The sequence below is a fragment of the Gelidibacter salicanalis genome, assembly GCF_007997285.1.
GTDB classification, from domain to species: Bacteria; Bacteroidota; Bacteroidia; order Flavobacteriales; family Flavobacteriaceae; genus Gelidibacter; species Gelidibacter salicanalis.
Genome location: NZ_VORX01000001.1, coordinates 1 through 230,686, shown reverse-complemented (window position 1 = coordinate 230,686; position 230,686 = coordinate 1). Strand labels below are relative to the sequence as shown.

196 protein-coding genes, 1 other RNA gene and 3 pseudogenes (1 of these 200 cut by a window edge) are annotated in these 230,686 nt (G+C 37.9%); 94 read left to right on the top strand and 106 right to left on the bottom strand.

The features are described 5' to 3' along the window. The 4 genes from ES711_RS00975 to ES711_RS00960 form a co-directional block, all read left to right on the top strand. Nucleotides 1-166: the final stretch of a hypothetical protein gene (locus tag ES711_RS00975; RefSeq protein ID WP_246139097.1), read on the top strand. The gene continues 698 nt to the left of window position 1, outside the view; only the last 166 of its 864 coding nucleotides appear in the window; its start codon lies off the left edge, out of view; its stop codon occupies nt 164-166. A 2-nt stretch (nt 167-168) separates the two neighbouring features. Then, complete coding sequence (locus ES711_RS00970) at nt 169-633, top strand: GNAT family N-acetyltransferase (RefSeq protein WP_146888652.1); 465 nt, start codon at nt 169-171, stop codon at nt 631-633. A 107-nt stretch (nt 634-740) separates the two neighbouring features. Beyond that, a complete protein-coding gene (locus ES711_RS00965; protein ID WP_211363038.1) occupies nt 741-1,376 on the top strand; it encodes a SanA/YdcF family protein in 636 nt (211 codons plus the stop codon). 246 nt (nt 1,377-1,622) lie between these two features. Beyond that, a complete protein-coding gene (locus tag ES711_RS00960) occupies nt 1,623-3,527 on the top strand; it encodes a TlpA family protein disulfide reductase (protein WP_146888649.1) in 1,905 nt (634 codons plus the stop codon). Between the two features lie 54 nt (nt 3,528-3,581). On the opposite strand, the gene ES711_RS00955 is transcribed toward ES711_RS00960, so the two are convergent. Further along, on the bottom strand, nt 3,582-4,784 hold the full coding sequence (locus ES711_RS00955) for an NAD(P)-dependent oxidoreductase (RefSeq protein WP_146888646.1): 1,203 nt from the start codon (nt 4,782-4,784) through the stop codon (nt 3,582-3,584). Nucleotides 4,785-5,038: 254 nt separating this feature from the next. After that, nucleotides 5,039-5,935 (bottom strand): DMT family transporter, encoded by an 897-nt coding sequence (locus tag ES711_RS00950; RefSeq protein WP_146888643.1) that lies wholly within the window; start codon nt 5,933-5,935, stop codon nt 5,039-5,041. Nucleotides 5,936-6,246: 311 nt separating this feature from the next. On the opposite strand from ES711_RS00950, the gene ssrA reads away from it, so the two are divergent. Further along, nucleotides 6,247-6,642, top strand: a transfer-messenger RNA (tmRNA) gene (gene ssrA, locus ES711_RS00945). A gap of 247 nt (nt 6,643-6,889) precedes the next feature. Here the strand turns inward: ssrA and ES711_RS00940 are convergent. The 8 genes from ES711_RS00940 to ES711_RS00905 form a co-directional block, all read right to left on the bottom strand. Beyond that, nucleotides 6,890-7,162, bottom strand: coding sequence for a hypothetical protein (locus tag ES711_RS00940; RefSeq protein ID WP_146888640.1), 273 nt, complete (start codon nt 7,160-7,162; stop codon nt 6,890-6,892). Between the two features lie 15 nt (nt 7,163-7,177). Beyond that, complete coding sequence (locus ES711_RS00935) at nt 7,178-7,798, bottom strand: hypothetical protein (RefSeq protein WP_146888637.1); 621 nt, start codon at nt 7,796-7,798, stop codon at nt 7,178-7,180. Nucleotides 7,799-7,807: 9 nt separating this feature from the next. Beyond that, nucleotides 7,808-8,140: a DUF5681 domain-containing protein gene (locus ES711_RS00930; RefSeq protein WP_146888634.1), complete on the bottom strand. Its 333-nt coding sequence runs from the start codon at nt 8,138-8,140 to the stop codon at nt 7,808-7,810. Nucleotides 8,141-8,608: 468 nt separating this feature from the next. Continuing rightward, a complete protein-coding gene (locus tag ES711_RS00925; RefSeq protein ID WP_146888631.1) occupies nt 8,609-11,665 on the bottom strand; it encodes a DEAD/DEAH box helicase family protein in 3,057 nt (1,018 codons plus the stop codon). Continuing rightward, on the bottom strand, nt 11,662-12,042 hold the full coding sequence (locus ES711_RS00920; protein WP_146888628.1) for a hypothetical protein: 381 nt from the start codon (nt 12,040-12,042) through the stop codon (nt 11,662-11,664). The genes ES711_RS00925 and ES711_RS00920 overlap by 4 nt, the downstream gene beginning before the upstream one ends. A gap of 4 nt (nt 12,043-12,046) precedes the next feature. Next, the gene (locus tag ES711_RS00915; RefSeq protein ID WP_146888625.1) at nt 12,047-12,328 is read right to left on the bottom strand and encodes a helix-turn-helix domain-containing protein; all 282 of its coding nucleotides are present in this window, start codon (nt 12,326-12,328) and stop codon (nt 12,047-12,049) included. Nucleotides 12,329-12,416: 88 nt separating this feature from the next. Continuing rightward, a complete protein-coding gene (locus ES711_RS00910; protein ID WP_146888622.1) occupies nt 12,417-13,142 on the bottom strand; it encodes a hypothetical protein in 726 nt (241 codons plus the stop codon). 14 nt (nt 13,143-13,156) lie between these two features. Continuing rightward, complete coding sequence (locus ES711_RS00905; protein WP_146888619.1) at nt 13,157-14,437, bottom strand: tyrosine-type recombinase/integrase; 1,281 nt, start codon at nt 14,435-14,437, stop codon at nt 13,157-13,159. 1,233 nt (nt 14,438-15,670) lie between these two features. Between ES711_RS00905 and ES711_RS00900 the strand changes: the two genes are divergently transcribed. The 17 genes from ES711_RS00900 (at nt 15,671) to ES711_RS00845 (ending at nt 28,125) form a co-directional block, all read left to right on the top strand. Then, nucleotides 15,671-16,183 carry a hypothetical protein gene (locus tag ES711_RS00900; RefSeq protein ID WP_146888616.1) on the top strand — a complete coding sequence of 171 codons (513 nt, stop codon included), beginning with the start codon at nt 15,671-15,673 and terminating at the stop codon, nt 16,181-16,183. A gap of 697 nt (nt 16,184-16,880) precedes the next feature. After that, nucleotides 16,881-17,915, top strand: a complete 1,035-nt coding sequence (locus ES711_RS00895) for a DMT family transporter (protein ID WP_146888613.1) — start codon at nt 16,881-16,883, stop codon at nt 17,913-17,915. 158 nt (nt 17,916-18,073) lie between these two features. Beyond that, complete coding sequence (gene ureA / locus ES711_RS00890) at nt 18,074-18,376, top strand: urease subunit gamma (protein ID WP_146888610.1); 303 nt, start codon at nt 18,074-18,076, stop codon at nt 18,374-18,376. Nucleotides 18,377-18,392: 16 nt separating this feature from the next. Next, nucleotides 18,393-18,767 carry an urease subunit beta gene (locus ES711_RS00885; protein WP_146888607.1) on the top strand — a complete coding sequence of 125 codons (375 nt, stop codon included), beginning with the start codon at nt 18,393-18,395 and terminating at the stop codon, nt 18,765-18,767. Further along, nucleotides 18,764-20,491 carry an urease subunit alpha gene (ureC, locus tag ES711_RS00880; RefSeq protein WP_146888604.1) on the top strand — a complete coding sequence of 576 codons (1,728 nt, stop codon included), beginning with the start codon at nt 18,764-18,766 and terminating at the stop codon, nt 20,489-20,491. Before ES711_RS00885 ends, ureC begins: the two co-directional genes overlap by 4 nt. A gap of 25 nt (nt 20,492-20,516) precedes the next feature. Continuing rightward, nucleotides 20,517-21,023, top strand: a complete 507-nt coding sequence (gene ureE / locus ES711_RS00875; RefSeq protein WP_146888602.1) for an urease accessory protein UreE — start codon at nt 20,517-20,519, stop codon at nt 21,021-21,023. A gap of 73 nt (nt 21,024-21,096) precedes the next feature. Further along, nucleotides 21,097-21,810 carry an urease accessory protein UreF gene (locus ES711_RS00870; RefSeq protein WP_146888599.1) on the top strand — a complete coding sequence of 238 codons (714 nt, stop codon included), beginning with the start codon at nt 21,097-21,099 and terminating at the stop codon, nt 21,808-21,810. Nucleotides 21,811-22,033: 223 nt separating this feature from the next. Further along, nucleotides 22,034-22,675 (top strand): urease accessory protein UreG, encoded by a 642-nt coding sequence (ureG, locus tag ES711_RS00865; protein ID WP_146888596.1) that lies wholly within the window; start codon nt 22,034-22,036, stop codon nt 22,673-22,675. Next, on the top strand, nt 22,675-23,475 hold the full coding sequence (locus ES711_RS00860; protein ID WP_146888593.1) for an urease accessory protein UreD: 801 nt from the start codon (nt 22,675-22,677) through the stop codon (nt 23,473-23,475). The genes ureG and ES711_RS00860 overlap by 1 nt, the downstream gene beginning before the upstream one ends. A gap of 4 nt (nt 23,476-23,479) precedes the next feature. Beyond that, nucleotides 23,480-24,181, top strand: a complete 702-nt coding sequence (locus ES711_RS00855) for a hypothetical protein (RefSeq protein WP_146888590.1) — start codon at nt 23,480-23,482, stop codon at nt 24,179-24,181. Nucleotides 24,182-24,475: 294 nt separating this feature from the next. Beyond that, nucleotides 24,476-24,841 (top strand): hypothetical protein, encoded by a 366-nt coding sequence (locus ES711_RS16455; RefSeq protein ID WP_246139096.1) that lies wholly within the window; start codon nt 24,476-24,478, stop codon nt 24,839-24,841. 27 nt (nt 24,842-24,868) lie between these two features. After that, nucleotides 24,869-25,102, top strand: a complete 234-nt coding sequence (locus ES711_RS16450; RefSeq protein ID WP_246139095.1) for a hypothetical protein — start codon at nt 24,869-24,871, stop codon at nt 25,100-25,102. Nucleotides 25,103-25,204: 102 nt separating this feature from the next. Beyond that, nucleotides 25,205-25,567: a hypothetical protein gene (locus ES711_RS16445; protein ID WP_246139094.1), complete on the top strand. Its 363-nt coding sequence runs from the start codon at nt 25,205-25,207 to the stop codon at nt 25,565-25,567. A gap of 72 nt (nt 25,568-25,639) precedes the next feature. Then, the gene (locus tag ES711_RS16440) at nt 25,640-25,873 is read left to right on the top strand and encodes a hypothetical protein (RefSeq protein ID WP_246139093.1); all 234 of its coding nucleotides are present in this window, start codon (nt 25,640-25,642) and stop codon (nt 25,871-25,873) included. 20 nt (nt 25,874-25,893) lie between these two features. Further along, a complete protein-coding gene (locus ES711_RS16435; protein ID WP_246139092.1) occupies nt 25,894-26,214 on the top strand; it encodes a hypothetical protein in 321 nt (106 codons plus the stop codon). Beyond that, complete coding sequence (locus tag ES711_RS16430) at nt 26,174-26,563, top strand: TonB-dependent receptor (RefSeq protein ID WP_246139091.1); 390 nt, start codon at nt 26,174-26,176, stop codon at nt 26,561-26,563. Before ES711_RS16435 ends, ES711_RS16430 begins: the two co-directional genes overlap by 41 nt. 332 nt (nt 26,564-26,895) lie before the next feature. Continuing rightward, nucleotides 26,896-28,125: a RidA family protein gene (locus ES711_RS00845; RefSeq protein ID WP_146888587.1), complete on the top strand. Its 1,230-nt coding sequence runs from the start codon at nt 26,896-26,898 to the stop codon at nt 28,123-28,125. Nucleotides 28,126-28,604: 479 nt separating this feature from the next. On the opposite strand, the gene ES711_RS00840 is transcribed toward ES711_RS00845, so the two are convergent. Beyond that, nucleotides 28,605-28,808, bottom strand: coding sequence for a hypothetical protein (locus ES711_RS00840; RefSeq protein WP_146888584.1), 204 nt, complete (start codon nt 28,806-28,808; stop codon nt 28,605-28,607). A gap of 257 nt (nt 28,809-29,065) precedes the next feature. Between ES711_RS00840 and ES711_RS00835 the strand changes: the two genes are divergently transcribed. Beyond that, nucleotides 29,066-29,698, top strand: coding sequence for a DUF4403 family protein (locus tag ES711_RS00835; protein WP_170245215.1), 633 nt, complete (start codon nt 29,066-29,068; stop codon nt 29,696-29,698). Between the two features lie 76 nt (nt 29,699-29,774). Here the strand turns inward: ES711_RS00835 and ES711_RS00830 are convergent, their stop codons facing one another. The 11 genes from ES711_RS00830 to ES711_RS00780 all read right to left on the bottom strand — a co-directional run bounded on the left by ES711_RS00830 (nt 29,775) and on the right by ES711_RS00780 (nt 43,229). Continuing rightward, a complete protein-coding gene (locus tag ES711_RS00830; protein WP_146888580.1) occupies nt 29,775-31,973 on the bottom strand; it encodes an alpha-N-acetylglucosaminidase in 2,199 nt (732 codons plus the stop codon). 26 nt (nt 31,974-31,999) lie between these two features. Then, the gene (locus ES711_RS00825) at nt 32,000-34,351 is read right to left on the bottom strand and encodes a glycoside hydrolase family 95 protein (protein ID WP_211363037.1); all 2,352 of its coding nucleotides are present in this window, start codon (nt 34,349-34,351) and stop codon (nt 32,000-32,002) included. A gap of 320 nt (nt 34,352-34,671) precedes the next feature. Beyond that, a complete protein-coding gene (locus ES711_RS00820; RefSeq protein ID WP_146888577.1) occupies nt 34,672-35,820 on the bottom strand; it encodes an alpha-hydroxy acid oxidase in 1,149 nt (382 codons plus the stop codon). Between the two features lie 6 nt (nt 35,821-35,826). After that, a complete protein-coding gene (locus ES711_RS00815) occupies nt 35,827-36,168 on the bottom strand; it encodes an L-rhamnose mutarotase (RefSeq protein WP_146888574.1) in 342 nt (113 codons plus the stop codon). Next, entirely contained in the window at nt 36,155-37,483 is a 1,329-nt protein-coding gene (gene fucP, locus ES711_RS00810; RefSeq protein WP_146889860.1) for an L-fucose:H+ symporter permease, read from the bottom strand. Before fucP ends, ES711_RS00815 begins: the two co-directional genes overlap by 14 nt. 2 nt (nt 37,484-37,485) lie before the next feature. Continuing rightward, nucleotides 37,486-38,265 carry an L-fucose dehydrogenase gene (locus ES711_RS00805; protein WP_146888571.1) on the bottom strand — a complete coding sequence of 260 codons (780 nt, stop codon included), beginning with the start codon at nt 38,263-38,265 and terminating at the stop codon, nt 37,486-37,488. Nucleotides 38,266-38,269: 4 nt separating this feature from the next. Beyond that, nucleotides 38,270-39,100, bottom strand: coding sequence for an amidohydrolase family protein (locus tag ES711_RS00800; RefSeq protein WP_146888568.1), 831 nt, complete (start codon nt 39,098-39,100; stop codon nt 38,270-38,272). Nucleotides 39,101-39,182: 82 nt separating this feature from the next. Then, complete coding sequence (locus ES711_RS00795; RefSeq protein WP_146888565.1) at nt 39,183-40,034, bottom strand: fumarylacetoacetate hydrolase family protein; 852 nt, start codon at nt 40,032-40,034, stop codon at nt 39,183-39,185. Between the two features lie 67 nt (nt 40,035-40,101). Next, nucleotides 40,102-40,878 (bottom strand): SDR family NAD(P)-dependent oxidoreductase, encoded by a 777-nt coding sequence (locus ES711_RS00790; RefSeq protein ID WP_170245214.1) that lies wholly within the window; start codon nt 40,876-40,878, stop codon nt 40,102-40,104. Between the two features lie 2 nt (nt 40,879-40,880). After that, nucleotides 40,881-42,200 (bottom strand): L-fuconate dehydratase, encoded by a 1,320-nt coding sequence (locus ES711_RS00785; protein WP_146888562.1) that lies wholly within the window; start codon nt 42,198-42,200, stop codon nt 40,881-40,883. Between the two features lie 150 nt (nt 42,201-42,350). Further along, on the bottom strand, nt 42,351-43,229 hold the full coding sequence (locus ES711_RS00780; protein ID WP_146888559.1) for an AraC family transcriptional regulator: 879 nt from the start codon (nt 43,227-43,229) through the stop codon (nt 42,351-42,353). A gap of 172 nt (nt 43,230-43,401) precedes the next feature. Between ES711_RS00780 and ES711_RS00775 the strand changes: the two genes are divergently transcribed. Further along, nucleotides 43,402-44,970: a serine hydrolase gene (locus tag ES711_RS00775; protein ID WP_146888556.1), complete on the top strand. Its 1,569-nt coding sequence runs from the start codon at nt 43,402-43,404 to the stop codon at nt 44,968-44,970. A gap of 122 nt (nt 44,971-45,092) precedes the next feature. Continuing rightward, nucleotides 45,093-46,424 (top strand): D-serine ammonia-lyase, encoded by a 1,332-nt coding sequence (locus ES711_RS00770; RefSeq protein WP_146888553.1) that lies wholly within the window; start codon nt 45,093-45,095, stop codon nt 46,422-46,424. A gap of 117 nt (nt 46,425-46,541) precedes the next feature. Here ES711_RS00770 and ES711_RS00765 read toward each other — a convergent pair whose 3' ends face one another. The 7 genes from ES711_RS00765 to ES711_RS00735 form a co-directional block, all read right to left on the bottom strand. Continuing rightward, on the bottom strand, nt 46,542-46,865 hold the full coding sequence (locus tag ES711_RS00765; protein ID WP_146888551.1) for a hypothetical protein: 324 nt from the start codon (nt 46,863-46,865) through the stop codon (nt 46,542-46,544). Nucleotides 46,866-46,934: 69 nt separating this feature from the next. Then, entirely contained in the window at nt 46,935-47,495 is a 561-nt protein-coding gene (locus tag ES711_RS00760) for a LacI family DNA-binding transcriptional regulator (protein WP_146888548.1), read from the bottom strand. Between the two features lie 18 nt (nt 47,496-47,513). After that, entirely contained in the window at nt 47,514-49,442 is a 1,929-nt protein-coding gene (nagB, locus tag ES711_RS00755; RefSeq protein ID WP_146889854.1) for a glucosamine-6-phosphate deaminase, read from the bottom strand. Between the two features lie 10 nt (nt 49,443-49,452). Then, a complete protein-coding gene (locus ES711_RS00750; RefSeq protein WP_146888545.1) occupies nt 49,453-50,451 on the bottom strand; it encodes a Gfo/Idh/MocA family protein in 999 nt (332 codons plus the stop codon). 22 nt (nt 50,452-50,473) lie between these two features. Continuing rightward, nucleotides 50,474-51,784, bottom strand: coding sequence for a sugar MFS transporter (locus tag ES711_RS00745; RefSeq protein WP_146888542.1), 1,311 nt, complete (start codon nt 51,782-51,784; stop codon nt 50,474-50,476). Between the two features lie 59 nt (nt 51,785-51,843). Next, nucleotides 51,844-52,908 carry a phosphotransferase enzyme family protein gene (locus ES711_RS00740; protein ID WP_146888539.1) on the bottom strand — a complete coding sequence of 355 codons (1,065 nt, stop codon included), beginning with the start codon at nt 52,906-52,908 and terminating at the stop codon, nt 51,844-51,846. A gap of 1 nt (nt 52,909) precedes the next feature. Further along, a complete protein-coding gene (locus tag ES711_RS00735) occupies nt 52,910-53,821 on the bottom strand; it encodes a nucleotidyltransferase family protein (RefSeq protein WP_146888536.1) in 912 nt (303 codons plus the stop codon). Nucleotides 53,822-54,015: 194 nt separating this feature from the next. On the opposite strand from ES711_RS00735, the gene ES711_RS00730 reads away from it, so the two are divergent. Next, complete coding sequence (locus tag ES711_RS00730; RefSeq protein WP_246139090.1) at nt 54,016-55,053, top strand: LacI family DNA-binding transcriptional regulator; 1,038 nt, start codon at nt 54,016-54,018, stop codon at nt 55,051-55,053. On the opposite strand, the gene ES711_RS00725 is transcribed toward ES711_RS00730, so the two are convergent. Together ES711_RS00725 and ES711_RS00720 are read right to left on the bottom strand one after the other, a co-directional pair. Next, the gene (locus tag ES711_RS00725; RefSeq protein WP_146888533.1) at nt 55,050-55,694 is read right to left on the bottom strand and encodes a carbohydrate-binding family 9-like protein; all 645 of its coding nucleotides are present in this window, start codon (nt 55,692-55,694) and stop codon (nt 55,050-55,052) included. The genes ES711_RS00730 and ES711_RS00725 overlap by 4 nt on opposite strands. Nucleotides 55,695-55,862: 168 nt before the next feature. Continuing rightward, nucleotides 55,863-56,660 (bottom strand): patatin-like phospholipase family protein, encoded by a 798-nt coding sequence (locus ES711_RS00720; RefSeq protein ID WP_146888530.1) that lies wholly within the window; start codon nt 56,658-56,660, stop codon nt 55,863-55,865. Nucleotides 56,661-57,185: 525 nt separating this feature from the next. On the opposite strand from ES711_RS00720, the gene ES711_RS00715 reads away from it, so the two are divergent. The 10 genes from ES711_RS00715 (at nt 57,186) to ES711_RS00670 (ending at nt 66,700) form a co-directional block, all read left to right on the top strand. Then, a complete protein-coding gene (locus ES711_RS00715; RefSeq protein WP_146888527.1) occupies nt 57,186-58,427 on the top strand; it encodes a PAS domain-containing sensor histidine kinase in 1,242 nt (413 codons plus the stop codon). Nucleotides 58,428-58,430: 3 nt separating this feature from the next. Beyond that, nucleotides 58,431-59,480, top strand: a complete 1,050-nt coding sequence (locus ES711_RS00710; RefSeq protein WP_146888524.1) for a response regulator — start codon at nt 58,431-58,433, stop codon at nt 59,478-59,480. Nucleotides 59,481-59,561: 81 nt separating this feature from the next. Further along, a complete protein-coding gene (locus ES711_RS00705) occupies nt 59,562-60,398 on the top strand; it encodes a universal stress protein (RefSeq protein WP_146888521.1) in 837 nt (278 codons plus the stop codon). 98 nt (nt 60,399-60,496) lie between these two features. After that, on the top strand, nt 60,497-61,348 hold the full coding sequence (locus tag ES711_RS00700) for a universal stress protein (RefSeq protein ID WP_146888518.1): 852 nt from the start codon (nt 60,497-60,499) through the stop codon (nt 61,346-61,348). A gap of 18 nt (nt 61,349-61,366) precedes the next feature. Beyond that, nucleotides 61,367-62,221: a universal stress protein gene (locus ES711_RS00695; RefSeq protein ID WP_146888515.1), complete on the top strand. Its 855-nt coding sequence runs from the start codon at nt 61,367-61,369 to the stop codon at nt 62,219-62,221. 6 nt (nt 62,222-62,227) lie between these two features. Then, nucleotides 62,228-63,067, top strand: coding sequence for a universal stress protein (locus tag ES711_RS00690; protein ID WP_146888513.1), 840 nt, complete (start codon nt 62,228-62,230; stop codon nt 63,065-63,067). A 47-nt stretch (nt 63,068-63,114) separates the two neighbouring features. Beyond that, nucleotides 63,115-63,969 (top strand): universal stress protein, encoded by an 855-nt coding sequence (locus tag ES711_RS00685; protein WP_146888510.1) that lies wholly within the window; start codon nt 63,115-63,117, stop codon nt 63,967-63,969. A gap of 91 nt (nt 63,970-64,060) precedes the next feature. Further along, a complete protein-coding gene (locus ES711_RS00680; RefSeq protein ID WP_146888507.1) occupies nt 64,061-64,897 on the top strand; it encodes an ATP cone domain-containing protein in 837 nt (278 codons plus the stop codon). Nucleotides 64,898-64,901: 4 nt separating this feature from the next. Then, entirely contained in the window at nt 64,902-66,275 is a 1,374-nt protein-coding gene (locus ES711_RS00675; protein WP_146888504.1) for an MBL fold metallo-hydrolase RNA specificity domain-containing protein, read from the top strand. A gap of 11 nt (nt 66,276-66,286) precedes the next feature. Beyond that, on the top strand, nt 66,287-66,700 hold the full coding sequence (locus tag ES711_RS00670; protein ID WP_146888501.1) for a hypothetical protein: 414 nt from the start codon (nt 66,287-66,289) through the stop codon (nt 66,698-66,700). A gap of 38 nt (nt 66,701-66,738) precedes the next feature. Here ES711_RS00670 and ES711_RS00665 read toward each other — a convergent pair whose 3' ends face one another. The 5 genes from ES711_RS00665 to ES711_RS00645 form a co-directional block, all read right to left on the bottom strand. Next, a complete protein-coding gene (locus ES711_RS00665) occupies nt 66,739-67,572 on the bottom strand; it encodes a universal stress protein (RefSeq protein ID WP_146888498.1) in 834 nt (277 codons plus the stop codon). Nucleotides 67,573-67,750: 178 nt separating this feature from the next. After that, on the bottom strand, nt 67,751-68,149 hold the full coding sequence (locus ES711_RS00660; protein ID WP_146888495.1) for a rhodanese-like domain-containing protein: 399 nt from the start codon (nt 68,147-68,149) through the stop codon (nt 67,751-67,753). 41 nt (nt 68,150-68,190) lie between these two features. Beyond that, nucleotides 68,191-68,502 (bottom strand): rhodanese-like domain-containing protein, encoded by a 312-nt coding sequence (locus tag ES711_RS00655; protein WP_146888492.1) that lies wholly within the window; start codon nt 68,500-68,502, stop codon nt 68,191-68,193. 137 nt (nt 68,503-68,639) lie between these two features. Continuing rightward, entirely contained in the window at nt 68,640-69,245 is a 606-nt protein-coding gene (locus ES711_RS00650) for a thioredoxin family protein (RefSeq protein WP_146888489.1), read from the bottom strand. Nucleotides 69,246-69,315: 70 nt separating this feature from the next. Next, nucleotides 69,316-69,843, bottom strand: a complete 528-nt coding sequence (locus ES711_RS00645; RefSeq protein WP_146888486.1) for a TlpA family protein disulfide reductase — start codon at nt 69,841-69,843, stop codon at nt 69,316-69,318. Between the two features lie 113 nt (nt 69,844-69,956). Between ES711_RS00645 and ES711_RS00640 the strand changes: the two genes are divergently transcribed. The 16 genes from ES711_RS00640 to ES711_RS00570 all read left to right on the top strand — a co-directional run bounded on the left by ES711_RS00640 (nt 69,957) and on the right by ES711_RS00570 (nt 83,865). Continuing rightward, nucleotides 69,957-70,412 carry a MarR family winged helix-turn-helix transcriptional regulator gene (locus ES711_RS00640; protein ID WP_146888484.1) on the top strand — a complete coding sequence of 152 codons (456 nt, stop codon included), beginning with the start codon at nt 69,957-69,959 and terminating at the stop codon, nt 70,410-70,412. Nucleotides 70,413-70,518: 106 nt separating this feature from the next. Beyond that, entirely contained in the window at nt 70,519-71,073 is a 555-nt protein-coding gene (locus ES711_RS00635) for a YceI family protein (protein ID WP_146888481.1), read from the top strand. Between the two features lie 255 nt (nt 71,074-71,328). After that, nucleotides 71,329-72,732: an anthranilate synthase component I family protein gene (locus ES711_RS00630; protein WP_146888478.1), complete on the top strand. Its 1,404-nt coding sequence runs from the start codon at nt 71,329-71,331 to the stop codon at nt 72,730-72,732. A 2-nt stretch (nt 72,733-72,734) separates the two neighbouring features. After that, a complete protein-coding gene (locus ES711_RS00625; protein ID WP_146888475.1) occupies nt 72,735-73,301 on the top strand; it encodes an anthranilate synthase component II in 567 nt (188 codons plus the stop codon). A gap of 203 nt (nt 73,302-73,504) precedes the next feature. Continuing rightward, on the top strand, nt 73,505-74,500 hold the full coding sequence (gene trpD, locus ES711_RS00620; RefSeq protein ID WP_146888473.1) for an anthranilate phosphoribosyltransferase: 996 nt from the start codon (nt 73,505-73,507) through the stop codon (nt 74,498-74,500). A 142-nt stretch (nt 74,501-74,642) separates the two neighbouring features. Beyond that, nucleotides 74,643-75,428 carry an indole-3-glycerol phosphate synthase TrpC gene (gene trpC, locus ES711_RS00615; RefSeq protein ID WP_146888470.1) on the top strand — a complete coding sequence of 262 codons (786 nt, stop codon included), beginning with the start codon at nt 74,643-74,645 and terminating at the stop codon, nt 75,426-75,428. Between the two features lies 1 nt (nt 75,429). Next, complete coding sequence (locus ES711_RS00610) at nt 75,430-76,095, top strand: phosphoribosylanthranilate isomerase (RefSeq protein WP_146888467.1); 666 nt, start codon at nt 75,430-75,432, stop codon at nt 76,093-76,095. Between the two features lie 125 nt (nt 76,096-76,220). Further along, nucleotides 76,221-77,402 carry a tryptophan synthase subunit beta gene (trpB, locus tag ES711_RS00605; protein ID WP_146888464.1) on the top strand — a complete coding sequence of 394 codons (1,182 nt, stop codon included), beginning with the start codon at nt 76,221-76,223 and terminating at the stop codon, nt 77,400-77,402. Between the two features lie 42 nt (nt 77,403-77,444). Further along, nucleotides 77,445-77,735: a GIY-YIG nuclease family protein gene (locus ES711_RS00600; RefSeq protein ID WP_146888462.1), complete on the top strand. Its 291-nt coding sequence runs from the start codon at nt 77,445-77,447 to the stop codon at nt 77,733-77,735. Nucleotides 77,736-77,802: 67 nt separating this feature from the next. Beyond that, a complete protein-coding gene (trpA, locus tag ES711_RS00595; protein WP_146888459.1) occupies nt 77,803-78,576 on the top strand; it encodes a tryptophan synthase subunit alpha in 774 nt (257 codons plus the stop codon). A gap of 93 nt (nt 78,577-78,669) precedes the next feature. Then, nucleotides 78,670-78,813: a hypothetical protein gene (locus ES711_RS16205; RefSeq protein WP_170245213.1), complete on the top strand. Its 144-nt coding sequence runs from the start codon at nt 78,670-78,672 to the stop codon at nt 78,811-78,813. 93 nt (nt 78,814-78,906) lie between these two features. After that, nucleotides 78,907-79,389, top strand: a complete 483-nt coding sequence (locus ES711_RS00590) for a hypothetical protein (protein ID WP_146888456.1) — start codon at nt 78,907-78,909, stop codon at nt 79,387-79,389. A gap of 1 nt (nt 79,390) precedes the next feature. Further along, complete coding sequence (locus tag ES711_RS00585; protein WP_146888453.1) at nt 79,391-79,843, top strand: tRNA (cytidine(34)-2'-O)-methyltransferase; 453 nt, start codon at nt 79,391-79,393, stop codon at nt 79,841-79,843. 73 nt (nt 79,844-79,916) lie between these two features. Then, nucleotides 79,917-81,437, top strand: coding sequence for a carbon-nitrogen hydrolase family protein (locus ES711_RS00580; RefSeq protein WP_146888450.1), 1,521 nt, complete (start codon nt 79,917-79,919; stop codon nt 81,435-81,437). Nucleotides 81,438-81,439: 2 nt separating this feature from the next. Then, nucleotides 81,440-82,099 (top strand): hypothetical protein, encoded by a 660-nt coding sequence (locus ES711_RS00575; protein ID WP_146888447.1) that lies wholly within the window; start codon nt 81,440-81,442, stop codon nt 82,097-82,099. 926 nt (nt 82,100-83,025) lie between these two features. Continuing rightward, nucleotides 83,026-83,865 carry an alpha/beta hydrolase gene (locus ES711_RS00570; protein ID WP_146888444.1) on the top strand — a complete coding sequence of 280 codons (840 nt, stop codon included), beginning with the start codon at nt 83,026-83,028 and terminating at the stop codon, nt 83,863-83,865. A gap of 408 nt (nt 83,866-84,273) precedes the next feature. On the opposite strand, the gene ES711_RS00565 is transcribed toward ES711_RS00570, so the two are convergent. The 4 genes from ES711_RS00565 to ES711_RS00550 form a co-directional block, all read right to left on the bottom strand. After that, complete coding sequence (locus tag ES711_RS00565) at nt 84,274-84,501, bottom strand: VF530 family protein (protein ID WP_146888441.1); 228 nt, start codon at nt 84,499-84,501, stop codon at nt 84,274-84,276. Between the two features lie 294 nt (nt 84,502-84,795). Then, a complete protein-coding gene (locus ES711_RS00560) occupies nt 84,796-84,990 on the bottom strand; it encodes a DUF6500 family protein (RefSeq protein ID WP_317129839.1) in 195 nt (64 codons plus the stop codon). Nucleotides 84,991-85,654: 664 nt separating this feature from the next. Further along, the gene (locus ES711_RS00555; RefSeq protein WP_146888438.1) at nt 85,655-86,923 is read right to left on the bottom strand and encodes a DEAD/DEAH box helicase; all 1,269 of its coding nucleotides are present in this window, start codon (nt 86,921-86,923) and stop codon (nt 85,655-85,657) included. Nucleotides 86,924-87,162: 239 nt separating this feature from the next. Beyond that, nucleotides 87,163-87,912: a DeoR/GlpR family DNA-binding transcription regulator gene (locus ES711_RS00550; RefSeq protein ID WP_146888435.1), complete on the bottom strand. Its 750-nt coding sequence runs from the start codon at nt 87,910-87,912 to the stop codon at nt 87,163-87,165. 216 nt (nt 87,913-88,128) lie between these two features. Here ES711_RS00550 and ES711_RS00545 point away from each other — a divergent pair, with 216 nt between their 5' ends. The 7 genes from ES711_RS00545 (at nt 88,129) to ES711_RS00520 (ending at nt 96,967) form a co-directional block, all read left to right on the top strand. Beyond that, a complete protein-coding gene (locus ES711_RS00545; RefSeq protein ID WP_146888432.1) occupies nt 88,129-91,185 on the top strand; it encodes a SusC/RagA family TonB-linked outer membrane protein in 3,057 nt (1,018 codons plus the stop codon). 12 nt (nt 91,186-91,197) lie between these two features. Further along, nucleotides 91,198-92,694, top strand: coding sequence for a SusD/RagB family nutrient-binding outer membrane lipoprotein (locus ES711_RS00540; protein WP_146888429.1), 1,497 nt, complete (start codon nt 91,198-91,200; stop codon nt 92,692-92,694). A gap of 223 nt (nt 92,695-92,917) precedes the next feature. Further along, nucleotides 92,918-93,364, top strand: coding sequence for an endonuclease/exonuclease/phosphatase family protein (locus tag ES711_RS16340; RefSeq protein ID WP_211363036.1), 447 nt, complete (start codon nt 92,918-92,920; stop codon nt 93,362-93,364). Nucleotides 93,365-93,429: 65 nt separating this feature from the next. Beyond that, on the top strand, nt 93,430-93,900 hold the full coding sequence (locus tag ES711_RS16335; RefSeq protein WP_211363035.1) for an exonuclease/endonuclease/phosphatase family protein: 471 nt from the start codon (nt 93,430-93,432) through the stop codon (nt 93,898-93,900). A 444-nt stretch (nt 93,901-94,344) separates the two neighbouring features. Continuing rightward, nucleotides 94,345-95,211, top strand: coding sequence for a BKACE family enzyme (locus tag ES711_RS00530; RefSeq protein WP_146888426.1), 867 nt, complete (start codon nt 94,345-94,347; stop codon nt 95,209-95,211). A gap of 8 nt (nt 95,212-95,219) precedes the next feature. Then, a complete protein-coding gene (locus ES711_RS00525) occupies nt 95,220-95,864 on the top strand; it encodes a GNAT family N-acetyltransferase (RefSeq protein WP_146888423.1) in 645 nt (214 codons plus the stop codon). Further along, the gene (locus tag ES711_RS00520) at nt 95,861-96,967 is read left to right on the top strand and encodes a sugar-transfer associated ATP-grasp domain-containing protein (RefSeq protein WP_146888420.1); all 1,107 of its coding nucleotides are present in this window, start codon (nt 95,861-95,863) and stop codon (nt 96,965-96,967) included. The genes ES711_RS00525 and ES711_RS00520 overlap by 4 nt, the downstream gene beginning before the upstream one ends. Here ES711_RS00520 and ES711_RS00515 read toward each other — a convergent pair. Continuing rightward, on the bottom strand, nt 96,964-98,277 hold the full coding sequence (locus ES711_RS00515; protein WP_146888417.1) for a phenylacetate--CoA ligase family protein: 1,314 nt from the start codon (nt 98,275-98,277) through the stop codon (nt 96,964-96,966). The two genes, ES711_RS00520 and ES711_RS00515, sit on opposite strands and share 4 nt — an antisense overlap. A gap of 1,403 nt (nt 98,278-99,680) precedes the next feature. Here ES711_RS00515 and ggt point away from each other — a divergent pair. Beyond that, nucleotides 99,681-101,372: a gamma-glutamyltransferase gene (gene ggt / locus ES711_RS00505; protein ID WP_146888411.1), complete on the top strand. Its 1,692-nt coding sequence runs from the start codon at nt 99,681-99,683 to the stop codon at nt 101,370-101,372. A gap of 273 nt (nt 101,373-101,645) precedes the next feature. After that, entirely contained in the window at nt 101,646-103,442 is a 1,797-nt protein-coding gene (locus ES711_RS00500) for a serine hydrolase (RefSeq protein WP_146888408.1), read from the top strand. 52 nt (nt 103,443-103,494) lie between these two features. Here ES711_RS00500 and ES711_RS00495 read toward each other — a convergent pair whose 3' ends face one another. The 3 genes from ES711_RS00495 to ES711_RS00485 form a co-directional block, all read right to left on the bottom strand. After that, nucleotides 103,495-104,289, bottom strand: coding sequence for a tryptophan-rich sensory protein (locus tag ES711_RS00495; RefSeq protein WP_146888405.1), 795 nt, complete (start codon nt 104,287-104,289; stop codon nt 103,495-103,497). Nucleotides 104,290-104,402: 113 nt separating this feature from the next. After that, a complete protein-coding gene (locus ES711_RS00490; protein WP_146888402.1) occupies nt 104,403-105,101 on the bottom strand; it encodes a uracil-DNA glycosylase family protein in 699 nt (232 codons plus the stop codon). A 1-nt stretch (nt 105,102) separates the two neighbouring features. After that, a complete protein-coding gene (locus ES711_RS00485) occupies nt 105,103-105,825 on the bottom strand; it encodes a hypothetical protein (protein ID WP_146888399.1) in 723 nt (240 codons plus the stop codon). A gap of 98 nt (nt 105,826-105,923) precedes the next feature. On the opposite strand from ES711_RS00485, the gene ES711_RS00480 reads away from it, so the two are divergent. Continuing rightward, nucleotides 105,924-106,055 (top strand): 30S ribosomal protein THX, encoded by a 132-nt coding sequence (locus tag ES711_RS00480; RefSeq protein WP_146888396.1) that lies wholly within the window; start codon nt 105,924-105,926, stop codon nt 106,053-106,055. A gap of 91 nt (nt 106,056-106,146) precedes the next feature. Here ES711_RS00480 and yaaA read toward each other — a convergent pair whose 3' ends face one another. From yaaA to ES711_RS00465, 3 genes are all read right to left on the bottom strand, one after another. Then, nucleotides 106,147-106,905, bottom strand: a complete 759-nt coding sequence (gene yaaA / locus ES711_RS00475) for a peroxide stress protein YaaA (protein ID WP_146888393.1) — start codon at nt 106,903-106,905, stop codon at nt 106,147-106,149. Between the two features lie 179 nt (nt 106,906-107,084). Continuing rightward, nucleotides 107,085-108,137 carry an RluA family pseudouridine synthase gene (locus ES711_RS00470; protein WP_146888390.1) on the bottom strand — a complete coding sequence of 351 codons (1,053 nt, stop codon included), beginning with the start codon at nt 108,135-108,137 and terminating at the stop codon, nt 107,085-107,087. Continuing rightward, nucleotides 108,137-108,661, bottom strand: coding sequence for a PASTA domain-containing protein (locus ES711_RS00465; RefSeq protein WP_317129838.1), 525 nt, complete (start codon nt 108,659-108,661; stop codon nt 108,137-108,139). The genes ES711_RS00470 and ES711_RS00465 overlap by 1 nt, the downstream gene beginning before the upstream one ends. 253 nt (nt 108,662-108,914) lie before the next feature. Between ES711_RS00465 and ES711_RS00460 the strand changes: the two genes are divergently transcribed. Then, nucleotides 108,915-109,886, top strand: a complete 972-nt coding sequence (locus tag ES711_RS00460; RefSeq protein ID WP_146888384.1) for a D-alanine--D-alanine ligase — start codon at nt 108,915-108,917, stop codon at nt 109,884-109,886. Nucleotides 109,887-109,970: 84 nt separating this feature from the next. Then, complete coding sequence (gene coaD / locus ES711_RS00455) at nt 109,971-110,435, top strand: pantetheine-phosphate adenylyltransferase (protein ID WP_146888381.1); 465 nt, start codon at nt 109,971-109,973, stop codon at nt 110,433-110,435. Between the two features lie 596 nt (nt 110,436-111,031). Here the strand turns inward: coaD and ES711_RS00450 are convergent. The 4 genes from ES711_RS00450 to alaS form a co-directional block, all read right to left on the bottom strand. Then, nucleotides 111,032-111,859: a ferritin-like domain-containing protein gene (locus ES711_RS00450; RefSeq protein WP_146888378.1), complete on the bottom strand. Its 828-nt coding sequence runs from the start codon at nt 111,857-111,859 to the stop codon at nt 111,032-111,034. Between the two features lie 21 nt (nt 111,860-111,880). Continuing rightward, complete coding sequence (locus ES711_RS00445; protein ID WP_146888375.1) at nt 111,881-112,657, bottom strand: ferritin-like domain-containing protein; 777 nt, start codon at nt 112,655-112,657, stop codon at nt 111,881-111,883. Between the two features lie 191 nt (nt 112,658-112,848). Next, nucleotides 112,849-113,814 (bottom strand): GSCFA domain-containing protein, encoded by a 966-nt coding sequence (locus ES711_RS00440; RefSeq protein WP_146888373.1) that lies wholly within the window; start codon nt 113,812-113,814, stop codon nt 112,849-112,851. A gap of 537 nt (nt 113,815-114,351) precedes the next feature. Then, nucleotides 114,352-116,964 carry an alanine--tRNA ligase gene (alaS, locus tag ES711_RS00435; RefSeq protein ID WP_146888371.1) on the bottom strand — a complete coding sequence of 871 codons (2,613 nt, stop codon included), beginning with the start codon at nt 116,962-116,964 and terminating at the stop codon, nt 114,352-114,354. A 217-nt stretch (nt 116,965-117,181) separates the two neighbouring features. Between alaS and ES711_RS00430 the strand changes: the two genes are divergently transcribed. From ES711_RS00430 to ES711_RS00405, 6 genes are all read left to right on the top strand, one after another. Next, on the top strand, nt 117,182-118,153 hold the full coding sequence (locus ES711_RS00430; RefSeq protein WP_146888369.1) for a M23 family metallopeptidase: 972 nt from the start codon (nt 117,182-117,184) through the stop codon (nt 118,151-118,153). Between the two features lies 1 nt (nt 118,154). Next, on the top strand, nt 118,155-118,484 hold the full coding sequence (locus tag ES711_RS00425) for a MerR family transcriptional regulator (RefSeq protein ID WP_146888367.1): 330 nt from the start codon (nt 118,155-118,157) through the stop codon (nt 118,482-118,484). Between the two features lie 12 nt (nt 118,485-118,496). Next, nucleotides 118,497-119,096 (top strand): LemA family protein, encoded by a 600-nt coding sequence (locus ES711_RS00420; RefSeq protein ID WP_146888365.1) that lies wholly within the window; start codon nt 118,497-118,499, stop codon nt 119,094-119,096. 60 nt (nt 119,097-119,156) lie between these two features. Further along, the gene (locus tag ES711_RS00415) at nt 119,157-119,594 is read left to right on the top strand and encodes a TPM domain-containing protein (protein WP_146888363.1); all 438 of its coding nucleotides are present in this window, start codon (nt 119,157-119,159) and stop codon (nt 119,592-119,594) included. 166 nt (nt 119,595-119,760) lie between these two features. Continuing rightward, entirely contained in the window at nt 119,761-120,555 is a 795-nt protein-coding gene (locus ES711_RS00410) for a TPM domain-containing protein (RefSeq protein ID WP_146889845.1), read from the top strand. A 256-nt stretch (nt 120,556-120,811) separates the two neighbouring features. Then, nucleotides 120,812-121,204, top strand: coding sequence for a VOC family protein (locus ES711_RS00405; protein WP_146888361.1), 393 nt, complete (start codon nt 120,812-120,814; stop codon nt 121,202-121,204). A gap of 98 nt (nt 121,205-121,302) precedes the next feature. On the opposite strand, the gene ES711_RS00400 is transcribed toward ES711_RS00405, so the two are convergent. Continuing rightward, complete coding sequence (locus ES711_RS00400) at nt 121,303-124,080, bottom strand: outer membrane beta-barrel protein (RefSeq protein WP_146888359.1); 2,778 nt, start codon at nt 124,078-124,080, stop codon at nt 121,303-121,305. Between the two features lie 336 nt (nt 124,081-124,416). Continuing rightward, complete coding sequence (gene der / locus ES711_RS00395; protein WP_146888357.1) at nt 124,417-125,721, bottom strand: ribosome biogenesis GTPase Der; 1,305 nt, start codon at nt 125,719-125,721, stop codon at nt 124,417-124,419. A gap of 77 nt (nt 125,722-125,798) precedes the next feature. On the opposite strand from der, the gene ES711_RS00390 reads away from it, so the two are divergent. Next, nucleotides 125,799-126,305: a GTP-binding protein gene (locus tag ES711_RS00390; protein ID WP_146888354.1), complete on the top strand. Its 507-nt coding sequence runs from the start codon at nt 125,799-125,801 to the stop codon at nt 126,303-126,305. A 250-nt stretch (nt 126,306-126,555) separates the two neighbouring features. Here ES711_RS00390 and era read toward each other — a convergent pair whose 3' ends face one another. From era to bshC, 8 genes are all read right to left on the bottom strand, one after another. Beyond that, complete coding sequence (era, locus tag ES711_RS00385) at nt 126,556-127,437, bottom strand: GTPase Era (protein WP_146888352.1); 882 nt, start codon at nt 127,435-127,437, stop codon at nt 126,556-126,558. A gap of 36 nt (nt 127,438-127,473) precedes the next feature. Further along, entirely contained in the window at nt 127,474-128,415 is a 942-nt protein-coding gene (locus ES711_RS00380; RefSeq protein ID WP_146888350.1) for a YihY/virulence factor BrkB family protein, read from the bottom strand. Between the two features lie 32 nt (nt 128,416-128,447). Beyond that, nucleotides 128,448-128,675, bottom strand: a complete 228-nt coding sequence (locus ES711_RS00375; protein ID WP_146888347.1) for a DUF3820 family protein — start codon at nt 128,673-128,675, stop codon at nt 128,448-128,450. 142 nt (nt 128,676-128,817) lie between these two features. Further along, nucleotides 128,818-129,219, bottom strand: a complete 402-nt coding sequence (locus tag ES711_RS00370; RefSeq protein WP_146888344.1) for an OsmC family protein — start codon at nt 129,217-129,219, stop codon at nt 128,818-128,820. Continuing rightward, a complete protein-coding gene (locus ES711_RS00365) occupies nt 129,216-131,123 on the bottom strand; it encodes a PBP1 and LysM peptidoglycan-binding domain-containing protein (protein WP_146888341.1) in 1,908 nt (635 codons plus the stop codon). The genes ES711_RS00370 and ES711_RS00365 overlap by 4 nt, the downstream gene beginning before the upstream one ends. A 60-nt stretch (nt 131,124-131,183) precedes the next feature. Next, nucleotides 131,184-132,719: a glutamine-hydrolyzing GMP synthase gene (gene guaA, locus ES711_RS00360; RefSeq protein ID WP_146888338.1), complete on the bottom strand. Its 1,536-nt coding sequence runs from the start codon at nt 132,717-132,719 to the stop codon at nt 131,184-131,186. Between the two features lie 159 nt (nt 132,720-132,878). Further along, on the bottom strand, nt 132,879-134,249 hold the full coding sequence (locus tag ES711_RS00355; protein WP_146889842.1) for a pyridoxal phosphate-dependent decarboxylase family protein: 1,371 nt from the start codon (nt 134,247-134,249) through the stop codon (nt 132,879-132,881). Nucleotides 134,250-134,282: 33 nt separating this feature from the next. After that, entirely contained in the window at nt 134,283-135,884 is a 1,602-nt protein-coding gene (gene bshC, locus ES711_RS00350; protein WP_146888335.1) for a bacillithiol biosynthesis cysteine-adding enzyme BshC, read from the bottom strand. A 125-nt stretch (nt 135,885-136,009) separates the two neighbouring features. On the opposite strand from bshC, the gene ES711_RS00345 reads away from it, so the two are divergent. From ES711_RS00345 to mgtE, 3 genes are all read left to right on the top strand, one after another. After that, on the top strand, nt 136,010-138,496 hold the full coding sequence (locus ES711_RS00345; protein ID WP_146888332.1) for a M14 metallopeptidase family protein: 2,487 nt from the start codon (nt 136,010-136,012) through the stop codon (nt 138,494-138,496). Between the two features lie 79 nt (nt 138,497-138,575). Next, nucleotides 138,576-139,886 (top strand): carboxypeptidase-like regulatory domain-containing protein, encoded by a 1,311-nt coding sequence (locus tag ES711_RS00340; protein ID WP_146888329.1) that lies wholly within the window; start codon nt 138,576-138,578, stop codon nt 139,884-139,886. A gap of 191 nt (nt 139,887-140,077) precedes the next feature. Continuing rightward, nucleotides 140,078-141,418, top strand: a complete 1,341-nt coding sequence (mgtE, locus tag ES711_RS00335; RefSeq protein WP_146888326.1) for a magnesium transporter — start codon at nt 140,078-140,080, stop codon at nt 141,416-141,418. A 466-nt stretch (nt 141,419-141,884) separates the two neighbouring features. Here mgtE and rimO read toward each other — a convergent pair whose 3' ends face one another. The 13 genes from rimO to recR form a co-directional block, all read right to left on the bottom strand. After that, on the bottom strand, nt 141,885-143,192 hold the full coding sequence (gene rimO / locus ES711_RS00330; RefSeq protein WP_146888323.1) for a 30S ribosomal protein S12 methylthiotransferase RimO: 1,308 nt from the start codon (nt 143,190-143,192) through the stop codon (nt 141,885-141,887). A gap of 94 nt (nt 143,193-143,286) precedes the next feature. Next, the gene (locus tag ES711_RS00325; protein WP_146888320.1) at nt 143,287-144,924 is read right to left on the bottom strand and encodes an amidase family protein; all 1,638 of its coding nucleotides are present in this window, start codon (nt 144,922-144,924) and stop codon (nt 143,287-143,289) included. Nucleotides 144,925-145,099: 175 nt separating this feature from the next. Then, nucleotides 145,100-146,053: a signal recognition particle-docking protein FtsY gene (ftsY, locus tag ES711_RS00320; protein WP_146888317.1), complete on the bottom strand. Its 954-nt coding sequence runs from the start codon at nt 146,051-146,053 to the stop codon at nt 145,100-145,102. Nucleotides 146,054-146,269: 216 nt separating this feature from the next. Further along, nucleotides 146,270-146,422 (bottom strand): DUF4295 domain-containing protein, encoded by a 153-nt coding sequence (locus tag ES711_RS00315; protein ID WP_146888314.1) that lies wholly within the window; start codon nt 146,420-146,422, stop codon nt 146,270-146,272. A gap of 7 nt (nt 146,423-146,429) precedes the next feature. Then, a complete protein-coding gene (gene rpmG / locus ES711_RS00310) occupies nt 146,430-146,612 on the bottom strand; it encodes a 50S ribosomal protein L33 (RefSeq protein ID WP_007648529.1) in 183 nt (60 codons plus the stop codon). A 26-nt stretch (nt 146,613-146,638) separates the two neighbouring features. Beyond that, nucleotides 146,639-146,875 (bottom strand): 50S ribosomal protein L28, encoded by a 237-nt coding sequence (rpmB, locus tag ES711_RS00305; RefSeq protein WP_146888311.1) that lies wholly within the window; start codon nt 146,873-146,875, stop codon nt 146,639-146,641. A gap of 78 nt (nt 146,876-146,953) precedes the next feature. Then, on the bottom strand, nt 146,954-148,201 hold the full coding sequence (locus ES711_RS00300; RefSeq protein ID WP_146888308.1) for a CinA family nicotinamide mononucleotide deamidase-related protein: 1,248 nt from the start codon (nt 148,199-148,201) through the stop codon (nt 146,954-146,956). Beyond that, entirely contained in the window at nt 148,201-148,542 is a 342-nt protein-coding gene (locus tag ES711_RS00295) for an Hpt domain-containing protein (RefSeq protein ID WP_146888305.1), read from the bottom strand. Before ES711_RS00295 ends, ES711_RS00300 begins: the two co-directional genes overlap by 1 nt. A 1-nt stretch (nt 148,543) precedes the next feature. After that, nucleotides 148,544-149,155, bottom strand: coding sequence for a fumarylacetoacetate hydrolase family protein (locus ES711_RS00290; RefSeq protein WP_146888302.1), 612 nt, complete (start codon nt 149,153-149,155; stop codon nt 148,544-148,546). A gap of 147 nt (nt 149,156-149,302) precedes the next feature. Next, nucleotides 149,303-150,079 (bottom strand): 3'-5' exonuclease, encoded by a 777-nt coding sequence (locus tag ES711_RS00285; protein ID WP_146888299.1) that lies wholly within the window; start codon nt 150,077-150,079, stop codon nt 149,303-149,305. A 152-nt stretch (nt 150,080-150,231) separates the two neighbouring features. After that, nucleotides 150,232-151,587: a dihydrolipoamide acetyltransferase family protein gene (locus tag ES711_RS00280; RefSeq protein ID WP_146888296.1), complete on the bottom strand. Its 1,356-nt coding sequence runs from the start codon at nt 151,585-151,587 to the stop codon at nt 150,232-150,234. 116 nt (nt 151,588-151,703) lie between these two features. Then, nucleotides 151,704-152,798 carry a glycosyltransferase family 2 protein gene (locus tag ES711_RS00275; protein ID WP_146888293.1) on the bottom strand — a complete coding sequence of 365 codons (1,095 nt, stop codon included), beginning with the start codon at nt 152,796-152,798 and terminating at the stop codon, nt 151,704-151,706. A gap of 7 nt (nt 152,799-152,805) precedes the next feature. Next, the gene (recR, locus tag ES711_RS00270; RefSeq protein WP_146888290.1) at nt 152,806-153,423 is read right to left on the bottom strand and encodes a recombination mediator RecR; all 618 of its coding nucleotides are present in this window, start codon (nt 153,421-153,423) and stop codon (nt 152,806-152,808) included. A 122-nt stretch (nt 153,424-153,545) separates the two neighbouring features. On the opposite strand from recR, the gene ES711_RS00265 reads away from it, so the two are divergent. Further along, nucleotides 153,546-154,988: a sodium:solute symporter gene (locus ES711_RS00265; RefSeq protein WP_146888287.1), complete on the top strand. Its 1,443-nt coding sequence runs from the start codon at nt 153,546-153,548 to the stop codon at nt 154,986-154,988. On the opposite strand, the gene ES711_RS00260 is transcribed toward ES711_RS00265, so the two are convergent. Further along, on the bottom strand, nt 154,959-155,327 hold the full coding sequence (locus ES711_RS00260) for a CoA-binding protein (RefSeq protein ID WP_146888284.1): 369 nt from the start codon (nt 155,325-155,327) through the stop codon (nt 154,959-154,961). The two genes, ES711_RS00265 and ES711_RS00260, sit on opposite strands and share 30 nt — an antisense overlap. A gap of 121 nt (nt 155,328-155,448) precedes the next feature. On the opposite strand from ES711_RS00260, the gene ES711_RS00255 reads away from it, so the two are divergent. After that, on the top strand, nt 155,449-157,905 hold the full coding sequence (locus ES711_RS00255; RefSeq protein WP_146888281.1) for an outer membrane beta-barrel family protein: 2,457 nt from the start codon (nt 155,449-155,451) through the stop codon (nt 157,903-157,905). A gap of 327 nt (nt 157,906-158,232) precedes the next feature. Here the strand turns inward: ES711_RS00255 and ES711_RS00250 are convergent, their stop codons facing one another. Then, nucleotides 158,233-159,243 (bottom strand): 3-oxoacyl-ACP synthase III family protein, encoded by a 1,011-nt coding sequence (locus tag ES711_RS00250; RefSeq protein ID WP_146888278.1) that lies wholly within the window; start codon nt 159,241-159,243, stop codon nt 158,233-158,235. Nucleotides 159,244-159,420: 177 nt separating this feature from the next. Here ES711_RS00250 and ES711_RS00245 point away from each other — a divergent pair, with 177 nt between their 5' ends. From ES711_RS00245 to ES711_RS00215, 6 genes are all read left to right on the top strand, one after another. After that, nucleotides 159,421-161,871 (top strand): alpha/beta hydrolase family protein, encoded by a 2,451-nt coding sequence (locus tag ES711_RS00245; protein ID WP_146888275.1) that lies wholly within the window; start codon nt 159,421-159,423, stop codon nt 161,869-161,871. Between the two features lie 261 nt (nt 161,872-162,132). Beyond that, a complete protein-coding gene (htpG, locus tag ES711_RS00240; protein WP_146888272.1) occupies nt 162,133-164,046 on the top strand; it encodes a molecular chaperone HtpG in 1,914 nt (637 codons plus the stop codon). A 397-nt stretch (nt 164,047-164,443) separates the two neighbouring features. Then, nucleotides 164,444-167,896, top strand: coding sequence for a pyruvate carboxylase (locus ES711_RS00235; protein WP_146888269.1), 3,453 nt, complete (start codon nt 164,444-164,446; stop codon nt 167,894-167,896). A gap of 125 nt (nt 167,897-168,021) precedes the next feature. Next, nucleotides 168,022-168,711: a transposase gene (locus tag ES711_RS16200; protein ID WP_170245212.1), complete on the top strand. Its 690-nt coding sequence runs from the start codon at nt 168,022-168,024 to the stop codon at nt 168,709-168,711. 17 nt (nt 168,712-168,728) lie between these two features. Beyond that, on the top strand, nt 168,729-169,295 hold the full coding sequence (locus ES711_RS00220) for a hypothetical protein (protein ID WP_146888260.1): 567 nt from the start codon (nt 168,729-168,731) through the stop codon (nt 169,293-169,295). Nucleotides 169,296-169,455: 160 nt separating this feature from the next. Further along, a complete protein-coding gene (locus tag ES711_RS00215) occupies nt 169,456-171,696 on the top strand; it encodes an FUSC family protein (RefSeq protein ID WP_146888257.1) in 2,241 nt (746 codons plus the stop codon). A gap of 73 nt (nt 171,697-171,769) precedes the next feature. On the opposite strand, the gene ES711_RS00210 is transcribed toward ES711_RS00215, so the two are convergent. The 10 genes from ES711_RS00210 to ES711_RS00165 form a co-directional block, all read right to left on the bottom strand. Then, the gene (locus ES711_RS00210) at nt 171,770-173,791 is read right to left on the bottom strand and encodes a protein-disulfide reductase DsbD family protein (protein WP_146888255.1); all 2,022 of its coding nucleotides are present in this window, start codon (nt 173,789-173,791) and stop codon (nt 171,770-171,772) included. A 258-nt stretch (nt 173,792-174,049) separates the two neighbouring features. Continuing rightward, entirely contained in the window at nt 174,050-175,369 is a 1,320-nt protein-coding gene (locus ES711_RS00205) for a TolC family protein (RefSeq protein ID WP_146888252.1), read from the bottom strand. After that, nucleotides 175,356-178,445 (bottom strand): efflux RND transporter permease subunit, encoded by a 3,090-nt coding sequence (locus ES711_RS00200; RefSeq protein ID WP_146888249.1) that lies wholly within the window; start codon nt 178,443-178,445, stop codon nt 175,356-175,358. The genes ES711_RS00205 and ES711_RS00200 overlap by 14 nt, the downstream gene beginning before the upstream one ends. A gap of 8 nt (nt 178,446-178,453) precedes the next feature. Next, nucleotides 178,454-179,512 carry an efflux RND transporter periplasmic adaptor subunit gene (locus ES711_RS00195; protein ID WP_146888246.1) on the bottom strand — a complete coding sequence of 353 codons (1,059 nt, stop codon included), beginning with the start codon at nt 179,510-179,512 and terminating at the stop codon, nt 178,454-178,456. Nucleotides 179,513-180,082: 570 nt separating this feature from the next. Continuing rightward, the gene (locus ES711_RS00190; protein WP_146888243.1) at nt 180,083-180,904 is read right to left on the bottom strand and encodes an SDR family oxidoreductase; all 822 of its coding nucleotides are present in this window, start codon (nt 180,902-180,904) and stop codon (nt 180,083-180,085) included. Between the two features lie 299 nt (nt 180,905-181,203). Then, nucleotides 181,204-182,076 (bottom strand): AraC family transcriptional regulator, encoded by an 873-nt coding sequence (locus ES711_RS00185; protein WP_146888240.1) that lies wholly within the window; start codon nt 182,074-182,076, stop codon nt 181,204-181,206. 107 nt (nt 182,077-182,183) lie between these two features. Beyond that, nucleotides 182,184-182,936, bottom strand: a complete 753-nt coding sequence (locus ES711_RS00180) for an SDR family oxidoreductase (RefSeq protein WP_146888238.1) — start codon at nt 182,934-182,936, stop codon at nt 182,184-182,186. Between the two features lie 651 nt (nt 182,937-183,587). Next, nucleotides 183,588-186,722 carry a glycoside hydrolase family 2 TIM barrel-domain containing protein gene (locus tag ES711_RS00175; protein ID WP_146888236.1) on the bottom strand — a complete coding sequence of 1,045 codons (3,135 nt, stop codon included), beginning with the start codon at nt 186,720-186,722 and terminating at the stop codon, nt 183,588-183,590. Between the two features lie 69 nt (nt 186,723-186,791). Continuing rightward, entirely contained in the window at nt 186,792-189,818 is a 3,027-nt protein-coding gene (locus ES711_RS00170) for an aminotransferase class III-fold pyridoxal phosphate-dependent enzyme (protein ID WP_146888233.1), read from the bottom strand. Beyond that, the gene (locus ES711_RS00165) at nt 189,819-191,837 is read right to left on the bottom strand and encodes an MGH1-like glycoside hydrolase domain-containing protein (protein ID WP_146888230.1); all 2,019 of its coding nucleotides are present in this window, start codon (nt 191,835-191,837) and stop codon (nt 189,819-189,821) included. 199 nt (nt 191,838-192,036) lie between these two features. Between ES711_RS00165 and ES711_RS00160 the strand changes: the two genes are divergently transcribed. The 3 genes from ES711_RS00160 to ES711_RS00150 all read left to right on the top strand — a co-directional run bounded on the left by ES711_RS00160 (nt 192,037) and on the right by ES711_RS00150 (nt 198,650). Next, nucleotides 192,037-193,731 (top strand): tetratricopeptide repeat protein, encoded by a 1,695-nt coding sequence (locus ES711_RS00160; protein ID WP_146888227.1) that lies wholly within the window; start codon nt 192,037-192,039, stop codon nt 193,729-193,731. Nucleotides 193,732-193,989: 258 nt separating this feature from the next. Continuing rightward, on the top strand, nt 193,990-197,085 hold the full coding sequence (locus ES711_RS00155; RefSeq protein WP_146888225.1) for a SusC/RagA family TonB-linked outer membrane protein: 3,096 nt from the start codon (nt 193,990-193,992) through the stop codon (nt 197,083-197,085). A gap of 20 nt (nt 197,086-197,105) precedes the next feature. After that, nucleotides 197,106-198,650, top strand: a complete 1,545-nt coding sequence (locus ES711_RS00150; RefSeq protein ID WP_146888222.1) for a RagB/SusD family nutrient uptake outer membrane protein — start codon at nt 197,106-197,108, stop codon at nt 198,648-198,650. A gap of 524 nt (nt 198,651-199,174) precedes the next feature. On the opposite strand, the gene ES711_RS00145 is transcribed toward ES711_RS00150, so the two are convergent. Both ES711_RS00145 and ES711_RS00140 read right to left on the bottom strand, forming a co-directional pair. Further along, on the bottom strand, nt 199,175-199,969 hold the full coding sequence (locus ES711_RS00145) for a hypothetical protein (protein ID WP_146888220.1): 795 nt from the start codon (nt 199,967-199,969) through the stop codon (nt 199,175-199,177). Nucleotides 199,970-200,778: 809 nt separating this feature from the next. Then, complete coding sequence (locus ES711_RS00140; protein WP_146888217.1) at nt 200,779-201,735, bottom strand: ornithine cyclodeaminase family protein; 957 nt, start codon at nt 201,733-201,735, stop codon at nt 200,779-200,781. A gap of 540 nt (nt 201,736-202,275) precedes the next feature. Between ES711_RS00140 and ES711_RS00135 the strand changes: the two genes are divergently transcribed. The 6 genes and pseudogenes from ES711_RS00135 to ES711_RS00110 all read left to right on the top strand — a co-directional run bounded on the left by ES711_RS00135 (nt 202,276) and on the right by ES711_RS00110 (nt 212,180). Continuing rightward, a complete protein-coding gene (locus ES711_RS00135; protein WP_146888215.1) occupies nt 202,276-203,121 on the top strand; it encodes an AraC family transcriptional regulator in 846 nt (281 codons plus the stop codon). 512 nt (nt 203,122-203,633) lie between these two features. Continuing rightward, nucleotides 203,634-206,684: a SusC/RagA family TonB-linked outer membrane protein gene (locus ES711_RS00130; RefSeq protein ID WP_146888212.1), complete on the top strand. Its 3,051-nt coding sequence runs from the start codon at nt 203,634-203,636 to the stop codon at nt 206,682-206,684. A gap of 6 nt (nt 206,685-206,690) precedes the next feature. Next, the gene (locus tag ES711_RS00125) at nt 206,691-208,082 is read left to right on the top strand and encodes a RagB/SusD family nutrient uptake outer membrane protein (protein WP_146888209.1); all 1,392 of its coding nucleotides are present in this window, start codon (nt 206,691-206,693) and stop codon (nt 208,080-208,082) included. 364 nt (nt 208,083-208,446) lie between these two features. Next, nucleotides 208,447-209,508 (top strand): annotated as a pseudogene (locus tag ES711_RS00120) (2,3-butanediol dehydrogenase). A 149-nt stretch (nt 209,509-209,657) separates the two neighbouring features. After that, the gene (locus ES711_RS00115) at nt 209,658-210,905 is read left to right on the top strand and encodes an amidohydrolase family protein (protein WP_146888206.1); all 1,248 of its coding nucleotides are present in this window, start codon (nt 209,658-209,660) and stop codon (nt 210,903-210,905) included. A gap of 102 nt (nt 210,906-211,007) precedes the next feature. Further along, nucleotides 211,008-212,180 carry an MFS transporter gene (locus ES711_RS00110; RefSeq protein ID WP_146888203.1) on the top strand — a complete coding sequence of 391 codons (1,173 nt, stop codon included), beginning with the start codon at nt 211,008-211,010 and terminating at the stop codon, nt 212,178-212,180. 363 nt (nt 212,181-212,543) lie between these two features. On the opposite strand, the pseudogene ES711_RS00105 reads toward ES711_RS00110, so the two are convergent. The 13 genes and pseudogenes from ES711_RS00105 to ES711_RS00045 all read right to left on the bottom strand — a co-directional run. Next, nucleotides 212,544-212,717: pseudogene (locus ES711_RS00105) on the bottom strand (BfmA/BtgA family mobilization protein); the annotation flags it as partial. Between the two features lie 1,561 nt (nt 212,718-214,278). Further along, on the bottom strand, nt 214,279-214,635 hold the full coding sequence (locus ES711_RS00100; RefSeq protein ID WP_262713407.1) for an aldehyde dehydrogenase family protein: 357 nt from the start codon (nt 214,633-214,635) through the stop codon (nt 214,279-214,281). Further along, nucleotides 214,619-214,759, bottom strand: a pseudogene (locus ES711_RS16595) (aldehyde dehydrogenase family protein); the annotation flags it as partial. The pseudogene ES711_RS16595 and the gene ES711_RS00100, both read right to left, overlap by 17 nt. Before the next feature lie 137 nt (nt 214,760-214,896). Beyond that, the gene (locus ES711_RS00090) at nt 214,897-215,475 is read right to left on the bottom strand and encodes an NADPH-dependent FMN reductase (protein WP_146888199.1); all 579 of its coding nucleotides are present in this window, start codon (nt 215,473-215,475) and stop codon (nt 214,897-214,899) included. Between the two features lie 170 nt (nt 215,476-215,645). Beyond that, the gene (locus tag ES711_RS00085) at nt 215,646-215,963 is read right to left on the bottom strand and encodes a GNAT family N-acetyltransferase (protein ID WP_146888196.1); all 318 of its coding nucleotides are present in this window, start codon (nt 215,961-215,963) and stop codon (nt 215,646-215,648) included. Nucleotides 215,964-216,038: 75 nt separating this feature from the next. Next, nucleotides 216,039-217,409 (bottom strand): alginate export family protein, encoded by a 1,371-nt coding sequence (locus tag ES711_RS00080; RefSeq protein ID WP_146888194.1) that lies wholly within the window; start codon nt 217,407-217,409, stop codon nt 216,039-216,041. Nucleotides 217,410-217,411: 2 nt separating this feature from the next. Beyond that, complete coding sequence (locus ES711_RS00075; RefSeq protein ID WP_146888191.1) at nt 217,412-217,861, bottom strand: DMT family transporter; 450 nt, start codon at nt 217,859-217,861, stop codon at nt 217,412-217,414. A gap of 12 nt (nt 217,862-217,873) precedes the next feature. Further along, entirely contained in the window at nt 217,874-218,290 is a 417-nt protein-coding gene (locus ES711_RS00070; RefSeq protein WP_146888189.1) for a DoxX family protein, read from the bottom strand. Nucleotides 218,291-218,377: 87 nt separating this feature from the next. Beyond that, on the bottom strand, nt 218,378-218,902 hold the full coding sequence (locus tag ES711_RS00065; protein WP_146888186.1) for a YceI family protein: 525 nt from the start codon (nt 218,900-218,902) through the stop codon (nt 218,378-218,380). A gap of 94 nt (nt 218,903-218,996) precedes the next feature. After that, nucleotides 218,997-219,425 (bottom strand): DoxX family protein, encoded by a 429-nt coding sequence (locus ES711_RS00060; RefSeq protein ID WP_146888183.1) that lies wholly within the window; start codon nt 219,423-219,425, stop codon nt 218,997-218,999. A 14-nt stretch (nt 219,426-219,439) separates the two neighbouring features. Next, entirely contained in the window at nt 219,440-221,239 is a 1,800-nt protein-coding gene (locus tag ES711_RS00055) for an amidohydrolase (RefSeq protein ID WP_146888181.1), read from the bottom strand. A gap of 58 nt (nt 221,240-221,297) precedes the next feature. Further along, complete coding sequence (locus tag ES711_RS00050; protein WP_146888178.1) at nt 221,298-221,987, bottom strand: hydrolase; 690 nt, start codon at nt 221,985-221,987, stop codon at nt 221,298-221,300. Nucleotides 221,988-222,055: 68 nt separating this feature from the next. Continuing rightward, nucleotides 222,056-222,772 carry a pirin family protein gene (locus tag ES711_RS00045; RefSeq protein ID WP_146889839.1) on the bottom strand — a complete coding sequence of 239 codons (717 nt, stop codon included), beginning with the start codon at nt 222,770-222,772 and terminating at the stop codon, nt 222,056-222,058. A gap of 331 nt (nt 222,773-223,103) precedes the next feature. Between ES711_RS00045 and ES711_RS00040 the strand changes: the two genes are divergently transcribed. Beyond that, the gene (locus ES711_RS00040) at nt 223,104-225,221 is read left to right on the top strand and encodes a sigma 54-interacting transcriptional regulator (protein WP_170245211.1); all 2,118 of its coding nucleotides are present in this window, start codon (nt 223,104-223,106) and stop codon (nt 225,219-225,221) included. A gap of 500 nt (nt 225,222-225,721) precedes the next feature. Further along, on the top strand, nt 225,722-226,849 hold the full coding sequence (locus ES711_RS00035; RefSeq protein ID WP_146888173.1) for an oxygenase MpaB family protein: 1,128 nt from the start codon (nt 225,722-225,724) through the stop codon (nt 226,847-226,849). Between the two features lie 19 nt (nt 226,850-226,868). Here the strand turns inward: ES711_RS00035 and ES711_RS00030 are convergent, their stop codons facing one another. Beyond that, nucleotides 226,869-226,997 (bottom strand): (4Fe-4S)-binding protein, encoded by a 129-nt coding sequence (locus ES711_RS00030; RefSeq protein WP_394344878.1) that lies wholly within the window; start codon nt 226,995-226,997, stop codon nt 226,869-226,871. Between the two features lie 238 nt (nt 226,998-227,235). On the opposite strand from ES711_RS00030, the gene ES711_RS00025 reads away from it, so the two are divergent. Further along, on the top strand, nt 227,236-227,637 hold the full coding sequence (locus ES711_RS00025) for a hypothetical protein (RefSeq protein ID WP_146888171.1): 402 nt from the start codon (nt 227,236-227,238) through the stop codon (nt 227,635-227,637). A 447-nt stretch (nt 227,638-228,084) separates the two neighbouring features. Here ES711_RS00025 and ES711_RS00020 read toward each other — a convergent pair whose 3' ends face one another. From ES711_RS00020 to ES711_RS00005, 4 genes are all read right to left on the bottom strand, one after another. Further along, the gene (locus ES711_RS00020) at nt 228,085-228,543 is read right to left on the bottom strand and encodes a hypothetical protein (protein ID WP_146888168.1); all 459 of its coding nucleotides are present in this window, start codon (nt 228,541-228,543) and stop codon (nt 228,085-228,087) included. Next, nucleotides 228,543-229,019: a helix-turn-helix domain-containing protein gene (locus ES711_RS00015; RefSeq protein ID WP_146888165.1), complete on the bottom strand. Its 477-nt coding sequence runs from the start codon at nt 229,017-229,019 to the stop codon at nt 228,543-228,545. Before ES711_RS00015 ends, ES711_RS00020 begins: the two co-directional genes overlap by 1 nt. 20 nt (nt 229,020-229,039) lie before the next feature. Further along, nucleotides 229,040-229,591 (bottom strand): hypothetical protein, encoded by a 552-nt coding sequence (locus tag ES711_RS00010; RefSeq protein WP_146888162.1) that lies wholly within the window; start codon nt 229,589-229,591, stop codon nt 229,040-229,042. 220 nt (nt 229,592-229,811) lie between these two features. Continuing rightward, on the bottom strand, nt 229,812-230,045 hold the full coding sequence (locus tag ES711_RS00005; protein ID WP_146888160.1) for a helix-turn-helix domain-containing protein: 234 nt from the start codon (nt 230,043-230,045) through the stop codon (nt 229,812-229,814). Nucleotides 230,046-230,686: the final 641 nt, after the last annotated feature.

Genomic DNA, 230,686 nt, shown 5'->3' with positions numbered 1-230,686 from the left:
ATTAAACTTGACCTTCTTTAAACACCTTTTTATTCAAGGCGATCTTAAAGGAGGCTTTATTAATATGGGTGATATTAGAACTACACCAAACACTAGCGATAGTGCATCACAACATTTTTTCTTCGCCGAAAGCATTTTTAGCATTGGTGGCATATTTAGAGTATAACTATGATACAAATTAGACAAGCAACACTAGAAGATTTAGCAGAAATTACCTCACTTTTTAGAGACACGGTACGCCATATCAACACTAAATTTTACACTGAGAAACAGATTGAGGTTTGGGCTTCGGGTGCTGATGACTTAGATGTTTGGAAAGAACGCATTGAACAGCTGTACTTTATTGTGGCCGAGGTCAAAAATCAAATTGTAGGATTTTCGTATTTAAACAACGGCTACGAATTGGAAGGTCTTTATGTTAGCAAAACCTATCTGAGACGCACCGTGGGTTCCAAATTGCTGCGTATTATGGAATCTCGAGTGTCGATTAATGGTTTTGATGTGATCAAAGCACACATCAGCATCAATGCCCTCGATTTTTTTGACTCCCATTACTACGAAGTCGATAAAAAGCAGAAAAAGAACATTAAAGGACTGGCATTTCAAAACTATGTCGTATCTCGCGAATTGTAATCTAAAACCGTTAGTTTGTTGGAGCGTATTTTAAGCTATTGAAAATACGACTTACTCACATCCCCTGAGATAAACTTACTTATAACACTTTACCTGTAATAAATGCGATGGTTAAGAAACTGATTAAAGCCCTGCTCCTACTGTTAACACTGCTCATTATTGGAGTTGTGGCTACCAACTATTGGATGGTCTCTAAAGCGCAGGATCAGATGTATAACGATACCTCCTCCATTCCTAAAAACAAGGTAGGCTTGCTACTGGGCACCAGCAAATATGTGAGCTCGGGAACCATTAATCACTATTACGCCTACCGTATTGATGCGGCCGTAGCGCTTTTTAAAGCGGGAAAAATAGATTACATTTTGGTTAGTGGTGATAATGGCAGCAGCAATTACAACGAGCCTTCAACCTTTAAAGACGACCTCGTGGCCAGAGGTATTCCTGGAAACCGAATTTTCTTAGACTTTGCTGGCTTTAGGACTTTAGATTCTGTGGTCCGGGCAAAAGAAGTCTTTGGCCTCTCTACATTCACCATTATTTCGCAACAATTCCATAACGAGCGTGCCATTTATTTGGCCAAACATTTTAACATTAATGCGATTGCATTTAATGCCAAGGATGTGAGCAACCGCTACGGCTTTAAGACACGATTTAGGGAATATTTAGCCCGAAGTAAAGCTGCCGCGGATGTGGTATTTAATGTGCAACCTAAATATTTGGGTGAAAAAATACACATCGAATAGCAGGCTTTCTTTTGATAACGAAGCGGGAGAGCAACAAGCTAATTGTTACGCTCATCTTATAGAAGTGACCCTATTTTAAATCTATATTCAGGTCTCAAGGTATTCATCTTATTGAGTCATAGGCTACAGTGCGTATCTAACAAAAAACCACTATTTTTTTGTAGACCTTAAGAATACATCAATCATCACTACACATATTGCGCGTAATTTCTTTATTTTAGGTCTTTATTAATTTAATAAGACCACATGAAAAAAATTTATACCTATCCATTTTTGATGTTTATGGTGCTATGTTCCTGTAAACAGGAAGCTAAAAAAGAAGCCGCGCTTCTCACCATGGGCCCACTCACCATTTCTAAAGCACAACCCGTGCCCGGAGATGAGATTGACCTCACGTATAGGACTGATCAAGAGCTTGAAGGCTTCTACAGTTATATGGTAGGAGACACCTATTATCCTGTAGACATTGACTTTTCAGAAGCAAATGGGGAGCAGAAAAGTTCAATAAAGATTCCGGATTCGGCCGTTGCGCTCTCATTTATAATACAAGTTGATGGCTCGTATGACCACAATGAGGCGAAAGGCTATTTTCTACCACTCTACACGAAAGATGGGTCAGTCTTACCAGGTAGCAAGGCTGCCACCGCCAAATATGCACTTCAAAATGGCAGCAATTATGGCATTAAAACGGACGCCAAGGTCGCTTTTGAGAATATAAAATCAGATATCACGGCCCATCCAGAACTTCAAAGTGATTGGAATACGGCTTATTTTGAAATGGCCTATAAAAATGATAAAGCCGAAGGTGAAAAGTTAATTGATGCCTACACGACTTCCATTCTTAAAAAATCAGATCTCACTGAAAAAGAATACACCTCAGTCGTAAATTCCTATTCGTTAATGGGAGAAGAATCTAAAATTGATTCCTTAAAAACAGTGATTATTAAAAAATATCCAAATGGCTCTACTGCCAGATTTGACATTTTTGACCAATTTCAGAAAGAAACTGATTTAGCAAAAAAAACAGAACTCTTTAAAAAATATGAAACGGTACTATCCAAGTTAGACAATATAGGGAACTATATGGCGGAAATTTTAGCGAATGAGTATTTTAAAAATAAGGATATGGAACACTTTGAAACTTACCTATCCAAAATTCAGGACGATAGTCGCAAAGCGGCAACCTACAATAGTTTGGCTTGGCCAATGGCTGAAAAAGGCGAAACACTCACACAAGCGGAAACCATGTCTAAGAAATCATTAGATCTGATTGCCGGCCTACAAAAAGATCCAAAAGACAAACCCAACTATCTGACTAAAAAGCAACATATTCAAGGGCTAGACAACCAGTACCGCATGTATGCTGACACGTATGCATTAATACTATTTAAACAGGGCAAGGTCGCTGATGCCATTGCCTATCAAGAAAAAGCACAGCATCCAAAATTACAGGATGTTGATGGGAATGCACGTTATGTAGAATTTTTAATGGCCGACCAACAATACGAGAAGGTGGTGACTAAAGCGGAAACCTACTTAAAGTTAGGACACGGCAACGCTAAAATTAAAGAAGCTTACAAAACGGCCTATCTGAAAATCAACCCTGAGGCTAAAGATGTGAATGAGCAGCTTAACGCTTTTGAAAAAGAAGCTTACAATACACAATTTGCCGCCATTAAAAAATCCATGCTCGATGAAGAAGCCCCAGCATTCAGCTTAAAAGATATGCAAGGCAAGACGGTGTCTTTGGCAGAACAAAAAGGGAAAACTGTTATTTTAGACTTCTGGGCGACCTGGTGCGGCCCGTGTAAGGCGTCCTTTCCAGGAATGCAGGAAGTGGTGACTAAATATAAAGACGATGATAACGTGATCCTTTTATTTGTAGATACCTTTGAAAAAGGTGTAAACCGAGAAAAAATGGTGGAAGACTTTATTAAAAGCAACAATTATGATTTTCACGTGATCTATGATCCTGCCATTGAAAACAGTAGAGATTTTGAAGTGGCGAGCAAATATGATATTTCAGGAATACCAACCAAAGTGATTATTGGTCCTGATGGACGCATGAAATTTAAATCGGTAGGCTATAGCGGTTCCAACGAAAAGCTAGTCAATGAAATGGATATTATGATTGCCATTTTAAAATCATAATACGCCGAATGATTCATAAAAAAGCCTGAACATTGAATTCGGGCTTTTTGTGTTTTATTGACCTTTTACATACTCCTCCAAATAACTGAACCTTTCAGTAAGGCGCCGTTTAGAGGTGACCTTAGCACGTTTAAGAATGCCCCGTTCATCATCATTAAAAAACGCTGGAAGTACATTTTCGAGAAACATATCTCCAAACCCTTCACTGGCATCTTTAGGGAGTTCACAAGGTAAATTATCTACCGCCATCACACTAATGGAATTTTCGGCTCCAAAAGCCACTTCTTTTTCCTGTTGCGCGTCATAACCATAAAAAGGTTCTGCAATGGTCGACGGCCGGATGGTTGACGCCACGGGCCCGTCAATATCGCAACTGATGTCGGCGATGAAATTAATTCTGAATTCGGCCGATTTTGCATCCTCACGTGTAAACAAATAAGGTGCGTTATTTCCGTAAAAATGGCCCGCTATAAACAAGTCCGACGTTTTGGCATAAGCCATAAAATTACTTTCATACCCGGTTGGGTCCTTGTAAAACTGCTGCTTATTCCCCACCTTTCCGTCTTTACGCTTGTTGTACTCCATGACATCTACCATGCAATACACGGGTTCTGAAAACTCGGAAGTAAGATAAAGTGCATCACTCACCTCTTTAATTTGAAGATGGTCTAAAATTTCCTTGGCACCATACGCCACTTTTCCGGTTCCGGAAAGAAGAATCTTAATATTGGGAATTGTAATTTTATCCAGTTCCTCTTTGACCGCCTGCAAATCCGAAAGTGTTTCTACTTTGGGCAATTCAAAAAGATTATCCCGTAAACCCAGACCCCTAAAACCATTATAGGCCCCCACCAAGCCTGCATAACGCCCAAAGCCAATGAGTCGGGCTCCGCTCTTTTTTACTATGGTTTCGTGGTCATAAAGTTCAATATTATGTTCAAGAACAGCTTGAAGCAATCCTCTGTTGTAGGGTTGCTTTTTTATGGTATGCGAAAAGAAAAAGTATTTTTTATTGGGAATCAGCCCCGCAATGGGAACTTCCTTTACTCCAAGCATCACATCAGCAGCAGACACATCTTCTGTGACTTCAAATCCAAGGGCGCGATAGGCAGCGTCAGGGAATATCCTCAATTCACTAGCTTCCACAATAAACTCCGCTTCGGGAAATTGCATTCTAGCTTCCGCTAATTTTTCTGGGGAAAATACGACACGTCTGTCGGGTGGATTCTTACGTTCTTTGATGATGGCAAATTTCATTGACAATGCAGGTTATAAATAGGTTGTAAGTGCTAGATGTTCCTTTTTAGAATGGAATCAAACGCATCCATAGAATTTCTAAAAAAAACAAGCGCCACGAAAATAAGTGGATTTGCAAGCTTTAGCAAAATTTTACTTACTAAAATATTTATAAGATGTCCTAAGAGACTGTTTTACTCTACCCAATAATCATCCGCAGTACAAAAATTTTCAACTATTAACACTGTATTTCCTTGGGAATAGCTGACGGCACCTTAAACTTCCTCAATATTTTTCGGGGATTTTGGGGTGGATTTTAAGAATGCTTTTTCATAAAATGTGAGGCGAATGCCTAACAGTAAAACAAAGCCACCAATAACCATTTGTAGCGAAATTTGCTCATCGAGCAACCACCAAGCCAAAATAGAGGCCAATACCGCTTGCCCCAATAAACTCACTGACACCCGTGTGGCACGCATGTGTTTGGTTGCAAAACTGATGAGCAACCAAGCCAAGAGTTGGCAGACGATGCCCTGAATGGCCAGCACCAACCATCCATTGGTCGAAAATCCGCCAAAAGGTTCTCCTAAGAGATAACTTAAAATTCCAAGCGCCACTACTGAGGAGACTAAACTAATGGTCATAAAAGTCAGGACCTGCAATTCTCCCAAAATCCGTTTGCTGGTCAGCATATAAATAGCGTATAACATCCCGGATAAAATGCCAAAGATGAAAGCCAAGTTAAAGTCGAAATTCAAAAAAAGATCAAAGCCCACTAAGAGCACCATCCCGATAATGGCTACAACGGTGCCAATCCAGAAATTCTGCTTGGGTTTATCCTTGAGAAATAAAAACGCACCGATCCCCACCCAAACTGGCGACAGATTGGTCAGTAAAGTGGCTTGTGTGGCGGTAGACTGTTGAATGGCGATATTCCAAACTCCTACGTCTAGGCCAAAAACGACCCCACAAATAACCGCCAACCAAAATGCTTTAGTTGAGGTGACTTTAAATTGTTTTGTAATGATGACATAAGGCACCAATATCACCGAAGCAATGGCCATCCTATAAAAGGCAGAAATCAACCCTGGAGTCAAATTCAACTTTACCAAAATTGGAAAAATAGAAATACAGATGATCCCAACAGCAAGGGCAATTCGAGGTTTAGTCATGAAGATTGTAAATTGATAATTGAAGACGGCAAAATTAGTTGATCTGGCCTAGATTACCTTGTATTAAATTAGCTATTTATAATACTATACTATCCCAAAAAAGTTTTAACTTAGAAATAATTGAGGAAAATTTTATTACCTTCGAAACTAGTCTTTCCGTGGGTAGCAACTTCCTATAATGGCATACTTTTTGAAATAAAATGGGCAGGTTACAAGATTAAAAGAAACTTTTTGATAACTTTGCAACCGCCTTTGTGTTTTGGGCTTTTTATTATGCCTAACACAAAAGAAATAGTACACTTTTAATAAATGGGGTCGACTGGTTTTGACAGCGAGATTTATTGAACGGTAAGCACGTCGTGTAATGAAATTGAAACACGTAAAAGACTATTTCAAACTTTTAAACGGCGAGAATAACTACGCTTTAGCTGCATAATCCGAATTACAGTAGGATGTGCTAATCTCTACTAGGTAGGGAAGCTAAATGTCTCTTGAAAGCCCTGGTCAGCGGCGGTCAGCTCAGAGACATCGTAAATGTTGACATAGAGAGTGAAGCGCTTTGATTTGCTCTTGAAACTAAAGAAGATAAGTTGTAAGTGGGTTGTCTTTAACCAGCTTGCAATCGAAAACCCAAGAAAAGAATAAGCGTGTAGAAGGCCCTTTAGTAACTTGTTTGGACGAGAGTTCGATTCTCTCCGACTCCACTAAGGCAAACCGTAAACACTTATAAATTAGATGTTTACGGTTTTTTTATGTACAAATTTGTACGGTTTATGTACGGTAAATTATTTTTAACCTCTTTTTTGCATTATTTCCACTTTATAAAAGTTGATCACAAAATCATTTTTTTTTATCTATTGCAAACAAAAAACCCGCCTACATCAATGTCAAGAATGTAAACGGGTTCGCCCAAAAAAAACTACTTATTTTATAGATAAATTAAAGTTTTAAAAACTAAATTATCTTTTTAGGTTCATCAACTATTGTTCTAGTTATAGATGTTATAATGTTTTCGCCAGTTGCGTTTAAATCCATAGTCTTTAAAGTTGGAAGTACAAATTTAGCCATTTGAATAATTATCGTTAAACGTTCGATTGGTTGTAAACTGTCAAGATCGTCCTGTAACGTAGAAAGGTTACATTCTACTAATTCCCTAAACCGTTCCCGAATTTCTGCGGTCGCTTTATTTTTACTGTTTTTAGGTCTGCCTTTAGGTGTTATTTCCATTATATTACTATTTGTTTATGCAGTTTTCTTAAGTTTATCGGCTTTTATCTTGATTGCTTCGGCTCGTTGTCCTGCCTGCTGTAATCTACCAACTTGTATAGTATAACTGTCATCTTCATTTAAATAAAGAAATTGCATAACTTTATTAATTCCGCCTTTAATCTCTTTTGAAATGTATCCTTTTTTTATTCCATTTTGTAAAAGTTCGGCTAATTGAATAGAATATTCATACGCTTCAATCTCATTTTCATTTTTTGTATAGGTTGTGAATCGTTCTATATTGGCATCATACCATAAAGGAGAAATTTCAACTTTACCGTTTTTTATTAGATAATCTTCATTAATAAATTTAAGGATTAAAGAAGCATCCTTTAAACCGTTTATTTCTTTTCCCAATAGTTGAAAGTTAACGTCATCCTTTGCGCTTGGGTGTGGAAATTGAGGTCTTAATTTATCAACTATACTATTATAGTCTTTCAATTCTCTTATTTCTTGATCGCTTAATTCATTATCAAAGAATCTTAAAACTGTTGGAAGCCCCGAATTAATCTTTTTTAGTTCTTGTTCTTTGCTGCGAACGGCTGAATTTGCACTATGTTCATCAATCCAAAGTTTATACTTTTTTATTGTCTTCATTATTGTATTTTAATTAGGGTTAATTTTTTCTGTTAATTCTAAAAACTTATGCAGTTCGTCATCTGATAATTGACTGAAATCATATTTCACGTTCTGTGTATGGGTAGCATTTAAATCCATTTGCAACTGTTTAGGTACTAAATAAGGTAACATTTTAATCATGGCGTTGATCTTATCCTTTGGCTCTAACTGATCGTAAACCTCATCCAGTTCATCAATCTTGCTTTCAAGAAAAGACTGCATCAAATCTTTAATTTCTTGCGTGGTCTTGTTGGATTTTCCCTTTGGTCTGCCTTTAGGGTTACCCGATTGACCTTTTTTAAATTGTGTTTCTGTTTTCATTCGTTCCTGTTTTTATCCTGTTGTTTGCAGGTTTCAATCATGTTTAAACAATTCTACTTTTTGCCCAATCATTAACGCTGAATTTGTTAAGGCTGGAAATATCTGTTTTGACATTACTTTGAACAAATCAATTCTTTGGGCTATGTCAGCATCGAGTAATAACTCGTTAAATGAATGTTCGATATTTTCGTATTTATCCATACTTAAAGATAATGATAACCAATGTTTTAACCCCTGTTTTTGATCGCGTATTACAAAAACTTATCAACAATTTTAAAACGATAGATTTTAACTATAGTAAGATGAAAAACACAAGCCAAAAACTTAAAAATAATGGTGCTAAACTCTTTTACTCTTACTAAGGGATTATAAAGAGTACTTTAGCACCTTGTAACCCTTATAAACATTAGTATTTTAGGCATTTCTATACAAAGTTAAAACACGTGCAAAAAGTTTGTAAAAAGTGCGTTAAAAGTTGTATTCAAAACTGAATGTTTTATCTTTTTTATTTTCGATTATTTTCAAGGAATCGTCAATATTATCTTCTAACAAATCCAGCAAATAAAAGTTCTTATAACCTCTCACACTTGAAACTCTTTGTTTCTGCCAAATCTTTAATAAATCTCGCATCTGAAAATGTTTTAATTTGATAGCTTCATTTACAAAGTTCAAGACCTTTTGCCTGTTCTTATAATCGTACTTTGTTTTCGGGCTTACCATAAGGCTTTGATTTTCTAATCTCTGGATCCAACGATTATAAGTTTGCTTATTTCTTAGTTTTTCATCTTCAAATAAAATTTCGTCTGCAGGTTGTTCCGTTAATAAATTCAGCTTTTCAGTTTCCAAAATTAACCGTTCAAAATCCGATAGGTAGAAACACACATCTTTAGTTAATGGGTTTTCGTCATCAACGATAAAGAAAGAATCGGTTTGAATGCTTCTTTTTAACTTTGGCTTACTAGTATGTTTTTTAACTATCTTTTTAATCGCTTCCTTTTCATCTTCAATAATCCATCTTTTATAAATTATTCCGTGTTTTTTATTGTTGCTTACTTTTGTTCGGTCTGTTGAAATACTACTTTCAAATTCTATGTTATCAACTTCAATATCTAAATTATAGTTTAGTCTTAAATACTCATTGTTTTCACTTACTGTAAGCCGTTCAAAAAATTGTTCCGTAACTGAAAAGCCTAAATAATATTTATTGACTGTATGGTCTTTGTAATAAAAATCACTATCATTTGCGAGGTCATTAAATGAATTAAAATCGTCCATTCCGTTAACCTCATCAATCAAGTTTTTTAATCGCTTGTTATAATTCCATTGCCAATTCCATTTATTGACTGTCTGGTCTTTCTTAAACTTTCTGTAATGGTAGTTAATCCTGTTTTCGTCATCATTCCTAAAACGTGCGTAAAATTGCTTTAAACTTTCTGTACGTGGTGTGAATTGGTCATCTATAAAAACTACATCACTAAAATCGTTTTGATAGATATTTAAACCCTCATCTATTATCGCAGTCGTTAAAATGACCTTTGCATCTGCGGGAAATTGTTGATCGTTAACCATTCCTTTAAACCTGCGTGAATCTTTTATGTGCTTTTCTGAATAGATTAAAAAAATATCACTTTCATTTAATCCGTTTGCTATTAATTCGGCTTTTATGTCTTCCAAAGTACTTTTTGAGTTCAAGCGATAAACAGTCTTTTGCTTTACGGTCTTTTCATGTTCTAAAATAATCCTAAAAGCGGGTAAATTACTGGACCTCTGAATTACTTTAGTGCGCTTTTGAGCGTGTTTTTCTACTGATAAGAGTCTGTAACCGATGTTTTTAAAAACCTCGTTAGGTGTTGCCGTTAAGCCTATGACTTTTTTGTCTTTGATTAAAAAGGTTAATTCTGCCAAAAGTTCACGTTTGTAACTGTTTGCAGTTAAAAAGTTGTGCATTTCATCAATAACAATGTAGTCAAATGTATTGCCATTACTTAGGTGCTTTATTGCCTGTTCCTGTGTAGCTATTACAATATTTGCCGTTAAGGCTTCCATGTGTTCTAATGGTCGGCTTTGTCCTGTAAGCCCTGTTATATTATGTTCTTTTTTAGTTTGGTCAACTATTACGGTCAAAGGTGCTATTATCAAACATCTGTGGTCTGGTCGCTGTTTGGTAAATTCCGTTATAACAGAAAATGTTTTGCCTGTTCCTGTTTCTGCTCTAACAATTACTTTTTTGTGTTGGTCTGTGTATTTCAGAATCTCGCTAAACGCTTCACTTACATACTTTTCAATCTTTATAGTTTTATCATAAGAAATTAATAAGCTTTTAATTTTCAGATACTCAAAAAACAAGGGGCGTTCCGCTTCACTTTTGCAGTTCTTATTAATGAAATCTAACTTTTCACAGTATGGCAAATTCTGTAAGTTGTCACAGATTGAAAAAATATCTTTATCGCTTCGCTTTGTTCTTTTGCTTAGTGCCATTTCAGCAGTTTTAACGGCTTCTTTAGTTGGCTCAATAACTTTGTAGCCTTGCGCTGTTAAAGTCTTTTCAAACACTTGTTTATTGTCATTATGAAGATAGTAACAAGCTAAACGGAACGGACTAAAACCACCCTTGCCCGAAAAACTACCACTAAAGTTTAAGAAGATATTTTTAACCTCATCAACAAAACCCGAATTTCCGCTTGTGGTGCGTGGGTGCTTCCATCTGTTGCCGTTTACATTCTCAAAATGACAATCCCGCAAAACATCTTGTATTTTGTTTCTTTGGTTGTATTGGTGTTCTATACTTCCATCAATAGGGCTAAAATCTGCATTTCTGTACGCTTTAACGCCATTATGATAAATGCGAGGTGTTTCTGTTATGCTGTATTCAAATAATGCGGGTAAAGGGTTAAAACTGCGTTGTTCTTTTTGTTCGGCTAAAAACCTTATTTGCCTAAACTTACTTTGTGCTTCATCAAAAGAAACAATTATATTTTGCGTTTTTAATTCGTTAGCTAAAGCATCCGTTATGGCTTTTCCAATGTTTAAATGTAGCTTTGAATTACTGTGATCAACGTCTTTTAATTGCGGAACGTATAACAAACCCGCAATACCTAAACCCGAATTTGACCGCCATATTAAAAGAGAATATTTTTTTATAATCTCAAAAGCTTGTGCATTTTTTAAACCACATTTTAAGTGTGCGTTTTCGTTGTCTTTTACATCAATATCAAAAAACAAAAAACCCGCAGGAATAACACAATTTACGCCACTTGTACCACCGTTATAAATTCCTTTCAGAAATGCGGGTGCGTTGTCTTTTTTACCGTTAGACTTATAACCGTTAAGCCTATCCAATTTTTGATTTAAGGAATGTATTTGTAGAATGCCAAAATGACCGTTTGGTCGTTTGTCCGTATAGTATGGCTCCACCTCTGAAAAGTAAGGCTTATCAAAATCTATATTAAATTTTGAAAAACTATGTTTAACATCTACACTTAAATCAATGATCTGGACGGCTTTTGTAGTGCCGTCCGTTGTCATCTCTTAAAATTACAAAGTATCTCGTTAAACTTGCTTTTGTCGGTCGTTAGGTAGTGAGCGGGTTCGCCTGTAAATTTACATTTATGACGTTTTAAAGTCTGGACTAACTGACCACTTTTTTCAAAATCTCGTTTGTTTCTGCATTGTCTTTCAACCTCTAAATCAAAAGCGGTGCAAATAGCCTTTTTTGTTGCCGTTACGTGTTGTAATGCTAAAAAGAAAATGCGGTCTTGTGAGTGGGTTCTTTTTAACTCTGAATAGGAAACATTAAGCTTTGTTAGTACTGTTTTTCTAACAAAGTCAATGTAAATTTTCTTATCTTGTGCCTTTGTACTATTATTCAAAAAGCTTTTAGCGTTATGTTTTCTCCTTGACATAACGCTATTTTTTTAAAGGAATTAAACTCTCTAAAAGTTCAGCTCTTTTGTAGTATCTACGTGATCCGATACCGTACGCCTTAACTTTGCCTTTATTAGTCCACGCCCATAAAGTACTGCTGTCAATAGATAGGAATTTACACGTTTCTTCACGTGTTAAAAGATCGTCATTAGCTTGCTCGCTGTTGAGGTTCCTTTTAAACTCTTGAAGTTGGATTTTTACGCCCTGTGTAATTAGATCAACTAATTGTTCGGGTGTTGTTTGAAAAAATTGTACTGTGTTCATCTTAACTTATGTTTTTAAATTCATAAGCAATTTGAGTAGTACTCTTTGGTACTTTTTTGCAGTACGGTACTGTCTTTAGTACTGTTTTTTAAATGTTTGTTTCCGTTTGCACCTTGTCTATAAAGGATTGTGCAATTTCAATACTGTGTTCTTTTAAGTGATCTATAATTAAATTGACTTTTTTTGAATCGTTAAATATATTTTTATCTCCATTTTTACCGTCATTACTATAACCGTTAAAAGTTCCTGTAATGTATTTTAACCCCCCCTTAACTCCTACTTCTTTTGTGATCTTAGGATTTGTAAACTCGTCTTTTATACCTGTTTTATTGTCATTCCAATACTTATCCATTGTACCATTCGCAAACAAAACCCCAACTTTAAACCATACGTTATCTTTTTTACTTTTTATGGGTTTATCGGCTTGTTTAACCTCAACGGCTTCAATTTCTTTTTTTGGCGGTTCGCTTGTAGTATTCATACGCAATACTAAATAATCTTTGTAAAAGTTTAATAATGCTTTATGCTGTTGCTTTAATCCCTTTAAATCAACTTTATCAACAGAATTTAATTGGTGTTTTATAAAGTCATTTTCAGGTATTGAAACGCCTGTTTTATAGATTTTGTCAAATTCAGCATTTATAATGTTTCCTTGTGTGTCATATTCCAAAATAAAGATACCGTCAGCATCGGGCTTAAATTTTACCTCTTTACTATGGTCAAAATAATATTTCTGCAGTCGCTTATTATAAATCGTATCGACATTATCTGGGCTTAAACCTCCAAATATTATTGCTATGTATGACGTATTCATTACTCTTTATGGTGTTAATTAAAATAGTTACTTATTTCCATTGCTAAATCTTTATTGCTTTTTCCAATATAATTAAGAAAGGAAACCTCTGTACTATGGCCTGTTATGTATATTAAATAAGTGGTTGGAATAGTTCCATAAAAATTACTGGCTAGTGAGCGTCTACCAATATGCGAAGTAACCAAATCAAACTTTTCATACTTTGCCGATACTTTACGATAGCCGTTTTCTGTTTCCACTAACTTACTACCCTGTATTAATTCCGTTAGACTGGGCGTGTCGTTTAAGCCTGTAATCTTGCAAACCTCCTTAATATAATCGTTATACTTTTGATCTGAGATTGAGCGGGGAAAATTGCCGTTTCTCTTTTTAAGTATCTGCATTACTTTCTTATGAATTGGTAATGTCATTAACTTATTGGTTTTCGTTTGCCTAAACTCTAATAAGCTTTTCCCGTTTTCAATACGTACCATGTCTTTGGTAAAGCGTAAAAAGTCAGAAACTCTTTGGCCTGTATAACAACTAATAATTAACCAATCCCGCGCATTATCTAAATAGTCGTGTTCAAAGCCTTGTTTTTCTATGGCTTCCAATTCGTCAAATGTAAGATAGATTTTTTCTGCCTTTGCTTTGTCAACTCTCAAACTGTCTAACTGCGGGTCTGTTTCTAAACCTAAAAAACGGGCGTGTTTACAAAACGTTTTTACAAATACTAACTCTCTTTGTATTGTATTTTGTGCGTAACCTTTAGATTTTTGATAGGCTACAAATTCATTCTTAAAATTATCGTTAATATCCTGTATTAAAATTGGTCGTTTGCGTTCGGTCTGCATACGATCTAACTTGCTTTTTATAACATTATATTTTTTTGTTGAGGTGGGTTTTATTTCGTGTTTACGATACTCAATATAAAAATCAATGTAGTCGATTAGATTTGTAGGTATTTCAGCGTTCTTTTTGGGTGGGTTGTAAAACAAATCAACTTGAAGTTTTAACCAATCTTTTGTAACCTCGTTTATGTCGGCTTCATCAAACGCCTTTAAAATGTGGTTTTCAATCTTATTGAGTTCGGTGTTCACTTCCTGTTGCCTGTTGCTTATTTCAAGGTTTTTTGATCCTTTAATCTTTTTAGTGATCTTATCTGGTACATGATAATTATGCCAATGCGTTTTTGAAACCTCGAAATTTGTCTTTGTGCCTAAAACGTGGTCTTTGTCATTGTGACGAAATAACAATCTTAAATTAAGAGGTGCGTTTTCTTTAGTGGATCGGAATAAAAAATTAACTGTTGCCATTGTATGAAGTATTTGAACAATACAAATATAATGAATTTGTACGGTGTTTGTACGGCTGTATTCAAACTAAATCAAATACTTACTAACACATCCAAAAACAAAGACAAGCTTTAAACCCTTGTTGTTATTGGAATTAAACTATATTTGTCCTGTTTATGCGTGTTGAGGCAAAATGCTGTTTTTGACAAAAGTGCTCTCTCCGACTCCACAAAAAAATCCCCGGAAACTTGACGTTTACGGGGATTTTTGCTTTAAAATAACTTAAATTAAACCTGCTTAGCCAAGCTATTGTAGTAGAGCTAAAGTGCTCCTTGGTGTTTTGCTACACTGCTATAAGGCACTAAAATCATTTGGTTTAACCGTGTATATGAAATAGATGATTTCTGTTCTATGTAAAACAGTATTAACCTCCACCACCTCTTCCGATTATCTTCTAGAAAACTCATTATAGACATAATCTGATTTAAAAACCAAAATAAGTCTCTAAATGACATAATGAAAATTTTTATTTCCCAAATGTTGAATTCCAATGAACTCATTTGAAATGAAAAACAGCTCATCGTCATTACCCTTTTTAATGGGTTTGAGCATAACCAGAAAAACATTTAAAAACACGCTCTTCCAAAAACATATTCAACTTTTCGAGATGTAATTCATATGAGAATTTGCTGGAGATATAAAACGGATCACGGGAAGAGAAGAATTTGTAATTGTCATTAAAATTATCGGTAAAGATTGATACACGAGTTGAAAAAACTTAATTTAAAAACTATTTTCAATAGTATTCATGCGCACTATGGTTGTGCGACTTATAAAAAATGAGAATGAATGTATTTCCATATACCAATCAAACCGTTTTAGAGGTTTCTAATGTTATCATTCCTAAAAAAATCAGTATAGAATGTGCAAAATTGTAAACCCATTTGCTAGACCTAAAAACTTAAGATAAGTATTGAACCTGTGCAATTAAGATGATAGGGCAGTACACAAATGGAATCTAAAAGATTCAATTTTCTCATAATTAAACGGTTACCAATCCCGGTATCATAATAACAGTTCCATAAAACACACTCGATTTGTAAAACCAAACCGGATTCCACTTATCTTTACTATAACCCCATGTCATCATATACGTATGAAGACGATTTAAAAAAAATTTGAACACATCTTCTTATTCGAAGACAGAACAGTAAAAGATTAGTATAATTTTATTAAATTTCAAATACCATGCATATGAGATTAAGTAATTTACTTCTAATATTATTTTGCTTTACATTAGGCCATACCCAAAGTTATGCTCAGCTAAATGATAAAATAAATGAACCACTGTCTCAAACTCGCTCAGGCCAACATCATATTGCGCTGTTTAATGGTGCTACATCAAATTTTACGCACAACACTACAGCATATACCGTTGGATTAGATTACGAATACAGGCTTTCCAAACTCATTGGGTTGGGTGTATTAGGAGAACTTATTCTAACGGAATCCGAAGAAATTTTAGCTGGCATAGCGGTAATTGTTCATCCTTTTAAAGGACTAAAATTTAGTGCTGCTCCCCTAGTTGCCTTTGCAGAAGAACATGCTATGGGGCATGAAGCTAAAAAGAAGGCTAGTTTTTTATTTCGAGTAGGTGTGGGTTATGACTTTCATGTTTGGAAATTATCCTATGGACCAGCGGTCAATTTTGATTTTGGTAAAACTGAGTCTCTTAATTATGGTTTAGCAATGGGTTATAGTTTTTAGAATGTTGAAGTAAACATCTTATTTAAACAGCGATGACCGCCAAGCTTGGATCATGATTTATCATAAATAGACCAATTCATTCCTCCCATGTCTAGATAGTTTTACCATTGGTAACTCCTGATAGTAGATTATAAATTTATATAGGTATGACATAGACCATATTTCATTGGTTATCAAACATTTAGTTTTGTGATGAGATTTTTAAATAAATAGATCATGTCAAAAATAAAGCTAGAGAATGTCATAATAGCGAAAGTGTCTTATTGTTCAGATATATAGCAGTTAAGCTATTTTACGCCTACTATAATTATTAATTAAATTGGTATATACAATACGGGGCAAGAACCTAGTTAAATGATTTTATTAAAAAACAGGATCAAGGTCCGGTAAAACAGGTTAAAAGTTTGCAACCCCCTTAGAGCATGATCTGGATCGAGAATTTAAATTTGACACCTTGATTTTGAAACCAATTTCACTTTAGAGTAATTAAGCAAATTTAATTTAGAGTAACTACTTTTTATCGTTCAGTTACAATCAAAACGTTGTTCATTTCCCATTAGTTATCGGGACTATAAACCCAGCGCCTGCCTGCCGGCGAGGCAGGATCTTAATTCTTTATCGGACACTAATGAAAAATAGGATTAAATTTTACCATCTACATTTTATTCACAGTTAATTTTAACAAATAAACACACTTATGTCAAAAACAATTAAACCCATCAGTAAATCCATAGCATACACTATCATAATGATTGGCATATTAGCCTTGGCCTTTTCTGCCATTATGGTTAAAGAAGCTAATTTTGAGCCTGTAACCAATGCATTCCTGCGTTGTTTGATAGGTTTTATTACTTTAGTCCCCTTTGCCTATTGGGAGATAAAAAAGAAAGGAAAACTCAATAAAAACGGGATTCTATTGGCAATTTTAGCAGGTATCTTTCTGGGTATAGATATGACGGCGTGGAATTATGCCATATTCTTTGTTGGTGCTGGCATATCTTCAGTATTACTGAACTTACAAATTATTGTGATGCCGCTATTGGCAATGAGCTTTGATAAATTTAAGCCTAAGAAAAGTTTTTGGGTTTTAGTTCCCATAATGATTTTTGGAATTGTATTAACAGGAGGTGTTTTTGATGGTGATCCTATAGAAGGACCAGCTTCAATATGGGGCAGCCCTATTGCTGTTGTAGGCACATTATTAGGCACACTATCCGGTCTTTGTTATGGCATTTATCTTTATACAAGTAGAAAGTCTGGCACGCTCAACCCTGGTGTGTACATCCAACCCTTAATGTGGGTGTTTTTAGCACAGCTGATCCCTCAAGCTTTTACAATGATTTTTCTTTCACCTGACGGTTGGAATGTCACCCAAGGGGTGTTAGCTGATGGTAAATTACCAATGAATCCAGAGGTGTTATCTGGTGATATGATTACCGCTGCTAACTGGTGGTGGATGATTGCTTTGGCCGTAATTGGTCACGCATTGGCATGGGTGTTTGTTCAGATAGGTTCTGTCAATTTAGATCCTACTATTGTTGCGGGATTGCTGCTTTTAAGCCCTATCACCACTGTTCTTGTGGCGCCTTATACTAGTGGAGAGACCATTTCTTTACTGCAGGCCATAGGCATCGTTATTGTTTTGGCCGCCGTAGCCTACCAAAATGGCCTGCATACAAGTTTTCTGAATAAGCTGCGTGGCGTGAAAACCGAACCAAAAAGCTTGGAATAAACGGATGGATTGACAGAGGGCTTTACAATGATCTTATGTAAATCTATTGATTTTTGAAGATAGAGTCCATCTTAACTTAACAATGAAAAAAATATCTTAAGAATATAAATCAACATATTACAGATAAGTTTTAATACATTTAAGAAAACTAAACAATTATGAAACTAACCTCAAGAGAAACAGAAAAACTCATGCTCTTTTTGGCTGGCGAACTAGCCGAAAAACGACTAGCAAGAGGTGTTAAACTAAATTATCCAGAATCTATTGCACTGATTAGCGCAAGACTGCATGAGTTAGCACGTGATGGCAAGCGCGTAGCTGAACTGATGCAAATAGGCGCTACCTTTCTTTCAAGGGAAGACGTTATGGAAGGTGTACCTGAAATGATTTCCGATGTACAAATAGAAGCCACTTTCCCAGATGGAACAAAGCTGGTAACCGTTACCAACCCTATTCGTTAATTTATCTCAATAGACTATGATACCAGGAGAATATATTTTAAAAGAAGAACAAATAGTTTGTAATGCCAATCACGAAAGTATTAGCATAAAAGTGACCAATACGGGGGACCGACCTGTACAGGTAGGTTCTCACTATCATTTTTTTGAAGTTAATAGAATGATTTCTTTTGACCGTGAAAAAGCCTTTGGAAAGCGATTGGATATCTTGGCAGGGACCGCTATGCGTTTTGAACCAGGCGAATCAACCGAGGTGCAACTAATCGATCTGAGCGGTAGTAGAAAGGCTTATGGAGGTAGTGACTTGACTCAAGGAGACACCACTTCAAAAGGGAGTCTAGAAAAAGCCATGAAAAAAATGGAATCTGAAAATTTTAAAAACAAAAAGTCATGAGTTTCAAAGTAGATAGAATAAAATACGCGAATATTTATGGACCTACGTTAGGCGATAAAATACGCTTGGGCGATACCGAATTGTTTATCCAAATAGAAAAGGATTATAATAGTGGGCAGTACGGCGAAGAAAGCATGTTCGGCGGGGGTAAAACCGTAAGAGATGGGATGTCACAATCATCCACCAGAACAAGGGATGAAGGTGTTCTCGACTTTGTAATCCTAAACGTCATAGTCCTTGATCATTGGGGTATTGTAAAAGGTGATGTGGGTATTAAGGATGGAAAAATTGTGGGCGTTGGTAAGGCTGGAAATCCAGACACTATGGACGGAGTTTCAGAAAATATGATTATTGGCGCATCTACAGAGGCTCATTCGGGTGCAGGCCATATTTTAACCGCTGGAGGAGTTGATGCCCATATCCATTACATATGTCCCCAGCAAATAGATCATGCCCTGTTTAGTGGTTTAACCACCTTGATAGGCGGAGGTACTGGCCCTGCAGATGGTAGTAATGCTACCACAGTAACTCCCGGTTCTTGGTTTTTGGAGAAACTGATTCAATCTACAGATAATTTTCCAATGAACTTTGGGTTTTTCGGTAAAGGAAACTGTAGTTCCTTAGAACCTTTGAAAGAACAAATTGAAGCAGGTGCCCTTGGCCTTAAACTTCATGAAGATTGGGGATCCACGCCTTCCACAATAGACAAAGCACTTACCGTTGCTGATGAATATGATGTTCAGATTGCTATACATTCTGACACCTTAAACGAATCTGGCTTTTTGGAAGATACCGTTCGAGCCATAGATGGAAGAACAATTCACTCTTTTCATACAGAAGGAGCCGGGGGTGGACACGCGCCAGATATCATGAAAATTGCATCATATCCAAATGTTTTGCCGAGTTCTACCAACCCAACAAGGCCTTTCACGATCAACACTATTGACGAGCATTTAGATATGCTCATGGTAGCGCACCACTTAAGTAAATCCATCCCTGAGGATGTTGCTTTTGCCGATTCTAGAATTCGAAAAGAAACCATGGCTGCAGAGGATATTCTGCACGATTTAGGGGTGTTTAGTATGATGAGTTCAGATTCCCAAGCAATGGGAAGAATTGGTGAAGTTGTTACCAGAACATGGCAAACCGCCCATAAAAACAAGTTACAACGTGGTTTCTTAGAAGAAGACAAAGAAATTGAAGCAGACAACTTTAGAGCAAAAAGATATGTTGCTAAGTACACAATTAATCCAGCACTTTCTCATGGTATTGCACAACACGTAGGTTCTATTGAACCTGGAAAAATGGCCGATTTGGTATTGTGGAAACCTGCATTTTTTGGTGCAAAACCAGAAATGGTGATTAAGGGAGGTATGATTGTAGCCAGTAAAATGGGAGATCCTAACGCAGCCATCCCTACACCGCAACCCGTTATCATGCGAAACATGTTTGGCGCCTATGGTAGAGCGGTTCACAAAACCTCTGTAACTTTTGTTTCTCAAGCAGGAATCGACAACAATATCGCAGAAAAATACGGTGTTAATAAGGAGATGTTAGCGGTTAAAGGTTGTAGAACAGTGGGAAAAAAAGATATGATTCACAACGATGCAACGCCAAATATAGAGGTCAACCCTGAAAATTATGAAGTGACCATAGACGGCAAAGTTATTACCTGCGATCCGCTTGAGGTAGTTCCTTTAGGGCAGCTATACTTTCTTTTTTAACAGTATCTATTTTTAAAATTAATCTATGATTTGTAAAGAAGTTATTGGTAATGTAAAAACACGTCCTATTGGTACCAAAACTAAAGATGCACTTAACTTGCAATGGTTTGAGACTACTAAGCGCATTATGCGCAAGCGGTCTGAAGGAAACCAAGAGGTTGTTATCAAGTTTTTAAAGGAAGGCACACGGCTTAAAGAAGGTGACATTGTCTATGAAGATGCTGATAAGGTTGTAGTCGTGAATATTTTACCCTGTGATGCCATCCAAGTCACGCCGCGCTCTATTTACGAAATGGGAACGGTCTGTTATGAAATAGGCAACAAACACTTGCCACTTTTTATTCAGGGCGATCACGTGCTTATTCCTTACGAAAAACCATTGGAACGCCTACTCATAGCCACTGGCTATGAGGTCACAAAAACTAATTGCAAATTGCTCAATATGCTAAAGGCCAACGTAGAACCTCATCAACACGGGAAATCGGGAAGTTCACTCTTTTCAAAAATTCTTGAATTAACAACCAAAGAGTAGCATACATATAAATCACTGCTGTCTGAAAAATTAATTTTTTAGACAGCAGTAACTATATAAATGAAAATTGAAAATGAATAAGATCACAGTCCAACCCACAGCATTAGGATCACTAATAAAAATACTTCACATTACAGATCCTACGCTGCCTATTGGCGGGTTTTCGCACTCCAACGGTTTAGAAACCTATGTGCAGCAAAATTTAGTCAAAAACGCTTCATCTACTCAAGATTTTGTAGAAAGCATGTTGAAAAATAACTATAAATTCAACGATGGTTTGGCGGTTAAACTGGCTTACGACTTCACGCTGAAAAAAAACTTAAATGAAATTCTAAAACTGGACAATGAATGTAATGCCTTAAAAGCGCCGCTGGAAATCCGTGAAGGCAGTCAGAAATTGGGCATCCGCCTCATAAAAATATATGCTGCCTTACTGGATGATCCATTTTTAAATGAAATTAATAAACGTATTGAACAAAAGAAAATGCAAGGTCATTATTCCGTTATTTTCGGAATTGTGACGTCAATTTTAAAAATTGATGCCGAGAAAGCGGTTTGTGCATTTCTGTACAACGCAGCCGTAGGGATGGTTACAAATGCCGTAAAGCTTGTGCCTCTGGGACAGACAGATGGGCAACACATAATTCATAATGTAGAAGGACTTATCGAAACGCTTACTTTAGAAATTTTAGAACTCAACCGAGATATGCTAGGTGTTTGCAATACCGCTTTAGACATAAAGTGTATGCAACACGAGTACCTCTATTCAAGATTATACATGTCCTAAAAAATAAACCACTATGGATTGGGAAACCATAGTTTTAAATTTGCAGACTGAACGTCTGTTTCGTGAAATAGCCGATAAAAAATAAAAACAATACATCATTATTGGTGTACCCGCCTGAACGGATGGGCAGGTTCGTGGCTAAAATATTTACAGAAACTAGAGTTAGTGCAATGGAATTGCAGGGCTTTAAGCTTTAATTGGATAATAAACAATAAAAATACTGATGGAAGAAAGAAAATATATAAAAATTGGAGTCGCAGGCCCAGTAGGTACTGGAAAAACAGCTCTGATAGAAAAGATTACAAGACGCATTGCAAAAGAGTATAGCATTGGGGTGGTAACCAATGATATTTACACAAAAGAAGACGCTAAATATCTCGAGAAAAACTCCACTTTAGACGCCAATAGAATTATAGGTGTTGAAACGGGTGGCTGCCCACATACCGCTATTCGAGAAGATGCAAGTATGAATCTGGAAGCGGTTGACGAAATCGTGAACAGACATCCAGAGGTAGAAATTATCTTTATTGAAAGTGGCGGAGATAATTTATCTGCCACCTTCAGTCCTGACCTTGCCGACGTTACAATTTTTGTTATTTCCGTTGCCGCAGGATCTGATATTCCTCGCAAAGGAGGTCCTGGAATTACCCGTTCCGATTTGTTAGTAATCAACAAAATGGATTTAGCACCTTATGTAAATGCTGATTTAAAGCTAATGGAAGATGATGCACGCAGAATGCGAAACGGAGAACCTTTTGTGTTTACCAACCTCATGACCGATGAAGGATTGGACAATGTGATCCAGTGGATAAAGCGTTACGCCTTGGTGGAAGAAAAAACTGAAGAACCTCAACTACTTAGATAATGGAGAAATACAGTCTTAAAACGGGATTAAGGGAGCAGACGATCCTGAAAGACGTATATTTTACCCCGCCTTTTAATTTGGTGGAAGTAAGGGAAAACAAAAAGAATCCATTGTTAGAGATGATGGTGATGTCATCCTCACCCGGTATCCTTAACGATGATTTTTACGATATCAATATTGAAGTTATAGATGGATCTTCTTTAAATTTGCAAACCCAATCTTATCAGCGTATTTATATTTCTGAAAAGGGCACTAATCAACATATGAATATTTCAGTGGGTGTTAATGCTTATTTTAGTCACGTCCCCCACCCTGTGGTGCCTCATAAAGGCGCTCGGTACACTGCAAAAAACACCATTCACATTAAAAATAGCAGCACCTTATTGTGGGCCGAAATACTGACTTGTGGTCGTAAACATATGGGAGAAGGCGAGTTGTTTCAGTTTAAAAAACACCACGCTATTACAGAGATTATTCAGGAGGAGGTTTTAATTTTTAAGGACAATCTCTATATCGTTCCAGAAGAGATAAACCTGAAGGAATTCGGTCAATACGAAGAGTTTACCCATCAAGGAAGTTTATTCTTTATTACTCCGGAAACTGATGTTATAGAAAGAATGGAAAACATAGCCCAGAGACTTTCTAAAGAAGAAGGCATTAGTTACGGCATATCTAAAGTATTGGATAACGCATATGTGCTCAGAATTTTAGGAAATGAAGGCGAACAGCTTTATAAACTCTTCACCCAAATACGCAAGGAAGAAGACTATTTAATTAACCAGCGACTTAGATTAAATTAATACCATGGAGACTGAATTAAGTATATTATTAGTTACGGCCATTTCGGTAAGTGTTTTGCACACCGTATCTGGTCCTGATCACTACATACCTTTTATAGCCATCGGAAAATCAAAAGGATGGAAATTACCAAGAATTGTGATGTGGACCGCCATTTGCGGATCTGCACACGTTATGGCGTCAGTATTATTAGCTTTAGGGGGAGCTGCAATAGGGTTTTCATTGAGTAAAATTGATGGATTAAACGAGGTAAGAGGTGGATTGGCCAGTTGGGCTATTTTTATCTTTGGGATCCTGTATTTATTGTATGGTCTTTACGGCGTATATAAAGAAAAAAGACACAAACATTTTGATGTCTATGACGATGGTTCTGTATATGTATTTGAGCACGACCACAATCAAATGACCTATCCGTCAAATCGAAAAAAAGTGACGCCTTGGGTTCTTTTATTAATCTTTTTATTAGGTCCCTGTGAAGTTTTATTCCCATTGTTAACCTATCCAGCAGTAGAACAATCTACTTCCAATATGCTCATTTTAATCGGAGTCTTTCTTACAACAACTGTTTCTACAATGATTCTTGTAGTGTCCTTAATGTATTATGGTTTCAATTTTATAAAAACCGAATGGTTGGAAAAATACGTTGTGCCAATTTCCGGATTCTCCATTGCAATATGTGGTGTTGGGATGGTCTTTTTAGGATGGTAAACCTCCACCTGAAAGCGTAATATTTAACTCATTTTCATTAAATTCTATTTCAAATTAATTTTATACGTCATTACCAAATTGGTAAATGGTTGGGATAATTATATCCCGTTATTTCAAAAAATAATCGACAGTGCCTCTAGCTTTAAATCTTAATTAAAAACAATATTAAAAAACCTTCACTACAAATGCGCATCAACTTTACACTCCTTACCCTTACTCATCACACAAGTATTAATTGCCCAAAACGTCACAGATGTCTTTACGACGAACGTCAACATCCTATTGATAGTGTCTATGTTTAGTACTGCACATGCCCACACCAAGACAAACGGCTCGTTTACTTTAGAAAAGACTAAGGCTGGAGACGTAATAGAAATTTGGGTATTAGGGTATGATGAACAAGTTATTTTGCTGACTCAATCCCATATAGATAGCGTAATTACGATACAGTTAGAAAGTAGAACCATGCTGTTAGACCAGATTGTCATCACCAAAAAACTAAATGCCATCCGGCATATTGCAAAGCTAGATTTGCACACAAGCCCAGTAAATTCTTCACAAGAAGTGTTGCGAAAAATTCCAGGCTTGATTATTGGTCAACATGCCGGCGGTGGTAAAGCAGAACAATTATTTTTAAGAGGTTTTGATATCGATCACTGAACCGACATCAACCTTTCCGTAGACGGGATGCCGGTTAATATGGTTTCTCACGCGCATGGGCAAGGTTATAGCAATTTTCATTTTGTGATTCCTGAAACCATTGCGCTCATCGATTTTGGTAAAGAACCTTATAATGCTGATCGTGGCGATTTTGCCACAGCCGGGTATGCAGCATTTAAAACCAAAGACCGATTGGAAACACGGTTTCCTGAATGTGGAAGTTGGCAAATTTTACTCACTGAGAACCTTAGGCATGTTTAACCTCTTGCATAAAAACACCGACCAAAACGCAGATGTAGCTTTAAATATATTGCTTCCGATGGACCTTTCGAATCGTCACAAAATTTTAATAGAATTAATGTGATGGCAAAATATTCGACCTTTCTAAAAGGCAGTGATAAATTGGCCATTACCGCCACTCATTTTGACGGTAGATGGGATGCTTCCGGACAAATTCCTCTGCGCAAAGTTGCAAATGGCAATATTTCCCGATTTGGTGCAATTGACGATACGGAAGGCGGTACAACTTCAAATATAAATTTGGAATACAGCGGGTTTATTGACGAGAATACCAGTTTTAAATCGAATGTGTTTTATAGCCGCTACGCCTTTGAGCTATATTCCAATTTCACTTTCTTTTTAGAAGATCCTATCAATGGCGATCAAATCAAACAAAAAGAAGTTAGAGACATCTTTGGCTGTAATGCTTCCTTAAAAAACAATTAACAATGGAATTCTGTCGAAACTACTATAACCTCAGGCATAGGCTTAAGGCATGACATCATTGATGATGTCGAATTGTCTCATACTTTAAACCGAAAAACAACGCTGGATTATCTAAAATTAGGCGACATCAACCAATCCAATCTGTTTGCTTATGTCAATGTCGTTTTTGAATTGGGAAATTTCACCATTGCCCCTGCCCTGCGTTTAGATTATTTTAAATTTATGTACGAAGACCAATTGGCCGAAAACTACACCTTGCAAGCAGAGCAAAAAGCCGTTGTGAGTCCTAAATTAAATTTTCTCTAAAACCCAAACCAAAATTCACAATGGTTCTTAAAGACCGGAATTGGATTGGATTCCATTCCAATGACACACGCGTTGTGGTAAAGCAAGAAGGTGAGAAAATCTTACCTAGGGCATACGGAGCCGCTATCGGTTTTATTTATAAACCTATTCCGAAATTAGCGGTCAATTCTGCGTTGTGGTATTTGTTTTCTGAACAGGAATTTGTGTATGTAGGTGATGCTGGTATTGTAGAACCTAGCGGAAAATCTCAGCGCTTTGGAGCAGATTTAGGATTGCGCTATCAACTCAATAAATGGTTTTATGCCGATATTGAAGCTACGTACACACGCCCGTTCCATTGACGAAATAAAAGGCCAAGATTATATTACTTTGGCACCAGCTTTTACCTTGGCAGGTAAATTTACCTTTAATGAATATAAAGGGTTTTCGGGCGGACTGAGATATCGTTATATAGATGATAGACCGGCCAATGAGGATAACTCCATTAATGCAGAAGGGTGTTTTGTTGCCGATTTCAATTTAAATTATAGAATTAAAAACATCACCTTGGGTATGACCATTGAGAACCTTTTTGACACAGAGTGGAACGAAACTCAATTTGCAACAGAAACACGATTATTCAATGAACCACAACCCGTCGATGAAATTCATCCCATCCCGGGAATCTCTTTAAACCTAAAAGAAGTATAAATTATCGATTTTAAACATAAACGGTCAGACGAGGTCTAGATTTGAAGAATTTGAAATGCAAACAATCCTCTGGTCAGATCCTAATTAAATATCAAATAAGCGATTAAAAGTTCAGAAGTAATTGGTAACATGAACAACTTACTACACTTTAAATCCGTAACTTATGTCAGGAATATTGTGGCGTAATCGGGATGCAAGCCCTAGGAATTTGTGAAACCGATCAATCGGTTCAGCAAGCTGCGCTAATATGTTTACCTCGCAACATTGTTAAAAACCAAGAGTTATGGTTTATCTACAGATCACATATTAATACTAAAAAACCACCACCACCCATGAGTCACGATATTATAAAAGTTTCAAGAAACACAGAAAAAGCACCACAACATTCAAGCTCCACGCAAACGGTAGCCTTTTCCCATTACAACAATATTTCAGCTCAATTACCCATCGATCCAAAAACAAATAAACTAGTTGATGGCGGAATAAAAGAGCAAGCAACGCAATGCTTGACAAATATTAGAGCCATTGTAGAAAGTATTGACCACGAGATGGACGATATGGTAAAAATCACCCTATACCTTAAAAATATTGCTGATCTTGAGGCGGTAGACACAGTGTATAAAACTTTCTTCAAGAGCGATCTCCCTACAAGAACTACGGTAGCGGTGGCGGCTTTGCCCCTGAGTGGTGCTCTAGTGCAGATGGATGCCCTGATTTCCAACGGCGAAGGCACAGCGCCACAAGATCCTTTAGACCTGGTAAAAGTATCAGGAAATCCGGATAACCCATCAAAAGACCTCTTCTCACAAACGGTAGCGTTCTCTCATTATAACAATCTTTCAGGGCAAATACCGCGCGATCCTAAATCTGGTAAACTAGTTGCGGGTGGCGTTAAAGAGCAGACTGAACAATGTCTAAAAAACATTAAATCCATTTTAAAAAGTATGGACCATGTTATGGATGATGTTGTTAAAACAACTATATTCTTGACCAACCTTTCAGATATGGAGGCGGTAGACAAGGTTTGTGCAACCTTCTTCACTAACTATGTCCCGGCACGCGCCATAATTAAGGCATCGGCCCTACCTATGGATGCTTTAGTGCAAATTGATACAGTGGTATCACATGGCGATGGCACTCCACCACAACGTGCTGAAGATGCTCGCCTACTTGTTATAGAAGCGAACAATACAGAAAACGCACCCCAAACTTCTTACACCCAAACGGTCGCCTATTCCCATTACAATCATATTTCAGGACAGTTACCAGGAGATCCAAAAACCGGAAAACTGATCGTGGGAGGTATCAAAGAGCAAGCTACCCAGTGTTTAAATAACATCAGCGCAATTTTAGAAAGCATTGACCACGTGATGGATGATATTGTAAAAATAAACATCCAGCTTAAAAACATAGCGGATATTGAAACGGTGGACGCAGTTTACAAAACATTCTTTAATAGTGCTCTTCCGGCACGAACGGTCATTGGAGTCTCAGACATTCCGATGAATGCCTTAGTGCAAATTGACGCGGTTGTCTCCAATAGTGAGGGCACTCCCGCGTAAGCTTCTTTATGTTTATATGAAGTGAAATTTGGTTATTACTAACACAGTTCAGTTTTTTTTAAGGTGTTGTTTATTCCTAATAATTTCTTGAAGTAAGGTCTTAAACTCTTAAGTCACTCTAGTTTATTTAGTAAAAGTCATTCGGTTATTAAGAAGTTAACTGTTTGGGATGTATTATTGAATTGGAAAGTTGAGAGTATAGTCGTGGTTTCCGACTGCACCACAAAATCCCCGTAAACTTCGTATTTACGGGGGCTTTATTTTTTAATCAACAAGTAGCAGACAAATAAAATAGTACTGCTATAGTATTTGTTATTAGCTATGTATCATAAAAAAGGATACTAAAATATAGCAATCGAAATCTTTTTGAATCGATTTAAAGGTACTGAAATTTAAAATAAAAACGCCGAAAAAGATCTGCAATAGTATTTGTGCGCACAATGATTGTTACTTTTGCTGAAGTAATCAAAATAGATATATTAAGCCCTCTTACCACCCAAAAAACTAGCCCCTAATGCGATAATTCCTAACCCTATAGTGATATAAGAATTGGTGTTGTCTTGTGCTTCAACCGTTAGCGGCCCAACACTTACTGAAGCCTCTGGAGCAATCATCGTGTAAATGCCATTAATTAATAATACGATTCCGGCGATCATTAAAATGGTTTTGATTGTGTTATTCATTATCATCAAATTTAGTTTGTGGTAAAAGATAATGAATATATGGAAAAGCGAACAGAAATTGACAGATCCAAATTCAGATTAAATTTATAGAAATAGTTGCAAAAGTCTATTTTCGACTTTCCCATAACATCAAATATTTCCAGTGAAACACCACCACGTTTTGTACATATTGTTCATTTGAGATAAGATATCATCGCAAGAAGACCATCGACTTTCAAAAATTTATCTTAATTTTCAACTTCACAATTCAAATGTATATGAACACCAACCAAACCTCTTCTGATCAAGACATTTCATTAACTTTGCCCGTTAAAATGGACTTTGAAGTCTTAGATGCCTTTTTAAAGAAAGAATATAATGATACCAACATCAGTCATAAAGACGATAAGGGCAACACTTCCAACTACTTTAAAATCCTCGATTTGAACTTGGAAGAAAGTGATCACCCAGACTATAATCTCAGCCTAAAGCTACACCTACAACCGCTCACGCTGTTATTTAACAATAATACGGTTGATGTATCGGTCCTGGCCGAATTAAGATTGGATGTGGCCACCCAAAAATTATACGTGGAAGCCTACGACATGGACAGCAACGGAAAAAACTGGGTGACCAACACCCTGCTGAAAACTGTTTTGAACACCTTTATCTATAAAAAAGTCATCAACACGTTGAGTTTTGATTTGATGCCCATGATCACCGAAAAATTAGCCCTGATCAATGCCCAATTGGCCTCGAAATTCAAAACCACCAATGGCATTTCCATCATGGGGAATGTGGCCAGTTTCTCTGTTAGCCATTTTGAAATCAAAAATGATGTGATTTGGGTGCTCATACATAGCCAAGGTTGGGGCGTGATCAGCATTGATGATTTGGAACTTTTGGGATAGCAAGAAACTAGAACTTTATCTTTAGTGCAGCGCCACTAAACCTGAGAATTTTTACGAGCTTTTCATATAACGCCTTTTATCTATAAGATGCTTTTATGTCTTGAATATAGATGGCATATAAGGTTTTTGCTATGGCCACGCCGTCACCTTGTTCTGTGGTGGGAAATAGTTTGTGCTCTTTATTCCAAGCCTCTTCAAAAGCATAATAGTCGATGTCTTCGGGGTGTTCGCCTTTCAATTCCGCGCGGAGTTTGGCAATGAACAATTCCCATCGTGGTAAATAGAAATCAGACAGCATCCGGCCCCACTCCCGGTGGGCATAATCGTGTAAATTGGAATCTTGAAAACTCCACGTGGTAATTTGAGTCCGTGCGTTGTATTCAAATAAATCCTTTTCAGAAGGATTAGTGGCACTAGATTTTGCCGCTTCTAACCAAAACCCTAACATGAATTCTTTTCTGGAATTTAATAAGCGGTCTTGATCTTTTAATAAGGTGGTGAATGTTTCGCTGGCCATTTTAAAGCCGCTTAAGTCGCCATATTTGTAGTGGCGCATCATATCTGCATACACTACCTGAGCGTAATTTGCCAACACTTGGCGGGTCAAGTCCACCAAATCATATTGAAAATTGGTGCGCTCTGTTAAACCTTCCGATTCTTGAATAAACAATTGCCAAGCTTCCAGTAATTCTGACGGATTGTAATGTAACTCGGTGGTTGCCCAACTGGAAACACCAGTGATATTTAACGAGGGTCGGGCACAAAAAATGGATTCATTGGTGCCTTGCTGGTACGGCGGGCCCATAGTTTTACCATAAACGGTGTTATTTAGAATTTGCCATGCCTTGCTTAAGTTTTGATTTGAAACACCATAACGTCTGTGCGCATAATCTGTTAACCATGTATCCATATTTACAGCCGCATCTCTCCATCTCAACTCGTACAACAGCTCATAAACCACGGGATTATTTTCAATCCCTTCCGGCATCACGCCAATGCCTTTTAAACTCTGCGGATGCTTTTCCAGAGCTTTGAATAGTTCATTATTAATGACCTCCAGTCTCCCAAACATCCCCACATTACCCCCGTAATTTGTAATCGTGGACCAGATCCAGTTTTTATTGTCCCACGCGTTGTTTTGGGACCACTGCGGATTGTTATCAGCGTCCAAATCTAGAATTAAGATATCCTCCGCTTTAATTCGGGATAACAATTCCAACCTCGGATTGGCATGCCAAGCTTGAAACACCCATTTCGCATTAGGATACACTTGTTTGACACTGCCAATTAAGTTTTCTCCAGCGGCAGGCAAATCAATGCCATCAATACTGCCGCCTTCGTGAAAAGGGTCTCCAGAGAAATACTCGGTTTCGCCAAATAGCTTTTTTTGTTCTTCATAAAATATGTTGGCGATTTTCAAAAACAGCGGATCGGTAGGCAACAAAAATGCCGGTCTTTTAAATCCGCCAGCCCAAAGTCCTTGATCGCGAATTTCGGAATCAGGATATTTTTCTTTGAGATTATTCGGGACCATACCGTAAAATCCTGGGAGTACAGGCTTCATTCCGTACTCGCGCATGCGTTTAAGAATCTTTTTTTGCAAGGCAACTTGCTGGTCGATATATTCTTTTGAAACAGGCCCGCCCCAGCCTTCTAAATTGGTCATTAACCACCAACTGGTAAATGCAGGTCCGGGAATAAATTCGAGTATTTCCGTTTCGGAATAGTTTAATCTTTTAAGCACATTATACCAAACAGCTTCAGTACCGGTAATGGCCAGCGGGAGGTTAACGCCATTTAAGGCCATCCAATCAATTTCCTGTTCCCATCGTTCCCAATCCCAAAAAGACATGGTATAATTAAAGGTGCAATAGTTGAGATAGTAGGCGTGCTCAAACGCCGATTCTTTGGTTAATGTACCTTCAATTTGGGGTAACGACTGAGGCAGGTCAATTTGATTGCCACTCCACGACACACTGCTATTCGTGTAATATTTCAAATACCAATTCAGCCCCGAAGCCATGGCTACGGGAGTGTTTCCTTTAATCAACACTTTGCCATTTTTAGTACGCAACTTAAATTTATCAAGCCCAATACCCTCGAGTTTTTCAAAAGTAAATTGCTTTGAAGTTGCTGCAGGCAGTATCCGTTCTGCCAAATTTTCCATCACGAAGGTGGAATTGCGTTGGGCAGCGCAACTCAACAGCATTGTGCTGAAGAGTGCACCAACCATAATTGATCGCACCGTTAATGTGAGTGGAAGTTTTTTAATCACGAAAATACGCTGTTTTAAAGATGGGATTAGTACGCTTTATAAGTGTAGATACCGTCAGCATTTAAGTTGAATGTTCTGACCTCATCATTAACTTTAACTTCGCCTGATTGGTTTGGTTTTCCTGCGATTTTGGCTTCTTTGACACGGCCATTTTCCCAAAGCATATCGATTTCAAATCCACCACGAGCCTTTAGTCCCGTCACTTCACCTGAGCTCCACGCGTCCGGTAAAGCTGGTAAGAGTTCGATGATCCCGGACTGCGATTGCAATAGCATTTCTGCCATCCCAGAAGCACCACCCATATTTCCGTCCAATTGAAATGGCGGATGTGCGCACAGTAGATTTGAATAAGTACCTCCAGCCGTAGAGGTCCCAGTAATGTTATCGCCTACAGGTTTTAGCAAGCTTTTTAACATTTTATGGGTACGGTTTCCGTCATTAAGACGCGCCCAAAAATTCATTTTCCAACCACGAGACCAGCCCGTTCCACTATCACCACGAGCGTTTAATGTAACACGAGATGCTTCCGCCAATTTTGGAGTTTTCGCGGTGGAAATCTGATTTCCTGGGTGTAAGGCGAATAAATGAGAGACGTGACGGTGATCGCTTTTTGGATCATCAACATCTTCAGTCCACTCTTGCAATTGTCCCCAAGAGCCAATTTTTGGAAGTAAAATAGCATCTCTAGTCACTTTCGCTGTATTGGTGAACTCATCATTAATTCCTAATACTTCAGCCGCTTTAATAGAGTTATTTAAAATGTCCCAAGCAATTTGATGATCCATAGATGCCCCTTGCGAAATCCCACCGTGTTCTGGCGAATACGACGGTTTAGACACTAACTTGCCATTTTCATCCTTGGTCAAATAATCGATCCAAAAAAGTGCCGATTCCTTCATGACTGGATACGCCTTTTCTTTCAAATAAGTTTTGTCTTGGGTAAAATCATAATGATCCCATAAATGTTGCGAAAACCACGATGCCCCCGTTGGAAAGAATCCCCAGTCCACACCCCATCCTGGTGATGTATATCCAAAAGCATTGATCATGGTATTAGCCATCCAGCCACGGGTATTAAAAAATTCTTTAGCGGCCAATTTCCCTGGTTCTACCAAACTTTCAATAAAATCTAAAAACGGCACGTGGCATTCAGAAAGATTGGTCATTTCAGCAGGCCAATAAATCATTTCTAAATTAATATTACTATGGTAGTCAGCAGCCCAGGTCGGATTGGTAGAATTGTTCCACTTGCCTTGTAAGTGCATGGACATGGTGTTTGGTCGGCTGCCTGCGATCATCAAATAGCGGGCATATTGAAAGTACAGACTTTCCAGAGCATTATCATTAGCCCCTTCAGCATAGGCCTGTAAACGTTTATTAGTAGGACTATTTTGGGTTGGACGCTCGCCTAAATTCAAACTGACACGATCAAACAAATGAGTGTAATCTGCAATATGTTCTTGCTTTAATTGCTTAAAGGTTGTGGTGTCCCATTTCTGAGCAATAGCGTTATTAGCTGCTTTATAATCGTTGCCTTTATATGTAGGAAATTTTAAGGCATATCCTGTTGCCGACGTATTTAAAATAACAAGATCTTTCGCCTTCTTGATATAAATGACCCCATCCTTGAAACTGATTTTACCATCGGACATTTTTAAGGATAACTTCGTTTCAAATGGCATTCCGTTGTCGGCAACCTTACCTTCAAAAGTATAGACGCCGTCCTTAAAATTCTGAGACACGAGCACATGCGGTGTTTCAAATCGGATTTCATAATCCGTCTTTTTGGAACTCTCAAAACGATACACCATGGTATTGGTTGGGTAATTTCCAAAATACGTACGGTTATAAGTCGTTTTGCCAATAGTGTATTCTACTTTTCCTAGGGCATTGCTGATATCAAGACTGCGCTTATAATTAACAACGTTTCCAGAATGGCCTACTTTTACAAAAATATCGCCCATGGTTTGTTGGGCACCATAATCGCCAAATTCAGCATTGTATTGTTTCCCCGTATCAATAATACCAGTAAATTTTGACTGCGCTAATTTATGAGCTTCGGCTTTTTTGCCATCTTCTAACAAGGCTCTTACCTCAGGCAAATATTTATGGGCACCCTCGCGAATCCCGAAGTTGTATTCAGGATTTGAATCGGGACCACCAGACCAAAGTGTACCCTCTGAAAATTGAATTTGTTCTTCCTGAATCCCTCCAAAAAACATGGCACCTACATAACCGTTTCCAATAGGCAGGGCTTGGGTCATCCATACCGTAGCGGGTTCTTCATACCACAATTCTAAAGGATTACTTTTTTGGGCAACAGATACCATCGTCAGTAAAACACAGCACGCACTAAAGGCTAATCTTAAATTTTTCAATGTCTTTTCAATTTTATATTAATCTAATCTGAGAAGTCTTGGTTCTTGAGTCTTGGCTCTTGGTTCTTGATTCCTTGTTCGTTATTCGATATTCTCTTCTCTCTTCTCAACATGTAATCCCACTCATAATCTACCAAAACCACCTCGTCTTCTGCTTCTCTCCGGAAGCAGAATCCACTCCTCTTTTACAAGGAGGAGAATTTAAAAGTGTGATTTAATTTGAAAATCGCGAATTAAAAATCGCAATTCTCTCTTCTCTTTATTCTTGGTTCTTTGTTCTATTTTCTCTTCTCCATTTTCCGCTATCTCAACTCCCCAAATCATTTCACCAAAAACCTAGGTAAATCCTCAACTTTTTCACAACACACCTGCTCCATCACCTGCTGAAATTCACGTTTCATCAACGAGATGGTATGAGTGCCGCCTTCTTTTCCTAAAGCGCCAACACCATACATAAAACTGCGGCCCATAAAGGTAAATTCGGCACCACTTGCCATGGCTCTTGCAATATCCGGGCCACCACGTAATCCTGAGTCGACCATAATTTTGACTTGGCCTTTAAATTTTTCTGCCAGATGTGTCATCGGTACAATGGTAGATTGCCCCGCATCCAATTGACGTCCGCCGTGATTGGAAACAATTAATCCATCGACACCTAAATTGATCGCTTTTTGTGCATCTTCTTCACTCACCACGCCTTTTATCACTAGTTTTCCTTTCCACTGGTCTCTTATTGATGCTATGCGATCTTCATTTAAACGTCCAGAAAACGTCGTATCCATAAACTCCCCCAAGCCTTTCAAGTTTAAGCCTTTTGGCATGTAGGCTTCCATGGTTTTGAATGCCGGTTGCCCGTGAATTAAGGTTTGAAGCGCCCAATCAGGCTTTGTAAATACTTCAAGAATATTTTTGAGGTTCATGGTTGGCGGCATGGCCAAGCCATTTCTAATATCTCGCGGTCGGTACCCAAAGGTGGGTACATCGGCTAAAATTACTAGCACATCAGTCCCAGCATTGGCCGCTCTATCCAATAAATCGCGTTTCACCTTTTCATCCGAGGGGTGATAGAGTTGAAACCAAGAGGTTCCTTCTGTTAGTTCCGCAATTCGCTCAATACTGGAGGTCGTCACGGTACTTAGAATAAACGGAATATTATGTGCAAATGCGGCTTTAGCCAGAATTTCTGGAGCGTTAGGCCACATCAAACCTTGTAGTCCTACGGGTGCAATTCCGAAAGGCGAATCGTAGGTATGCCCAAACAATTTCGTTCGGGTATCTGATTTCTCAAACTTGGACAAATACTGTGGCATTAATTCCACTTTTTGCAAGTCAGTGCGATTTTTATCTAAGTTGATATCTTCATTGCAGCCACCATCTAGATATTCAAAAGCAAACTTTGGCATTTTCACCATGGCTCGGTTTCGTAAATCGGTGACGGATGGATATTTCGGATTTATTGTCAATTCCATGTCCCGCTAGGCTTTTAAATGATAAATCTTTTCCATCAACAACCATTTTTCGTCTTCTTTGGCGGTAGGAAGTGCTTGTTGATACTTCCACATCAGGCTTTCCCATTCTTGAACTGTCGGATTGTTGGCATCATTTTCATTCTTTTTATCAAACGAAAAAGAGTAATTCACATCCATAATCATGAATAAGCGATTCTCGACCAAATAAATCTCTAGATTGAGAATGCCACTATCGGTAATACTTTCAACAATTTCCGGCCACACGTTTTCATGGTGTTTTTTATAGGCTGAAATCAATTCGTCATCATTGATCAAATCGAGTGCAAAACAGTGTCTATGCGTTTTCATGTTTCATCGTTTTATATCCAAATAATGCCACCACGGCCATACAAATTAAAGGCAGGATGAACGAAAAATTCACCTCAGGAATATAACCTAAGATTTTTGCATCGCTAAAACCAGAACCTCCAATATCCAATATACTTCCTTGTAATACTGGCAACAAGGCGCCGCCTACAATGGCCATCACTAAACCGGCGGAACCAATTTTAGCTTCATCGCCCATGTTGTTGAGTGAAATTCCGTAAATAGTTGGGAACATGATACTCATAAACAAGGATGTTGCCACCAAGCTATACAAACCTAAATGCCCGCCAACAAATACCGTAATCATGGTAGTAATGACGCCACCAATTCCGAAAACGAACAACAATTTGGCTGGACTAATTCGTTTCATGGAGAGGGTTCCAAGCCATCTTCCGGCAAGAAATAATAGCATGGCGCCCACATTATACCAGGTGGCGGTGAGTTGATCGTTAGCAGGTAATGCTGCATTTAAATTATCTACATATTGAAAAATGAAGGTCCAGCACATAATTTGCGCGCCCACATAAAACATTTGCGCGATGACTCCAGTAATGTAAGTTTTATTTTTAGCTAAGATTTTAAAGGTTTTTGAAAGGGCAATTTTTGAATGCGATTCCACCTTCGGAAATTTAACCACCATAATTGCTGCCATAATGATCAACACCAACAGCCCTAAAGCAATGTATGGTACGCTAATAACGCTTAAATCGTTTTCTCTAATGGCTGCCATTTCTAAACTGGACAAGGCTTGGTACGCGTCTTCCGTAAAATCTACGGACCGAAGGGCATCAATGATAAACACCTGGGCGATAATCATTCCCGTTAAAGAACCTATCGGATTAAAGGCCTGCGCTAAATTGAGGCGCTGCGTGGCTGTTTCTTTTGGGCCTAAGGCTAAAATCAACGGATTAGAAGTGGTTTCTAAAAATGCCAATCCGCAGGTCATCACCCAAAGTGAAATTAGAAAGTAATTAAAAGTTTCAAATTTGGCCGCTGGATAAAACAAGAAGGCACCAATGGCATACAAGGTCAATCCAACAAGGATTCCTGATTTGTAACTGTATTTTCTGATGAATAATGCTGCGGGCAAGGCCATAAAGAAGTAGCCAAAATAAAACGCAAACTGTACCAAAGACGCTTGGGTATTGGAGAGTTCTGGCATTACTTTTTTAAACGCCGACACCATCGGATTGGTTAAGTCATTCGCGATTCCCCAAAGTGCAAATAAGGAGGTAATCAACATGAATGGCAGGAGAATATTTCTGGAAACGATTGGTTGTTTAGTAAGGTTTTTCATCATTATAAAGCGCGGTCTAAATGGGTGTAGCCACCATCAACAAACACCAATTGCCCGGTAGTATGGCTTGATACTTCTGACAATAAAAATGCGACCGTATTGGCGATTTCTGTAGTGGTAGTCATTCGGTTTTCTAAAGGAATATTTTTGGTGATTTCCGCCAAACGTTCTTCAGGATTTGGAAAAGTTTTTAACCAACTGGCATATTGTGGTGTATCACATTCCGCAACAATTACGGCGTTGACACGGATGCTATAAGGTAATAATTCTAGAGCCCATTCTCTGGTCAATGCGTTTCTTGCGCCATTAGCCGCAGCGTAACCTGAGGTGCCTCCTTGACCGGTAACAGATGTTTTGGATCCAATATTAACAATCGCACCTTTAGATTTTTTAAGCTCAGGCAACGCGTATTGCGCCATCGCATAATAATGTGCCACATTGCGCTGAATGGATCTCATAAAGTGGTCGTAATTCCCAGATTCGAGTCCGACACCATCATTAAGCCCAGCGTTATTCACCAAGCAATCAATACGCCCGAATTTTTTAATCACACTTTCAACCGCTTGTTTGCATTCTTCCTTATTGGTCAATTCCGCGATAGCGTGAAACACCTTTCCTCCGTTATCTTTTATGGACTTTACAGCTTCTAAAACATCCGATTCCGTGCGTCCTACAATCACAGGAATTGCGCCTTCTTTGGCCAATAGATTACAAATACCGTTGCCGATACCTTTTGATCCTCCCGTGACGATGATCACTTTATCCTTTAGTTTTAAATCCATAGTTTCAATCTTTTAAATGGTACCACGTTTTTGCGTTGAGGCCCATAATGTGTTGTTGTTCGGTTTCTGAAAATTGGGCAATATAACTTTGAACAAGGCCAACCGTTTCGGCATAAGTTCCTGCCAATATACTCACGGGCCAATCGCTTCCAAAAAGAGTTCTCTTGGTTCCAAAGGCATTAAAAATCACATCTAAATACGGTTGCATGATCATATTGTCCCAATGCTTCCAATCGGCTTCCGTAGTTAATCCGGACACTTTACAGTCGACGTTTTCAAAGCCTGAAAGGGTTTCGATATGACGTTTCCAAGTCTTAATTCTTCCGTCTTTAATGTAAGGTTTTGCACAATGATCGAGTATAAATTTCTGGTTAGGAAATGTGTTGACCAGTGCAATAGCTTCTTCCAATTGATGAGGAAAAATCAAAATATCATAGGTGAGATTATAGTTTTCCATCACAGAAATGCCGCGTTGAAAATCCTTTCGCAGCATATAACCATTAGATTCTGCTTGAACGATATGCCGCAGACCTTTAAGGTTTTTATTTGTTGAAAAATGTGCTAATCGCTCATCGATGGCGTCACTGCACAAATCTAACCAGCCCACAACACCTTTAATAAATGGGTGTTGGTCCGCTAAATTCAATAAAAATTCGGTTTCCTTTTCTGAAGTATCCGCTTGCACGGCCACACAACCATCAAACTGATGTTGCTGCAACAAGGGTTGTAAATCTTCAGGTAAAAAGTCACGTTTAAGCACACGCATGTCATCAGTAATCCACGAATCTCTTTGCGGATCAAATTGCCAAAAATGTTGATGTGCGTCTATTTTCATGAGTATTTTGCTATTGTTCTAATGGACGCTTGCTGTTCGCTATTTCCGTTGCGATAGAAAATTCCGAACCTGCTCGTTTCATTTATTTGTAAGCTACTGCAGTTTGTTCTTGAACGCCTAAACCATCAATTCCTAAACGCATCACGTCTCCTGGTTTTAAATAGCGTTGCGGATTAAATCCTAAACCAACCCCAAATGGCGTTCCTGTTGAAATCACATCGCCAGGCAATAAGGTCATAAACTGACTGATGTAAGACACCACATGCTGAACATTAAAAATAAAATCGGAGGTTGACGAATCTTGCAAACGTTCACCGTTCACCTCTAACCACAATTTCAAATTATTTGGATCTTTTACTTCATCCTTAGTAGCCATAAACGGTCCTAACGGTGCGAATGTATCACAACCTTTCCCTTTACACCATTGGCCTTCTTTTTCAATTTGAAAAGCACGTTCAGACACATCGTTGTGCAACACATAGCCTGCGATATAATCGTCAGCATCTTCTAACGCTACATACGATGCTTTTTTACCAATGACGATGGCTAATTCCACTTCCCAATCTGTTTTTTCACTGTTTTTTGGAATGATAACATTATCATTTGGGCCAACGATTGCGGTGGTCGATTTGAAAAACAATACTGGTTCTGATGGCACTTTCATCCCAGCTTCAGCAGCGTGTTGTGCGTAATTCAATCCGACACAAACCAATTTTGACGGTCTGCCAATTGGCGATCCTAATCGAACAGCATCATCAATTGTTGGGCAATTTTCGGCATTAGTTTTCAACCACTCTACTAAACGCTCCAATCCGTTGGTTTCGAAGAATTTTTCGTTAAAATCTTCACCAAAAGCGCTGACATCGATACGTTTATCTTCTAATTGCAATCCTGGTTTTTCTTGACCTTCTGATCCGAATCTTATGAGTTTCATTTTTGAGGTATTTTTATATGTTGTTATTATTTATCGGCACAATTTGTATTCTTCGTGATGTGAAGGCTTACCCATTCAATTTAATAAATCCGCCATCAATTGGAAAATCAGTTCCTGTGATAAACGAAGCTTCATCACTACATAAATACAATGCCAAATGTGCTATTTCTTCAGGTTTCCCCATGCGTCCGATGGGTTGGGTTTTTGAAAGTTTCTCAAACATTTCAGCCTGATTATCTGGGTAATTTTTTTCTATAAATCCATCGACAAACGGCGTATGCACACGTGCTGGAGAAATACAGTTACATCTGATGCCATCCGCCACGTAATCTTTTGCTACGGAATAGGTCATGGTTAACACCGCTCCTTTAGTCATGGAATAGGCAAAACGGTCAGAAATTCCAACCGATGAGGCAATGGACGCCATATTGACAATCACCCCTTTGTTTTGCTTTTTAAAATATGGGATGGCCGCTTTCATGCCGTTATAAACCCCTTTAATGTTCACGTTATACAAACGGTCTAAATCATCAGGATTAGTATTTTCAATATTTCCAACATGCGCGATTCCGGCATTGTTTATTAAAATATCAATGGTATTAGTCTTCGCTATTTCAATAAATATGTCGCCAACTTGCTCTTGATTGGACACATCACATTGATAAAAACGTGCTGACCCCTTCTCTTTCTCAATTTCTGAAACGGTGTTAGTGCCATTATCTGTATTGAAATCTAAAATACAAACGTGTGCGCCTTGTTTTGCGAATGTGGTCGCAATAGCTTTCCCAATACCGCTTCCGCCACCGGTGATGATGGCTGTTTTTCCTTTTAAACTAAATACCATAATTATGCGTTTTGTCTTTTTTTCGTCCAAACGTCTCCGTTAGGAAAACTGTAAGTTTCTAATGATTCTGGTTTCATGGTGATGCTATATCCTGGTTGTTGCGGTGGCATGTAAGCGCCATTTTTAATAACCACAGGATCGAAGAAATGTTCATGCAAATGGTCTACATATTCAATAATACGATCTTCCATAGTGCCGCTGACACAAATATAATCGATCATAGATAAGTGCTGCACATACTCGCACAACCCGACACCGCCCGCATGAGGACACACAGGAACTTTATATTTTGCAGCCATTAATAAAATGGCTAGAATTTCGTTGACGCCACCAACACGACAGCTATCTATTTGACATATTTGCAAAGCGTCTGCCATAATCAACTGTTTAAACATGACGCGATTTTGACAATGTTCTCCCGTCGCCACTTTTATAGGTGCTACCGCTCTGGCAATTTTAGCGTGACCTAAAATATCATCCGGACTTGTAGGCTCTTCAATCCAATACGGATTAAATTTTTTGAGCGATGCCATATTTTCTATTGCTTCATCTACATCCCATTTTTGGTTGGCATCCATCATCAATTGCAAATCGTCACCAATTTCCTCACGGATAATTTGGGCACGGCGCATATCATCCTGCAAATCAGAACCAACTTTAATTTTCATGTGTTTAAAGCCCTCTGCTTTGGCTTCTTGGCATAAGCGGCGCATTTTATCATCACTATAGCCTAACCAACCTGCAGACGTTGTGTATGCAGGATAACCGTTTTTAAGTAATATATCAATACGTTCTTGCTTGGTAGCCGCATTGTCTTTAAGCAACTCCAAAGCTTCCTCAGGAGTAATCGCATCAGTAATATAGGTAAAGTCCACACATTTTACGAATTCCTCTGGGGACATGTCGGATATCAATTTCCACAGTGGCTTGCCTTCTACTTTAGCGTATAAATCCCACACCGCATTTACTATAGCACCTGTCGCTAAGTGGATGACGCCCTTCTCTGGACCCAACCAACGCAATTGACTGTCTCCCGTGATCATCTTATAAAAGTCACCCATATTTTGAGTAAAGGACTCTAAGGTTTTACCAATTATTAAGTGCGAAAGCGACTCAATAGCGGCCACACATAATTCGTTGCCACGACCAATAGTAAAGGTTAGTCCGTGACCTTCAAATTCAGGATGATCCGTTTTCAAAATGACATAGGCCGCGGAATAATCCGGATCCGTGTTCATAGCATCTGAACCGTCCAGTTCATCACTTGTTGGGAAACGTACATCTTTTGTTAAGACTTCGGTAATGGTGATTGTTTGCTTCATCTTTTAATAAATAATGTTTAAGAGGCTGAATGAATTTGGCGCATCGCATAATGCCGACTCAGTTCATAACCTTACAAATCTATAGTATGAATTGCAGATAGTCAACTCATTATTCAACCCAAACTGATACTTTTTTTGCACTTAGTGTATTTAAAGAGTATCGGCAGTGAAATTACTATGCTTTTTCAAATATGCAGAAGGCGACATGTTTTTTATGATTTTAAACTGGCGATTAAAATTTGACAGATTATTAAATCCTGATTCGTAAGCGATTCCTGCCACATTGAGCTCATTCTCCATCAGTAGTTTGCATGCGTATCCAATCCTGATTTCATTCACATATTTTGAAAATGTTTTGCGATGGACGCGCTTGAATGACCGACTGAACGCGGAAGGATTCATGTTGACGAGTTCCGCCACAGTCGCCAAATCCATATCGGTATTAAAATTCTTAAAAATATAAGCGATAACTTTGTTGGACAGTTTTGGTTCCTCAAGTTTTAAGGAGGCCACATAACCAGTACTTGCCAAGAGCTTCATATCCTCATGCAATGCCAATTGATGTAAAATGCCAATAAATTGATAGGTTTTATTAAAATCAGTTTCATCATTTAAATTGATGATGGATCGCCTCAGGGCTTTGGGAAGATTTTTAAATAGAATGCCTTGCTCCGCTTTTTTAAATAACTCCACAATAGGCTTCATTTCTGTTAACTGCAGAAACCTTTTCCCTAAAAAATCTTCCTTAAAATGAATAGAAATGGCTTCGGCAACTAAAGTTTTGTCTTCTTGAAAATATTTGGGATCATTCAACCACATGTGCGGCAGATTTTTCCCAATCAGCACCACATCTTTAGGTTGAAATTTTTTAATGCTATCGCCGATAAATCGGGTGCCTTTACTTTTGAGCACGGTGACCAATTCGAGTTCTGGATGGTAATGCCAAATTTTCAAAAAGTTAGCATAACTATTCTTCCGTACGGAAATGGTAGCGGTAGTAGTACTTCGATCTATTAAATGTAATTTCATCGCGATGAAAATAACACATTTGACTTAAATTGAATGTTAACGTGCAAAAAAAGTATTGATTAAAGGGTTTACAATCCAACACATATCATTTATAAGGGATGAAGGCACTGTAATTTCAATAGAAGAACTAAAAAAATTAATATCTTTCAAATTCTATTTTAAAACACTTTTCATGACCTCAACAACTTTAAAATCGCTTCTTTTTGGAGCCTTCTTCGTTTCAATAAATGTATCTATAAATGCCCAGGCATTAAGTGGGACACAAATTGACAGTGTAGTTCAAAAAACAATGCAGACGTTTGACGTTCCCGGGATAGCTGTCGCCGTCTTGAAAGATGGCAAAATTTATCATAAAAACACTTATGGCGTGCGTTCGGTAAAAACAAAAGCCCCAGTAAATGAGCACACGCTTTTTGGAGTTGCTTCCAATACGAAAGCATTTACAACCTCAGCCTTAGCGCAACTTATTGATCGTGGTGAACTGACTTGGGATACCAAAGTGATAGACGTTATTCCTGAATTTCAACTTTACGATGCCTACGTGACCCGAGAATTTACGGTGCGTGATCTTGTAACTCACCGTAGCGGCTTAGGTCTTGGTGCGGGCGACTTGATGGTGTTTCCTGCTTCCAATACGACCACTAAAGACGAGATGATTCACAATCTTCGCTATTTAAAACCGGTATCCTCCTTCCGCAGTCAATTTGATTATGACAACTTATTATATATCGTAGCTGGAGACATAGTTTCAAGAATTTCAGGACAATCCTTTGATGATTATATTTCCGATCACTTCTTTAAGCCTTTAAAAATGGAACGTTCCTTATTGTCGATTCCTGAAATAAATGCGGATCCTAACAGAATTGACGGTCATGCGCCAGTTAATGGTACTTTGGAATTGACCACCGATACGTTTACGCAAATCTCTACGCCTGCCGCCGGAATTTACGCCTCCATCAACGACATGAGTACGTGGGTACAAGCGCAATTGAATGATGGGAAATATGGCGAAAAATTGACCGACAGTCTTTTTAGCACTAAAGCTCATAAAGAAATGTGGACGCCACAAACCTTGATTAGAAGTGGCAAAGGCCCTTACAATACTCATTTTTCAGCCTATGGATTAGGATGGTTTTTGAGCGATGTGAATGGCTATTTTCAAGTGACACATACGGGGGGATTATTAGGCATCGTCAGCCAAGTTACTATGATACCTGAATTGGATTTAGGAATAATCGTCCTGACCAACCAACAAAGTGGTGCGGCATTCAATGCGATCACCAATTCCATTAAGGATGGTTATTTCGGCATCAAAAACCAAGATCGCATCAAACAATACAATGAACGTCGCTTGGCGGGAGAAAAAGATGAAGAACGTATTGTCTCTGAATTAGAAAAAGATATTGCCGCACAACTTAAAAGTAAAACTCCAAAACCGAACCTTTCAAATTATGTGGGCACCTATAAGGACAATTGGTTTGGCAATGTTGTCATAACGAACCAAAACGGTACGCTTCATTTTAAGTCTGAAAAATCGTCAGATTTAACTGGAACGATGACCTTTTATAAAGGAACAACCTTTGTGGTCCGTTGGAATGACGCCGCATTAAAAGCGGATGCCTTTGTGAATTTCAATCTAGACACTCAAGGCAAAGCGGTCGGATTTATGATGAGTCCGATTTCGCCATTGACGGATTTCAGTTATGATTTCCAAGATTTGGAATTTCATAGAGCCGAATAATCATATTAGCTTTAAAACTGTTGGAATTGGAATTCTCAGATAGAATTAACCTTAGATCTTCTTATGCTTATCGAAGGATAAAATTGCCATTAAAAAGTGATATAATTTAAATAATTGATCCTATGTATTCCGATAAAGAAATAACTGCTTTTATCAAAAGTGCTCCCATCCTACAGGATATTATAGATGCAAAGGTGGTGACTTGGATAAACCCTGAGTTAACACCTTTTGATGATGCACCTAAATTCTCCCTAGGCCTGAAAGACATGGAAGAAGCGGAACAGTTATGGATCCGTTTTGCACCTTTCTTTATGAAAGCTTTTCCAGAGACTATAGAGAGCCACGGTATTTTAGAATCGCCTCTCAGAGAGATTCCGAATATGAAAGCTGTTTTAGAAAGCAGTCATGGAAACTTTGAAGGGCGATTGTTTTTAAAATGTGATAACGAATTGCCGATTGCCGGTTCTATTAAAGCGCGGGGTGGATTTTTTGAGATTATCAAATATGCGGAGACATTAGCGCTTGACGCAGGGCTTTTGAAACATGACGATGATTACAGCAAGTTGTTGTCTCCTGTGTTCCGCGAGTTTTTTAGTAGGCATAAAATTGGCGTGGCATCTACGGGGAATCTCGGACTCGGAATTGGCATCATGAGTGCAACCCTAGGCTTTAAAATTACGGTCTATGTTTCAGCCGATGCCAAACAGTGGAAAAAAGAATTGTTGCGAGAAAAAGGCGTTATTGTTGTTGAATTTGAAGGCGATTTTAGTGAAGCTATTTTAGCTGGACGCCAACAAACATTGATGGATCCGAACGCCCATTTTGTTGATGATGAAGATTCAGAAGATTTATTTATTGGCTACACCAGTGGTGCGCTCAGGATTGCTGAGCAATTAAAAGCCCAGCATATTACGGTGGATGCTGATCACCCGTTGCTTGTCTACTCCCCATGTGGTGTTGGCGGCTCTCCTGGAGGCATCGCTTTTGGATTAAAGCAACTCTATGGCGATCATGTCCATTGTTTTTTTATTGAGCCCACACATAGTCCTGGCGTTTTAACTGGATTGGTTACAGGTGAGATGAGCAAGATTAGCGTACAAGATATAGGCTTAGACAATCAGACAGAAGCTGATGGATTAGCGGTAGGACGACCTTCTAATTTCGCCACAAAAATCAGCAAGCATTTAATAAGTGGAATTTTGACCGTTGAAGATGATGAACTATTCAAACTGTTAGCACAATTAAAAGATTCCGAGAATATCTTTTTAGAGCCTTCAGCCACGGCAGGCCTCATCGGACCACAACGCATTCAAGCATCAGAATACGCCAAAACACATCACCTGAACATGGAAAATGCCACTCATATAGTTTGGGCAACAGGTGGTTTATTGGTTCCAGAATATCAAAGGGAGGCTTTTTATGACAAAGGGAGCCGACTATTGAAATCAGTATAATTTAAAGATAACCTCTATAGTTACAACCTATTTAAAGCGCTAAATGCCAAAAAAACAAAAACCCCATAAACATGATGTTTACAGGGTTTTCCACTTTGCGGATTAACAAAATGCACTCTAAATTTGGCTGAGTTTATGGTATCTCTCAATATGATTCAAAAATGCTGAGAGTTTTTTTTCAATTTTTGATCCAAAAATTTTACACTTGCTTTCAATGGTTAATTTTGAAAGTAGCGTACTGTCGTTTCCAACCACCCGCTTTTCCCATAATTTTCCATTTGGAAAGTAAATAGTTAATGCAGGATCATGGTCTTGTTGAAAGAAATAAAATTCGTCGCACAGCCAGTTGACAAATTGATCGTACTTTTCTGAACACGAAAACGACATTTGAAAAACCGAATGGTGACTGTGTTGGTCACATAAATTTTGATCGTGTTTCATTTTAATACCATCTTTCATTAGTGTAGCATGGGGTCTCAGACAAACTGAGACACTACTTCTCAATTCAACTTATACCATGTGTAATTTAATTCCGGCGCTATACGAGTCAATTTTTGACAACAACGACAGAATATTTTTCCTTCCAGAATATTTATAATCGTCTGTATGTAAGCCTGTATCTTCAATTTTATTCACAACCGTTGGTAGAAAATGATCTGCAGCGTCTTTTTTAATGGCATCCAATTCATTTGAAACTCCAATAAGTATAATGCCATCAATGCCACCATTTCTTAAGCTTTTCAGACTATCAAATGCACCATTTTCTCCATTATAGTACTGTTGCACCACTACACGATAGCCACGTTCAAAAGCGATATGTTGTATGCTGTTTAGCATACTTCCATAAATTTTTGAATCAATTTGTGGCACAATCACCGCAATGGTATTGCTCTTTTGAGACCGGAGTGCAATGGCCGAATTGTTCGGCACAAAATCAATACTCTCTGCTAATTCCTTAATTATTCGTCTTGTTTTTAAACTGATATCCTTTTTGTCACGTAACGCCTTAGATACCGTAGAAACGGAATAGCCGCTCATTTTCGACAAGGTTTTCATTGTTACTTCCATCATAATTCAATTTCATTAAAGTTAAAAATGCCATCTTACAAAGGCCTCCATTGCTGCATAGTGGGATAAGCCTAAACGGTCATAAGTTTCAGCGGTTTCTTTATTTCTGTCTTCTGCACGTTGCCAGAATTCTCTCGAATCTGATCCTTGAAAAACCACACCATCCTTTTGTGATTGATGTTTAAATATTCCGTGACGTTTCTCCAATACCTGTTCAGGGCTCATTGGTACCGCCATTTCTATCTCGTCAACACCCCATTCTTGCCATGCACCTCTGTAAAGCCAGACGCGGCAATCTTTCATAAAAGGTTTATCTTTTAATCGTCTGACGGCTTCAAATACCGCATCTAAACACACCTTGTGTGTACCGTGCGGATCCGCTAAATCTCCAGCGGCATAAATTTGATGAGGTTTGATGCTTTCAATTAAATCTACAGTCAGTTGAATATCTTCTTCACCCAACGGTTTTTTATCAATAGTTCCGGTTTCGTAAAATGGCATTTCCATAAAATGGATATTCTTGTCAGTTAGGCCCACAAAATGACTCGTGGCTCGTGCTTCCCCTTTACGAATTAAACCTTTGATGTAGCGTGTTTCAGGAATATCAATTTCACTCGCTTTTTTCTCTTTAAGCGCCTTCACCATTTTGCCGTAGATTTTCTCAGTGGCATCACTGTTGATTCCAAATTTATCGTTATAATCAATCACAAAATTTGCAAATCGCAGGGCTTCTTCATCGGCGACAGCAATGTTACCTGAAGTTTGATACGCCACATGTACATCGTGACCTTGCTCGTGAAGTCTCTTAAACGTCCCGCCCATACTGATGATGTCATCATCTGGGTGCGGACTGAATATAATGACACGTTTTTTAGCTGGTTCCGCACGTTCAGGGCGTTTGGTATCGTCAGCATTAGGTTTGCCTCCTGGCCATCCGGTAATAGTATGTTGTAAATCGTTAAAAATTTTAATGTTGATATCGTAGCCATTACCATAATCAGCCAACAGATCACTCATTCCATTTTCAATATAATCAGCCTCAGTTAGCATAAGGATTGGCTTATTTAGATGAAGTGCTAATCCGGTTACTGCCTTTCTGATCAGTTTATCGGTCCAAGTTACTTTTTCAACCAACCATGGCGTATTGATTCTGGTTAATTTTGATGCGGCACCTTTATCTAACACAAAAGTGGCGTTGTTATGCTCTTGTAAAAAGGACGCTGGCACCTGGTTGGTAACCTGGCCCTCTACGGAAGTTCTAATGATAGTTGATTTTGCTTCACCCCAAGCCAAAAGAATGACGCGCTTAGCTTCCATAATTTTTTTCACACCCAAGGTTATAGCCGTTTTAGGTGTGTTGGATAATCCTGCAAAATCTTTACTGGCGGCCACTCTGGTAATATGATCTAAGGCTACCAATCGGGTTTTAGAGTTCTGTAGGGATCCTGATTCGTTAAAACCAATATGACCGTTGCCTCCAATTCCTAAAATTTGTAAGTCAATCCCACCCAACGATTCAATTTTAGATTCGTAACGGCTACAGTAATCGGCAATCTCCGCTTTTTCCAAGGTGCCGTCAGGAATATGACAGTTTTCTGGTAAAATATCGATCTGATCAAATAGCAAGGTTTTCATAAAACGCACATAACTATTCACCGAGTCTGGTTGCATGGGATAGTATTCATCCAAGTTGAAAGTCACCACATTCTTAAAACTTAAGTCTTCTTCCTGATGCAAACGCACCAATTCCGAATATAGACCTTTTGGAGAAGAGCCCGTAGCCAAGCCCAACACACAGGGTTGTTTTTGAGACTGTTTTACTTTTATAAGTTTCGCTATTTCTTTAGCGACAGCTCTGGAGGCTGCTTGAGAATCTTCAAACACTTTCGTATTGATGTTTTCAAATCGTTTTTCGAAACCAGTTGCTTTATCGATGGTGCTTTTTAACATGGCTATATAATTAATTATTAATGACTTCAATTTTATTTTGTAAAATACACTCCATAACCCAAGAGGTATGGGCTGCAGATGCGCCTTTGGAAGGATGCTCACCTTCACCGTTGAGGTGGGCTTTCATGTTTTCAACATGATACGCTTGGATATGTTTGGGATGCTCAATGGTTAATTCAATCCGCTCCTCATCATTCTCCAAAACGATGGGCTGCTCTCCAAATACCGAGAAGGTAATATTCCCTTCGTTGCCATAAATTTTCACGACATCCTGACGCTGCTCTGCGCCAAAATCCCAACTTCCAAATCCGCTGACTCCAGATTCATGGACCCATTTTCCGGTAATACTATCTTTTGCGGAGTACAATCCGAGTCTGTTCTCGGCAATTCCTTCCGCGCGCGCTATTCGCCCCAGTAAAAAGGTGAACAAATTCAGTCCGTGTGAGGCTAAATCATCAAAATAGCCGCCTGGCGCTATACTGGCATCGGTACGCCAATTGTACGCTCGGGATTTATCGAGGTCATTGGTTGGCTTTTCAAACTGCCAATGCAGATGACGAATGGTACCAATTTTGTTCTGATCTAGCCATTCCTTTATTTTTAAGAATCTTGGCAACGACCTTCTATAATAAGATACAAATAGTGGTAAGTTTCTAGCTTCAAAAGCCGCCGTGATGTTTTGACAGGCTTCATAGGTAGGTGCCAAAGGTTTTTCAATACAGCATATCTTGCCTGCCGCAGCCACTTTGAGTGCATAATATTCATGCGAATCTGGTGGCGTTGCAATATAAACGGCGTCGATTTCCGGATGATTGATGAGGGTATCCGCATCATCATAAACATTAGGAACGTGATGCCGCTGAGCATAATCTTTTGCTTTGGATAAGTCTCTACCCATCACTGCAAAAAGCTCGAAGCCGTCAGTTTGTTGGTATGCAGGCGCACTTTTGACCTCAGTCACGCTTCCACATCCAATCATGCCCCATTTATATGTTGTCTTCTCCTTCATCGTTATAATTCAAGCTTTCGAACTACTTGCTCCAGCTCTTAATTTTATGACCCCACAATGCAAAAAACAGTATGATGATGTAACACGGAATTAAAATCCAATAACTACTGGTTGAAGCCGTTGACAAAGCGTCTGCCTCCTGAATTCCACTAGCAATCAATTCATGTTTATTGGCATCAACCATACGCCCGTATAATGGTGGAATGATTGCCCCACCCGATATGGCCATAATCAATAATGCCGATGCTGTTTTGGTGTGTTTGCCCAATCCATCTAAAGTTAATGGCCAAATTGCCGGCCAAACTAAAGCGTTTGAGATTCCTAACGCTGCCACAAATAGTACAGACGTGAATCCTGAGGTAGACAGAATCAGGAAACTAAATATGATTCCTAAAACCGCACTTCCGATGAGCGCTGTTTTTTGAGAAAGGTATTTTGGAATTAAGAACACACCTAAAGCGTACGTAGCCACCATGGCCATTAGCGTATAGGTTGTAAAAAATTTAGCCTCGGTAGCAGGGATTCCTAGGGATATTCCGTAGGCAATAATGGTATCACCAGCAATAACTTCCGCCCCTACATATACAAATAAGGCAATGACTCCCAACCACAATTGCGGGTATTGAAATATACTTTTTGATGTAGCACCTCCAGTGGCAACTTCATCTTCAACAGTCGCTTCCACATTTGGCAAGTTGGCCTTTCTAATTAAGAAGGCAAAAATGAATAGTACAACCGCCATCACAATATATGGTGTGTGCACACTGTCTGCCATCGCGTCTAGCAACACCGATTTCTCATCAGCTGAAACACTTCCCAATTTTTCGTTAACCTCATCAATTCCTGATAACAGTAGCGCTCCAAAAATAACTGAACCCAAGGCTCCTGCCACTTTATTAGCGATACCCATCATTGCCATACGTTTAGCACCACTTTCAATAGGTCCCAATATGGTGATGTACGGATTTGCCGCAGTTTGACAGATGGTCATCCCAATACCTTGAATAAAAATTGCCACTAAAAACAACCAATAGGTGCGAGCATCAGCAGCCGGTATAAAGACCAAAGCGCCTACTGCCATGATAGCCAAGCCCAATGAAATTCCATTTTTATAGCCTACTTTATTGATGATGTAAGATGCAGGCAATGCCATGACCACAAATGATATATAAGACGCCGTAGCCACCAAATATGATTGGGCTTCCGTAAGCTCATTAATGGTTTTCATGAAGGGAATTAGCGCTCCATTGATCCATGTTACAAAACCGAAAATGGCAAAGAGTCCTCCAATAATAACGATTGGGACAATATTGTTTTTAGTGGTCGTACTCATAATTACAGGATTTTGGTTAGTGACATGTTTAGTATCGGTTTTGTATAATCTTAAAAGGCTTAAACACCTAGTTTTTCACTCAAGCTTTGTAATAATTTAAATTGGTTTTTGGCGCGATCCAGATTGTGTTCAGGATATTTGGTTTTAAAATACACGTCGCCATTAAGATAATCGGTCAGAAAACGCAAACCGATAATAAAAATCATCGTTTTAGCACCTAATGGCAGATATTTTAATTCTATTGGAGATAAGGAAGCTTCCATTTTCTTTAGAAATCCTTCTTTAAATGCATTGTAATAGGTCAAGTTAAATTCTACTAAATCTAGATTCTTTTCGTCTTCAGCGGCAGTGTTGCAAATGGTGCGGATGGCATCCCCAAAATCATAATGCACAATACCGGGCATCACCGTATCTGTATCAATCAGACATAAGCCTTTATCATGCTTGTTAAAAAGCACATTTGATATTTTTGTATCGTTATGGGTAACCCGCACTTTAATGTCGCCAGATTCTTTCAGATTTTGTAGAATGTGCATTTCTTCTTTAGCCTGTTCTACGAGATCTATATAAGGTTTTGCCAATGCAAGACGCTCTGGAGACGCTAATCTTTTGGCTTCTTCAAATTCCCAATATCTAAACGACATGTCGTGAAATTTTGGAATCACTTCAATAAGTTGGGAAGCATCAAAATCGCTGGTCAAGGTTAAAAATTGACCTAGCAATCGGCCACCCTCATACGCTATTTCCTCACTAGGCACCGATATGTGCGTGATGCTTTTATCAATAAAATGCATGAGATTCCAATAATTCCCTTCTTCACCTCTGTAATAGGAATCGCCAGTTTTTGTAGTATAAAACCTGAGAATACGTCTGTTTTGCTTTTTAGGCGACAAGTGACTCAATTTTTCTTTGATGTGGTTGCTGATCAGCATTTTATTTTCAATCAACCCAGGCACGTCCTTAAACACACCGTGGTTGATGCACTGTAAAACGTAGAAAGGTTTAGTTTTGGTTTTTATCAAATAGGTATCATTGATATGACCAGAAGCCAATTCTTTGTAAGATTCAAATTCTCCATCGTGCTCAAACTGTCCAAAAATAAATTGTAATCGCTCTGTCATCATCTTACCATAATTTTGTTGGGTATACGCCTTGCGCCTTAAGTTTCCCTATGGCAGCTTCTACAATTTCTTTATCTTCTTTATAAGTCACTCCAAACCATTGCGCATCCGATTTAAGGACTTCTACACTAGCAATGTCTGACCTTAAAATTTCATTGACCACATACGGAATAAAAAATTCGGCTTTTGGATTGTTCTTGTTGACTTTTAAAAATGCATCAAACAACTCGCCTCCAAATTCAAAACATTTAGGGGTAAATCCCCAAAAATTCATAGAGACAATCGTGTCACCATCAATAGGAATAAACTTGCCGTTGGCATCCTTTCGCATGAGTTGCCCATCAATTTTCTCAATATGGGTACGCTCGGTAACGTCCTTTAAATAGCCATTAGCATCCACTTCACATTCGCCACGCGCCACATGGCCATGGTCTGAAACCGTGTTTTTAAGCAGATAGGCCATCATATTAAAATCGTAAGACGTTTTATCTTTTTCTGACAATGATTTTGCCATCACCATAAAGGCTTCCCGTCCGTAAAAATCATCGGCATTGATAATGGCGAAATTCTCGTTTACCACATCTTTGGCCATGAGTAAGGCATGTCCCGTACCCCAAGGTTTCGTCCTTTCCGGATCGATATATTTTTTAGGTACACTATCAAATTCTTGATACACATAAGCCACTTCAGCTTTTCCTTCTAATTTATGATCAATTTTTGCTCTAAATTCTTTTTCAAAACTTTTTCTGATGATAAAGACAAATTTGCCAAACCCAGCTTGAAGGGCATCAAATATTGAAAAATCGATGATGGTGTCACCCTCTGGAGTGAATACATCTATTTGTTTTAAACCACCGTACCGACTCCCCATTCCTGCAGCCAAAATGACCAATGTCGGTTTGTTTGTTTCTACCATGTATTTATTTTTATAAGTCTTGGAATAATTGGTTGAGCCTCAACTCAGAAACCTTGAAATTCTGATCAATAAAATTGTTTCTTAAACACAAACCTAAGGTTTGAATTTGAAATAACCAAGGATTTTTCATAAATTGTGCTCGAACACAGTTATGCGAATATAAACATCTATTGCATGCGAAACAAATGTCGATCATGAAAAAATATACCATTAAAGATATTGCCCAATTGGCAGGAGTTTCCAAAGGGACCGTAGACCGTGTGATACACAATAGAGGGAATGTGGCAAAAGACGTAGAGCAAAAGGTAAGAGCCTTACTCACGGAGATTAATTACCAGCCCAATTTGATTGCCCGTAACCTGAAGAACAACAAAGTCTTTACGATTGGGGTGCTCATTCCTGATCCGAGCTTAGACCCCTACTGGGCAGTGTGTATGGACGGCATAAACAGTGCTTTGGCTGAGTTTAGTGCCTTTGATGTGCGAATCAACACTTTTCTTTATGACCCCACAGATACTGCGGATTTTTTAGACCACAATGAAGCGCTGTTACAATCAGAACCAGACGTCATATTAATGGTGCCTTTGTTTTACAAGGAAGCGACCAGTGTGTTACAGCACTACCAATCCTTAAACATAAAAGTAGGGACGTTTAATAACCAAATCACCTCTTCAACCGCAAGTTTTATTGGTCAGGATCTTTACCAGAGCGGCAGAATAGCGGCCAAATTACTTCATAGTATAAGCAGTACAGGCGATATGGCCATCATCCATATTGATGAAAAATACAAGAATGCCGTGCACATGCAGGAAAAAGAAAAAGGTTTTAAAAGTTATTATGACGATTTAAAAGGTTTTGATAATACGATTTTAACCTGTAAAGTGAAGTATGTTGAAACGGAAGATAAACTGCGCGACTTTCTTAATGATCATCCCCAATTAGAAGGAATATTTGTTACCAACTCTAAGGCATTTCATGTGGCGCGCCTTTTAGAATCTGAAAACAAAACGCAGATTAAATTAGTCGGCTACGATTTACTGTCTGACAACGTCAATTACCTTAACAACGGGACAATCGACTTCTTAATTCACCAAAATCCCAGGCAGCAGGCCTATTTAGGCTTAAAATATCTTATTGAGCATTTGGTTTTTGACAAACAGATCCCTGAAAAATTTCTACTTCCTATAGACATTATCAATTCAGAAAATGTAACCCCATTTTTAAGACCTTAATAGTTCTCCAATTTCAATTTCCCAAAAGACGATGCTGTATGGAATTCTGGCGTTTCAGTTTGAGGATCAACCCAAGTGATCCAAGTAGGTTCGAATTCGCCATTTTGTTGTTGATTGTATTTTGCCCGAAAAATCCCCGCTTCGATTGTACCGTCTTTTTGGATCAAATTAAATTCTTGTAGTGTTGTCATACGCAATGCCAACTCCACAAAGAAATGGGTCTCTGTAAAGTGCGATTTAATTTCGATGGCCTCTTTGGGCCAATTCCAAGAAAAATCGAATTGCCGATTAGGACGCGCCGTAAAATCTTGCACGCGCGCTAACGGATCAATTTCCAAACAGTAGTAAGGATCAAGATGTTTGTCTGATCTTAAAAACAACTCTACCCTATCTGAATTATCCACACTTTTTTTGGAATCGTCCGTACTGTCTATATGCAAATGTGAGTCGCTAACTTTAAATGAAACGAACAAGGTGTCTTCATCATAGAGCGCCCGAAACTCGATATCTTCTACCGATTCAAAATGCCACGGTGAAGAGAAATCATTCAACACTACGGCATTTTCCCATAAGGGATGATCTACTCTTCCGTTGATAGTCATATGGTTGACATCAATCTTATTGACTTTATAGGTTTTCATACGTAATGCTAAGCTCCCCTACTTCTAAAAATAGCGGTGTTTAGAGCGAAAAATAAACTTTTCTCAGCATTCTACAAAACTAAAAATCTTAGGATTCGAAATTTTTAGTTGAGAAAAGCGATTTCCCCAATAATTAAAAACGCCCTTAATGACTAGACGTGATTTGATTTAAGATTTAGCTCTTGCTCTAAAACTATCGAGATCAACACCTTGTAGAGCCGTTGTGGCTGCTTTGTACCCAATTTCAAAAATTTGATCGATGTTTTTCCTATCGAACGTTCCAAAGACATCCAGTTTCTCCGGAGAAATCATCAGGTCGCAGTCCTTAAATTTATGCTGGTTCTCTAAAACAGCCTTTATTTTAAAAACCCGCTCCACTACGTTGTGCGAATGTTTTAAGGCTTTCATTGTTACCACATCCACACCATCTACGTAAACCCCAATAAGACGGTCACATTTGCCCTTTAAAGGTTCAATTGGAAAGTTATTTAAGGCGCCACCATCTGTATAATAAGAAGTTTTAATTTTTACGGGCGCAAACAAGCCAGGGAAGGCAGCAGAAGCCAAAACAGGTTTGATCAGTTCTCCTTTTTCGAAAATCTTTAACTTCCCGGTCAATATATTAGTACCGGTGATGTACAGTTTTTTATTCAAAAATGAAAAGTCATCTTCTTTAAGATAGACTTTAAATTCATCGTAAAACTTCTCCGCATCAATAAATCCGGGTTTATTAATGGCATATTTTGTAAATCCCAACAGTTGGACTTGCTTAAAGAAGGTAAGCATAGCATCACAAGAAAGACCGGAGGCATAAAGCGCCCCTACAATCGCGCCGGCACTCGACCCCGAGATATGGGTAGGATAAATATGATGTTCTTCCAAAGCTTTAATAACCCCTATATGGGCAGCACCGCGCATCCCGCCGCCAGATAGCACCAAACCGATTTTTAGGTCATTTTTTTGCATAGTTTACGTTTAAAGTTAACATAATTGACCTGCTCATCCGCAATTGAACATAAAGGAACTAAAGTAGTGTTCAGATAAGAAACCGCAGAACAGCGCAGAATTGAGTTATAAAATCATAGCATCTCGATCAAAATTAAAACAATTGAAACTAAATGTAGCTCAATTATTGTCAACGGTATTTTTAATGGTTAAAATTCTGACATAAAACTAGCGATATCTGCATGAGCAGCAAATGACATCGCTCATTTAACCACAAAAGTTTCCATAGAAGGGATACGCTAACTTCAAAACATACTAAATGATGCATATTTTAATAATTACCCAAATCAGAATTTGCCACGGGATCATTGCCTTTATAAATTCCTAAGAATTTTATCTAAAAAATTTAAATAGGTCTGATAGCGCACTGATTATGAATTTTATGCTCTAATGTTTAGAAGACGCCTTACCGAAACAGTGTCTAATCATGGTTAATAAGGTCAAAATTTCGTATTTTTATCCCTTCTATTTTTTTGCCCCAAGTCCATGTTTAAAGAAGATCAAAGAAAAGTATTTAAAATTCTCTTAGGAGCCGTTTCAGAAGGTGTCATCATCGTTGATGAAACTCAAACCATTATGGAAGTCAATACCTCTGCCGAACAAATTTTTGGATACACCCGGGAAGGTCTTGTAGGACAGCCTTTAAACACCTTAATTCCTAAAAACTACCATGCAAACCACGGTGGACATTTTAATCGGTTTATGGCCAAGCATGAACGACGACAAATGGGCAAAGGCCGCGATATTTACGGCAAAAGAAAGGATGGTTCCATTTTTCCGGTTGAAGCAGGTTTAAATCCGTTTGAAATAAACGGCAAAACGTTTGTCATGGCGCTCATTATCGATATCAGCGATAGAAAAAGACAGGAACATCAAATTATAGAACTTAACAATCAACTGGAGAAAAAAGTTGAAGATCGGACCCAATCATTACATAATATTGTAGAAGAACTCAAATTTGCCAATGTAGAATTAGACAATGAGAATAAGCGTCGGATTAAAGCGGAAGAAAAAACTAAAATCGCTCTGAAACGGGAAATAGAACTGAATGAACTTAAAACGAAATTTCTTTCGTTGGTGTCTCACGAATTCAAGACGCCTTTAAGTGGCATCCTGACCTCTACCGTTTTATTAGGGAAATATAAATTAACAGAAGATCAGGAAAAGCGAGACAAGCATCTGAAGACCATTACCAGTAAAGTGCACTACCTCAACAACATTCTAAATGATTTTTTATCCGTAGAACGCTTGGAAACCGGTAAAGTGAACTATACGTTTAAGACTTTTAAATTGAGCAAAGTGCTTAATGAAGTCATATATAATGCAAACATGCTTTTAAAGGACGGACAGAATATTAATTATCCGGATAATATTGATGATATGTCTTTACATCAGGACGAAAAGATTTTAGAATTATCCTTGTCCAATATTGTCCATAATGCGATTAAATACTCACCAGAACACACCAATATTGATATAAAAATTTCGCAAAACGAACATAATACCGTGTTCAGAATCAAGGATAACGGCATTGGAATTCCGGAAGTGGAACAGAAAAATATTTTTAATCGGTATTTTAGAGCGGAAAATGTATTGAATATTCAGGGTACGGGCATCGGATTGAATATTGTAAAAGGACATCTTGAGAATTTAGGAGGAACTATTTCATTTACAAGTGAAGAACACGAAGGGAGTGTTTTTAAAATTACATTACCAAACAAAGCATAACACATGAGAAGATTATTATTGATTGAGGATGACACCGTTTTAAGAGAGAATACTGCAGAGTTATTAGAACTTTCAGATTATCAGGTCATGACCGCACCCAATGGAAAAATAGGGATGCAATTGGCAAAAAAACATCTTCCTGATTTGATCGTCTGCGATATCATGATGCCAGAAATGGACGGTTATGCGGTTTTGGAAGCCCTTTCTAACGACGAAAGCACAAAATACATCCCTTTTATTTACCTCTCCGCAAAAACCGAACGACAAGATGTGAGACGAGGCATGAACTTGGGGGCTGATGATTACATCACGAAACCGTTTAGTGAAGAAGAATTGATCAGCGCTATAGAAAGTAGGTTGGCTAAAATTTCTATTCTCAAGGAAATTCAGGAAAAAGTTGAACCAGTTTCTGAAAACCATGGAGAACTGCGAACGCTGAACGACCTCAAAAACTTTTTCGATGACAACGGAGCGATTGTAAAATTTGCGGAAGGGCAACATATTTATGTAGAAGGAGATCATGCCAACACCATTTACCTCATTTTAAAAGGCTTGGTAAAATGTCATAAATTAGATGAACAAGGCAAGGAATTAACCACGGCTTTGCACAAAGAAGATGATTTATTTGGCTACACCTCATTTACTGAAAACACCCCTTATCAAGAAACTGCCACAGCCATACAGCCTACAGAATTGGTAGGCGTTTCCAATAATGTATTAAAGGGAATTCTGAACACCAATCATCAGGTGACTATGGAATTGATCAACTTGTTGACCGAAGATTTAAAAGGCACTAAGGATCAACTCCTGCAAATGGCCTATAGTTCCGTCCATAAAAAAACAGCTACAACCATTCTTAAATTCGCCGAAAAGCTCAACAAAAGACCAGATGAAGCCATCCGCATTTCACGTAATGATTTGGCAAGTGTGGCCGGTATTGCTACGGAAACACTGATTAGAACCATGTCATCTTTCAGAAAGGAAGGCATCTTGGAAATTGAAGGTCGGAATATCAGAATCATTGATATTGAGAAACTTAAAAGTATAAGTTAATACGCTCCCAAAATTAGATATGATTTTTATCATTTTTTAAGGCCTTAATGGCATTTACATTTGTTCATGAAGATTTAACAAATGAAAAATATATTATTGCCCACAGATTTTTCAGATAACGCATTGAATGCGATGACGTATGCTTTGCATCTGTTTGAAGAATCGGCATGCAATTTTTATTTACTGCACGTCATAAAACCGAGTGATATAGCTCTCTGCGATTCACCTTACCTGGTCTCTAGCGTACCAGTGACGGATGTGTATACCCAAACTGCAAAAGCAAGGTTACGGGATTTAGTACATCAAATTTCAACGCTAACCACCAACAAAAAACACAAATTCTACACGGTAACGGATCATAATTTCTTGGTGGACGCCATCAGACAGCAGGTCAGCGAGAAAAAAATACATATGATTATCATGGGCACTAAAGGGGCTTCGGGACTCAAAAAATTGATTATTGGAAGCAATACGGGGGATGTGATTACCAAAGTACATTGCAACTCCTTAGTGGTTCCTGAAAACGCCAAATACACTGAATTAAAGGAAGTGGCCTTTCCTACTGATTTTTCGATGCTTTATAACATCAACATCCTTGAGCCAGCAGTGAACATTATCGAAAAACACGATGCGGCCATCCGGATTTTGAACATCAGCAAAAAAGATACGTCTCTCAACAGCGATCAAATTAAAAACAAAGAACTTCTAGAAGATTATTTCAGTAACTTGGACCATAGCTTTCATTTTCTGACCAACACCAAAGTTGCAGATGCCGTACAATGCTTTGTAGAAAGCCGAAATATTGACATGATTACCATGGTGGCCAAAAACCTAAACTATTTTCAACACATCTTATTCCATTCCAAAATTGAAAAAATAAGTTACCACACTGATGTTCCATTTCTTGTATTGCATTAAAAATCTCCATCTTCTCCTTTCACCCTAAGGATCTGATATTTATCATAGGTTTTGTCTCGTTTACTTTCTAAATTTATAAAATAAACACTTAGGAAACCATGAGAAATATACTAATACCGACAGATTTTTCAGAAAATGCCATGAATGCTGTGAGCTATGCACTCGAACTTTTTAAATATGAAAAGTGCAATTTCTACCTCATGCATGCTTACCAAGACGCGATCTATCAGGAGACTATAGATGTCACGCGAGACAATTTGCACGACGTGACTACCCAGGTTGCACAGAGATCAGCGGAACAACTGGAGCTTATTTTAAAAGAGATCAATGACATTTCTCCAAATCCGCAGCACACGTATATCACGGTGTCTTCCAATAATATTCTTATTGATGAATCTGATAAAATTGTAGATGAGAAAAACATCGACCTTATTGTGATGGGAACAAAAGGAAAAAGCAACGACAAAAAAATCACTTTTGGAAGCCAGACCTTGCAAGTTTTAAAATATGTGAAATGTCCTGTATTGGCAATACCCGAGAATCAGACCTACTCACAACCCAAACACGTGCTCTTCCCTACCAACTACCTCATCCCTTACAAAAGGAGAGAGCTTAAATTATTTTGCGACATGATAGCTCCATACCGTTCAGTGGTTGATGTGGTTTATATTTCTAAAAGCTCAAAACTATCCATTAGACAAGAAGACAACCAACGTTTTATGAAGGAAGCGCTCTGTAAAAATGAGGTTAATTTTAAAACGATAGACAGCAAAGATGTGGTAACGGCTATTGAAGCGTATGTGGCAAACCATCCTATCGATATGCTGGTGATGGTGAATACCAGAGAATCATTTTTAGAATCGTTCTTATACCCTTCTCGTGTGGATCAATTGAGCTTAAAACTCAACGTGCCATTTTTTGCCATGCAAAACATAAAGAGAGACGCCTAACACTTTAAAATACAACCAATGAAAAACATACTCCTACCCACTGATTTCTCGGAAAATTCATGGAATGCCATTGTTTATGCCATGGAATTGTTTCATGACGAGGTGTGTACATTTTATCTCCTGAACACCTATACGCCGGTAATTTATCATGTAGAATATGTGCTGGGCTATCCTGCGCAATTTGGTTTGGAGGACACCATCAGAAACAGTGCGCAACAACAATTAAAGGGTTTGAGAGCGCGTATTTTTGAAAAGTTTGGACATAATCCCAAACACGATATCCAGGAGATGGCTAGGTTTGACAACCTCATCTCCGGAATAACCGGATTTATGGAAACGCATACCATTCATATGATTGTGATGGGCACAAAAGGAGCCACGGGCGCAAAAGAAGTACTTTTTGGATCGAATACTGTGCACGTCTTTAAAAATGTGAAATGTCCGGTACTGGCAATCCCTGAAGGATTTGCATATAAAAAACCGAGCGCCATTTTATTCCCTACTGATTATGGAATTTCGTACCAAATAAATCCATTTACAGCACTACTGACTCTTGCCCAAAAGCAGGAGGCCACTATACACGTGCTACACGTACTAACTACCGTATGCACTGAGGCACAATTCAATAATAAAGCACGCTTAGAGCACTTATTGTTACCGGCAACGTATCAAATTCATGAAGTTCAAGGCAACGATGTGATGCAGGCCATTCTTAATGTTCAGGAACACTTTGCCATTGACCTGTTGGTCATGATCAACAATAAAAAATCATTTTTTGAGAATATATTTTTTAAATCGACCGTCAACCAAATAGGGTTTCATTTAACCATACCTTTTTTGGTAGTCCCGTCTGAAATTAACAATCCAAACTAAAACACTATGAAAAAGTCTATTTTAATACCTACTGATTTTTCAGAAAACGCATGGACCGCTTTAGACTATGCTACAAAATTATACGCTAAGGAAGAATGCACCTTTTATTTTCTGAACTCTTATTATTTTTCGAATGCACAGTCAAGAACGTTTATTACCAGTCATTTTATCGCGTCCCTTAAAGAAGCATCTCAGCGTGATTTAGCTGCTTTAAAAACCAGAGCAGATAAGGATTACAGCAATCCGGGACACACTTTTAACATAATTATTAGTGGTGACGAATTGTTATATGCCATCAAGAATAGCATTGAAAAATATCATATTGACATGGTTATTATGGGCACCAAAGGGGCTACCGGCGTAGACAAGTTTTTCTTTGGAAGCAATACCGTAAAAACCATACAAAGTATAAAAAGCTGTCCTGTAATGGTCGTGCCTGATAACAACTCATTTAAGGCGCCTAAACATATTGCATTTCCGACAGATTTTAACCGTCCGTACGATCTTGCCATGCTGAAGGTTTTGGAGGATTTTGCCGCACTTCATGATGCCCATATCAACATTTTACACATTAATGTTGAAAAATCCCTAAGTGACAAACAACAAAAAAACGTCGACATTTTAAAAGATGTTTTTAAAGATCAAAAACACAGTTTCCATTGGATGCCCGCCTACTCTACCAAAGCTGAAATTATCAACGATTTTATAAAAGAACTCCATGTTGACGTTTTAGCCATGTTCAATTACAAACACAGCATTATAGAGAATATGACCAAAGAGCCTATAATTAAAAATATCGGGTACCAACCCATCATTCCATTCTTAATTATTCATGTTGATAACTAAACTATTTAGCCACCATCACCAATAGATTAACCCTCAAAAAAAAACTCATGAAACGTAGAATATTGTTACCCACAGACTTTTCGCTCAATGCCAAACAAGCTATTGACTATGCTATTGAACTTTATAAAGATGAGCTTTGCATTTTCTACCTTCTAAATGTGTTTTTTATCGACTCCAACAACATTGAAAGCCTCATGAATATGGAGCCCGGCAATGCATTTTACAAAACTTCAAAAGCGGAATCCAAAAGCGGATTGGACAAGGTCATGAGCACGTATGTATTTGGAGAAAAAGGAAACCCAAAACACAGTTTCCAGACCATTTCCATCTGCAGCCATCCTTTAGACGCCATTACTAAGGTGGTAGAAGAAAAAGACATTGAGCTAATTGTTATGGGGACGCGAGGCGAAACAAATTCCCGCAGCAAAATTTACGGCAGTACTGCCTTAAGTGTTATGGAAAAGGTTAGAACCTGCCCTGTTCTGGTAGTGCCCCAGTTAGCAAAACTAGATCTTCCCAAAGAAATTGTTTTTCCTACAAGCTACAAATCACACTTTAAAGGCACTAACTTAAAATACATAATTGACATTGCAAAACGGTGTGATGCCTCCATAAAAGTCTTGCATATTTTAGAGGAAGACGCACTGAATACACAGCAATTGGCCAAGAAAAAACAATTGAAAGACTATTTATATGACGTCAACTATTCGTTTCATTTTTTAAGAAATATCTCGGTTCCTGCAGCCATTAATTGTTTTGTAGAAAGTAGGGAAAGTGACATGGTGGCCTTCATCAATAAGAAACATTCGTTCTTTGCCAGCATCATCAACCAACCATTGGTTAAAGGGATTGCCTACGATTCTCGCGTCCCTATTTTGGTGATGCATGACGCGAGACATTAGTGTTTAAATGCCGCTAGAGGATGAATAGACTAAGAGGGTTTAGCCTTCCCCGATTATCAATTTAGTAATCAATAGTAATGCAATGCAAGCTATGAATACCAATTATGAAATTACGAAATCCTCGGGCGAAAAGGTTAAATTCTCAATGCGTAAACTCCAGAATTCTTTAAAAAAATCAGGAGCAGATGACGCTACCATTAACGACATTATTGAAAAAGTACAAGACGAATTATACAATGGCATCTCAACCAAAGAGATTTATAACCGGGCCTACGCCCTATTGAAAAAGAGAGCGAGTTACCTTGCTTCAAAATACAAACTTAAAAAAGCAATTTATGAGCTGGGACCTACGGGATATCCTTTTGAACGTTTTATAAGTGAAATCCTAAAGTATTCTGGTTATGATACCCGTGTCAGTGAAATTATTAAAGGGTTTTGCGTACCCCATGAAATTGATGTGGTCGCTACAAAAAATGGCACTTCAACACTAATAGAGTGTAAATTTCATAGTGAAGAAGGCAGGAATTGTAATGTTAAAGTTCCCTTGTATATCGCCTCCCGATTTGCGGATGTCAAGAGGCACTGGGAATCTAAACCCCATGACACCACTTTAGATATGGGTTGGGTGGTGACCAATACACGATTTACTAAAGATGCTTTGCAATATGGTAACTGTAGTGGTCTTTATCTCCTAAGCTGGGATTACCCTCACCATGATGGTTTAAAAGACCGCATAGACCGGTTGGGTTTATACCCTATAACCGCCTCCACTTTACTGAGCAATCGGGAAAAACAATTTTTACTGAGTAGAGATGTCGTCCTCTGTAGAGATCTGATAGACGATGTATTCTTCCTGGATCATCTGGGTATTTCTGAAACTCGTCAATCGAATATAAAGAAGGAAATCAAACTCCTCTGTAAACTATAAACCTATGGATCCACATGTAAAAGTTACTTTTTTGGGCGCCTCGAGCGTTGTCACTGGTTCAAAATTTTTTATTGAAACCTCTGAAAAAAATATTTTGATCGATTGTGGAATGTTTCAAGGACTAAAGGAATTGCGCAAACTCAATTGGACGCCCCTACCTATTGACGTATCAAGTATTGATGTTGTCCTAATTACCCACGGTCATTTAGACCATGTGGGCTATCTGCCACGCTTATTAAAAGAAGGCTTTAAAGGGAAAATAATCGGAACAGCACCAACCTTGGCTATCGCAGAGATTATCTTAAGAGACAGCGCAAAGATTCATGAGGAAGATGCCGGTAGAGCTAATGATGAGAAATTTACAAAGCATACTCCTGCGCTCCCATTTTATACTTTGGAAGAGGCGGAACGAACAATTTTGCTTTTTCAATCCGAAAAGGAAGATCTGTGGATCAATTTATCAGAACATATCTCCTATCGGTTTCAGTATAACGGACATATTTTAGGGGCGACGTTTATAGAGTTGGACATAAACGCTAAGCGCTTTGTCTTTTCTGGTGACATTGGTAGAAGTGACGATTATCTATTGGAAAACCCTAAACGCCCTGAATGGGCTGATTATTTATTTATAGAAAGCACCTACGGCAATAAACTTCATCCTGAAGAAGATGTTGAGCAATTGCTAACTGATATTATTTTGGAAACCTTGCTTAAAAAAGGTAACCTCATCATCCCAAGTTTTGCCGTAGAACGCCTTCAGGTGCTCATGTTTATCCTTTATAAATTATATCAAAAGAACAAAATCCCCAACATTCCTGTTTTTGTAGATAGCCCCATGGGAAATAACGTATTGGATGTTTTTGCAAAGTTTCCAAATTGGCACAAGCTAACGGATTCTGAATACAATGCCATGTATAACCACGCCAACATCATTGAATCTTATAAAGAAACCTTGGGAACAATTGATGATAAACGCTCTAAAATCATTATTGCCGGAAGCGGCATGGTTACTGGCGGGAGAGTCCTAACTTATTTACAACAGCTCATTGATAAGAAGTCGACGACTGTATTATTGGTGGGATATCAGGCGGAAGGCACGCGTGGCCGACAGTTATTTGACGGCGCCCACGAAATTAAATTTGGTGGCAAGTATTATCCGGTAAAAGCGAGCGTTAAGCATTTGCAAAGTCTATCTGCCCATGCTGATCAGGAGGAATTATTAAATTGGATGCGTAAGATTGTGAATATTCCCGAAAAAGTTTATCTTATCCATGGTGAACCTTCCGCATCTGACGCTTTACGAGTAAAAATTAAGGATGTCTTTAATTGGAATGTGACTATTCCGAAACTTTATGATGTAGAAACATTTACCGTTTAAAAACGATAGCCATGAAAAAATTTGAAATACACAAATACGCTTATTCCGATAAAAACACTGAAGAACTTCAATTCAATTTAGCCTTTTACAACTCCCGCCTGGTGCTATTAATGGAAGAATTGGACTTTTTTAGACACCTGTTAGGCTCCAATATTTTTGACCCTAAAACACCTAATCTCTTTGAAGACATTGAATTGTTTAAAAAGCGTATAGATGCGCATGAGAAACAGACCGCGAGCCTAACTACTGCAGTTGAAAAACAGTATAAGGAAGTCCAACTTAAAGTAGAATGCGACGAATTATCTTGTGATAATTATTTTCTCAAGCAATATCATGATACCGAATTGGAGTTGGTGACGTTCTTAAATAACACCTCAGAATTAAAATCGGATATGATGGAATACACCAAAGGGCTCATTCGCTAAAAGTGTACAAAAAGCCTAGTTTCACTTTAAACCTTAGTTTAAGTGTGAAAAATAAGCAGGGGAAATTCAGCGTGTTTGCACATCTCAGTGGTGGCGGACCCCAAAAATAAACGTTCTAAAAATGTTTCACGATGAGCAAACAGTCCTATCATATCAATGGCGTGGGTTTGCAAATAAGTCCCAACAGCATACACCATAGGCACCTGCGCAATTTGATGGTATTGATAAGACGTACTATGCATCTGTGTATTCAGTACATCCGTATCTTGATCATGGACATCCTGTCGTTCAGTATCCTCAGTAAATCGCAATACATGCAATTTCAGTGTATGAGCTTGCAAGAATTGAAAAAAATCGGTGGCAGTTCTTCCAGACAGTAAATCTGGCGGATTTAAAGCCAATAAAAGTGCTTTGGGGTGTTGGTACTCATAATCCTTAGGAACGATTAATGTGTTGCACTGAATGTTTCGCACTATTTGTAATGTGTTACTTCCAAATATCACCTCCTTGGCGCCTGTAGCACCGCTAGTACCCATTACAATCAGCTCGATATCATTAGAAGTGACATTCTGCTGGACCGCATCAATCAGGGAATCATAATCTACAATAACTTTAAAACTGATGCTTTTAGTATCAAATTCCGATTCCAACTCGGCGACATAATCAATTAGTTTTAGTCGGTTTTTATTAACAAGCGAATCGTACAAACTTGTGGTCGCTTGAGATACAACGTCATCCGTTATGTAGGCGGATGAATCTTGGACACAAAGGACATGAAAGGTGCATTCTGTGTTAGAAAACAGCTGTAACGCATAGGCTATAGCGTTTTTGGAAGGATCGGAAAAATCAGTTAATAACAGAATATTTTTCATGACAGGCGTTTTAATTTTATAAATGTAATAAAATCAGCAGCCTCATCATATGATATAAATCAGACAGCTAAGCACTTATAACCAAAAAAACCTCGTTTGATAAATCATCATACAAGGTTTTTGTGATGTGGTGTGCCGTTAAAGTAAGCGTACTTATTTAACCAACAACCTTATCATATTAATTGGGCATTTCAATAAAATAATCCTTAAATCGCCACTGGGTAATGCCGCCTTTCAGATCGTAAATCATTACGAAGCCAGCATCTTTCAACTTTTCAGCGCACTTTTTACTGCGCCCGCCAGATTGGCAATATAAAATAACTGGTTTGGTTTTATCCAATTTTTCAATATCTTTTTCAAAAGTAGGCGAATTGAAATCGATGTTTTGAGAATTTTTAATAAATCCATCAACACGTTCTTGTTCCGTTCTTACGTCAACCAATTGCACATCTTCCAATTCCATTAAATCTTGCATTTCCTCAGGGGTAACAAGTTTTATTTCGCCTTCAAGATCATTTTTGCAACTCGTCAAAAACGAAGCCGTAACCACAAAAAATATTAGTAAAAGGCTTTTCATAGGGTATAGTTTAGTTTCCTTATAAAGAAAAAAATCGAGTTTTATTGTGTTGATTCACCTTTCCAATTACTGAATCCACCCATTAAATTATAGGCTTTATCGATGCCGAGTTGGTTCATTATAGAACAGGCTTGACTACTCCTACCGCCAGATCTGCAGTAAACGTAGTAGTTTTTATCCGCATCCAATTCTTTAAGTGCATCTACAAATTCCTGCCCTTGATGGATGTCTAAGTTGATAGCACCAGGAATATATCCTTCACTCACTTCTTCCGCTGTGCGTACATCCAAAATTACTGCATTATCGTCCTGCTCTAATTGCGAGGCCCAATCTTCTTGTGTTAAATCTGCCATAAGTATTCGTTTTGCTTGATGCAAAATTAACGTTTCTTTAGGATAAAGACAAAAAAATCCGAAGCGTTACGCTTCGGACAAATTATTTAACGGTTGATGAACTTCCTTCCTCAATTCTGCTTCCACCAATTGAATATCTAATATTTTATAGAACAACCAATAGCTCGAGTTTGCGTTTCTTTAATAGGTTGGCCCGCCAGGAGCGATTCGACAGCGTTCTCGACATATTTGTGCTGCACTGCGCTTGCATCCTGATAGTTCTCATCAATGGCGCCAATGTATTTTACCTGATTCCCGTTAGTGGTTTTCTGTAACACATATACCTGTGGCGTTTTGGTGGCACCATATTGGGAGGCTGTTTTTTGCCCCTCATCCATGACGTAAGGAAAAGTAAATCCTTTTTGCTGAGCACGCCTTTGCATGGCTTCCATAGTATCCCCAGTTTGCAAGGTTGGATTATTGGGCATAATGGCAATTACTGGGTATCCTTTACTGGCGTATGTTTTGTCTAGAGCAAGAATACGATCCTCATAGGCCACCGAATACGGGCAGGTGTTAGATGTAAAAATGACGATAAAACCTTTTGCATTACTATAGTTGGACAAGGACACCATGTTGCCATCCACATTTTTTAGACTAAAATCAGAAGCAATGTCACCTATTTTATAACCAGTATTTACGGTGGCAAAGCTTGAGAGCAGCACTACGGCCGCAATGGCGATAATTCCTTTTATTTTTTTCATAAGATGTATATTGTATGTATGCCCTACACTTCAATAAACGTTCCATTATTGAAGGGAGTACCGCTTAGCTTTAATTTAAAAACTTTTGAAGCTCCGTTTCCAATTCTTCATAGGTAAAGGGTTGCTCGTAAAAAGCGCGTTTGCTTTTATTATAAATGAGTGTCGCTGGGATGGCTCCCGACCAATCGGGGTCGATGGCAGGAATCCAAGTATTAGAGTCGGAATCGTTTAAGACCACTACTCTCGATTTGATCTCATTATCTCTAATATACGGCTTTAAATGGGATTCGTATTTCTTAGGAAAATCTAGACTCACTAAAGTAACACTAACATTTCTGTCCTTATAGTTTTTATTGATGGCTTCAAAATAAGGCAATTCTTTAATACAGGGTGCACACCAAGTCGCCCAAAAATTCACAATATACGTACTATCCGATCTCGTTTTCAGCAATGGTTTTAAACCTTCATAATCATAAACTTCTAGCGTTGGCAATGCGATAATTTCTTTAGAAACTTCCACATCCTGTTGCTCTTGCTGACTCGCATCATGCTTACATGACGCCAGTAAAATGACCAATACTATACCAATTATTCTCATGCTATAAAAATATACATCCGTTGATCAGCAAATTTAAATTTAACAAAAAATTATATACTTGAAGCTTGTCAGTTTTACAAAATACTTTACATTTGTACATACAATTGTTGTACATGAAAGAGTTAGAAGACATCATTAAAACGAAATCAGAAATTACACTGGCAAAAAAAACGGTTTTAAACGTTTCTTTGACCAGCGTCAATTTTAAGGATGCCATCTCTAATGTCTTGAAACCTTTTGATATTTCTATAGAACAGTTTAATGTACTTAGAATCTTAAGAGGACAACATGGGAAGCCTACGAACCTTCAGGATATTCAAGACCGGATGGTGAGCAAAATGAGTAACACCACGCGATTGGTGGATAAACTGATTATAAAAGGTTTTGTAGAACGTTTTATTTGTGAAGATAACCGACGTAAAGTTGAAATTTTCATCACTAAACAAGGTTTAGAAGCCCTAAACATTATCGACCCTAAAGTGCTTTCGACAGAAACCGAACTCACTGAGATTTTGACAACAGAAGAACTGAACACCTTAAACACCTTATTGACCAAACTTAGAAAGTAATCGTATTGGGCCCAATAAATGCATGGTGATCAATTGAAAGCATTTAAATGTTACAAACAGAATTATTAATAACCACTATAAACTTTAACAATAAAAATTAAACATTATGAAGAGTACACTAATTTTAGTAATGGCTTTCGCCGCATTTTCTTTTACGACAGTAAAAAACGTCGACGTCATCAATGGTGACATTACATGGGTTGGCAAAAAAGTGACAGGTCAACACGATGGTAAGATTACACTTAAAGAAGGCAGCCTAAAATTTAATGATAACGACCAGTTGATTGGTGGGTCATTCATTATGGACATGACTACTTTAACGGTTGAGGATCTTGAAGGTGAATCTAAAGAAAAACTTGAAGGTCACTTAAAATCTGACGACTTTTTCAGTATCGCCAAACACAACACTTCAAAATTTGTCATCACTAAGGTTGAAGGCAAAAATGGCAAATACAAAGTTACTGGCGATTTAACCATCAAAGGAATCAGTTTTCCTAATACCTTTGACATGACGGTAACGGATAACAATACAGCTTCTGCTCAGTTGAAAGTGGACAGAACAAAATATGATATCAAATTTAGATCAACTAGTTTCTTTGAAGGATTAGCAGATAAAGCAATCTATGATGATTTCGATTTGAACGTAAAGTTGAAGTTTTAAGTTTAACTTATAATTAAAATGAATCCTGTTTCGGCAGGATTTTTTTATATTTTGTTGCCAAATTGTTTGAAACTAAAATTTTCATTTCTATATTTGACAAAATAATAATTATGTACACAATTTTAAATCATACTTGGTGGTGGAACTTTTCGAAACAACATTCGTGAGGTAACGCTATTGTATATTTAAATTTAATATAAAAAAGGCTTGTCATTCACGACAAGCCTTTTTCATTTTTAATACTCAAATAAACTTATGAAGACCTTTAGTCTATACACACATCATAAAAAAATACTTGCCGACACCATTACACCGGTAAGCATCTATCTAAAAATTAGGGACAAATTCCCCAACAGTATGCTCTTGGAAAGTAGTGACTATCACGCCAACGATAATAGTTTCTCCTATATCTGTTGCAATCCCATAGCCTCAATAAAAGTTCAGGATGAAGTGATTACGGAAACCTTTCCAGACAAGAGTCAATTGACCCAATCCATTACTGCAGAGACTGATGTGGCTAACGTAATCCATAAGTTTACCAAACGATTTAAAACCCATACTGAAGACCAATTTAAATTCATCAACAATGGGGTGTTTGGCTATATTGCTTATGATGCGGTCCGTTATTTTGAAGATGTAGAAATCACAAAAAAAGAAGGCCATCAAAATATTCCTGATATTTATTATGCCGTGTATCAAAATATCATCGCCATCAATCATTTCAAAAATGAGGCGTATGTATTTGCACATTGTTATGACACTGATAATAATATTGATGAAATATTACAGCTAATCAAATCGAAGAACTTTGCGGCGTTTAATTTTTCTACTGATGGAGCCACGACTTCTAATCTGACAGATGATGAGTATAAAGAGAATGTGGTGCTTGCCAAAAAACATTGTGCTAGAGGTGATGTCTTTCAATTGGTACTCTCTAAAAAATTCTCGCAACAATTTAAAGGTGATGAATTTAATGTATACCGCGCCCTAAGAAGCATCAACCCATCCCCTTACCTCTTCTATTTTGATTACGGCGATTTTAAGATTTTTGGAAGTTCGCCAGAAGCGCAATTGGTCATCAATAAAGATAAAGCAGAAATCCACCCTATTGCTGGCACCTTTAAACGAACAGGGAATGATGAAAAAGATGCAGAGTTGGCCAAACAATTAGCGGTAGATGACAAAGAGAATGCCGAACATGTGATGTTGGTCGATTTGGCGCGGAACGATTTAAGTCGCCACGGGAGCCAAGTCACCGTTGAAAATTACAGAGAAGTCCAGTTTTTTTCTCACGTGATCCATCTTGTGAGTAAAGTGACAGGGCAAAAACATAAAGACACAACAACCATGCAAATGGTAGCAGACACTTTTCCGGCCGGAACTTTAAGTGGGGCTCCGAAACACAAAGCCATGCAACTCATTGAAAAGTACGAGAAAACAAGTCGCGATTTTTACGGTGGCGCCATCGGGTTTATGGATTTTGAGGGCAATTTTAACCATGCCATAATGATCCGAACGTTTTTGAGCAAAAACCATCAACTGCATTGGCAAGCGGGTGCCGGAATTGTTTCAAAATCGAACCCTGAGGATGAATTACAGGAAGTGTACAACAAACTAGGAGCCTTAACGAAAGCCATCGATATGGCCAAAGAGATATAATTATGAAAAAAGTATTAGTTATAGATAATTACGACAGTTTTACCTACAATTTGGTGCATTATTTGGAAGATTTAGGCTGTGAAGTTACGGTTAAACGAAATGACCAACTGACTTTAGACGAGGTGGATGCTTTTGAAAAAATCGTACTCTCACCTGGCCCAGGAATTCCTGATGAGGCTGGATTGTTAAAAGACATTATAAAAACCTATGCCCCTACAAAAAGTATTCTTGGAGTTTGCCTAGGTCAACAAGCTATTGGCGAAGTTTATGGTAGCACCCTAATCAACTTAGACACTGTCTATCATGGCGTATCCACCAATATAACGCAATCAGTTACTGACGAAAGCCTATTTGATGGATTGGATAACACCTTTGAAGTTGGGCGTTACCACTCATGGGTCGTCGATCCCAATTTACCCGAGGTCTTGGAAGCGACATCTTTTGATGAAAACGGTCAAGTAATGTCCTTACGTCATAAAGAGTATGACTTGAAAGGCGTGCAATTTCATCCGGAATCGGTGTTGACGCCACATGGAAAGAAGATTTTGGAAAATTGGGTTAACCAGTAGACAGTATGCAGTTGGCAGTGTGCAGTAAGCAGTAAGCAGTAAGCAGTAGGCAGCGGCAGAAAGTCTGCAGATTACTGAGGACTGAGAACTGAAGACTGAAGACTGAGGACTGAGGACTGAGGACTGAGGACCAAAAAAGGCAGAAAATTTTTCTTAAAACAAAGTTTAATAAATAAAAATCTCCACTCTTGTGGGGAATACATATGAAACATATACTCAACAGACTCATCAATCAAGAAAGCATCTCTAGCGACGAAGCCAAACACGTGTTGGTGAACATCTCTAAAGGTGCATATAATCAAAGTCAAATTGCGTCATTCCTGACAGTATATATGATGCGAAGCGTTACCATTGAAGAACTACAAGGGTTTAGAGATGCACTTTTAGAACTTTGCTTACACGTCGATTTAGCCGATTATAATGGTATTGATTTATGTGGCACTGGCGGCGATGGCAAGGACACCTTTAATATTTCAACTTTAGCGTCATTTGTGACTGCTGGAGCAGGGGTTAATGTAACCAAACATGGTAATTACGGCGTATCATCCGCATGTGGATCCTCTAACGTTATGGAATTTCTAGGAATTAAGTTTACCAAAGACATCGATTTTTTAAAGCGCTCTCTAGATGAAGCGAATATCTGTATATTGCACGCACCACTCTTCCATCCTGCCATGAAAAATGTCGCGCCCATTCGAAAAGATTTGGCGGTTAAAACCTTTTTCAATATGTTAGGTCCTATGGTAAATCCAGCCTTCCCTAAACATCAAATGGTAGGCGTTTTTAATTTGGAATTATTGCGGATGTACGGCTATCTTTATCAAAATACAGATATCAATTACACCATTCTGCACGCTTTAGATGGTTATGATGAAATCTCATTGACAGGTCCCGCTAAAGTGATCCGAAATGCTTCAGAAACGATCATCACTCCTCAATTTTTTGGTGTCGAAACCTTAAATCAAGCTGAAATATATGGAGGTGATTCGGTAGCATCCGCTGCTAAAATATTTGTAGACATCTTAAACGGACAAGGTACCTATGCACAAAACAACGTGGTGTGTGCCAATGCCGCCATGGCTATCGCAACAGTGACAAAGAAATCGGTAGAAGATAGTTTCGGCTTAGCAAAAGAAGCTTTGCTGGACGGAAAAGCAAAAGCGAAATTTGAACGATTAGTAGGAATTAGTAGGCAGTGATCAGTATGCAGTTGGCAGTGGACAGTTTGCAGTCTAGACTGTGAAAACTGAAGACTGAAGACTGAAGACTGGAGACTGGAGACTGAAGACTGGAGACTGGAGACTGGAGACTGGAGACTAAAAAAAAAGAACCTTGAAAAAAATGAACATTTTAGACCATATTATCGCTGATAAACGTAAGGAAGTTGACCTTAAGAAATCCGTAATTCCAGTTTCGCAATTGGAGCAATCGGTGTTATTTGAACGTTCTACTTTTTCTCTTGCTGAGCGATTGAAAAAAAGTACTTCTGGAATTATTGCCGAGCACAAGCGCCGATCACCTTCCAAATCTGTCATCAATCAAAATCTGAATGTTTTTGACGTCGCTAATGGGTATGAAGCTGCCGGGGTGTGTGGGATGTCGGTTTTAACCGATGGTAAATATTTTGGAGGCTCATTAGACGATTTAATCCTAGCTAGAGCAAGTTGTCAATTGCCATTGCTCCGGAAAGAATTTATTATTGATCCGTACCAAATCATTGAAGCCAAGGCGTATGGTGCCGATGTCATTCTCCTTATAGCCGCTGTATTGTCTCATCAAGAAATCAAACAACTGTCAGAACTTGCACAAAGCTTAAATTTAGAAGTGCTTTTAGAAATTCATAATGAAGAAGAATTGCATAAATCGGTCATGCCAAGTTTGGATATGATGGGTGTGAACAATCGCAACTTAAAAACATTTGAGGTGAGCCTAGAAACCAGCAAAAAGTTGAGCACGCTAATTCCTGATGATTTTGTAAAAATATCTGAAAGTGGCATTAGCAACATTGAGGCGATTAAAACCCTGCAACCTTATGGTTACAAAGGATTTTTAATTGGTGAAAATTTTATGAAAACGGATAATGCAGGCGACAGTGCCACACAATTTATCAAAGATTTAAACAGGTAACATGAAACTAAAAATTTGCGGCATGACATATCAAGAGAATATCGCTGAAGTGGCCACTCTTCAATCGGATTATCTTGGCTTTATATTTTATGAAAAATCAAGCCGCTATTTTAATGGCACTATCCCAGAACTCCCAAAAGACATCAAAAAAGTGGGCGTTTTTGTGAATGCTTCGGACAAATATATTTTAGAAAAGGTAGCACAACACAATTTGGATCTCATTCAATTGCATGGAGAAGAATCGCCAGAATTTTGCGAAAATTTAAAATTAAGTTTAAGTGAGATCCATCAAAAACAAAAACACATCAAAATCATTAAAGTGTTTTCCATCAAAGATCATTTTAATTTTGATGTTTTAACACCTTATGAATCCGTTTGTGATTACTTCCTGTTCGACACAAAAGGTCAGCTTCCAGGAGGAAATGGCTATACCTTTAATTGGGACGTTTTACAACAGTATCCATCTACCAAACCATATTTTTTAAGTGGCGGTATTGGCTTGGAAGAAACGGAAAATATTAAAAATTTCAGGCAAGGTGAAGCTTCACAATACTGCTATGCAATTGATGTGAATAGCAAATTTGAAAGCGCCCCAGGATTGAAAGACTATAACAAATTAAAAGAATTTAAAAACCAGGTCAATTCGAGTGATTTTACAGCGCAGTAGCGCTATAAATTAGTATCGAGAAGCAGACGCAACGTCGCATAAAGTATTTAAAAGGAAATTAATCGGTTCAAAAGACATCTTTGAACATTAAATCATGAGGTTCCCACCAGGTGGGACTATAAATTATGACATACAATATTAACAATAAAGGTTATTACGGCGAATTTGGAGGCGCTTACATTCCTGAGATGCTCTACCCAAATGTGGAAGAATTACGGCAAAACTATCTTAAGGTTATGGCAGAGCCAGAATTCCAAGAAGAATTCAATGCCTTGCTCAAAGATTATGTAGGTCGTCCGTCGCCACTCTATTTCGCCAAGCGATTGAGTGTCAAATACAACACCAAGATTTACTTAAAACGCGAAGACCTGAACCACACGGGTGCGCACAAAATCAATAACACCGTTGGACAAATTCTGATGGCGAAACGCCTCGGAAAAAACCGGATCATTGCGGAAACAGGCGCTGGACAACACGGCGTAGCCACAGCGACTGTTTGTGCGCTTATGGGATTGGAATGCATCGTATATATGGGTGAAATTGACATCGCGCGTCAGGCTCCCAATGTGGCGCGTATGAAAATGTTGGGTGCTACCGTAATTCCCGCCCTTTCTGGGAGCCGCACGTTAAAGGATGCCACCAATGAGGCCATTCGCGATTGGATTAACAATCCAGTAGACACCCATTACATCATCGGGAGTGTGGTTGGCCCACATCCCTATCCGGACATGGTGGCGCGATTTCAGGCCATTGTTTCTGAAGAAATTCAATGGCAACTTAAAGAAAAAGAAGGCACTACCAAACCTGATTATGTAGTGGCCTGCGTTGGTGGCGGCAGCAATGCAGCCGGTGCTTTTTATCACTTTTTAGAAGATACTGAGGTCAAACTTATTGCTGTAGAAGCCGCTGGCAAAGGGGTGCATTCTGGAGAAAGTGCCGCAACTTCAATTCTTGGAAAAGAAGGCATCATCCACGGCAGTAAAACGCTCTTAATGCAAACCCCAGACGGGCAAATCACAGAACCCTACAGTATCTCAGCAGGCTTGGATTATCCTGGCGTTGGCCCAATGCATGCCCATTTATACAAAAGTGGACGCGCTGAGTTCGTCGCTATAACGGATGACGATGCCATGACTGCTGGCTTAGAATTGTGCAAAATGGAAGGCATCATTCCGGCTATTGAAAGCTCTCATGCCTTGGCTGTATTTGAACACAAAAAATTTAAATCTAGCGATATTGTGGTGGTGAGTTTATCGGGACGTGGCGATAAGGATTTGGAGACTTATATACAACATTTTGGATTATAACTTTTTTAATTTCCGCGTAGGCGGAAATCTTTCAAATAAACTATGGATGTTTTTTATGTCTACATATTAACCAATAAAAATCATTGCGTTCTATATGTGGGCCGCACAAAACAATTAAAAAAACGTTTGTACCAACATGCACATAATACCAAGAAATCGTTTACAGGAAGATACAATGTGCACAAACTCGTTTATTTCGAAACCACTAGATATGTTAATAATGCCATCCAGCGAGAACGACAGATTAAGAAATGGAATCGTGAATGGAAAATAAGCTTAATAAATAGCCTAAATCCAGATTGGAAAGATCTTTCAGAATATATAAGCGATTAACAATATTAAAATTGGAACATAAAAAATAAGATTTCCGCATTCGCGGAAATGAAAAATATAAATTCCCATGAACAGAATCAACAAGAAATTAAAAGAAGACAAAAAGTTACTTTCCATATACTTTACAGCAGGCTATCCAGATATCAACGACACTGTTGGTATCATTGAAAGCTTGGAAAAAAACGGTGTAGACATGATTGAAATTGGCTTGCCCTTTAGCGATCCTTTAGCCGACGGTCCCACAATACAAGCAAGTTCTACAAAAGCTTTAAAAAACGGCATGACTACTGAAGTTTTGTTTGATCAACTTAAGGATGTTAGAAAAACCGTAAGCATCCCATTACTTATTATGGGCTATTTCAATCCCATCCTCCAATACGGTGTGGAAGCTTTCTGTAAGAAATGTGCCGAGGTGGGCATCGACGGACTCATCATTCCTGATCTTCCGGTCGATGTGTACAATGAGCAATACAAATCTATTTTTGAAAGGCACGGCATCATCAACGTTTTTCTCATCACTCCGCAAACCTCAGAAGAACGCATTCGTTTTATCGATTCCATATCCAAAGGGTTCATTTACATGGTGAGTAGCGCCAGTGTTACAGGAAGTAATTCGGGATTTGGGGATGTTCAAACCGATTATTTTGAACGCATTTATCAAATGAAACTTAAAAATCCGCAAGTCATTGGCTTTGGTATTTCAGACTACAAGTCATTTTCTCAAGCCACCCAATATGCGAAAGGCGCTATTATTGGAAGTGCATTCGTCAAACATTTAACAACGAAAGGTAGTGATGACACACAACATTTCATAAGCTCCTTATTACAGCCACAAGAATAGTAGAATGCAGATTAAACCTAAACTTTAAGACAATCTTAATATTATTTTGACCATATTTTCTTAACTTATCAAAGAATTTAAAAACAAATAATCATGGGAATTATAGAAGATAATAAAAAATTTAAGACGACTAAAGAACAGACAAATCCGACGAATCCTACGGGAATTAAGAATAACAATGTCAATAAATATGACATTAATGATAAGACCATAAAAGATCAGCAATCAAAAAAATAATTGTCTGAGTAAAAAAAGCCGAAGAGACCTATTCTACATAAATTGAATAGGTTTCTTTTTAGTTACCAAAGTAGTATAAATACCACAACCAAGATGAATATACACTTAAAAGCAATCGTCATGATCTTTGCTCTAATGAGTTTCTCCTGCAAAGAAAATTCTACCGAAAAGCCGTTGCCATCAAGTTCAGAGACTGAATCTAAAACTTTAAAGGCTAATGAGCAGTGTTATTTGTACGCGAATAATAGGGACACCATTAAATTAATCTTGAAGGAAAACAAAACCTTGGTCACGGGGACATTACTCTTTAATTTTTATGAAAAAGACGGGAGTCATGGGGTATTTGAAGGCATTATGAAAGGTGACACTATATATGCCGATTATAATTTTGAAGCTGAAGGCACCAAGTCTAAGCGAGAACTCATTCTTCTCAAGAAAGATAATGTGGTACTTCAAGGTTATGGCGAATTAGAGGTAGACGCACAAAACACCACTGTATTTAAAGAAAATGCTACAATTACTTTTGACGATAAATTTCCATTAACTGCAGTAGCATGCGATACTCTAGATTATTAATATGCCTTTAAATATTGTTTTAATTGAACCTGAAATCCCTAATAATACAGGCAACATTGGCAGATTAGCCTTGGCCTCAGGTTCGCATTTACATTTGGTTAAACCTTTCGGATTTGAAATAACCGATGCTCGCCTCAAACGTGCAGGGTTAGACTATTGGCCGCACGTTCACATCACTTATTATGACAGTGCTGCTGACTTTTTTGAGCAACATCAAGATAAAAAAATGGCCTTTTTATCTAGCCACGGCCAAAAAAACTTTTGGGACATTCCATTTCAGGATAATTTATTTCTCGTTTTTGGTAAAGAATCCGTAGGACTTTCAAAAGATATTCTTGCAAAACATCCGGAGCAACTGTACAAAATCCCTTTATTCAGTGATCACATCCGAAGTCTAAATTTAGCGAATGCCGTAGCCATAGTCACTTATGAAGGCATTAGGGCATTGAAATAATATTTTTAAAAGTAGTCTTCCTGAGAACTATATTTGCAACTTATAACAAACACATTTATCATTACATCACTTTATGAATGACATTGAAAATATCGAATTAAAATACTTGAATCTTGACGATTATCAAGAACTGAAACAAGCCATGATCGAATCCTACACGACCATGCCAGATGCGTTTTGGAGAGAAAATCAAATAAAAAAATTAATTGAAAAATTCCCCGAAGGTCAGGTCGTGATTAAAATAAACGATCAGATTGCCGGATGTGCATTGAGCATTATTGTCGATTATAATCAATTTGAAGACAATCATACCTATAAGGATATCACAGGAAATTACACCTTCAGTACACATACCAATGAAGGCGATGTTATTTATGGCGTCGATGTATTTATAAAACCAGAATTTAGAGGATTAAGACTTGGGCGTCGTTTATATGATTACCGTAAGGAATTGTGTGAACGCCTGAACCTTCGTGGTCTAGCTTTTGGCGGCCGCATCCCAAATTATCACAAATTTTCAGACACACTTTCCCCTAAAGAATATATCGATAAAGTAAAGCGGAAGGAAATTCATGATCCCGTTCTGAATTTTCAAATTTCCAATGATTTTCACCCTACCCGAATTTTAAAAAATTATTTAGAAGGCGACGCATCTTCTCAGGATTATGCGGTATTATTGGAATGGAGCAATATTTACTACGAGAAAAAGTCTAAAAAAGCCACTACCATTAAAAAAATAGTACGTTTAGGACTTGTACAATGGCAAATGCGTTTGTATAAAGATATGGATGAAATGATGCAGCAAGCAGAGTTTTTTATCGACTCCGTTTCTGGGTACCGCAGTGACTTTGCCTTGTTCCCTGAGTTTTTTAATGCGCCGTTAATGGCGGGAAATAACCATTTGTCTACGCCAGAAGCCATCCGAGAATTAGCCAAACACACGCCAGAAATGGTACAACGTTTTTCCAAACTTGCCATTTCCTATAATATCAATATCATCACTGGAAGTATGCCAGAAGTGGTGAATGGTCAGCTATTTAATGTTGGATATCTATGCCGACGGGATGGTAGTACAGAACGTTTTGAAAAATTGCATATCACACCGGACGAAGCAAGAGTTTGGGGAATGGTTGGCGGTACCAAACTTAAAGCGTTTGACACCGACTGTGGTAAAATTGGGATTCTTATTTGTTATGATGTGGAGTTCCCTGAACTAAGCCGTATCTTAGCAGATGAAGGTATGGATATCCTATTCGTACCGTTCTTAACTGATACTCAAAACGGATTCTCACGGGTGCGCCATTGTGCCCAAGCACGAGCTATTGAAAACGAATGTTACGTTGCGATTGCTGGAAGTGTGGGGAATTTACCAAATGTTCAAAATATGGACATACAGTACGCCCAATCTATGGTATTTACGCCTTGCGATTTTGCATTCCCAACCAACGGTGTTAAAGCGGAAGCCACTCAAAATGCGGAAATGATCCTCATTGCCGACGTGGATATTGACCTTTTAAGAGAACTCAACCAATTTGGTAGTGTGAGAAACTTAAAAGACAGAAGAACAGATTTATTTGAACTTAAAAAGAAATAATTATGACCTATCATATGATTATCAATAGTGTTAAAACTGTTGAAGAATTCGAAGACGCATGGACCAATGCGGATTATATTAAACTTTTGGAATTGTTCGGATTTCCGGATGCCAAAGACTCTAAACCTACAGAGCTGAAAGACCTGCTTTTTATGGCCATTTCAGATTTTGATGGCCCAGAAGCGGCTGCCATTTTATTGGATTACAAACTTTCTGAACACCTTAACGAAGGCCAAATTGGACAAATGTCCCATGACATGCTTTTGGATAAAATTTCAGAAGAATACAGTGACATTAGCTTACACCATGAGCTTTTTAACATCAATCAATTATTGCACAAAGCCTACAATGGGACCTTTCCAAGCGCTAAGGCAACAGTAATTGAATTTGAAATTACACCAAATAAGGAGGTCAACAAAGAAGTGGTTTTAAAAGTATTGGACCAAACCTTAGCAAACAATAGCGTAATTAAACGTCTTTACGCTGACCAATTGGCCGGTAAAGAGGCTTTCATAGAAGCCGATGATATTGTGTGGGAATTGAAAGCTAAGGGCGACAACTCATACATTCTAAAAACATCAGAGTATTGGATCAGTCGTGACGAATTTAAAGACGCCGAATTTGACGCCACCATCGAGCTATTTGACGAGGAGGAAGATTAGTTTTTTTATTATAGAATTAAGACCGCTGCGCTGTTAGAATTAAGAATCAAGATTGTTTGTGCAATGTATATTTTATGTACTGTTAAAATTCGTGTCAAAAAAGAATCAAGACCGCTGCGCTGCTAGAATCAAGAACCAAGACTGTCTGTGGGAAATGAAGGTTTTATGGACAGTTTAAAATTCGTATAATTCGTGAAATTCGTGAAATTTGTGTCAAAAAAGAGCCAAGACCGCTGCGCTGTTAGAATCAGGAATCAAGACTGTTTGTAGAATACGTATATTTTATAGACAGTTTAAAATTAGTGTGATTCGTGAAATTCGTATCAAAAAAGAATCAAGACCGCTGCGCTGCTAGAATCAAGAACCAAGATTGTCTGTGGGAAATGTAGGTTTTATGGACAGTTTAAAATTCGTATAATTCGTGAAATTCGTATCAAAAAAAAATTAAGACCGCTGCGCTGTTAGAATCAAGAATCAAGACTTTTTTAATGGAGTACTTATGTTTTAAAGACAGTTTAAAATTAGTGGGATTCGTGAAATTCGTGTCAAAAAAGAATCAAGACCGCCGCGCTGCTAGAAACAAGAATCAAGACTGTCTGTGGGAAATGCAGGTTTTATGGACAGTTTAAAATTCGTATAATTCGTGAAATTCGTGTCAAAAAAGAATTAAGACCGCTGCGCTGTTAGAATCAAGAATCAAGACTGTTTGAGGAATATTTATGTTTTATAGAGAGTTTAAAATTCGTGGGATTCGTAAAATTCGTGTCAAAAAAGAACCAAGACCGCTGCGCTGTTAGAATCAAGAATCAAGACTGTTTGAGGAATATTTATGTTTTATAGAGAGTTTAAAATTCGTGGGATTCGTGAAATTCGTGTCAAAAAAACATCATCCATGTAAATCATATCAAAAAAATTAAAATCAATAAATGAAATACCTTTTCTTTAGTATATTTTTTATCAGCATCTACTTTACTCCTGCAGAAGCGCAGACTGCTCTAAAAGAAAGCTCAAAATCACCTTTAATGATTGGTGAGATTGTGACCATTGATTCTAACATTTTATCGGAATCGAGAACCTTAAATATATACTTACCTGAGAATTATAAAGTTTCTGATACTTTAAAATACCCAGTCATATATGTGTTAGATGGCTCTTTGAATGAAGATTTTCTGCATGTAGTTGGATTGGTTCAATTTTTTAATTTGCAGATGAATATGCCCAATACCATAGTGGTTGGCATTGCCAATATTGATAGGAAACGTGATTTCACTTTTCCAACAATTGATAAGAAATTAAAGAAAGATTTTCCAACCACCGGCGGTTCGAGAAAGTTTATCGACTTCTTACAAAAAGAAGTGCAACCTTACATCCATGCGAATTACAAGACGAATACTCAAAAAATGCTAATCGGCCAATCACTTGGTGGATTGTTGGCAACGGAGATTTTATTCAAAAAGCCAACACTGTTTACAGATTATATTATCGTGAGTCCGAGTTTGTGGTGGGATAATGAAACCTTACTTAAAGATGCTAAAATGTTTCTGGGAGCGCATCCTAAAATGCCTGTCAATGTGTATGTGTCTGTTGGTAATGAAGGAGAGATTATGGAACGTGAGGCAAAAACGTTAGCTGAATTATTAAAGAATTCCGGCAAGCCAAATTTGAAGGTCGAATTATTGTTTTTACCCAAAGAGAACCACGCCACCATTTTACATCAAAGTGTAAATGATACGTTCAAACTTATGTTTCCGTATACCGAAAAGTAAAGCTTCACACACTGCCTTGTCAGTTCGAGTTTTTTTTAAGCTGACGCGGAAGCGGCAGATTAAAAAATGTTTCGAGAACCGAGTACTTAGATATCTAGTTTCAGCGTAAACTCAAAGATATTTTAAAGCCGCACCTCTCTAATTCCAATAAAGAAACAATATATTAAAAAATGTATCGAGAACCGAGCAATAATTTTACAAGGGTAATGAAAACTCTAAAAATTATAAAGGACCGCCGCTCAATAATTCTATCTAAAAAGCAACAACTTTGAAAAATGTATCGAGAAACGCATATTTATTTTTGTTGAAAGCGGTAAATAAAAACAGATGAAAAAGTTCTTCTAGAATGAAGTACTATTCTTTAAAAACTCGTAAATAGAGAACATAATAATGTTTTGCGATCCAGCTTTAAATCAGATTTTTATTCTTCAACATCTTCAAATACATATACTCCACTTTTGTACGCGCCCAAGGCGTACGTCTTAAAAATTTAAGGCTAGATTTCACAGACGGATTGTCGTTAAAGCACTTAATATTTATAATTGTGCCCATATATTCCCAACCATAATGCGCTTCAAGATCTGTGAGAATTTGTTCGAGCTTTATGCCGTGTAAGGGATTATTGGGTTGTTCCATTTTTAATAGGTTTATAGTTGGGCTTTAATCTCAGAAGTCTGCTGGTTCGTTAGATCAAGAATTATTATTTAAAGTAGTTCAATTTTAGTTTCAACTTCAACTTCATCCGTCACACTGAGCGCAGTCGAAGTGCTTTCATAGATCAATAGAACGCGGATCACACTGATAAAGCTGATAGCACTGACTTTAATAAATTGAACTGATCTGAACTAGTTGCTAAAATAATAAAATCTACTTGGAAATGAAATACGGCAATGAAGTATCAATGCTAATGTTAAGCATCATCTCAAAACCTTAGTCTTCAGCCTCCACCAACGCTTTAATCTTAACCGCTTTCTCAAAATGATCCAACTGATGCGTCTCGATCCACCAGATGGCAGCTTCCATTAACAATTTAGGCGCATCATTCTTATTTGCAAAAAATGCATAAAATGATAATCCCACATCGGGTCCTTTAGAAGCAATCTTTGCCTCACAAACTGAAATCATTTTCTCTTTTAAATTCGTACTCAGCATAGGGAGGTATGAGGTGTGAGGTCTAGGGTTTACGGTAATTCGACAAAATTTTTCGTATTCGATTTCAAATTCAAATTCAAATTCAAATTCAATTTCAACTTCACCTGTCACACTGAGCGCAGACGAAGTGCGAACTCTTTATAAAAAGAACGCAGATAACGCTGAATAAACAGATTTTAAGGTGATTAAAAAGCACTAATCCGGTATTCTAATCAACCAAAATTTTAATGTGAAATCTACCTCAACTTCAATTTCAATTTCAACTTCAATTTCACCTGTCACTCTGAGCGCAGTCGAAGTGCGAACTCTTTATAAAAAGAACGCTGATAACGCTGAATAAATAGATTTTAAGGTGATTAAAAAGCACTAATCCGGTATTCTAATCAACCAAAATTATAATGTAACTTCTAACTCTACTTCAATTTCAAATTCAACTTCATTTTCAATTTCACCTGTCACACTGAGCGCAGTCGAAGCGCGAACTCTTTATAAAAAGAACGCTGATAACGCTGAAAAAAAGGTTTAAAGGTGATTAAAAAGCGCTAATCCGGCATTCAAATCAACCAAAATTTTAATGTGAAACTACCGCAAATTCAAATTCAACTTCAACTTCAATTTCAATTTCAATTTCAACTCTCTAATTCCGTCTCCTATTTCTGTTCCTATTAGCGCTACTCCCTGAAGATTGGTTATTTCCTGAAGATTTTCGAGCTTGAGGTCGGCTATTTCTGCCTTGACCTTGTCCTTGCTTGATAGGTTCTGTAGACGCGTTAGGATCTGGTTCAAAACCTTCTACAATTTCCATAGGAATACGTTCACCAATTAATTTTTCGATATCACGAAGAAATGAAGTCTCATCAGCACTTACTAAGGAGATCGCCAATCCGCTAGCTCCTGCCCTTCCCGTTCTACCAATTCTATGCACATAATCTTCTGCAATATTAGGAAGTTCAAAATTAATCACGTGTGGCAATAACGGGATGTCCAATCCACGGGCTGCAATATCAGTGGCAACCAAAACCCTGACTGTTCCTTTTTTGAAACCGTCCAACGCTTTCGTTCTAGCGCCTTGGCTTTTATTTCCGTGAATGGCCATAGCGGTAATATCACTACTGATCAATTTCTTGGTCAGTTTATTGGCGCCATGTTTGGTACGTGTAAATACCAGAACCTGTTCCCAATTGCCGTCAGAAATCAATTTGACCAATAAATCAGGTTTTAAACCTTTGGCCACGCGGTAGACTTGTTGGTCTATTGCATCAACCGTCGTGTTTTCAGGAGTGGCCTCCACTAATACTGGGTGATTTAAAATTTCATTTGCCAAGGCTTTGATCTCTTTAGAGAAAGTTGCCGAAAACAATAAGTTTTGACGTTTGGACGGCATGACTGCCATAATTTTCTTAATGTCGCGTAAAAAGCCCATATCCAACATACGATCTGCCTCATCCAAGACGAGAATTTCGACATTGGCAAGAGATATCAAACGTTGGTTATGTAAATCTAACAAACGGCCTGGTGTTGCTACAAGCACATCCACCCCATTGCGAAGTGTTGCCACTTGGGGATTCTGGTTCACTCCGCCAAAAATAACGGTGCTTCTAATATCTAAATAAGTACTGTATTGTTTGACGTTTTGGTACACCTGAGCTGCTAATTCGCGCGTAGGCGTTAATACCAATGCTCTAACAGGGCGCTGGCGCAAAGGTTGCCCTTGCGATAATAATTGCAGTAATGGCAATGTAAATCCTGCAGTCTTTCCGGTACCGGTTTGTGCCGATGCTAAGACATCTTTACCTTCTAATATTAACGGAATTGCTTTTTGTTGAATTGGTGATGGCGTTGTATAGCCTTGTTTGCTGACAGCTTTAAGTAAAGCATCAGATAATCCTAATGAGTTAAATGACATAAAATGTGTTTACGAAGCAAACACTATTAATTTAGGTCACTCCTTTAATTTTGGCAAAGGTACGTCTATTTTATTAAGCATCGCTTTACAGAATGCAAGTTTGTGCTAACCAGCTGACCCAGTAAAAGGTAACCATCTTTATTAATGAAAAAATCTATCTACATCTGAACCCTTAAACTTTTATATTCAGAATGTCTCCACAGATTGTTTCATGAAGTAGTGTTATCAAAAGTGATTTTTCATAAAATTAAAATGTTTTTATCTGCATATCCTTCTAAAAGATGGTGCTCTGGCTGTAGATCTGTAACCATCACATCAATTGCCGACAATGGACATACTGAATAATTATGTCTCACACAGAGTTTGTTGCTGGTTATGAGGGAAACCACTTTGTCTGAAGCATCAACCATCGCTCTTTTTATTAAAGCAATTTCGTAACCTTCATCAGTGATTCCTTCATTTAAAGTGATGCCACTTGCCCCCACAAAACATAGGTCGGCGTGTATTTTGGATAAGGTTTGAAACACTTCAATCCCGGTTGTAACTACGGATTTCTTTTGAATCTTTCCGCCAATAAATATAGTTTCTATATGCGGATGATCTGTCAGTTGAAGTGCAATTTCTAAACTATAGGTGTAAATAGTGGCTTTCAAAGTTTTAGGTAAGTTATTGACGAAAACAAGATTGGTCGTACCACCACTTACTATGGCAACCATACCATCTTCCAAAAGATGTATTGCTTTAGTGGCGATACTATTTTTGTGCTCCCTATTAAAGACTGCATTCTCATTATAATGAAACAATTTTTGAATAGATGATACTGCTCCACCGTGAACTTTTGTGAGCATTCCCTTTTCATCCAAATCATTTAAATCCCTACGGATGGTATCGGACGAAACATTCAAATCTAACGCTAGCTGATCTGTGTCAACTTTTCTATGTAACATGACCAGATCAATAATTAAACGCTGTCGGTGATTTTTTTTCATAATATTAAAAAATATATTAATTGTAAAAGGATAAAGATCCGAATTCAGATCTAAAAAAGTTGCCCGTCGCCAAAAGCATAATTATCCGTACCCTTTATTGATTTCCTAAATATACTGCATTTTATTTGCATATTTAACAGGGTAATATTGCTTATTTTATGCATTATTTCAAATTTTAAATTATATTTGATTCTAATTTATCCAAAACCAAATATTATGAAAGGCAAACTAATAGTGCATTTCCTATTTATTTTTTGCTTTGCGCATTTTACCTATGCACAAAGTTCAAAAATTACCGGAACTGTGACATCAAGTGATGACAACTTACCTTTACTAGGCGCCACAGTACTTGTTAAAGGAACTTCAGTGGGCACAACAACAGATTTTGATGGAAATTATGTTGTTGAAGCACCACTAAATTCAACCCTAGTATTTTCTTACGTTGGGTATCAAACCAAAGAGGTTAAGGTGACTTCTATTGCTCCGCTTAACGTCTCTCTACAAGCTGGAGATGAGTTAGACGAAGTTATAATTACCGCCTTAGGTATTAAGAGGGAAAAGAAAGCCTTGGGATATGCCGTACAAGCGGTAGAATCTGATGCGTTAATGGAAGGCAATCAAAATAATATGGTGAATGGTTTACAAGGTAAAGTTTCGGGCGTTACTGTTGTAAACTCAGGTGGAGCTCCAGGTTCATCTGCGGTGATACTAATTCGCGGGGGATCTTCTATCACAGGAAGTAACCAACCTTTATTTGTGGTTGACGGGATTCCGATCGATAATTCTACTAGTTCTAGTTTAGAAGTGGCTAGTACCAACAGAGCGTCAGACATTAACCCTGCCGATATTGAAAGTGTATCTGTATTAAAAGGACCTGCCGCTGCCGCATTATACGGAATTCAGGCCGCTGGTGGTGCAGTAATTATTACCACTAAGAGAGGAAAGGCTGGTGTGAGCACAGTAAGTTATTCTGGTTCTGTGTCATCTGACCAAGTCATTGGAACTCCAGATGTGCAAACAACCTTTGGAAAAGGAGCTCAAATCAGAACTCAGGACGGCATTACTTATGATCCAGAATCGCCTTTCTCTTTTGGCCAAACTTTAAATTCAGGTACGCCAATTTTTAATAACATTGAAGATTTCTATCAGGCTGCAACCACACAGAATCATAACGTGAGTTATTCTTCTGGTTCAGAAAAGAGCAATATCTACATGTCTATAGGAGATCTTTCTCAAAATGGGGTGATTGAAGGAACTAGTTATGATAAAACGTCTTTTAAGATCAACGCTAATTCTAATGTGTCGGATAACTTTACTGTCGGGATTTCAGCAAACTATATTACAACGGATATTTTAAGCAGTAAGCAAGGAAATGCCGCAGGTAGTAGTTTTGGAAGTTTATTAGCCTACCCTGGTGATGTGAATGCCAAAGAGTATCTCAATGCCGATGGGTCTCAAAAAACTTTCTTTTTAGACCAACAATTTGACAATCCTTACTGGAGCACAAACAACAGTCCAAATTCTGACGAGACAAAACGACTTATTGGAATCATCAGCTTCAATTACAATTTCTTAAATGATTTTAACTTATCCTATAAAATAGGTACTGATAACTATACCCAATTCAACAAAAAAATTACGGGTAACGGATCATTAATCGACACAAGAGAAGATGGTTATATCAGTCAATTTGAAAAAGACCACAGCAGGTTAACCTCAAATATCTTTTTGAGTTATCAAAAAGACATTACTGAAGACCTATCGTTTGATGGAATGATTGGTAATTCAGTCGAAGAATTAGATATCAGAACCACCTTCACCTCTGGAACTTCATTCCTAGCTCCGGGCATTTATAGTGTTGGAAATATTTTAAAAGAAAATCAATTAATTTCCGAGTTGATAACCAGAAAGCGCATCGTAGGTGTATTTGGGGAATTTAAGTTTGGCTGGAAAAACGCCTTATTCCTTAACTTAACCGGACGTAATGACTGGTCTTCTACCCTGCCTAAAGATAAACGCTCTTTTTTTTACCCTTCAGTAGGTATGTCAGCTGTAGTTAGTGATTTATTCAAAGTTTACGGCAATGATATTACATCTGATAAAGGCTTGTCTTATTTCAAATTGAGAGCTACTTGGGCTCAAGTTGGTAAAGATGCGCCTATTGGTGCTTTAGAAAGTTCATTGGGCACCAACATTAATGGTTTAGCAAGTTCAGCGTATACCTGGAATGGAGTGAATGTAGGAAATCCTAATTTAGAACCTGAATTCACTAACAGTTTTGAGATAGGAACTGATATCCGCTTTTTCCAAAACCGTCTTGGTTTCGATTTTACGTACTATACAAGCACCTCTGACAATCAAATTTTGAGAGACATCAGGGTACCGCCTACAACAGGAACGTTTTATGCTACTCTAAACGGAGGTTCAATTAAAAATAGTGGTGTAGAAGCCATGTTAAGATTACAAATGTTGCCACAAACTTCAAAAGTAAGTTGGAATTTGGACTTTAATTTTGGAGCCAACAAGAGTGAAGTTAAAGAATTGCCAGGATTCTTAAATGAAGTTTACTTATCTGACTCGTGGACCTTTAGAAATTCTGCGGCCGGCGCTGCTATTCTTGATGGTTCCTTATTTGGATTACGCGGAAAACGACCAGTTAAAAATGAAAATGGCGACGTGATCATCAATTCTAACGGATTACCAACCCTTACTGACCAAACTTACACGGATGTGAATAGAACACCGGATTGGACCCTAGGCATTTCTAACTCTGTAGGCTATAAAAACCTGAACTTATCTTTCTTATTGGATATTGTTCAAGGAGGAGAAGTTTACAACGCTACCGAATCAGCACTAGCCTACTACGGACTTAGCACCAATACTGTTGCGGATAGAAATCAGTCAGTGGTATTACCTGGTGTAGACGCCACTGGAAATCCAAACACAGTAGCGGTGAGCAAGGACCAAAACTATTATCAAAATTACTATTCTCAAAACTCTGAAAATTTTATAGAAGATGGTTCTTTCGCAAGATTAAGATATGTGACGCTCTCGTATAAATTCCCTGAAGCCACTTTAGAGAAATTATCGTTATCGGGTCTGGAAATTTATGCAACAGGACGTAATTTATTTACAATTACTGACTACAGTGGTGTAGATCCTGAAGTAAACACATTTGGTGCTGGCATCTCTGGTGCAGGTTCTATGAACATTGACAACCTAGGAACTCCTAACGTTAAAGGATTTGATTTAGGATTAAGATTTAGATTTTAAAAAATTATAATTATGAAAATTTTAAAATATACAGTAATAGCATTAGCAGTAATGGCAACATCCTGTAGTGATGACTACTTTGATGTAAACAGTTCAGAAACGGCTCCTACAACGAGTTCGCTACCGCCCCAATTCAGGATTCAAGGAGCTATTGAAAACACCACAGGGACTGCTCAATATAGAGGTGCAAGAGAAGTGATTGGTGTCACACAATATGCTGCGCATCATACCTCCGCCTACGATTCTAATTCTTGGACGAATACATTTACAACCGGACGTTATTTCTTATGGCAGAATTCTTACGTGTATGCGCTCCCTAACACGGCAGACCTTATCGTTTTGGGCGAAAGATACGATGCGCCAAATTATACGGCGGTAGGCAAAATACTAAGAGCCTACATCTTTGGCATGACCACCGATCAATACGGCGATATTGTTACGGAAGACACCTATGATGGTGAATCAAATATGAATATCACCCCAAAATTTGTGACCCAAAAACAAGCTTACCAAACCATCTTCACATTGCTTGATGAAGCAATTATTGAACTGCAACAAGCAAGTACTATTGGATTGAATGCTGAGGGCGGCGATGTGCTTTACAATGGCGATCAAGATAAATGGATTCGTTTTGCACACTCTCTTAAAGCACGCTACTTAAACCATTTAAGCAAGAAGTCTTCAGGAGATATGGCGTATAATGCTGATGCAATTATTACTGCTGTAGAAGCCGGTATCAATTCTAACGCTCTCAATGCACAACAAAATTTTGTAGGTGGCGAGGCAGAAAACCAAAGACAGCCATTTGCTGAAGGTGGTTATGGGTCTTCAAGATTTAGATACTTTTCTACGTTTTTCGTGAATTTATTGAAAAATCCATTAAACTTAGCTGCACCGGTTGAAGATCCTCGATTGTCAATCATTGTTCCTGAAGCTGTTAATGGTGGCTATGTTGGCTTAGATGTTGGACGTGGTTTGGCCGGTGATTCAGGCGATAATTATTCTGCTGGAAATGGCGGTTTTTACACGAGCCCCACAGCACCAACCTATATGATGACTTATAGTGAAGTGAAATTTATTGAAGCAGAGGCCCGCTTCCGTAAAAACGATTTACCAGGTGCATACGCTGCATTTAAAGAAGGTGTTCGTGCCGATTTAGAAAAACTGAACGTTCCAAACGATCAAATGACATCTTATTTAGAGATGTTAGACGCTGAGATAGGCGCTACCAAAATTGATCTGTCAGCAATCATGACCCAAAAATATATCGCGAATGTTTTAAATCCAGAAACTTGGGTAGACATGCGAAGAATGGATTATAGTGCAGACATTTACCCAGGCCTTAAACGTCCCGTTAATGTTAACCTTGACATTTTTCCTGGTAACGACGAATGGATTCAAGCCATGATGTATGAGTATAATGAAGAAGATCGTAATTATGTAAATATGCCTACAAATGATCCGCTTATTCGTTTAAAAACACCATTATGGTGGAATACGCCTGAATAATTGCAGTGTCATTTTTATAGTCTAAAAGCCAACGTTTAATGCGTTGGCTTTTTTATTGGTGAGATGCTGAGCTCATCTACATGATCCCTATAAAAAACTCTGAAATACTCAAGAATCAAAAAATCTTATTACCTTTCTAGCATCCATCAAATTATAACCAAAGATGTTTTTAAGACTCCCTTTTTTAAGTATTTATCTGTTTCTGGCGGTCACATGTTCCTGTATGGCGCAGAAAGAGCAGTCGTTAAAAGTCCTACAGTTTAATATCTGGCAAGAAGGCACCATTGTTCCTGGCGGATTTGACGCCATTATTGATGAAGTCATTCGTACGGACACCGATTTAATAGCATTGAGTGAAGTCAGAAATTATAATGATAAAAGCCTAGCCGAACGTTTGGTAAAAGCTCTAGCAAAAAAACGGCATACCTATTATTCAGAACAAAGTGAAGATTCTGGCATTTTTTCCCGCTATCCGATACTTTCACAACAAGCCCTATATCCTCTACATAATGACCAAGGATCTATTACAAAAGCCATCATAAAAGTCAAAAACACTGAAATCGCATTTTACAGCGCCCATCTTGATTACTTAAATTGTAGCCTTTATTTACCTCGGGGTTATGACAGTTCTACTTGGAACAAACTCAATAATCGCGTTACCGATTCCTAACCATTGCAATCGACAATTTAGCGTCCAAACGTGATGAAGCCATTACTGCCTTTACAAAAGATGCGATGGCAGAAAAATCTCTTGGCAGACTGGTCATTTTGGGTGGCGACCTTAACGAAGCTTCCTTTTTGGACTGGACAGAAAGCACTAAAAACGTATACGATCATAACGGTGTGGTAATGCCTTGGCATAACACATTACAACTGGACAAAGCAGGTTTTATTGATGCCTATCGTAAAGCATATCCAAACCCCGTAACCCATCCCGGATTCACCTTTCCGGCAGATACGCCTCTCGTGCCACTTGAAAAATTAGCTTGGGCACCTGACGCAGATGATAGGGACCGAATTGATTATATTTTTTACCTACCCTCTGATCAATTAGAGCTTAAGGAAGTTAAGATTATTGGACCAAAAGGTTCGATTGTTCGTAACCAACGGGTATTGGAAACTTCAGAAGATCCTATAGAAACACACGATGGGGTTTGGCCTACGGATCATAAGAATCTTTTAGCTGTTTTTGAACTGAAGGATTAATTTTGAAATTATATCATGTTGTTCCCAAACAGGTTCTATAAAACCCTTTACCGCATTTCATGTTTTAAGGTTATGTGTTTATAATATTAACTAAGTTTGATCGATGCAAAGGGTGTCCTTATACAATTGACCAAACACGTTCAAGGATGCATAAAAGTGAACTGATTTTTGAATTCGCCTGAACTCGGTTTTCTTCCATTATACACCGTAAACCTAGACTTCTCCGTAATCTGTTATAGTAATTTCAAAATGCACGCAAATCCTAATTTTATTTCTGATAGCACAACATGTATTTTTAGAGGAGACTTAATAAACACTACGGATTTTTAAATGTACAGCATTAAAAACAGGCATCTTATAGTGAAGATTTCCTGTTGAACGATTTATTTACCTCTAATTCAAAATATTAGATTAAATTTTAACTTCAACCAACCTTCAACCCTTATGCAGAAGTTAATTATTAATTTTACGCCTACAGGAATGATTCCCACAAAAGAGATGACACCTCACGTTCCTGTAACTATCAATGAAATTGTAGAGGATGTCCATCGTGCCTATGAATTAGGAATTACTCTGGCGCATATTCATGCCAGAGATGAAATTACAGGCGTTCCTACTTATAAAAAAGAAGTATATGCTGAATTAATATCTGGGATTCGAAAATATGCACCTGATCTCGTGATATGTGCTTCGCTAAGTGGACGCAACTTCAATACATTGGAAAAAAGAGCCGATGTCCTTTCTTTAAAGGGTGATCTGAAACCCGATATGGGAAGTTTAACTTTAAGTTCTTTAAACTTTAATAATGTGGCCAGTATGAATGCCCCGAACATGATTGAAGATTTGGCAAAAACCATGAAAATTAAAGGTATTGTACCAGAATTAGAAGTATTTGATGTTGGCATGATAAATTTTGGAAATTATTTAATGAAAAAAGAACATATAAAACCTCCTTTATATTATAATCTTCTTTTTGGTAACATTGCCTGCGCACAAACCAATTTGCTTCATGTAGGTGTGATGTTAAATGACCTTCCAAAAGATGCGCTGATTGCAATGGCTGGTGTTGGAACTGGACAGATGCTCATGAATTTCTTGGCCATAGCCATCGGTAAAGGCGTGCGTGTGGGATTAGAGGATAATATTTGGTATGATACAGAGCGAACCAAACTAGCAACCAATAGTGACCTCTTAAAACGGATCCATGTTGTTGCAGAGGCAAATAATAGAGAAATTATGACCCCTTCAGAATTTAGGACCATCATGAATATGGAACCTGGATATGGACGTTATGGTCGTGTTTATAATTGATCAATACTATGGAAGGAGATAAAACAGGGCTTTCATATCGTATTAAATGGCTCTCTAATATTATAAAGCACGGTTTGTTTTGGCATGGGGTACGGAACAATTTGGCAAAAATCGGCTTAGATTTTATGCCCTATTATTGGGTTGAGGAAGCTACCAGCCCAATTACGCCTCCACAGTTGCGTGGTGAAGACACCAATTTTCAAATTTCAATTTTTGGTGAAACTGAGATCAATCATATTAAGAATACTATTATTGGAATAGAGCAAAAGGATTTATTGGCAGATCTTAAAAATGGTGAAATCTGTATTGGGTTAAAAAACAATGGCCATATAGCCGCTTATATGTTTATAAAATGTAAACCCTTCACCTTTAGAAAACATCACTTCAACTTAAAACCAACAGAAAGCTATTTACATAGTATGTACACTTTTGAAGCTTATAGAGGTAAAAATATCGCACCATACTTGCGTTATCACAGTTATGACTATTTAGAAAAAGAGAACATAAAAACTTTTTACAGTGTTAGTGAATATTTTAATAAGTCCACAATTAAGTTTAAAGAGAAACTCAACTCAAAACCTATTAAATTATATTTAAGTGTCCGGTTATTTAAAAGATGGAGTTCTAATTTTACATTAAAAAGCTATAAATGAGCGTTTATTTTGTATTGAAACGATTATTGACTACTCATGTTTTAAATTCTAGAAAGCGGTTTTTTGAATATAATTCAAAAATGAATTCCAGAAGCAAAATCCAACGGTTTAATCATACAAACAAGACTCCACAACTAAAGTCCAGTCAAGTTGAAGCGGCTAAGTCTTATTTTAAATCTCAAGGCTATAATTTAAACAATACTTATTGGCACAGCTATTATACAGGCTTGAATAATGAATTTCATGTGGACTATATTCCTGAGGATCTTTTTAGATCCATACTATCTCCGAGGTTTAACGAAATGCGACAATGGCCATTTTTATTAGATAAGAATCTATCCTATATTTTATTTAAAGATGTTAACCAACCCAGTCGTGTTATACAGAATATTAATGGGTTTTATTATAGAAATAATCAAATTGTTCCTGAGCAAATTGCTATTGAAGCCTGCAACATAATTAATAAACCTTTAGTAATTAAACCAACAATAGATTCGGGTCGTGGAAAACAGGTCAATACCTTTACTATAAAAGCAGGGGTAACTTCTTATAAGAATCTTACCATCTCCCAGGTATTTAAATTGTATAAAAAAGATTTTATTATTCAGGAATTTGTTGAACAAAACAGTGCATTAAAGGCTTTAAATCCGTCATCTCTTAATACAATAAGAATAATGACCTATCTGAGACCTAATGGTGTTTATGTTTTATCATCGGTACTGAGAATAGGACAGCCAGGTAGCCAAACCGATAATTATTCTGGTGGTGGAATCATCATTGGAATAGATAAAAAAGGCTATTTAAAAAACATAGGATATACCAAAAAGGGAACGCTTCTGAAGAAAACCCATACAAATGTCCTTTTTGAAGGTTTTCAAATCCCCAACTATTCGAGTGTCATAAAAATGATCTATGCCATGCATCCAATTGTTCCTTATTTCAAATTTGTGTCCTGGGACATTGGAATTGATAAGACTGATGCGCCCATTTTTATTGAATTTAACACCTATAATCAAAATATTGATATACATCAAATTACTAATGGTCCTTTATTCGGAAAATTTACCAATGAAATCTTGGAACTAGGCTTAAAAACTTACTAATTCTTTTTATAATTGTTAATCACCTTTCTTCGCTTTCCAGAATTTAAAGCAGGAATTTCATCTACATAAGTAACAGCAACTTGAGCATCCTCTCCAAAGTCTGATTCAATATCCATGATCAATTGCTTTTCAAATGGAAAATTATCGCCTTGAAGGTTCAATTTAACTTCGTATTCTTTTTCACCTTGTTGAATAAATTGATATTGTTTTAATAAATGATAATAGTTGTAAAATTTTGTATAAATCACAAACGAAGAAATCAGCTTACCCTTTGAATCATAAATAAGATCCATCTGACGACCTTCAACATGCACGAACTCCATAGCACCTTCTTTATTCAATCCAAATTGTGCAATATCACCGGTATCATATCTAATTATAGGCATGGCATAGTTAAACAAATCGGTGACCACAATTCTGCCAAGCTCCCCAAGTTTAGCAGGAGCGTCACGTTCCAAATTTAATAATTCAACATGGTAACTTGCATGATTAACAACAAACCGATCAGGAGAATCTAGTGTTTGTTGTGCAATAATTCCAATTTCCTCACTTGAATACCTAGAAAGCACGACGGTATTAAGATGTTTTCCTAGTGTATATTTTGTGTAAGGATTTAGATATTCTGCATTGGCAATCGCAGAAGTAATACCTAAACCATTTAAAACAAGACTATTATTCTCCAAATATTGTGCAATCATTTCATAGGCAGACGCGAAGCCTAGTAATGTTTTTGTAGATTGTTGGTCAGATTTTAATAATCCTAAAAAAGTTTCAATGCTTTCATCAGTTAATCTGGAAATGTCAAATTGTAAAACATTCTGAAGAAAAGACTTCAATCTTCCCTTCTTGTTATGTCCACGCCAAACTTCAAGCTCGTATAACCGATTTCCAACATTAAAATTGGCTTTCCTGAAAAAATAAATCACATCTGCACGGTTTCTATGACGTTTATCTTGATTTTGAAATAAGAAAAAAGGCACTCCTGTAGAACCACTTGTTGAGACTTTAAAATTGGATTTGTCTTTAAACTCACTCGATTCAAACAGTTCAAAGTTATTTTGAATAGTGGTTTTTCTAATCACAGGAAAACCAGAAATTGTAGTCGCGGAAGACAGGCAATTGTAATACTGGGTCGTTTTGACCGCATGATCAAGTAAACGTCTTAAATGCGTATCTTTAATTTGAATGGCTTTATCAGAATTTGGATGCGCAACACAAAGTTCAATTTCATTTAAATTATTTTTTATTTTACCTTTTTTTAAGCTATCAAGTAACCAAAAGAACTTATTTCGTGCAACATTTAGAATCATGATTCGATGTATTTTACCTAAATAATTAGAACTGGAGCATCTGTCATTGTGGTTTGTATGGGCAACCCAAAAGCTACGTGTTAGTTCCTATGGATTCTGCAACTTTTGATGCTGTGCCTATATCAGAATGATTACCAATTGCTGTTTCCTGAATTAGAGTGTCTCCAAGCTGTCAGGCATACAAAACCCGCCCACTTTAGCTAGGACATTAACAACCGCATTTACCATAAATAAAGAATTTTTTGAAACCAACTATCCTCGAGGCAGAGCCTCGAGGAATTCTTTACGATTAAAATAGGTAATGATCGATGTCGTGCTTATCACCTGAATATACTAGGATTTATGGTTTTTAAAATAATATATCGTCAAACTACATATTTTCATCTACAAGACGATGAAACATTATTTATTTGATTCTTGTCTATTATTGAACAAAATGAGCAGCACTTCTAAAGAGGTGTGATGGTCTGCCGTTGTTGGTATTTTCCACCAACAACTCATCTCCATAAATCCTACGATTAATTGAAACTAAATATGCATTAATGATGTTGTTTATAGAGTGTATCAGGCAAAAAAACAGTGTTGTTCAAAAACACACCATTGACCAATATGTGTGTAAAAAACCCTCCATTTGCTACATACATTTTGCTGTTTCTGCCGTTGTTGGTGTTTTCCACCAACAACTCATCTCCATAAATCCTACGATTAATTGAAACAAAATATGCCCTAACGATGTTGTTTTCTGCCGTTGTTGGTGTTTTACACCAATAACTCACCTCCATAAATCCTACGATAAATTGAAACTAAATATGCATTAACGATGTTGTTTTCCGCCGTTGTTGGTGTTTTCCACCCTCAACCCATCTCCATACATTCTATTTCAATTGAAACTACATATGCCCTAACATATTGTTTATAGAGTATACCAAACATGAAAACAGTGTTGTTCAAAAGCACACCATTGACCTATACCTGTGTGAAAAAAACCTCCATTTGCTACATCCATTTTGCCGTTTCTGCCGTTGTTGGTGTTTTCCACCAATAACTCACCTCCATAAATCCTACGATTAATTGAAACTAAATATGCATTAATGATGTTGTTTTCTGCCGTTGTTGGTGTTTTCCACCAATAACTCACCTCCATAAATCCTACGATAAATTGAAACTAAATATGCATTAACGATGTTGTTTATAGAGTGTATCAGGCAAAAAAACAGTGTTGTTCAAAAACACACCATTGACCAATATGTGTGTAAAAAACCCTCCATTTGCTACATACATTTTGCTGTTTAGCAATTTAACCTTGGGTGTGTTTCATAACAGTCGCATCCGTATCCAAAATCAACTTTTATTCACTAAATTAGAAGCTGATTACAAATTATTCCACAATCCTAGTTAATACCATGAGAAACATTAAATCTTCTTTCGTCATCGCTCTTATTCTAGCGACCTCTCTTTTTTACCATACAAGTTTCGCACAGACCTACGGTCAAAACGGTATGGTAGTTTCTGACAATACGGTAGCCTCGCAAGTGGGTACCAATATTCTTAAAAAAGGCGGCAATGCCATTGATGCCTCCATTGCGACGGCTTTTGCATTGGCGGTCACCCATCCGCAGGCTGGCAATATAGGCGGCGGCGGATTCTTAGTCTATATGGACGCCAATGGAATGTCGACGACCATCGATTTTCGAGAAAAAGCACCATTATTGGCTACTCCAGACATGTTTTTAGACAGCGACGGTCAGCTTATAAAAGGCAGTAATCATGAAGGTTTAAAGTCGGTAGGTGTACCGGGGACCGTTGCGGGCTTGTATATGGCGCATCAGAAATACGGGAAGTTACCTTGGAAAGACTTAGTTCAGCCTTCTGTAGATTTAGCAGCAAATGGTGTAGAATTTTCGTACACCTTGGCCGAGCACGCCAAAAATTTTAATAAAGGTACGTATCCACAATTTCTAAAAGATTATTACCACAACTCCAAGGGAGAATTGACCAAACACGGTGAACTTTGGATTCAGAAAAATTTAGCGGAAACCTTAAAATTGATTAGAGACCACGGGAGAGACGGTTTTTATAAAGGAGCGGTCGCTCAAGAAATCGCTACGTATATGAAGGAGAATGGAGGCATCATCACGATGGAAGACCTCAACAAATATGAAGCTGTAGAACGCCAAGCCATCACTGGCACTTATAAAGATTACGGAATAGTATCCATGCCGCCACCAAGTTCAGGTGGTGTAGCGATTATAGAGATGCTTAACATCATGGAGCAAGCAAATTTAGATTCTATTGCATTTAACTCTACCGCTTATGTACACTTGGTTGCGGAAGCTATGCGTCGCGCCTTTGCCGACAGAGCCGAACATTTGGGCGATCCAGATTTCAATTTGGAAATGCCATTAGACCGATTAACCTCCAAAGCATTCGCCAAAATGCGCTATGATAATATTGATATGAATAAAGCTTCGGTTAGCGACACCCTAAAATTCGGACAACTCTATGACGGTAAAAATACCACACATTTATCAGTGGTTGACAAAGTTGGAAACGCAGTGTCGCTCACGTATACTTTAGAACAATCCTACGGTTCTGGATTAGGTTCTCCCAAATTAGGTTTTATTTTCAACAATGAAATGGGCGATTTCAATCCGCAGCCAGGCTATACGGACAGTGGTTGGTTAATTGGTACCGATCCCAACATTATTCAACCAGAAAAACGCATGCTCAGCAGTATGAGTCCAACCATCGTTACCAAAAACGGAAAACCATATTTGGTTATTGGAAGCCCGGGTGGACGTACCATTATCAATACTGTTTTTCAAACTATTTTAAATGTGATTGCCTATGATATGCCCATCAAAAAAGCGATTGAAACCATGAAAATCCATCACCAATGGTTTCCTGATGAATTGATCTTTGAAAACGATTTGATGTCTCCTGACACGAAAAAGACATTGGAAGCGATGGGCCATGTGGTTAAAGGCAGAGATAACCTAGGCCGTTTAATGGGCATCCTAATTCCCACAGATGGTACTGCATATATTGGTGCCTCTGATTCTTCCAGTCCAGATGGTGGCGCCGTGGGATATTAAATAGATTTTTAGCAAAGGATAACATCCGTGGGTGTTGGTAATTATTTGCTAACACCCATTTTTTTCTATGGTTATATGGGAGGTTTAGAAGGCTTTTACCTCAAATTTTGATATCTTTCCAAAATTATATTTTTTACAATGGACATTCCCTACTTCATCTTCACATCCTCTTATAAATTAAAAATTTGGCCAGATAGGTAAGAATTTCAGTGAAAATCGTAACTTTTACATACCAACGGCTACTCATAAAGTAACCGTTCAAAACCAACCCATATGAAAAAAGTCATCTGTCTTCTCTTTTGCTTTGCCATTTTTTCCACCACCTATTCACAAACCGATAAGCGCCTGAAAGGTCTTGAAAAAGATTTGAATGCCATTTTAGACGCCACTAAGGCTGCGGGATTTGCTGTTGCCGTGGTTAATGGTAATACCGTAATTTATGCCAAAGGATTTGGGTATGGCGATTATGATAATAAGGTGCCGGCAGATGCCAACACCTTATTCGCCATCGGGTCTTCTACCAAAGCATTCACCTCAGCCCTTCTAGGCCAATTGCGAGCGGAAGACAAATTATCTTTTGAGGACAGCCCGTTAAAATACATCCCCGAATTAAAATTCAATAACGACAATCTTAATAACAATGTCATCATAAAAGATTTGATGCGTCATAGTACGGGGCTACCCCGTCATGATTTAAGCTGGTATTTATTTCCTTCGACGGATAAGGATAGTTTGATTCAGCGTATCGCCCACCAAGAACCATTTACAGGTTTGAGAACACAATGGCATTACAACAACTTTATGTTTTTAGCGCAGGGTGTGATTGCTGAAAAAATTACAGGACAATCTTGGGAAGCGAATATCAAGAATCGCTTTTTTGAACCTCTTGGGATGTCACGTTCCCAAACCTTATTAAGCGAATTATTAAAAATGGACAATGCAGCATTGGGATATGAGTTTAAGAACAACAACATTAGTAAAATGGATTTCTATGACATTTCAGGGATGAGTCCCGCGGGTAGTATTTATAGTAGTGTTAATGACATTGCCAAATGGTTACAACTATGGGTCAACAAAGGGAAATTTAATGGAAAAGAGATTTTACCCGAAACTTATGTTACTGAAGCTACGAGTTCTCAAATGGTGATGTCGGGTGGTTTGCCTGAAGAAAAACTCCCAGACATGCATTTCGCTAATTACGGATACGGCTGGATTCTCAGCTCCTATAGAGGACATTACCGTGTAGAACATGGCGGAAATATCAATGGTTTTTCAGCGAGTGTTGCTTTTTACCCAAGTGACAGTTTAGGGATTGTAGTTTTAACAAATCAGGATGCCTCTGCCCTTCCAGGAATTGTAAGAAACACCATTGCCGACCGACTTTTTGAAGGCGAAAGAACCGACTGGACCAAGCGTTTTATTGAAGCTAAACAGAAAGCTGAAAAAATGAAAGACGAATTGAAGTTGGAAGAAACGGCTTCTACTCAAGTTAAAAACACGAGACCTTCACATATTAAGTATGACTATACAGGCACTTATGAAAATGAAGGCTACGGCAAACTAACTGTTACACTCGAAAACGATTCGTTATTTGCAAACTTTAAACGTGTCAAAATGTTTCTAAAACATTACCATTACGATGTCTTTAAACCTTATGAAGTGTCAAATAAAAAAATTGACACTACGGAAGCGAATCCCATGCATTTAAATTTTGCTACTGGAGATGGTGGGGACATCGTAAAAATGACCATGAAAGTAGAGGCCGCCCTAGAGCCCATCGCCTTTAAACGCACGCCAAATTCCATAGAGGTGAATAACTCTGACTTAGAACTCTATGTGGGGGATTATAGTTTGATGGGCGCCACCATAAAAATTTACATTAAGAATGATTCAGTCTTATATCTATTTGTCCCAGGACAGCCAGAATATGAATTGATGCCCACTGAAAAACACAAGTTCACCTTAAAAGCGGCAGATGGTTTTAAAGTCGAATTTTTAGAATCGGTAGATGGTATTAAAGAAATGAACCTCATTCAACCCAACGGCACCTTTAAAGCCAAGAAAGATTAAGCACCGCAAAAACTACAGTGATGTTATAAAATCTTCAAGAATGAAAAACAATCTATTTTAGATATTGTTTCAACTTTTCTATAGGGCTACTTTCTTTGTTTTTATAAGCATGAAGTGAGCTGCTTACCACTAAAATAAGTGCCGCCACTCCAGCAACATACGTTATACTAAGGGTCTCCTGATAATTGGCATATGCAATAGCGGCAAGCGCCCATGCGCCTACCAATGCAAACTCGCGCATATTACGCGACCAAGTCACCACAAGATTAATGATTAATGCTACAATGATCATAAAAATAGTCCACGCTACAGCTGACATTCCGAAGCCTCCCCATCCTATTTTTACAAGGTATGCCGCCACATTTACTATACTCGCTACGGTTACCCATCCACTATAAACCACAAAAGGCCACCATAAAAAGGCAATGACGGATATGGGCGCATCCCAAAGTTCCATCGCATTATTCACGACAATTTTTAATAACGAGAATAATAGTAGGAAAATGAAAATACAAGATATTCCGGTATAGCCATAAATCCATAAGAATACCCACGCCGAATTGGCTAAACAAGACACTACAAACCACCAGCCAATTTTTAATATAAAATCGTCATTTCTAACCTTTACAAACAAACTTCTACCCTGATAGACGATAAAACCAAGTAATAGTAAATAGATAAAACCCCAAATGGAAAAGGCATATCCGGCGGGTGTAAATAAAGTGTTAAGCTCTTTTGAAACGCCACCAATAGTGCTGTCATTTATGAGTCCTGTGTTAGAGAGGTAATTAATAATGATAGTGGACACAAGTGCAATACCATTGCTTATTTGCAGAACTTTTTTCATAGAGGATAATCCCAATATTGGGAAAGTTAGTGGTTAGTTGAGCCTAGTAAATAGTCCATATAAATGTACGAATTACATTGTAGTAAATTAACACTTTTAAATGACCTATTGACTCAAATAAACTCGAGGTACTGCAGCACTCTAAAATCGAAGGTATTGAAATTGGGGTTTTTAGCCTTGAGATGTTGGTATAAAGGCATTCTGCTGATGGAGATATTTGCAGCCCCCGATCCTGAGGTTAAAGAAACGGTTTTTATGATTCTGCTGTTCAACTGTTCTACTGATGTTGTACGAGATGATGTTAATTGCTGAGGAAGTACAAACTCATGTATTCGAGGCACCTCATTGGAAACCACTCTTAGGTGTAGCCCATACGTTTTCAGATGTCGTCTAAAAAAATATTCTGGACCATTTTTACTGTTTCCACCTGTAAAAAGTAGTGTTTTAATATTAGGATAATCCCGCAAATAGCCTACCAAATCTCGTAAACGGATGTTAGTCATGCCCAAATCTGAAGCATCAATTTTTTGGCGTTCCGCACTTGCAACTATGTCACATATTCCAATTTTATGAGCGATTAAAAATGCTTTGCGTTGGTCTACTGCTTCTTTGGAATTATCAAACCTTAAATTCAACTTGTGAATTTTATCAATAAATAACCAAAGCGAGTTAAAATAACTTCCATAGCAAAAATCAACATCTTTCTCTAAAAGTTCCCCAACTGAAAACCGCGGCGGTGGTAAGGTGCCTACAATAAGCGTTGTGGTATCTTCTTTAATAAATGGTGGATATGGATGTTGGTGTAAAAACATTTCAGACTTTAGCTCTCAATCTCTCTACTTCAAGACTGGTCGATTTATAAATCCGTTGATTCATTTTGGTCATGTTTTGCATTTCTTCATGGAGTTCCTCTAACAGTGCTTTTCCCTTTGTGGTTTTGTCAATGCGCAACAGAAATTTGGCAAAGGCCAATCGTTCATTATAATTTGAATATGGTCTATCAATCGCGCTTAATTGTGTTTCTGCTTCTGCCGTGCGATTCTTTTCCGCCAAAGCCATTCCAAAATAAAAAGGCACATCAGATTTTGAGTAGTCCTTATGATGCTCGAGCATCTCCCCCAACCTGATAACCTCATCAAAATTTTTCGAGTTATAATACGCTTTGACCATTTGGGTTTTGACATAAAATCCATTTTGGGTTTTGTCCTCTAAAGCTATTTTGTAATGCTCGATGGCTTTCGCATCGTTATGAGAGGCCAAATAGGCATCTGCAAGATTCACTCTATTTTCATAAGTATCTGTAAATTCAAGTTTTTTCTCAAGATCCCGTACGCTTTTAGAGGGATCAATGATGGTGGTCAAATTATCCTGAATTTTCTCTGTGTCGCGTTTTGTAATCACTTGTGTTACCAAGTACACGATGCAGCCAATAAGCGGCAAAAAGATGATGGCAAAAATCCAGTAAAATGAATTCTTGTTTTTGAAAAGATGGTAAATACAAAATGCTTGAAAAGCAATAATAAAATAATAGTACATCTGTTAAATTCTGATTAAAGTCTAAATATAGTGGTTTGAAGTTGTAAAAAGTATGTATCTTAAAATCTACAGTATTAACAACAGTAAATTTACAAAAAATGGGAAAAGGTGATAAAAAATCGAGACGAGGAAAGATACAACGTGGCAGCTACGGAGTAAGACGTCCTCGAATTAAAAAGAGACCAACAACACTGGAAAAAATTAGTGTTGACAAGAAGGCGAAGCCTTAAAAATTACAAAGTAATCTCCTTATACAGGTTCGCATTACAGTAGATTATTAAATCATAATCTACTGTAATGCGAGCTTTTTTTTTTGAATTCTTATCTGGTAAACACTAAAGTATGCGTTTCAGAAAGCTTTTCATGAAACCTGTAATTCTCTAGGTCGAAACCCTTTATATCATCAATGCTATCAGCATTCTTGTCAATTATATAACGCGCTATAAGCCCACGAGCTACTTTCGCATAAATGCCTATGGTTTTATACTCGCAGTTTTTCAACTCTTTAAAATCAACATCAATCACCGGCACTTTTAAAGCTTTTTTATCGATAGCTTTAAAATATTCTACACTGGCTAAATTAAGAAACACTTCATCATCCTCTAATTCGTTATTTAAAGTCTTCGTAATAGAATCCTTCCAAAATTCATAGAGATTTTTATCCTTGCCTACAGCAATTTTCGTTCCCATTTCCAAACGGTAAGGCTGAATTAAATCCAACGGTTTTAGAAGGCCGTACAATCCTGAAAGAATCCGAACGGTATCCTGAACTTTAGTGAGCTTGGAATTTGGAATGGTGTACGCGTCTAAACCTCTATACACATCGCCATTAAAGGCATACATTGCAGGTCGGGCGTTGTCTGTAGTGAAGGGTACTTCCCAATCCTGATTTCGCTCGTAATTGAGTTGGCTCAAATCTTTACTAATGCTCATTAATTCTGACAAGCCATTAACAGATTTCTTTTTGAGCAGTTTATTTAAGCGTGCTGATTGTTTTAAAAATTCAGGCTGGGTATGTTTTTCTGTAGGTAATTTCGTTTCAAAATCTAATGATTTTGCTGGAGATAATACAAGTTTCATAGTAACGCCCGCCAGAGCAGGTTTCTTATTAAATGGTTATAACTTCTGGACCGTCAAAGTTACGACAACTTAATAGAAAACTCAAGGGAGAAACCTTAATTATAAGCTAAAACTCCACCCTTCAATCCGCTATCAAAACCCAATACGCTTCTTATTTTAGTAAAGAATGAGCTTTTAATTTATTCCAATTCCATATCCTTATGTTTTGCATAATGTTGCCATTTCGCAATACAATCTTGAATATCTTGGGGCACTTCAGAATCAAAACTCATAAACTTACCGGTGGTAGGATGTTCAAACCCTAAAGTTTTAGCATGCAGCGCCTGTCGCGGTAGAATTTTAAAACAATTATCTACAAATTGTTTGTACTTGGTAAAGGTGGTACCCTTTAAAATTTTGTCGCCACCATAACGGGCATCGTTAAAGAGGGTGTGCCCAATATGTTTCATATGCACCCGAATTTGGTGCGTCCGACCAGTTTCTAACTTACAAGACACTAAAGTAACGTACCCCAAGCGTTCCAACACCTTAAAATGGGTAACGGCTGGCTTTCCTTTATCGGCTTCATCATCAAAATAAACGGTATTCTGAAGTCTATTCTTTGGGTGACGGCCAATATTGCCCTCAATGGTCCCTTCATCAGCATCTACATTTCCCCAGACAATGGCAATGTATTCACGCTCACTAGTTTTATTAAAGAATTGCTTACTCAAGTGCGCCATAGCCGCCTCCGTTTTAGCAACTACTAAAAGTCCGCTGGTATCCTTATCAATACGATGCACCAAACCAGGTCTGTTGCTCGAATTGTTAGGTAAGTTTTCAAAATGATAGGTTAAGGCATTAATTAAGGTGCCAGAATAATTTCCGTGACCGGGATGCACCACCATGCCTGCTTCTTTATTGACCACGAGCAAATCATCATCTTCATACACAATGTTGATGGGGATATCTTCTGGGGTAAGTAAAAACTCGTATGGCGGATGCTCAAATAGGACGCGGATCTTATCAAAAGGCTTCACCTTATAATTCGATTTTACCGGAAGGTCATTCACATAAATACTCCCGTTTTTGGCAGCAGCTTGAATTTTATTACGCGTTGCGTTTTCAATAAAATTCATTAAATATTTATCAATACGCAATGGCGTTTGCCCCTTTACGGCTGTAAAAGCGTAATGCTCATACAAATCGTCATCATACTGATCTTCTACATTGGGATTGGTATCTTCTGTCATTATTCGTCTAAACCTCTATTACCATTACCCAAAACCACATCAATTTTAGATGTCATTGGAAGTAAATCGCCCGCGCTGACCGATTTACCTTGAAAAGAAATGGATTGTACTTCATCTTTTCCTATATCATCGATATAAGATATTTTACCAACTTCAAACCCGATAGCCTCTAGTGTTGGCTTTGCTTGACGGAATGTGCGCCCAACTATTTTAGGCACCTCAACTTTGCGGTAGCCTGACGGATTTAAAATTAAATATATTTTGCGATCTTCCTTTACTTGACTTCCCGCCACTGGGTATTGTTCAATGACCGAAAATTTTGGAAAACTTGGATTAAAATTGGCGGAATCCTGAATTTCCATTGTCAAATCATGATCATTGATTTCCATTTGAGCGATTTCAATGGTTTTACCGGCCAAGTCTGGGACGGTCACAAAACTCCCGTGATTGGTACGATAGTCAAGCCATTTTAACATTAAAAAACTAAGCACTACAATAGCTACAACGGCTAGTAGAATTTGCATTAAAAAAACTTTACTCGTTAAAAATTTTATGAAACTCATGAACGTTAGTTATAAGTGGCAAATATATAAAAACACAACCGTTTTTTCTTTTGCTTTTAATGTGATATTTTTGTTTGTGAAGATACGGCTTCAAATCATGACTATCAAACGGCATACTTTGCCAATTATTTCATGATGGATCATCAGCTACGTTCCTCATCACACTGAACCTAACCACTAATTAACACCATTCCTGACCTTGCAGGAATTTAAGATGAAAAAAAATATTGCCATCATCATGGGAGGCTATTCGAGCGAGTTCGAGATTTCCCTTAAAAGCGGACAAGTTGTTTATGAAACGCTTGATCCTTCCAAATATAACGCGCACCGCATTCACATTTTTAAAGACAAATGGGTGTATGTAGATGCGGATAACGCTGAACATCTTGTAGATAAAAATGATTTTTCCGTGACTGTAAATGGTCATAAAATAAAATTTGACTGTGTTTTTAATGCGATTCACGGGACGCCTGGTGAAGATGGATTTATGCAGGCTTATTTAAGTTTGGTTAATATCCCACAAACCAGTTGTAACATGTACCAAGCCGCCTTGACGTTCAATAAGCGTGATTGTTTGAGCACTCTAAAACCTTATGGCATTAAAACGGCTGAATCTTTTTATGTCAATCTAGGGGATGCAGTTGATGCCGATGCCATCATCGCCAAGGTAGGTTTACCCTGTTTTGTAAAGGCAAATAAAGCGGGAAGTAGTTTTGGTATTAGTAAAGTGTATCAAAAAGAGGATTTCAAAAAAGCACTGGAGATTGCATTTAAAGAAGATGATGAAGTGATTATAGAATCCTTTTTAGACGGCGTTGAAGTCTCTGTAGGGGTCATTACTTATAAGGGTGAGGTCACTGTTCTTCCCATTACGGAAATTGTAAGCAATAATGACTTTTTTGACTATCAAGCAAAATACTTGGGACAATCTCAGGAAATTACACCGGCACGCTTAACTGCCGAGCAAGAGGAACAAGTGCGAAGCGTCGCTAAAAGAGTTCACGAGGTTTTAAAAATGAAAGGTTTTAGTAGAAGTGAATTTATTTTTAAGGATGGAGAGCCGCACTTATTAGAAGTAAATACTGTACCAGGAATGACCAAAGCCAGTATTCTGCCACAACAGGCTGCCGTTGCGGGAATAAGCTTGTCTGATTTATTTGGAAACGCTATTGAAGAGTGCTTTTAAGCTCAGACGTAGGGATTGTACAAAATCATTTTTGAAAAAGTATTGTATATTTGATTAACTAACACAACCAACAAAAGCCTGCCAATGAAACGCGCACTTTTCCCGGGATCTTTCGACCCCCTAACTTTAGGTCATTTCGACATTATTAAACGCGGATTAAAATTGTTTGATGAGGTAGTCGTTGCCATTGGTATCAATGCTGATAAAAAATACATGTTCTCCTTAGAAGAGCGCCAACACTTTATTAACGAAGCTTTTAAAGATGAACCACGGGTTAAAGTGGCCACTTATAAAGGCTTGACTATCGATTTCTGCAAAGATATTGATGCGCAATTTATCTTAAGAGGCTTGCGCAATCCTGCCGATTTTGAATTTGAGAAAGCCATTGCCCATACCAACAGAAAATTATCCCAGATTGAAACCGTCTTTTTATTAACAGCGGCAAGTACGTCTTATATTTCGTCTTCCATTGTTAGAGATGTGATTAGAAATGATGGTGATTATACGGTATTAGTTCCGGAGAGTGTACGGGTTTCAAGACAGGCCTAACTATAAAGTGCTTCCGAACCTTTTAAAAAAAAGTATCAAATATTGACAAAAAATTACACTTATGTCGATAATTGATACTTTCTCAAAGTTGATTAATAGCACTACTAATATAGCTATAATTTATTATTTATCAGTATATTATCCTGAAATCATAATGATTAGAGGTCAAAGTTTTCATAATAGAAAGAATTATATTACAAATAGATTTGACGCTATGATGAAAGTGTAAAATCTGAATTAATCATGTATTGATAGTCTCATTTGAAAAATCTTTCTTGAAGATGTCAGTTTTTAAGTATAACTGCCAAAATAAACACTTCTTTCTTTCGATTTTAAGAGCATACGGATCATTTATCACCGAAGTTACAGTGATTTTTTAACTCGAAAAAGTATTCTAACTTATGTATGCCAATTATAAACTATTCACACAGAAATGTATTGCTAAAAAATTATACGCAATGTTTTGTATAAATTTTACACAAAAAAAAGAGAGATTGTCAATCGAACAATCTCCCCCTAGAACTTTTACCTTAAATATTATCAAAATCAATAAAATTATCAAGCAAAAAAGCGTAATTTAATTAATTTTTGATCTTTTATGCAAAAAATGGCGTTGCAATAGCAACGGCTTCTTCTCCAGTAATCGGCTCGTCAAATGATTGAGAAGCAGACTCTGCTGAATATCCATTTCCTAAGCTAGTTAGGTTAACACCCGCCTGCACCGTCAACTCCTCACCCGCATAAACCGCCGCAGGGACCATCGGCCTAACATTAAGTTGTTTGTTTAAAGTGATCCATCCAAGACCATTATCATTAAGCTCCATATTATAATATGCAGATCTAAGTCTTCTAACTTCAGCTGCATGTCGGGCCTCAACGGAATGGATTCGTAAAGCTGGTGCTAGATAAGGAGTACCAGCAAGATTTCCTGCTTGGCCCTTATAAGCTCTCACGCCTGTATCTTCAAAGGCTTGCGCCAATGTTAATAGTTGTGCATAAGCTTGTGGATTGGTAGCATTAAACGGATCAAATGCGCCACCAAGAGTAAAATCGAAGATTGGTTTATCTACCGCATCACTTCCGAGTACACTTTCTAATAATGCAACGTGGGCATTCTCGTGTTTTGCTATTTGTTCATAAACATCTAGAGGCCTTCCAGATGGAACTACATTAGAAAGTAATGCCCTATTATAGAAATCAGATTCTAAATATTCTAAAGTTAAAGCAAGATTTAAAGGTCCAACATGGCCAAAGAATGCCATTGTTGCTGCGTTCGATTTAGTTACCCCTAGCCCAAATGGAATTGCAGCAAAAGCTGCTTTTTTACCATAAGATCCTAATTGGCTAAACATTTCTCTCCTAGATGCCGAAGCATTTTTTAAATCAATGTTGGAGAACTGGTCTAAAAATTTTATAATATTCATAATATATTTTTTAGTGATTAATTAATAAGTTGGCAATTGCTGTGCATTTATCTTCGTAACTATAAATCCCGAAGCGGCTGCTAACACTTCTTGTGGGGTGCTAAACAGATCCAGGCCCTGCTCATTAACGACATCATCACCTGCAAAATATTTAGTATTGCCGTACAGTGATCTAAGTGTAGAGGCATGTCTTGCCTCTACGGACACAATTTTACCTGCTAATAGTAAATAATCGGTGTTCATAAGTAAAGGTCCTGCGCCATTATATGCAGAAACTCCTGTATCTTCAAGTAATATGGAGTTTCTCATAACTGAGTCTCTATCATTGAAGTTTATGGAACTAAAATCAAATTCTAGTTTCGGTAGAACTCTTTCTGATTTTCCATTTTCGAAAGGCATCAAAACCTTTTCAAACCAATCTCTGTGGATTTTTTCATGTTGATAAATGTCTTCAAATACTAATTTTTCTTCAGCATTTGCACTATTCATCCAATAGCCACCGTCGACCACATTTTGATAGAACGCCGCTTCAAGCTGCTCAAGAACGTAAGCATATCTCAGAATTCCTAAGTCACCCTTCCCAAGATTATAAACTTGTCTTCCCTTGTTTTCTTTTCTGAACATTTCATCAGAATCACTGAGATCTGTTTCGGTTAATGCTTCACTTTCACAGGAATACAACATTAACGATGTGCCCGCAACCGCTAGTCCACCAATTTTTAGAAATTTTCTTCTATCAACAGCGCTCTTTGACCGCTCTTGAATGGTTTTTTGATCATTTTCGAGATTTTTTTTCATAATATATTTAGATTAATGCTTAATAGCCTTACTAAATTAATTACAAATAGTTAATAACTAGCATTTTGAACCATAAATTATTATCGAAACCACAAAATAAATAACAAGTAAATACATATTACCTAATTTCTATCTAAAAATTTTGCATTTAATGCAACCCTGAGCCGTGTGAATAATTAGATTATCCAGTGTTATGCGTCTGATTTCTTAAAAAAAATATGTTGAAATCGCGCTTCTAAAATGTCTATTCGGAGTTGTAAGTGTCGAAGAAAATTAAGATGCCTTTCAGAATCTGGATTGAAAGGACGATGTTCGAGTCCTTTTTGAATACTTTCCACCTCCAACATGATTGTTAAGGTCGCTTCAGACATCCAAACATTTTGAAACTTCTCCCAGATATACTTTATAGCTGTAGTGTTTGGATGCAGCATATCTTCAGCGTAAAAGCGGTAATCCCGTAGTTCATCCATCATAATTTCATAGGACGGGAAATACCACATGTTAGATGCATCTTCAACGATGTCATGAACTGCGGCGATTAAATGCGCTTTACTACGCATATTTTCTACATACCCATCTTTGATGTGACGAATGGGAGAGACTGTAAAAATAATAGTTGCCGTAGGATTTATAGCTGTAATAGCTCTACATGTCGTCTGAAGACTTACAATAATATCCGCCACAGATAATAATGATTTTTGAAAATTGGCTTGCGGTACTTTATGACAATTGGCTACCGGCATATCAGTAGCTTTCTGAGTATAAACCCAAGCAGTCCCCAGAGTAATCACCACATGACTTGCGGTGGCTAGTTTTTGCTTTGCGAGTTTTAGTTGTGTATGTAATTGACGGAGTATCTCTGTTTTTGAACTGTTACTCAGTTGGGAATGGGCATCGTAACAATGCCATTGCTCATTATGAAAAAAAACGTCGTCTTCTAAATACTTTTTCTCTTGAAGAGCACTCACTACTAACTTTTCTATTGCCTTTGGATGAAACAGTACGCCAAATGGATTTTGCGTACTCTGAAATTTATAGTAGGCTAATTTATCCCCTATATTTTCTACAAAACACGAGCCCAACAATAGCACTTTAGACTGATAATCGATCTGATTATCTGATCTTTTCTGGAGCGGGATTTGAGTTTGTAGTTTCATTTGTTTTTTGAAAATGGCGCTATGTGTTATGATTAAATGATGTTAGCAGGAAGTTACAAATATTTGGGGATTTCATTATTCTTTTGACGAACACGGTTTTATGGGATTAATCGTTCCTCGGAATGACAACTGAAGACTGGGTACTGTAGACTGTCTACTGAAGACTGCCCACAAAGGTCTGCCAACTGAAGACTGCAATACTAATGATCGTTTCCTGTTAATATGAAAACCTTCCCTCTCGTTAGAAACATATGGTTTTGTGATTCCTCGTTCCTAGGAATGACAAATAAACTACATTCCTCGGAATGACAAAAAGACCATGCACCTCGAAATGCCAATTCAAGACTACCCACTGTAGATTTCCTACTGAGAACTATCTACTGAAGACTGCATACTGCAAACTTCCCACTGAGGACTGCTTACTTAGGACTGCTCACTTAGGACTGTCTACTGAAGACTGCCAACTGTAAACTGCCAACTGAGAACTGCCTCGGAATGACAATCATCAACATTACCATTCCGAAATACCAAAACCAATTATTTCAAATACGCTTTGGCTGCTTCTAAAGCTTCGTCAATACCTCCAGGGTTTTTACCACCTGCAGTTGCAAAGAAAGGTTGGCCGCCACCGCCACCTTGGATGTATTTACCCAATTCGCGCACAATCGTACCTGCATTAAGACCTTTACTTGCGACCAATTCTTTAGAGATATAACACGACAACAGCGCTTTCCCATCATTTTCTGCCGCAAATAATAAAAATAAATTCTCGTACTGTTGTCCTAATTCGAACGACAAATCTTTGATACCTGAAGCATCTAAGTCGATTTTTTTGGCTAAAAACTGAATGCCGTTTACTTCAGTCAATTCAGTTTTAAGATCGCCTTTTAAGTTTTTGGCTTTGTCTTTTAACAAGCCTTCTATCTGTTTCTTTAAATCAGCATTCTCTGATTGTAAACTTTGAATGGCTTTTATCGGCTCTTGCGCATTGTTCAATAGACCTTTAATTTCAAAGTAAACGCGGTCGTGATCTTGGTAGTAATCCTTAACCGCATCATTGGTGATGGCCTCAATCCGACGAATTCCTGAAGCTACCGCGCCTTCTGAAATGATTTTAAAATACCAAATATCAGCTGTGTTCTTGACGTGTGTGCCACCACACAACTCGAACGATTGCCCGTATCGGACTGTTCTAACCGTATCACCGTATTTCTCACCAAAAAGCGCAATTGCGCCTTCCTCAATAGCCATTTGCATTGGAATGTTACGCTGCTCTTGTAATTGCAATTTACCCTCAATACGCGCGTTGACAAAATCTTCAACATCACTCAACTCTTCTGCAGTCATTTTTGAAAAATGTGAGAAGTCAAAACGTAAATATTTTGAATGCACCGCACTTCCTTTCTGCTCAACATGTTCGCCTAAAACTTCACGTAAAGCTTGATGCAATAAATGGGTGGCTGTATGATTGGCTTCGGTACGTCGGCGTTGTTTTTCATCAACAGACGCTTTAAAAGAAGCTTTCAGATCTTTAGGTAAATTTTTAGTCACATGAATGCTGACGTTATTCTCTTTTTTGGTATCCAAAATGTAAACCACGTCACCATGGCTATCTTCCAAGTAGCCCTTATCGCCTACCTGACCGCCACCTTCCGCATAAAACGGCGTTAAATTAAAAACTAGTTGATACAATTCGCCATCTTTTTTAGAAATGACTTTTCTGTACTTAGTGATTTTTACATTTGTTTCCAATACATCGTACCCGATAAATTCCTGCTGATTATCCTCCAACAGAGTTACCCAGTCTTCCGTTGACATTTCGCCAGCAGCTCGGGAACGGTCTTTCTGTTTTTTCATTTCGGCTTTAAACCCAGTTTCATCTAATTCCAAGCCTTTTTCGCGCAGAATCAAAGCGGTCAAATCGATTGGAAATCCGAAGGTATCGTAAAGTTCGAAAGCCTTTTCACCAGAAATAGTTTTCGATGTCGATTCTTCCACAATTCTATTTAACAAGACTAAACCTTGATCTAAAGTTCTTAAAAACGATTGCTCTTCTTCCTTGATCACATTTTCAATCAACTGTTTTTGTGATTTCAATTCTGGGAACGCGTCGCCCATTTTTTTGCTCAACACATCTACCAATCTGTAAATAAATGGTTCCTTCTGATCTAAAAAGGTAAAACTATAACGAATAGCTCGTCTCAAAATTCGGCGAATAACGTAACCTGCCCCTGTGTTGCTTGGTAATTGCCCATCGGCAATAGAGAAAGCAACGGCACGCACGTGATCTGAAATTACCCGTATGGCAACATCTACCTCTTCATCTTTTCCGTAGGTTTTATTGGCAATTGTTTCAATTTCGCGAATGATTGGGGTGAATACGTCCGTATCATAATTAGACTGCACGCCTTGCAACACCATACACAAGCGCTCAAAGCCCATCCCCGTATCTATATGTTTCTGTGGCAGATTCTCTAAAGAACCATTCGCCTTTCTATTGTATTGCATAAAAACAAGGTTCCATATTTCTACCACTTGTGGGTGGTCCATATTCACCAAGGTTTTACCATCTACTTTCGCTTTTTCTTCAGCCGATCGGATATCGACGTGGATTTCACTACACGGACCACACGGCCCTTGATCGCCCATTTCCCAGAAGTTGTCCTTTTTATTGCCCATCAAAATACGGTCTTCAGAAATAAAGGATTTCCACAGATCATAGGCTTCCTGATCCATTGGTAATTTATCGTCCTTATCCCCTTCAAAAACCGTAACGTATAAGATGTCCTTATCAATACCAAATTCTTCGGTCAATAATTCCCAAGCCCAAGCAATCGCCTCTTTTTTAAAGTAATCCCCAAAACTCCAGTTGCCCAGCATTTCAAACAACGTATGGTGGTAGGTATCATACCCCACTTCTTCCAAATCATTGTGCTTCCCTGAAACCCGCAAACATTTTTGACTATCGGCAATTCTGGTGTGTCTAGGCTGTGCATTTCCTAAGAAATATTCCTTAAATGGCGCCATCCCAGAGTTCACAAACATCAAGGTTGGATCATCCTTTAACACCATGGGCGCAGACGGGACAATATCATGCTGTTTATTCTTAAAAAAGGTTAAATATTTTGAACGTATGTCTTGAGATTTCATGCTTATGTTGGTGTCTTGCTAATCTTCAAAATGGCCAGAGCCTCCGCTATATCACAAATTTGTTTTAAAGTTTGCATATCGCGCGGCTGCATTAATCGATTATCGTTTTAGTTTTACTAAATTTACAATTGAAATATTTTGTAGTTTTGTCCGTTTGGTTAATGTTTAAAGACATTTTAGTGTCCATTAACTGTGCAAAAATAGTATAAATTAGGTAATGAGTAAGGTAAAATTTTATTACGATTCCGAAACCCTCTCTTATAAAAAAATAGAGCGAAAAAAGAGAAATACACTCAAGTATGCGTCTGTCTTTATTTTAGCTTCAGCCCTCTTCGCTTTTCTGTTTGTATTTATCGCAAGCCAATTTGTCAAATCTCCAAAAGAACGTGCTTTGGTAAGGGAACTGCAGCATATGGAACTCCAATACCGATTGTTAAACAAAAAAATGGACGAAGCCCAATCTGTACTTTCAAATGTAGAAGAACGGGACAACTCGATTTACCGCTTGTATTTTGAAGCGAATCCTATTCCTGAAGAACAACGTAAAGCGGGTTTTGGTGGGATCAATCGCTATAAAAGCTTAGAAGGTTTTGACAATTCAAAAATTATTATTGAGACCAATAAACGGATGGACATTTTGCAGAAGCAGATTGTTGTGCAATCGAAATCATTAGATGAAATTGCGGTATTAGCTGCGGATAAGGAAAAATTTCTTGCTTCAATTCCTGCCATACAACCGGTGAACAATGAAGACTTGACCAGAATGGCTTCAGGCTACGGGTATCGTACCGATCCATTTACTAAAATTAGAAAATTTCATTACGGCATGGATTTTACTGCTCCTCGTGGGAGTCCTATTTATGCTTCAGGAGATGGCGTCGTAACCAGGGCGGATAATACCGCTACAGGATACGGTAACCACATCAGAATTGATCATGGCTATGGGTATGAATCTTTATATGCTCATCTTTATAAATATAACGTCAGGGCTAATCAGAAGGTGAAACGTGGCGATTTGATAGGATTTGTAGGAAGTACTGGACGCTCGGAAGCGCCGCATTTACATTATGAGGTGTGGAAAGACAACGACCGTATCAATCCGATCAATTTCTATTACGGTAACTTATCCGCCGAAGAATATAGCCACCTCTTAGAACGTGCTGCCTTAGAAAATCAATCCCTGGATTAATATGTATATCGACCTTCCTGAAAAAAGATATTATGGTATTGGCGAAGTTGCCAAAGCCTTTAAGGTTAACACCTCGCTCATCCGATTTTGGGAAAAGGAATTCGACATTCTAAAACCTAAAAAAAACGCGAAAGGCAATCGGAAGTTTACACCGGAAGACATTCAAAATCTGAAGTTTATTTACCATTTGGTAAAAGAACGTGGCTTTACCTTAGAAGGTGCTAAAACCCATCTTAAGGAAGACCGGCAAAAAGCGCTCAATACGTTTGAAATTATTACTAAATTAGAGGACATTAAATCGCAACTTTTAAAAATTAAATCTCAACTTTAAAACCAACTAATTATGAAAAAATGGCTCATTCCTGTTATAATCATCGGCCTAATTATTGTCGCATTATACTCTTGGGGTAAAAACTTTAACAATACAGCTGTAGAACTGAGAGAAACCGCTACCAGAAGCTGGGGCGATGTAGAAAGTAGCTACCAACGCCGTAATGATCTTATTGGCAATCTTGTAAAAACCGTACAAGGTGCAGCTGATTTTGAGCGTGGTACTTTGACTGACGTTATTGAAGCACGAGCAAAAGCAACGTCAACAACTATTGATGCTAGCAATTTAAATGAAGCAAACATGGCGCAATTTCAAGAAGCTCAAAGTGGCTTGAGTGGTGCCTTATCTCGCTTGTTAGTTTCTGTAGAACGTTATCCTGAATTGAAAGCCAATCAGAACTTCTTAGAGCTACAATCGCAATTGGAAGGCACTGAAAACAGAATTAACGTGGCGAGAGATCGTTTTAACGAATCTGTAGAGCCTTACAACAAGCACATCAAAACGTTCCCAAACAGCGTATTGGCTGGACTCTTCAATTTTGACGATATGAGCTATTACAGAGCTGATGCTGGCGCAGAAAAAGCACCAGACGTAGATTTCGATTTTAAATAACACCCACTTCCTCTTCTCTCGTTTTTCTAGCGAGAGAAGAGTTATAAAAACTAATTAAGCATGTCTAAAACAGAAGATTTTCTAACGGCCGAAGAAGAGCGTCAAGTTGTGGAAGCCATAAGAACTGCTGAAAAGAATACCTCAGGAGAAATTCGTGTGCACTTAGAGAAAACCTCTAAAATTGATGTTTACGAACGTGCCTTGGAAGTGTTTCATATGCTCAAAATGGACAACACCAAACTTCAAAACGGGGTGTTGATTTACGTGGCCGTTGAAGATAAAACCTTTGTTATTTTTGGTGACGAAGGCATCAATAATGTGGTAGAGGATGATTTTTGGGAAAGCACCAAAAACATCATGCAAGGCCACTTTAAAAGGGGCCATTTTAAACAGGGTTTAGTCGATGGCATTTTAAAGGCCGGTAAACAATTGGAGGTTCATTTCCCTTGGGAGGTGGATGATAAGAATGAAATCTCAGATGATATTTCTGTCGGATAACCGGTAAAATTCTTGAAATTATAATACTTATAACATTTCTGCGCTCCTGTAGAGGAGTTTTTAGCAACACAAAAAGAAGTCAGCCCGTATGCAGTCAATAATCAAAAGTCAAGGTCTAAATATCTTAAGAAATAGCGTTTTTCAACGCTTTCTTTTTAGTGCACTGATGATGTTATGGGGCATACAATCTGGATATTCTCAATTTACAATTCCTGAGAAACCGGCGACTATGACAGAGCAAACGAGCGTTTATCAATTTACGCCGCTCTTGTCAGAAAGTCAAAAAAATAGCTTAGAACAAAAATTAATTAAATATTCCGATACGACATCTACCCAAATTGTTGTCGCCATCATCAGCTCAACCAATGGCGAAAACATCAATTACCTTGGTGCGCAGTGGGGGCAAAAATGGGGTATCGGACAAGCCAAAGAAGACAACGGTATTTTAATCTTACTGGCTAAAGATGATCGGAAGATTGCCATCAACACAGGCTATGGCGTAGAGCACTTGCTCACGGATGCCATGTCTAAACGAATCATCGAACAAGACATCATTCCCTATTTTAAACAAAACGATTACAACGGCGGACTAAACCGTGGTGCGGATGCTATTTTTGAAGTCATGACTGGCGAATATCAAGGCACCCGACAGGTTAATAATAACGTGGAAGGTATTCCCGTGGGCTTTATGTTCATGCTATTTGTGGTATTTATGATCATCATGATCTCCATATCTAAAAATAAAAGAGGCGGTGGCGGTAATGGTCCAGGAAACAATAAAGGAAACGGGTTTAGTATTTGGGATGCCATTATCTTAAGCAGTTTAGGACGTGGTGGCCTCGGCGGCGGCTCTTCAGGAGGTGGCTTCGGTGGCGGCGGTGGCTTCGGTGGAGGCGGCGGTTTTGGAGGCGGTTTCGGAGGTGGTGGCTTTGGAGGCGGTGGCGCTTCTGGAGGGTGGTAGGTTTTTAGTAAGCAGTATGCAGTATTCAGTAGGCAGTAGGCAGTATTCAGTATGCAGTATTCAGTAGGCAGTATTCAGTTTTCAGTAGGCGGTATTCAGTAGGCGGTATTCAGTAGGCGGTATTCAGTAGGCGGTTAACTGTAAACCGTTCACAGTACAAGGCTTGTGCTGACTAAATACTTTTAAAATTAGTTTATGCGCAAACTCTTGGTCGACAATTACAGCAATTTTCAAAACTCCTTAAAAACTACAATTTATGGCTTCTTATAAACCAGACAATTACAATTCTCTCTCACCTTATCTTATTGTTGATGATGCTGAAAAATTAGTCAGTCTTTTAAAAATTGTATTTGCTGCTACTGAATTGCGACGCTACCATCGTGAAGACGGCTCCATCATGCATTTAGAGCTTCAAATAGATGATTCTGTATTGATGATTAGCGACAGTACTGAAGATTACACTGCAAGCCCCACAATGTTGCATATCTATGTTGAAGATGTCTTTAAAACATTTGATGTGGCCATTGCTAATGACTGTCACCTTTTAGAACGCCCTACCGCTATAGAAAGCGGGCCTGACATTAGAGGCGCTTTTATGGATTACGCTGGAAACTATTGGGCCGTAAGCACTCAGAAAGCTGAAGTATAATCGATCTTTTAAAATTCCTTAATACAGTCGCTTTTCCTAGTAGGATCTATGTATAAATCCATTCTAATGCAAACGTTATAAAGAATAGGTCGCTGCTACTACATCATAAAATGCATATCTCCACCTCTACTTTCACCTTTTGAACCTAAACTGTTGAATTTCCAACTAAAACTCAACATAAAGTACTGTTCCAACACTGTACTCTGAGAATCCTGAATGTAATTTTCCGTGGTAGTACGTTGGGCATTGGTATTCTGGTTTAAGAGATCGTACACCTTTAAAGTCACAGTTCCATTATCCTTTAGCACAGAATACGCTAAGGTCGCGTTCCAAAACCAGGCACTCTTCTGGAATCCTTGCGCCACATTAGGATTGTACATGTAATTTATATCATTACGCCATTCGAGTTTTTCTGGGAAGAATGTGGCTGTACGAATTCCCAAATTATGACTAATGAAATTACGGTTGTCAAAATCGTCCAGATCATAACGGGTCTCGGTAAAGGATAAGCGGTAATTTGGCATAATTTCAAACAGCTTTTTCCAAGTATAAGTGATGCCCAAACTAGGATTTAAACGTGTACTGGTTGCGGCATATTCAACATCATTATTAAAGTTAACCTGCTTATTTACATTGCCAGAAAGGCCAAAACGAAATTTAACTGTTTGCACGGAATCAATTTTAAAATCCTTACTATAACTAGAGCCTACATACATCCAATAATTACCATTAACATTAGTGTACGTCGTATTCCTGACAAAATTCTCGTCTACTGTAGTTTTTGACACCACTTTATTTTCTATAAGATTTGCGTTGGCATAAACATAGAATCCAGTTCTTTTTTGGAAATCATAGTTATTGTAGCCAAAATTTAAACCGTGTGTTTGGGAAGGTTTTAAGTCAGGATTTCCCGTCACTGTATTTAAAGGATCTGAAACATCCTGAAACGGTTGCAACTGCGAAATTGAAGGGGCATCATTATCAAAATCGTAATTAAAATTCACAGACGATTTTGGACTAAAACGATAATTCATATAGGCATCCAAATCTAAGAAATTATAGGTTTGCTTTAAACTTAATTCCGGACGTAATCGATCTGCATTTTCAATGGTTCTATTGGTAAAACCAGATCCTACTCTAAAGGACATTTTATCATCATTATAAACCAAGCGAATATTCGGGCTGTGACGTAAATTTTTATTTGTAAAGTCAGTACTCAATTCGGTATTAAAATCTTCATAAGCTTGGGAATCCTCATCAAAATCGAAAGTGCTTCTGACATTTTTACGATTGGAAGATCCGAACCCATATTTAAAATCAACGAAGAATTTTTTGGCCGTTAAAGGCAATCGGTAGGTTATGCCTGTATCAAAATTCTTCGATTTGCTATCGCCGTCCGTAAATTGATTTCTACTGATATTCTCTGAGGTATCATCGTAAATAATGGTTTCAGAATTTAAAAAGTCATCCGAACTCGCATCGTTCACGTCCATATTCGCATTCACCCTTACAAACGCGCCCTTATTACCAAATCGTTTTGTAATGTCTAGGTCGTTCCCAAAATTCTTACCTAAAGATTCTACAAATGATGCGGTTTCAGATTGGTTGGTCAACACATCATTTTCATCACGAGAGGCTTCTTGTCGTTCATATGTCGTACTTGAATTTGACAATCTGAAAGATGGCCGAAAATTTACCATGAAGGTCGAGTCAATTTTAATATTAAAACTCATGTTGGCACTATGATTATCTGTCGTATTATCAGATGTAGATTCTGAATCCGTAAAATAGCGCGAGGTTGGCAAAATATTTTCGCGTTGTGTTTTTGAAGCATCTTTAGAGCGGCTGCCAGAATGAAAATAATCTCCAGAAAAATCGTTGCCTTTCCCTAATTCGTCCGCATAGTTTGCTCCTGCAGTATTTGATGTGGTAATCCCTTGTCCTCCCCCAAAAGATCGGCCGTCGATGGTAAAACCACCAGAGCCACTCATAGACATGCTTCTTGCGCCACCAAACATTTTACGAATTTCGCCAAAACTAAATCCAGACGAATTGATATTATTACCTCCCGCTAAGACACTAATTCGCTGTTCGTTATCAAAAATATTCACCATCCCGGCATATTCATAGCGCTCATCAGTACCTCCTCCAGCCGAGACACGGCCAAAGACACCTTTGTTATTCTCTTCTTTTATGGTAAGGTTTATGGTTTTACTTTCGCCATCTCCTTTTTCGCCACTAAACGCTTCTGCTTTAGACTTTGTATCGGTAATCTGAACTTTCTCAATCAATTCTTTGGTCAAATTTCGGGTCGTAATGGTAGGATCGTTTCCGAAAAACGGTTTCCCGTTGACGTAAATTTGATTTACGGACTTGCCATTCACCTTTATGCTTCCATCTTCTTCCACTTCTACTCCGGGAAGTTCTTTGAGTAAATCCTCCACGTTTGCATCTTTTTTGGTTTTAAAAGATGAGACATTAAATTCTAAAGTATCTTTTTTTATGGTGATGGGTGCCCGAGATCGGATGATCACTTCTTCCAATAAATTAGCCGTCTGCATTTGGATAGGTTCCAACCTAATGGGTTCCTTGCCAATCGTGATGGTTTTTGAATAGGTTTGAAATCCGATATAAGAAATGGTAAGATTTAAAGTCGATTCATAGGTGGTATCCTCCAAAACAAATTCTCCGTTTTTATCAGATATAGTATAGGTTACCAAGGTAGAATCCTTGACGGTTTCCAAATAAATGGTGGCCGATTCTAGAGGGGTTTGATCGTCTTCAATAATTATTTTTCCAGAGATTTTGAATGGTGTGCTTTGGGAAAACATCATGCAGGTGCAAAAGCAGGCCAGAATGCATAGGAATTTAGTCATAACTTTAGTAGAGGCTACATTAGTAGCTGCCAAAGAAACAAATATATACGAGAAATCCCACGTAAATTCTTAACAAAAAGTATAAAAAATTATTGTTGTCCGATAATGAATCAAGATCGCTGCGCTGTTAGAATCAAGAATACAGACTTGCTTGGAACTAACTGACAAACAACGAGATCATTTAAATTCGAATCATCCAATCACTCTTGGTAGAGAAAGATTTAAAAATCGAGATGTCATTTCGGAAGTATCCTAATGTCTCTTGATCTAAAAGAGTATGTTAATTAAAGCATTATTTTTTAAAGGACACTAATAATAGAAAATTAGGAGTTTGCCCTATTTTTTACGCATATAGATACTGATAGGCACCCCATGAAAGTCAAATTCTTCGCGAAGTTTATTTTCTAAGAAGCGCTTGTACGGTTCTTTGACGTATTGTGGCAGATTACAGAAAAATGCAAATTGCGGTTGCGGAGTTGGCAACTGCATGATGTATTTAATCTTCACAAACTTACCTTTTAAAGCTGGCGGTGGATAGTTTTCTATAATAGGCAACATAATCTCATTAAGTTTGCTGGTCTTAATTTTCTTGGTGCGATTATTATAAACCTCAACAGCCGTTTCAATAGCCTTAAAGATACGTTGTTTGTTAAGCACAGAAATAAAGACAATTGGAACATCAGTAAATGGCTCCATTTCCTTACGGATTTGTTTCTCGTAATCTCTAGCAGAATTGGTTTCCTTGTCCACCAAATCCCATTTATTTACCAAAACAACAATTCCCTTTCTATTACGCTCAGCTAACCAGAAAATATTCTGCACCTGTCCGTCAAAACCACGGGTGGCGTCATGTATTAAAATACAAACATCACAATGTTCAATGGCTCTCACACTACGCATTACGGAGTAAAACTCAAGATCTTCCTTAACTTTAGATTTACGACGGATTCCCGCAGTATCCACCAAGTTAAATTCAAATCCGAATTGGTTGTATTTCGTATCTATAGAATCTCTCGTAGTGCCGGCAATATCAGTTACGATATACCGATCTTTCCCAATAAGCGCATTTATAAACGATGATTTTCCTGCATTAGGGCGTCCTACTACAGCGAATCTCGGTAAATCACTTTCTTCAATTTCAACATGTTCTGGCAAGGCTTTTACTACGGCATCCAACAAATCTCCAGTACCACTACCATTAATACTGGCAATAGTAAAATATTCGCCTAAACCTAAGGCATAAAACTCTACGGCATCTTCTGCACGTTTATTGTTATCCACTTTGTTAACCGCCAATAATACCGGTTTGTCCACTCTTCTCAATAGTTCAGCAACATCCTCATCCATGCCGGTCACCCCGCTTTCTACATCTACCAAAAAGATGATCACATCGGCCTCGTCAATAGCAAGTTCTACTTGCTTATCAATCTCAGCTTCAAAAATATCATCACTACCGATTATATAGCCGCCCGTATCAATCACAGAAAATTCCCGTCCGTTCCATTCTGATTTCCCGTAATGCCGATCTCTTGTCACACCACTTACGGCATCAACAATGGCTTCGCGACGCTGAATTAAACGATTAAATAAAGTTGACTTCCCTACGTTGGGACGCCCTACTATGGCTACTATATTACTCATGTCTATTAAATTGTTTGCAAAGGTAGTGTTTCCTTTCTAAAAAAAAAGAGTATTTTTCGGCGCATTAAATTAAAACTATGCCAATTACGAACGACATTGTATTGCGACCACGATTTAAAATGAATTTAAATCATGATCATTCGACGGTTTTAAAAGTCTTTGAAGATACCAAGGCTACCAATAAGATGTATAAGATTGTTAGGGTCGATGATCATGTATTCATTAGGCTGCCTACGCATGAGCAACAATTTTGGTCGCCACAGCTGCATTTGGAGATTAATGAAGTGGGCGCGAACAACTCAATCCTTCACGGCTTGTTTGGTCCTAATCCTACCGTTTGGACCATGTTTATGTTTCTACATTTTGTTGTGGCAGGACTTTTTATTGTGTTTGGGATTTGGACCTATAGCAATTGGTCATTAGATACTTCGTGCCATATTCAACTGGGCGTGACGGTAATGATGGTAGTACTATGGTTTGTGCTGTATTTAGCTGGGCGTCACGGAAGATCTAGAGGTAAAGCAGAAATGCACCGCCTTTATGATTTTATGAATACGACGTTGCGTAGTAATGGGCTGGATTAGTTAGGGGGATTGAGGTGTGAGGATTGAGGCGTTAGGTTTGTGGGGTGAGGTATGAGGTTGGTGTGCCTGGGTGGGTTGTGACACAAAGAAGCACAGAGAAGCACAAAGTTCCACAAAGCTTTTAAAACATATCACACTGAAGACTGTCTACTTTTGACTGCCTACTGAGGACTGCCTACTGAAGACTGCCTACTGAAGACTGAAAACTGTTTACTGAAAACTGCCTACTGAAGACTGCCTACTGAAAAAACTACTTCTGATTATATCCAAAACGCTTTAACTGCCGCTGGTCGCTTCTCCAATTTTTATTCACTTTCACGTAAAGTTCTAAATGGACTTGCTTGCCAAAAAACAGTTCTAGGTCTTTTCTAGCCTCTACTCCTACACGTTTTAATGCAGCGCCTTTATGCCCAATAATGATGCCCTTTTGGGTTTCGCGTTCTACCATAATTACAGCACGCATTCTGATGATATGTTCTTCTTCAAAAAATTCTTCCGTATCGATCTCTACGGCATATGGAATCTCTTTTTTGTAGTGGATTAGGATTTTCTCGCGAATGGTTTCGTTTACGAAGAAACGTTCAGGCCTATCAGTTAATTGATCTTTTGGATAAAATGCCGGCGATTCTGGTAACAGTTCAATAATACGGTTAAAAATTTCTCTAACATTAAAGCCTTCCAAAGCAGAAACCGGGTAGATTTCAGCGTTGGGCACTTTTTCAGACCATAATTGCACTTGGGATTCCAATTGCTGCTGATCAGATTTATCAATCTTATTCAATAACAACAATACAGGAATTTTTGAATTGGTGATTTTTCTAAAGAACGCTTCGTCTTTCAGTTCTTGTTCGCCAATCTCCACCATGTACAACAACACGTCAGCATCGTCAAAAGCAGACTTGACGAAATCCATCATAGATTCCTGAAGTTCATAAGCGGGTTTGATAATACCTGGAGTGTCCGATAGGATCATTTGAAAATCTTCACCATTGACAATTCCCAAAATACGGTGTCTTGTCGTTTGCGCTTTGGAGGTGATAATAGATAATTTCTCACCTACAAAGGCATTCATTAATGTCGATTTTCCAACGTTAGGATTTCCGATAATATTTACAAAACCAGCTTTATGCATATTCTAATAATTTATACAAAGATAAGTTTTAAAAATTTAACCCTCTTGATTATTTGACCGCCCTTTTTCATTATGGATGTCCGTCAGTATTTCAGATAAGGTATGGCTATCATGGCCATACTGTAATGAGAACACTCGGGTAAACGCTGCGCCGTAAAAGAAAATGAGACAGGAATAGGATACCCACAATAAAATCAGCACTATAGTACCCGCAGCGCCGTAAGTTGATCCGGGATTGGCGGTCCCAAAATAAAGTCCCAATAAATATTTTCCGAGGGTAAAGAGTACAGCCGTCACGAAAGCGCCAATCCAAACCGTTTTCCATCGGATTTTGGTATCTGGCATATATTTAAACATCAGCGCAAATAATGTGGTAACAACACTTAAGGATAAGACAAGATCCAAAAGATAGGCAACGTAAAGAACAATATCAGGGAATACTTGTTTGATGTAACCGTTCAACGCCCCAAGCACTGCGGTTACGATAAAGCTGATCAGGAGCAAGAATCCTATGACTAGAATAAACGCAAAGCTTCGGGCGCGATCCGTGAGCAAACGTTTAAAACTAAATTTTCCTGAATCTTCAATCTTCCAGATTTTATTGAGTGATATCTGAAGTTGATAAAAGACACCAGTTGCCCCAAAAATAATACTGGCAATACCAATCAGTGTCGTTATAATGTTTTTTTCGGTGTTTAAGGTTTCACTGATCATCACCTTAATTGTTTCAGCCGCTTCCTCTCCTAAAACAACCGTAATCTCTTTAGTTAGATGTCCCTGTACAATATCAGTCCCCCAGATGCTGCCCACTACATTAATTAAAATAACGATAAGTCCTGGTAAAGAAAGCACTGCATAATAAGCCACCACTGCACTAAGGCGCCACGGATCATCATCATTCCAAGCTTTAAACGCTTTAGCGAACAAGGATGGCAAATGTTTTATCTTAAAATTTTTTTCAATATGTGCTTCAGCCATAGGAGGAATAATTTAATTTTAAAGCTAAAAAATTACTTTGGATACCGCAATTTTATATTCCTGATTAGTTCCTCTAAACCATTTAATTTTAGCTCATACACAGTTTCGAGCATTAGTCCTAATTGTCCCTTAGGAAACCCTTTATTATGATACCATACTACATAATATTCTGGAAGATCAATAAGAAATTTACCTTCATATTTACCAAAAGGCATTTTAGTATGGGCTAATTTGATGAGAAAATTTTTGTCGGGTTCCAACACAATTCAGGGAAAGTTAGGTGGTTTTAATAAGCACAAATAATACTGTCATCTAAAAAAATAATACGCGAATTTGCCATTACCTATTTCGATCCATATATTCGAGATGCTCATGGAAATCGTCATAAAAGCGTCGTTGTACTTATGCCCAAATAAAGCTAATTTCCTTTTCGATATCTGGATGCAAACTGTTGAGAACAGGACAGGTTCTACCCGTGTTTTCTAAGATAGTTTTAGTCTTTTGGTCAGCTTGAAATGGCAGTGTCATCAGGACTTCAATTTTTGAAATCCGACGTGGATTGCTTGCCATAGTTTTCGTAACCTCAGCAGAAGTTCCAGTCATGTCTACAGCCAAATCGCGCGCTTTGATTCCCATGACAGTAATCATGCAACTCGCCAAGCCTGTAGCCACTGTATCTGTTGGTGAGAAAGCAAGGCCTTTACCATTGTTGTCAGTGGGTGCGTCCGTAATAAAAGAATCGCCAGATTGCTCATGGGTACATTCTGTTCTTAAATCGCCTAGATAAACTACTTTTGAGGTCATAATTTTGCTTCTTCTATAGTGAGGTCACTCGTGTATTTTACAATATATACAGCGTCATTATAATAGCCGCCGGAAAGTTTTTTAGAGTATCTGAATTTATTTTCAGTGTATTGTGTTTCAATGCCATTGGTGGAGGCCTTATAAAGGTCCTCATCTGATGCCAAACGCAACAACACATCTAAAGTCAAGTCAAAACCTCTAACTGCAAATTTATTTGGCTCTATACCATACTTCTGTTTATACGCTCTTACAAAACTATTGGGCTGATCTACATTTAAGCTTTTATTTACAGAAGGGTAATGGAATTGTAATTTCGCTAAATGAAAATTAGAAACGTTAGCACCTTCAAAAGCTTCAGTTTTATTGGTACTTACAATAATAATTTCTTGATTTTTATTACTCATCCCGTTAAGCATGCTGGTCACGTTAGAGACTAAAGCTTCATTGGCCGTTTCTAAAAAGACGTAATTTTTTCCCGGGCCAAAAGCGCCACTAACATCTGCCGCCATGATATAATAGGCATCATTTCCGCTTTTACCTTTTCTAGAAAACACTTGTCTCGCGCTAGCAAATTCAGACTTTAAACGGTTGCTTATTGCCGTATGTTTATGGTCAGCAATTATAAGAACATTGCGTTTTAATGCGTCGTTTTGGACAAAACTGATGATGGCGCGTTCTAATACATCCGTATCCGCAACGGTTTGAAACACGTTTTCAAACAACTGATCTGGTTTAGTAATAGGCGAAATTACCGGTACCCCATAATTCTGGACTGCACGCGCTACGCGATCTAAATTATTAGGCATCAATGGGCCAATAATGGCATCATAACTAGAAAAATCATTGCTACTTAAAATTTTAGAGACTTCAGCCAACTGGTCTTGGGTATCAAAAACTCTTAATTTAGTTGAAACTCCCAAACGTTTTGCGGAATCGATGGCCATTAGCACGCCTGAATGAAAATCTAAGGACACCGCCAAACGACGGTCAGTTCTGATCAACGCCTTTGCTTCCTGAACCGAATCTGTATCTACCCTATTTAAACGGAAAGGCAACATCACAGCAATCTGTTTTGTTTTTAAATTCTTTAAGCCTTTGGTCAAATTGGTTTGTTCAACACTTCCTACCACTTCACCAACACTGGTCGTTTTAGGAACTTTGATAACCATTCCTTCTTTAAGACCATCAGTTTTCAATTCAGGATTCAGTTTTTCCAATTCCTCTTGGCTCAATCCTAATTTAACTTTTAGTCGGAAATACCCTTCACTTTTTTGTACCGTGTAATAATTAAAATTATCATCGATAGGTTTTTCATCTGAACTGCCAGGTACATTCACAACATCTCCGGGCTGTAAAACGTCCTTCATTCCTGGGTTTAAGGTTTCCAATTCAGCAACCGTAATTCCAAATTTGTAAGCAACCCGCCATTTTCCTTCTTTAGGCTGTACGGTATATTTTTTAAACGATGTTCCAGGGGTTACTTTAGAAACTACCGTTTTATAACGCGGAATTCGAATTTCATCACCCTTTTTTAAATTTTCAGCGTAAAGCCTTTTATTGTGTTTTTTAATATCTTCAATTGCAACATTATATTCCTTGGAAAGGCTGTATAAGGTTTCTTTACGTTTCACTTTATGGTCTTCATAACCAATTAGCTCTTTAGTAACTTCTTGTTCGTTTGACGAAAGATTTGTAGCATTGGGAATGATCAAAACTGAATTAGGATTCAATTTGCGCTTGGCATCCGGATTTAGAGCATAGATATCGGCAACAGAAACCTGATATTTCTTTGCAATGGATTCTACGGTTTCCTCCGCCAGAACGGTATGTGCCTTGAACTTTTGAGCCTGGGCAAACAAGCTACAGGACAAGGTAATGATACAAATTAATATAAGTTTTTTCATGTTCTTTTTAGATCTAATTGAGCGCTAACTTATGACCGGTATCTGAATACTTTATGCGTTCTATTCCCATTCAATGGTAGCCGGCGGTTTTGAGCTAATGTCATACACTACTCTATTAACGCCTTTTACTTTATTTATTATTTCATTTGAGGTTTTTTGCAAAAATTCATACGGCAAATTCACCCAATCTGCGGTCATCCCGTCCGTACTTTCTACGGCTCTTAAGGCCACACACTTTTCATAGGTGCGTTCATCGCCCATAACTCCTACGCTATTCACCGGAAGAAGGATTGCTCCTGCTTGCCAAACTTTATCATAGAGATTCCATGATTTCAGATTATCGATAAATACAGCATCCACTTCCTGTAAGATGCGAACTTTTTCCGCGGTGATATCACCCAAAATACGAATCGCCAAACCAGGTCCTGGAAACGGGTGACGTCCTAAAATTGCAGCGTCCATATCCATAGAAGCGCCTACACGCCTCACTTCGTCCTTAAACAAAGCTTTTAAAGGCTCCACCACTTTTAATTTCATAAAATCTGGCAAACCACCAACATTATGATGACTTTTTATTGTTGCACTTGGCCCACCTGTTGCAGAAACACTCTCAATCACATCTGGATAAATCGTTCCCTGCGCTAACCATTTAACATCTTTAATTTGATGAGCCTCATCATCAAAAACCTCAATGAATACTCGGCCTATGGCTTTACGTTTCATTTCCGGATCACTTAATCCTGCTAGGGCATCCAAAAAACGTGCCGAAGCATCAACACCTTTTACATTGAGTCCCATGCCTTCATACTGGGCAAGAACGCTTTCATATTCATTCTTTCGCAGCAAACCATTATTCACAAAAATGCAATATAAATTTGTGCCGATGGCTTTATGCAATAAGATGGCAGCTACGGAAGAATCAACGCCTCCTGAAAGACCTAAAACCACTTTATCATTACCTATTTTTTCCTGAAGCGCTTCTACGGTTTCTTCCACGAAAGATTGCGGTGTCCAGTCTTGTTCTACGCGCGCGATATGGACCAAAAAGTTTTCCAACAACTGTTTCCCGTCTGTTGAATGGTATACTTCAGGATGGAATTGTATCCCATAAGTCTGTTCCCCCTCAATCACATACGCTGCATTTTCTACATCAGTCGTGCTGGCAATCAAGGTTCCGTTGGTTGGTAAATTTTTGATGGTATCACTATGGCTCATCCATACTTGACTGCCTGCATCAATATGATTAAATAAGGGTTCTTGTACTTTAACATAGGTCAGGTTTGCTCTACCATATTCGCGTGTATTAGACGGTTCTACCAATCCGCCAGAAAAATGAGACAAATACTGCGCCCCGTAACATACGGCGAGCAATGGCATATGACCTCTAATTTTTGACAAATCAGGATGCGGTGCATTTTCTGCTCTTACAGAAGATGGACTGCCAGATAAAATGACCGCTTTAAAACTGTCAATGTCAGTTGGAATTTTATTGAATGGATGGATCTCGCAATAAATGTTGAGCTCTCTAACCCGTCTCGCAATCAGTTGTGTGTATTGCGATCCGAAATCTAAAATAAGGACTTTGTTGTGTTGCATGCGCAAAAATAAGGATAGATTTTTAGATTTACCACGTAGCGCTGATGAAAATTATAAAAAAGCACTCGGTTTTAGCAAGGACTGAATTCTAATTTTTTTTAGCCATGTTATTGTCTAAATTTTAAATAAATGGCAACGCTACTAATAGATTATTTTGAATTACATCATCGTGTCCAAGATCATTTCAATATCTTTTTGAGTGGTATCAGGATTTATAAAGCAAAATCGAGAAACAGTTTCAAACGTGTCGCCATTTTTCCATTTAGTTGGCGTCACCAAAGCAAAACCTTTCCGATGGTTTTCATAGGTCCAATGGGTGTAGTCTTCAGGCTCCCATCCTATTCTTCTGTACAACACACAAGATAAACTTGGGTCTCGCACCAATTCTAATTGCGGATGGGCCTCAATTAATCTCCCGGCAATTTGCGCCAACTCAATGCCGCGCTCTACCGCTTCCTTATACCGATCAGTACCATGGGTGGCCAATGAAAACCACAATGGTAAACCGCGAACCCGTCTGGTTAATTGGATCTGGTAATCTGTAGGATTAAAGCCGTGTGCGCCTTCATCTTTAAAGATGTCCAAATAGGACCCTTGTTGAGAGTGCGCATTTTTGGCCAATTCCGGTTCTTTATAAATGACGGCACCGCAATCATAAGGTGAAAACATCCATTTATGCGGATCAATGGTAATGCTATCGGCTTTTTCAATTCCGTTAAACAAATGACGCACGGAGTCAGCCACCAAGGCGCCACCTCCATAAGCGGCATCTATATGAAACCACAATTGTTCTTGTTCACACACTTGGGCAACGCCCTCTAAATCATCAATTATTCCGGCATTTGTGGTGCCTCCTGTCGCCACCACAGCAAACAATCGTTTGCGTTGGTGTGTAGTTAATTTTTTTATGGTGTCCATTAGATCTTCACCGGTCAGTTTTTCCTCTGAATCGACCAAAAGAATGTCAACATCGGCTACTTTAGCCATCGCTTTAATGGACGAATGGGCACCTATGGAGGTAATGATCAAACCTTTTTCGCCCTGGAATTCCGGATTTTCACGCCAATGCTCTCTGGCGGTTACAATTGCCGATAAATTGGCGGCTGTTCCGCCACTGGTAAACACTCCAAAAGCACCTTTTGGCAATCCTGTTAAGGAAACCATCCATTTCATGGCTTCATTTTCGCAAAAGATGCCACCAGCACCTTCCATCCAATACGCACCGTGAATACTAGAAGCGGAGGTCACTAAATCGAACATGATCGCGGCCTTGGTTGGTGACGCTGGGACAAATGCTAAATTACGAGGATGATCTACCGGAACATTGGCCTTGGCCAAATGGTCTTTCCATAAATTAAAAGCATACTCTCCACCAATACCTTTTGAAGTGATGGTTTCTCCTACCAACGCTTTGAGTTCTTCTTCCTTTTTAGGTTTCCCAATGGGATGTTCAGTTGCTGAAATACGTCCGATGGAATATTTCATGACATCTAAAGTCATCTCGATTAAGTCCATGTCAATTTTATGCATACTCGTCATAAGCTCACTACTGATTTTTGAGATTTATACTTCTAAGATTAGAAATTCTGAATGTAAAGGATCAAGATGTTGCACTAGGGATTGGATAATGTCTTCACCATATTCCAGATAGAATTCTGAAATATTCATATGGCGCTCTTGTAGACTCTGTCTGGGAAAAAGTTCATCTTGCAGCATTCTCACGCGCTCCAAAACATCATCAAATTTCCTTTTTTGCGCTTTTAATAATCGTTTTTCTAGATTCTCAAGCCCCTTTATTTGTTTCACTTCTTGAGCAGCAACAGCGCCCTTAAAGGATTTATCAGTCTGATCTGCCAATTGGTACAGGCCTTCAAATTGTTTTTGAAGCTGCGCTTTTTGCGAGCTGAAATCAATATTGATATCTGAAATTGATTTGGTCACCTTGGTCAATAAATCGTCTTGTTTTAAGAACAAATCAGGTACAGAAACCTTCATTTTTTCAAGTTTCTCCTTTTGCTTTGCAGTGATCAGTAATACTGAATTACGCAAAAGAAGCATCGGAAACGTTACGTTTTGTGCTTCAAAATTTGATTTTAACTGGAGCCAATAAGCCAATTCGCCGCCGCCGCCAATATAACAGAGATTAGGCAAAATGATTTCTTGGTAAAGTGGACGCAAAATAACATTTGGGCTGAAGCGCTCCGGATGCTCATTGACCTCTGCCAATAATTCCTCTTTGGTCCAGCGAATATCCGTATCTAATACGCCAAAAACGCCATCCGTTTCCAGAATCCGTTCTCTTATATGCTTATGTAAGTAGAATAAATTAATCTCTCTAGGATTAACTTGTATTTTATAATTGGAAGGCAATGCGTTGAGTGCTTCATTGGTGTTTGATACCTTTTTAAATGAAGACTGATGGATTAACTCATCTTCAATAAAAGGTTTGTAGAGTTTTTTTAAGATGGGATCATTCCCATCCAAAATTACCAACCCGTAAATAGAAAATAGTTTATTGACTAAAAACCGCGTGGCTTTTGTTAAAGTATCGTGTTCTAAATAGGCCTGCTGAAAAAGCTTTTTTAAAGATTTAGCGTTGATGCTACTATCTAATTGTGCAGAAAAAACCTCATATACTTGGTCTAGACCTTGCAAATCAAATTCGCCCACTCCACCGGAACCATCCCTGTTCCACTGTACTTTTTTGCCCTTAAAATTAAAAAAATTGATTTCTTCAAAGTCATGATCTTCCGTAGCCATCCAATAGACCGGCACAAAATTATAGTGTGGATAGCGGTCTTTAAGGGTTTTACATAAGTTTATGGTTGATATAATCTTATAAAAGAAATACAGGGGGCCCGTAAATAAATTGAGCTGATGCCCTGTGGTTACCGTAAACGTGGTCCCGTGTTTTAAAAGATCAATATTGGTAAGCGTCATAGAAGAAATACTCAAATCTTCGTACTGCATCATCAAAGCTTTTACAACATCTGACCGATTGCTTTTATTGTAGGATAGCTGCTTTTCTTCAATTTGCGCTTCAAAATTCTCAAGCGATGGAAAACGATTATAAAATGGTTTTAAGTCTGCCTTTTCATCCAAATAATCGGTAATCAATGACGAAAAGTAGTTGGTCTCTTTAAATGGGATACAATCGGTTGGCATATTTGACTTTAAAAAATGAATTGTAAAGATAGCGCTCTTAACTTTTTTTGAGTACTAAATTTTAGTTAATTCACTTTGACTAGCTATCTTTACTTTACTAATAATTACACCACAACTTTTTCATCATGCAAAAAATAGCCATTGTCATTTTTTTTCTTCTGAGTAGCTTTTTTGCTTCAAAAGCACAATCCCTTCAATCACCATCGGATTTTCTGGGCTATACTTTAGGAACAGAGTTTACTAGACACCATCAGGTGATTGATTATTTTAAAATGGTAGCGGCACAACGTCCCCATCAGGTAAAACTTGAAAACTATGGCGAAACTTACGAAAGACGCCCCTTATATACCGCAATAATTTCGTCAGAAGCCAACATTAAAAACCTGGAAAACATTAGGATCAACCATCTAAAAAATGCAGGAATTGGCGACGGAAATGCCGCGGTCTCTGATATTGCGATCGTATGGTTAAGTTACAATGTGCACGGTAACGAAGCCTCGAGTACAGAAGCGGCCATGAAGACCCTTCACAGCTTATTGACGGAAAAACAAGATTGGCTGCAAAACACGGTGGTAATTATTGATCCTTGCCTTAATCCGGATGGGCGAGACCGCTACGTTAATTGGTATAACCAAACCAAAAGCACACCCTATGATACTGATCAGCAAGCCAACGAGCAAAATGAACCTTGGCCAAGAGGAAGGGCCAACCATTATCTGTTCGACTTGAATAGAGATTGGGTGTGGGCGAGCCAAATAGAAACACAGGCACGCTTAAAATTGTACAATAAATGGTTGCCACAAATTCACGTCGATTTTCATGAACAAGGCATCAATGACCCTTATTATTTTGCACCGGCAGCAGAACCTTTTCACGAGATTATCACCGATTGGCAACGCGATTTCCAAAATCAAATTGGCGAAAATCACGCTTCCTACTTTGACGCCAAGGGCTGGTTGTATTTTACCCGCGAACGTTTTGATTTGTTATACCCAAGCTACGGCGACACCTACCCTACCTATCTCGGTGCGATTGGAATGACTTATGAGCAAGGCGGACAATCAGGATTAGGCGTTCTGAATGATGAAGGCGATGTCCTGACCTTGGTCGACCGTGTAGAACATCACCATACCACCGGCTTATCTACTGTAGAAATAGCTTCAAAAAATGCTAAAAAACTGAACAATGAGTTTCAAAACTATTTTGCTAATACAAATTATAAGCATAAAAGTTATGTGATGCGAGGCAGCGCTGATCAACTGGACGGACTTAAAACATTATTAGACAAACACGATATTAGGTATGCTCCCGCAGCTAACGGCAAAGTTTCTGGCTACAATTACCAAGACAACAAGAATGGTAATTTTAGCGGCACGTCAGAAGATATGGTAATCAGCACCAACCAGCCCAAAGGAAAATTGGTGCAAGTCTTGTTTGAACCCAACACAACCTTAGCGGATTCCATTACCTACGACATTACGGCGTGGAGCTTACCTCATGCTTACGGACTGAATGCCATTGCCAGCACCAACTTGGCTGCTACCACTACAGGTTCTAAAACATTTCAGCCCAATAAAGAAAACAAAAGTGCAACGGGGTACATTGCTAAGTGGGACCATATGAAAGACGCTGAATTTTTGGCTGAATTGTTAAAACAAAATGTAAAAGTCCGATTTACTGAAAAGCCACTAATCACAAAAAATCCTGAAGAATCTTTTGATCGTGGCGCTTTAATTATTGTCCGAGGCGATAACAAGAATTTAGACAATTTTGATGCTCTAGTAATAGTAGCAGCCAATACGTTTAAACGCAAAGTAGTAGCCATTTCTAGCGGCTTTTCAAAATCGGGGCCAGATTTTGGTTCGCCAGATGTCAAATTGGTCAATAAACAGAAGATTGCCTTGCTCTCAGGAACCTATACATCGTCTCTAGGCTACGGGGAAGTGTGGCACTTTTTTGAACAACAATTAAAGTATCCCGTCACCTCCATAAGTACTGATAATTTTGCTCGAACCAATCTTGATGCCTACACGGTATTAGTGATTCCCAACGGAAATTACAAGCGATTTTTCAACGATTCGAATTTGGAGAAACTCCAAAACTGGGTAAAGAATGGTGGAAAGGTCATCGCTATAGACGGTGCACTAAATAGTTTTGCTGATCATAAAGATTTTGGGTTAAAGCACAACATTACTGAAGATTCGACTGCCACTAAACCAAACCTAACGCCGTATGCCGAGCGCGAACGCGAAAGCACCAATGACATGATTACAGGCGCCATCTTTAAGACCGAAGTTGACGCGACACACCCTTTAGCATTTGGGTATTCTAAAAATTATTTTACTTTAAAGTCGGGGTCTAGCGCCTACAGCCTTTTAGATGACGGATATAATGTGGCCTATTTAGGCGAGCATCCCAAAAATGTTTCAGGGTTTGCCGGAAAAAACACGCTAAAAAATTTAGAAAACTCCTTAATCTTTGGCGAAGAGCGCATTGGTAATGGGAGCATTATTTATTTGGCAGATAATATCCTATTCCGAAATTTCTGGGAAAATGGAAAATTATTTTTCGTAAATGCCATTTTCTTTGTCAATAACTCCGCCTTCAAATAATCACATCTTAATATTAACAGTAAAAACCCTTCGTAACCTGCATATTTTTAGTAATTTAATCATTAAAAATTAGCGCGTTATGAAGGGTCTTATAAAATTAAACCGTACAGAATTTCTGAGTTTAGGAATAAGTGTATTTCTCTTCGTATTCATAAGTGTTCCGCTCGCTGCTGGCACTTCGGTTCCCTTCCGCGAAACGATACAAGAATTTACCGAGTTTAAGGGCACCATCATTGACAGCAAAACCAAAGAACCTCTCGCTTTTGCCACCCTAAATGTCTTGGAAACCAATATTAGCACCATTACCAATTCTGATGGCGCATTCTTGCTCAAGGTTCCTAATTCCTATCTTTCTAATAGCATTCACATTTCATTTTTAGGATATCAAACAAAAACCATCCCCCTTTCCAGTCTGAATGGTGAGGACATCCATATATTATTGGAAGAGTCCGTCATGCAGTTGTCAGAAATAAAAATCAACGCTCCCAAAGACGCCAAGTCCTTGGTAAAAGCAGCTTTAGATAAAAAAGGCGCGTACAATTTTACTGAAGAAACGATTATGACGGCATTTTACAGGGAAACCATTAAAAAGAGACGTCGGGACGCTTCACTTTCTGAAGCAATAGTAGAAATTTACAGACAACCTTCCAACTCCTCTAAAGCGGATAAAATAAAACTTATCAAAGCGCGTAAAAGCACAGATTATAGCCGATTGGACACCTTGGCCGTGAAATTGCAAGGCGGTCCTTTTAGTGCCATTTATGCTGATATTATCAAATATCCACAGTTCATCTTTAACGACAACACCTTTTCTGAGTATGAGTTTTCCTTTGACAAACCCACTGAAATCAACAACAGGTCAGTATATGTAGTTAAGTTTAAACCGCGCCCAAACATTACTGAACCGATGCATTATGGAAAACTCTATATAGATGCCGAAACCTTTTCCCTCATTAGTGCCATTTATAATTTGAATGTTGAAAACCGAGAACGCGCTGCTGAACTTTTCGTGAAAAAGAAACCAAACCGAGTTACGGTTTATCCCACTGAGGCTGCGTATCGGGTAGACTATAGACTGAAGGATAACACTTGGCATTACGGTTATAGCAACATTCAACTGACCTTTAAAGTCAATTGGAAAGGCCGATTATTTAACAGTGTGTACACTTTAAGTAGTGAAATGGCCGTCACGGATTGGGCCAAGGCTCTAGATGATGACCCCACAAGAAGGGAGACACTACGCCCAACAGTCATTTTAAGTGATGAAGCTTCAGGATTTTCTGACCCGTTATTTTGGGGCGAATACAATATTATAGAACCTGAAAAATCGATTGAATCGGCTATTGAAAAAATCAACAAGCATTTGGAAAAACGCGGAGGTCTGGAATAAACTTCAGTTAATTTCCCAAATTAATTGTCTCATTTCACTACTAAAACTTTAAAAAGCAAGCTTCCTCTCACGGTTACTTTGTGCGGTTAAATTATGCAAGATATAAGGATTATATTTATACTCCGAAATTAAGATACGCTTCTAAATGAAGCCACAATAGCGATGATTTCAAGGTATAAGATTCTATTTGTATGCGCACTATAAAACCCAATGTCCTAAAATTAGTTTCCACCAAAAACTGGAGAAAACTCAGGTTGTTTTTAGAACATAAAGATGCATTAACTATTGCCGTTTTGATAGCGGAGGTTTCAAAAATCAATAAAATCATCGTCATTCGTTCATTATCTCGAAAACGAGCGAAAACGGTTTTTAAAATGTTATCGCGATCTGATCAACAGGATGTTATTGAAGGGTTATCCCAAAATTCACAAAAATTATCCCGACTGCTCAATGATATTGAACCCGATGACCGGACGGCGTTTTTTGAAGATTTAGCACCAGACATTGTCAGTCAATTGTTGCAAAAATTATCTCCTGAAGAACGTAAAATTACCGTGCAGCTGTTGGGGTATCCAAAGGATAGTATTGGGCGACTTATGACTCCGGAATTTGTAGCAATTAAGGAGGATTTCAGTGTGGCCCAAGCCTTTGAACATATTCGAAAATTCGGGCAAGATTCTGAAACTTTGAACATAATTTATGTGATCGATCAAGATTGGAAATTAATTGACGATCTCTCCATTAAAGATTTGATTCTGGCCGGACCGGAGGAACGTGTGGTCGACTTGATAGACCATCGGTTTGTGTTTTTAAATGCCTTGGACGATCAGGAAAAAGCCATTCAGGTGTTTAAAGATTATGATCGGGAAGCTTTACCCGTGCTGAACGAAGAAGGCGTACTCATAGGAATCGTTACTTTTGATGACATTTTAGATGTTATAGAAGAGGAATCTACTGAAGATTTCCACAAATTCGGCTCTATTCAAAACGCCAGCAAAAACCCTTTAAAAGAGCGTATTCTTATTTTATATAAAAACAGAATTGTGTGGTTGGTATTGTTGGTTTTTATGAACGTTTTTTCAGGAGCGGCATTGGCTAGCTTTGAAGATGTCATTCAACAGGTGGTGTCCTTGGTCTTCTTTTTACCCTTACTCATTGATAGTGGCGGTAATGCGGGTTCTCAATCTGCAACTTTAATGATTCGGTATTTGGCCTTGGGAGAAATTCAACTGACAGATTGGTACAAACTGATTGGTCGGGAGCTTATGATATCGCTTTTATTAGGGTTAACTATGGCCGCAAGTGTGGCAGCAGTAGCGAGTTTTAGGGCGCCAGAAGTTATTGTGGTAGTCTGTACTGCGATGGTGCTTAATGTGATGTTGGGTAGTTTGATAGGGATGTTATTGCCTTTTATCTTTACCAAATTGAAAATTGATCCTGCCACGGCTAGTGCACCATTGGTTACCTCACTTTCTGACATTTGCGGAGTGCTGATTTATTTTTCAATCGCCTCAAAGTATTTCGGGTTTTAATACAGGTAAAAAAAACCAAATCGAAGTTTTTCTTAAAACTCAGATTTGGTTTTTCAATATAAAATCGATCATTTTCGATTTTAGAAGTAAATATTATTTATCATTAGTGTCCGATAAAGAATCAAGACCGCTGCGCTGCTAGAATAAAGAATAAAGACTTGTTTGCAACTAACTGACAAACAACGATCATTTAAATTAAAATCGAACATGCGCTTTCGGTAGAAACAGTTTCTAAAATGCAAGGTCTCATTTCGGAAATCTTCTAATGTCCCTTGCTTTAAATGAGTTTGTTAATTTATTATTTATTTTTATCGGACAACAATGATTATTTATAAGACTTTTCAAAAATCTTAAATAATTTTCAATTAAGATGATAGGTAGAAAATTGAATTAGTGTATTGATTGCTCATAATTAAGTAATAATGAGTCTTAATTCTATATTCTATTCTCTATTTTCTTATTTTATTTATGACACCACAACTTCAGCATACAAATCAAAATCTTCCGCTTCAGTGACTTTTACCGTTGCAAACTCACCTGTTTTCAAGTAACATTTTGAGGCATCAATACGGACTTCATTATCAACGTCTGGCGAATCAAACTCCGTACGGCCTACAAAATAGTTGCCTTCCTTACGGTCTATGACCACTTTAAATTCTTGTCCGATTTTGGATTGATTCAACTCCCATGAAATCTGGGATTGAATTTCCATAATCTCATTAGCGCGTTGCATCTTCACTTCCTGCGGCACGTCATCAATTAAATTGAAGGCATGTGTGTTTTCTTCGTGAGAATAGGTAAAACAGCCTAAACGCTCAAAACGCATATCAGAAACCCACTGCTTTAATTCCTGAAAATTCTCTTCAGTTTCACCAGGATATCCCACAATTAAGGTCGTTCTGATGGTCATCTCTGGAACCGCTTTTCTGAATTCCTTTAAAAGTTTGGTAGTTTTTTCTTTAGTCGTACCACGTCTCATGCTTTTAAGAATGGAATCAGAGATATGCTGTAAGGGAATATCGAGATAATTGCAGATTTTTGCTTCTCTGTTCATCACGTCCAAAACATCCATCGGGAAACCCGTAGGAAACGCATAATGTAATCGTATCCATTCAATACCTTCCACTTTAACCAAGGCTTCTAATAATTCTGCGAGGTTACGTTTTTTATAAATATCGAGTCCGTAGTAGGTCAAATCTTGGGCAATCAAGATCAGTTCCTTAACGCCATTAGCCGCTAGTTTCTCGGCCTCAATAACGAGGTTTTCAATAGGTGTACTTTTATGTTTGCCGCGCATTAACGGAATGGCACAAAAACTACAAGGTCTGTCACAACCTTCGGCAATTTTTAAATACGCATAGTTTTTAGGTGTCGTAGTCAAACGTTCACCAATCAGTTCGTGTCTGTAATCCGCACCTAAAGCTTTTAATAAACCTGGTAACTCCGTGGTTCCAAAATATTGATCCACATTCGGAATCTCCTTTTGTAAATCTGGTTTGTAACGTTCACTTAAGCATCCGGTAACAAAGACCTTATCGACTTCACCATCTTCCTTTTTCTGCATAAATTCGAGAATGGTATTGATGCTTTCCTCTTTGGCATTATTGATAAAACCACAGGTATTAATCACCACAATGTTGCCCTCCTCTTCGTGCACCACATCTTTTCCACTCGCTTTAAGTTGCCCCATAAGGACTTCACTGTCGTACACATTCTTGCTACATCCAAGTGTGACCACGTTTATGCGATTCTTTTTAAGCGATTTCGTTCTCATATTCAAAAAAAATTAAGTGTGCAAAGATACGGAATGATTTACGATTAAAAGGCTTGGATTTATTTTTCTGTAAAGGGGCAAAAACGATTTAAAGTCAGTTATAATTTTTGGGAGCTAGGCGTCTTTGCGAAGCCTGTTCATAAGCATATGCCCAAGTTAATAGCAGTTTTTCTGATAGAGGCTTGGCGATAAAAGTTAAGCCTTTTGGTTCGCCATTAGATGTGTAGCCCATAGGCACAGTTATAACAGGGTATTCCGCCACGGCGGCAGCACCAGCGTGATAATTGTTTATAGAGAGTATTCCGTCCAAATTATTTTCATCCATTGGAGCGTCAAAAAAACTGCGACCGTTCGATTTTAGAGTCGTTTTAATCTCCGTAAATTCTGCTTCTGAGGCTTGATCTTCCACCACGCCCACAAATAGTTTCTGACCATAAGGCATCATAGCTAAGGAATCTTTCTCATTAAAAGCGATAACATCTTCAATCGATTTTAATTGGAGCGATGGATCTCCCGAAACGGTCACATAATTGGAAAAGTCGTTTTGCATGTCTAAATTCAATAACCTTATAAAGCCTGGAAGCTTTACTTTTTCTGGATCGATTTCTAGAATTATAGCACCTTTCAATTTTAAATCTGCAAGTGCCTTTTGGTATAAGGTATCTGCCATAAGTTCTTTAAAGGCTCCAAAGCGTTTCCCTTTTAGCGCCTCCGCATCTAACTCGTCATGCACTGCAGTATTCCAATGAGTCTCCATCGATTTTGCATCAGCAGCATCATATCCCAACATGGCATTAAATATAATGGCATTATCCGTCACATTTCGGGTTATTGGTCCAGGGGTATCCAAAGTGGAAGAGATTGGGATGATACCACTTCTGCTCAGCACCCCTATAGTCGGTTTTAAACCTACTACCGAATTCTGACTGGAGGGCGAAATGATTGATCCTGAAGTTTCACTGCCAATGGCCGCGACACAAAAATTTGCGGCTACTGCCACCCCACTTCCTGAACTAGATCCCCCAGTATCCATGACTTTGCGACCATACGGATTTAAGGTTTGTCCGCCCATGGCACTATAACCGCTAGGACAATCGCCACAAAAGAAATAAGCCCACTCACTTAAATTTGCTTTTCCCAAGATTAAGGCGCCGTTTTCTTTTAACCGCTCCACAATAAAAGCGTCAGCAGTATGATTATTTTGAAAAGCCACCGCACCGCCTGTCGTAGCCATGTTTTCTGTATTGATATTGTCCTTTAAAAGTATGGGCATCCCGAAAACAGGATGTTGGCGCATTTTGTTTTTCAGAGCAGCATCCTTTTCTCTAGCTTGGGAAACAACCTGAGGATTTAAAGCAATAACAGAATTTAAGGACAACTCATTCTCACGATCATATTTTCGGATGCGATAGAGGTAGAATTTTGTGAGATTCTCGTAAGACAGGTTCCCATTTTGAATATGGTTCTGTAGCGTGGGAATATCCTGATCTAAAATAAAAGGTTTCAAAGTATTATAGAACTCAACCGTAAAGCTTTTTAAATCCTCATTAAAGGGTTTCCAAAGATCTTCATTACTGATGTATTTTGAATCCAAAATCTTAAATTCGGTAAAATTCTTGGTACTAATAGCACTGGTATCGTCAGAATTTTTTTCAGGAATAGACTCGGTATTGTTGAGGCTTTTACAGGAACACATAAGAAATAGAGCGATCAGAATGAGGAAGTGTTTCATGGATGGTATTTTTTATTAAAAATAACGAAACGTCGTCAAGTTTAATAATTTAAACCCCGGAAACATAATATATTTTATGAGGAGGATTCGCCTACATCTAGCGAGAGCACAAACCGTGTTTATCATTGCCGCGTTACTGAGGGTACTTTATAAAAAGATAACTTTTGGCTACGTGCTATTTAAAGAAAGAATCTACAAATTCTATTTTATTAAAAACTTGAAGATCATCGATACCTTCACCGACACCAATATATTTAACAGGAATTTTAAATTGATCAGAAATCCCGATCACCACACCACCTTTTGCGGTGCCGTCCAATTTAGTTACCGCCAAAGAAGTGACTTCAGTAGCGTTGGTAAACTGCTTGGCTTGCTCAAAAGCGTTTTGTCCGGTAGAGCCGTCCAATACCAACAACACCTCATGAGGCGCATCAACAATTACTTTTTGCATGACACGTTTAATTTTTGTCAACTCGTTCATTAAGTTGATTTTATTATGCAAACGGCCTGCAGTATCAATGATAATGACATCAGCATTTTTATTGACGCCACTTTTAAGCGTATCAAAAGCTACAGACGCCGGGTCACTACCAAAATCCTGTCGTACCATAGGCACATCTACACGATCTGCCCAAATTTGAAGTTGATCAATGGCTGCTGCCCTAAAAGTATCTGCAGCACCTAGCACAACGCTTAAGCCTTGTTTCTTAAATTGCGATGCCAATTTACCAATGGTAGTGGTCTTGCCCACTCCATTTACCCCAACCACCATAATAACGTAGGGCTTTTTATCCTTTGGTACGGAAAATTCTGTGGCATTACCACTATCGACCTCGGATAATAATCCCGCGATTTCCTCACGAAGAATTTGATTAAGCTCAGAAGTACCCAAATATTTATCGCGCGCTACACGTTCTTCGATTCGGCTAATAATCTTAAGGGTGGTATTGACCCCAACGTCACTTGCTACTAGAATTTCTTCCAGATTATCGAGTACGTCATCATCAACTTTGGCTTTTCCGGCAACGGCCTTATTGAGCTTTGTAAAGAAGGTGGTTTTAGATTTTTCTAATCCTTTGTCTAAGGTTTCTTTTTTTTCTGAAGAGAATATTTTTTTAAAAAAGCTCATGGTCTTTACGTTATATGTAGTTGGTTGTGGCGCCTGCTATTACCTTAGACGCTTAAAATGCGGCAACCTGCATGTACACAAGCCATCGCACAAAAAACTGATAACAAATTTCTTGCCCCAAAGTTCAATCTGCTAATTTGTCATATTCGGCTCAAATATAGACATAAAAAAACTGCTTTCATATGAAAGCAGTTTTAAAAAATATAGGGTATATATCTATTTTTTCTTCAAAAATTCGTCCACAAACTCAGGGGCCATGACTTGTTCAACGAACTGGTAAGCTCCTGTTTTAGGTGATTTAACCATTTTAATAGCTTTGGTTAATCTCTTAGATCCTGTTTGTAACGATGCTACTGATTTCTTTGCCATGACTTACTTATTTTATCTCTTTATGAACTGTCATACGCTTAAGGATAGGATTAAATTTCTTAATCTCCATTCTGTCTGGCGTATTCTTTTTATTTTTCGTAGTAATGTAACGAGAAGTTCCTGGTTGTCCAGACTCTTTGTGCTCAGTACACTCTAATATAACTTGAATTCTATTACCTTTTTTTGCCATTATCTTAACTTTTTAGCTTGTGGCTATTATTTTAAAAATCCTTTAGATTTTGCTTCTTTGATCGCAGCAGAAATTCCAATTTTATTGATGGTTTTCAGCGCAGATGTAGCAACTTTTAAAGTTACCCATTTATCCTCCTCAGGAATATAGAAACGTTTTTTGATCAAATTTGCATCAAATTTACGCTTCGTTTTATTCATCGCATGAGATACGTTGTTTCCAACCATCGCTTTTTTTCCAGTAAGTTCACAAACTCTTGACATTCTTTCTAACTTTAATGATGTTATTTAAAACAGTTTGCAAATTTAGTAAAACTTTACAATACCAACAAACTAAAATTGTTACTTTTTTAAAATTTCTTTTTGAAGCATTTCTAAGGCTTTATTTGAAGCCCTATTAATAACCTTAAGTCGGTGATTTCCAAATTTAAATTGTTCAGAAAAGACCTTTTCTTTTGTAGCGATCGCTATAAAAACTTTTCCAATTTCAGTATCCGCATCACCCTTTTCTGGTCCTGCATTTCCCGTAGTTGCAATCGCATAGTCTGAACCAAATAGTTTAAGGGCCGAGGCCGCCATGGCTTCCGCCACTTCAGCACTCACTACAGAAAACTCTTCAATTAGTTGAGCATCAATGTTCAGAACCTCTATTTTAGCTTGTGTAGCGTAACTGACTACACTGCCTTTAAAGTATTTTGAGGCACCTGCATTTGCCGTAAATGATTCAGCAATTTTACCGCCGGTACAACTCTCTGCTGTGGCTACGGTTTTCCCCAAAGCGGTCAATTCTTGTCCAATAACGGCTTCAATAGATTCATCGCGTTCAAAGCCCACAAAAATATCTTCAATTTGTGGCAATACCAACGCAATTTGATGTTTTATTTCTTTTTTAATTAATTGCTTGTCCATAGACTTACCTGAAAGACGTAATCTTACCCGACCTAAACTCGGTAAATAAGCGAGTTTAATGTAGGGCGGCAATTGGTCTTCCCAGGCTTCAATACGTTCAGCCAAGGCGCTCTCACCCAGTCCATAAGTTAATATGGTCTCGTGCTGTATATAAGGGAATTTGTACTGTTTTCTTAGTTTAGGAATGACCACATCTTCAATCAAGCCTCGCATTTCAAACGGAACCCCCGGTAATGAAATAAACACTTTCCCCTCCTTTTCCAACCACATTCCTGGGGCACTCCCGTGCAAATTCATCAAAACCTGAGCTTTTGAAGGCACTAAAGCTTGGTCTAAATTGACCTGCGTAGGCTCATTATTAAGGTAATCTTTCCAAATTCGGTAAATATTTTTTGTCACCGCTTCGTTTCTGACCAGCGAATCGTTAAAATATTCGGCAAGTGTGTTTTTGGTAATATCGTCTTTAGTAGGGCCCAATCCACCCGTCAAAATGATGATATTGGCATTGTCCTCTGCTTCCCTTAAGGATTTTATAATATGCTCCTTATCATCTTGTACCGACGTGATCTGATAAACAGAAACCCCAATTTTATTAAGTTGTTTGGCGATAAACGCAGAATTGGTGTCTATAACCTGACCTATAAGTATTTCGTCCCCTATGGTGATGATTTCTGCTAACATTAGAGATTGAAATCGGTCTTAATTTCTTCAACCGTCTTTTTAATGGCCTCTAATACAATGTGTAATTGAGCAGTTACATCCTCGTTATCTTTTTCCAATTTACCCCAATCTTGAACGGTAATCAACTCTTCTAAAACCCCCAGTTCAAACAAATCAATAGTAGGCTTCATTTTATGCGCCGCTTGGTAAGTGGTGTAATAATCCCTTTCTGCTACCGCTTTTTTTAAGCGTTCCGCATCTTCAGGAACTTCTTCTAAAAATGCAGCGGCGATTGCCATCACAAAATCCTCATCCCCATCTGCGAGTTCGCGAACACGGTAAAGTTTATAATTCTTTTCCATTTTACTTGATTGTTAGTTTAAACATTTCATCGTTTTCAATCAATCCCCTAAGTTCATCATTAGCTTTTACTTTAGCTACGCCCGCAGGGGTTCCTGTAAAGATAATATCTCCAATCTTTAAAGTGAAATATTTTGAAACATATTCTATCAGCTCATCAATTTTCCAGAGCATATGGCTGGTATTGCCCTGTTGCACCACGCTGCCATTTTTCTCCAGAGAAAAATTGATAGCATCAACCGATGCAAATTTCGATTTTGGCACCCATTTCCCAATGACCGCCGCGCCATCAAAGGCTTTGGCTTTTTCCCAAGGCAAGCCTTTATCTTTCAATTGCTGTTGCAGATCGCGCGCTGTAAAATCGATTCCCAGACCAATGTCGTCATAATATTTATGTGCAAACTTTCTATTGATGTATTTTCCAACCTTATTAATTTTTACTAAAATTTCTACTTCATGGTGCACATCATTAGAAAAATCAGGAATAAAAAACGGTTGTTTTTTTAATAAAATGGCGGTATCAGGCTTTAAGAACACCACTGGGTCCGTTGGCCTTTCATTGGCTAACTCCTTGATATGTTCCGTGTAATTACGTCCTATGCAAATGATTTTCACGTGGATGCTGTATTAGTTATTCCTATTGGAAATTGGCTTTGTTTGTCGATAAATTAACTGGAAAATGTACAGTTATGTTGCTCCATTAGGAAGGGTTAGTAACTGCAAATCTATTAAGCTAGTTGATGGTTACTCCCGACAACTGAACTACGCTAATTTATTATTAAATGCTCGCAATTTAATGGCGGTTAAGACTTTTTTAGTGTACAATGGAAAATCGGCGTTGAGTAACCAGCCAAAATACCCTGGTTCTTCATTTAAGACATCCTCTACCCTTTTGGTTTTATGTTTGCCGAAAGAAAAACATTCTTCATTATATTTATTATAGACGATAAACCCCGCAAAATCCGCAAACTTCTTCCGAGAACTGAATTCGGCCAAAAATTTGGTATCGTTTTCCAGTTCATCGTAGCGTGCTATTTGCGCTTTTAACACCTCATAGGTAGCTTCAGTATCTGCTGCAGCACTATGTGCATCTTCAAGATTTTTATTACAATAAAATTTGTAGGCCGCAGAGAGTGTACGCTGTTCCATTTTGTGAAAAATGGTTTGTACATCAACTGCAACCCGTCCTTTCATATCAAAATCGACACCCGCCCGTAACATTTCTTCTGCTAGTAAGGGAATATCGAAACGGTTGGAATTAAACCCGGCCAAATCTGAATCTTTAACCATCATATGAATGTCTTTTGCCAATTCTTTAAAGATAGGTTTGTCCGAAACATCAGCATCGGAAATTCCGTGAATTGCCGTGACCTCAGCCGGAATTGGCATTTCTGGATTGACCAACCAGGTTTTTCGCTCTTCTTTACCATCAGGAAAAATTTTTAATATGGCAATTTCCACGATCCTGTCTGAAGTAATATTGATGCCTGTAGTTTCTAGGTCGAAAAAGCAGATGGGTTTGGTGAGGTTTAGCGTCATGATACTTTAAAATTAACTGTTAATGTTGCTCTGATAAAAATCAGTTGTAAAAATAAAAAAACCCAACTAGTTTAAGGTTGGGTTTATGATTTGTTTAGCCTTTGTTTTTATAACCTCCCAGATCTAATCAACCTGAGAGGGTTATAAAGATTTTAAATCTCTCTATTCACCTCCCAAGCTTCCAAATAATCTTTGACAGCTTTTACGAATTGTCCTCCGAGAGCACCATTAACCACTCGGTGATCATAGGAATGTGATAAGAACATTCTGTAACGGATGCCGATAAAATCGCCTTGTGGCGTCTCTACGACCGCTGGCACCTTTCTTATTGCGCCTAAAGCCAAGATCCCTACTTGTGGCTGATTAATAATTGGTGTCCCCATAATACTTCCAAAGGTACCAACGTTGGTTACTGTGTACGTGCCACCTTGAATATCATCTGGTTTCAATTGGTTGAGACGTGCTCTGTTGGCCAAATCGTTAACACGCTTGGTCATTCCTAATAAATTTAACTGGTCCGCGTCTTTAATTACGGGTACAATTAAATTCCCATCTGGAAGTGCCGCAGCCATTCCTAAATTGATATGTTTCTTTTTGATGATTTTATCGTCCTGAAGTGAAATATTCATCATCGGGAAATCGCGAAGTGCTTTGGCTATAGCTTCCATAAAAATAGGAGTAAACGTCAAACTTTCGTTTTCGCGTTTAGCGAAATCATTTTTGACCTTATTACGCCAATTCCAAATGTTAGTCACATCCGCTTCAATAAAACTTTGAACGTGCGCCGATTTTTGTACCGATTCTACCATATGATGTGCAATCAATTTGCCCATTCTGGTCATTTCAATAATCTCATCGCCATTGTCTAAAACACTAGAAGCCGGTTTTGGCTTTTCCGCAGCTTTTTCTGTTTTGGCCAACGGAGTCTTTGCTGTTTCTGCTTGTGGCGCTGTTGCTTGCACAGAATCTGTAGTAGCCTGTGCCGTTGGTGCACTTGTTCTGGATGCGATATAGGCAAGCATGTCACTTTTTGTAACACGTCCTTCTTTTCCTGTACCAGACATCTGATCCAATTCTGACTGGGAAATGCCTTCCTGCTTGGCAATATTTTTAACTAAAGGCGAGTAAAATCGGTCTTCAGTAGACGTTACCGACGCTGCAACGGCAGTTTTCGCTGCTTCAACAGTTTGTGTAACCTGAGCAACTTCTGGAGTTTCGTCAGCAGACATTTTAGCTGGTGCCTCTTCTGGCGGCGCTGAAACGTTTGCTTCTGTTTCAATAATAGCAATGGTCTGCCCCACTTTAACCACATCATCCACATTAAATAGAATCTCCGTTAAGACCCCATCTACTTCACTGGGCACTTCGCTATCCACTTTATCTGTTGCGATTTCTAACACTGCTTCATCAGCTTCTATAGTGTCGCCCACGTTTTTCAACCATGAGGTTATGGTCGCTTCTGCTACACTTTCTCCCATTTTAGGAAGTTTCAATTCAAACTTTGCCATATTATTATTCTAATGCTAAAATTTTTATTTGCTCTTGCAAAATTAATTAAAAATGCCATACTTCATTACATAATCCGCTATAATTTCCGAATTCATAGCGCATATATTCATTGGTGCTATTTTAATAAAAGCACTTCACCCCGCTGCTGTGAGCTGTCGCTGCCTATGATAAATTGCGCATCCGCGGATAAGATTCGGAAGCTCACAGAATCCTGAGACGATAATGCAACCATGCTTTCAATAATTTCTTTAAAACTTAAGGTATTTGCATCAAAAATAACTTGAGAACCTTTGGTCACAGCTGTATTGCTATTGATTGATTTATAGTTGAAAGGCAGCTGTGCGCCAAACTCCGGATTGTTGGATACCAGCAAATACTCCTTAATTGGTGAGGGAGATTGTTTGGACGTCTTACCCAGAGCAGAGGACATCCAAACGCCCATCCGCACCAAGGTATCGAAACACAAATTCGATTTAAAATGCTTATGATAAAACAGCTGCATCGCGCCATAAAAATGCCTCGCATAAGTTTTGTCCTTTATAGTGCTCTCTCCTTTAAAATGGATACAACTGATCTGTCCATAATAATGATTGTGATATCCGGCTTTTAATATCCGATAGGACAGATCAATATCTTCACCATACATAAAGTAATCTTCGTCAAAACCGCCCACGTTGTCATAAACCTGTTTTTTTAGGAGCAAAAACGCACCTACCAACACAGAAACCGGACCGCCCTCTGAAGGTTTTAGGTGATTGGCGTAATAACCGTTTGATAAGCCCAGTACTTTTTTAATGGCAATTTTTGGTCTGGGGATATTGCGTTTGCTTTCCGGTAAAAATTGTCCTCTACCATCCACCAGCTGACAGCCTAAAATCCCTAAATCCGGAATGCCATCCGCGTAGTTTAAACACGTCTTAAAGGTGTCTTCTCCTACAACGGTGTCAGGATTGAGTATGCAAACATATACCCCTTTTGCCACCGCCACCCCAATGGCATTGCCTTTGGAAAACCCTAAATTTTGTTCATTCTTAATTAAAATCACATGCGGGAAAAGTTGTGAGACCATGTCGCAACTATCGTCTGACGAATGATTGTCGACTAAAATAATTTCGGCGTCGATATCAGAAAGTGCCGCTTCTACACTTCTTAGGCAGATCTCCAAAAAGTAGCGCACATTATAATTTAAGATGACGACCGATAATTTCAAAACTACCTTAGGATTTTAAAGAGGCTTCAAATGGAATTCGGTTCAATATACTTCGTCCGAGTGTGACCTCATCAGTATATTCCAACTCGTTCCCCACGGAAATTCCTCTGGCAATGGTAGAGGTTATAATATCACATTCCTGAATTTGTTTAAAAATATAAAAGTTAGTGGTATCCCCTTCCATGGTGGAACTCAAGGCGAAAATCAATTCCTTTACCCGGCCTTCTTTCACTTTAGCCACCAACGAAGCAATGTTCAAATCATTAGGCCCTATACCATCCATAGGTGATATTTTTCCGCCCAATACATGATACAAACCCTTAAATGAACTTGTATTTTCTATAGCCATCACATCTCTAATGTCTTCAACCACACAGATGATTTCTTTAGTACGGCGAGGGTTGGCGCAAATTTCACAAAGTTCAGTATCACTGATATTGTGGCAACTTTTACAAAATTTAATATCATTTCGCATCAGTTGCAAAGCGGAAGCCAGATGTAAGGTTTGTTCCTTGGGTTGTCTCAATAAATGTAACACCAAACGCAATGCCGTACGTTTCCCAATACCTGGGAGTTGCGACATTTCATAGACTGCTTTTTCGAGTAGTTTTGAAGAAAATTCCATGTTGCAAAATTACATTATTAGTACACATTTTAAATGGTTTGTAACCGACTTATTTTACAATGATTCTTATAATTTTGGAATTTGATTTATTTAATAAGTTCTTTGTGCCATATTTATAATGCATGAATTCTACAGCCATTATCCTACTCATCCTCTCCTATTTTGGAGTGCTTGTTTTAATTTCTTTACTCACAGGTCAAAAATCAGATAACAGCACCTTTTTTAAAGCGAACCAACAGGCGCCATGGTATGTGGTAGCGTTTGGAATGATTGGCGCTTCGCTTTCTGGGGTTACCTTTATATCAGTACCTGGCTGGATAGAATCTTCCCAATTTAGCTATATGCAGATGGTGTTGGGCTATATTGTTGGCTATCTCGTAATTGGCACCGTCCTCCTCCCCGTTTATTATAAACTTAATCTGACCTCTATTTACACCTATTTAGAGCAGCGGTTTGGCAATGCTTCCTATAAAACTGGCGCTTCGTTTTTTCTCATTTCACGGTTAGTAGGTTCGAGTTTCCGATTGTATTTAGTTGCAAACGTACTCCAGGTGCTTCTTTTTGATGATTTGGGCATTAGCTTTTGGCAAACTGTTACGATTACCGTGTTCCTGATTTGGTTATACACTTTTAAATCAGGCATTAAAACGATTATTTGGACGGATACGCTGCAAACCTTATTTATGCTGATTGCAGTTGGGGTAGCTATATATTATGTGAGTGATGATCTGGGCATAAGTGGCGGCAATTTATTAGGCTTTGTCTTGGATAGTGATCTGTCTAAAACCTTCTTTTTTGACGATTTTAAATCGGGAGATTACTTTTGGAACCAGTTTATTTCCGGAGCATTTATTGCCATAGTGATGACCGGACTAGATCAGGATATGATGCAAAAAAACCTAACCTGTAAAACCTTAAAGGATGCGCAAAAGAATATGTTTTGGTTTACCATTATTTTGACCATTGTCAACTTCGTAATTTTAAGTTTGGGACTTTTATTAACCGTGTACGCTCAAAAAAACGGAATTGATGCACATAAAGATGAACTCTTCCCTATTTTAGCAAAGAACCATTTGGGCATTGGCGTGTTTGTATTCTTCTTGTTGGGATTGATTGCTGCTGCCTACAGTAGTGCTGACAGCACCTTGACTGCCTTAACCACCTCTTTCAGTATTGATATTTTGGACATTGAAAAGAAATATGATGTCGCCAAACAAATTGCGGTGAGAAAACGCATTCACATTCTCATCTCCTTGGTATTAATCGTGGTGATTATCGCTTTTAAATACGCCATTCAAGATGAAAGTGTCATCGCAAAACTCTTACTTTTTGCCGGCTACACCTATGGACCATTGCTAGGACTTTACAGTTTTGGACTGTTCACCAAATGGCAAATAAAAGATAAATGGGTTCCTTTTATTGCCATTCTATCGCCTATTCTCTCCTATTTTATAAGCATTAATAGCTTAAAATGGCTCGGATTTGAGTTTGGTTATTTCATTCTCATCTTGAATGGGCTTTTAACCTTTACTGGATTAGTATTGATTAGAACCAAGCAGCACTAAGGTACAGGCCATTTCAAATTCAATGCCTGCTTCTCTGAGCAACTTAAAAAATTCTGGGTTTTCTGTCCCGGGATTGAACAACACGCGCTCTGGGTTCAGTCCTATGATGTATTCATAAAAAGGCGCTTGCCTAGTGGCATTCATATACATGGTTACCGTATCGATATCAGTATAAAGCTGCAATTCTGTATCAATTTGAACACCCGCAACTTCCCCTTTCCTCAATCCAAAAGCGACACTCTCTTGCCCGTGCGTTACCAATTTGTGCAGAGCTAAATTAGAATACCTGCCGGTGTTTAACGAGGCCCCAAAGACCAAGGTTTTTTTATTGTTTTTCATAGTTTAAAGATATGTTTTTATAAAAAAATGCTCATAAGAGCGTAACAATAGACAAAAATACTCGTCTCCTTTATAACAATCAAATCAAAATTCATCAATCAAAGTAAAAAATCACTTACCCATGAAATCAGTATTTTTATTTTGCATGTTAATGTGTAGCACATTATATGCCCAACCCTCAGCAACGTCCACTCTAAAAGAAGGATCAATTACAGGAAAAATCATAGATGCGCAGCTCAATGTGCCACTTCCTTACGTAACTATCGTGATTAAAAACAGTAGCAATGAAAATGTAACCGGTACAATTACTCAAGATGACGGCCGTTTTTTAATCTCAAAACTTTCTGAAGGACAATTTATCGTATTAGTCCAATACATGGGCTACAAAACCATTTCGCAACCCGTGCAGATTGGAAAGGACGTTTACGACGTCAACCTTGGCACTATTTCTTTAGAAGAAGATATAGCTGCTTTGGATGAAGTGACCGTAGTTGCAGAAGTCTCTACCATTCAACAGAAAGTCGACCGCAAGGTCATCACTGTAGGTAAAGATTTGACCACTTCCGGCCCAACGGCTTCTGACATTATGAACAACATTCCCTCCGTGAGTATTGACCAGCAAACCGGCAATTTAAGTTTGAGAGGCAATGAGAATGTTCGGGTTATGATAGACGGCAAATTATCTAATGTTCCTATCGCTCAATTGCTTAAACAAATCCCTTCTGCCTCTATTAAACAAATTGAACTGATTACCAATCCTTCGGCTAAATATAATCCTGAAGGCATGAGTGGTATCATCAATATCATCCTTCATAAAAACACTAATGTGGGATTTAATGGCACTATTAACGTCGGGTTAACCAAGGATATTAATGCGCGATTTAACAGCGCCGTCGATTTAAATTATAGAAATGGAAAATTCAATCTTTACGGAAATTATGGGAATAATATTGGTAAAAGCACCAATTATGGCACTATAGAACGCCCTGATGACAACTCCCATCAGGACCTTAATTTTTTCGAAAATAATAAGTCGCATCTATACAAATTTGGCATCGATTTTTACGCGGATGACCACAATACGATTTCGGTATTTACAAATCAAAATACGTATGATGGGAAAGTCAAAGGCACCACGAGTATTTTTGCTGAGAATACTGAAGCACAAAAGCAAATTTTCAACAATCTTTCCGATAATTTATCATCGCAATACAATTTGGTATATAAGCATGAATTCAATAAAGAGGGCGAAACGATAGAGTTGGAGGCAGATTACAATGTCTTTGACGCCTCAGAAAACACAGACTTTAGCTATTACAATATCAGTTTCCCTCCAAATTATGAAGATTTTGTGGCTACCAAACGCAATCAGACAACACTTAATTTAGATTATGTAAATCCGCTAAGTGATAAAACTAAACTGGAAGTTGGTTTAGAAGCACGCTTGTATACCACTGATGTCAATTACGCCTCTACCGGCCAATCTTTTGACCAAACTGGTAATGTCGTTAATACACCAAGTACCAATTTTAATTATAACAGAGACATTTATTCCGCTTATATCACCTACGGTAAAACCTTAGAAAAATGGAGCTATCAAATTGGCGCCCGTGCTGAGGCTGTGACTGATGACGCAGAAGCTATCAGCGTTTCAAAAACCTTTAGCACAACGACTCCTTTTAAAAACGACTATATTCAGGTGTTTCCGTCAGGATTTTTAACCTATTCACCCAGTGAGAAAAACGCATTCCAGGCCAGCGTAAGCAGACGTGTCGATAGACCAGGCCTACAACAGGTTAATCCGATCAGAGAATGGAGCACGCCTTTAATTTCAATGTATGGCAATACAGAATTACAACCGCAATTCACCAATTCCGCCGAAATCAATTATACAAGAACACTGAAAAATGGTTCCATAACCGCCGGGGTGTTTTATAGAATTATTGAAGATGAAATCAATCAGGCCATTTTTATTGACCGACTCGATTTGAATAAAGTGATTCTGACCTATGACAATTTTGACAACACTTCAGCCTATGGTGTGGAAGTTTCCAGCAACTACAAACCGACCAAGTGGTGGAATTTTAACGCGAGCTTCGACCTTTTTTCACAAGACCAGAAAGGCATTGCTGAAATTTTAAATACGCCAGTTGGTGAGACACCAACGTTAAATGATATTGCCTTGACTGAAATTAAAGTGAACACTGTGGCGTATAGTTTTAGAATGAACAACACCTTTAAAGCCACCAAAAAATTAAATTTCTCAGTGTTTGGTATGTACAGATCTGAACGTGAAGGCTTACAATTCACTGGGAAATCAATGTATTTTGTCAACACCGGTTTACGTTACTCTTTATTTGATGATGCGGCCACCTTCAGTTTTAATTATAATGACATTTTTAATACCATGCGTGGCGGCTTTGAAAGTGATCGCCCTTATAGACAAATTGGAGAATTCCATTGGGAAAGTAACGCGTGGAATGTGGGGTTATCTTACCGATTTGGAGGTGGAAAATACAAAGCCTTACAAAGAAAGAATAGAGATGGCAATGAAAAATCTGGTGGCGGATTTATGTAATTTGAGATCAATTGATTCAAATTTAGACTTCGACTTTAATACTTACCATTCTGTAAAAAATGACTGTCTAAATTAAACTGTTAATTTAATAGGATTAGCCTTTCAAAAATCGGTATTAATGTTAAATTCTTAGTTAAAATGACATTCTAACGAAATAAAACACACGTTTTCGCGTCATAGATAATGTGATAAGTTTTATAAGTTAATCAAAGTGTTAGTTAATGTTGATTAATAGTAGAAAAACCCGAACCTATGAGGTCTCGGGTTTTTTATTTACAGGGGGGTATTAAGAATCAAAACCCTGCTTTTATATTTTATTATTGATGTTTACCACCTGATCACTACACTGCCCCAAGTAAAGCCGCTTCCGAAAGCCGCCAACACTACGACATCACCATCTTTTATTTTGCCTTCTTCCCAAGCTTCTGTAAGTGCAATTGGAATGGAAGCCGCTGTCGTATTCCCGTATTTTTGAATGTTGTTAAACACTTGATCATCACTCAACCCAAACTTCTTCTGAATAAATTGCGCAATTCTTAAATTGGCTTGATGCGGAATCAGCATGTCAATAGATTCTTTTTGCAGATTATTTTTCATCAACCCCTCCATAATAACTTCACTGAATCTGACTACCGCATTTTTAAACACAAATTGCCCGTTCATATGCGGAAAATAACTCTCGTCGTTCGGGTCATTATCTCTAAGTATATCATTCACCCATCGTTTTCCCATTCCTGGCGCAACCAACACCAATTCTTCCGCATGTTCTCCTTCCGAATGTAAATGTGTAGATAGTATGCCTTTAGTGGTATCTTCTTCTCTTGTTAAAATTGCAGCACCGGCGCCATCTCCAAAAATAACCGTCACTCCGCGCCCGCGCGTCGTTTTATCCAAACCATGCGAATGCAATTCACTACCAATCACCAATATGTTTTTGTACATGCCGGTTTTAATAAATTGGTCCGCTACAGATATCGCATATATAAAACCAGAACATTGATTTCTAACGTCTAATGCACCCACCGTCTTTATGCCCAAAGCATGCTGTACTTGAACTCCAGGGCCTGGAAAATACATATCCGGACTTAGAGTAGCGAAGATGATAAAATCAATATCATCTTTAGCAATACCCGAACGTTCAATGGCTACTTTAGCTGCTTTTACGCCCATCGCTGAAGTTGTGTCTCCTGAATTTTCCAATGCCCAACGGCGTTCTTTAATGCCCGTACGTTCTTGAATCCAGGCGTCATTAGTATCCATCATCTTAGACAAATCATCATTTGTCACCACGTTGTCAGGAACATAATGGCCTAATCCAATTATTTTGGAGTTATACATAAGTCATTTTATTTTTAGAATTAAATAGTCTTGCAATTTAAACAATATTCATAGTTTTCATAAAATTACCTGTTTTAAATACAAAATGCTGATCTATATCACGTTTTTTAACATTTAGTTGGTGACCACCTCAAGTGCTTTTGAGTATTTTTAGGGTTTTAACTAAAACTATCCAGAATGAAAGCAGTACTATTGAGTTTCTTGTTGACCTGGTCCGTAGTAAGTATCGGACAAGTCAATTTATCCTATCAAAAACCAGATCAGAACATTCTGAATTTAGCAGAAGCACCTTTAGCGCCACGAATTAGCATGGACAACAACGGTGAAAACATTCTCTTTCTTTACAGAAGCAATTATAAAACCATTGATGAGCTTTCTGAAACCGAGATGCGACTGGGCGGATTGAGAATTAATCCCGTAACAAATATTGGCAGTAGAACCACTTATTATACGGATCTTAAAATGAGAAAAGGAAGAGATGGTGAACCGCAGAATATTAAAGGCCTGCCAGAAAACGGACGATTCGCCAATGTATCATGGTCTCCTAATCAGAATTATGCTGTGTTCACAAATACCACCACTAAAGGTGTGGAGTTGTGGATGATTGATATTGCTAGTTCAAGCGCAAAAAAATTGACCTCAGACAATTTGAATGCCAATATGGGAAGACCCTATACTTGGTTTAAAGACAGCAACGCTTTGTTGGTGAAAACGCTCCCAACTTCAAAAAAAGATTTGATCGATCCTAAAGAATCGGTTCCGGAAGGGCCAACAATCTCTGTGAGTGAAGCGGGTGTTAAAGCTCAAAATAGAACCTATCAAGATTTACTTAAAAACCCGAATGACGAATACAACTTTGAACAGTTGGCCTTGTCGGACATTCAAAAAGTGAATTTAGACGGTACTGCATCCAACTGGAAATCTACGGATATTTACGAAAGCTTGAATTTTTCACCAGACGGAAAATATATTTTGGTGACTACCATAAACAGACCCTTTTCTTACCTTGTACCGTACAGCCGCTTCCCATCTACCACCGCAATTTATGATGCTAACGGCAACTTGGTGAAGAAAGTTTTGGAAGTGCCGCTTATTGAAGATTTACCACAAGGTTTTATGGCAGAACGTACGGGCATGCGCGACTTAACTTGGCGTAATGACCATCCTGCAACTTTGGTTTGGACGGAAGCCTTAGATGGTGGAGACCCTGCAAATGAAGTAGCCTATAGAGATGAAGTCTTCCAACAAAAAGCGCCATTTACGGCTAAAAAAGAATCCATCTTAAAAACTAAAGACCGTTTTGGAGGCATCCGTTGGGGAGATGAAACTACTGCTATTGCTTATGACAGATGGTGGAACAGCAGAAACACCCGAACTTATTTATTCGACCCTTCTGACGCTAAAAAAGCACCAAAAGTACTTTCAGACAGAAACTACCAAGATGTGTATAGCGATCCCGGAAACTTTGTAACTACTTTAAATAGCTATGACGAATCGGTATTAGATTTAAATAAGGGCAAAGCGTATCTAATTGGCGACGGGTATAGTGAAAAAGGACAATTTCCTTTTATTGATGAAATGGATTTAAAGTCGCAAAAAACGGAACGTTTATACCAATCGGCGTATACCGATAAAGTTGAAAATATTGCGTTCGCCTTAGATGCTAAAGCTGGAGAGTTTGTGGTTCAGATTGAATCGAAAAATGAATATCCCAATTATTACATCAGAAACATCAAAAAGCGCATCGCCATTCAGCCTTTAACTCAATTTGAAAATCCATTTAAAAGCATTCAAAATGTGCATAAAGAAGTGATTACTTACAAACGAGATGACGGGTTACCACTAACAGGGACATTGTATTTGCCAACAGATTATAAAAAAGGTGAGAAATACCCGATGATTATGTGGGCCTACCCTCGTGAATATAAAGACAAAAACAGCGCTAGTCAAAACACATCAAATTCAAATGAATTTACCTATCCTTCCTACGGTTCGCCGTTGTATTGGGTCACCAGAGGTTATGTGGTGTTAGATGATGCCGCGTTCCCAATTGTGGGAGAGGGCGACGAACAACCGAATGATTCCTTTGTGGCGCAATTGGTAGGTAACGCCAAAGCAGCCATTGATGCCGTAGACGCTATGGGCTATATTGACCGTGACCGTGTTGCAGTTGGCGGCCATTCTTACGGGGCATTTATGACGGCGAATTTATTGTCGCATTCTAACTTATTTGCAGCAGGAATTGCCAGAAGTGGTGCTTATAATAGAACCCTGACACCTTTCGGTTTCCAGAGTGAAGAACGTAACTATTGGGAAGCGCCAGAAGTGTACAATACCATGTCGCCATTTATGAATGCCGAGAAAATGAAAACACCATTATTATTAATACACGGAGAGGCTGATAACAATTCAGGAACCTACCCAATGCAAAGTGAGCGTTATTTTAATGCTTTAAAAGGATTGGGCGCTCCAGTAAGATTGGTAATGTTGCCCAAAGAAAGTCATGGGTACAGTGCCAAAGAGTCAGTGATGCACATGCTTTGGGAGCAAGATCAATGGTTGGAAACTTATGTTAAGAATAAGAAGAAAGATGCACCTCTAGAAAAAAAAGAAACACTTAAAAACTAAAGTATCTCTTTAAATTGACAAGAATGTGTCTCAATACTTATACAACTTATCTGAGAGTTGAATATTTGAGAACTATTCTCGGACAGCTGTCCGATAGAAAAACATAAAAAAAGCCGTTTCAATTAGTTTTGAGACGGCTTTTTTTATGTCATCTTGTCACAAACGTTGTCTTGGCATTTTTGTTGACTACTGCATGATAGTAAATCTAAGTTTAACCATCTAGGATTCTCTCCTCCGAGGGAATGATAAAAATTATAAATTATGACAAAAGGAAATATTAATGTTTCGGTAGAGAATATCTTCCCATTAATTAAGAAGTTCTTATACAGCGATCACGAAATATTTTTGCGTGAGTTGGTGAGTAACGCGACAGATGCCACATTAAAGTTAAAACATCTGACCAGTATTGGTGAAGCCGCAGTAGATTATGGCAATCCGAAAATTGAGGTAAAAATCGATAAGGAAGGCAAAAAACTGCACATCATTGACCAAGGAATTGGGATGACTGCAGAAGAGATTGAAAAATACATCAACCAAATTGCATTCTCAGGTGCTGAGGAGTTTTTAGATAAATATAAAGATGCTGGAAAAGATTCAGGGATCATCGGACATTTTGGATTAGGTTTTTACTCCGCTTTTATGGTGGCTGAAAAAGTAGAACTGATTTCCAAATCTTATAAAGAAGGAACTGAAGCGGCACGTTGGACCTGCGACGGGTCTCCAGAATTCACCCTAGAGCCAGCAGAAAAAACAGAGCGTGGTACCGAAATCATTCTGCACATTGCCGAAGATTCTACTGAGTTTTTAGAAGAATCTAGAATCCGTGAGCTATTGACCAAGTACAATAAGTTTATGCCTATTCCAATTAAATTCGGAACTAAGGAAGTCAACGATCCAGACCACAAACCTGAAACAATAAAAGATAAAGATGGTAAAGAAACCACTGAGCCTCAAAAGAAAATTACAGTTGACAATATCATCAACAACCCAAACCCAGCCTGGACAAAACAGCCAACCGAGTTAGAAGATAAGGATTACAACGCTTTTTACAGAGAGATGTATCCTATGCAATTTGAGGAGCCTTTATTTCACATTCATTTAAATGTAGATTATCCGTTCAACTTAACAGGAATTTTATATTTCCCAAAAATGTCGGGCGATTTAAATATGCAGAAGGATAAAATCCAACTCTACCAAAACCAAGTCTATGTCACCGATAATGTTGAGGGAATTGTTCCTGAATTTTTAACCATGTTACGTGGGGTAATTGATTCTCCAGATATTCCGTTAAATGTGTCGCGTAGTTACTTACAAGCCGATGGTAACGTGAAGAAAATTTCATCGTACATCACTCGTAAAGTTGCGGATAAATTGAAATCTTTATTTAATGAAAACCGTGCCGATTTTGAGAAAAAATGGAATGATATTAAGGTGGTTATTGAATACGGAATGCTTTCAGAAGATAAATTCTATGATAAGGCTGATGCATTTGCACTTTACCCAACGGTAGATGGTAAATACTACACCTATCAAGAGTTGTTTGACAAGATAAAAGATAACCAAACTGATAAGGATGGTAAATTAGTTATTCTATACGCCTCTAATGAAGATGCACAGCACAGTTATACTGAAGCGGCGAAAGCTAAAGGTTACGAAGTGTTGTTATTAGATTCTCCAATTGTAAGTCACTTAATGCAAAAAATGGAATCTAGTAAAGAGAACATTACGTTTGCTCGCGTAGATGCTGATCATATAGAGAATCTGATCAAGAAAGATGAGACCAAGATTTCAAAATTGAGCGATGAACAACAAAAAGAATTGGATGCCATCTTAAAAGAAGCCATTCCATCTGAAAAGTTCATGGTGCAATTAGAAGCTATGGATAGTGATGCCTCGCCATTTATCATCACCCAACCAGAATTTATGCGTCGTATGAAAGAGATGCAGGCAACTGGTGGTGGCGGTATGTTCGGGATGGGCAACATGCCAGAAATGTACAACTTGGTGGTCAATACCAACTCAGAGTTGGTTGGTGAAATTTTAAGTACCAAAACCAAGAAAAAACAAGAACGATTAATTTCTCAAAGTTTAGATTTAGCGCGTTTATCTCAAGGCCTTTTAAAAGGAAAAGAGCTGAGCGAATTTATTAAACGCTCTTATGAGATGATAAAGTAAACCCCACATTGCGGGTCATTGCGAGAAGCCTTTTTAGGCAACGAAGCAATCTCAAGTTCAATTAACAAAAACCACTGCGTGAAAACGAGGTGGTTTTTTTATGCCGTGCCATGATCTGAGTAATTTCAGACTTTGCTCCTAAGAACACACCTTAAAACGCTTCATTTTCAAATGCGTAACTTTCTAATTACCCATTATTTTTAAGCCGACATTTTGTTTTTGAATAATTTAAAAATTATCTTCGAGCGAATCCTAGAACATCTGTGGACAAAAAATACATTTTAAAAGCAGAACTTACAATTCAAAAATTTGGTTTTTTGAATCGAATTTCTGACCGCTTCACTCAAAGATTCCAAAGTGTAAGCCATCCACAACACCACATAATATAAAACACACCATGAAAATTAAAAAGGTACTTATTGCCAATAGAGGAGAAATTGCCATTCGCGTTATGCGGGCTTGTACAGAATTAAATTTAGCTACGGTGGCGCTGTACACCTATGAGGACCGGTATTCTCAACATCGGAATAAAGCGGATGAATCCTATCAAATTGGCGAAAACAATCAACCTTTAAAGCCTTATTTGGATATGGACGAAATCATCGCCTTAGCGAAGTCCAAAAATGTAGATGCCATACATCCTGGTTATGGTTTCTTATCTGAAAATTCAGAATTTGCGCGAAGATGTGCAGCAAATGGCATCATTTTCATCGGTCCAAACCCTGAAGTGATGGATGCTTTGGGCGACAAGATTACGGCTAAAAAAATTGCGGTTAAATGTCATGTACCTATTATTGAAAGCAACAAAAAACAGTTAATCAATTTAAAAGTTGCGCTCTCAGAAGCTAAAACTATTGGCTATCCATTAATGTTAAAAGCGGCATCCGGTGGTGGTGGACGTGGCATGCGTATTATCAGAAAAGATGAAGATCTCGAACAAAATTTTGATTCCGCCAGAAATGAAGCCCTTAATTCTTTTGGTGATGACACCATGTTTCTTGAGAAATATGTAGAAGATCCAAAACATATTGAAGTACAAATTGTGGCCGATAATCATGGAAACATCCGTCACTTATTTGAACGCGACTGTTCTGTACAGCGCCGTCATCAAAAAGTAGTAGAAATTGCGCCTTCCCATAATATTTCAGACAACGTAAAACAAGCGCTTTATAAATATGCGGTAGATATTGCCACAGAAGTGAATTATAACAATATCGGAACCGTAGAATTTTTGGTGGATAAAGAAGATAATGTCTTTTTTATTGAAGTGAATCCCAGAATTCAGGTAGAACATACCGTAACAGAAATGGTCACAGGAATTGATTTGGTAAAAACCCAAATTTTCGTGGCTGGAGGTTATAAATTATCAGATCAACAAATTAAAATTTATGAGCAAGAATCTTTAAAAACTTATGGTTTCGCCCTACAATGCCGATTGACCACAGAAGACCCTAGTAATAATTTCACCCCAGATTACGGAACCATCACTACATACAGAAGTGCATCAGGTATGGGAATCCGCTTGGATGCGGGCAGTATTTATCAAGGTTATAGTGTGAGTCCATTTTTCGATTCGATGTTGGTAAAAGTGTCTGCCCACGGCCGGACTTTAGATGGTGCTGTGCGTAAAATGGTGCGGGCCCTTAAAGAATTTAGAGTGCGTGGTGTTAAAACCAACATTCACTTTTTGCAGAATGTCATTCTTCACGACACTTTTAAAGAAGGTAAAGTGACGGTTAATTTTATTCAAAATACCCCTTCCTTATTTAAAATAAAATTACCACAAGATAGAACGACCAAAGTGACCCAGTATTTAGCTGAAGTGATTGTCAATGGGAATTCAGATGTCAAAAACAATGATGAACACAAAGTTTTTAGAAACCCAAAAGTTCCTAAATTCAATTTAAACGCCCCACATCCTAAAGGAACTAAAGACATGTTGACGGACATGGGTCCAGAAAAATTCTGTCAATGGTTAAAGGAAGATACCAAAATCCATTATACAGATACGACCATGCGCGATGCTCACCAATCATTGCTCGCTACCCGTATGCGTACCTTTGATATGATGAAAGTAGCGGAAAGCTATGCCAAAAACCATCCCAACACTTTTAGTATGGAGGTTTGGGGAGGCGCCACCTTTGACGTCTGTTTACGTTTTTTACACGAAAGCCCATGGACGCGTTTGCGTGAATTGCGAAAAGCAGTCCCAAACATTTTATTCCAAATGTTACTAAGAGGTAGCAATGGTGTGGGCTACAAAGCTTATCCTGACAATTTAATTGAAAAATTTGTTGAAAAATCTTGGGACAACGGCGTTGATATTTTTAGAATCTTTGACTCCCTCAACTGGGTGAAAGCCATGGAACCAAGTATCAATTACGTGCGAGATAGAACTGGAGGTATTGCGCAGGCTGCCATCAGTTACACCGGAAATATTCTTGATGTTAACGAGACTAAATACAACTTAAAATATTACACACAATTAGCCAAAGATCTCGAGAATGCAGGGGCGCATATGATTGCCATTAAAGACATGGCAGGCCTGCTAAAACCTTATGCGGCCACAGAATTGGTTGGTGCTTTAAAAGATACGGTCAAGCTTCCAATTCATCTGCACACCCATGACACCTCCTCTTTACAAACTGCCACCTATTTAAAAGCTATTGAAGCTGGGGTGGATGTTGTAGATGTCGCCTTGGGCGGATTATCTGGCCTGACCTCCCAACCCAACTTTAATGCGGTTGTAGAAATGATGAAAGGGCAACCACGGGCGCACGAGTTTGATATTAACACCTTAAACCAATTCTCTAATTATTGGGAAGACACTCGCGAATTGTATTATCCTTTTGAATCTGGTCTGAAGGCTGGAACTGCTGAAGTATTTCAACACGAAATTCCGGGAGGACAATACTCTAATTTACGTCCCCAAGCCATTGCCTTAGGTCTTGGTGATCGGTTTGACGAGGTTAAAAAGATGTACACCAAAGTAAACGCCATGTTTGGGAACTTGATAAAAGTAACCCCAAGCTCAAAAGTAGTGGGCGATATGGCCATTTTTATGGTGACCAATAATCTGACCCCAGAAGATGTGATGCAGCGCGGAGAAGAGATATCGTTTCCCGAATCTGTGATCAATTTCTTTAAAGGCGATTTAGGCCAACCAGTTGGCGGATTTCCAAAAAAACTGCAAAAGATCATCTTAAGAAATCACAAAGCGTATACCGACAGACCCAATGCCCATTTAGAACCTATTGATTTTGACGTCGAATTTGAAGCCTTCAAAAAGAAATTCCAAAAAGGCTTTACACGTGCTATCGAATTGGAAGATTTTTTGTCTTACACCTTATATCCAAAAGTGTTTGAACAAGCCCACGAAAACTATAAGCTTTACGGGAATTTAAGTTTAGTGCCCACCAAAAATTTCTTCTACGGTATGAAACAACGTGAAGAAACCCTAATTGAACTTGAACCAGGAAAAACGATTATCGTCAGATTATTATCGGTGGGAATTCCTAATGAAAACGGCATCCGCATTGTATTCTTTAGCGTGAATGGTGAAAATAGATTTGTGGAAGTTTTGGACAAATCGCTCAATATTAAAAAGGAAACGCACGAGAAAATTGATGCAACAAACACCAGTCATATTGGTGCTCCTTTACAAGGATCACTGTATAAGGTATTAGTGAAACGCGGACAGAAAGTACAAGAAAATGATCCTTTATTTATCATTGAGGCTATGAAAATGGAAACTACGGTTACCGCATTTAAAGCAGGAAAAGTAAAATCTGTGCTCCTCAAGGAAGGTACGATGGTCATGCAAGATGATTTGGTACTCACGGTGGAATAATATATTAGAACACGCTGATAGGTTAAATACGTCCTAATTCAATTTTTTTAGATCATTGATGTCATTTAATTTGCATTCTGATGTCCGAGAAATTTAGAAATCGATATCGAATAGAATCCACCCGAATGAAAGATTGGGATTATGGTAGCAATGGCGCGTATTTCATAACCATTTGCACCAAAAATAGAATCCATTATTTTGGGGATGTGATAGAGACACAACATATTGTGTCTCCCCAAATGGAATTATCAGCAATCGGTAAAATTGCAGATCAACATTGGTTAGCAATCCCTGAACATTTTCCATTTGTAAAATTGGGTAATCATGTCATTATGCCTAATCATTTACACGGAATTATCATTATTGACAAACGGATGGGTGTGGAAATGGGTACGGATCACGGTGTCGGAACCGATACCGGTACGGTTGCGGGTGCCGATGCGAATGCCGATGCGGGTTCGGGCGCGGGTACGGGTTCGGGTGCGGTAGAGACGCAAAATTTTGCGTCTCTACGACAACAACAACAACAACAACAACAACAACAACAACAACAACAACAACAACAACAACAACAACAACAACAACAACAACAACAACACCCCAACAAATTCGGGCCACAATCAAAAAATTTGGCATCCATTATTCGCGGGTATAAATCATCTGTAAAATCCTATGCAACCACCAATGCGATCGATTTTATTTGGCAACCATTATTCCATGATCATATTATAAAAGACACCAAATCCTATAAAAGGATTTCTGATTATATTTTAAAAAATCCAATGAATTGGAAAGAAGACAGATTTTACAAATAATTACATATCTTGGAACTATGAAAAAAATCTTATTTATTTTATTGGTCTTGCCGTTACAGATGTTAGCGCAGGAGACCCCTGGATCCGTTCAATTTTGGGAAACCCTTAAAAACCATTGTGGCAAATCTTATGAAGGCGAAATCATTGCCGGAGGCAAGGAAGGCGACGGCTTTACCGGAGAAAAGCTAGTTATGCATGTCCGATCTTGCGATACCAATGAAATTAGAATTCCATTTTTTGTTGGTGATGATAAATCCAGAACTTGGGTGCTGACTAAGGGTGATAATAATTTAATAGTATTAAAACATGATCATAGAAAACCAGACGGTTCAGATGATGACGTGACGCAATACGGAGGTCTGAGCCCAAATACAGGAAGATCGGATATTCAATTTTTTCCTGCGGATCAATTTACTGCAGATTTGTTAGCCCATGCTGCAAATAATGTATGGTGGATTACTGTAGACGACACCTCTTTTACCTACAATTTACGTCGCATAGGAAGTGACCGATTGTTTTCGGTAAAATTTGATTTGACCAAGGAAGTAGCCACACCAAGCGCACCTTGGGGTACAGAAGATTAATTTTTAAAAACACCTATTAAATATATAATTTAAAACAACCACTTCCACACCAGAAGTGGTTTTTAAAATCAATTCATCTCAACTTCCGTAACATTAAAATAATCTCAGTTCATCATTGAGCGCCGCAATTAACATACCTTTGTAGGATTAAAAACCAACTTTGAAAGCACATCTTAAATCCATAGAAATATTTTTAAAAAGCTCACATTTTTATAGAGGAGTCCGATTAACTTTCGCTGTGGTGACACCTTTGGTACTCTTCAGTTTTCTAGGAAATTTTGATTACGCGCTGCCCATTGTAATGGGTGCATTTTTGAATGCGCCAGGCGATATCCCCGGAAGTTTAAAGAGAAAAGTCAATGCCATTTTAATCAGTACGGTTTTGACGATGCTTATTTTTACCATCATTCTTTTTTGCAAGCCCTTCCTCCCGCTTTTAGTCATCGTTATAGCGGCCATTTCATTCTTCGTATCGTTAATTTCCGTTTATGGATTTAGAGCATCGCTAGTCTCGCTTTCCGGTTTGTTGGCTATGGTGTTGGCCTTTGCAGTGCAAAAAGAAACCGTGTCAGAAATTTTTTCTCATGTGCTCCTGATGGGTTGTGGCGGACTCTGGTATCTGTTAGTATCTTTTGTGTTTAGAACGTTGGCCCCTAAAAAAGATGAGATCCAATTTCTTTCTGAAACACTCACCCTTATTGGCGAGTATCTCCAACTAAGGGCGCGCTTGTTGACCAAGAAAACAAAACGTCAGCAATTGATGCAGGAAGCTTTTGTGCTGCAAAGTCAAATTAACGAAAAACATGAAACGTTAAGAGAGTTATTGCTGTTAGAGCGGAAACGTTCAGGCCGTTCGCATTATGATGAAAAGCACATGCTAATATTTATTTCATCGGTGAATATTTTTGAGCTGATTGAAGCCAAACATCTAGATTATAAGGAAATGGATCGCTTGTTTAAGGATCGAAAGTATTTACGAGCATCGAAAACCCTTAATAAAGTAATGGGGAAGCAGTTAATGATCTTATCAGATTTACTAATCAAAAATGATAAAGTATCTGACAAAGACATACTGTTGAATTCATTGTCTAAGGCGAAGGACAATATCAGACAATATATTGATGATGTTCAGTTACCTCAAGCTCGTGAAGGCGCTTTAGTCCTTCGGAATCTATACGATTATCAAGAACATATTGCGCAAGAAATTAGGTCCATCCGTCGCGTCATGGCCAATGTTAAAGACGCCTCCACAGTATCCCTAAAGCGTCAGGATACCAGTCAGTTTTTAACTTTGCAAGAATACCGACTGAATGTGATCATTCAAAATTTCAGTTTAAATTCTACCTTGTTCAGGCATGCACTTCGGTTTACCGTTGCCATGGTGTTCGCATTTATCTTGGGTACACTCTTAGATATTCGCAATACCTATTGGATTCTCCTGACCATCGTCGTCATTATGCGTCCCAATTACGGATTGACAAAGGAGCGCTCTAAAGATCGTATTATCGGCACTCTGATTGGGGCGGCAATTGCTGTGGGGATTGTGTTGCTTACTCAAAACGTAATTGTGTATGCTATTTTAGCCATTATATCACTCACCTTAGCTTTTTCTTTGGTGCAGCAGAATTATAAGTCGTCAGCCGCTTTTGTGACCATTAATATTGTGTTTGTCTACTCCTTGATCAATCCTGATGCCTTTCAAGTCATTCAGTACCGCGTTATTGACACTGTGCTTGGGGCAAGTATTGCTGTGGTGGCCAATTATTTGTTATGGCCAAGTTGGGAAGCGCTCAATTTAAAGAATGTACTTGTTGATGCCATAAATAAAAACAAGAACTACCTGTTGGCGACACAGGAACTGTATCACGATAAAACGGAAAACGAACTTGCTTATAAAGTAGCCCGCAAAGAAGCTTTTTTAGCGATTAGCAATCTTAATGCAGCCTTTCAACGCCTTACCCAAGATCCAAAATCTAAACAAAAGGAATTCCAGCTTATTTACGGCATGGTCACCTTAAATCAGACTATGGTTTCTGCCATTGCTTCCATTGGGAGCTTTATAATCAACCACCAAACCACGCCGGCTTCCAAAGAATTTGATGCGCTTATTTTAAGAATTGCCAACACCTTACAGTCCTCTTGCTCTATTTTAAATGACACGCCAATTGACTGTGAAACTACAAGTATTGATATTGAAAAAGCACAAGAGAAGCTTTTGCAATCCTACCACAGCTTGTCCAAAACAAGAGATGCCAATATCCTGAAGGGTGATACAGATTTGGATATTGAAACGCTGCATAATCTTCAGGAAGCCTATTTAATTGCCAACCAGTTGGTATGGTTAAAAACACTTTCTGAAAATCTAGAAAAAGCAACTAGAAAATTCCACGAAGTCTTATAACTCAAATTTTTAAAACACAAAAAAACCACTTCAGTCCCTTGAAGTGGTTTTATTAAACGGTATTCTATAGCGCTTATTCTTTAAAAGCACCTACTCCATCTTTCATCCATCCTAGATACTCTTCTGTATTTGGCGTATATCCTACAGGATCATTAAGATTCTCCTCATCATGACCTATCAACACATAAAAAGGCTGCGTATTGGTTTTATAACGTATGGTTTGAAATTCACTCCATTTTTGTCCGATATACTTCAGTTTCTTACCTGGTCTTAATTTGGATTCGATGACTTCATCTCCTTCCAATCTCCGCTTATCATCCACGTATAAAGAAATCAATACCACTTCATTCTTAAGCATGTTCAACACCTGATCATCCGGCCATACGTTTTGCTCCATCTTTCTACAATTTACACAGGCCCAACCGGTAAAATCCAACATAATTGGTTTGCCCACTTCTTTAGCATAAGCCAAACCCTTGTCATAATCATTAAAAGCCAAAATTTGGTGTGGCGCTAAAAGATGCCCGCCATCAGGCAATTCTTGGGCCTCACCTAAAACTGCTCCGCCACCTGTTTTAGAATTCCCAACCCCATAAGGCGATTCTGCATAATCCAATGGTGGTGGGAAGGCGCTAATTAAGTTTAAAGGTGCGCCCCAAAGCCCTGGAATCATATAAATGGTGAAACTTAACACGAGCAAACCGAGACTTAAACGACCGACAGATATATGGGTTAATGGTGAATCGTGTGGCAACTTGATTTTTCCGAATAAATAAAACGCCAAGGCTCCAAAAATGGCAATCCAAATGGCGATAAACACTTCACGCTCTAAGAAATGCAATTGTAACACAAGATCGGCTTGCGAGAGGAACTTGAAGGCAAATGCCAATTCCAAGAATCCTAATACTACTTTTACCGTATTCAACCATCCTCCAGATTTTGGAAGAGAGTTCAGCCATCCTGGGAAGGCAGCAAATAAGGCAAAAGGAAGGGCTAGAGCTAATGAAAATCCTAACATACCAATCATAGGCGCCAGACCACCTTTAGTGGCTGAAAGCACAATGATATTTCCTACAAAAGGACCGGTACAAGAAAAAGATACAATGGCTAGTGCCAAGGCCATAAAGAAAATTCCGGTATACCCTCCTCTATCGGCTTTACTGTCAATTTTATTAGCCCATGATTGTGGTAACATGATTTCAAAAGCGCCTAAAAAGGATACGGCAAATATGACGAGAATCACAAAAAACAACAGGTTAAAAGTAACACTTGTAGAGAACTCGTTAATGGCACTCGCTCCAAAAATAGCAACCACCCCAGTGCCCAGAATCACATAAATAACAATAATACACAATCCGTAAACAATAGCGTTTTTGACTCCTTGCGCTTTATTTTTACTCTGTTTGGTAAAGAAACTTACAGTCATTGGAATGAGTGGAAAGACGCAAGGCGTAAACAAGGCGATAAATCCGGCACCAATACCCAAAATAAATATGGTCCAAAGACCGGTATTATCTGACGCTTTTTCTTGTTTTTCTGTGACGATGATGTCTTTATCCGCATCTGTCTTTACCGGGTTTTGAAAATCAATCATCCCACCACTTAAGGCAGCATTTTCATCTACCTCTGAACTTTCTTTAGCTTTTGATAGATCGAAGTTCAGGTCGATGTAAGACGGTGGCAAACAACGCATATCATCACACACCATAAATTCAACTTCACCTTTTACGATGGAAAGTTCATTATTAAGCACTTTAATGCGTTGCCTGAACTCTGCGGCGTCATCAAAATACTTAATACGCATATTGAAAATAGGATCATCTACCGTGCGTCCTTCTTCTTCAGTGGTGTTTCCAACAAGTTCAGCGTCCTTAGCAACATCATACGTAAATGACGTTGCTATCGGGCCATTTTCAGGAACACTTTGCGAATATAAATGCCAACCACGGTCAATTTTAGCGGTAGAGATAAGATCATATTCCGTATCAGAAATTTTTTCAACGGAGGTCGACCACTTTACGGGTTCCAACACTTGTGCTTGCGCGGAAGAAAAGATGAAGGTTAAAAAGAAAAAATAAAGAAAGCTATTTTTCATTGCAGTGCGGTTTCTTGGGGATTGTCAATATTTAAAATACATAAAAATTAAAGCATTTTGAGTGTCATATACACATAAGACGTTAAACCTAGCCTAATCCCTTATTTCAGAATCTTAAAACATAACATTTTAATATAAAAATCAAGCTGCAAAGGTACTTAAAAGAAGTGGGAAGACCATCCCGTTAAGGAGTTCTCCCAGATTTTTAATAAGAAATTAACAGCCCAACATCCATCGTAAATTAAGCGCATTATAGGATTACTGTAAGGTCAAACTGCCTGCTAACTCTCTCAATGTAATTTCTGAGAGTTTTGCTTGATAGATGGCGTTACTCAAGCGTAAACTCGCGTTGATATAATTGAGTTGCGCCGTCCTAAATTCGATAGTAGGAATGGTTCCAATTTTATATTTTGCTAGGGTAATGTCGAGATTTTCTTTGGCAATATCTTCATTACTGGTCTCCAAATCAATCAAACCTAAGTTGGTGAGATAGGTTTGATAAGCCGTATGTAATTGCGTGGTTATGGTTTGCGTTTGCTGTTTGATGAGAATTTCAGAATTCTCAATTTGAAGTTTGGCAATTTTTTCATTGCGGTTTTGATTAGAGCCGTTAAAAATATCGATACTCGCCGCAAAACCGTAATTCCAACCTTGTGCATTGTTTTTAGTAGTAAACCTTAAACTCGATTCCGAATCACTAAAATTATAGCCTGTGTTCGCCGAAATTCTCGGATACCGATTGCCTTTGATCTGCTTCAATTCTAATTCAGAAATCCGTTTATTGATCAATTGTGCCTGCAGTTCCGGATTTTGAATGGTCGCTAGTTGTTCTAGTTCGGCCAATTGTAAATCTGTAGCTATGATTACCTCATCCCTTACCTTAAAATCAATTTCGGGATTACGTCCCAAAATTTCATTTAATCGGATTTTTGTATGCTCATACCTTTCAAGTTGCCTCACTTGAAGGGTCCTATCTGTATTGAGATCCACTTGGGCATTGAGGACTTCCAATTTAGACGATTTACCAATTGTAAAACGGTTATCGGCCAATTCAACCCGCTGTTGCGAAATAACCATAGTACTATCTAAAGCCGTTAATTGCTGCTGCTGGTGCACCAAATCATAATAAGTTATCATGACATCACTCACCCGATTGAGCACGGTAGACTGTAATTGTGCTTTCCCCAGTTTTTCTAATTCCTTTAATTGGTCATACCGAGCAAACATTCCAAAACCGTCAAATATGGTCCAGTCTAAACCAACACCATAACTAAGATTATTATTTTTGGCATTGTCCAACTCGATAATGTTGCCATCAGAACGGGTTTGGGAAATATTTTGAGTGCTGTTATTGGTGCTGGCCTGAGCAAAAACCCTTGGCAACATTCCGGCAAAACCTGGACTAACTCCTAAAGAATCGACATCCAACTCATTTTTTGCCAATTGAATGTCATAATTGTTGACCAACGCAATTTCTACCGCTTGTTCAAGCGTCAACACTTCTTGGGCAGAGGAAGGCAAGGACAAAATCCCCAACCCTATGCTAAGAGCTAATGACCATAGTTTATTCGGTTTCATAACTGTCAATTTTATCAAATTCTGGATGGTGCTTTTTCTCTCGTGACCACATCATATAGATTGCTGGAATAACGAAGAGCGTTAAGACAAGCGAAAACATAGTGCCTCCAATAATTACAACCCCCATCCCAATCCTGCTGGTAGAGGCCGCCCCGATAGACAAGGCAATTGGCATCGCACCCAAAGCGATGGTTAAACTAGTCATTAAAATGGGGCGTAATCGCGATTCTGATGCTTTCATAATCGCTTCAAATTTGTCCATGCCTTCATCCCGGAGCTGATTGGCAAATTCCACAATTAAGATCCCGTTTTTGGTAACCAGACCAATCAACATGATGGTCCCAATTTGGCTAAAAATGTTCCAAGTTTGTCCAAACAACCACAGTGAAAATAAGGCTCCCGCTACCGCCATTGGTACGGTTAATATAATTACAAAAGGATCGATAAAACTTTCAAACTGTGCCGCTAAAATCAGATAGATGAGCAATAAGGCCAGTCCAAAAGCAAATAAGGTATTGGAACTACTTTCTACAAAATCTCGCGACTCTCCACCCAAATCAGTGGTAAACGAATCGTCTAAAATTTGTGCTTTAATGTCTTCCATGGCTTCAATCCCATCATTGATGCTCATGCCTGGCGCTAAACTTGCGGATACGGTTGCAGACATATATCGGTTGTTGTGGTACAATTGCGGCGGACTACTCTGTTCTTCCGTAGTTACTAAATTGTCCATCTGAATAAGTTCTCCCTTATTATTTTTGACGTACATCGATTTCAAATCCATAGGAGCATTTCGATCTTTTTTATCAAACTGACCAATCACTTGGTATTGTTTGCCATTCATCATAAAATAGCCAAAACGTTGGCCACTTAAGGATAATTGCAGGGTTTGGGCGACATCTAAAACGGAGACGCCTAAACTTTTAGCTTTATCACGATCAATCGTCACATAAATTTCGGGCTTATTGAATTTCAAATCGACATCCGTATTTGCAAATACAGAATTACTTTCCGCCAAATTCATAAACTCTGGAATCTTTTCCTTTAATTTTTCAAAATTTGGGGCTTGAATGATGTATTGTATGGGCATGCCGCCTCTTCTATTCACGGCGATAGTTGGCGTTTCAGACACACTTGAGCGCGCATTTTCGAAAGTTTTGGTCCATCGCGTTAAATCTTCGGCGATTTCTTTCTGAGAACGATCACGTTCACTAGGGTCTACCAATGAAATGATGGCGCGACCACTGTTAACCGAGGACGATCCAAAACCTGGCGAGGTAATAATTAAACTCACCTTCTTTTCCGGTATGGAATCGTTGATCAAGTCCGTCATTTCATTCATAAACCGATCCATATAATCGTAAGACGCACCTTCAGGCGCCGTCACACTGACCCGCAAATAGCTTCTGTCATCATAGGGTGCTGTTTCTTTTTGCAGCAAGGTGTAAAACAATCCAATCATGATAAAACAAATGATTAGAATGGGGAAACTCCACCATTTTTTCTGCATAAAAGTCTTCAGACCGCTGGCGTAGGACGTGTTCATTTTTACAAAATAACGCTCTGTAAAGTTGTAAAATTTAGAGCGTTTCTGCTTTCCTGGTTTGATGAGATAAGCATTCAACATCGGGGTTAACGATAAGGACACAAAAGCTGAAATCAATACAGCCGCACCAATGACTACACCAAACTCCCTAAAAAGTCGACCAACAAAACCTTCCAAGAAAATAACAGGCAAGAATACCGCGGCCAAGGTTACAGAAATGGAGATGACCGCAAAGAAAATTTCGTTGGACCCTTTAATGGCGGCTTCAATGGGCGACATGCCTTCTTCAACCTTTTTATAAATATTTTCAGTAACCACAATTCCATCATCCACCACCAAACCAGTTGCTAATACGATAGCCAACAAGGTTAACACATTTATGGAAAACCCGAACATCCACATGATAAAAAACGTGGCAATTAAGGACACAGGAATATCAATAAGGGGACGCAAGGCCATGGACCAGTTTCTAAAAAAGAAATAGATGACCAAAATCACCAAGATGATAGTAATGGCCAGCGTTTCTACCACTTCAATAATAGAGCGTTTTACAAAAATGGTATCGTCAATGACCACATTTAATTTAAAATCTTCGGGCAAGTCTTCTTTCAGGCGTTCAAATTCGGCGTAAAAGCCATCCGCAATAGAAATATAATTGGCGCCAGGCTGCGGTACAATGGCAAGTGCCACCATAGGTTGACCCGAATCGCTCAATTTGGTTTCCATATTTTCCGCTTCCAAGGTAGCATTTCCGACATCACTAAAACGAACTACTTTTCCGCCTTCTGAGGAAATAATAATGTCATTAAATTCTTCCTCAGTGGTGAGGTTACCTATAGTTTTTACGGTCAACTCTGTATTGGCTCCGGTAAGTTTACCAGAAGGCAACTCGACGTTTTGAGACAAAAGGGCTTGTCTCACTTCCGCTACGGTCACGCCATAAGACGCTAACTTGATGGGATCAATCCACATGCGCATGGCGTAACGGCGTTGCCCCCAAATTTGCACACTACTTACACCAGGAATGGTTTGCAGGCGTTGAGCAAGTACATTATCTGCATAGTCAGTAAGTTCTAAAATGTTTTTATTGTCACTCTGTACCGTCATAGAAATAATTGCCCGAGAATCAGCATCAGCTTTTGACACTACTGGAGGGGCATCAATATCCTGCGGCAGACTTCTTACCGCCTGAGAGACTTTATCGCGCACATCATTCGCCGCTTCTTCAAGATTTTTATCGAGATTGAATTCGATGCTAATTCGGCTGGAACCTTGATTACTGGAAGAGGTTATATTTCTAATACCATCAATCCCATTGATCGATTTTTCTAGCGGCTCGGTGATTTGCGACTCGATGATGTCGGCATTTGCCCCGGAATAACTCGTACTCACCGATATTTGCGCTGGATCAATAGAAGGAAATTCCCTTACCCCAAGGTAGGTGTAGCCAATAATCCCGAAGAGCATGATGGCCAAATTCATCACAATGGCTAAAACAGGACGTTTGATACTTAAGGTGGATAAACTCATCAGCGCTTTTAATTGTTAAGATTCACTTTTACAGGAGTGCCGTTTTTGAGTGACATAACCCCTGAAGTTAAAATGGTATCCCCTACTTTAATTCCAGAAAGGACTCGTACCATACTGTCCGTTCTGACGCCGGTTTCTACGATAACCTCTTTTGCTTTGCCTCCGCTTAACACGAATATCATTTTACCATTTTGGATGGGAATCAGCGCTTCTGTCGGCACTAACAAGGCATCGTCTACTGTTTCTAAAGGCAAGGTGACGTTTGCGAAGGTGCCGGGATAGAGTTTTCCTTCCTTATTTTCAGCAATGGCGCGCATTTTTAAAGTTCTGGTGGCGACATCTACTTGAGGCTCAATAGCATAAATTTTAGCATTGTGTTCCTCGTCTGAGTTGGATGTGGTAAACGTTAGGGTACTACCAACCTTCATACGTGAAACGTATTTTTCAGGAATGGCAAATGTGAGTTTCAGCTGATTTGTATTGACCAGATTGGCAATAGGTGTCGCGGGAGTAACATAAGTTCCTTTTGAAATTGAGCGCAACCCAATAGTTCCGGAGAATGGCGCACGAACGCTAGTTTTTGATAATTGTGCTGCGATGAGTTGGGATTCTGCTTTGGCCGATTCAAAATCAGCGTTAGACATATCGTATTCTTCCACACTGATGGCTTGTTTATCTAACAACAATTTCGCCCTGCGTTGGTTTTCCGACGCTAATTGCTGGGCCGTTTTTACTTTTGATAATTGGGCACGGAGCTCAATATCATTGACGCGAAAGAGCACTTGACCTTTTGATACTTTGGCACCTTCTTCAAAATTGATACTTTCTACAATTCCAGAAATCTCACTTCGGAGCTCAATTTCTTCGTTGGGCTCTAAAGTACCCGAAAGGGTTAAATTATCAGCAAATTTTACGGCTTTAAGAACCGTCCCTTGCACCCCCATGACATTGGTGGATTTTTGAGCATTCTTAGGAGTGTTTATTTTTGAATTAGCACTTATTCTATATGCAATGAGCGCAATAATTCCGCAGGCCAGCAGTGTGAAAAAGATGTATCTTTTTTTCATTTGAGGAGGTGTATAATAGTTAGGATACTTCCTGTTTAGACAAATCTAATTTTTTAAACCGAAACGTATGACGGGTTGGTTTTATTTTAACAGAATTTAACTAAAAACACCTCTAACATCAAAGATATTTAACTGCTCTTTTACAGCTTATTAAATAATTTTGGAAACAATTTAAAAACCAATTATACGAGTTTGCATCCAAGTTTTGAGAGTGGAGCAAGAAGATTTATTTCAGATCAGTGAAGCGTTTTATTACAGTCGATCTACATTGTTCTAGATAAGTCAAGTTAAATTAAGATAAACTATATCCATGCTATTGATGACATACAGATGAAACTCAGAAAAAAGACAGCTAAAATTTAAGATAGAATTAAAATTAGCATTGACTTTTTCTGTCATCACTAATCCATTATACAACCCACTAGTTACTGCATGAAGGGTAGCGTATTAAAGGCTTAGAATCTTGCCTAAAAACGCCATCATCACTGAAACGAATTCATTATACTAAAATAAAATGACCATCATTGTTATACAACGATGGTCATTTTTATCATAATAAATTTACTAAAATTATTTTTTTGACGGCTCAACCTCATCAACCATCAAGTCATATTGACTTTTCTGATAATCTTTACAGGTTTTTACAAAACTGTCTGGCCAGATTGTTCTGAAGCTATGCGATTCCTGCGGAATCACTTCAATCATTTTATCAATCATTCCTTTAGGGTCAAATTGATTCTCTCCCAATTTTTTTGCAGCTTTCTCAATACTTTTTATCGGCGTAAAATTTATATCTTCATCAAACCATTGTTTATAAGTATCATACATTCTGTCATTAAATCCTGTTTCAAAAGGTCCTGGATTTATGGTAGCTATCGTTACTCCCATGGGCTGCAACTCGTCACGTAAAGCTTGTACAACCGCTTCTAACGCATATTTTGACGCGTTATATGGTGCTAAAAAAGGTTGGGTTGACAATCCGGAAATGGACGATAGGAATATAATTTTTCCTTTCCCTTTCTCCACCATTTGACGTATTATAGGTTGTGAGAATTCTAACGGCGAAAACACGTTGGTTTCCATAACCTCTCGCATTAAGTCTACAGGAATTTCAGCAACCGGCCCTGTTTGGCCTATCCCGACGTTATTTACTAAAATGTCAATATCATATTCCCACGCCTTTTCACAATCCATCCTATCCAGGATATCAAGTTTTATAAGTTCTAGATTTTTCTCGTAGTCTGTACCTTTTCTCTCCAAAATAAAACGGGACATTTGCTCCCAAGTATGCATTCCCGCTATGACGGAATGTCCTTCTTTAGCCAATCCAATTGCCGCTCCTTTACCTAAACCTGAACCTGCGCCTGTAATTAAAATTTTTTTCTTACTCATGTGTTTATAGTTTTCTACAAGTTCGTCAATAAATAAAATATTGTTTAACTCATACAAATATTTAAATGCTTCATTACTTTAAAACATAATGGCTGCTTTTAACTTACCAAATTTGGGATAGAAACAAAATTTTTCAAAAATACCTGTGTTTTCATCATCATTTGTCTCTCGACATTCCAGTGTATTAGAGAAATTTTAAAGGAGCGCCAATTAAAATCTCTTGGTCTCCTACAATCACCTGATTTGTATAACTCAAATAAAAGAGCAACTTTAAAAACTAAACTTTCGACGGATATGGTTTACTTACTGGCTTTATTCACTTGTTTTTTGAATTCTGTAGGTGTAATTCCTGTAAGCTTTTTGAAGAGACGTCCAAAATAAGTTGGATAATCAAATCCTAAATTATAGGCAATTTCCGATATGCTGTGCTGATCTTCTTTTAATTGCTGCTTTGCTACCAAAATTATTCTTTCTTGAATAATTTCTGAAGCTGTTTTTCCAGTATTGTGTTTTATGAGGTCTCCAAAATAATTGCTAGACAGATTTAATTGTTCTGCAAAATAATGTACGGTAGGTAATACTTTAGGCTCTTTAGAATAATAGTCATTTAATTGTCGCTTAAATTCCAGCACAATTTTATTGTACAAAGGTTGTCTTGTTTTAAACTGACGTTTGTAACATTTTTCAATGTAAGTGAAAATCAAATTACAATAGGCCATCAGTAAATCAAGCTCATAATTATCCTTTCTGTATTCATTTAAAATTTGTTCATACAATTGCTCAATCTGAAGTTGCTCATCATCCGTTAAGAAGAGCGCTTCATCAACCTCGTATTGAAAAAAATTGAAATCAATCGCATATTCCTGCAAGAGAATTGGAGATATTAAAATCTGGTATCCTTCCCAGGGTTTTAGAACCTTCCAACTGTGAACTTGATTGGGTTTTATAAAATACAAAAAACCTGACTCTGTATCATACTCGGTATTTCCGAACCAATTTAAATCGGTCATACTCCTCTTAAACGCCATCATGTAAAAATCGGAAGTCAACCCTTTGCAAGTCAACCGAAGGTTTTCAAAATCCTTATACCTCACCACATCTATCAACTCTTTTTTCGGCTTGCCATAACCTAAATAAGTATTGTATGCTTTTATTGAATTAAAATGAATCATGTTGCAATATATTTAAAATGGACCAAATCTTGTCTTCAGATAAGGCCCATTTATACTATTCTAAATTTAAAACTTCTCTTAATTGAAGATCTTTTAACACAACATGTTTAGAATTCTTGTTTTGTAGGACGGATAACAATTTCGTTGACATCTACATCGCTTGGCTGTTCAATAACAAATGCAATCGTTCTTGCAATAGCATCGGCCGGAATGGCTTGCTGATAAAATTCTTTAACAAATTCTGAACTTTCTTTATGTGAACTTCCAAACTTTAATTCAGAATCGATGGCACCCGGTTCTAGAGTTGTCGTTCTAATGTTTCCACCTACTTCGTGGCGAAGTCCGTCAGATATTGCGCGAACAGCATATTTGGTTCCACTATAAACAGTTCCTCCGGGACTAAATACTTTTACACCTGCAACGGAAGAAAGGTTGATAAAATGACCTGATTCTTGCTTTTGAAAAATTGGAAGTGCGGCGGCTATCCCATAAAGAACGCCTTTTATGTTAACGTCTATCATTTGGTCCCACTCATCAACCTTAGTTTCACTAAGAGGCGCAATGGCCATAAGGCCCGCATTATTAATCATTACATCAATTTTGCCAAATTCCTTTACAGCTTTGTCCACCAAGGCTTTTACCTCCTCTTTTTTCGTCACGTCCGTTTTTGAGTAAACGGCTTTTCCCTTTCCGTCCGCATTAATCTCGTCGGCAACTTTTTTCAATAGTTCCTCACGACGTGCCCCCAAAACCACATGAGCTCCTTTTGAAGCTAAATGCCGGGCGGTTGTTTCTCCTAAACCACCACTGGCACCAGTGATGACTATAATTTTACCTGAAATATTATTAGATAAGTCCATAAATTTTATTTTTGTAATTAATTGTGATGCAAAGATAAAGGGTCATCTGCTATCCTTATTAATACATAATAAGGGGATTATGAAACAAATTACAGGTTTCTTTACATTTGCGAGCAAGACTTTGTGTATTGGATAGCATTTACAACGCCAGTCCGAAAGTAACATGATCGTTTTTAAATAGTGAGATGTTGCTAAATCGGGCTTCCACCTTATAATTTTTTTTTGTTTAGGTAATGCCGCGTTTTTAAATCGGTTAGCGCTTTCTAAGTTACAACTATTTAAGCTAAAGTTTTATTTCCGTCGAAAACACAAAAAAGCACAAGGCAACATCTTGATTGTTTTCTATAAAAAGCTTCCGAAAAAATAAGGTTGGATTCTATTTCAAAACCGATCAAATTATTGAGTTGATACTTGAATTTTGCATCAAATTGATCCGTGAAATACAATGTTTTTTTTTATGAAATTAAAGAATTTATGTTCACTTAAATGAAAAAAAAGAAGCCGTCTCAAAACTAATTGAAACGGCTTTTTTTATGTTTTTCTATCGGACAGCCGTCCGAGAATAGTTCTCAAATATTCAACTCTCAGATAGGTTGTATAGGTATTGAGACACATTCCTAGAGATGATTTTGTCGAAATAAACTTGAATTATTAGTTTAAGGGACTAATGGAAAATGAATACTCATAACTCCTATTTGCAGGGACAGTATACTCTGGATGCACCAATCTGCCCCATGAGGTATCACCACCAACACCCATTTGCAGATAATCGATATTCCACTGCACTGTTTCACCAATTTTAATATCAGCACCGTGCTTTTTGGTTACAGGCACTAAACCGGATGCAGATGCGCTGGCATCATCACTATTAAAATCGATTTCTGTCATGGCAAAAGGCCATACACTGGTATTGAGCCAGACCTTACCCGCTGCTTTTAAAGTCACCTGAGGCGATGACACTTCAACCCAACGTACATCTGTTTTATTTCCAGTTTCCTGTGGACGAAGGTATCGCTCAAACTGATCTACAATTTTTCCAGAATAGACACCCGTTTTAAGGCCAGTTTTGCGGTCCCAATAACTTTCTGTTTCTCCTTTGCCAAACCAAACGACGTCTGTAAAATCTTTCGGCAACGTCATATACATACCGATACGAGGGATGTTTGGAAGATCATTGTGATTGGGTGAAAAACTATAATCAACATTCAGGCTTCCATCAGATTTTAAGGTGTAATGTACTTGCACATTAGCCTCATTATTCGGCAGAATATAATCCACTTTATAAGTGATCCCGTCATCAGATTTCACAGGATTTCCATCCAATTTGGAGCTATACTTATAGGTAGCTTCCTGCCAAACTTTTGCCCATTGATGCATATTGTTTCCTAAATCGTTGTCCGTAGGTCCTCTCCAAAAATTCGGACGAATTGGGTCTTTCGTGATGCGTTTTCCTTTGTACGTCCATGACTGGATTTCTCCCGATTTGGCGTTTATCTGGAGCTCTACAAACTCGTTTTTAAATGTGAACATGTCATTGCTTTCAATAATTTCAAGCAACGTCCCTTCCGTTGATTCTGACTTTCCAAGTGTACCTTTTTGAAGTAAAAATTCATCCCAAGCCACTTCATGACCTTTCGGAATTAAATTTTTAGCTTCTTTTTGGATTAAACTCACTTGAAGTAAGTAGTCGTTTTCAGCAGTCAATGTGCTCGGGAATTTTTCAAGCTTGATTTTAGCAGACTCCTGCGGATTCACATGCACCACTATAGACTGATCTTGGAAGACCTCTTTTCCGTCCTTTAAAATTTTCCAAGCGATGGTTTTATCGGATAGATCTGTAAAGAAATTCTTGTTGACAATTTCTATCACGCCATTACCCAAATAATGGAACTGCACAGGCTCGTAAACCTTCTTGACTTCTGTCAAATGTGGATGTGGTTTACGGTGCGGATCTACCAAACCATTATTTAAAAAGTTCCCGTCTGTTGGCAAATCTGGATGATAGTCGTGACCATAGGCAAAATAAGGGTTGCCATGTTCATCTTTATATTCTAACGCCTGATCTACCCAATCCCAAATATAGCCGCCTTGTAGATTAGGATAGGTTTCAATAATATCCCAATAATCCTGAAGATTGCCTACCGAGTTCCCCATAGCATGCGCATATTCAATCATGATCGACGGTTTATCAGAATTAGATTTTCCGTGAGCAATTAAATATTCTGGCTTTGGATACATTGGGCAATACAAATCTGTATAGTCATCTTTGCCTGCCGGCTCGTATTGCACGATGCGATTATCATCTTGTGCTTTCAACCATTTATAGGTAATTCTGAATATTTCGCCTGTTCCTGCTTCGTTTCCAAGCGACCATGAATAAATGGACACGTGATTTCTATCGCGATAATACATGCGTTGCGTACGCGCTTCATGCGCTGCCAACCAGCTCATTTCATTCCCGATTTGTGTGTTTTTGTCAATGGCTAATGGGTGACTTTCAATATTTGCCTCATCCACCACATACAAACCATACTGATCACATAACTCCAACCAATACGGATCGTTCGGGTAATGCGAAGCACGCACGGCATTAATGTTATTTTGCTTCATAAGTTGAATGTCCATTTCCATCGATTCCCGCGACACCACATGCCCCGTTAACGGATCAGTTTCATGTCTGTTCACACCTCTAATGTAAATGGCTTTCCCATTTATCAGTACTTGAGAGTTTTTAATTTCGACGCTTTTAAAACCTATTTTTTTAGTGATGTATTGGTTGTTATTAGCATTTGATTCGTCTTCTAAACGTATTTTAAGTGTGTATAAGTTTGGCTGTTCAGCTGACCATTTTTTTACATCTTTAAAAATGCCTTCTGAAATAAATTCAACACTTTCATTCGCAGGAATAGTGACAACATTAGCGTCGGTAAATTTTGAAGTTTCGCCATCAAACACCGACACTGACACCTTTCTTTGAATTGGTTCGCTAGTAGGATTAGCTATTGAAACGGTGTTTTTTAAAACGCCGTTGGTATAGTTGTCCTGTAAATTGGTGTAAGCGTAATAATCAGAAACCGCCACTTTAGGTTGCGTATACAAATAGACGTCGCGCTCAATGCCGCTCATGCGTAAAAAGTCCTGACTCTCCAAGTAACTGGCGTCACTCCATCTAAACATTTGCAGGGACAATATATTTTTTCCTGGTTTTAAATTTTTGGTAATATTAAATTCTGCCGGCAATTTACTGCCTTGAGAATACCCCACATAATCGCCGTTGACATAGACATACATTGCCGATTTAGCACCGGCAAAATGCAAGATGACTTCTTCGGATAAAAACGCTTCGTCCAAAGTAATTTCTTTTCTGTAAGTCCCTACAGGATTATAATCATTCGGTGCATCTGGCCATTTAGTGGTGAATGGGTAGCGTTCATCTAAATAAATCGGGAAATCATAACCTTCAATTTCCCAGTTAGCAGGAACTGGAATGGTTTTCCATTCAGAATCATCAAAATCAATATTTTGAAAGGTCGTAGGTCTTGTTTTTGGGTCTGTCACGAAATTAAATTTCCATTGCCCATTTAAGCTTAAAAACCGTTTTGAGTTCTCCTTCTTCTCAATATTAGCAGATTCAAATGCAAAATACGTTGCACGTGGTGCTAATTTGTTGTCTTCGAAAATTTCATGATTGAAGTGAGACGTTTGTGCTGGCACATTGAAAAGGGATGCAGTTTTGCATCCCACCAGCACACACAACAAGAGGGCACTTAAAAATTTTGATTTCATGTTCAGTATTTTTTATTAGTCCACAGAATTTTGGGACGTATGGTACTATTTTTATTTATTGGATGGGAATCATAACTTCATAAAATCTTCCGCAAGCACTTTTCTTAAATAAAGGAGCAACTCTTCAGCGTTGGCTTTCGTAAAAACAATGGGCGGTTTTATTTTTAAGACATTGTGATCAGGACCGTCGGTACTCATTAAAATACCGTGGTCTTTCATTCGGTCGGCTATATAATCTGTTTGTGCCGCTAAAGGATTTTTATCAGCATCTACCAATTCAATCCCAAGAAATAATCCTTGCCCACGAACATCGCCAATAATTGGAAACTCTTGCGACAGATTATGAAGTTCCGCTTTTAAAAATTCGCCAACGTTTAAAGCATTTTCTTGCAATTTTTCACGTTTTACGGTACGAATTACTTCAGCGCCAATGGCACAAGACACAGGATTACCTCCAAATGTGTTGAAATACTCCATTCCATTGGCAAACTTATCTGCAACGTCGCGCGTACAGACAACAGCGGCAAGCGGATGTCCGTTACCTAATGGTTTTCCAATAGTCACAATATCTGGCGTGACATCATGCAGCTGAAAACCCCAAAATGTTTTACCCATTCGGCCGCAACCTGTTTGTACTTCATCGGAAATACAAAGGCCACCAGCCGCTCTCACTTTTTCATATGCTTTGGCTAAAAACCCTTCTGGCAACTCAACTTGTCCACCGCAACTAATAATTGGTTCTATAATAAATGCGCCAACGCCACGACCTTTTTTATGAATGCTATCGATTTGCTTTTGGACTTCCTCGGCATACAATTCGCCCGTATGTTCTCCTGTATATTTCCCTCTAAAAGCATCAGGCAAGGGAAAAATATGCGTGTGTTCTGGTGCGCCACTTCCACCCTTTCCATCAAACTTATACGAACTGATATCAATACACATATTACTATTGCCATGATAACCAACCTCACTTGCAATAATATCGCGTTGGCCTGTGGCTGCTTTCACCATTCTAATGGCCAATTCATTGGCTTCACTTCCTGAATTCACAAAATGCAAGACACTCAATTCTGGTGGTAAGGTTTCCAAAAGCTCTTCAGCCAAGGCATTGATATTGTCATGCAAATAGCGCGAATTGGTATTGATCAGTGCCATTTGTTCTTGACCTGCTTTTACGACCTTGTAATTTTCATGTCCAACATGCGCGACGTTATTAACGGTGTCCAAATATTTACGCCCGAATTGATCTATTACATATTGACCGGCACCCCGCACCATTTTTATAGGCACTTTATATTGAAGGCTTAAACTTTTGCCTAAATGTTGTTTTCTATAAGCAATTAATTCGGCATTAGAGGTTTCTAAAGTTTTTTGAAGTGCATTTGATTTGAATAATAGATTAGGATCAGGACAGATATTTTTCCAAACATTTATTTGATTGTAATAAGCGACCCCTGGAAAATCCTTGGTATACCCTAAAAGCGACAATAGCACTTGAAAATGAAGATGAGGCACCCAATTGCCATTTTCTTCAGAGGTGCCCAGTTCTCCTATTTGCACACCTTTTTTAATATAATCACCAACTTTGTGTGCCGTAGCGCTCGCCACCGATAAATGACCATAAAGTGTATAAAATTCAAATTGGTCAGTTTGGTGTTTCAAAATCACCAATCCGCCATATTCTTTATTGCCCGCATCATTGACGGCAATGACTACTTCTCCATCTAACAAAGCATGAATAGGAGTTCCGCTAGGTAACCAAAAATCGATACCTAAATGAATGGTTCTACTCTCGGTACCTGAATTTCCAACTTTATCAAAGGCATCCGACGTGTATAAAGCACGTGGCTCCAAATAGCCGCCTGCGATAATGTTGTTTGGATGTTCCTTTTGAAGTCGGTTTAGTTTAAATTCAAAAAAGTCTAAATCATTAAAGTCTTCCTGATGACCAATCCATTTGCTGGACACACTTAAATCGAGATGATGTGATTCATTACTGGCGATTGATGGAAATAACTCTGAAAGTTGGAAGTCCTCCGATGAAGCCCAGTTTTTGAATAGATTCACGTTAGGGTGCGCTTCAAAGCCACACACCTTTCTAAAACTGAAATAAGCAAAATCGGCACTTATTTTTCTCCATTTCTTCAGGACTTCCCAGGCTGGTTTTTCGCTAATGAATAAGTAGGTATTATCAGGCTCTTCTATTTTATTGATGGCCGATTTGGTAACGGAAATCACCAAGCGCATGGCAATAGCATTATATAAATGCATCAACTCATTTTCCTCTAACGGAAATGTTGTGTGATATCCTTGTACAATTGGCAAAGCAGCTTCCAACGGATCATTATGATTCATAATGGCATAAGCACACGCCACCGCAAGGTCATTATGGATTTGAGTGTGGACGGCATCACCATAATCGATAGACGCCTGAACTTTTGGATGTATCAAGTCTGATGAAACAATCACATTATTGTCGTTGGCATCATTATGAACAACTGCGGTTCTTAAATTGGAATAGCTGTCTTGCGATTCTTCAAACTGATTCTGGAAGTAGGCGATGATTTCTCGATCTTCATTCTGAAACAAATCCAAATGCGGTTTGGTCCATAGTGCTTGCGCTACATCCCAGGCAAATTCGCGATGTGCTTCCGGATGATCAAAGCCTTGCAATGCTTGGGTTAACAGGCCACATTGCTCCCCTAAACTAAAGCGTAAATCGTCTAATTGCGGATTTACCGTGCTCCACACACGGCCAGAAATCCAAGTTAATAATCGAACAAAGCGCTCCTTACCAAAAGCGTCAGTTATTTTAGAAATCGGATTCCCGTCAACATCCATAATTACTTTAGGCGCCATAAGATGTTGCCCATTACCATCAACATGTTGCAATAGTTTTTGTTGAAAATCAAGATAGCCTTCATCTTCATCCGGTCGGGAAATTTTCAGAATAAAACCGTCCGAATCAGCGACCTTAATCCTAAAATTAAAATCGATTTCTCCAGGAAGCGGCGATGCACTCCCTATAATATTAAAGCGTTTCAGTAAGATTTCCTCCGCTTGCTGATTCGATATCTTTAAGTTCTCGTAGTTCATTTAGTCATTTTGTAAGAGCATGATAAGGTGCGCCGCACTCCAGCTGAAATTTTGTGCATTTAAACCTTTACCAGTAATAGGGTGATAATTTTCACGTATGGATTTTCCTTTGCCTAAAACCCCTTCGGCACCTTCAATGATCTGAATGGTGGCTTGATTGGCTTCGTTATGAAACCCATAATTTCGTAAGCCCTGAACTCCAAAATAAGCCTGATCCAACCAATTTGGGCCTCTCCAATAGCCTTTTAGCGGGTCAAATCTGTCATGATCAGCACTCATGGTTTGAAACGGAACTTTGGTATAGAACTTTTTAGGATCCATCATTTTTTGCTTTACAGCACTTGCTTGTTCTTGTGTTGCGGCATTGGCCCAAAGCGCCGTCCAACCTTCACTGCCTTCTCCTTTAATAAATGTTTTACCATCAAGAGTGGTGTCATAAAACCACCCATCTTCTGGATCATAGAATTGTTGTTGAATTTTTTGTTTTAACAGTGCCGCTTGATCCTTATAAGTTATCGCATCTTCTAATTTATTGAGGATCTCTGCCAATTCACTTAAATACAATTTTTCAGCGTACAAATAGGCATTTAAATCCACACTTTCCTGATCTAAAGAATACGCGCCTTCTTCATTTTTAAGAATTTTGGAATCATCAAAACGAATGGCATTATCCATCCCGCTTTCCCATTTTGCAGCAATGACAGTGCCGTCAGTAGAACCGTATTCGCACAGACCGTCTTGGTCGTGGTCGCGTTTAGCGTACCACCATTCATGGTATTTTTTGATTTTAGGATACAACTCTTTTACAAATTCGGCATCTTTATCCTTTTCGTAAATTTTTGCCACCGCCCATGCTGATAGTGGTGGTTTGGTATCGCGGTAATTATGGGCTTCAATTGTGGTGTCTCTAAAGATACAATCGACTATAAATCCATCGTCGCTTTGAAAATCGAACATGGCGCGCATTTGATTTTTTGCCAAATCAGTGTCATAATAAGCCAAGCCGACGGCGTGTTTCCATGAATCCCAGGCCCAAAACCCGTGAAAGCCTACATAATGATAACTAGGAAATATACCTTCATTAGTGAGTTCTCCAGCAGGGATACGCCAATTATTTTGCAAGGTTAAAAGTGATTTGGCCAAAACCTGGGCATATGCATCATCCTTAAATTCTGGATTTCTATTGTCAATAATTGCCTTTAATTGAGTGTTCTTTTCGCCTTTTCGCGATTTAAAAACCGAGTCAAAATTTAAATTCGCAATGCTTTGTTTCTCTTTTTCCCAAGAATATTCCGGAAAAATAAAGGTTTGAGCCACCACAATGTCCTTGGTTTCATTGGGTTTTAGGGTTAAGACATCTTGTGCTTTGTAGTGTACACTATCTACCATGGCTATTTGTGTATCTTTTGGAAAAGTAAGATACCCTTTAGCGTTGGATTTTGTAGAGGTAACGGTGATACGATGATCATGTTGTGATATTGAAATACCATCAATCAAAATTGGTGCATTTTCCCAAAGCACTTCCACAACGATGGTTTCAGTACCCGTATTCTTTATGTTGGTCTGTATCAAGGCCGTGTGCCCGTTTTTAAAAACCAAGGTTTCAGTCACTGATAATTTATTGCTTGAGTAATGATTTTCAAGATGACTTGCATAACTTCGAGAGGATTCAATCTTTAAGGTTTCATAAGCATTGTCAACATTAATTACCGTATTCATAAACGACGTACTCAACCAAACGCCATTCTGTTGGGTCATTAGGAACGGTCCAGAAAAACCTATAGATTTCTTCGATTCTTGATGCTGACCATAGGCAAACCAAGCGCCTTGATCAGAAAACATTAAGCCCGACCTATCTTTAGCATCTTTTGGGGTAATATGATACTCTAAAATATTTTCGCTAAAATCTAGATAATTATGAGTTGTCTCAAATTTTGGGGACTTTTTTGCAGTCGTGCAACTGAAGTTAAACAACAATCCGAGAACACATACATAGGTGACTATTTTGGTTAGATACATTTTTATAAACAATTACAATTAGTAAGTCATTAGATTACAAATTTCGGATTTATATTGATATTACCATAAAACATACCTTTACTTGACCTTACAAAGGTATGTTTAAGAAAAAAAAATAAAATTATATTGTCGATATTTGAGAACACGCAAATCTTTCAAATCATAAGAGTATAACGCTATTCCATACAAATCCCGATCCATGAAGAAATTGTTACTTCTTATTCTATTCACCTTTATATGCCTCTGTATTACAACGCAGGCCCAAACTAACATATGGGATGAAAATCCTGCCGATTCTCAAATTGAATTAGACAGCCTATTAACCATATTACCTACGGTAAAACGCGCTGAAAAAACGGCCTTACTTAATAGGATTGCTGAGATCTATTGGTCTAGCAATCCTGATAAAACCATCGAATATGCTTCCGAAGCCCTGCAATTTTCAAAGGAATTTAACCAAAAAGAGCAAGAAGGTCTGGCACTTATCAATCTTTGTCAAGGATATTTGTTCAATGACATTTACGATAAGGCTTTACAATATGGTCTAAAATCTTTAGAAATCCGAAAAGAGATCGGTAATGATTATGATTTGGCGTTTACATTACGCACGCTGGGTTGGCTGTATTACGACATTGGTTATTTTGATAAAGCTTTGGAATATCATAGGGAAGTTCTGAAAATACACGAAAAAATTGGTTCCAAACAGCGGATTGCCTACAGCTATAACAGCATAGGCCTTATTCACGAAGGAAAAGGCGATTGCAATTTAGCCTTATCCTTTTTTAAGAAATCGTTAGAGCTTATTAAAGACCTTGACAACAAAGATAGAATTGCCGAAGCGATGACCAATATGGGCATCTGCTATCGCAAAATTGACGATCTCGATTCCGCCATCAAATTTTTAGAATCGGCTCTGGAAATTACCAATCAAATTAAATTTGAACACAAAAAAGTATACATCCTTCATGAGCTGGCCATCGTGTATTTAAAACAGGAAGATTATAAAAAGGCTTACGCACTACTGGAAGATGCCCGAATAATTATTCAAACCATAAAAAATAATAAGGAATTAATCTTAGAGAACAATAAAATTACCTCTGATTACTATGTTGCAACGCTCAACTACAAAGAAGCTTACCATTACTACAAAAGATACATTGAAGAAACCTCTGAAATTTTCTCGAGCACTGAAAGTGAAAGACTTGCTGAAATGAGAATTTTGTACGAAGCAGAACGTCGTGAGAACGAAATTAAATTATTGGAACAAGAGCGGAATTTAGAGGCCCAAAAACGAAATTTTTTGTTGATTGGTGCCTTGTTGCTGGCAATTATTGCCATCCTAATAATTGGAAGCCTCTGGAATAACATAAAAAAGAAGAAAGCAATCTATTTACAAAGCCACAAACTCTCAAAAGAGAAGTTAAAAACCCAACAATTAGAACGTGAGAATCTGGAGCACAAGTTGGAATTTCGTCAAAAGGAACTCACAAATCTGGCTCTATTTATCTCACAGCGCACGACTATCTATAAAGATTTTACCAAGTCGTTAAAAAATCTGAAGTTTACCGATTTAAAAGAACTCAAAAAAAATATTGACAGTCTTATAAAAGAATACACCTTTAAATTTGATTTTAATGAAGACATTCAACGCTTCCATACCAATATAGAAAATTTACAAAGCGACTTTTTATTTAAAATCAAAGAAGAATTTCCTCACCTAACGGATAAGGATGTTCAACTGGCCGTACAGGTAAAACTTAAATTGAGCTCCAAGGAAATTGCCAACATCAATAATATCTCTCTAAACTCTGTAGAAATCGGAAGGCATCGCTTAAGAAAAAAATTAGGATTGGACCCAAAGGATAATCTCGTAACTTTTTTGGAAAATATTTGAAATTGTAGAATATTTTTAGACCCCATTTAGATTATCTTCAATATAACACTCCGCACAATTCCTTATACCCCTTTAAATTAAAGGACTTTGGCGCTATAAGTCTTCCTAAAAAAAATGCAATGTTCTAAACTTTAAACGCATTGTAAAGGTCAAGTAAAGGTGCCTTTTAATGATTTGTCTCTAAATAATTTCATATTTGGTATTCTTAAACTTAAGTTAAAATCAAGTTTGGATCTAATCAATAAACGAATTAATAAGATGAACAAAAAACAATCAAAATATCAAACGCACACGTCAAAAGGTCTGTTTTTATTACTTTTTGTATTTGTGTCCTTTGGATTTATGACCAATTCCTATGCTCAGGGCATATTAATAAAAGGGACAATTACAGACAATGCTGGGATACCAGTCCCGGGAGCGACGGTTAATCTTAAATCCAATCCATCAGTAGGAACACAGTCAGACTTTGATGGCAATTACACCATAACAGTTCCGGATTCTCAAACTATCTTAGTATTTAGCTACTTAGGGTTTTCAACAAAAGAAATTACGGTAGGCAACCAAACAACCATCAATATGTCTTTACAAGAAAGTGCGGAAGATTTGGACGAGGTGGTCATTGTGGGTTATGGCACCCAAAAGAAAAGTGACGTTACCGGGGCCATTAGCTCTGTAAAAAGCGAAGATCTTACCAAAGTTGTAACCACTAACCCTGTGGACGCATTGCAAGGTAGGGTTGCAGGCGTTACAGTAACATCGTCTTCAGGCAGCCCGGGATCTACATCAGACATTACCATTAGGGGTATTGGAAGTTTTGGAAACAACCAACCTCTTTATATTGTAGATGGCGTCCAAGCTGATCCTTATTTCTTGAATGCAAATGACATTGCCTCCATTGAAGTTTTAAAAGATGCCGCTTCAGGGGCCATTTATGGAACTAGAGCTGCCAACGGGGTAATTATCATTACCACGAAGAAAGGAAAAGTAGGTAAAACCAAAATTGAGATAGAAACCTCCTTGAGCTCTAACACCGCCAGAGAGAAAATGAATTTATTGGATGCCGATGGTTACGTGTCCGTGCACAGGCAAATGTATGAGAATGCCGGTGCAAGTCTGCCGCAATACGTTCAAAACCCTCCCAATGTAAACACAAATTGGGTAGATGAAACTCACAGAACTGGGCAATTAAGCTTATTGAATGTTCGCGTTAGTGGTGCATCGGACAATATAAATTACAGCGTGGCCGGTAGCTATGCTGATGAAAAAGGAATTTTAATAGGTTCTGGCTTTTCAAAAAAAGGTATCAATGCTAATATTGGAAGCACAAAAGGAAAATTAAAAATAAATACCAGCTTAAACTATAGCGAAACCAATCAAGAAGATTATAAATTCTCATTGAGAGAAACTTATTTCATCTCGCCTTTAATTCCCGTGTTAGATCCATCCAAACCTTCCGGATATGGTTATAGAACGGGAGATTTACCTGATCATAGAAATCCAGTGGGTGAAGATGCCCTAATTGACGGGTACACAAAAATGAAATACTTTTTAGGAAATGTTAGTTTTAACTATGAAATAATTAAAGGGCTGCATGCCAATGCAAACTTCTCGCTGTCTAACAGAGACAATTACACCTATGCCTATCATCCTTCTTTTCAAGTTAGAGACATTGACGACAATCCTCAAAACCAATATGCATTTGTTTCCGAATACAACAGTGAGTTCAGAAGGCTGAATCAGGACTACACCCTTAATTACATGTTCGACATTAAAAAGCATTCGGTGAATTTATTGGCTGGGTATCAAAGAATTTCTGAACCTTTCAAAGAGACCTATGTGCAAGCTGAAGGCTACAAATTTGATGAAGATGGCAACAAAATACCAGCAACTATTTTAGATCCTAGCTTTAATACTGTCAATGCATTTAACGATGGTACGTATTCGGCAGAAGGAACAAACGCAGAATATGCATTGGTGTCCCAATTTGGAAGGATCAATTATGCCTATAATGACCGCTATTTATTCCAAGCCAGTGTCCGTAGAGATGGCAGTTCAAAATTTGGAAAGAACAACCAATACGGTGTTTTTCCTTCTGTGGCTGCGGGTTGGAAGATCACCGATGAAGATTTCATGAAAAACCAAAAGGTTTTCAATTTCTTAAAACTGCGTTATAGCTGGGGTCAGGCCGGTAATGATAGTGCTCTGGGCTATTACGACTACATTGCACTTATTTCTCAAGGGAAAGACGGAGGCAATGGCGGGTACGTATTTGGGAATCCACAAAACTCCTATTTAGGAAGTATCGCCAGAGATTTACAGAATGACGATTTACAATGGGAAACCAACACCTCATCAAACTTTGGAGTCGACTTTGCCTCCTTAGGCAATAAGCTAAAAGGTGCTATCAACTATTATAAAACCACAACGGAAGATTTACTGATTACAAAAGAAGTGTCACCTTCAAGCGGCGTCAATAATCCGGTGGTCAATGTGGGTGAATTTGAGAATAGTGGTTTGGAATTTGAATTAGGATACGTTAACAAAGATGGCGATTTTCACTACTCTGCTTTTGGAACCTTTACGACGGTTAATAGTGAAGTCACCAAGCTTAGCAATGCCAATCAAAAACTATATGGAATAGGATTATTGTTTGGATCTGACCATTTTGTGAACCAAACTCAAGTTGGGTATGAGCCCGGAGCGTATTTCTTGCCTGTCGCAAATGGAATTTTCCAAACTCAGGCTGAAATTGATGCCCACGGTGCACAACCGGATGCTTCTCCGGGAGACATCAGGTTTGTTGATCAAAATGGTGATGGGCAGATAGACTCCAAAGACGAGACCTACCAAGGGACAGCCATTCCTAAATACGAGTATAGTGTGAGTTTAAGTGCCGATTACAAAAACTTTGATTTTAATATATTTTTCCAAGGTGTTGGTGGCAACAAAATATATAATGGTAATGATTTTAGATTATTAAGCTTAGATACGGGAAGAAATTATAGAGTTGAAGCTGCCAATGCTTGGACGCCTTCCAATACGAATACCAACATACCGAGAGCTGTCCTAGGCGATCCTAATAGAAATAGTAGAGCCTCAACCCGATTTTTAGAAGATGGCGATTATTTGAGAATTAAAACGATTCAGCTTGGTTACTCCTTACCAACAAGTGCGCTAGAGACTATGCAATTAGATAAATTCAGAATTTACCTCACAGGACAAGACCTATTTACATTCACAAAATACAGTGGACTCGACCCAGAAGTTGGAGGAAGTGTATTATCAAGAGGTATTGATAACAGTTTATATCCAAAATATAAATCTATAATTTTTGGACTTCAATTAGCATTTTAAGAATTACTAAACAAAACAAAATGAAAAATTTATATAAAACAATTATCGTTGCTTTTGTACTAACACTCGCAACATCCTGCAGTGATGATGAGTTTTTAGAGCAAACATCACCCGATCAACTCACCAGTGAGAACTTCTGGAGAAATGCTGAAGATGCGCAATCAGGTTTGGTGGCGGCTTATTCAGAATTGGAATCAAGAAGTAATTTTTGGGACGGTTGGCAAGAAGGTAGACCAGTTGTAGAATATTTTAGATCTGATTATGCCTTACCTGGGCCAGATGCCAGTAACTATTCGCATTGGATGTCTATATATAATTTTAATTATACCAACGGACATACATTTTTAGATGTGATATGGACCACAAATTACAAAGGATTAAATTTCTCAAATCAAGTCATTGCTAAAGTTGGAGAAATGACGTCAGATCAAATATCTGATGCAGAAAAAAAACAGATCATAGGTGAAGCAACTTTTTTAAGAGGGTATTATCATTTCAAATTATTGACGCTGTATGAGCAAATTATCCTCAGAACTGAACTGATTTCAAACGAAACTTTAGATAAGCCGCTAGCTTCAAGACCAGAATCATGGGAGGTTATCATAAAGGATTTTACAGATGCTGCTACCATGCTTCAGACCGTCGATAACACGGAGCCAGGAAGAGCAACTAAAGGAGCCGCACTCGCCTATTTAGGAAAAGCGTATTTATATAAAGCTGGAGACGCCACCTCAGCAGAAGGGTCAGATTTTGAAAATGCAGTTCTAGCCTTTAAGCCAATTGTTGATGGAACGGCGGGTTCATACGCTTTAGAAACTGATTTTTTAAGCCTGTTTAATGGTGAAAATGAAAACAATCAAGAATCGATATTTGAACTCCAGTTTAAGACTTCAGATGCCACATCAGATAACTCCACACGACTACATGCCTTTGTAGGAGACTGGTCCGTAGGAGGTTGGGGCGGCATTGCAGCAACCATGAATGTGGTAAACGAAATGAAAAGTGAAGGTAGGATTGCCAATAATGGCCTATACGACAATAGATTATATGGGTCGCTCTATTTTAAAGATCCATTTTTTAATAATAGCACCACCAATCAGATGCAAGGCAGCACATGGGACGCCTTAATGATGGAAACTTATGGTGATACCAATGACAATGCCGCTTATTTTAGAAAATGGCTACCCAATTATGTTTATAACAACAGTTATGTTGGAGTCAATGTGGTGTTAATGCGCTATGCTGATGTTTTATTAATGTATGCCGAAGCGTTGAATGAGACGGGAGCTACAGCTCAAGCCATTCCTCTCATCAATAAAGTGAGAGCCGTACATGGGAATATGCCGGCAATTACGGCTACTTCGCAAGCTGATGTCAAGAAACAAATCATCCATGAACGCACGATGGAATTGACCTTAGAATCCGTAAGGTTTTTTGATCTACGCAGATGGGGAATGTTGGACCAAGCCATGCAGGCGGCAGGTAGAACTAACTTTAATGCGGCAACTCATGCCTATTTGCCAATACCATTGTCAGAGATTCAATCCAACTCTGCCATTGATTAAATTAATGAAACACAATTTTTAAAAGTTGCGACGCAATGAATTAAAAATTGTTAGTGGAACTTATTCCGCTTTTTAGCGGGATCCTTGGGTTTATTCCCCGACGCTCTGCGTCGAAATAAAAAAGGAAGATCTACTTGACACCTCTTATCATTGGGGCTAGGTTGTTCATTAGTATTTATTTTTATTTGAATTAGTCTTAAAGAGCTGTCATTTTTTTAATGACAGCTCTTTTCTTTATATCCATTGTTGTCCGAAAAAGAATCAAGACCGCTGCGCTGTTAGAATAAAGAATTAAGACTTGTTTGCATCTAACTGACAAACAACGATCATTTAAATTAAAATCGCACATTCCCTCTCGATAGAAACAGTTTCTAAAATGCAAGGTCTCATTGCGGAAATCTTCTAATGTCCCTTGCCTTAAATGAGTTTGTTAATTTATTATTTATTTTTATCGGACACTAATGCTTTATATCATAATGAATACAATATAGTTGCTACATTTAGAAGGTGGACAAGAAAGACTACTATAATACCTTAAGATGCTTAGCTTTATCTCTACTCAGGTCAATTGTACCACCATCATACGCACATACACCCATTCTTGGGGAATTGACAACAGGCATTTCAGCATAATCGGTAAAATCATCACACTTTTTTTTATGTTTTTCGGCACATTTTTCACAAAAGATGCCTTCATCATCATAACCATAACAAACATTGCACATCTTTACTACTGGCCGTTTTTCACAGGTTTCGCACAAAATTGGTAGCGGTTCATTGCGGGATAGCAATACAATTGGTTCATCGCTTGCTATTGGATATTCGTTAAATACGGTAATCTCTAACTCTGTAGTGCTCCCAAAATCATACTGATATTGCAATTTTAGACCCTTGTAAAATGTCTTAGATGCCATTCTTCCCATTGGAATCTCGCCCCGTGACCGCTCCATCATGGCTTCGTATTCCGCGATTTTACCGCTATTGAAAAGCTCTTCTGCTTCTAAAAAGTCGAACATTTCATATTCATTTAATTTTTTCGGAATGACAAATGAACTTAGGTGACCACAGCACTCCAACCATATTCCGCGTAGAAAATCATCCAGTTGAGCCATTGTTATGTTACCGTCCACCCAAAGGGACAAAAAATAAGGCATACTTCCCCAATAACTGTTTGTTTCCACTTTTAAATGAAAGGAATTACCGGGCTTTCCATTAACAGACTTTTCAGTCAAATGCTTCCCAAAATGGCGGTTAATACCCGATTTTTTAAAAGTTTTTTCACAGAATATACATTTACCTTCTGACATTATTGAATCCATAGTTATGTTTTTAGAGTTCTCTATATAGGTTCAAAATCAATCCTGTCTTAAATAAATTTTAAGTGCATTAAATTTAATTATTTTATCGGTTTGAATCTTAATTTCTGTAATTTTTAGATAATGTTTACCTATTATATTTGGGATCATAATTGTCCGATAAAGAATTAAAATTCGGCCTTACCGGCCCCCGGGCGCTGCGCTTTGAGTCCCGATAGCTCGGGAAAATAACAAAGACTTGATTGTAACTGAATGATAAACTGTCGTTATTCTAGATTAAATTTGCCCAATCACTCTAAGTGATATTGGTTTCAAAAAGAAGGTGTCATTTTTAAGTGCTCCAACCAGACCTTGTTTCAAGGAGGGAGTTGCAAACTTTTTAGCTATCTCACCAGATATTGATGATTTGGAATGACCGTTATGTTGGAGTTAACGTGGTTTTAAAGAGATATGTTGATATGTTACTAACCTATGCCGATGCTTTGAATATGTTTTAAGACGCGTTTTTTGAGGGATCAACATTGCATTGATGATAGTCAAGAATATGTCATGTTACAATAATAAAATCTTATGATAAGAACCTTCAAATCTTAAATAATTAATTATATGTCAGTTTTTTGTCATACTAGTCAAAAATCCGCTTAAACTTGCGAAATCTGCGGGATAATTCTCCATATGCATATTTTTGTTTCCCCCTGATAATGTAGATTTATGCAGAAAATAAACACATCGTTGTTTTCTGTAATGAATCTACGTTTTACTAAAACAAATCAATTTATGGAATTATAAGGTTTTACCGACCCTCAATTCTTTTATTTCCCAAATAAGTTATAATAATGAGCTGCGGCCGCTAAATCTTCTAAAGCATGCCCTACGGACTTAAATAAGGTAATTTGTTCATCGCTGCTTCTACCTGCATGGCTTTTACCGGCCATTAAAAACAAGTCCGCCTTAATATCCTTTTCTGCCAATATCCCCGTCTTTAACGGCATAACGATATCACCACTTTCTTTTAACCCACCTTCAAAAGTATCCACAAATACATCGGCCTTTTTTATGGCACCATCATCAGCTTCTCGCATATCTATACGATATGCCCCAACCAGATCTACATGTTGACCCGGACTTAAATACTTGCCTAGAACAAGTGGTGTAGAAGAAAGGGTCGCGCAAGAGATGATATCTACCGCGCTAATTTTTTCTTCAACACTTTTTATAGGGATTATTTTAAAATTTTCATCCATTAAGGTGTCACAAACAGCTCTCGCTTTGTCAAAGTTTCTACCCCAAACAAAAACCTGTTCTATGGGTCTCACACTTGCATGAGCTTTAATGAGATTTGGAGATAAAGCTCCAGTTCCAATCATTAATAATGATTTGGAATTCTTTCGGCTTAAGAATTTTGAAGCTAATGCTGAAGCTGCGGCTGTACGTTTTACCGTTAGACTTTTAGCTTCTATGATAGCTTTTATTGTGCCCTTTAAGGCATCTAAATAAATATAAACTCCCTGAATGGCAGGTAGATTGAACTTTCCATTAACTGGACTGACCGTTGCTATTTTTACACCAGCATCCTTTCCAGGATTCCAAGCTGGCATCAGTAATAGCGTGGATTCCATGCCAACTTCCGGATTGGGGAAATCATGATGATGCCTCATTGGGACCAGAAGTTCTTTGTTCGCAAACATAGATTCTAAGTCCGCGATTAAATTTAAGAAATCTGTATGGTTCTCTACAAAATCTGCATCTATTTGAACTATATTTTTCATAAAATTATTGGCTAAAGGAATTTATCATAATGACTGACTTGATTAATCATTGCATTCTAAAGGCGCATTGACTGTGATGATTATAAAAAATGTGTTTACTCAAAACTTATGATTGAGATTCTAGGTTTCATTCAACCTAATACAAACTGAGGTATATTAAAAACAATTGAGACCCTGCTGGCACGGAACATGGACTTTATCGGAACGCTCTCAGCATCATCGTTATTCTTTCAAAATCAAAGTGTCGTTTTTAGAATCCTGTACCATCCTTGCTTTAATCGGAAGTGTATCCTTTTTTTACCTGTCACTCACGATTCTAAAATAACGAAGTTACTTCAACGGAGCATGAAATTATAATGCTTATTTATCAATTTTTAATACTATATTATTCTACAGGTAAGAAATAATGTTTTTTTTGAGTAATATTAGGGTTTCAATTTTAGCCATCAAAGTTAGCAGCTAAAAGTTTCGCCATTTACCAAAACAGTTAGATACTGTATAAACCATCGTGTTTAAAAAATACATCTAAGAACATTAGTTATGAAAGTACTGCCTTTTAAAATACCCAAACCAAACCAGGACGCCTTGGTCTATCAGGAAGATATTGGAGCCGTTTTTTACGACAAATTACACCAACACGAAGAGATTCAAGTTAGTTTTATAATTGAAGGTGAAGGCAAATTAATTGTGGGAGACACCATTAATTTCTATAAACCTCAGGATATTTTGGTTATAGGTAGTTACCTGCCCCATATTCTTAAAAGTGATACCAGCGTTCAAGGCACATCTAAGATGTTGAGTCTATTCTTTACTAAAAACTCATTTGGGGATAAATTTTTTGAGCTGGAAGAAACGCGGGCATTACAGCCATTCTTTACGAGGGCAATCCACGGTTTTAAGGTGATATCAAATAAGGAAGCGTTGGAGAGCTTGTTTTTAAAGTTAGAATCATCTCAAAAATTAGATCACTTATTAATTCTCTTGGAAGTATTAAAAATAGCCGCTACATGTGAATACAAGAGCTTATCTTCATTTGTTTATGACAAACAATATTCAGACTATGAAGGTAATAGAATGCGTAATATTTTTGAATTCACAATGAGCAATTTCCATACAAACATTACTTTAGAAGCGGTTGCAGAGAAGGCAAATATGACCAAAAATGCGTTTTGCAAATACTTTAAGAAACGGACAAACAAAACCTATTTTCAATTTTTAACCGAGTTGCGGGTAGAACATGCCACCAAGTTACTCCTATCAAAAAGCAAATATACCATTGCCGAAATTGCCTATGAAGCAGGGTTTAAAAATATATCCAATTTTAATAGACAATTTAAGGAAATCAAGAAATACACACCCTCTGAGTATAAAAGAAAAAGAGTCTAAGTGCATTTTAATTTCCGGCATCAACTCGATTATGTTCGGAATCTTGTTGGAAATATAGTGTAGCACTATCATCAGGATCCTTATAATTTAATATTTCATCTCTCCTATCATATAGAACAACTCCAGCACATTTTTATATGCTGACCGTCTGCACCTGGCAAAGCATCCTCTAAAAATCATGCCTTGCTCTCATGCCTGATAAATTTTAAACAGATTTCCACCAATCAAATCAGTTGCAATACACTTCTATTGAACAACTTCATAATTAAAAGATCTTAATTTCCAAAAAGCTTTTTTTAAAACGCTATTTACATTACTGATATTAGTAGCCATCCTTTTAAATGAATAAACCATTTGTAGGCATTGCTAGAACTAAAAATAATATATAATTATCCACACATAATACTATCCTATCGTATTGTTAAATTTTTAACATCTTTAAACTTAAAAAGTCTTTTTAATTCAAAAAAAAATACCAAGTTTGAGTAACTAGAATTTAAATCAACTACATAATGGAAAGAAAATTTAATGGAATTTTTACACTTTTATTAGTGTTTTTGGTGCAACTCACCTTTGCCCAGCAAAAAGCCGTTTCAGGCACTGTTACTGACGAAGAGGGCCTCCCTCTTGTAGGAGTAACTGTACAGGTGCAGGGTACTAATTTAGGCGCACTAACAGATTTTGATGGTAATTACGCTATTCAAGCTTCTGTAGGACAAATTTTGATTTTTAAGTATGTCGGATTTGCAATGCAACAAATACCTGTTAGCAGTTCCTCTACAATCAATGTCACTATGCTAACCGATACTGCGGCGCTAGAAGAAGTTATCATTATGGGCTACATCTCCAAACGCAAGGACGATATGACAGGATCTGCGGTCCAATTAAGTTCAGAAGAACTCCAACAGACTACAACAGTGTCTATTGACCAAGCATTACAAGGTAAAGTAGCTGGGTTAAATGTAAGTACAAGTTCAGGAACCCCTGGAGCTACTGCTGACATCCGTATTAGAGGGAGAAGTTCTATTACGGCAGGAAACAGCCCTTTATATGTTATAGACGGCGTGCCAATCATTAATGAAAATGTGAGTGGATCTGCAAGTGGCTCATCTTTATCGGCTTTAGCCAGTTTAAATACCAACGATATTTCTAGCATAACCGTTCTTAAAGATGCTTCCTCTACTGCTGCATATGGTGCACGTGGCGCAAATGGGGTTATAGTTATCACCACAAAAGATGGAGTGGCAGGCAAAACGACCTTTAACGTAAGTTCTTCTTTTGGATTTTCAAATGATGCCATAGACGGACCGGTGGTTCTAACCGCGGCAGAAAGAGAAATGCTGTTTTATGAATCCCTCTTCAATAGTTATGGGGCAAGTAACGGTTTCACCAAGGAGGGTGCAAAACAATTTTACTTAAATAATTTAAATTCATTTGGAAATGATTATGTGGTTTGGAATGAGGCCGGAAGACCAGAAGGCAATTGGGCTAATGTCATTACCAATAATAATGCACCTATTCAAGAACATAACATCTCAGCCACAGGTGGTGGAGAAGATCATAATTTCTATGCTTCTGTTGGGTATTTTGATCAGGAAGCAACCGTAATAGGTTCTGATTTTAAACGTGTTTCAGGCTCATTAAATTTTACAAAGAATTTTAATGATAAGCTTTCATTCAGTACCTCAAATACCGCATCTCACAGTTACCAGGATGGTACTCTAGAAGGAAGTGCATATTTCTCTTCTCCTCGAGCGGTTAAGTTTTTTATGCCGCCAACATATCAACCTTACAATAACGATGGGTCGATCAATTTAGATACAAATTTGCCAAATCCTTTATGGGTAGCTCAAAATGATATTGACACGAATAGACTCACCAGAATTCTTTCAAATAATTCAATCACTTGGCAGACCCCTGTTGAAAATCTATCCTTTAGCAGTAGAGCTTCTATAGATTATCGGGTTTCAAATTACAAGCGATACAGAAACAGAATATCTGGTGATGGCTCCGGCACAAATGGATACGGCTATCAATCGCACACAAGCTCTACCAGTTATGTATTTCAAAATAGACTGGATTATAAATGGTTGACAGGACTTCATTCATTCGACTTTACAGTTTTACAGGAATTCCAAAAAAATAGAAGGTATTTGTTAGAAGCCGACGGAGAAGAATTTGGTACTGACGGACTAAGCAATCTTGCTTCTGCCGGATCTCCAACACTTGCTTCGTCTGAATATACAGATTGGGCAGTTGCTTCTTATATGGGAACCGCTTCCTATTCTTTCCAAAACACCTACGTCTTAAATGGAACGTACAGAAGAGAAGGGAATTCAAGATTCAGTCCTCAAAACAGATGGGGTGATTTTTACTCCGTAGGTGCAGCCTATAATCTGCACAGGGCTTCCTTCTTTGATGTTAATGAAAATATAAACATGTTAAAATTACGTGCTTCATACGGGGTAACAGGAAATGCAAATATCGGTTTAAATAATTATCAGGTTCTTTTTGGATATAGTAGCAATTACACCGGTACTGCAGCCGCCTTTCCGGCGCAATATGGCAACGACGATTTAACTTGGGAAACCAGTCACACTCTCGATCTGGGTATTGATTTTGCATTTTTTGAAAACAGATTGGATGGGTCCTTGGCCTATTACTCAAGAGAGTCAAAAAACCTTCTGTTAGATGTTCCATTATCATTGACCACCGGGTTTGTTGAGCAAACAAAGAATATTGGCAGAATGAGCAATAAAGGTTTTGAGCTTGAATTAAGCTATGCCATTGTCAGATCAGATGATTTCAACCTCTCCCTAGGCGGAAATTTGGCCACCAATAAAAACGAAGTGCTAGAATTGGCTAAAGATGCCGCAGGAGAAGATATTACCATCACAACTGTTAGACAACGTGTAGAAGTAGGACACCCCGCCTATGCCTGGTACATGCCAACATGGTCTGGTGTTAATCCTAATACTGGCGTTGATGAATGGTATCTTAATGGTACGGATGGAGAAACAACCACCACTTTTAATCAGGCTGCCAAAGCTTTTCAAGGAGGTAGTGCTCTGCCTGAGCTAACTGCAGGGCTTACATTTCCTGTGGATTATAAAGGGTTTTTTATTGATGCCAGCGGATTTTACCAAGGAGGACATAAAATTTACGAATCTTGGCATCTCTACACCCACCAAGGCAATGCCTATTCCCTAAACTTATATCAAGGTATTAACACGGTATTGGACAGATGGCAAAATCCTGGAGATGTTACAAGATATGCCAAAGTACAAGACAGTTATGAGCCTTGGAAATACAACTCCAAATTTCTATTTGACGGCGCTTTTGCAAGACTTAGAAACCTAACCTTTGGCTATGATTTTTCTGAACAGATCAACAAAGCGGCAGGCATTAATAGTGGAAGAATTTACATTCGTGGCACAAACCTATTAACTTGGGTAAAAGATGATAATCTGGTATGGGATCCGGAGGTCAACGCATCAGGATTTACAGATATGTTTACCCCACCCACCAAATCTGTTATTGTAGGTGTTAATTTTAATTTTTAAGATATTATGAAAAGAATATTCAAAACAACAGTATTTACCCTACTCATAGCTACTTCTGTACTCATGGGTTCGTGTACCACTGAAGACTTAAACCCTTCTTTGGAACAAAATAAAGAAGGAAGTGAAGCCATTATTACCTCAGCTGATCTTGAAGGGATTCTTAAAGGAGCCTATAACAGAATGACCAGCTTTGAGTATTATGGTCGTGACTATATTGTAACCAACGAAGTCCGAACTCCTAACACTTGGGCAAACGGAAGATCGGGACGTTTTACAACAGAATCGACATTTGCCTATAATCCAAATGGTCAATATATTTGGGACAATGCTTATGCTGTTATTGCAAGTGCAAACATAATTTTAGATACAGATATTGAAACACTCGAAGACTTTTCTATGAATGGAGATTATGCAAAACACCTTCAGGGACAGGCTTATGCTATAAGAGCGTTGGCACATTTTGATCTCCTAAAAGTATACGGACAGCAACATGTAGATGGCGGATCTAATCTGGGCGTGCCTTATTTATTGGAATTTAAAGGAGGGGATGGAATTCCTCCGCGTGGAACTATTGCAGATAACAAAACACAACTTTTTGCTGACGTTCAAACAGCCTTTCAATTTATGAGTGACGATTATTTTGATAGTTCAAAACAATTTATCTCTAAATATACCGCAAAAGCATTGGAATCTAGAATGGCTGTATGGTTTGAAATGTGGGAGGTGGCAAGGGATGCTTCACTGGCAGTTATAAATTCCGATCTCTATGCTATAATATCTGCAGACCAATTTGTCAGCTCTTTTGCCTCTGATGGTCCTCAAAATTCAATATTCGAATTGGGGTTTGATAGTACAGATAACGAAGGTATTAATGGCTTAGAGTTTATTTATAGAGGCGCTAGTTATGGAGACATCTCCGTAACGCCAAATGCCTTTAATACACTTTACGAGGAAGGCGATGTAAGAACAGATGTTTTGGGCACGGAAAAAGTAGGCTCCAACGTCAGGTTAAGAAATCTTGGAAAATATCCTGAGAGAAGCTCCAATGTTACTTTATTTCGATATGAAGAGGTCATTTTGAACATGGCAGAAGCTCAGTTGAATCTTGGGGAACCTACCATGGCCCTTATGTATTTAAATATGATTCCTAGCAACAGAAATGCCAAAGCCTATACCGAGGCAACCATCACCACTATCTTAAAAGAAAGAAGAAAGGAATTTCTTTTTGAAGGATTGTATTATTGGGATTTACAAAGATTGAGAATGGACATTGTTGAAATAGATTCGGAACAAAACATCAATGCCACCATCCCTTATGGAGATTTCCGTAGAATACATCCAATACCTCGGGCTGAACTAGATGCCAATTCAAATATTGTGCAAAATCCTGGTTACTAAAATTAAAACCTAACACCATATTAAACTTTTTTGAGTAGTCTTATTATTTGAGTTTCCTATGAAGAAGCGGTTGTTGAATGGATGAAATCCCATTTAATGACCGCTTTTTATTTAGGCGAGATCCAAACGCGAACAAATTGGTAAGAAACACCCCCACTTATTATATTGGTATTTGGGGGATTAATAACTGATATACATCATTGTATGCAACGCAAATTATGGTTATGTTTACCTGAACAGCTAGTTAAACACCTCATAACCATCCTAAAGTACTAGCTTATGGATTACCCAGTAATTCTAGTAGTGATTAGCATAACATTAGCTCAAGACACATACTAAATACGAATTTTAAAAAACAAAAATTATGGCAACTATGAAAGCAGCACGCTGGCATGCAGCGAAAGATATTAGAGTGGAAGACACTCCAATTCCATCTCCCAACGCCAATCAGGTAAAGATTGCAGTACAGTTTACGGGTATCTGCGGATCAGATTTGCACGAATATACTCACGGCCCACAATTGATTCCGGTTGATGCGCCTTACAAACTTAACGGTCACCAAGGCAGCACAACCCTAGGCCACGAATTTTCCGGAATAGTTGAAGAAGTTGGTATCGCGGTGAAAAACATCAAAAAAGGCGATCGCGTAACGGTAGAACCCATTTTCCGAAATCCTGAAAGTCCTTTTATTTCCACAGGAGAATACAACCTTTCTGAACCACTCGGATTTGTCGGGTTAACCTCTAATGGCGGTTTTGCGAAGTATGTAGTTGTTGAAGACTACATGGTGCATCACATGCCTGATGACATGACCTTTGAACAAGGCGCCATCGTAGAACCTGCAGCGGTTGCCGCCTATGCTATTAAAAGAAGCGGAATGAAATTGGGAGACACGATATTGATTGTGGGTGCAGGCCCAATTGGTTTACTGACCGTACAAGTTGCTTTGGCCAGCGGCGCTTCGCAAATATTTGTTTCAGACCTTTCAGAGAACAGATTGAAAATGGCAAAACAAATTGGAGCTACCCATACCTTTAATGCCAAGGACGAAGGTATTCCAGAAAAAATTAAGTAGATGACGGGTTATGGTGTTGATGTTTTTATTGATGCCGCTGGCGTCCAAGCTTCCTTTGACACAGGAATAGAAAGTCTTCGCAACGGTGGTACCGCGGTATTGGTTGCACTATTTGGCAAAAAAGTGACACATGATGCCTTAAATCAAACCTTAAGGGAATTGACCATTATAGGAACAGCTGCCTATCGCAACATTTTTCCTGAAGTCATCGCTTTAATCAGTAGTGGACGATTGCCTGTGGAGAAACTGGTTACCAGTGTCATTCCGTTAGAGGACATCGTAGAGAAAGGATTTGAGGTGCTGACCAAAAACCCTTCAGAAGTTAAGATATTGGTAGCCATTAATAGCTAATTCCTTTAGGCTAATCAAAGCCGAAAAGTGACATCTTAATTGGGAAAAACAGTAAATTATCGATGTTGGTCCAACGCTTGTTAACTCAAGCCCATTTTGGATTGAAAGACCAATACCCAGAAAATAGTAGTAACCTAAATACATGTATAATGAAGAAGAAGTTTTTTAATGCGAAAATCTATCGCAATGATGAAGCAACAGAGATGATCGTTGAAAACGGAAAGATCACCAAGATCGGGAAAAATTTGCCTAAATCTGATGAAGAAATTGATCTGGGCGGCAAGCTTGTAATGCCTCCATACGTAGATCCGCATTTGCATTTGGATTATGTATATACCTTATCAGAACTGGGACAAGAAGGCGCTGGCTCAGGCACGTTGTTTGAAGCTATTGAACTATGGCCGAAATTTAAGGAAACCTTGACCGTAGAAAGCGTAAAAAAACTCGCCATGAAAGGCATTATAGATGAGGTTTCACAAGGCGTGCAGCATATTCGCACCCACATAGACGTTACTGATCCTAATTTTACAGCCTTAAAAGCCATGCTGGAGATGAAAGAAGATCTCAAAGATACCGTTGACATCCAAATTGTGGCCTTTCCTCAACAAGGGATGTACACTTATAAGGGTGGACTTGAGCTCGTAGAAGAGGCTCTAAAAATGGGTGCTGATGTTGTGGGAGGAATTCCGCATTACGAACCTGCCAGAGAATTTGGAGACCAATCTGTGCATGACATCGTGAACCTCGCTTTAAAATACGACAAAATGATTGACGTACACTGTGATGAAACCGATGATTCACAGTCACGTTTTGTAGAATTGCTAAATGCATTGGTTCTTCGGGAAGATTATGGGACAAGAACCACGGCCAGTCATACCTGTTCCTTTGGTTCTGCAGACAATTCATACGCGTTTAGAATGATGGACCTTTTTCAAAAGAGCAAGATGAACTTTATCTCTTGCCCAACCGAAAACGCCTACCTACAAGGACGTCAGGACACTTATCCTAAACGTCGTGGATTGACGAGAGTAAAAGAATTTATAGCATCAGGAATCAATGTGGCCTTTGCACAAGATTCTATCAACGATCCATGGTATCCTATGGGAAATGGAAATATGATGAATATTCTTGACAACGGCATCCACTTAGCTCAAACGATGTCTCCAGAAGAGATTAAGTCCGTTTTTGATCTCATCACCTATAATGGTGCACGTTGTTTAAACCTTCAAGATAGTTATGGTCTAGAGGTGGGTAAGGCAGCAAACTTTATTGTTCTGAATGAAAGTTCTGTGTACGAGGCCATCCGTAAACGAGTTGATGTTTTGGCGTCTGTTCGTAAGGGTGAATTCTTATTCCGTCGTAAGGAAATGGCCTATGATATCCCCTTAAATCTCTAAATTAGTGAATCAATTTAATAAATAAAAAACTGGGGCCGAAGCTTAATAGGTGTAAAAATCTATTAGGCTTCGGCAACTTTTATGTCATATAAAAATAAGACTATGAGCAAAGCAAATCTGATGGAACAAACCAAACGGGTTTTTCCGTGGTTGATTATGATTTTAATGTCATCCGTGACTTTTGTGGGCATACTCTCAGAGTTGATGCCATCCGGTGTTCTTCCTTTAATGATGGCCGATTTAAATATTAGTGAGGTGCAAACTGGTAATCTAGTAGGATACTATGCAATAGCTTCTGCAATTTTTGCAATCCCTCTCATTTCACTGACCATGCAGTTCAACCGTAAATTATTGTTGATGATTTTACTTGGTGGGTTTGCCGTGTCCAATATCATTGCAGGATTGGTTCACGACTATACCATTATTATAATTTTAAGGGTTATTGGCGGAATTTGTGCTGGGGTTATGTGGCCAATGATTGCCGCTTACGGCATGCGATTGGTTGATACAAAAGATCACGGAAAAGCTATTGCAGTTATTATGGCAGGAACAACCTTGGGTATTAGCATCGGGATGCCCATCATGACTTCCATTGGCAATGATTACGGATGGCGCGCAGAGTTCATCGGACTTGGAGGGGTAATTGCAGTAATTGCCTTGATCAGTTTTTTTGCATTACCTTCCATATCAGGAGAAAAACTCAGCAAAGGCGCTTCACCATTTGCCCTTTTAAAAATACCCGAAGTTTTAATTATACTCCTTCTTACCCTTTTAGGTGTGGTTGCACATTATGGTGTGTATGTCTACATAACCAGCCTTGTTAACGAGATGCAACTATCTGGAGGCGTGGAAAGTGCGCTATTGTTTTTTGGAATTGGATCTTTAATCTCTGTATTACTGGCCATCAAATTTACCGACAAGCATTTGAGATTGCTGACCATAAGCATGTTTGGATTGTTAATAATCTCTATGGTTGTTTTTCTGGCCTTTGGTAGATCATCAGGAATGGGACATTTTGCCTTCTTCTTATGGGGTCTTTCCTTTGGTCCCTTAGTAACTTTGTTACAGGCAGCTGTAAGCAGGCAAGTAGAGACTGCCAAAGATGTTGCCACGTCTGTGCAGTCTTCCGTCTTTAATCTATCCATTATGATTGCTTCTTCAGCTGCAGGTCTATTGCTAGGAATTTACTCCCCAATGAGTGTGGTTTACTTGGCCATTGCCTTGTCAATACCGGGTATAATCATATCATTTTTTGCTAAAAAGGCATTGGGCTAACTAAGCTATAAAAACCTATTCTCATACTTTTTATTGCTAAAAATCCACGGATGTGCACTGAAAAGAGTAGCTTGATATTCATATAAAATTGTGAAATTAGCCTGTACTACCTAGCTAGCAAATTCCCAAATCTTAATTGTGTTATTTTATATTCTTAGAGCATTTTTGTCCGATAAAGAATTAAAAATCGCTGCGCTTTTAGTCCCGATGGCTATTGGTAAAATAAAAAACACTTGATTATTAGCTTAAAATTTGAACTCGGTAGTGAATACAAAATGGTACAAAGTATCTCCCTGCTGGCGTTCTTTTAAAAAAGCACCGGGAAAAATTAGGTTTGAATCTAATTCAAAGCTAATAAAACTGTTGAGCTGACATTCCGGTCGGTCCCAATTTTTCCTTTGGCGAGATTTCGTTGTAAAAGAAAAAATCCAACATGGCAGCCATCGCTTCAGTATGTGTTTTGAAGTGTGTTCTTGAAAATTCCTGAAAGCGTTTGGCTATTTTCTTTTTAAACCTGATACCAATAAATGAGTCCATAATTTATCCTTTTGTCGCAAATTCTTCCCGTAAACTGGTCGTTTCAACGCCGTTTGTCGCAATTTGGTCACGGAGTGACAAACACCACTTTATCAAAAAGCTTATTATCAATGCTTTAAAGTTAAAATGGAATTTATAACATCGCGCAGCGTGTTATCCTCTTGCTATTCCATTCCTCCATTCCATTTCGGTGCTTTCCTACTTTTTATCAAAAGCTAAAGAGCCAATTCCGAATGATTGGTAACTACTCGTTTTTTAACAGTTCCAACAATAAGTTTTTTAATTATGTTTTATAAAACTGATCAAGCACAGTCTTTTTAATTATTTATTTTTACTGAAATAGAACAATTTTTAAGCTCTGTTATTTGGTTTTTAATTCTGTCAATTACTTACCATAATCATATAAATCCATTTACTTATTATATCCTGAGCGTTTTCCTTTTTTTTTGAGTTGTCGAATTGAAGTTTAACAATCGCCAACAAATATCATCTCTACATTATGAACACACTTAGCCTTCCCATCTTTTAATTCATTTACTTCCCATAGTGCCTATCGCTGTTGCCTTTTTCGAATACCGAAGCCAAAATTTAGATCGAGTAAGGACTTATAAAAGGGAGGCACGACCGATTATGTAGTCCGTCTCGAGCTAAATTTTAAACTTTGTGAAGAAAATGGAATAGTGATTAATTGTTTAAGCGGACGCTATTCCAAAGTTGACCAATGGCTAGTCTCGATAAAACAATATATACTATTTAAGATACAATTATACGGTAAGGCCCTAAACTTTGGAATTGGGTCCAAGATTTTTGAGGGAAGCGCATTGCCCGAAATGGAGCTTTTCGCGGAATGGAGTGGCAATGGGCTGAAGGTCTATGACGCTAAATAAAAGTCAAGGAGCTCGATCGAAAGCGGTTTTGACTTCAAAGTTGGGTACTATTATGATATTATTCACTTTCCGACAGTCTTCGGGAATGAGCGGACAAATGGAGTGGGATCGGAAACTTTGGAGTTATGTATAATCAGTTGTTATAGTGGTAAATTTGCTATATGCATAATCAATACCTTCAATACCTTCAATAGTACCAACAGTTGCCAATACATAAATCATTAGATATTTTTTAATTATGAGAATGAGTTGCTCAAGATTAAAATTGTAATTTCAGAAACAAGATGATATGTCTATTCATTGACATTTATGGTTTGCACTAAATTATCAGTCGCTTTATTTGGATTAACGATGTAGCCATTTGATAAAAAACTTTAACCTAAATGGCAACACAAGAAACGTCATAAATCCACAAATTAAAACGGCACTAATGATTCCCTTAATAAAATGGACTGGCAAGGCCTCGGTATATTTTAGCACCAATGGTTGAATGATAACTGTGAGTGGATAGACCGCTAAAAAGGTCACGGCCCACTGTTTTCATTTTTTCATTCTTTTCATTCTTTTCATTTATGAAAACCATAAGGTTTCCCAATTGTGCCGTCCATTTTATGCTTAAACCATTTAATAATATTTATGTTATAGAAGTTGAAAATTTACTATAATAAACTTGTTTATTTCCAATCATTTAAAGTATCTGGTTTATGAAAAATATGTTTGTATTCAATAAAATTGTGGATGGCAGCCATTCCATTTGGACGTCCCAATCCGCTCATTTTAAAGCCACCTTTTTCAAACTCATCATTAACCTGCGCCCAGTCATTAATCCATATTGTACCTGCATCAATTTCTCTTACAACTCGTTTTGGTAAGTCAACATCTATACTCCATACAGATGCAGCTAATCCATGTATATTATCATTGGCAAGTGCAATAGCTTCTTTTTCAGTATCAAATACTTGTAATGTTGCTATAGAGCCAAAGGTTTCTTCTTGCATAATTTCCATTTTATAATCAGATACTTCTAACAACGTTGGTTAATAGAAATTCGGTTTCTTTGAATGTTTTCTTAGCAATGGCAATTGCTTTTTCTGCATCAGCTTTGGTGCCATCTGCGTAAGTTCCTATAACTTCTCCTGTTGCTGGATTATGACTTTCGTTGTGAGTATTACTATCAGTTCACTCTTTGTTAATCCAGGTTAATGGGATTGTGCCTTCCCTCTTTTTTAATATTTAGTGTTATTTTTTTATTTATATGTGTCTAATACTTATTTAATCTTTCTAAAATATAATTATTTTGTTGCGTTTCCACGCATTTCTTTTAGAGCTTTTGTCCAATTCTGTAATTTTTTCAACATTACATTTGCTGACTTCTCCATAGATTCAGTCGCCTCAAAAACATCATTTTTATTTATGAATTGAGTGAAAAACGGAATATTTACAGCTTGCGGTAATGGCATCATCCCTAAAGTAGTTATAGGGGCTTTCAAATCTTGTACTGCCCTAGTTCCACTTGATAATCCACCATAGCTCACAAATCCAACTGGCTTTTCCTGCCATTCCTGAAACAGATAATCCATAGCGTTTTTAAACGTAGCGGGTGCACAATAGTTGTATTCTGGCGTAACGAACACGAAGGCATCCGCTTCATCAATTGTCTTACTCCATTTTTTTGTGTGCTCATTTGTGTACTGTCGCACACTAGGGTGGTTAGGTTCATCCATTAAAGGCAGGTTAATTTCCTTTAAATCCAAAATTTCTATGTCGAAATCGGAATGTTGTTTGGCTATTTTTAAAAACCATTCTGCAACAATGGGTCCTTTTCGTGTAGGTCTTGTGCTACCTATTATAACTTTAAGTTTATATTTCATCTGTCTTACTAAAATTTAATTTTTACTAAATATCGCATACACAATATTGTGTAAACTATTCTATATTAATTTTCTAAATGATCGAATTTCCCGTTAATAAAATCATTAAAAACTTCAATCAATTCTTCTCTGGTATTCATTAAGCGTGCTTTTCTGTGCAAAAGCTGTACTTAAAGCTCTTCATATCCATTAAACTTCGGGCTCACGATTCGTTTCCATTCCGGATGTCTTTTTATGTACGCAAAAACGTAAGGACAAAAAGGGAGCAATACAATTTTCTTATCATCAAGATAATGCAATGTTTTCTCCACTACTGCAGCTGCAGCACCTTTTCCAGCTAATTCTGGGTCGGTTTCGGTATGTACTAATGCTATTTGGCTGCCAAATTCTTTATAGTCTATAAAAGCAAAGTGTCCGTCAATTTCTATTTCAAAACGTTTTTTGTCTTCGTTTTTAACTAATGGGATGTCAAAATATTCTGTTTTCATATCTTAAATTTTTTTTAGTTACGTTATGACAAGTTTTTAAATCGGTTAGCGATTTCTAATTTACAGCTATTTAAGCTAAAATTTTATTTCTGTTGTAAATACAAAATGGTACAAGGTATCTCCTTGACTGCTCTGTTGTAAAAAAGCACCTGGAAAAATAACGTTGGATTCTAATTCAAAACTAATAAAATTATTGAGTTGATATCCTGTGATTGCACCGATCTGGTTCCCGATAAACCGTTCATCATTTTCTGGTGGATAGTTTATGATCAGGGCTGGATTGTATACACCATCGTTCGTAGAAAAACGCCAGAAGGCCACATAATCAAACTCTATATCAATCTTTCCAATTTTGCTTTTGATGTAAGGATGCACATCTATCAAGTTGGATGGGCCAAAACGAGCCACACGCCCAAAATAGGCACCCCTTGGATAAAGTGCGTCGAAAGAATTCAAGGTGTTATCATCGCTGGTTTTATCGCCACTAATAGCTTCCGTTTTTGCGCCAATTGTAAATGGAGTTGCCGCATCGAATTCTTTTTCAATAATAAGGGAAGCCGTCCAAGCGGAAATAGTTTCACTTCCGAATTTCCCTAATTGATAAACAAATTCATTGTTGTAATTTAGGCCTTGCCACGTACCAAAATGTCTTAATCCAAAGGATGTTCTATAATCATTTGCTGTAACCTCATTCCAAGATTTATCAGTCTCTTCCTTATAAAAAATATAAAAATCTGTATTGGTTTTCTCGGTCCAGTTTTGTGTCCAGTAGAGTGCTGAATGTGTTTCATCAGTTTGGAATGCGTCATTATCAAAAATACCGAATTGCTGTTGCACCGGAATGGCGTAAAAACCGGTTATTTTGGTATTCTGATTTGTGTATTGCAGCTGGGCCATATCGAAAGATAGGCGCACATTTGGGCCTTCGCGAACGTCTATTAAACGTCCTGTGCCCAAGCGCATATTTTGGCGACCTACGAGCATGTTGAAATTGTCGTTAAACTGGTATCGCGCAAATAGCTGATTAACATTTAACTCATCTTTATCTACTGGCGCAATTGCCTCTTTACTCGATACTAAACTGGAATTTAATTCGCCAAAGATCTCAAATTTTGAACCCATTTTTAAGTGTGCGTGAATCATACCACGATGCAGAAACCAATAATCATTTTGGTCTTGATTTTTATCAAATTGCTCATTGATATAAGCTTCAATTTGAAAACGGTAGCTTCCGCCAAAGCTCAAAGTTGTAGTGTTTCCTAATGCTATTGATTTGATTTCTTGATAGAAATCTTGAGGTTCGTCAATAACAATACTATCGTTTTGGCGCAGCCATTGAAAACCCAGAACATTGGATTTTGACTGTTTTGTATTTTGAGCCAAAGCGACTTGAGGCATTAAGAATAAACAAATAAGACATAGTATGGTTGTGGCTATTTTCATCATTCTCAAAATTTACGAATTAACAATACGCCGGCAATTAGAAATGCAATTCCTAAAAACCGTTGCCAGTTTATTGTCTTTACTGGAAGCCCTAACAGGCCATAATGATCCAATACTAATGAAATTACCATTTGTCCTGCAACCACCAAAGAAAATGTTAATGCCGTACCAAGTTTTGGCGCTAATACAATTACGGCTGCTACATAAAACGCACCTAATAAGCCTGCAATCCAAACGATTGGGGAAACCGATTTGACATTAGAGAACAAGGAGAAATCAAATTTTATAATAAATAAATAGATAAGTAGACCGAGTGACCCTACCAAAAAGGATGCAAAAGCCGCAAATACAGGCTGGCTTACAGATTTACCAAGTTGTACATTAAGCCCCGCCTGAAGCGGCAATACGGCTCCTGCGACAATCGCAAAAATTATATAGACCAGTTGTGATTTCATACTGCATTCAAATTAATTTTTAAAAATTCTGTTATCCAAAGAGTATTTTCCGGCACCCATATAAGCGATAAAACCAAATACGATTGAATATATAATAGGGGTGTCCTGAACATCTGCCGCATCGTGTAAGTGAACTACTACAAGACCTGTTAAAGTAATGGATATAATAGCAAGGGCTGCAAATCTTGTAAAAAAACCAAGAGCCACTAATATTGCGCAAAACACGTTGGCAAAAATGGCGTAATAGGTTGAAAATGTACCGCCAAGACCTAATGGGTCAGGAATGTGTGTAACTGCTTCTTGTATATTCAAAAGTTTTGGTAGCCCGTGAGCCTTCATTAGCGCAACAGCCGCAAGTATTCGAAAAACCAATAAGCCTAAATCTTTATTTGGTTCAGCAATCAGTATTTTATTTAGAAGTGCTTTCATAACATTAATATTCTTTCAGACTTATATGAAAAAAGGGATTGGTGTATAACACAACCAACCCCAATTAATTCTATCCTGAATGTTGGATTATTGCTTAATAAACTGAAGGTCGATTGCAAATTGAATGGTATCGCTTACTACGATACTTCCCGCTTCGGTTACTGCATTCCAAGTAAGTCCAAAATCTTTTCGGTTGATTTTACCTGTAATTTCAAAACCAGCTTTGGTTTGTCCGTAAGGGTCAACTGCTACACCATTGAAATCTGTATTTAAGGTAACTTCCTTTGTTACATCTTTTATTGTTAAATCGCCTACAATTTTGTTGCCATCGAATGATGTTGATTTAAAAGTCAATTCCGGATATTTTTCAGCATTGAAAAAATCTTCTGACTTTAAGTGTGTGTCTCTATCTTCATTTTTTGTGTTGATAGAATCTACTTTCGCAGAGAAATTGAATTTTGCGTTTTTGAAATCATCGCTTTCTGTTTCTGCGGAAGCATCAAATTTTTCAAATGCTCCTTTTACGGTTGATATCATCATATGCTTTACTTTGAAACCTACTTCAGAATGCGATGCATCTACGTTCCATTTTGCTTTTGTTGCTGTTTCCATTTTTATTTGTTTTTAAAAATTAATATTTGTTATTATTATTCTTTGGCATCAAAATAATCAGCCAAAAAAAGTCAATTTTATTACTAATTGATTTTTATTTTTTTTTCGTTATTAAATAATCTACTGAATATTTACCGGCGCCCAATAATGCAATCGCAATGTAAATTGTAGCATAAAGAAGTGGTAACTCTTGTCTTCCGAAACCATCGCTTTCATGAATTATAAATATTGCAACAAACATTGTAATAATAAGGGGTATGGTTGCTAAACGAGACCCCAATCCTATTATTAAAAGAATAGAACATAAGACTTCAGCAAAAACAGTTAGTGAAAGCGATGCTGCTGCGCCCACCCCAAGAGGATCTGCAAACTGAATTGGTGCTGCACCGAACAATGTTACAAACTTGCCCCAGCCGTGAGTTAACATAAGCACCCCTACTGACAGACGTAATATTAAAAGCACAATGTTAATAGGGTTTGAATATGCGCCTGGATTGAGGATGTTTTTTACTGTTGTATTCATTTTTTTAAATTTAGCTATTGTCGTTGATAACCGCCATAATATTTTACTGGCGACCATTCTGGAATGATTGTCGGCAACGGTGGATTCATTTTTTGATATTCTTTGCTACCAAAAACCACTTTCCCATTCACTACGGTAAGTACCGCTTCCAAAGATTTGATTTGCTCTTCCGGAACGCTAAAATAATCATCAGAAAGAATGGTGAAGTCGGCATACATTCCGTTTTCTAAAGTTCCTTTCACATCTTCTTCTTTAGACATCCAAGCACTTCCTTTGGTATATAAATAAAGAGCTTCTTCCCGTGTTAATTTATTTGAAGCTTCTGCCAATTGCAAACCTCCCACAGTTTTACCTGATACTAACCAATATAATGCTGGCCAAGGATTATAGCTCGCTACACGCGTACCATCGGTTCCTGCGCCTACAGGTATTCCTGCATCCATCATTTTCTTAACAGGTGGTGCTTGTTTCGCTTTTTCAGCTCCGTAACGCTCAACAAAATACTCTCCTGCATAAGCCATTCTTGCTTGAATCGCAATTCCACCATTTAAAGCTTTAATACGCTTTAACTCGACATCCTTTATGGTTTCGGCGTGGTCAATTAACCATCTGTTGGAAGTTAATTTGCCATTGGTTTCTTTGTTTACCTCTTCAATAACATCAAGAATGTGGGCAATAGTTTCGCCATAGGTGGCATGGATTCTAAAAGGCCATCCATTATCAGAATGCAGTTTTAAAATCTTCTTTAAATCTTCACGCCAGGTTGGTCTGTCTTCAAGCATCGGTTGTGGTGCCAAGAAATTTTCAAAATCCCCAACACTCCAAGCTAAAAATTCGCCACCACCTTCTAACTCATAACCGTGGTCTAAATGGATTTCGCCATTCTGACCGATTTTATTATTCGCCATCCACTCTTGAAATTCAGCATATTCTTCACCTTTATTCTGTGGAAATAAGTAGTAAGATAATCTAATTGGCATTTCGCCTTTTTCTGCAATGGCTTTAGTTCCTGTATAATCTTTTGGGAATTTATGGCCACCACCACCAGCATCAATACCACTGGTAATTCCAAAACTGTTCAATTCTCTATAAAATTGCTTTGAACCGTTAACCATTTCTTGTTCGCTCAAAGGCGGTAATCCACCAATTCTTGCATACAAAATCCCTGGATTAGGCTCTGCCAATAATACACCTGTTAATTTTCCATCAGGTCCTTTTTCAAATTTACTGCCTTCTGGAGCTTCGGTGTTTTCATCAATATCCATCGCTTTAAGACCGGCTTTATTTAACCAACCTCTACTATATAGGTACAATACGAATGCCGGAACATCTCCAGTAGCTTCATTGATTTCTTCTGGGGTAGGGAATCTGTTTTCTTCAAACTGATATGGACTCCATCCACCAATTACTCTTACCCATTGTCCATCAGGGGTGCGTTCTGCTTGTTCTTTCAACATTTCTAAAGCACGCTTTAAGGTTTTTACGCCATCCCAACGCAGTTCGGCATTGTAGAAACGTCCACCTCTTGTAAGATGTAAATGTGAGTCATTCAATCCAGGGATTAATGTTCTTCCTTTGGCATCTATGACTTTAGTACCATCAGATTTCAATTTTAAAATTTCCGCTGTAGTACCTGTCTTTAATATTTTGCCATCTTTTACTGCTATGGCTTCAGTAGTTGTTCGGTTGTTGTCCATAACTGCAACCTTTGCATTGGTTACGATTAGGTCTGCTGCTTCTGCACTTGAGTTTTGTACTGTTTTACAAGAAACAAGTGATACAGCAAAAAGTAATAATACTATTAATTGTTTCATTTTTTAAGTTTTAAAAGCTCTTCACTTAAAAGCAAGTGAAGAGCTTACTGATTATATATTAGTGCTTCAACATTTTTCTGGCATATTGTAGTCCAAGACCATATCCACCACCAAAACGCATTGCTAATTGGTTTACAGCTTCGTAAGTTTCGCTTCTTGCCCAATCACGTTGCAATTCTAATAAGTATTGCATAGATGTAATAGGCTTTGCTCCAGCTTGAATCATTCTTTGAACTGCCATTTCGTGAGCTTCTTGAGAAACATCGCCAGACGCATCTGTAATGATATATACTTCGTAACCATCATTAATTGCCGACATTGCAGGGCCAACAATACAAACGCTCGTCCAAAGTCCTGCCATAACAATTTTTTTCTTGTTTTTTCCTGTAATCGCTTTGTAGGCGTTTACATCTTCCCAAGTATTCATCGTTGTTCTATCAACATAATCACTTTCATTTGGATAAAACTCACTGATTTCTGGAAATACAGGTCCCGCGAAAGATTCTGCTGCAACCGTAGTAACTACTGTGGGAACATTAAATATTTTTGATGTTCCTGCTACCAAACCTACATTGTTACGTAACTGGATTGGATCAATACCATTTACGGCAAAAGCCATTTGACCTTCGTGATCAATTAATAATAAAGAGTGATTGGTTGGGTTTAACAACTCTGGACTCGGTTTTTGAGCAAAAGCGTTTAACGTGATTGCTAAAAATAATACGAATGTTAATTTAATTGTTTTCATTTCTTTAATTGTTTTTAATGTTTGTTTTCTGTCTTTAGTGACGGTTAATAATTATTGATTTACTTGATTTAATTAATGTTCATTGGTACTTCCATTAAAAGCACACGAGCATCTTCCGTTGCTTTTATGGTAAAGCTGTCTGTATCCCAAACACCCATTCCATCTCTTTTAGATAGTTTTTCACCGTTAAGCTCAACTTCGCCTTCAAGGATAAAGGCATAGACACCATTCCCTTTTTTGTTGATTTTGTACTCATCAGAATTTCCTTTGGTAAATTTGCCGATATTGAACCAGGCATCTTGATGAGCCCAAACACCTTGGTCATCCTTGTTTGGAGAAAGTACTTGATAGAATTCGTTCTCTTTTGCAATATCCTTAAGTGAAATTTGGTCGTAACGTGGCTCAACATTTCGTTTGTTTGGAATAATCCAGATCTGTAAAAACTTTACTGGCTTGTCTGGGTTATTATTGTATTCTGAATGCATCACGCCAGTTCCTGCGCTCATGACTTGAATGTCACCTTCTCTAATAATAGTTTTGTTACCCATATTATCTTCATGCTTTAAATCGCCTTCCAATGGGATGGAAACAATCTCCATATCTTGATGCGGGTGTGTGCCAAAACCTCTGCTTTCCGAAACGGTATCGTCATTTAATACTCTTAATACTCCAAAGTTCATTCGCTCTGGATTGTGGTAATTTGCAAAACTGAAAGTGTGTTTTGAATGGAGCCAGCCATGATTAGCATCTCCTCTTGTGTCTGCTCTGTGAATTATTGTGTTCATAGTTTTAATTTCTTTATTGGGTAAATGATTATACCCTACATTGTTATTAATTAATGAATTGTTTGGGTTTTCTTTTTTCAATTTAGCAAGAGCGGAAACTCCAAAAAGAGTTGCCATACTACCTACTACTGAAGTTTTTAAGAAGTCCTTACGTTTCATCCTTTTTATATTTAATTTCAATTAGTAATGAGCCAATCTTATGCCAAACCACTAAACACCTTAATATCAGTTAAATGTATTATATTTGACTATTTTTGTCATTCTATTTCTTAAGAAATGTCTGTTATTTGAGAAATATTTACTTAATTTTAGCTTCTAGATAATGACTTATATGACGGAAGTAACGGAGATTGTATTGGCAAAAGAGTGGTTAGTGGATGCATTGCCCTATGAAATATTTTGGGCGGATGAAACTGGGGGTATTATTTACGGAAATAAAATCCTGTGTGAACGCCTTCAATATTCACAACAAGAGCTCACAAAACTTACCATTTTCGATATCAATACTACAGTCACTCTCCAAAGCTGGAAAACTCATTGGGAAAATGTTAAAAAAAACAAGATTGAGAACTTTAAAGCCATACACCGAAACAAGTCTGGCAAATTTTATGAAGTAGAAGTTTTTGCGCAGTTTTTCTCAAATGGCAGAAAAGAAATGATCTGTGGTATTATGAATGATATTTCATCATCCAGTTTTTATAAAAACCTGATTGACAATGTTGAAACTATAGCAAAAGTAGGCGGCTGGAAGCTGAATCTTCAAGACGGCTCCATATTGGTCACAAAAGAAGCATTATGCATTTTCAATAAAGAAAATAATGAAGATTTTCATCCAAGCAAAATTGTCCATTTTTTTAAAGATGAGGAGCTATTTAGAAATAGCATTGTTAAAACCATCAAAAACGCTATCCCTATAGACCACGTATTTGAAACAAAAGAAACTCCAAGCAGATATATAAGAACGATCGTAAAGCCCGTTTTAAAAGGCGACAAAATTTTTAAAATTGTTGGCGTTTACCAGGATATTACAGAACAAAACAAAAAAGAAATTAGGCTCAAATTTTTTAAGGATATCATTGATAACGCTCAAGATTTAATTTTTATATATAATAGAGATGGAAAATTGCTGGAATTCAGTAATTCGGTTTCAGACACATTGGAATATTCTAAAAAAGAGCTGCAAGGTTTCACTATTTTTGATCTAGACCCAGGAGTTACAAAGGATTGGTGGGAAACCCATTTTGCTCAAATCAAACTAAAAGGTTCAATACAATTAGAATGGCTCGTTAAAAAAAAGGGAGGGACAAAATTCCCTGCTGATATCGTGGCTAATTATATAGATTACGAAGGTCAGGATATTAATTGTGCTGTTGTTCGAGATATAACAAATAGAAAAGAACGTGACCTGAAATTGTTTCAAGCGATGGATGAAATTAAAGCGTTAAAAGATAGGCTAGAAATAGAAAATGAATATTTACAGGAAGAAATAAATGTGAATTTCAATAAGGATAATATCATTTCCATAAGTGAGTCCTATGCAAAAGTTCTTAAGCAAGTAGAGCAAGTGGCACCCACATCTACCACGGTTTTAATAACAGGCGAGTCGGGAACAGGAAAGGAATTACTGGCTCACGCCATCCATAATAACAGTTCAAGAAAAGATAGGGCTCTTATAAAGATAAACAGCGCTACATTGCCTAAAGAGCTCATAGAAAGCGAACTGTTCGGACATAAAAAAGGTGCATTTACTGGAGCAGTAGCAGATAAAGTCGGGAAATTTTCAATGGCAGATGGCGGCACCATATTTTTAGATGAAATAGGCGAAATGCCAATTGAACTTCAATCAAAATTATTGCGCGTTATCCAAGAAGGCGAATTTGATGAATTGGGCGGCACAAAAACTATTAAGGTCGATGTTCGAATCGTGGCTGCTACAAATAGAAAATTGGAGGACATGGTAGCGGAAGGTACATTTAGGGAAGATTTATTCTACCGCCTCAATGTATTTCCTATTCATAGCATTCCTTTAAGGGAAAGAAAAGAGGATATTCCGCCTCTGGCACAATATTTTTTAGAAAAGTATGCCACACGGGCAGGGAAGCCATTCAAGCGTCTTTCCAAACAAACTATTGAACAATTGATGGATTATGATTTCCCAGGAAACAATAGAGAATTGGAAAATCTTATCGAAAGGGCGGTTATTATTGAAAATGGAACAACATTATTTCCCGGCAGTTGGATACCTACAAAATCCAAAAATAGTAAGTCTGCAAAACTGTTAACTTTTGAAGAAGTACAAAAGGAGCATATTGTAGATGTCTTAAAGCGTACCAAAGGTAAAGTGAGTGGCATTAATGGTGCAGCCGGTATTTTGGATATGAATGCAAAAACATTATTCGCCAAGATGAAAAAATTGGGTATTGAAAAGGAAACTGTTTTTAAGAGTTAACCTGATTTGATTGACCGCAAAACATCATAAAGCTTTTAATTGTGAGATTATCTTAACTTTTATATGTAGGCACTAATAACAAATCATTGCTTTCATTCGGCGATTATCATCGTGATCTGCGGGATACCTTTTCACATGCTCATGGTTTTGTTTCCCGCTGATTTCGTCGATATTCGCAGAGTTATTACTCGTATGACAAAAATAGAATCATTAGTGTCCGATAAAAATAAATAATAAATTAACAAACTCATTTAAAGCAAGGGACATTAGAAGATTTCCGAAATTAGACCTTGCATTTTAGAAAATGTTCCTACCGGGAGGGAATGTGCGATTTTAATTTAAATGATCGTTGTTTGTCAGTTAGTTGCAAACAAGTCTTAATTCTTTGTTCTAACAGCGCAGCGGTCTTGATTCTTTATCGGACAACAATGAAATAGAATTTACAATTTACTTGATAATCCCGTTGAATTAAAAAATTATTACAGCTACGGATACATACTATGATCGAAAATAAAAACAACATAACGTTTTGGAGCGATGGAAATGGCCACGATTTTCTTGAATGGGCCAACCTTCATGAAAGTGAATTGGTTTCTAATTACAACGTCAACTTATTTGAAGAATACGACAGCGAGGTTGACAAACTCACAGAGCAATGGATGAGAAAAGGCGATTTTAAAACCATTATGAAGTCATTACATTCCAATAGTGATGAGAAGGGAATGCCAGAAGATTATATCGAATTCAAGAAAAATTTACAAGTAGTTCCAGAGTGGCTAGATCTCGATTTAATACTTGAGGGATGCCAACTTTCAGAAAGGAGCGGATTAACCAGGTTATTGGTCTTACGGAATTTCGCCTTATTGGGGGGTTATAATTTTGCAAACCTAACCAAACCTTTAGTAGCCACTGGCTCCTTGGAAAAAGGTGCCGCTTATCGCCTTTATAATACACTTAATTTCTGGGTTGATGTAAGCAGAAGTCATGCAAAATCCGGAGAGCTGCGGTTAAATGGTTGTTTAAGAACACGATTGGTGCATTCGGCGTCACGATTGATGATTCAGAATAAACATCCTGATTGGAATGTTGGGACCTATGGCGTTCCTATTAATCATGCTGATATGGTGGCGACCAACATCGCTTTCACTGTCTATTATTTATTCGGACTACAAAAATTGAATTTTAAGTTTTCTGAAAAAGAAGAATCAGGTATTTTTCACCTTTGGAAATATGTAACCTATCTTTTGGGTGTACCTGCAGAAACTATTCCCAACGATAAAGCGGAAGCTCTCAATTTTTTCCACTTTTGGACAAGGTATCAGGCGCAGCCCGATCAGGACGCCCTTAAACTCACAGCTTCTCTATTACATGAAAACACGCCTATAAGTATTTTCAAATTAGACATCATCAAACGAAATATGGAATACATCCATACAAGTATATCCAATCATTTAATAGATAGCACGATTAGGAAGAACTTAGAAATACCAGAGGTCCGATTCAAAAATATCATACCCAAAGCGCTGCAATTAAAAAACCAATTGACAAAAAATAATGAAAGCCAGATAAAAGACGGACGAGAAAAACAAAGAAGCGTGCTCAATGACTATAAAAATCGTATTACCTAATCTGATTTTCTGGTATTAATCATTTAATACCCAATGCACCAGATGGGCATTGTGCTACTTGATTAAGCAATTCCTGTGTCGTGGCAATCTCAGGTTGTATCCAAGGCCTATCTTTCGGATCGTAACTTTTGGTAATGTCTTTACACATATTCCTGAATGGATGCATCAGATAAGGTACTCCTTTTAGGAATATGGTTTAGCTGAAAACTATTCGATTTCCCCGATAGACCGAGCATTGCCCCAGGCATTTCCCGCGACGATGTGCACTTTGAGAACTCACTAAAGCAAAAGCAACACAAATTATAAGAGGTTGCGAAGAAAAAGCAGGCAAACCCTCTATTAAGACTGGTTATATAAGTTATGGTCGTGTGGAAGTTTTATCTTATATGAATACCCGGCACGATTCCAATATGGATAAATATATTGATTATAGAGACCGAGGACTTGTAACCATTGATACGTTGCCTACCATTACACTAGGTAGTTGGGGAAGGAAGATCGAAGCTTTTCAGATTCAACTTACTCCAAAGGCATCAGAACATAACATAGAGCGTGACACATTAGACGATGTGATTACAGCCAAGTTTAAGTTCTTTCAATATGTTTTTGACAGCGTCACTGAAGTTCATATTATTCCAGATAAAAATATCGCTTATGTAAAAGCAAAATTAATACGAACCAACGAAACTCCGTTTTTTACTGAGATTTTTGAAAAGAACAATAAAAAAGAGGTTATAAGAACCCTAACTTTCAGAAAAACTACTGAGGGATGGAAGTTTTGTGATTAAGCTTATTAATCCTAATTTTTCGAATTGAATTATTCAGATTACTATATTGTAAATACCAATTAGAATCTAATATTTCCTCAAAGTCTTCTTCAAAAGAAACATTGAGATTCAGGTTCCTGATTTCTTTCGGCTGTAAGTTTATGGATTTAAGGTCATCAATTAGCAAAATAGAACTGGGTAATCGTTTTGTTGAATTATCTTTCAAATTTACTCTTTTCCGATAATTTTTATCAATTGCCAAGAATTTGATATCCCTCAATATTTTCTTGGAATACTCAAAAGTATTAATTAAGTCCATTTCAATATTTAAACTTATGGCTATTTCGGAGTGATGGTGCCACGTGTTTCGGTCAAACCGTGCCACTTTGAAAGATACTGCAATTATATAAAATTTTATTGTTATTCGTTCTTTAAAGGTATCCTCTAGCACCGATTGACTTTTAAAAATCAACTTTTTTCCTCGATGCCTTCTACTTTAAACACAACATCGATTTTGACTAATTCATTAACATTCAATGTTGGAAGTAAAAAACTATTAAACTGAGTGTTCTCCGTTTTGCTATGCAAAACACCTCTTGTAGTGCCAATAGTTAACATGACTAAATGACCAATAAACCCTTTAGGAACTACTAAATCCGTTTTAGATTCGTTATAGAAACTATCCCAAGCTTCCGCCGTTATATTGAAGTGACAACCAACCTCTATAACTAAAAACGGTGATTTTTCTTGAATGAGACTTGTTGAAAAAATCACAGAGATTATCCTGTTATCAAAATTCATCCCAAATCGTAATCCAGCCTTTAAATCTACTAAATCACCTTCTTTATAAGAAGATTCAATGATAGCAAACTGCTCCGTAGTTATTTTTTTTAAAGCAAAACCGATTTTATTTTTTTCCTCAGTCATTATGCAACTAATTTAAGACAGTTATCAGGCTCGCTTTCATAAGAAAATGAACTAAATAATTCATCATAATTTGAAAGACTGGACGCAACACTTACCAATTCATCAGGTTTAGTGTACCTGCTATATTGCTCAATTTGAACTTGAATTGTTGTTTGAAATTCAGGCACTTCTATCAAACCAATATTTAGTAGTCGTTCAATTTTAGTTATAGTTTCTAATTGAAGGTTTTCAGTTCCTTTCAATAGCTTATTCACATATTGTGGTGAGCAAATCATTGCTTCCGCTAACTCCTTTTGAGTTTTTGGAAAAATATTAGCAGTTTTGTTTGCTTTAAGTGCAGACATTATTTTTACAGCAATAGCAAAAGAAATATCAAGCCAAGCCTTATTTTCTTTTCGATATTTTGCTCTTTCAATCCAAGTATTATCTTGTTTTGAAGATTCTTTAAGCCTGTTTTTTATGTTGTTAATACTCATCGGTATGTATTGGTCCTTTTTTAATTTAACTCAAAGAATTCTAAGTTTTCATCATCTTCCTCTTGTAGGTAATTTCGAGTGAATTCCAGTTTATCTAATTCCAAAATTAAATGGTCTCTTGTATTCATTGTAGGGGTAAGTTTAATTGCTCCACCGCAAACTACAAATAAGTTGGCTTCTATTCTTATTGCATAAATACGAAGCCAGCTAGGTCTTTTCATTCCTTTGGCTTTGTCTCGTTCGAGATTCTCGCCGATAACTCTTTGTGATAAGGGTTCAAATAATGTAGATAATGTTTCAAGTCTTTCAGTTTTTCCGGATTCGGCTATGTATAATATTTCTTCTTCGAAAAGTCTTGCGTCTTCTTTTGTTTTTATAATAGCTTGTTCAATTGATATGCCATTCCAAAACTTATTGTCTAAATCTTCCTTGTGCTGTTCGAAAAACTCTCTTAAATAAATGGGATCGTTCCATAATTCAAAACATTTTGCAAATTCGTTTAACTCTTCAGTATCATATTGAACTGAATATAAACTCTCTTTTACTATTGCAAATGTATCAATTATTTTCATTAAATCAACCTGTAAGTTTATTTTTAAAACAAATTTAACTGTTTTGAGTAAGTTCTATAGATTTTATTTAAAAAGTAAGCAACAAGATATTAACATATTTCGATCTAATGGCTAAAACCAATTACCTATATTCAAAATGCTAATTTAAAGACCCTGTATTGCCTACCCAAAAACAGTTTTTTAAATATCTGTTCAAGTTAATATTACAAGAAGAACAATGTCAAATAGAATTATAGGTTGTTGTATCTTCTTTTATATCTTTTAAACTTACAGGCACCAATTTATGCCCAAACATTTTTAAAACATGATTTACCTTATCAAGATTCAAATTTGTTTTGTTCTGTTCTATTTTTCGAATCACAGTTAATGCCACTCCTGCCCTATCAGCAAACTCCAGTTGAGTAAGATTAACTTGCTTTCTTCGTGTTTTTACAAAATCTGCGAGTTCTTTCATTATATGTTTTTACGTATAATTATAATCAAAAATACACAATTATATGCGATAACATATAATTAATTCAAAATGAAAAGCAGCATATGTTATTGCATTTAGCTATAAGGTTTTTTTTAAAACTTTATTTATAGCATTAATAGTAGCCATTCAGACATAATTACCTTTTATAATTACATATTATGCTCTTTCTTTCATCAGCTCTCTAAAAGATGTAGTAAGTGTAGTAAATGTAGTCCTAAAACATATAATATTTTAAAGAAGCTGGACTGGAAGTTGGAAAAGCTGGAATATAATATACTTTTTTCTTTCACCAGCTCTCAAAAGATGTAGTAAGTGCAGTAAATGTAGTTCTAAACAAAAGAAATATTTTTAGAGTTACGCACAGAAAATTTGAAAAGCTGGAATATTAGGAGCTGTGTGAACGTCCTAATTCTAAAAAAGTATGAATATTGTGTGAATATGAAAAATGAAAAAAGGGTCTCAATCTCTTGAAACCCTTATAAACACTAGTGACGGATCATTCCTAAAAGTTGTGTGTGAATTGAAATAGAATTTTGATTTTTGCAAAAAAAACCTGACTTTGGAAAATTATTTGGACCTACTGAAACTCATTCTTCCTGAATTTTTAATCAACCATTTCG

Bases quoted from the DNA above. Each gene is read 5' to 3' on its own strand.
- ureG (WP_146888596.1), top strand. From the start codon at position 22,034: ATGGAAGAAAGAAAATATATAAAAATTGGAGTCGCAGGCCCAGTAGGT.
- ES711_RS00630 (WP_146888478.1), top strand. From the start codon at position 71,329: ATGAAGACCTTTAGTCTATACACACATCATAAAAAAATACTTGCCGAC.
- ES711_RS00030 (WP_394344878.1), bottom strand. From the start codon at position 226,997: ATGTGTAAAGACATTACCAAAAGTTACGATCCGAAAGATAGGCCTTGG.
- ES711_RS00585 (WP_146888453.1), top strand. From the start codon at position 79,391: ATGCCTTTAAATATTGTTTTAATTGAACCTGAAATCCCTAATAATACA.
- ES711_RS00725 (WP_146888533.1), bottom strand. From the start codon at position 55,694: ATGAAAACCTATAAAGTCAATAAGATTGATGTCAACCATATGACTATC.
- ES711_RS00675 (WP_146888504.1), top strand. From the start codon at position 64,902: ATGGATCCACATGTAAAAGTTACTTTTTTGGGCGCCTCGAGCGTTGTC.
- ES711_RS00965 (WP_211363038.1), top strand. From the start codon at position 741: ATGGTTAAGAAACTGATTAAAGCCCTGCTCCTACTGTTAACACTGCTC.
- ES711_RS00405 (WP_146888361.1), top strand. From the start codon at position 120,812: ATGGCTTCTTATAAACCAGACAATTACAATTCTCTCTCACCTTATCTT.
- ES711_RS00150 (WP_146888222.1), top strand. From the start codon at position 197,106: ATGAAAAATTTATATAAAACAATTATCGTTGCTTTTGTACTAACACTC.
- ES711_RS00710 (WP_146888524.1), top strand. From the start codon at position 58,431: ATGAGAAGATTATTATTGATTGAGGATGACACCGTTTTAAGAGAGAAT.
- ES711_RS00200 (WP_146888249.1), bottom strand. From the start codon at position 178,445: ATGAGTTTATCCACCTTAAGTATCAAACGTCCTGTTTTAGCCATTGTG.
- ES711_RS00935 (WP_146888637.1), bottom strand. From the start codon at position 7,798: ATGAAGACAATAAAAAAGTATAAACTTTGGATTGATGAACATAGTGCA.
- ES711_RS00070 (WP_146888189.1), bottom strand. From the start codon at position 218,290: ATGAAAGCACTTCTAAATAAAATACTGATTGCTGAACCAAATAAAGAT.
- ES711_RS00300 (WP_146888308.1), bottom strand. From the start codon at position 148,201: ATGTTAGCAGAAATCATCACCATAGGGGACGAAATACTTATAGGTCAG.
- ES711_RS00590 (WP_146888456.1), top strand. From the start codon at position 78,907: ATGAATATACACTTAAAAGCAATCGTCATGATCTTTGCTCTAATGAGT.
- ES711_RS00795 (WP_146888565.1), bottom strand. From the start codon at position 40,034: ATGAAACTCATAAGATTCGGATCAGAAGGTCAAGAAAAACCAGGATTG.
- ES711_RS00050 (WP_146888178.1), bottom strand. From the start codon at position 221,987: ATGAAAACAATTAAATTAACATTCGTATTATTTTTAGCAATCACGTTA.
- ES711_RS16445 (WP_246139094.1), top strand. From the start codon at position 25,205: ATGGCAAAATATTCGACCTTTCTAAAAGGCAGTGATAAATTGGCCATT.
- ES711_RS00625 (WP_146888475.1), top strand. From the start codon at position 72,735: ATGAAAAAAGTATTAGTTATAGATAATTACGACAGTTTTACCTACAAT.
- ES711_RS00285 (WP_146888299.1), bottom strand. From the start codon at position 150,079: ATGACGCTAAACCTCACCAAACCCATCTGCTTTTTCGACCTAGAAACT.
- ES711_RS00560 (WP_317129839.1), bottom strand. From the start codon at position 84,990: ATGATTTCAGTTTGTGAGGCAAAGATTGCTTCTAAAGGACCCGATGTG.
- ES711_RS00775 (WP_146888556.1), top strand. From the start codon at position 43,402: ATGACCTCAACAACTTTAAAATCGCTTCTTTTTGGAGCCTTCTTCGTT.
- ES711_RS00085 (WP_146888196.1), bottom strand. From the start codon at position 215,963: ATGAAAACAGAATATTTTGACATCCCATTAGTTAAAAACGAAGACAAA.
- ftsY (WP_146888317.1), bottom strand. From the start codon at position 146,053: ATGAGCTTTTTTAAAAAAATATTCTCTTCAGAAAAAAAAGAAACCTTA.
- ES711_RS00415 (WP_146888363.1), top strand. From the start codon at position 119,157: ATGTCTAAAACAGAAGATTTTCTAACGGCCGAAGAAGAGCGTCAAGTT.
- ES711_RS00960 (WP_146888649.1), top strand. From the start codon at position 1,623: ATGAAAAAAATTTATACCTATCCATTTTTGATGTTTATGGTGCTATGT.
- ES711_RS00040 (WP_170245211.1), top strand. From the start codon at position 223,104: ATGACGGAAGTAACGGAGATTGTATTGGCAAAAGAGTGGTTAGTGGAT.
- ES711_RS00440 (WP_146888373.1), bottom strand. From the start codon at position 113,814: ATGAAACTACAAACTCAAATCCCGCTCCAGAAAAGATCAGATAATCAG.
- ES711_RS00010 (WP_146888162.1), bottom strand. From the start codon at position 229,591: ATGAAAATAATTGATACATTTGCAATAGTAAAAGAGAGTTTATATTCA.
- ES711_RS00820 (WP_146888577.1), bottom strand. From the start codon at position 35,820: ATGGAATTGACAATAAATCCGAAATATCCATCCGTCACCGATTTACGA.
- ES711_RS16335 (WP_211363035.1), top strand. From the start codon at position 93,430: ATGGCAGAAAAATCTCTTGGCAGACTGGTCATTTTGGGTGGCGACCTT.
- ES711_RS00485 (WP_146888399.1), bottom strand. From the start codon at position 105,825: ATGTACTATTATTTTATTATTGCTTTTCAAGCATTTTGTATTTACCAT.
- ureE (WP_146888602.1), top strand. From the start codon at position 20,517: ATGATTTGTAAAGAAGTTATTGGTAATGTAAAAACACGTCCTATTGGT.
- der (WP_146888357.1), bottom strand. From the start codon at position 125,721: ATGAGTAATATAGTAGCCATAGTAGGGCGTCCCAACGTAGGGAAGTCA.
- ES711_RS00720 (WP_146888530.1), bottom strand. From the start codon at position 56,660: ATGCAAAAAAATGACCTAAAAATCGGTTTGGTGCTATCTGGCGGCGGG.
- ES711_RS00025 (WP_146888171.1), top strand. From the start codon at position 227,236: ATGAATACCCGGCACGATTCCAATATGGATAAATATATTGATTATAGA.
- ES711_RS16340 (WP_211363036.1), top strand. From the start codon at position 92,918: ATGGCGCAGAAAGAGCAGTCGTTAAAAGTCCTACAGTTTAATATCTGG.
- ES711_RS00185 (WP_146888240.1), bottom strand. From the start codon at position 182,076: ATGATTCATTTTAATTCAATAAAAGCATACAATACTTATTTAGGTTAT.
- ES711_RS00260 (WP_146888284.1), bottom strand. From the start codon at position 155,327: ATGAAAAACAATAAAAAAACCTTGGTCTTTGGGGCCTCGTTAAACACC.
- ES711_RS00930 (WP_146888634.1), bottom strand. From the start codon at position 8,140: ATGAAAACAGAAACACAATTTAAAAAAGGTCAATCGGGTAACCCTAAA.
- ES711_RS00250 (WP_146888278.1), bottom strand. From the start codon at position 159,243: ATGTATAACTCCAAAATAATTGGATTAGGCCATTATGTTCCTGACAAC.
- ES711_RS00805 (WP_146888571.1), bottom strand. From the start codon at position 38,265: ATGGATTTAAAACTAAAGGATAAAGTGATCATCGTCACGGGAGGATCA.
- ES711_RS00700 (WP_146888518.1), top strand. From the start codon at position 60,497: ATGAGAAATATACTAATACCGACAGATTTTTCAGAAAATGCCATGAAT.
- ES711_RS00840 (WP_146888584.1), bottom strand. From the start codon at position 28,808: ATGAATAACACAATCAAAACCATTTTAATGATCGCCGGAATCGTATTA.
- ES711_RS00650 (WP_146888489.1), bottom strand. From the start codon at position 69,245: ATGAAAAAAATAAAAGGAATTATCGCCATTGCGGCCGTAGTGCTGCTC.
- ES711_RS00125 (WP_146888209.1), top strand. From the start codon at position 206,691: ATGAAAAGAATATTCAAAACAACAGTATTTACCCTACTCATAGCTACT.
- ES711_RS00495 (WP_146888405.1), bottom strand. From the start codon at position 104,289: ATGAAAAAAGTTCTGCAAATAAGCAATGGTATTGCACTTGTGTCCACT.
- ES711_RS00340 (WP_146888329.1), top strand. From the start codon at position 138,576: ATGAAGGGTCTTATAAAATTAAACCGTACAGAATTTCTGAGTTTAGGA.
- ES711_RS00550 (WP_146888435.1), bottom strand. From the start codon at position 87,912: ATGAAAAAAAATCACCGACAGCGTTTAATTATTGATCTGGTCATGTTA.
- ES711_RS00165 (WP_146888230.1), bottom strand. From the start codon at position 191,837: ATGTATCTAACCAAAATAGTCACCTATGTATGTGTTCTCGGATTGTTG.
- ES711_RS00760 (WP_146888548.1), bottom strand. From the start codon at position 47,495: ATGATGGAAGTAACAATGAAAACCTTGTCGAAAATGAGCGGCTATTCC.
- ES711_RS00915 (WP_146888625.1), bottom strand. From the start codon at position 12,328: ATGAACACAGTACAATTTTTTCAAACAACACCCGAACAATTAGTTGAT.
- ES711_RS00355 (WP_146889842.1), bottom strand. From the start codon at position 134,249: ATGCATAAAATTGACATGGACTTAATCGAGATGACTTTAGATGTCATG.
- ES711_RS00885 (WP_146888607.1), top strand. From the start codon at position 18,393: ATGATACCAGGAGAATATATTTTAAAAGAAGAACAAATAGTTTGTAAT.
- ES711_RS00860 (WP_146888593.1), top strand. From the start codon at position 22,675: ATGGAGAAATACAGTCTTAAAACGGGATTAAGGGAGCAGACGATCCTG.
- ES711_RS00540 (WP_146888429.1), top strand. From the start codon at position 91,198: ATGAAAATTTTAAAATATACAGTAATAGCATTAGCAGTAATGGCAACA.
- ES711_RS00705 (WP_146888521.1), top strand. From the start codon at position 59,562: ATGAAAAATATATTATTGCCCACAGATTTTTCAGATAACGCATTGAAT.
- ES711_RS00610 (WP_146888467.1), top strand. From the start codon at position 75,430: ATGAAACTAAAAATTTGCGGCATGACATATCAAGAGAATATCGCTGAA.
- ES711_RS00370 (WP_146888344.1), bottom strand. From the start codon at position 129,219: ATGACCTCAAAAGTAGTTTATCTAGGCGATTTAAGAACAGAATGTACC.
- ES711_RS00135 (WP_146888215.1), top strand. From the start codon at position 202,276: ATGAAAGTACTGCCTTTTAAAATACCCAAACCAAACCAGGACGCCTTG.
- ES711_RS00870 (WP_146888599.1), top strand. From the start codon at position 21,097: ATGAATAAGATCACAGTCCAACCCACAGCATTAGGATCACTAATAAAA.
- ES711_RS00390 (WP_146888354.1), top strand. From the start codon at position 125,799: ATGCCAATTACGAACGACATTGTATTGCGACCACGATTTAAAATGAAT.
- ES711_RS00175 (WP_146888236.1), bottom strand. From the start codon at position 186,722: ATGAAATCAAAATTTTTAAGTGCCCTCTTGTTGTGTGTGCTGGTGGGA.
- ES711_RS00800 (WP_146888568.1), bottom strand. From the start codon at position 39,100: ATGAAAATAGACGCACATCAACATTTTTGGCAATTTGATCCGCAAAGA.
- rimO (WP_146888323.1), bottom strand. From the start codon at position 143,192: ATGAGAACGAAATCGCTTAAAAAGAATCGCATAAACGTGGTCACACTT.
- ES711_RS00130 (WP_146888212.1), top strand. From the start codon at position 203,634: ATGGAAAGAAAATTTAATGGAATTTTTACACTTTTATTAGTGTTTTTG.
- ES711_RS00080 (WP_146888194.1), bottom strand. From the start codon at position 217,409: ATGATGAAAATAGCCACAACCATACTATGTCTTATTTGTTTATTCTTA.
- htpG (WP_146888272.1), top strand. From the start codon at position 162,133: ATGACAAAAGGAAATATTAATGTTTCGGTAGAGAATATCTTCCCATTA.
- ES711_RS00640 (WP_146888484.1), top strand. From the start codon at position 69,957: ATGAAAGAGTTAGAAGACATCATTAAAACGAAATCAGAAATTACACTG.
- ES711_RS00210 (WP_146888255.1), bottom strand. From the start codon at position 173,791: ATGAAAAATAGCTTTCTTTATTTTTTCTTTTTAACCTTCATCTTTTCT.
- ES711_RS00325 (WP_146888320.1), bottom strand. From the start codon at position 144,924: ATGAAACACTTCCTCATTCTGATCGCTCTATTTCTTATGTGTTCCTGT.
- ES711_RS00400 (WP_146888359.1), bottom strand. From the start codon at position 124,080: ATGACTAAATTCCTATGCATTCTGGCCTGCTTTTGCACCTGCATGATG.
- ES711_RS00845 (WP_146888587.1), top strand. From the start codon at position 26,896: ATGAGTCACGATATTATAAAAGTTTCAAGAAACACAGAAAAAGCACCA.
- ES711_RS00905 (WP_146888619.1), bottom strand. From the start codon at position 14,437: ATGGCAACAGTTAATTTTTTATTCCGATCCACTAAAGAAAACGCACCT.
- ES711_RS00075 (WP_146888191.1), bottom strand. From the start codon at position 217,861: ATGAAATCACAACTGGTCTATATAATTTTTGCGATTGTCGCAGGAGCC.
- ES711_RS00450 (WP_146888378.1), bottom strand. From the start codon at position 111,859: ATGAATATTATAAAATTTTTAGACCAGTTCTCCAACATTGATTTAAAA.
- ES711_RS00445 (WP_146888375.1), bottom strand. From the start codon at position 112,657: ATGAAAAAAAATCTCGAAAATGATCAAAAAACCATTCAAGAGCGGTCA.
- ES711_RS16435 (WP_246139092.1), top strand. From the start codon at position 25,894: ATGGTTCTTAAAGACCGGAATTGGATTGGATTCCATTCCAATGACACA.
- yaaA (WP_146888393.1), bottom strand. From the start codon at position 106,905: ATGAAACTTGTATTATCTCCAGCAAAATCATTAGATTTTGAAACGAAA.
- ES711_RS00045 (WP_146889839.1), bottom strand. From the start codon at position 222,772: ATGAACACAATAATTCACAGAGCAGACACAAGAGGAGATGCTAATCAT.
- ES711_RS00940 (WP_146888640.1), bottom strand. From the start codon at position 7,162: ATGGAAATAACACCTAAAGGCAGACCTAAAAACAGTAAAAATAAAGCG.
- ES711_RS00955 (WP_146888646.1), bottom strand. From the start codon at position 4,784: ATGAAATTTGCCATCATCAAAGAACGTAAGAATCCACCCGACAGACGT.
- ES711_RS00115 (WP_146888206.1), top strand. From the start codon at position 209,658: ATGAAGAAGAAGTTTTTTAATGCGAAAATCTATCGCAATGATGAAGCA.
- ES711_RS00970 (WP_146888652.1), top strand. From the start codon at position 169: ATGATACAAATTAGACAAGCAACACTAGAAGATTTAGCAGAAATTACC.
- coaD (WP_146888381.1), top strand. From the start codon at position 109,971: ATGAAACGCGCACTTTTCCCGGGATCTTTCGACCCCCTAACTTTAGGT.
- trpB (WP_146888464.1), top strand. From the start codon at position 76,221: ATGACATACAATATTAACAATAAAGGTTATTACGGCGAATTTGGAGGC.
- ES711_RS00265 (WP_146888287.1), top strand. From the start codon at position 153,546: ATGAATTCTACAGCCATTATCCTACTCATCCTCTCCTATTTTGGAGTG.
- ES711_RS00920 (WP_146888628.1), bottom strand. From the start codon at position 12,042: ATGTCAAGGAGAAAACATAACGCTAAAAGCTTTTTGAATAATAGTACA.
- ES711_RS00745 (WP_146888542.1), bottom strand. From the start codon at position 51,784: ATGAGTACGACCACTAAAAACAATATTGTCCCAATCGTTATTATTGGA.
- rpmG (WP_007648529.1), bottom strand. From the start codon at position 146,612: ATGGCAAAAAAAGGTAATAGAATTCAAGTTATATTAGAGTGTACTGAG.
- ES711_RS00645 (WP_146888486.1), bottom strand. From the start codon at position 69,843: ATGAGAATAATTGGTATAGTATTGGTCATTTTACTGGCGTCATGTAAG.
- ES711_RS00690 (WP_146888513.1), top strand. From the start codon at position 62,228: ATGAAAAAGTCTATTTTAATACCTACTGATTTTTCAGAAAACGCATGG.
- ES711_RS00670 (WP_146888501.1), top strand. From the start codon at position 66,287: ATGAAAAAATTTGAAATACACAAATACGCTTATTCCGATAAAAACACT.
- ES711_RS00430 (WP_146888369.1), top strand. From the start codon at position 117,182: ATGAGTAAGGTAAAATTTTATTACGATTCCGAAACCCTCTCTTATAAA.
- nagB (WP_146889854.1), bottom strand. From the start codon at position 49,442: ATGTTAAAAAGCACCATCGATAAAGCAACTGGTTTCGAAAAACGATTT.
- ES711_RS00315 (WP_146888314.1), bottom strand. From the start codon at position 146,422: ATGGCAAAGAAATCAGTAGCATCGTTACAAACAGGATCTAAGAGATTA.
- ES711_RS00575 (WP_146888447.1), top strand. From the start codon at position 81,440: ATGACCTATCATATGATTATCAATAGTGTTAAAACTGTTGAAGAATTC.
- ES711_RS00835 (WP_170245215.1), top strand. From the start codon at position 29,066: ATGAACACCAACCAAACCTCTTCTGATCAAGACATTTCATTAACTTTG.
- ES711_RS00055 (WP_146888181.1), bottom strand. From the start codon at position 221,239: ATGAAACAATTAATAGTATTATTACTTTTTGCTGTATCACTTGTTTCT.
- ES711_RS16200 (WP_170245212.1), top strand. From the start codon at position 168,022: ATGAAAGATTGGGATTATGGTAGCAATGGCGCGTATTTCATAACCATT.
- ES711_RS00065 (WP_146888186.1), bottom strand. From the start codon at position 218,902: ATGGAAACAGCAACAAAAGCAAAATGGAACGTAGATGCATCGCATTCT.
- ggt (WP_146888411.1), top strand. From the start codon at position 99,681: ATGAGAAACATTAAATCTTCTTTCGTCATCGCTCTTATTCTAGCGACC.
- ES711_RS00730 (WP_246139090.1), top strand. From the start codon at position 54,016: ATGAAAAAATATACCATTAAAGATATTGCCCAATTGGCAGGAGTTTCC.
- rpmB (WP_146888311.1), bottom strand. From the start codon at position 146,875: ATGTCAAGAGTTTGTGAACTTACTGGAAAAAAAGCGATGGTTGGAAAC.
- ES711_RS00715 (WP_146888527.1), top strand. From the start codon at position 57,186: ATGTTTAAAGAAGATCAAAGAAAAGTATTTAAAATTCTCTTAGGAGCC.
- ES711_RS16205 (WP_170245213.1), top strand. From the start codon at position 78,670: ATGGGAATTATAGAAGATAATAAAAAATTTAAGACGACTAAAGAACAG.
- ES711_RS00750 (WP_146888545.1), bottom strand. From the start codon at position 50,451: ATGAAGGAGAAGACAACATATAAATGGGGCATGATTGGATGTGGAAGC.
- ES711_RS00580 (WP_146888450.1), top strand. From the start codon at position 79,917: ATGAATGACATTGAAAATATCGAATTAAAATACTTGAATCTTGACGAT.
- alaS (WP_146888371.1), bottom strand. From the start codon at position 116,964: ATGAAATCTCAAGACATACGTTCAAAATATTTAACCTTTTTTAAGAAT.
- ES711_RS00665 (WP_146888498.1), bottom strand. From the start codon at position 67,572: ATGAAAAATATTCTGTTATTAACTGATTTTTCCGATCCTTCCAAAAAC.
- ES711_RS00470 (WP_146888390.1), bottom strand. From the start codon at position 108,137: ATGACAGAAGATACCAATCCCAATGTAGAAGATCAGTATGATGACGAT.
- ES711_RS00570 (WP_146888444.1), top strand. From the start codon at position 83,026: ATGAAATACCTTTTCTTTAGTATATTTTTTATCAGCATCTACTTTACT.
- ES711_RS00680 (WP_146888507.1), top strand. From the start codon at position 64,061: ATGAATACCAATTATGAAATTACGAAATCCTCGGGCGAAAAGGTTAAA.
- mgtE (WP_146888326.1), top strand. From the start codon at position 140,078: ATGCGCACTATAAAACCCAATGTCCTAAAATTAGTTTCCACCAAAAAC.
- ES711_RS00525 (WP_146888423.1), top strand. From the start codon at position 95,220: ATGGAAGGAGATAAAACAGGGCTTTCATATCGTATTAAATGGCTCTCT.
- ES711_RS00465 (WP_317129838.1), bottom strand. From the start codon at position 108,661: ATGCAAATTCTACTAGCCGTTGTAGCTATTGTAGTGCTTAGTTTTTTA.
- ES711_RS00895 (WP_146888613.1), top strand. From the start codon at position 16,881: ATGTCAAAAACAATTAAACCCATCAGTAAATCCATAGCATACACTATC.
- ES711_RS00735 (WP_146888536.1), bottom strand. From the start codon at position 53,821: ATGGTAGAAACAAACAAACCGACATTGGTCATTTTGGCTGCAGGAATG.
- ES711_RS00555 (WP_146888438.1), bottom strand. From the start codon at position 86,923: ATGTCATTTAACTCATTAGGATTATCTGATGCTTTACTTAAAGCTGTC.
- ES711_RS00530 (WP_146888426.1), top strand. From the start codon at position 94,345: ATGCAGAAGTTAATTATTAATTTTACGCCTACAGGAATGATTCCCACA.
- ES711_RS00500 (WP_146888408.1), top strand. From the start codon at position 101,646: ATGAAAAAAGTCATCTGTCTTCTCTTTTGCTTTGCCATTTTTTCCACC.
- ES711_RS00015 (WP_146888165.1), bottom strand. From the start codon at position 229,019: ATGAGTATTAACAACATAAAAAACAGGCTTAAAGAATCTTCAAAACAA.
- recR (WP_146888290.1), bottom strand. From the start codon at position 153,423: ATGGAATTTTCTTCAAAACTACTCGAAAAAGCAGTCTATGAAATGTCG.
- ureC (WP_146888604.1), top strand. From the start codon at position 18,764: ATGAGTTTCAAAGTAGATAGAATAAAATACGCGAATATTTATGGACCT.
- ES711_RS00900 (WP_146888616.1), top strand. From the start codon at position 15,671: ATGAGATTAAGTAATTTACTTCTAATATTATTTTGCTTTACATTAGGC.
- ES711_RS00110 (WP_146888203.1), top strand. From the start codon at position 211,008: ATGAGCAAAGCAAATCTGATGGAACAAACCAAACGGGTTTTTCCGTGG.
- guaA (WP_146888338.1), bottom strand. From the start codon at position 132,719: ATGCAACACAACAAAGTCCTTATTTTAGATTTCGGATCGCAATACACA.
- ES711_RS00460 (WP_146888384.1), top strand. From the start codon at position 108,915: ATGAAAAAAAATATTGCCATCATCATGGGAGGCTATTCGAGCGAGTTC.
- era (WP_146888352.1), bottom strand. From the start codon at position 127,437: ATGCATAAAGCTGGTTTTGTAAATATTATCGGAAATCCTAACGTTGGA.
- ES711_RS00140 (WP_146888217.1), bottom strand. From the start codon at position 201,735: ATGAAAAATATAGTTCAAATAGATGCAGATTTTGTAGAGAACCATACA.
- ES711_RS16450 (WP_246139095.1), top strand. From the start codon at position 24,869: ATGCCGGTTAATATGGTTTCTCACGCGCATGGGCAAGGTTATAGCAAT.
- ES711_RS00480 (WP_146888396.1), top strand. From the start codon at position 105,924: ATGGGAAAAGGTGATAAAAAATCGAGACGAGGAAAGATACAACGTGGC.
- ES711_RS00855 (WP_146888590.1), top strand. From the start codon at position 23,480: ATGGAGACTGAATTAAGTATATTATTAGTTACGGCCATTTCGGTAAGT.
- ES711_RS00255 (WP_146888281.1), top strand. From the start codon at position 155,449: ATGAAATCAGTATTTTTATTTTGCATGTTAATGTGTAGCACATTATAT.
- ES711_RS16430 (WP_246139091.1), top strand. From the start codon at position 26,174: ATGCCGATATTGAAGCTACGTACACACGCCCGTTCCATTGACGAAATA.
- ES711_RS00235 (WP_146888269.1), top strand. From the start codon at position 164,444: ATGAAAATTAAAAAGGTACTTATTGCCAATAGAGGAGAAATTGCCATT.
- trpC (WP_146888470.1), top strand. From the start codon at position 74,643: ATGAACATTTTAGACCATATTATCGCTGATAAACGTAAGGAAGTTGAC.
- ES711_RS00145 (WP_146888220.1), bottom strand. From the start codon at position 199,969: ATGGATTCAATAATGTCAGAAGGTAAATGTATATTCTGTGAAAAAACT.
- ES711_RS00785 (WP_146888562.1), bottom strand. From the start codon at position 42,200: ATGAAGCAAACAATCACCATTACCGAAGTCTTAACAAAAGATGTACGT.
- ES711_RS00035 (WP_146888173.1), top strand. From the start codon at position 225,722: ATGATCGAAAATAAAAACAACATAACGTTTTGGAGCGATGGAAATGGC.
- ES711_RS00490 (WP_146888402.1), bottom strand. From the start codon at position 105,101: ATGTTTTTACACCAACATCCATATCCACCATTTATTAAAGAAGATACC.
- ES711_RS00655 (WP_146888492.1), bottom strand. From the start codon at position 68,502: ATGGCAGATTTAACACAAGAAGATTGGGCCTCGCAATTAGAGCAGGAC.
- ES711_RS00420 (WP_146888365.1), top strand. From the start codon at position 118,497: ATGAAAAAATGGCTCATTCCTGTTATAATCATCGGCCTAATTATTGTC.
- ES711_RS00815 (WP_146888574.1), bottom strand. From the start codon at position 36,168: ATGAAAACGCATAGACACTGTTTTGCACTCGATTTGATCAATGATGAC.
- ES711_RS00380 (WP_146888350.1), bottom strand. From the start codon at position 128,415: ATGGCTGAAGCACATATTGAAAAAAATTTTAAGATAAAACATTTGCCA.
- ES711_RS00155 (WP_146888225.1), top strand. From the start codon at position 193,990: ATGAACAAAAAACAATCAAAATATCAAACGCACACGTCAAAAGGTCTG.
- ES711_RS00180 (WP_146888238.1), bottom strand. From the start codon at position 182,936: ATGGACTTATCTAATAATATTTCAGGTAAAATTATAGTCATCACTGGT.
- ES711_RS00090 (WP_146888199.1), bottom strand. From the start codon at position 215,475: ATGAAATATAAACTTAAAGTTATAATAGGTAGCACAAGACCTACACGA.
- ureA (WP_146888610.1), top strand. From the start codon at position 18,074: ATGAAACTAACCTCAAGAGAAACAGAAAAACTCATGCTCTTTTTGGCT.
- ES711_RS00410 (WP_146889845.1), top strand. From the start codon at position 119,761: ATGATGTTATGGGGCATACAATCTGGATATTCTCAATTTACAATTCCT.
- ES711_RS00780 (WP_146888559.1), bottom strand. From the start codon at position 43,229: ATGAAATTACATTTAATAGATCGAAGTACTACTACCGCTACCATTTCC.
- ES711_RS00205 (WP_146888252.1), bottom strand. From the start codon at position 175,369: ATGAAACCGAATAAACTATGGTCATTAGCTCTTAGCATAGGGTTGGGG.
- ES711_RS00515 (WP_146888417.1), bottom strand. From the start codon at position 98,277: ATGATTCTAAATGTTGCACGAAATAAGTTCTTTTGGTTACTTGATAGC.
- ES711_RS00790 (WP_170245214.1), bottom strand. From the start codon at position 40,878: ATGGTATTTAGTTTAAAAGGAAAAACAGCCATCATCACCGGTGGCGGA.
- ES711_RS00220 (WP_146888260.1), top strand. From the start codon at position 168,729: ATGAAAAAAATCTTATTTATTTTATTGGTCTTGCCGTTACAGATGTTA.
- ES711_RS16455 (WP_246139096.1), top strand. From the start codon at position 24,476: ATGTTTAGTACTGCACATGCCCACACCAAGACAAACGGCTCGTTTACT.
- trpA (WP_146888459.1), top strand. From the start codon at position 77,803: ATGAACAGAATCAACAAGAAATTAAAAGAAGACAAAAAGTTACTTTCC.
- ES711_RS00425 (WP_146888367.1), top strand. From the start codon at position 118,155: ATGTATATCGACCTTCCTGAAAAAAGATATTATGGTATTGGCGAAGTT.
- ES711_RS00195 (WP_146888246.1), bottom strand. From the start codon at position 179,512: ATGAAAAAAAGATACATCTTTTTCACACTGCTGGCCTGCGGAATTATT.
- bshC (WP_146888335.1), bottom strand. From the start codon at position 135,884: ATGCCAACCGATTGTATCCCATTTAAAGAGACCAACTACTTTTCGTCA.
- ES711_RS00295 (WP_146888305.1), bottom strand. From the start codon at position 148,542: ATGGAAAAGAATTATAAACTTTACCGTGTTCGCGAACTCGCAGATGGG.
- ES711_RS00365 (WP_146888341.1), bottom strand. From the start codon at position 131,123: ATGAAAAAACTTATATTAATTTGTATCATTACCTTGTCCTGTAGCTTG.
- ES711_RS00740 (WP_146888539.1), bottom strand. From the start codon at position 52,908: ATGATGACAGAGCGATTACAATTTATTTTTGGACAGTTTGAGCACGAT.
- ES711_RS00190 (WP_146888243.1), bottom strand. From the start codon at position 180,904: ATGAGTAAGAAAAAAATTTTAATTACAGGCGCAGGTTCAGGTTTAGGT.
- ES711_RS00345 (WP_146888332.1), top strand. From the start codon at position 136,010: ATGCAAAAAATAGCCATTGTCATTTTTTTTCTTCTGAGTAGCTTTTTT.
- ES711_RS00770 (WP_146888553.1), top strand. From the start codon at position 45,093: ATGTATTCCGATAAAGAAATAACTGCTTTTATCAAAAGTGCTCCCATC.
- ES711_RS00170 (WP_146888233.1), bottom strand. From the start codon at position 189,818: ATGAACTACGAGAACTTAAAGATATCGAATCAGCAAGCGGAGGAAATC.
- ES711_RS00910 (WP_146888622.1), bottom strand. From the start codon at position 13,142: ATGAATACGTCATACATAGCAATAATATTTGGAGGTTTAAGCCCAGAT.
- ES711_RS00545 (WP_146888432.1), top strand. From the start codon at position 88,129: ATGAAAGGCAAACTAATAGTGCATTTCCTATTTATTTTTTGCTTTGCG.
- ES711_RS00565 (WP_146888441.1), bottom strand. From the start codon at position 84,501: ATGGAACAACCCAATAATCCCTTACACGGCATAAAGCTCGAACAAATT.
- ES711_RS00060 (WP_146888183.1), bottom strand. From the start codon at position 219,425: ATGAATACAACAGTAAAAAACATCCTCAATCCAGGCGCATATTCAAAC.
- ES711_RS00280 (WP_146888296.1), bottom strand. From the start codon at position 151,587: ATGGCAAAGTTTGAATTGAAACTTCCTAAAATGGGAGAAAGTGTAGCA.
- ES711_RS00020 (WP_146888168.1), bottom strand. From the start codon at position 228,543: ATGACTGAGGAAAAAAATAAAATCGGTTTTGCTTTAAAAAAAATAACT.
- ES711_RS00600 (WP_146888462.1), top strand. From the start codon at position 77,445: ATGGATGTTTTTTATGTCTACATATTAACCAATAAAAATCATTGCGTT.
- ES711_RS00695 (WP_146888515.1), top strand. From the start codon at position 61,367: ATGAAAAACATACTCCTACCCACTGATTTCTCGGAAAATTCATGGAAT.
- ES711_RS00520 (WP_146888420.1), top strand. From the start codon at position 95,861: ATGAGCGTTTATTTTGTATTGAAACGATTATTGACTACTCATGTTTTA.
- ES711_RS00160 (WP_146888227.1), top strand. From the start codon at position 192,037: ATGAAGAAATTGTTACTTCTTATTCTATTCACCTTTATATGCCTCTGT.
- trpD (WP_146888473.1), top strand. From the start codon at position 73,505: ATGAAACATATACTCAACAGACTCATCAATCAAGAAAGCATCTCTAGC.
- ES711_RS00005 (WP_146888160.1), bottom strand. From the start codon at position 230,045: ATGAAAGAACTCGCAGATTTTGTAAAAACACGAAGAAAGCAAGTTAAT.
- ES711_RS00245 (WP_146888275.1), top strand. From the start codon at position 159,421: ATGAAAGCAGTACTATTGAGTTTCTTGTTGACCTGGTCCGTAGTAAGT.
- ES711_RS00685 (WP_146888510.1), top strand. From the start codon at position 63,115: ATGAAACGTAGAATATTGTTACCCACAGACTTTTCGCTCAATGCCAAA.
- ES711_RS00765 (WP_146888551.1), bottom strand. From the start codon at position 46,865: ATGAAACACGATCAAAATTTATGTGACCAACACAGTCACCATTCGGTT.
- ES711_RS00660 (WP_146888495.1), bottom strand. From the start codon at position 68,149: ATGAAAAGCCTTTTACTAATATTTTTTGTGGTTACGGCTTCGTTTTTG.
- ES711_RS00925 (WP_146888631.1), bottom strand. From the start codon at position 11,665: ATGACAACGGACGGCACTACAAAAGCCGTCCAGATCATTGATTTAAGT.
- ES711_RS00635 (WP_146888481.1), top strand. From the start codon at position 70,519: ATGAAGAGTACACTAATTTTAGTAATGGCTTTCGCCGCATTTTCTTTT.
- fucP (WP_146889860.1), bottom strand. From the start codon at position 37,483: ATGAAAAACCTTACTAAACAACCAATCGTTTCCAGAAATATTCTCCTG.
- ES711_RS00950 (WP_146888643.1), bottom strand. From the start codon at position 5,935: ATGACTAAACCTCGAATTGCCCTTGCTGTTGGGATCATCTGTATTTCT.